This is a genomic window from Paraburkholderia sp. RL17-380-BIE-A (assembly GCF_046028085.1).
In the GTDB taxonomy this organism is placed as follows: Bacteria; Pseudomonadota; Gammaproteobacteria; order Burkholderiales; family Burkholderiaceae; genus Paraburkholderia.
Map to the genome: position 1 here is coordinate 1 of NZ_JARESQ010000015.1, position 199,009 is coordinate 199,009.

Sequence of the window (199,009 nt, forward strand, 5' to 3'; positions counted from 1 at the left end):
CCCAGCGCCTTGCAAGCCTTATTTTGATACGCATGGATTGCGCCAGAAACGATGCGGAAACGACGAACGAATCAGAAGACGAGGAAGCGCGCGTAGGGCCAAAGCCGCCTCAATCACCCCCCCTCAAACAGACCTTGAACAGTTCAAGCAGCTCAAACACCGTCAAGAGGTTCAAACAGCCGCGTATTTAAGCATCGCTCGCTCGACAACGCCCAGATAGTGCGCGAGATCCGGCGTCGCGCGGTTCTCTTCCTTGGCGAGATCGTCCCATCTGCGCAGGCGCAACGCGTCTTCCGCGTGAGGCTTCTGCAGAAACGCCTCCGCCTCCTCCTTGCTGAAGATGCCGCCCTGCAATTCCAGGCTTCGCACGGAATCGGCGGAAAGCTGGCCGAAATAGGTATTGTCGATGGCGCACAGGCAGCGCTTGGCGTCGACGTGCAGCCGAATCGGCTCCAACACCGCCTCCGACAACACCGGCCGCAGGAACGGCAGCGCGAAATACTGATGCAGATCGTCGATGCCCCGCTCCGTCGGCGTCTCACCCTGCAGATTGAGCAGGTGGCCGAGGTCGTGTAGAAACGCCGCGGCGACCAGTTCCTCGTCAGCGCCAGCCTCTTCCGCCAACAAGCCGCTCTGCAAGGCATGTTCGAGTTGCGTCACCGGCTCGCCGCTATAAGCCAGATTGCCGTACTGTTCAAACAGGGAACGGATGTCCTTCACACTCAATGCCACGCTATCACTCCCACGGTAATGAAAAGGTCTTCAGATTGGTGAAGCTCTTCATGGCTTCCTGAACACCTTCCTTATAGCCAAGCCCGGAGTCCTTGATGCCGCCGAACGGCGTCAGCTCGATCCGGTAGCCGGGCACTTCCCACACGTTGACTGTCCCCACGCGCAATTCGTTGATGAACCGCGTGATCGCATCCTGCCGGTTCGTGCACACGCCTGACGACAACCCGAACGGCGTGCCGTTGCTGATGCGGATGGCGTCGTCGAGCGTGTCGAAGGTGATGATCGGCGACACCGGTCCGAAGGTTTCCTCGCGCACCAGCGTCATGGAAGGGTCGACGCGGTCCAGCACCGTCGGCGCGTACAGCGCGCCGTTGCGCTGGTTGCCGCTCAGCAGACGCGCCCCGCTCGCCACCGCCTCGCTCACCCGCGCTTCGAAGAGCTGCGCCGCGGCAACGTCGATCACGGTGCCCATCTGGTTCGACGCATCGAACGGATCGCCGAAAGACCAGGCCCGCGTCTTCTCGACGACCAGATCGGTGAAGTCCGCAGCCACGCTCTTTTGAACCAGCATCCGCTTGACCGCAGTGCACCGCTGCCCGGAGTTCTTGTACGAGCCCTGCACGGCAAGCGTCGCCGCGCGGTCGAGATCGGCGTCTTCGAGCACGATCAGCGGATCGTTGCCGCCCAACGCCAGCACTACGCGCCGGTATGCCGCCTTGCCCGCGATGTATTTGCCGATCGCCACACCGCCCGTGAACGTGACGAGCTCCGCCAACGGATGCGTGATCAATTCATCGGCGATTTCGCGCGGGTCGCCGGTCAGCACCTGCAGCATCGGCGCGGGCAAACCGGCTTCGTATAGAACGTCGGCGAGATAGAGCGCCGACAGCGGCACCTTTTCCGACGGCTTCAGCACCACCCGATTATTGGTCGCGATGGCCGGCGCGATCTTGTGCGCAACCTGGTTCATCGGATGGTTGAACGGGGTAATCGCGACGATCACGCCCGCCAGCGGCTCGCGCTGTGAAAACACGCGCCGCTTCTTGCCATGCGGCGTCAGATCGCAGGAAAAGCTCTGCCCGTTGTCACGCAACGCTTCGATCGAGGCGAACTTGAACACATCGGCCACGCGGCCGATCTCGTAACGCGAGTCCTGCTTCGACAAACCGGATTCGAGCGAAATCAGATCCGATGCCTCTTCGGTGCGCTCACGCATGAGCGCCGCCGCGCGTTCGAGAATCTGCGAGCGTTCGTAACGCGTGAGCTGAGCCTGATAGGCTGCCGCATATTCGAACGCAGCGCGCACGTCGTCGACGCTCGCCAACGGGACCGTACCCACGCGTGTTCCCGTATAAGGATCGAACACGTCGAGCGTGCGCGAGCGCGTCACGCGTTCGCCTTTGAGCCGCAGCGCTTCCGCCCGAAAAGCCGGATGGTCCCGCAGCGTGGCGTTCATGATGCCGACACGCGATTCAAGGCAATGTCGAAGATATCGAAGTTACGCAGTCGCTTGCCGCCATTGCCGGCACTGCTGGACGGCAACGCTTCGACGCGCCGGTTGAACAGCAGCGGCACTTCCTGCTCGGAGATACCGCCGTGCGAGCGCAACGGCACGGTCAGGCCCGACAGGTCGTGCTCATCGCGCCGCGTGCCGAGCACGACATGCTTCGTGCTGACCACGACGATATCGCCGACGCGGTCATTCGGCAGTTCGAAGCGCTCGCACGCGGCGCGGTTGTCGAGCACGGCTTCGATCCCTTGCATGCCGCCGATCCGTTCGATCACCTGCGCGACGCTGACATCGCGCGGCAGATAAATCGTTGCGAACGAGCCGAGCGCGCCGTGATGCACCACGTACGGATCCGTGATCGGCAAAATGACACGCGCGCGGCCGGCGCCGAGCCACTCGTCCAGCACGTCTTGCAGATAGATCACATTCGGCTCGCCGGTCTGCGGATCGTGCTTCGCATTCATGCCATGATCGGCGGTCAGGCCGATCACCCAGCCGAGCGCGTCGAGCTTTGCAAGATAGCCGTCCATCATCGCGTAGAACGCGTTCGCGCCCTCGGTGCCGGGCGCAAACTTGTGCTGGATGTAATCAGTCGTCGACAGATACATCAGATCGAGCTTGCGCGTTTGCGCGAGCCGCACGCCGGCGGCGAACACGAACTCGGACAACCCCGCGCTGTAGACGTCGGGCACCGGCAAGCCAACCAGGTCAAGGACTTCGTCGATACCGTTTTCTTCCAGCGTTACCTTGTCGGCTTTTTCCGCCGAGAAGCAGATGCCCTTCAACTGCCAGCCGAGCAGCCGGCGCAGTTTGTCTTTCGCGGTGACCACGGCCACTGCGGCGCCGGCTTCGGCGGCAGCGGCCAGCAAGGTGCCGGCGCGCAAATACGCGGGATCGTTCATCATCACTTCCGCGCCCTCGCCGCCGTTCGCGTCCGGATCCCAGAAGTAATTGCCGCAGATGCCGTGCACCGAAGGCGGCACGCCGCACACGATCGAGAGATTGTTCGGGTTGGTGAACGACGGGATCACGCAGTCGCCCTTGAACGCGCCGCCGCCTTTGAGCATCTTGCCGATGAACGGCGCGACGCCCGCCGCGACCGCGGCTTCGAGATAGTCGAACTCGCAACCGTCGACGCACACCACGACCGTCGGTTGCGAAGGTAGCCGGTAGCGGCGGCCGTTGACTTCGATCGTGCGTTCGTTCGTGCCTGTGCTCGTATTTGCCATCGTTGCCTTCCATGCGTGCGGGGCACGCGTGTTGTAGTCAGTCCGTTGCCCGTCTTTTATTCGTTCGATGCCGGCGGCATCCGCACCACGCCCAGCGTTCCTTCCGGTTCGCATGCCGCATGGGCGCGCTGCAAGCCGCCGTTCACGTGCGCATGCATCAACGCCGCGGCCTGCTCGGGCTCGCGCGACGCCAGCGCCGTCAAGATCGCGCGATGCTCGGCCAGCGAGCGCTCCATCGCATCGGCATGCACGACCAGCGCGGCACGCCGAAACAGACTCAACTCGCACACCAGCCTTCGGTACGTCTCATACAGCTTCAGATTGCCCGATGCCGCTACCAGCGCATCGTGAAATGCCACATTCGCGCGCGCGTACGCATCGTGATCCTGGGCGTCGAGCGCCGCGCGCATGGCGTCGAGCCAATCGCGCAACACCGCGAGCTTGCGCGCATCGATACTCACCGCCAGCATCCGGCACGCCGCCTCTTCCAGCACCGCGCGCACCGCGTAAATCTCGTCGGCTTCCGCCAGCGACACCGTCCGCACGAACACGCCGCGGTTCTTCTCGGTACGCACGAGGCCGGCCTGCTCCAGCGCGCGAAACGCCTCGCGCACCGGACCGCGCGACACCTGCAGCCGCGTCGCCCAGTCGGCTTCGTTGAGCTTGTCGCCGGGCGCGAGCGCCCCCTCGATGATGTGCCGTTCGATTTCGTCGCGAACCAGCGTGGTCAGCGAATGCCTGCGCACAACCTCGATCGGATCGACAGAAGCAGTTTGCATATATTCGGTCATTTTGACAATTTTTGCCACATCGATAAGTGCAGGCCCGCCGTCGAGGCGCGCCTGCTGACGCATCAGAAGTTGCCCGTCAGTCCGCCCGACGGCGCGGAACGCGCGCCGCGATCAACAACAGCGCGGCCAGCGAGACCAGCAGAAGAATCAGCGACAGCGCGGAGGCCGGCAGGTAATAGCCGCGCTCCACCTGCCCGACGACCACGATCGGCACCGTCGCGAAGCCCGGCGGATACACGGTGAGGGTGGCGCCGAGTTCGCCGAGCGAGAGTGCGAAACCCAGCGCGAGACTCGCGCGGATCGCCGGCACCAGTTGCGGCAGCACGACCCGGCGCAACACCATCGAAGGCGGCGCACCCAGGCTTGCCGCCGCTTCGCGCAGAATCGTCAGCTCCGGACGCAACGCGGCGGCGGCGCAGCGGTAGCAGAACGGCAGCACCAGTGCGAGCTGCACGAACACGACGATCGCCGCGGAGCTCGACAGATCGAACGGACGCTTGTGATACGCGATCAGCACCGCGAGCCCGAGCACCACGCTCGGCACGCCGTTGGGCATCATCGCAATGGTGTCGACGAAGGCGCCGAGGCCACGCCGGTCACGCCCTTCGAGCGCGAGCGCGAGCCACAGGCCGAGAATCGTGCCGAGCACCGCGACGCCCATGCCGATTTCGAGGCTGGTGGTGAGCGCGTCGAAATCGCTCGAACCGAGACGCTCGAACCAGCGCATGCTGAAGCCGTCGGGCAGGATCGTGCCGGACCAGTGCGCGGCCACGCTCGAGAGCGCGACGACCAGCACGGGCAACACGAACAGCCAGAAGCACAGCAACGCGGCAAAACCGAGAAACAGGCCGCCGAGCATGCGCACCACCAGGCTGCGGCGCACCGGCCGGGCTTTCTTGTGCATGACCGGCAAAACGGTCGGGTCGAGTTCAACGGCCATGGCCCGCTCCTTTCACCTTGCGACGGTTGACCTGGCGGTACAACGCGTACAGCGACAAAGACATGATCAGCATCACGACCGCGCCGGCGGCGGCGGTCGGCAGATCGAGATCGACCGTGGCGGAGCTGTAGATCGCCACCGGCAGCGTGATCAGATGCGCGCTGCCGAGCACGAGCAGAATGCCGAACTCGTTGAGCGTGAGCAGAAAGCACAGGATCGTGCCCGCGGCGATGCCCGGCCATGCGAGCGGCAGGATCACCTTGAACGCGACCATCCAGCCGTTCGCGCCGAGGCTGCGGGCGGCTTCGATCAGGCGCATGTCGAGCGTGGCGAACGAAGCCAGCGTGGGACGCACCACGAACGGCGCGTAGAACACGACTTCCGCGAGAATCACGCCGCCTACGCCGAACAGGAAATCGAGCGGCGGCGCCTGCAGATGAAAGAGCCTCTGCAAGCCGATGCTGACGGAACCTTGCGAGCCGTACAGAAAGATCAACGTGAACGCGACCAGAAACGACGGGAACGCGACGAACAGTTCGAGAAAGCGCGTGATCATCCGCGCGCCGGGGAACGGCTTGAAGAACAGGATCGACGCCAGCGCGACGCCGAGCAGCGACGCGAGCCCGGCACTGGCGAACAGGATCCACAGCGTCGTGCCGATCACGCCGCTCGTTTCCGGATTGCCGAAGAACGCCGAATAGGCGTGCAGGCTCAAACCGTGCGGGCCGGTCAGACTGAGCAGCACCAGACGCACGAGCGGATAGATCACCAACGGCCCGAGCACGACCACGGCGATGAAAAGCAAATGCCATTGCGCGACGCGTTCGCGGCGCTTCACCGCGGCGCTATGCGAGGCGGCGCTGGCGCTGCGGCGCGCGGCGGCGGCATCGGCGGCGGCCGTGCCGAGCGGGTTGGGCGTATCAGGGGTTGATAAGGACGACATCGTCAGCCTCGTAACGCAGGGAAACACGCGCGCCCTTCTCCGGCATCATGCCGTGGCCGCGCTGCATGGTGACGAGCACCGGCTCGTTGGGCATGGCGTCCAGTGCAACGGATATCGACAACACCGCGCCGTACCATTCGACCGAGGCGATCGTGCCATGCAAGTGCCCTTCGCCGAGCGGCACGATACGCAACGCCTCGGGACGCAGACAGGCCACGCGCTCGCGCTCGTTATAGCGCGCGTCGCTCATGCTGAACGCGATCTGCGGCGGCAGCAGATTGGCCGCGCCCAGATAACGCGCGACAAACCCGTCGGCCGGCGTGTCATACAACTGCTGCGGCGTGCCGAGTTGCGCGATGCGGCCTTCGCGCATCAGCAGCGTGCGGTCGGACAGCACCAGCGCGTCGTCCTGATCGTGCGTCACGCAGACGATCGTCAGATTCGGCAGGCGCTCATGCAGCGCCTTGAGTTCGGAACGCACCGATGCACGCAGATTGGCGTCGAGTGCGGAAAGCGGTTCGTCGAGCAACAATACATCGGGTTCGATCACCAGCGCGCGCGCGAGCGCCACGCGCTGCTGCATGCCGCCCGACAGTTGCGCGGGCATCACGTGACCGGCGTCGCCGAGTTGTACCAGCTTCAACGCATCGGCGACACGCCGGGCCACGTCTTTGGCCGGTGTGCGGCGCGCACGCAAGCCAAAGGCGACGTTCTCGAATACCGACAAATGGGGAAACAGCGCATAGCTCTGAAACAGCAGGCCGAGATTGCGCTTGTGCGGCGGCACGTGCGTGAGGTCGTGACCGGCGACGGTCAGCGTACCGGACAGGCCGTCGGCTTCGATAAACCCGGCGATGAAGCGCAACAAGGTCGTCTTGCCACAACCGCTGCGGCCGAGCACGGTGAGCAACTCGCCGCGCTGGATGGTCAGCGACAGATCGTCGAGCACCGTGCGCGAACCGAAGCGCACCGTCAGATGGTCGATCTGCACGCCGCCCGGCGTATTCGAACGCGCGGCATCGAGCGCGTCCGGTGAGGCGCCGAGCGCGCCTGGGTGAGCAAGACTGGCCGTATTCACCGGGTTCATCCTCCAACTGGATTAATGCTGATGCAGCGCCTCGGGAGCGAGTCCCCAAGGCGCCGCCTGACTCTGTGACGTCACCCGGCTACGTCCCGAGTGAGGTCGATTGCGTGACGAACGACGGCTTACTTCGGCTTGACCACTTCGATCTGCTTGCCCGACGAACCGATCACTTCATTCTTCCAGCGCGCGGTCCAGTCGGCCTTCTTGGCCATCACCTGAGTCCAGTCCACCGGAATCAGCTTCACGCCGGCGATCGCCTGCTTGACGATTTCGCCGTTCTTGCCTGCCAGCGGCACGTCGGTACGGCCCGGAATACCGAAGATGTCCGGCACCTTCGACTGCACTTCCGTCGACATCAGGTAGTCGATCAGCTTCTTGCCTTCGGCCTGGTTCGGACCGTTCTTGATCAGGCCGATTGCGTACGGCAGCTGGAACGTGGTCGGCTGGCCGCCTTCGTGCGCGAGGAAAATCGGCTTGAGCGACAGGCCGCCGTTGGCCGCGTCGTCCAGATCCATTTGCAGGTCGCCGTTGGCAACCGCGATTTCGTTACGCGAGAGCAGCACGTCGAGGTAGCCCGTGCCCTTGGTGTGGAACTTGGCGCTGTTTTCGAGCTTCTTCAGATAGTCGAACGCCTTGTCTTCGCCCATCAGCGACGACGTCAGGATGATCACCGCCATACCGTCGCCCGCCGTGGCCGGGTTCGAGTAGGCAACCTTGCCGCTGAAGTCCGGATGCAGCAGGTCGGCGAAGGTCTTCGGCGCCGTCTTGGTGACTTCCGGGTTGATCGCGAACGAGAAGTAGTTGTTCACGAAGGTCGCCCACGCGCCGTTCGACGCCTTGGCGATCGCCGGCACGTTCTTGTAGTTGGCGCTCTGGTAAGCCTGCAGCAGGCCGCTCTGGTCGGCTTGCTGGATGAACGGCGGCAGCGTGACGAGCACGTCCGCCTTAGGCTGATCTTTTTCGATGGTGGCGCGGTTCACCACTTCGCCGCTGCCCGCCGTGACGATGTTGACCTTCACGCCTTCCTTCTTTTCGAAGGCCGGCAGCACGTCCTTGTAGAGGTTCTCGAGGCCGTCGGCGGTGTAGAGCACCACGGCGTCGGCCGCGTGCGCCTGCATGGCCGTGGCGCCGAAGGCTGCCGCGGCGACCAGCGCCGGCAACAGTTTGCGTGCGAGACCGGCCGTAGCGTGAAGGGAATTCGTCTTTGTCATGTCGCTTTCTCCGAAAGGCAAAAAACCAGACGGTCGGGATATCCCGATACCTGTTGTGATTGAACGGCGGTAGCGCCGCGCCGCTTGCGTGTTGCCCGCATCAAGCCGTGTGCGGATCATGCGGATTGCAGATTGCCAACAACTTTGCTGCTTCTTGTACCCTCTTTTCCTGCCCGACTTACAGCCCACCTACGACGCTCGCGCTGCCAGCCATGCCTGAACGGGCACGGCAAGGATCACAGGTTTCCGTGACAACGCCATGACGATTCTGCTCAATTCCAAAAAATGACACAATTCGCCAATAATATCCAAATGAATCTTTTCGTCATCTGGTCTCGACGGCGGCTCTTTTCAGACAATTGTGGAGGCTCGTGTGATCCATCGAAACGACCTGAACCTGTTGATGGCCAGGCCCGCTCACCACTTCCACGCGGACGCGCGACGCACTGCCGCGCGGCTGGGATTCGCGGCACGCCGCGTTCAACCGCATGACCGACAGCGCATGCGCCGACCCGGTGAAGATCGTACATGGCGAAAATGACTATGCATGCGCACCGCTTCAACGCAGCGGGACGTTCGCGGTCGAAGCGGCGCCCGGCACGCTCGTGCCGCGCCTGGGCTCCCTGCTGGTTCCGGTCAAACTGACTCAGGTGGAATCGTTTCGCGTGGGTTGCATCGGCGCGATCGATGCGAGCGAACTGCTCGACACGGCGGCCGCGATCGGCCGCACGCTCGAACGGTTCGACATCCCTGTGAAATAGACAGGCTCGCCGTGGCACGCACGCTCAGGCGATCAGGATTTCCGGGCCATGCGCCGTGATCGCCTTGCCGAGAGCGCGCTCCGGAGCCAATTCGGTCACGAGGTAACGCGCCGACTCGATACCGTTGATGCGCACCGGCGTCACGCGGCCGAACTTCGAATGATCGGCAACGATCACCACCATGTCCGCAGCGGCGATCATGCGGCTGCGCACCTCCGCGGCCATGCGGCTGTAGTCTGTCAGATAGCCGTCCGGCGAAATCCCGCCCGCGCCGATGAAGGCAAAGTCCGCGTGGTACTGCGTGAGTTGATGAACCGTATCGAGCCCGAAGGTGGCGTCTTCGATATCAGACAGTTCGCCGCCCAGCAGCGTGACGCGGTTGTCGTTACGCCGGCCGAGCAGCAGCGCGATGCGCCAGTCGTTCGTGTACACCGACAGCCGATGCCGGTCGAGCAGCGCCCGCGCCACCGCTTGCGTGGTGCTGCCCGAATCGATGATCAGCGACGCGCCGTCCGGCACAAACTCCGCCGCGCGCTCGCCGATGGCGCGCTTCGCGCCGGCGTTCGCCGCTTCGCGTGTGTCGAGGTCGGGCTCGCGCCGGTCGCTCGACAGCGCGCCGCCGTGCGTCGTGACCAGCAGGCCGCGCCCGGCCAGCGCGTTCAGGTCACGGCGAATGGTTTCGCGCGACACGTTCAATTCGCGTACCAGTTCCGCGACTGAAAGCGCGCCCGTTTTGGCGACTTGCGCCAGGATGTATTGGTGACGTTGTTCTGCGAGCATCGATAAAAGGCCGGAAGCCGGCACGCTTGGGTTTCGCCACGGTTTGAGAAGGCCGGCGTATTGTATTACGCGACGCGCGGCGATGCTCCCCTCGGCGCGCTTACCTGCTAACCTGAACGCCCAGGCCGCGCGCGATCGTCCTTCGATAGCTTTGAACGCACGCGTGCCCCGTCAACCGAACTGCCGATGCCGCCACTGTTTCGCCGTCTACTGTTGCTGTTCCACGCGCTGCGTTACGGCGCGCGCCTGATCTGGCTTGCCGCTCCGCAAGATCACAAGCTGCACTGGATGATCGGGCTGGTCGGCCGCGTGCACGCGGCAGGCCGCGGCGGCCAGAGCCTGAACGGCGTGCTGCCCGCACTCGGACCGCTGGCGGAGCGGTTCGCGCAAACCCTGGTCGAACGGCCCGAACTCGCGACCGGCACTCTGCACGACGCGCTCGACGCGATCGATCACATGGAAGCTCCGCTGCCGCCGCGCGAGGCGGAACAGGCACTCGCGCGCGCCTTCGGCAAGCCGCTCGCCACGCTTTTCAGTGCCGTGGATCTGGTGCCGGTAAGCGGCGGCTTCGCCGAACAGACGCATTTTGCACGGCTGCTCGCGCCGGTGAACGGTCACTGCGAAGTGGCGATCAAGCTCGTGCGCGCCGACCAGTTGCAGCAGATCGGCGACGAACTCGCGCTGCTACGCTGGGTCGCGCGCTGGCTGGAGAAGCTCTCCGGCACCGCGCGCCGCCTGCAACTGCGCGCGCAGGCGCAGACCTTCACGGACGACATCCTGCGCCGCTTCGATCTGCGCGCGGAAGCCGCCAATCTGAGCCAGACCGGCCATCATTTCGACGGCGACGCGCGCATCGTCGTGCCGGGCGTGATCTGGGATCTCTGCACCCACTACACGCTGACGATGCAACGCGTCAGCACCTTGCCGGCGAACGATCTGCCCGGTCTGCACGCGCATCACATCAAACTCGCGCCGCTCGCCGCGCATATCGTCGAAGTGGTGACCGAGCAGGCGTTCGAACATGGCTTCTTCCACGCCACACTCGACGCGCGCCGCGTGCGGGTGAGCGTCGAACCGGACACGCTCGGGCGTCTCGTGCTGGCGGAGTTTTCGATCATGTCGAGCCTCTCGACCGGCGAGCGCGAGTTCTTCGTGCATGGCGCAACCGCGCTGTTCGACCAGGACTACGCGCGCCTCGCCGAAATGCATCGCGATGCCGGGCACGTGCCGCACGACACGCGCGCCGAGGTGCTCGAAGCCGAGTTGCGCACGCGCGCGGAAGCGCATTTCGCGGCCGAGCCGGAAGACCGCTCGGCGGGTTCGCTGTTTCATCATCTGCTGCACGCGGTGCATCCGTTCGACGGCGCGGTGCCCGGGCGGCTCGCGAGCGCGCAACGCTCGTTTCATCAAGCGGAAATGCTGGCGCGTGCGCTGCATCCAGGCGTCGACACGTGGAATATCACACGCGGCGTGCTGGCGGATATCGCGCGGCGCGACATCGACCATCGCGGCTGGATCAAGCGGATCACGCGCGAGTTGCCGCACCTCGCGCATATGCTGCCGCGCGTGCCGCAACTGGCGGTTCGGTATCTGCAGCATGAGCATGATCGTGCGCGCAAGCCGCAGCAGAATGCGCAGCTCATGCTGGAGATCGGCCGGGAATACCGGCGCACGCGCGCGCTGCTGTGGGCGTGCGCCGTGTGCGGTGGCGTGCTCGGTGCGGGGACTGTGCTGCTGATGTGGTGATGGCGTTGGTGGGGGCATGCGGCGGGGTGTCAACCCGCGGTGCGGTGCGGTGCCTTGCGCGTTGCGGTGCCTTGCCGCGTTGCGTTGCCTTACGCGTTGCCTTGCCTTGCGCGTTGCCTTGCCTTACGCATTGCCTTGCCTTACGCATTGCTTTGCCTTACGCATTGCTTTGCGTTACGCATTGCTTTGCGTTACGCGTTGCTTTGCGTTACGCGTTGCGTTACGCGTTGCGTTGCGTTGCACTGCCTCGCCGATTGCAGCTTCGAACAAGACACGCATCGCCTATCCCGACAAGATGGCGGCTTTTTACACCCCCCTTTCCGATGCTCGCTTCTTTAATCGCCGCCGTCTTCGTCGTGTTGTGGTCGACCGGTTTCGTGGTCGCCCGCGCGATCACGCCCTATGCCGATCCCAATCTTTTCCTGCTCGCGCGCTTCGGCGGCACGGCGCTGATCTTCGCGCTGGCCGCGCTGGCGGCACGCGCCGCGTGGCCTGGCAGGCGCGACTTCGGCAAACATCTGGTGGCGGGCGCGCTGCTGCAAGGCGTGTATCTCGGCGCCGGCTACTGGGCCGTCGCCCAAGGCTTGAGCGCGGGTGTGATGGCTTTGCTCGGCGCGCTTCAACCGCTGGCAACGGCTGCCGTCGCCGCGCCGCTCTTCGGCGAACGGTTGTCGCGGCGTGGCTGGAGCGGCATGGCGCTCGGCCTCGCCGGCGTCGTGCTGGTCCTCGAACCGAAGCTGGCGGCGGCCAGCCCGGCGACACCGCACGGCAGCGCGCCCGCCTGGCTGGTCGTAGCGATCTCGATCGCCGCGATCGGCGCGATTACCGCGGGCACGCTGTTTCAGAAGACTTCGCTTGCCAAGGCCGATATTCGCAGCGCGAGCGCGGTGCAGAACCTCGGCGCGGCGCTCGTCGCGGGCGTGCTCGTGCTGGCGCTCGGTGAGCATCGCTGGATTGCGTCGCCTACGCTGTGGGCGTCGCTGGCGTGGGGCATCGTGATGCTCTCGGGCATCAGCGTCACGTTGCTCGTGTGGATGGTCAGACGTGGAGACGCGGCCCGCGCCACCGCGCTGATGTTTCTCGCTCCACCGCTCGCCGCGCTCGAAGGGTATGCGGGCTTCGGCGAGACCTTGCTGCCGCTGCAGGTCGCCGGTTTCGCCGTGGCGCTGGTGGGCGTGGTGCTGGCGCGCTCGCGCTGAGCGGGCTGACGTGATCGCGCCAAACGGGCTGGCGCACTCTCGCCGAACGAGCTGACGTGATCACGCCAAACGGGCTAACGTACTCTCGCTGAACGATCCGACGTGATCGCGCCAAACGGGGCAGGCACACTCTCGCTGAACGAGGTGACGCGCCCGCACCAAACGGACTGGCACGCCCACATTCAGCGCCGCGACCGCGCATCAATCCGCCGTGTCCGCCCCGGCCGGCACATTGGCGCGCGCCTTGCCGCCCGGCGCGGGCGCCCATGCCGGGCGGCTCTTGCGTTCCGAATCCAGCACGACGATGTATCGCCCTGCCCACGGCGTCACCTGACGATCGCTCTTCAACACCCACAGCGATCTACCCGACTCGACGAGCGCCGCATACTCGGCGTCGAGAATGCCGTAGTGATCGAGAAACGTATTGAGCGAGGCGGGAATCCTCACGCAACCCTTCGAATGACGAATGCCGAGCAGCGGTTCGAGTCGGTCAGGGTCGGTGGCATGCATCTGGAAGCGCATCTGCGACATCCCGCCTTTGCCCCAGCCACGCTCGCCCTCTGCCCAGCCGAGGTCGAAGATCCGCATGTCACGTTTGCCATAACCACGAATATGGTTTTCGTTCTGCGTGCCTTCCGAGCGGAAATCCATGTTGGCGGGCGTATGTTCGAACACGCCGAGCGGCGTGACGAAGTGGTCATACTCGCCCGGCCGCCCGGTCGAGACCGGCGACGCGCCGATCATCTGCCAGACATCCGCCGGCGCGGCGCGAAAATAGATGAAGAGCGCCTGGACATTGGCGTTTCGATCGACCAGCACGACATACTCGCCCGATAAATCGCCCAGCATGTGCGCGTCGAGCACTGCTTGCAGGCGATCCGCATAGGCTTGCTGATCCGCCGCCGGCACCACCAGCTTACGTGTGACGCTCTGCGCGAACACGTCCCGCAGGATGAATGCGCGGCGCGGATCGACCACGCCGGCGGCATCGGGCGCGGCGACAGCGGACGCGCTGACGCTCGCCTGCGGACGACTCGCCACGTGCGCCGCCGACGCCGCCGCGGGTGCCGAGGCGGCGATCGCCGCGCCGCAGGACAACCCGCAAAGGGCGGCGCCCAGCGCTTGCGTTAGACGGAGAAAAGAAGGCAATTTGCGCGTGACGCTCCGCACGGTGAGTCGATACAAATGACGCGACGCGTCGCGCGGACGATCTACCGACGCGAAGGTCAGGCGGTCCACTACAGGCTGGCCAGGCCGATTGGAGTAGTTCATCGCTTATTGGAGCAAACCTGATTATTATTGACTGCCCGCCGGCTTACGCGGCGCTCTCAGACCGAGGATGTTACTAAGCACATAGCAATCTGTCGATGAAGTTTCGACGATTCGGATATATAGCTGTAATACCCGGACACATTTGCTGTTCCACGCGACAAATTGAAAGCGACGCGAAGTTGATTTAAAGCTAATCGACGGCGAATAAACTCTGAAAAACGGATGCGGCGCAGCGTATCAACCAAAAACTGCCGTCTTACCGGCGCGCGGCTGTGCCTCTTACGGCCGTTGCGCGCGCAACGTTAATCGTTCGACACATGCGCGAGCGCGCAAGGAGCAAAAGGAATCATGACGCAACACGATCCAGTCGCACGCCAGGCGGACATTTCTCAAGAAATGCACATTAGCGACGGGTTCGACACCGAATCAGAAATCGAGCGGCGGGTCGCTTTTCTCGCGAATTATCTGCGCAGCAGCGGCCTGAAAACATACGTGCTCGGAATCAGTGGCGGCGTGGACTCGACAACGGCCGGCCGGCTTGCGCAACTCGCGGTCGAACGATTGCGCTCCGAGGAGTACGACGCACACTTCGTCGCAATACGTCTACCTTACGGTGAACAGAAAGACGAAGCCGACGCCCAACAGGCATTGCGCTTCATTCGCGCTGACGAAAATCTCGCCATCGACATCAAGCCCGCAGCCGACTCGATGCTTGCCGCGCTGGACAAGAGCGGCGTGCTATTCAAGGACGAATCGCAACAGGACTTCGTGCATGGCAACATCAAGGCGCGGCAACGCATGATTGCGCAATACGCGGTGGCCGGTGCGCGGGCCGGTGTGGTGATCGGCACGGATCACGCGGCCGAGTCGGTCATGGGCTTCTTCACCAAGTTCGGCGACGGTGGCGCCGACGTGCTGCCGCTCGCGGGGCTCAACAAGCGTCGTGTGCGCGCGGTCGCGAAGGCGTTAGGCGCGCCGGAAGAATTGGCGCACAAGGTGCCGACCGCCGACCTCGAGATGTTGCGTCCGCAACGACCCGATGAAGATGCCTATGGCATACCGTACGATGCGATCGACGATTTTCTGGAAGGCAAACCGGTAAGCGACACGGCGCGCGCGACCATCCTGCGCTATTACGACGCCACGCGTCATAAGCGGGCGTTGCCGTACACGCCGTTCGACTGGCCGGTACAGGCAAGCGAAGATTGAAAAAGTGATGGGTGTGCAGCTGACGTGCGCAATGCAGCGGCGTTGTCATGTCGGCTATGCGTCAGCCGAAGCGCGGTCGTCTTGCTCGCCAGATTCAGGCTCGCTCGATCGCGTCAGCTCACTCAGCTTTCGGCGGTTCGTCGGTGAACAGATCGGCGCTGGCCTCCAGCGCCAGACCACCTAGCTGCTTGCCCTGAATCTGCCGCGCGATGACCTCGCCCACATAGGGCACTTCGGCGTCCAGCTCGACCGTGGCGTAGGCGCCCGGCTTGCCGGCGTCAACCACTTCGATGTTTTTTGCGTAATGCCCGAGTTCGTGCTTCAGGAATTCCCGCACTTCCTGCTCGCTACACGACTGGGCGATGTTGCGAACGATCAGGTTCATGCAGCCTACCCTCGGCGCGCGTTGCGCCCTGTGCCCTCAACGCGCACGGGGCGCAATGCAGCACGCTGTTTCGCCTGCGCGGCAGCAAGTTGGCGGATCAATGCGGCGCCGGCAGCGCCCAAGGCAGCCAATGACAAATAGAAGGCAAGCATTTAATTCTCCCCTGCGAATTTCGTCCTGTGTTCAGGATAGCCACAAATCACAGCAAAAGCGATGTGACACAGCGTAGTAAAACGGAACTCAAATCTCCGTTAATGCACTGTACCTGAATAAGCGGCGTCAAAAATAGCAAAACAGCGCTTCATTTTCCGGTACAGACCCGGCAAACGCGTCGAACGCAATGCGTGGGCGCGAAAACCGGACCGCGGCCACGCATCGCCACGGCATCCTGCGGGGGACGTGCGCAAAAGGCGGGCTGATCGTCGCGATCAGTCCGCCGCTTGCACGTTGGCCGCGCTGACCCACCACGTATTCTTACCCCGCGGCAACTGCACCAGCACCGCGGACGGATCGTCGACGCCGTCGTCGGCAACTTCGCATACCGCGAGACCGTCAGGCAGGCGCTTCACCTCGCCTGCGGACTGGAACAGCGCAACACGTTGCGCGCTCAACGGCCGCAACTGGCGGTACACGTCGAAGCTGATCGCCGCCGGCACATCGCCGCGAATCTGCAGCGCTCCGGCTTGACCGCAACGAACCGGCTCAGCGGCGAACACCGCGCTGCTACCGAACAGGCAGCCAAACGAAAGCGCCATGACGGCAACACGTGAATGGATCATGATGATTCTCCGAAAACAAGATGGGGGCGGGCTTGCGAACCGCAAGCCGGGCGAATGAACGAAACTGGCGACGCAGGCGAATCGGCCGCCCTCATGGCGGGTTGTCGTGCCCGGCGCCGCGGCCAATATCGCCGCCCGTGGCGACGTCGAGCCGGCTCACGTCGCAAGACGTCTGGCCGAAGCCCGAATAAACGACCGACCAGTTGCCGACAATCGCGGCCTGCGCTTCGGCGAGACTCATTTTGCCTTCGCAGACGCAGCGCTTGAGCATGACCGCGGCGCGCGCCTTGCGGCGCTCGCCCTGGTGGCCCGCCCACGGTAACAGATCGAGATTGGCGGGAGCGTCCGGCGAGCCGCCGAGCACGATCGGCACGCGCCGATCGAGCGCGAAGGCAGCGCCATTGTCCGCGTCGATGCCGCGCGCGGCGAGCATGCGGTCTTTGTGCGCCATCAGTTCGTCGAACGGCGGCGCGACCGTGTCAGCATAGCCAGGGCGGCAAATCGTCTCGCCCACCGACTGCTGCGTGACACGTTCGTCGAGCATACCGGTGCCCTGTGCGCGGGCTTCGCCCATGCACACAGCGAATAGCGCCGCCGAGCCGAGTGCGAGCACGATGCGCGCGCCGCGCGAAGGACGCGTAGCGCGGCATCGGCGTGCGTGCGCCGGCGCGGCCGTTTCATACGTACTACCGGTCGGGTCGCTGAGGTGTTGAGTGCGACGCCTGTCTGCAATGCCTGCGTTCATTCGTCGGCGCGCCGGGAACGGCACGCAATAGTTCAATTCGCAGACTAATTAAAACACATTCAAAACGCCTATGTAAGAAAGCCTACGTGTGCGCGCTGCGTGCATAGATCGCAATCTGCGGGTTTCATAGACGGCAGCAACCGGCGGCGGCGCCCTCGCGCGCCGCCAATCCCCCTTCCCGCTTACGGACGCCGCTCGCGAATCACGCGCAACACCGCGCGTTCCTCACGAGAGGCGTCCGCCACGCTCCGTGTCAATGTGACGCTACCTCGGCACACGCGCCTGCAGCGCACGAATACGGAACATGGCCTGCGTGTCGGACACGGTGGTTTCGTACATCTTCGCGAGGTCCGCCTTCAGCGCGGTGCGCGATCCGCCGTCGAGATAGACCATATGCCCCGACGGATAAAAGCGCGCCGACAAATTCTGCCGGACCTGCTGACTGAGCAGCGGCATCTGCTGCAGATCGAGCACAGTTTGATAAAACGGCGTCACGTAATCGAAGAAGCCGTTGGCCGACAGCACCTTCAGATCGGGATTGAGCGCCATGACGGCGGCAAGGTCGCCGGCGGTGTACAGAATGATGTTGCCCTTCGCGTCCACCCCCTTCTGCGCGCCTGTCGGATCGATGTGACTGAAGTCCCAGTACTGGAAGGCCTGATCGTTCAGGTCGGTGAATGACGAATTCGATGTGTATTTCAACTGCTCGTTCAGATACACGTTCCACATCGTCGTATAGACGCCGGTGACCGCCGTCATGGTCGGATCGTTGCCGCCGGAGTTCGGGTCGATCTTGCCCGCAATGCCCGTGCCGATCGCCGTCACGCGGCCGTCGTATTCGCCGAGCGCGAGACCTTTGGATTTCAGCAGCGTAGTCAGGAATAGCGAATTACCCCGGCTGTCGTACGACGCGATATCCAGACTCCAGGCAAGCAAGGTCGTTTTATCGATCCCGGTGTATTCGCTGAGTTTTTCGACCGTTGCCGAGTCTGTGGTCGGAAATTTACGCAGCGCGGCCAGATAGTCGGTGCGCGCAAATTGCGCGACTTCTTCGGCGAACGTGCCGAGATCGGTTGGCCGCGGCGCGATGCCGAGCTTCTTGTGATACCACGCGTCCGCTGCCGCCGTGGGCAGCGTGCCGACCGGGTTGCCGGACTGCGTGTAATCGAGAATCGACGATTGCAGCGTAATGCCGTTCAGATCGACGCCGTCTTCATGTAAACGGTAAGCGAGTACGCAACTACGCGCCGTGCCGTACGACTCGCCAAACAGGTACTTGGGCGAGTTCCAACGGTTGTTTTTGGTCAGAAAGCGCTTGATGAATTGCTTGATCGAGTCGGCATCCTGATCGACGCCCCAGAAGTCGCGGTTCTTCTTCGGGGCAATCGCCGCCGAGTAGCCCGTGCCGACCGGATTGATGAAGACGAGGTCGCTTTTGTCCAGCAGACTGTCCGGGTTGTCTTCCATCGAATAGGGCGCGGGCGGCGTGAAGCTCGGCATCGACGTCTTGATGCGACGCGGCGCGAACGAGCCCAGCAGCACGAACACCGACGACGATCCCGGCCCGCCGTTATAGAAAAACGTGAGCGGCCGCGCTTCTTCTTTCTGCTTGTCCTGCGTGAAGGCCACGTAGAACATCCGGGCTTCCGGTTGCGAACTGCTCGGGTCGACGATCACGAGGTGTCCCGCCGTCGCCGTGTAGTTGATCTTGCGCCCGCCGATGGTAACCGAATGATGCGTGATCGCAGCGGTCTCCGCGGTATCGGTGACGGAATCGTCCGGCCCGTTACCGTATGCGACCGGATCGAAGAACGGCTGATCGCCGGCATGGTGCGGTGAGCCGGCCGCTGCCGGTGCCGCGGGTGCGGCCGGTGCAGCCGAAGCGTGAGCATTGTGCGACGACTGCGGACTAACGGAAGCTGACTCTGTGTTCGTCATGATCGCTCCATGGGTTCGTTCACGTCTTGTACGTCGCCCCCAAAGCAGACCTGCTTCGGGGCGTGTGTTGCAGACTATAGTGCGGCCGCCACCTTCTGACCATTGGGACTGCCGAGCCCCGTGCAGGCGTCCCAGCCCGTGGCTGCCGCGAAGCTACCGTTGTTGCCTTGCGTGATGTCGTTACACACGCCCGGCGTCTTGTACAGCTTGGGATTGATGAACCCGGCCGGCTGTCCTTTTGCCGCATTGATACGCGCGATCAGCGCGGCCCACAGGGGCGCGACCGCACTGGTGCCGCCGACCACCGTCTGCGTACCGTCGATCAATACGTTGTAGCCAGTCACCGGAGAAGCGTCGCCTGCCACGTCCGGCACGCCGCGCCCGCTGAGCGCCTTCTTGCCGCCGCTCGACGACGTGGCGGACAAGCCCTTTTGCCACGTCGGCGCCGCAAAGGCATGGCTCACGCCGCCGCCGGTCGCGCCGCCCTGCGCGCCGTCGTTCCACACTACCTCGTGCGAGATCGAAGTGCCCGACGCGGTGAGGTTCGTGCCGCCGCAGGCCAGTACATACGGGCTCGAAGCCGGGAAGTCGACCTGGTCGCCGCCACTCACGCCGTCGCTCGAACCGCTGTCGCCCGACGCCGCGCATACCGTGACACCGAGGGCCGCGGCCGACTGCAGCACGCTGTTGAAGGCCTGCATCGACTGGCTGGTCCAGTTCGACTCCGGGCCGCCCCAACTGATCGAAATGACCGACGGCTTGTTGGTCGTGTCGTGCACCGCGCGGCTCACCGCGTCGATGAAACCGGAGTCGCTGTTCTGCGTGAAATACACCGCGATCTTCGCGCCGGGCGCGATCGCGCCGACGATCTCGATATCGAGCGTCACCTCGCCGTCCGGTCCGTTCGGATCGCCGCTCGGCTGATTGCTGCCCTGATCGACGCCGACCGACTTCACCGTGGGCGACGCGACGCCGAGGCTCGCGAAGTAGGACTTGAGGTCGGCCGTGTTGTACCCGCCGCCCAGTTCGATGATACCCACGCACTGGCCGCCGCCATCGCCTTGCGGAAAATGGTAGAGCGACGCGAGTTGCGGCGGCGTAAAGGAAGCCTGATGGGCCCGGGCCGGCTGGAACGGCGGCCGGATGCGAAAGTGCGGCCGCGCCTGCGGACGATTGTCGAGGCCCATCACGGCTTCCACCACGCCGCGCAGATCGTCCGGCACGCTGATCGGGCCGGTGCGGCCACGGAACTGCCCGGCCGTGTGATGTTCGTAATGTTCCAGCTTCACCGAAAACGCATCCTGGAACTGGGCAATCGTGCCGCCCAGCACGATCGAACGCGCGGCCGGATCTTCGCGCACCACGGTCAGCCCGTGTTCGGCGGCGAAGGCCTTGACCTTGGCGATGTCGTCCGGCGCGGCGCCGTAGTCCGAGGCAAGCGCCTCGCGCGAAAGCGGCTTGACGCCCGGATCGCCTGCTTCGATCTTGCTCATCAGCGCGTCGAACTGCGCCTGCTGCTGACGGCGCAACATGACGAACACCTCGATCCGCTGCGCCGGATCGCATTGCCCCACGACTTTCGAACCCTGTTCCACTGTTCGTTCACTGCCTGGCAGCGGGTGCTTGTTGACCATGGTGTCGACTCTCCAGTTAGCGTGACGGCGCAATCCACACAGTGGACCCAGCACGTCACACGCCTGCACGACCTCGTTGCCCGAAGCCGGCGGGAAGTTACTGTTTCAGGGACCTCGTCAAACCGTCCGACCAATCCATTCAAACACAGTTCCGGCGTGCGCGGCAGTTGTCCGAATGGCCAGCGCCGCGCCGCACCGACACGCATACGCCACCGCTCGCGCTATGATGCTGCAGCGGCAATCCAGCCGTTACGTTGCCTCGCGCGCCATCCGCGCGCACGATCAAAGAATCAGAGGAAGCCCCATGTCAATTTCGATGTATCAAGCATCACTGCCCGTGTTGATCCGCGGCCTGACAAACCTGCAGGTCATTCTGGGCAAAGCCGAAGCGCACGCTGCCGAAAAGCAGATCGAGCCTACGGTGTTCACGACCGCCCGGCTCGCACCGGACATGCTGCCGCTCACGCGCCAGGTCTATATCGCGAGCGACACCGCGAAGGGCTGCGCCGCGCGTCTGGCCGGCGTCGAGGCGCCGAAGTTCGACGACGTCGAACAGACTTTTGAAGAACTGACTGCCCGCCTTCAAAAGACGATCGATTACCTGAAGGAATTCAAGCCGGAACAGATCGACGGTTCGGAAACGCGCGAGATCACGTTGAAAATGCGCACGGGCCCGATCGAGTTCACGGGCCTGTCGTATCTGCTCGGTTTCGTGCTGCCGAATTTCTATTTTCACGTCACGACGGCGTACGACATTCTGCGTCACAACGGCGTCGACCTCGGCAAGCTCGACTATCTCGGCGGCATCAAGTAAGGCGCACGTTCCGCACGATTTCCAGGTCTGTGCGAATGAGCAATGAGTGTCGGTGAGAGACGTTTGAAGGACGCGGCAAACACGTGTGGGCCGCGCCCCCGCTTTCAGCTCAAACGCGCGGCTGGAACGCGATGATCGCCATGCCGGCCAGCGTAAAGGCGACGCCGGCCGCGTCCCACAGCGTGGGCCGCACCTTGTCCACGCACCACAGCCAGGCAATCGCCACCGCCACGTACACACCGCCGTAAGCCGCATAAACGCGGCCTGCGGCGGTACCGTGCAGGGTCAACAGCCAGGCGAACAACGCAAGGCTGAGCGCGCCCGGCACGAGCAGCCAGATCGAACCGCCCTCTTTCAGCCACCGCCACGGCAAATAGCAGCCGACAATTTCAGCAACGGCGGTCACGGCATAAAGCAGAAAAGTCTTCATTAACGATGAGTAAGCAGGTGATTGTGATGCCACGAATGAGGTGTGGCGCTCTATCGGCTTTATTAACACAATCACTTGGCGCGCGGGCACGGCGCGTGCGAGAGTCTTCGAGTCCTTTCTTTAATTGCCCTTCGCCATGAGCATTGCTTCACCCTGCATCGACATCTGCAAATTCGACGGCAAAACCGGTTTCTGCATTGGCTGTTTGCGCACTCGCGACGAATGCAAAAGCTGGAAGAAGATGAAAGACAAGCATCGCAGGAAAATCATCGAGGACCGTTCGCGGCGCGAGCATAAGCTGAACAAGTAAGCGACGCCATGCGTAGCGCGGCGCTTCTCGTCGTGCCTTCGCGCCGCGTCAGTCCAACGAAAGCCGCAGCGCAAATCCGATCAACGCCGCCGAGAAGGTCCAGCGCTGCAGCGTTTGCGCCAGCGGATGGGCGCGCATCCAATTGGCGATGCGGGCAGCGCCGATCGCGTACATCACGTCGAAACATGCGCCTATGGCGAGCAACACCAAGCCTAGCTCGACCATCTGCAAAGCCACCGGCCCCGCTTCCGGGCGCACGAACTGCGGCAGCAGCACCGAACAGAACAACAGCGCTTTCGGATTCAGCAAGTTGGTCAGCAGACCTTTGACGAAAGCAGCCCGCAGCGGGCGCGACTCGCCGTTTGCGGGAGCGCCCGCTGCGGCTTTCGCCGTGTCGCCGTCAGGCAGCGCGAACACCGGCGAACGAAAAATCTGGATGCCCACCCACGCGAGATAAACCGCGCCGCCATAGCGCACCACGTCGTATAACCACGGCGCGTTGCGCAACAGCGCGGCCACGCCACACGCCGAGAGCGTCACGTGCGCGGCGCGCGCGAGACCCAGTCCGCCGGCAGCCGCAAAACCGCTGCGCGCACCGCGTCCGATACTGGTTTGCAGCACCAGCGCCATGTCCGGACCCGGCACGGCATAAACGACGAAAAGCGCTGCGATATAGACGGCCAGCAGGTGTGCGGAAATCATCAGAGGCTCCTGTTTTTCAGGGCTCTATCTTGCTATTGCCGGCGGAGGGTTTGTTGGCGAATTACTGGCCCAGCCTCTTTGGATTTGGAGGAATACGCTAACATTACGGCCTGGGCTTATGTTTTCCTCTAAACCGCTATTGACATCGCCGAGCCATGACAATCGACCTCGATAAAACAGATCGCGCGATCCTCGCCGCGCTGCAGAAAGACGGGCGCATGTCGAACGCGCGGCTGGCCGAAACGGTCGGCCTGAGCGAAACGCCGTGCGCGCGCCGTCTCAAGCGCCTCGAAAACGACGGGTATATCGACCAGTACCGCGCCATGCTGTCGCGCTCCGCGCTCGGCTTTGGCGTGGTGGCCTTCGTCTATGTCCGTTTTGCCGTGCACGATCGCGCGGTGGCGACGCGCTTCGAGCGCGAGGTGCAGGCCATCCCACGGATTCTGGCGTGTCACAACGTGTCGGGCAGCGCCGATTACATCCTGCAGGTGGTGGCGCGCGACCTCGACGACTACGGCACCTTCATGCGCGACGAGATGCGCAGCCTGCCAGGCGTGACATCGGTGGAATCGGCGCTGTCGTTGCGAGAGGTAAAAGCCAACGGCGGCTTGCCGCTATCCTGAACGCGAACGTGGCATAGTCACGCCTTTGAAACGGCGCGAGCCGACCCGACGAATCTGGAGTTCTCATGGATCACGAACAGGCACGAGCCGAAGAAACCGCCGCGATGACGCGCGTATTGACCGCAACGCAGCGGGTGCAGTCGGCCTTTGCGTCGCTGCAATCGCAATTCCCGCCCGCCGGCAGCGGCACGCCTTCGCAGTTCGCGCTGCAAACATTCGACGCGGCGCTGCAGGAACTCGAAGACGCGCAAGCCGCGTTCGACGAACTGCTTGGCGATCTGCTCGACGGCAATCGTTGAGAAGCCGTCAAGGCATGCCGCCTCTGAAAGAGCGGCCGGGCACGACTGCTTCAAAGCGCAGCCGGGCAAGACGCTCTCAATGCGCTTCGATTTCGATGACCGGCTCGCAGAGAATCGGAAAATTGACCGAGTTCGCGATATAGCACTTCTCGTGCGCTACGTGATGCAAGTGCGCGGCGAGTTCAGTATCGCCGCCCGCCCGAATCACGACGTGCGGGCGCAGAACGATTTGCGAAAAACGGCCCTGCTTGGGATCGTCGAGCATGGTGCCTTCGGCATGGTCGCGATACGCGGTGACGGTGATGCCGGCGTCCGCGCATAGATGCAGATACCAGAGTTGATGGCAGGCGCTCGCCGAGGCGACCAGCAGATCCTCCGGATTCCAGCGTTTGGCGTCGCCGAGAAAGGCCGCGTCCGATGACCCGGGAAGCTCGGGTTTGTCGCCAGCGGCAATCACATGATCGCGCCCGTAGTCACGGTAGCCCGACGTGCCGCTTCCGCGATTGCCGGTCCACTGCACCGACACCTTGTATTTGTGCTCGCCGTACGCCATGCCAACCTCCCTTTGATTTGAATCGGATCCGGTCGCAGAGGCGTGCATTTTATACGCGGACATCACGCGACGGCCGCGCGCCGCTTGCTGACTAATTCGGCGAACTTGGCGGTAATGGCCTTCCGGCGAGAGGCGGCGCACGCGGGTCCGGGCTTTCGTTCAGGTTCGTGCCGTTTGCCCGCATGTTGCTGAGTGCGTGGCCTGCCCCCGCGCCGCTTGTCCTTCCCACGGCCGGCGCCCCGCTCGTGCCGGCGCCCGCCCCCAGCCCCTTCGCCGCCGCGCCGCCCGTGTTGTTGAGCCCGTTGGACTGCACGCCATTCAAGCCAAAGCCGCCCGCGTTGGCCGGTCGAGCGACAAGCTGCGCGTAAGCCGTCGCGGTGCAGCCGATCATAAGCGCCGACGCTACGATACCGCCCCATACTGTCTTCATGGCCACTCCGTTACATCGTCGATTTGCGCGGCCGCGGTGTCAGCATGGCGGACCACTCGAACAGTATGACGACGCCGAGCCCGCTTCGTTCAGAAGTGAAAATCGGGGCGCGACGGACGATACGCGATAATCCACGGTTTTCTTCGCAGACCGCTTCGATGCCTTCGATAACACCCGCCTCGTTCGCCCCCTTCGCCCCTTTCGCCCCGTTCCAGGAACTGGCCCGAACCCTCCTGCCGCACGCGGGCGACGACAACGGCGACGGCTCGCACGACACCTCGCATCTGCAACGCGTCTGGAAAAACGCAGCGTCGATCCACGCGGAAGAAGGCGGCGATGCGCAGGTCCTGTTCGCCGCCACGCTGCTACACGACTGCGTAGCGGTCGAAAAGAATTCGCCGCTGCGCGCGCGGGCCTCGCGACTATCGGCGGAAAAAGCGGCGCGCGTGCTGGCGTCGCTCGGCTGGGCACAAGCGCAGGTTCAGGCGACGGCGCACGCCATCGAAGCACACAGCTTTTCAGCAGCCGTCACGCCGACCACACTCGAAGCGAAAACGCTGCAAGACGCCGACCGGCTCGACGCGATCGGCGTGCTGGGCGTGGCGCGCTGCTTCTACGTCGCCGGGCGGATGGGCCGCGCCTTGTACGACCCAGCCGATCCACACGCAACACAGCGCCCGCTGGATGACACGCGCTTCACGCTCGACCATTTCCATACCAAGCTGCTAAAACTGTCCGAGGGTTTTCAGACGGCCACGGGCGCGCGGCTGGCCGGCATCCGCCATGCCCGCCTGCAACGTTTCCTCGACGAATTCAGCGACGAAATCTGAACGTGCGACTCGCGCTGCCAAACGCGACCGCCATGCGGATCGTCACACGCCTTCACGTTCGCGGCGCCAGATCGAGCGATTGACTGCGCGCTTCGCGAACCCTCGCCTGCTTCACTGGAGGCCGGTTTCTAAAAAGGAATAAGACGGCCGCCGTGCGCGTTATGATCAATCGTTATGCCAGAAACGGCTGATCGCACACGATGGAGCACGCTTACGTTCACCTCCTGCATCTGCTGGCCGGCCACCCGGGCTGGACACTCACGGTCATCTTCCTTGCGGCGTTTCTGGAGGCCGTCGCCGTTATCGGCACCTTCATTCCGGGCAGCACCGCGATGTTTCTCGCCGGGGCGCTGGCGGGCACCGGGTCGCTCAGCCTTGGCTGGGTTTTCGTGTGGGCCATCGCGGGAGCCATCGCCGGCGACGGCATGAGCTTCTGGCTCGGCAGCCGCTATAAAGACCGGATCGTCCAGTTCTGGCCGTTCCGCAAACATCCCGAAGTGCTCGAGGCTGGCCACCGCTTCTTTCGCAAACATGGCGCGAAGAGCGTCGTGCTGGCGCGCTTCATCGGCCCGTTGCGGGCGATCGTGCCGGTGGTGGCGGGCATGCTGCGCATGCCGCCACTGCTTTTCTACGGCATGAACGTGCTCTCGGCGCTAATCTGGGCACCCGCCCACATCCTCCCCGGCATGATCTTCGGCGCTTCGGTTCTGCTGGCCGGCGCGGTGTCGTTCCGGCTCGTGGTGATCATCGCGTTGCTGGCGGGTATCGTCTGGCTGAGCTTTCGCGCCGCGCGTGTGCTGCTCTCGCATGCCAATGCGTGGTCGAGCGCGGCCGGGCTTCAGGTGGGCGCCTGGGCTTGCCGGCACCCCGGCCCGTTCGGCCGTTTCGCGCGCAAGATGCTCGACCCGGCGACACCGGACGCCAGCAGCATTCTGCTGACGTCGCTGGTCGTAATCGTGTCTGGCGCACTGTTCTTCGGCGTGCTGGAAGACGTTCTCAGCGGCGATCCGCTCACGCAAGTAGACCTCTCGGTCTATCACTTCCTGCAATCGGTACGCACGCCCTGGAGCGACACCGTTCTCGCGGGACTCTCGACGCTCGGCAGCAGCATCACGCTCGCGGCGCTGATCGTGACGGTCGTGATCTGGATGCTGCTGGAACGGCGCTGGCGCACCATGGGCTACTGGCTCGCGGCAGTGGTGTTTTCCCAATTGCTGATCTTCGCGCTGCAGTTCGCGATGCACCGCGCGCCGCCGAATGATCTGATGGTCGGCGCGTATGTATTTCCGAGCGATCACGTCGCCGCGACCGTTATCGTGTACGGCTTCCTCGCGTTCCTGCTGGCGCGCCGGGTCGGCATGCTCGAAGGCGTCATGGTGGCGGCCGCGAGCGCGATCGTCGTGATCGTGGTCGCGCTCGCGGGACTGTACTTCGGCAAATATTGGGTATCCGATGCGATCGGCGGCGCCGCGCTCGCCTACATCTGGGTCGCGATCGTTGCGCTGACCGCAATGTGGCGGCACCCGGAAACACCGCCCGAGCGCACCTTCATGCCGCTGGTGGTGCTGCTGGTCATGCTGGTCAGCGTGGGCCTGCAACTCGGCGTGGCCATGCCCGCGCCGCCGCCGGATACGGCGTTGCGGCCGCCGCCCGTGCTCGTCACCCAGGCGCAGTGGACGCTCTCCGTGTGGAAACGTCTGCCGTGTTACCGCTCGGATATGGGCGGCGACAGCATGGAGCCGCTCACACTGCAGTGGGCCTCGAACCTCGATTCGATCCGCGGGCAGTTGCGCGCCCACGGTTGGGTGGAGGGCACGGACGTGTCGGCGCACAGCCTGCTCTCGCTCGCCTCGCCCAATGTGGCGGCCGTGTCGCTGCCGGTCTTGCCGAAGCTGAACAATGGCGTGCCGTCCTCGGTGGTCTTCATGCGTCCGGGCAACACGCGCGACGAGCGCGACGTGCTGCGCTTCTGGCCCAGTGGTTACGCCGTGGAAAACGGCACGTCCGCCACACCGTTGTGGGTCGGCGCTTTCGCGCACGAGCGGCTGTCCCGGCCGTCATGGCCCATCAACATTCTGCGGGTCGACAGAGGGATCACGTCGTTGGACGCGCACGCCAAATCCAGTGCGAGTCTCGGCGCGGCGATCGTCGGCAGGGTGAGTTGCCATGGCGTGCCGGTGTCGCTGCTCGCCTCGCCGGTGGAGTAAGCGCATTCCCTGTCATGCCGAAGAAATCGCTCTGTGCTCAACCAGTTAGCCCGCTTGGCCAGGACTTGTCCACAAGGATATGAACATTTTCTGTGGGTAACTTTTCCGTCCATGCGGGGCCCTTATCCCCTTAATCCTTGGCCCGTCTTGCATGACGCTTCGGCAGCGGCCCCGTCACACCTGGGTCTCGTCGACTTACCGTAACAAACCGAAACCCCCGTCCAGGCGATGCCGCGAGAAATAGCTCCACAGTCGGATAGACTCTGCTACTGATTGTCTGGATTCCTGTCGCCGGCAACGGCGATACCCATCCTGGGAGTTCGTATGACGCGCTTCGACAGCAATTGGCCTGGCCGTCCATGGGCGGTGTTCGCCGGGTGCCACGAGTCCCGCGGGAGGCCGTCATGAGCGAAGCGCCGTCAATCCAGGCGAGGCGTCCCCGAAGAGGCCGCCTCGTACTCGCGGTCGTGCTGCTGGCGCTGATCGCACTGGTGGCCTTCCATCTGCTGCGCTCGAAGGCGCCCAAACCCACTGTTGCGCCCCAGGTCGTGACGGTCGCCGCCGCAACCACCGGATCGATGCCGGAAATCCTGAGCGAGCTGGGCACGGTCACGCCCGTTGCCACCGTCACCGTCTTGCCGCAACTGAGCGGCTACTTGACCGCCGTCGGTTACCGCGAAGGGCAGGACGTGCAGAAAGGTCAGTTCCTCGCGCAAATCGATCCGCGCCAATACGAAATCAGCAAGCGCCAGGCCGAGGCGCAACTCGCCAAGGACAAGGCGGCGCTCGCCCAGGCGCGCGCCGATCTCGCGCGCTATACGCAACTGAACGAGCGCAAGTCGATCGCCGAGCAGACCTATGCGGATCAGAAGTTTCTCGTCCAGCAGGACGAAGCGGCGATCAAGGCCGACGAAGCCAACATCGCCCAATTCGCGCTCGACCTGATCTACTGCCATATCACCGCGCCGGTGGCGGGCCGGGTCGGACTGCGCCTCGTCGATCCGGGCAACTACGTCACCGCGTCGAGCCAGCCGGGCATTGCCGTCATCACGACGATGAAGCCGACCACGGTCCAGTTCACCGTGCCGCAAACCGCGCTCGACAAGGTGCTGCGCCGCACCAACGCAGGCGCGCAGCTCCCCGTCACGGTGTTCAGCAGCGACAACTCCCGTCAGCTCGCGACCGGCACGCTGTACGCGATCAACAACCAGATGGCGACGGCGACCGGCACGGTCACGCTGCGCGCGTCGTTCGCCAATGACGATGAGGCGCTGTTCCCCAACGAGTTCGTCAACGTCAAGCTGCTGGTCGACACGCTGCAAGACGTGGTGCTGGTGCCGACGCCCGCGGTGCAGAACGGCGCGCCGGGCGACTACGTGTATCTGGTCAACGCCGACAACACGGTATCGGTGCGCAAGGTCACGCTCGGACCGGGCGATGGCCAGCACACGGTGATTACGTCAGGGCTCGCAGCCGGCAACGTGGTCGTGACCGATGGCATGGACCGCTTGAGCGACGGCGTGAAGATCAAGGCATCCGCGGCCCGGCCGGCTGCGGGCACTTCGGGCGCTTCAGGCGCAACGCCGGCTTCGGAGCCACCAGCCGCTTCAGGCGCAACGCCGGCTGCGGCGCCCGCGTCCGCCGCGAGCGGCACGCCGGCGGCGGCAGCGCCCGGCGCGGCGTCCATGGCTTCGTAGTCCGCCGACGCGCCGATGAACTTCTCCCGCCTGTTCATCCTCCGGCCCGTGGCGACGTCGCTGCTGATGGTCGCGCTCGTGCTCGTCGGCCTGGTCGCGGTGCGCTTCCTGCCGGTTTCCTCGCTGCCCGACGTCGACTATCCGACCATCCAGGTCCAGACCTTCTACCCGGGCGCCAGCCCGAACGTGATGGCGACCACCGTCACGGCGCCGCTCGAAGTGCAACTCGGCGAGATTCCGGGCTTGCAGCAGATGGTCTCGTACAGTTCGGAAGGCGCGTCGGTGATCACGCTGCAATTCGATCTCTCGCTGAGTCTCGACATTGCCGAACAGAACGTGCAGCAGGCCATCAACGCCGCCAACAGTTTTTTGCCGACCGGGCTGCCCGCGCCGCCCACCTACGCGAAGGTCAACCCGGCCGATCAGCCGATCCTCACGCTCGCGGTCACGTCGAAGTCCATGTCGCTGACGCAGTTGCAGGACACCGCCAACAATCGCCTCGCCACGAAGATCTCCGAAGTCTCCGGCGTCGGTCTCGTCACGACCGCCGGCGGCAACGTGCCGGCCGTGCGCGTCGAAGCGGACCCGCAGAAGCTCGCCGCCTACGGCCTGAATCTCGACGATCTGCGCACCTTGCTCGCCAACGTCAATGTGAGCCAGCCAAAAGGGAATTTCGACGGACCGGAACTCGACTACACGATCAACGCGAACGATCAGATCGTCGACCCGCAAGACTACCTGGCCACCGTGATCGCCTATCAGAACGGCGCGCCGGTGTATCTGCGCGATGTTGCGCGCGTGAGCCAGGCCGCGCAGGACGTCGAGCGTGGAGCGTGGTACAACCGCACGCCGGCCATCGTGCTGAACGTGCAGCGCCAGCCGGGCGCGAACGTGATCGCTACGGTGAACCAGATCATGAAGCAGTTGCCGGCGCTCGAATCGACGCTGCCCGCCGGCCTGCAAGTCACGGTGGTGGCGAACACCACGGGCGTGATCCGCTCGTCGGTCTCGGACGCCGCTTTCGAACTGGTGCTCGCCGTGGTGCTGGTCGTGCTGGTGATTTTCGTGTTCCTGCGCAACGTGCCCGCCACGATCATTCCGAGCATCTCCGTGCCCGTGTCGCTGATCGGCACGCTCGCCGTGATGTACCAGCTCAACTATTCGATCGACAACCTCTCGCTGATGGCGCTGATCATCGCGACCGGTTTCGTCGTCGACGATTCGATCGTGATGATCGAGAACATCGTGCGCTATCTGGAGGAAGGCAAGACGCCGCTCGAAGCCGCGCTCGAAGGCGCCGGGCAGATCGGCTTCACGATTCTCTCGCTGACGGTCTCGCTGATCGCGGTGCTGATCCCGCTGCTGTTCATGGGCGGCGTGATCGGCCGGCTGTTCAGCGAATTCGCGATCACGCTGGCGGTGACGATCGTGATTTCGGCGGTGGTCTCGCTGACCGTCGTGCCGATGCTATGCGCGCGCCTCCTGCGCGCGCAGGCGCAGCGCCATCCGAGTCGCTTCGAGCGGTTCAGCGAAGGCCTGTTCGACAAAACGCTCGCGGCGTACGAACGCGGCCTGCGCTGGGTGCTCGATCACCAGACGCTCACGCTGGTGGTCGCACTCGTCACCGTCGCGCTTACCGCGATCCTGTACATCGTGATTCCGAAGGGCCTGTTCCCGGTGCAGGACGTGGGCGTGATCCAGGGCATCAGCGTGGCCGACAACTCGGTGTCGTACACGTCGATGGTCCGGCGTCAGAGCGCCCTCGCCGACGCGATCCTGAAGGATCCCGACGTGGTGTCGCTCACCTCCTATGTCGGCATCGACGGGACCAATCCGACGCTCAACAACGGCCGCTTCCTGATCAATCTGCGCCCGCGCGACGACCGCTCCGCGAGCGCCGCGGAAATCGGCCGCCGGATCCAGCAGGAAGTCGCCGAGGTGCCCGGCATTCGGCTGTATCTGCAACCGGAACAGGACCTGACGCTCGACACCTCGATCTCGCGCAACCAGTACAACTTCGTGCTGCGCGGGCCGAACCAGCAGGCCTTCAATCAGTACGTGCCCGCGCTGATCGCGCGCATGAAGCAGATTCCCGCGATCACGGACGTCACGAGCGACCTGAACACCAACGGTCTGAGCGTGAACGTCGAAGTGAACCGGCAACTCGCCGCGCGCTATGGCATCACCGCGGCCACGATCGACAACGCACTGTACGACGCGCTCGGCCAGCGCATCGTCTCGACCATCTTTCAGCAGTCCAACCAATATCGCGTGATTCTCGTGGCGAAGCCCGAAACACTGCCCACCGTGCAGTCGATCGGCAACCTGTATCTGCCGAGCCAGACGAGCAGCAGCGGTCAGGTGCCGCTGTCGGGCATCGCGAAGATCAGCATCACGCAATCGCCGCTGATGATCAGCCATCTCGCCCAGTTCCCGGCGGTGACGATCTCGTTCAACCTCGCGCAGGACGCGTCGCTGAGCGCCGCGGTCGCACAGATCCGCGACGCCGAGCGCGCGGTGAACCTGCCGCCGTCGATCACGTCGTCTTTTCAGGGCGCGGCGCAGGCATTCGAAGATTCGCTCACGAGCGAGGTGTATCTGCTGATCGCCGCGCTCGTCGCCGTGTATATCGTGCTCGGCGTGCTGTACGAAAGCTATATCCACCCGGTGACGATTCTCTCGACGCTGCCGTCGGCCGGCATCGGCGCCCTGCTCGCGTTGATGATCGCGGGCAACGATCTCGACGTGATCGGCATCATCGGGATCGTGCTGCTGATCGGCATCGTCAAGAAGAACGCGATCATGATGGTGGACTTCGCGCTCGAAGCGGAGCGCGTGCATGGCAAGCCGGCGCATGAAGCGATTTTCGAAGCGTCGCTGCTGCGCTTCCGGCCGATCCTGATGACCACGCTCGCGGCCATGCTCGGCGCGCTGCCCATGCTGCTCGGCACCGGCACCGGCTCCGAACTGCGCCGGCCGCTCGGCCTCGCGATCATCGGTGGGCTCATGCTCAGCCAGGTGCTGACGCTGTTCACGACGCCGGTGATCTATCTGTTCTTCGACCGCCTCGCGCAGCGCGTGAACAGCCGGCGCCGCGCGGCCAGCGAAGGCGCGGCCGCGCCGCCGGAGAATACGCCGTGAACCTCTCGGCGCTCTTCATCCGGCGCCCGGTGGCGACCGCGCTGCTGGCGGTCGCGATCCTGATATCCGGCGCGCTCGCCTATTTCCGCCTGCCGGTCGCGCCGCTGCCGAACATTGCGTTCCCGGTGATCGCACTGCAGGCGAACATGGCGGGCGCGAGTCCCGAGATCATGGCCGCCACGGTCGCCGAGCCGCTGGAGCGGCGCCTTGCCACCATCGCCGACGTGAACCAGCTCACCTCGATCAGTTACGTGGGCTCGTCGATGATCATCGTCGTGTTCGGTCTGAACCGCGATATCAACGGCGCGGCGCGCGACGTGCAGGCCGCCATTCAGGCCGCGCGCGCCGACCTGCCCACCACGCTGCGCAGCAATCCCACGTACCGCCAGTACAATCCGGCCGGCGCACCGATCATGGTGCTCGCACTGACTTCGGACACGCTCACCAAAGCCCAGCTCTATGACTCCGCCGATTCGGTGATCCAGCAGCAGCTGTCGCAGGTGGATGGCGTCGGGCAGATCACGCTCGGCGGCGGCGCATTGCCCTCGGTGCGCGTCGAACTGGAACCCGGCAAGCTGAACAGCTACGGCATCGGCCTTGAAGATGTGCGCGCCGCGATCGGCGCGGCGAATGCGAACAGCGCGAAAGGCCATATCGATCAGGGCGAGCAGCGCTATGTGGTCACGTCGAACGACCAGATCAGCAAGGCCGCGCCCTATCGCGACGTGGTAATCGCGTATCGCGACGGCGCGCCCGTCCTGCTGCGCGACGTCGCTCAGGTGCGCGATTCGAACGAGAACATCCGCAACGCCGGGCTCTACAACGGCAAGTCGGCCGTGCTCGTGATCGTCTATCCGACGCCGGGCAGCAACGTGGTGCAGACGGTCCAGCAGATCCAGTCGCGCCTGCCGATCATCGAAGCCGCGTTGCCGAGCGCGATCCACGTGAACGTCGCGATCGACCGCTCGGAGTCGGTGCGGGCCTCGGTGGCCGACACCGAGCGCACGCTGTTCATCGCCGTGCTGCTGGTAGTGGGCGTGGTCTTCGTGTTCCTGCTGTCGCCGCGCGCCACGCTGATTCCGGCGGTCGCGCTGCCGCTGTCGATCGTCGGCTCGTTCGGACCGATGTATCTGCTCGGCTATAGCATCGACAACCTCTCGCTAATGGCGTTGACGATCGGCACCGGCTTCGTGGTCGACGACGCCGTGGTGGTGCTGGAAAACATCGTGCGTCATCTCGAAGCCGGGCTCGATCCCAAGGAAGCCGCGCTGCGCGGCAGCGCCGAGGTCGGCTTCACGGTGATCTCGATGAGCCTCTCGCTGATCGCGGTGTTTCTGCCGATCCTGTTGATGCCCGGCATTGTCGGGCTGCTGTTTCATGAGTTCGCCGTCACGCTCTCCATTGCGATCCTGCTCTCGCTGCTGATTTCGCTGACCATCACGCCGGTCATGTGCGCCTACCTGCTCAGCCGCGAGCGCACGATGCATGTAGAGGCGCGCTGGGCGCGCTGGGCCGAGGCGCAGTTCGAGCGCTTCAAGAACGCGTATGCGCGCTCGCTCGCGGCGGCGCTCGATCATGCGCTCGCGGTCGTCCTGCTGTTGATCGGCCTGCTCGTGCTCAACGTGTTCCTGGTCCGTCTGCTATCCGGGACGTTCTTTCCGGAACAGGACACCGGCATCCTGATCGGCCAGATCATTGCCGATCAGAGCGTGTCGTTCAACGCCATGGAAAAGAAGCTCGCGCAATTGCAGGCGATCGTGAAGCAGGACCCGGCGGTGGCGTCGGTGGCGGGCTTCACCGGCGGGCGCGCGCTGAACACGGCCAACGTCTTCATCGAACTCAAGCCGCTTGCGCAACGCCATCTGTCGGCGACGGAGGTGGTCAACCGGCTGCGCCCCAGGCTCAATGCCGTGTCGGGCGCGCGGCTTTTCCTGCAGGCGCAGCAGGATTTGCAGATCGGCGGGCGCCAGGCCGCGGCCGAATATCAGTACACCCTGACCAGCGACGACGCGAACGCGCTCTTCACATGGGTGCCGAAACTCGTCACCGAACTCGGCAAATACCGCGGGAAGCTGGAAGACGTGAACTCGGACCTCCAGCAGAACGGCTTGCAGACCTACGTGAACTTCAGCCGCGCGAGCGCCGCGCGTTACGGTTTCCAGCCGAATCAGATCGACAACGTGCTGTACGACGCCTTCGGCCAGCGCACCGTGTCCACCATCTACAACGCGCTGAACCAGTACTTCGTGGTGATGGAGGTCGCGCCGGCCTACTGGCAGTATCCGCAGGCGCTCAACCAGATCTTCCTCAGCACGGCCGCCGGCAACGCGAACGGCACGCAGCAAACGCAGATGTCCCGCGCCACCGTCAAAGCCATGCAGCAGGCGACGGCCGTCAGCAGCGCGTCAAGCGCCAGTGCCAATACCAACTCGCAGAACGCCGACGCCGAAGCGAACCAGCAGACCAACAGCATCTCTAACAGCAAGGGCGGCAATTCCAGCGGCAGCGCGGACAGCACCGCGGCCGAAACCATGGTCCCGCTCGCCGCCATGATGACCTTCTCGAACAGCCACACCGCCACCCAGGTGAATCACCAGAGCGGCCTCGTGGCCGGCACCATCTCGTTCAATCTGCCGGCAGGCGGATCCTTAAGCGAAGCCGGCCAGCTCATTGCGCAGGCCGAGCGCGACATCGGCATGCCCGCGTCGGTGCACGGCGCGTTCGCGGGCGCCGCGCAGGCCTACGCGCAGTCCATGGGCGCCGTCCCGCTGCTGATTCTCGCCGCATTGCTGGTGGTCTACCTCGTGCTCGGCGTGCTGTACGAGAATACGGTTCACCCGCTCACGATCCTGTCGACGCTGCCGTCCGCCGGCATCGGCGCAACACTCGCGCTGCTGATTTTCGGCACGCCGTTTTCGGTGATCGCGATGATCGGCATCATCCTTCTGATCGGCATCGTCAAGAAAAACGGCATCATGATGGTCGACGTCGCGATCCAGCTGCAACGCCATGAAGGCATGAATGCGCGCGATGCGATTCACCAGGCCGCCGTAGTGCGGCTGCGCCCGATCATGATGACGACCGCGGCCGCCGTGCTGGGCGCGGTGCCGCTTGCGATCGGCATCGGTCAGGGCGCATCGTTGCGCCAGCCGCTCGGGGTGACGGTCATGGGCGGCCTGCTCGTGAGCCAGGTGTTCACGTTGTACACGACGCCGGTGATCTACCTGTACCTCGACCGGCTACGCGCGCGACTCGCGAAATGGTCCGCGCGCCTGCCATGGAATCGCCGCGGAGAAGCACCAGATACGAGCGCATGATGAAGACGATCTCCCCCACCAGGTTCGCCGGCGCATTGCTGGCGTTATCGACCGTGTTGACAGGCGGCTGCATGGTCGGCCCGGATTACCATCGGCCGCCCGTCGCGACGCCCGCCGCGTGGAAAGAACTGCCCGGCTGGACCGAGGCGCAGCCCGCCGCCGAACGCCCGAAGGGAGACTGGTGGACCGCCTTCAACGACCCGCTCATCAATGAACTCGAACCGCTCGTGTCGGTGTCGAACCAGACCGTGCGCCAGAGCTATGCGAACTACCAGCAGGCGCTGGCCGAAGTGCGGCTCGCGCGCAGCGCCCTGTTCCCCACCATCGGCATTACCGGATCGGCGACCCGCGAACGTTCTTCGACGGGCAATCTGAGCAGCAATCTGCTGGGCGGTGCGGGCGCGAGCAGCTTCCAGCGCATCAACAACGCCGGCTCGCTCGAAGCCAACGCGAGCTGGGCGCCCGACCTATGGGGCCTCGTGCGCCGCAATATCGAGGAAAGCGCCGCGACCGCGCAGGCAAGCCAGGCAACGCTCGCCAACGCGACACTTTCCGAACAGATCGCGCTCGCCAACGCGGTGATCGATCTGCGCGTAACGGATGTCAATATCGACTTGCTCAAGCACACCGTCGAGGCGTTCGAGCAATCGTTGCGCGTGGTCGCAGAGCAGGACAAGGCCGGCACCGTGCCGCCCTCCGATCTGGTGAGCGCGCAAACGCAACTGGAGTCGGCCCAATCGAGTCTGATTGCGCTGGGTGTCGCGCGCGCTCAATACGTTCATGCGATCGCCGTGCTGGTCGGCAGGAATCCGGAAGAACTGGACGTGCCCACGAACACCACGCTGCCGACGCTGCCGTCCATTCCGGTCAGCGTGCCATCCACGCTCCTGGAGCGCCGGCCCGACATTGCCGCCGCCGAGCGGCAAATGGCGGCACAGAACGCCGCGATCGGGGTGGCCGTCGCCGCCTATTACCCGACGATTTCGCTATCCGCGCTGGACGGTTTCACGCAGTCGCCGTTGAACGGCCTGCTGCATATCGCCAACTATGTCTGGTCGTTGGGCGGCCAGGCGAGCGAGACGCTGTTCGACGGCGGGCAACGCAGCGCGCAGGTCGACGCGGCCAAAGCGTCTTACGACGCGGCGCTGGCCAATTATCGCGGCACGGTGTTGACGGCGTTCCAGGGCGTGGAGAACGACCTCGCCGGCTTGCGTATCCTCGCGCAGCAAGCCGAGGTGCTGGAGCGCGCGGTACGCGACGCGACGCGCGGCACCGAGATTGCGCGCAATGAATACCAGGCGGGCACGGTGGACTTTACAACCGTCGCGACCGCGCAGGCCACGCAGTTGAACCTTCAGCAGACCGCATTGAACGTGCAGCAAACACGGCTGCTCGACGCGGCGTCGTTGATCGGCGATCTGGGCGGCGGATGGTCCGACAGCGAGCTTGCCGACCCTCGGAAACCGGGACAACAGCAGGTGTCGCACTAGGCCGGTTTTGTTGCCATTCAATGAACCATCGTGACCGGCGTGACCGTGCGCCTCGACAGCGACGCGAGCACGGCCAGCCTGCGAAAGAAGCCCATATGGCTCGCGTCGATCACCATCACGTCGGGCCGGGTCGTGGCCGCGTAATCCGCAACCGCTTTCGTGCGGTGGCCGAAGACGCGTTTCCAGCGGTAGGGCACACCGGCTTCTTCGAGAATCGTGCGGGCGTCGATCAACGCTTTCAGCATGACCTGCTTCTCGTGACGCAAGAGGGAGCTACGCGAGTGGAAGGCTGCCGCCCGCCCCTCCCCGACCGGTTCGAGGACTTCCAGCAGTTCGACCTCCGTGACGCCACGCTCGAGGAACATGAACGCGGCGTAGCGCGCAGCCTCGACGGCGCCGCTATGGTCGAGGACGGGAATCAGCATTCGTATCATCGAGAAATCCTGGGTGTCGATCAGCGTGTAACTCGAGCTTAGCCAACGCCGCATTAACGCCGCGTAAAAAGTATCAGCCTTTTTACGCGGCTCGCCGAGATACGGCCAGACCACCGTTATGCCTGGATCGCCGCCGGATTGAGTTCGACATGCAGGATCACGAGCCAGCGTTTCGGGCAGTCCGCGGCGATCTGCAGATCCTGCTTGCCGTCGGCGCCCTTCTTCACGAAACCCTTTTCCCGCGCGAAACCGAAAGCACGCCGCGCGTCGGCCTGTAGCCACAGCGTCACCAGCCCGCAGGTCAGACAGCTGAAAATCCACATGGAGTCGGACGGCAGCGCGGCGTCGAGTTGCTGGGTGGCGTACGTGAAAAGCGTTGTGAGAACCTGGTTGGTGACGAAAACGATAGCGATGAGCTTGCACAGCCCCCTGAACATCATGGCCTGTCTTGACGGTGTCATGGCTTGTCAGACGCCGAGCACGCGGCGCGCTTCGAGTTCGGCCAATTCCAGCGCTTGCGCGGAACTGGGCATCGGCCGTCCGCAGCCGCGCCCGGTGATCTGCTGGATCTGTTTGTCGTGTCTGATGGTCGTCACGCGCAAGGCGCCTTTGAACATGTGACCCGGAGCGGGAAACACGCAAGCCTCGACGGTCATACCGCCCTTGGTTTGTTTGAATGCCATATTAACCCCTGCTAATTTCGCGGTTTTTCCACGTCGAAAAACCAGTCGCTCACTATACGGAGGACCTCGTAAAGAGCGCGAAACGATTGCAGCAGACCGCATAAAAATCCCGTGAAAGTCAACGCACGCCGACCAGCCGGTATTCCACGCCCGACTCGGTGATGATGTGTTCGGGACGCGCCGGATTGCGTTCTATCTGCGCGTCAATTTGCTGGGTTTGCTCAAAGCCCTCGACACGTGTCGAGGTAGTCCAACGCGAGGCGCTTTTGTAGGGCACGCGCCTGGCGAAGCGTGTCGAGCAGAGCGCGCCGTGTCAGCGGGCCCAGTTCGTCTGGATTGACGTGATTGTGCATGGGCAAGCCACGCTCATAACAGCGCTGCTGATTTTCCAGCCGAAGCTTCTGGATGAAATAAAACGCCTGTATCCACGAATCCACATCGCGCTGATCCAGGCGTTGCGCCTCTCCAGCCCGTCGAAAGCGATCCGCCGTATTGCTCGTGCGAGCGCCAAGGGCGAGGCCGTAGATCCGGGCCGCGTCGACGAACAGCGTCGCGGCATGCAGTTTGAGATCGAGCGTGCCGGCGAATTCGCCCCCCTTCTCGACCACGAAATCACGCACCACGCCGAGCGGCGCCTTGCGCCGCAATGCGTTCTCCGTCATCTGGTAAAGAAAGCGCGGATTGTCCGGCACGATCTCTTCGAGCCAGTCGGCGAGCACCTCGGCCAGATCGAAGGCGCCATAGAGGGGGCGCAAGTCGAAGAAAATGCTCGCGTTAAGGAGCGCCTGCGGGTCGCCCTCGCTGATCCATGTCGCAAAGCGCTCCCGCCATTCGTGCAGGTCGAGACACCACTGCGGATTGCTCGCCATGATCTGCCCGGTGCACAAGGGAAAGCCGCAGGCATCGAGCGCTTCATTGATGCGCAGCGCAAGCGGCAACAGTTGTTTCCGCAGCGCCGTGGCGCCACCGCTGCCAGCGAAAATGATGCCGTTGTCCTGGTCGCTCGACAGCGTCTGTTCCTGACGCCCTTCGCTGCCCAGCGCGATCCAGCACCAGCGCGCTTCCTGCATGGGTGTCCCGGCGCAGGTCAACTCGATTGCGCGGCGCGTGATCTGGTCGTTCAGCGTGGAGAAAAGTCCGGTGAGCGGTGCCGGAGCCGCCTCGCCCACCGCGCAATGCACGAGCCTGCGCACCGTCGCAGCGGCCAGTTGCAAAGACGCGGCATCGTTCGCGTCGGCTATGCTGCGATGAGCGTGTCGCAGGTCGTGCGCGAGCGCGCGACCCGCGACGGTTTGCGGGTCGAAAACAGCATCGGGCCCGGAGGTGGCGGAATCATCCATCGGGTGTGCACTCCTCAGTAGCGGATTCGCGCGTAAAGGGTCTGCTGCGCGGCATCGCGGGCATCTTTTAGCGTGACTATGCCTTTCTCCGCCAGCAAGGGGATCATCCGCAGGAACACCTCGCCGGTGACGATGGCGTCGCCGAGCGCGGTGTGCCGGCCGATCACCGGCACGCCGAGGCGCGCGGCGATCGCCTCGAGCGAGTGCCCAGGCTGATGAGGGTGGATCACCTGCGACAGGAGCAGCGTATCGAGGACCGGCTGCCTGAACGCCACGCCGGTCCTCGCTTCGAGCATTTGCAGAAATCGCATGTCGAACGCGGCGTTGTGCGCGACGAGCACGGTGTCCGCCGCAAAATCGTGGAACTGCGGCAGCACTGCTTCGACCCGCGGCTGTCCCTTGAGCATTGCGTGAGTCAGGCCGTGAATACTGGTCGATTCGGCGCTCAGCGAGCCTCTCGGCTCGATCAGCCGGTCGAACGTTTCCTGCTGGAGCAATCGTCCATTGACGATTCGCAAGGCGCCGATAGAGATGATTTCGTCGCCCGCGGCGGGATCGAGCCCGGTGGTCTCGGTGTCGAACACCGTATAGCTGAGTTGCGAGAGCAGGCACTGATCGATCTCGGCGCTCTGTCCCGGCTGATGAAAAAGATCGAAATCGTAGAATTCGGGCCGGCCTGTCGGCGGCGGTGCAATATCGAGCGCACTCCGGGGCTCGGCGGCGTGCAGCATCACGCGGTAGCGCGCCCTGCCCTCGGCCGGCTCGCAACGATATACCGATTCGCCGCCGTGGCGCGCGATCACCGAATTCAGCGTAAGCGCCAGGCCCCCAGCACTGACCGGAAGCGGTGCGTGCTCCCACGCCCTTAACGTGTCGGCGGCCAACGGCGCGCCGCTCCAGACGAGATCCAGATGCGCCAGCCGATCGGCGCGCTGCAAATCGAAGCGCAGTTCGGTCACGCCCGCGTCAGCCGCGAGCCGCCGCGATAGATAGGCGAGCGCCTGCGTCAATGCGTAACTGTCGACCCTGAGCCACAAGGTGGCGTCAATGGTGTCGCCGGCCGTGACGCGCAGTGATGGGCCTCCGATGCGCCGCATCAGTAAAGCGATCAGGTCCGCGCCACGCATGTCTTCGAGTTCCCGACGGCTGTCCGTAGCGTTGCTGCCCTGCTGCACCGCGCGCTCGATCTGAGCGGCGAGGCGCATCGATTCGTCGCCGATGATGGCGGTGAACTGAGTCCGCTTCGCGCCGCTCATGCCCGGAAAGGTCTGGATGGTCTCGACCGCCGCGCGGATATTCGCGAGCGTTGCCCGCGTGTCTTGCGTCAGCGACTGCACCAGTGCGTCGCGCCGGTTATCCGCCTCGACGTGGCGCGTAATGTCTTCCAGCGTGAGCACGAAGCCATTGAGTGCGCGGGCGCTATCGAATACGGGCGCCATGTGCGCGCGCACGATTTGCCCGTCCGCAAGCGTCGCAACGAAGGCGCAAACGGGTGGCGCCATGTCGTCGCGCGGGTCCCGCAACTGGTGCTGGATTTGTTCCAGCGCGTGCAGGACGAGACCGCTCTCGATCACGCCGAAAACCGAGCGCCCAAGCCCGATGGCCGAGACGCCCTGATGGCCGGTTCGCAGCAACTGCCTCGCGCGAGTGTTGAAAAGCAGGATGCGCCCGTCGATATTGCACACCAGTACGCTCAGCGCGAGTTCCGCCATGAGCGCAGCGAGCCGGTTCTTTTCTTCGGCGAGCGCACGGTTCGCGAGTTCGATTTTTTCCTGTACGTCGCTGTGCAGCGTTTGATGTGCGGCGGCAAGCGCGTTCAGCTTCTCGACCAGAACGCGCACGTCGCGCGCGCCCCGCACCGTGATGCGGTGCCCAGGGTTGGCCGCGAGCAGCACGGCGTCTTCAGCCAGTCGCGCGACCGGTGTGATATAGGCGTCGAACAGCGCTTTCAGGCCGAAGCCCAGTGCGAACAGCAGCAGCGTTGAGAGGGCGATCCAGACCGCGGCCCGTTGCAGCAGCATCTCGCGCAACCATGCGCGCTGCGCGTTGGGGACGTCGAGCGCGAGAGACGCAAGAATCGCGGCGCCAATAAGCACCTGCACTGCGAACAGCAGTGCCAATGCAATGCCAAACCGACGTCTGGCGATCATCGTGACGATCATTCGTCGCTTCGGTCATGTCGCGCGAGCAGCGAGCGCACCTGCTCGACCAGTTCCCTCGTGGAGAACGGCTTGGTGATGTACGCATCGGCACCGAGCGCGAGGCCCTTGCTCACCTCGAGGTCGCGGCTCTTCGCCGACAACATCACCACCTTCGTTCGATTCCACGCGCTGTTTTCGCGAATCGTCTGACAGACCTCGAAGCCGTTGCGCAACGGCAGCATGACGTCGAGCAGCACGAGGTCGGGTTGGAACGCGGCCATCTGCTCAAGGGCTTGCGCTCCGTCCCGCGCAATCGCCACATCGTAGCCACACTCGGTCATCAGGAATTCCAGCGAGATGACGATGTTCGGTTCGTCGTCGACGATGAGGACTTTATAGGTCATGACGTTGTCTCCGTCGCGCTCGCGAGGGGTAGCGTGAACACGAACACGGCGCCCTCTCCTTCTCCCGGCTCTCCCGGCGCACTTTCCAGCCTCAGCGTACCACCGAAATGGCGGACGATTTCCCGGCTGATCGGCAGTCCGAGGCCGGTGCCCTGCGGCTTGCCGCTGATCGTGTCGCCTCCCTGCCGGAACTTCTCGAAGATGAGTTCCCTATCCTGCGCACGCACGCCGGGACCGTTGTCGCGCACCTCGACGCGTAGCGCTGCACCCACCCGGACGAGCCGCACCCCGACGCGCCCGCCGGCACGGTCGCAGAACTTCGCCGCATTCGACAGCAGATTGAGCACCACCTGCATCAGACGGTCGTGATCGCCCAATACTAGCGGCACCGCGGCCGGCAGGTCCAGTTCGAGCTCGATGCGTTGTTCGGCGAACATCTGGCGGGTAGCGTTCACCGCGTCTTCGACGACCTGCTTCAGGTCGAGCGGCTCGGCATGCCATTGCGCGCTGCCCGATTCCATCTTGGCGAGGTCGAGCACATTGTTGATGAGCCGCGTGAGCCGCTCGCTCTCCTTGATCACGATATCGAGGTATTCGCCGCGCTTCGCGGCCGGCAGATCGGGATGCTCGCGCAGGATTTCCGAGAACGCGCGGATCGACGTGAGCGGTGTGCGCAATTCGTGGGTGACCGTCGAAATGAAATCGTCCTTCATACGGTCGAGCTCGCTGAGCCGCGCGTTGGCTGCCTTGAGTTCCGCCGATGCACTCTCCAGCTCGCGCGACTTCTGCTCGAGCTGGTGGCTGTAGGCGACTACCTGAGAGGTTTCATCCAGTATCGCCATCACTTCGTTCAACCCGAGCGGCTCCTCGTCGACGACCGTCGCTATCATCGCCCGCGCCGACGCCGCGCCGATCGCCCCGGCAAGTTGCCTCTCCGCGAAGCGCACGAGGTCGGCGTCCGCGGTGGGCGAGTTCGTGCCACCACGTTCGTGGTGGAAGCGCGCGTATGCGTCGTCGGCAGCAGCTGAACCGAGGAAGCGCCGCAACAGCTCGAGCACCGCTTCGGTCGAGGCGCTGCCGCGCCAGATGTCCGGGCGGAGCGCGTCGCCGGTGTGCGCATAGGCGTCGACGAACAAAGCAGCCTGGGTCTTTTCCACCACGCTCTGCCCGCTTGCGAGCGACACGCCGACAAAGCCCGCGACGTTCGCCAGCATGCTCCAGAAAAGCGCATGCGAGACTTCGTCCAGCCCCTGCAGACCGAACAGTTGCCTCGGCCTGAGCCACTCGATGCCGAGCGGTCCTTGCGCGAGAAAGCCACGCGGCAACCAGCCGGATTCGGCAAACGAAGGTAGCAAGAGCGTATAGGCCCATAGCAGGAATCCCGCGCTCAAGCCGGTCAGCGCGCCGGGCCGGGTGCCGTTTTTCCAGTAGATCGCCCCGAGCATCGCAGGCGCGAACTGCGCTACCGCCGCAAACGAAATCAAGCCGATCGAGACCAGCGCGTACGCTTCGCCGGCAAGCCGGAAATAGGCATAGCCAAGCATCATCAGCAGCACGATCGCGGCGCGCCTGATCGTGAGCAGCAGTCCGGGGAAGTTCGCGCGCCGGTCGGATTGCAATGATTGCAGGCGTAACAGCACGGGCATCACAATGTCATTGCAGACCATCGTGCTGAGCGCGATGGTTTCGACGATCACCATGCCGGTCGCAGCCGACAACCCGCCGATGAACACGAAGAGCGTGAGCGCCAGTTGATGCTCACGCATGGGCAGCGCCAGCACGAACATGTCCGGGTCCACGGCACCGCCGGAGAAATTCATCGTTCCGCCGAACGCAATCGGCAACACAAAGACGTTGATCGCGAGGAGATACAGCGGCAGCACCCAGACAGCCTTCGCGACGTGGTTTTCGTCCATGTTCTCCACTACGGCAATCTGGAACTGGCGGGGCAGCAGCATGATCGACAGCATCGATAACACGGTCAGTGACGCCCAACTCCCAAACGCCGCACCGCCTGCGCCTGCCTCTCCGCCATGCAGCGTCAGCAAGGCGTTCAATGCGGGGATCGCCTGCGCCCGCGCAAACAGATCTCCAAAGCCATCGTAGATTCCGAACGTGACGAACGCCCCTACGGCTAGAAACGCGACGAGCTTCACGAGGGACTCGAAGGCGATCGCGGCGACCATGCCTTCGTGGCGTTCGGAAGCATCGAGGTGGCGCGTTCCGAACACAATGGTGAACGTCGCCAGGAGGAGCGCGATATACAGGGTTGGGTCCGACCACCAGGGCCCGGCTTCGGCACGCCCGCTGGCAATGCCGGGGGCATGCGTCAGGACGGCGACGCTGGCGGATACGGCCTTCAGTTGCAGCGCGATGTAAGGCACGAGTCCGACCACCGCCACCAGCGTGACGAGCCCGCCGAGCAGCGCGCTCTTGCCGTAGCGCGAAGCCATGAAATCCGCGATCGACGTGATGTGATTGTTCTTGCTGATGCGGATCATCTTGCGCAACACGGTCCACCACAGCGCCGCCACCAGGGTGGGACCGAGATAAATCGGCATGAAGCCGACGCCGCTTCTGGCCGCTCGACCAACGCTGCCATAGTACGTCCAGGAACTCGCGTAAACCGCGAGAGACAACGCGTAGACGTAGGGGCTGTTGATGATGCTCGTGCCCGCATCCGCGCGCCGGTCGCCGTAAAACGCGACCGCAAACAGCACACCCAGATAGACGAGCGACGCCAGTGCGATGACCCAGCCGTCCAGCATCTCAGTCCTTCGATGCCGGTTCGGATCCGACGGCCCGCGTGGATGTTTTACGCGAAGCCCCCTGTTCGACGATGACGGCAAGCAAAACGATGAAAAGCGCCCACGCGGCGAACAGATATCCGTACAGGAGCGGAAGGCCCAACCAGGTTCGCGTGTCGTTGAACAAGGCCAGCAAAGGATAGTTGAACACCAGCCAGCCCAGCACGAACAAAGCGATCAGGCGCTGGCCGGCAAGGGTGCGATGCGACATGGGCATCTCCCGCAAAAGGATTTGCGAACCTTCTTTCAGCAGCGGCGATATTGCGGGCACCTGAACAATAGCGTCACGGCGGCTGCGCGCCATGAACGCCCGGTTGCATCACGAGAAGCTCCGGATGGTTTCGAGGCTTCTCGTGCCGCGTCCGCCCAGGTCAATGGCCGGATGCGCCCGATGCACCGATACCGGTTTCCGAACGGACTTTCTGGGCCGGATACCCCGCGCGGTCGATGCGTGCGCGCTCGCTCCTGTCCAGAATCGAGAACAGCCAGATCCCGACAAAACCCGCGGTCATGGAAAACAGGGCGGGCGACGTATAGGGGAAAATCGCATCCTTGTGACCGAGCACATCCACCCACACCGACTTGGAGACGAGCGTCAGCCCAACCGCCGTAATCAGCCCGAGAAAGCCACCGATGGTGGCGCCGCGTGTCGTGCAATCCTTCCACAACACCGACATGAACAGCACCGGAAACGTTGCCGATGCCGCAATCGCAAAGGCCAGCGAGACCATGAAGGCGATGTTCTGCTTCTCGAAGGCAATGCCAAGGATCACCGCCACGATGCCCAGCGCTACTGTCGTGATCCGCGAAACACGGAGTTCCTTATCGCTGGCCGCCTTGCCCTTCTTGAACACCGTCGCGTAGAGATCGTGCGATACCGCCGAAGCGCCAGATAGCGTCAGCCCGGCGACAACCGCAAGGATCGTTGCGAAGGCCACGGCGGAGATGAAGCCGAGAAACACGTTGCCGCCCACTGCATTCGCAAGATGGATGGCTGCCATGTTGTTGCCGCCCAGCAGCCCGCCGAGCGCATCCTTATATACCGGATTGGTGCTGACGAGAACGATGGCGCCGAAGCCGATAATGAATGTCAGAAGGTAGAAGTAGGCAATCCATGTGGTTGCCCAGAACACGGACTTGCGCGCCTCCTTGGCGCTCGGCACGGTGAAGAAGCGCATCAGAATATGCGGCAGGCCTGCCGTACCGAACATCAGCGCCATGCCGAAGGAGATCGCCGAGATCGGATCTTTGATAAAGGCGCCCGGACCCATGATTGCGTCCTTCTTCGCATGAATCTCGACCGCTTTGGCGAACAGCGCTTCCGGATTGAAGTGAAACTGCGCCAGCACCATGAACGCCATGAAGCTCGCGCCCGCCAGCAGCAAGCCCGCTTTGATGATCTGAACCCATGTGGTCGCCGTCATGCCACCGAACAGAACATAGACCATCATCAAACTGCCGACGATCACGACCGCGACCCAGTATTCCAGACCGAACAGCAGCTTGATCAACTGGCCTGCGCCGACCATCTGCGCGATCAGGTAAAACGCCACCACAACCAGCGTACCGGATGCCGCGAACACGCGGATTGGCGTCTGTTGAAAACGATATGCGGCAACGTCGGCGAAAGTGAAGCGACCAAGATTACGCAGGCGCTCCGCCATCAGAAAGGTAATGACCGGCCATCCGACCAGAAAGCCGATCGAATAGATCAGTCCGTCGTAGCCATTCAAATAGACCGCCGCCGAAATGCCGAGAAACGACGCAGCGGACATATAGTCACCGGCGATGGCAAGCCCGTTCTGGAAGCCCGTAATCCCGCCACCCGCCGTGTAGAACTCCGCAGCGGATTTTGTCTTGCTCGCGGCCCACTTCGTGATGAACAGCGTGAACACAACAAAAACAGCGAACATCGATATCGCTGTCCAGTTGGTCGGCTGCTTCTGCAACTGGCCGAGGTCACCCCCTGCAGCCCAGACCGTGCCGGCCACGGCACACAGCGTCAATGCGCACAAACCACGTTGGAATTTAGTCATCACAGCACCTCACTGCGAATTTGAGCGGTGAGGTCATCGAATTCCCGGTTGGCGCGCCGAACGTAGATTCCCGTAATGGCCACAGTAAAAACGATCACGAACAGCCCGATCGGGATGCCCCAGGTCATCACGCCGGAGCCAATCCTGGCGGAAAGCAGATTCTTGCCAAATGCAACCAGCAGGATGTAGCCATAGTAGACGACCATCATCATTGCCGTCAGGAGCCAACCGTACGACGAACGCGTTGCCACCAGTTGTCGGTACTTGGGATTTGACTCTATCCTTTGAACAAGATCTTCTTCCATTTTTCGTGTCTCCGGTTTTAGGCGTAAACGAGGTAATTTCCGGCAACCTCGAATGTCGTGCAGGGTTTTTACCGGCGTGGTCTAGCGAATGCAGCATCGATCATCATCCACCTCCGGGTATCCGACAGTCAGATCGCCGAGCGCACCGCATCGCGGCAGCGGATAACTGACCTCAGGCTATTTCACCCAGACGCCAGCCAATTGACGCAGGTCAACGCCTGCGTGTTCACCTGGCTTCATTCCGAAAATGGGTCTGTGGCGCGCACAGTTCGCCTGTCGGCAGCGCTCCAGACATTCATTGTCCAGACATCACGCAACCAGGGCTTCGATGTGGGCTTCTTTGACAGTGTCCGGCCGCGTGAGTATCGGCTGACAAGAATGAGGCGTAGATAGGGAATAACCGGCAGCAAGCCGCTGCCGGTTTCAACCGCGTTCCAACTGTGTTCCTTTAGCGGTCCATCTGCTGGATGCCCGCCAGTCGCCATGCCTGGTCGCCCTGTGTGCTCCTGACGATGTTCCAGATCTCCTGGAACGGCTGGGCGGTCTGTGCGTCGTCTTCCCGCATCTGACCGTAAAAGCGGACGCTGACGAGCGTTTCATTAACGGTGTCTTCCGTGCCCAGCACTTCGGCTTCGAGTTGCGTCACGTCCGTACGGCTCGGCTCGTGACCCCGTGCCTCCAGGTCCTGTTTGAGCCGCATGAACATCTCCGGCGTGGTCAGTTCGAACAGATCGCCTTGCTCATTGCGGTCCCACGCGCCCTGAAGACGCATGAACATAGCCTTCGCCGTTACCAGCAATGCAGCCTGGTCCGCGAGCGCGGGCTCCCGTGCGTTCACGCTACCCGCCGCGCCAGTCGATCCCATCGCGGCTCGTTGCCAGTCGCGCAAGTTCGTGTCAGGCCGCGATTGTCCAACCTGATTCAGAAACGGTGAGTTGTTCGATTGCTGCCGGTTCCCTGAATAAGCCAGATTCGGTCGACGCCGATTGGCGATAAAGCGGAACAGCATCACGCCGGCAAGCACCACCAGGCCGATCAACAAAGCATTCGAGAGCATTTGCGCCAGCCCTTCAGCCAGACCAAACGATGAGAGCAACGCCGCAATGCCCAGGCCGGCGGCGAGACCAGCGAGCGGGCCCATCCAGCGGCCGGCACCGGTGGCCGCTGGTGTCTGCCCTGCCTGCTGCGCGGGTTGCGCCTGCTGGCTGCGTTGCCCCTGGCCGGACGGCGACGCCGCCTGCGACTGTCGCCCAATGCTTTGGCTGCCGCCGACGCGCTTCGCCTCGGCGTCGTTCGAGGCCACGGCTCCAAGGGCAAGAAGTCCGGCCAGACCGAGCGCCGCTGTTCCGCGCGTCACCGCGCTGGCGGCACTTCGAAGACGATTGATGATCTGCGTGTACATATGAAGCCTCTTTCGGTAAGTCAGGGAACTGCCCGCATGGCGCGCCACTCGGGCAGTGCAAAAACATTACGAACAGTAATATTATTGACTGGTCAAACTTGCAGCCCGTCGCGCCTGCAATCCACTTTGGGCAGCCTGAAGGCTGTTGCCGTGGATATAGTGCTCGAGCTGCTGGATGGTCTGTTCCTGCTCGACAATCAGGTTCTGGATGAGGTCACCGATCGACACCATGCCGATCACCTGCGCTGCGGCAATGACCGGCAGATAGCGGATCCGGTCCGCCGTCATGAGCGCCATGCATTCTTCGGTTGTCTGGTCCGGACTGACGTAGCGCACAGTCGTCGACATGATGTCGCGCACAGGTGTATGCCGCGACGAGCGGTCCATCAGAACGATTTTTCTTGCGTAGTCACGCTCTGTCACGATGCCGGCGATACGACCGTGGTGTGCGACGATCAGCGCGCCCACCTTCCGGTGAGCCATCACCGCTATTGCGTCGTAAACCGAAGCGGATGCCTGAGTCGACCACACTGTCTGTGACGCTTTTGAGCGAAGGAGCTGCGCAACCGATGCCATATGTCACCTCTGTGAGTTGTCGTTAGCCGCCCGCTGGCGCCTAAGTACGAGGCCTCAATGTAACTGAACATGATGGAGCGAAAAATGCGTATTTTTAATGCGAACACTTCGAATAAACCGTAGTGTTATGAATTTGGCGGAGGATGCGTGAACTTCAAGCATCTGCATTACTTCTGGGTCGCGGCGCACGCGGGCGGCATCGTCCGCGCCGGGGAGCAGTTGCACATCTCGCCGCAAACGCTCAGCGGGCAGATCAAGCTGCTCGAAGAAGCGCTGGATAAGAAGCTGTTCAGGAAAAATGGGCGAACGATCGAACTGACCGACGCGGGCCGTCTTGCGCTCGACTACGCGGACGAAATATTCTCGTTGGGCTCGGAACTCGAGAGCGCCGTGCGGCGCGAGAGCGAATCCGGCGCGCAAACACGGTTTCGCGTCGGCATCGCGGATTCGGTACCCAAGGCGATCGCCTACCGGCTGCTGGAACCGGCGCTGAGCGCCTCCACGTCGCTGCGTATGATCTGTCACGAAGGCAAACTGCACGCGCTGCTTGCCCAACTGGCCGTACACCGTCTCGATCTGATCATCGCGGACGCCCCCATTCCCGCCGACGTCAACATCAAGGCGTTCAATCACCCGCTCGGCCGCTCGACGCTCAGCTGTTTTGGCGCAGAGGCGCTGATTCAAAGCGGCAGCAAGCGCTTTCCGCTGTCGCTCAGTCAGTTGCCGGTGTTGCTGCCGGGCACGGAATCCGCAGTGCGCCGCAAGCTGGATCACTGGCTCGCTTCGCATGCCATTTCGCCGCGCATCGTCGGCGAGTTCGACGACGGAGCGATGACCATGGCGTTCGGTCGTGAAGGCCGCGGCCTGCTTTTCGCACCCACCGTGCTGGAGCGTCAGCTACAGGCGGAGCACAATCTGAAGATGGTCGGGCAGATCAACTCGATCGTCGAAGAATTCTTTGCCATTTCGATCGAGCGCCGAATCAGCCATCCGGCTGTCGCGATGATCATGGACGCGGCGCGCAGCGACTTGTTTATGTAGCGAAACCTGCACGAATAAAGCGCAGGCATCCTGATCAAATAGCGTTCTCGCATATAGCCGCGACGGTCCAATGCTGTCATGCAGTGAAGCGCTGCCGGAGTGCGGAACGTGTGGGCGCACTTATCACCCCATAGCCTGTAGTGTCTTCATGCATATCGTAAAAACACGATATATAATTCGTCACGTAACGATGCAGGCGTTTGCGCACTAACCGGCGCCGCGCCTGCCTGTTGTTGAAGACCATGAAACCCACCCCAATGACGCTCGACATCGACGCGATTCACAAAGCGCTTGCCAACCCGGTTCGCCGGGAGATTCTCGGCTGGCTGCGCGAGCCGTACGCGCATTTCGCCGACCAGGAACTGCCGCTCGATCACGGCGTATGCGCCGGCAAGATCGACGCGGCCTGCGGCCTGTCGCAGTCCACCGTGTCGGCGCACCTCGCGGCTTTGCAACGCGCGGGGCTCGTCACGTCGAAGCGAGTCGGTCAATGGGTGTTTTTCAAACGCAACGAGCCGGTCATTCAGGCGTTCCTCGAGCACATGAACACGAGGCTCTAGGCGCCGGATCCGCATCGCCGCACTCCTTTCCGCACTTCTTTCATCACGCAGTATTTTTGTCACGCTCGGGCCACATGCCCGCCGTCAAAGGTGAACTCATATGCCGACTCTTTTCGATCCGCTGCAAATTGGCGATATCACGCTGTCGAACCGCATCATCATGGCGCCGCTCACGCGCCAACGCGCCGAAGAAATCCGCGTGCCGAACGCGCTGATGGCGAAGTACTACGCCGAGCGCGCAACGGCCGGCCTGATCATCAGCGAAGCGACTTCCGTCACACCGCAAGGCGTGGGCTATGCCGACACGCCGGGCATCTGGTCGCAGGAGCAGGTTGAAGGCTGGAAGCTCGTCACGAGCGCCGTGCATGCCGCCGGCGGCAAGATCTTTCTGCAACTGTGGCACGTGGGCCGCATTTCCGACCCGCTGTTTCTGAACGGCGAACTGCCGGTCGCGCCGAGCGCGATCGCCGCCCAGGGCAACGTGAGCCTGGTGCGTCCGGAGCGCGCCTATGTGACGCCGCGCGCACTGGAACTCGATGAAATCGCCGGCGTGGTCGAAGCATTCCGCAAAGGCGCGGAGAACGCCAAGGCAGCCGGCTTCGACGGCGTCGAAGTGCACGGCGCGAACGGCTATCTGCTCGACCAGTTCCTGCAGGACAGCACCAACAAGCGTACCGACGCTTACGGCGGCCCGGTCGAAAACCGCGCCCGTCTGCTGCTCGAAGTCACCGACGCCTGCATCGGCGTGTGGGGTGCGAACCGTGTCGGCGTGCACCTCGCGCCTCGCCGCGACGCGCACACCATGGGCGATTCGGATCCGGCCGGCACCTTCGGTTATGTGGCCCGCGAACTCGGCAAGCGCAAGATCGCGTTCATCGCCGCACGTGAAGCGCTCGGCGACGACCGTCTCGGCCCGCAACTGAAGAAAGCATTCGGCGGCCCCTATATCGCGAACGAAAAGTTCACCAAGGAAACCGCGCAACAGGTGCTCGACGCCGGCGAGGCAGACGCGGTGGCGTGGGGTCAGCTGTTCATTGCGAATCCGGATCTGGTGCGCCGCTTCGCCACGAATGCGCCGCTGAACAAGCCGAATCCGGCGACGTACTACGCACGCGGCGAAACCGGCTACGTGGATTACCCGGCGCTGGAAACCGTGGAGTAAGCGCCAGAAAAACAAGCTGAAAAAGGCGAAGCTATAGGCTGAGTCGGCGGAGGTCGGACGGCTGGTTCAAAGCGTCCAATGTAAGGCAGTATGTTGAAAAAAAGGCGCGGCAGGTGCGACAGGAATGAGCTGTTCCGGTCACATCCGCCGCGCTTTTTTATGCGCGAACATAGCGCGGCCAGACGACTCGTCAGGCAAGATCACGCCGCATGAAAACGCGCTTCGATTCATCGAGTCCTCGCGCAATGTGCGCATCGCGCCGTTCGATCAGCGCTGCGTCGAGTTCGGCTTCTTCGATATCGCGAAACCCGAGCCGGCGATAGTACGGCGCATTCCACGGCACTTCGCGAAACGTCGACAGGATGAGTTGCGGGAGTCGTTGCGCACGCGCGAGTTGCGCGACCTGCTCGATCAGCGCCGCGCCGATACGCTGCCCGGCGTGCGAGGTGAGCACGTCGAGTTCCTGCACGTAGATGCGCGCGGGTTGCGGCTCGAACATCACGAAACCCACGCACGTTGCGTCGGCACCGACGGCGACGATGATCTCCCGTGCAGCTATCTTGCGGGCGACGAGTTCGAGATCCATAGGCGGCGCATCCGCGATCCCCGCCATATCAACGCTGAAAAAGCGCTGCCCCGCTTCGAATTCAATGGTGCGGATCGCGTTCGCGTCGTGCTGCCCGGCGAACCGGAAAGTGATGGCAGGAGCGTGTTGCATGAGACGTTACTCAGGTTGGTGAGGGTGGTCGTTCTGGACAACTTGCCCCGATATTGACATCGCCGCCGGGCAGTGGGCAAGTGAGCGCCGCTTCATGACACCGAACACCCGATCACCCGCCGCGCATCGGCTAACAGCCAAGCAGATCGACTAGCTCAACTTGACGCCAGACAGATACGAAGGTAACCTTCACAGGTAGCCTTCATATCTATCGCAGCATGACCCAGCAAGATCCACTAATCGATTCCGAAGCCGTGCACAGCATGGCGGAAGACTTACGCGTGCTGGCCGGCAAACTGCGCCGCCGCTTGCGCGAAGAGTCGCACGTGGGCGATTTCACCCCTTCGCAGGTGCAGGTTCTCGGCTTGCTGGAGCGCGAAGGTCCGGCAACGGTCACCGCGCTGGCGCGTGCTCATGGCATGCGTCCGCAGTCCATGGGCGAGACGCTGTCGGTGCTTAAAGCAGCCGGGCTGGTCAGCGGCGCGCCTGATCCGAACGACGGCCGGCAAACGGTTCTCTCCCTCACACCCGCGTTCCGCAAGAAGATCAAGGCCAGCCGCGCGGCGCGCGAAGACTGGCTGTTTCGCACCATCCAGACACGCTTCTCGGCGGCCGAGCAACAACAACTCGCTGTCGGCGTCGAGTTGCTCAAACGCCTCATCGACTCGTAACTCCAGGAGCCCTTCATGCCAATCACCACGCTGGATGCAAAGACCGCACTGATCGTCATCGATTTGCAGCGCGGCATCGTCGCACTGCCCACCGCGCACCCCACCGGCGCAGTCGTCGAACGCGCGGCCGCCCTTGCGCAGGCATTTCGCCGCCACGGCCTGCCCGTGGTGCTCGTCAACGTGGCCGGCGGCGCGCCGGGCCGCGCGGATCAGGCGCGCAATACAGGCGACTTCCCCGCGGATTTCGCCGAACTGGTGCCCGAACTGAACGCGCAGCCGTCGGATCATCGGGTCACCAAGCGCACCTGGGGCGCGTTCACGAACACCGATCTCGAAGCGTACCTCCGCGAGCAAGGCGTCACGCAGGTGGTACTCGTGGGCGTGGCGACCAGCATCGGCGTCGAATCCACCGCGCGCTACGCACACGAAATTGGCCTGAACGTCACGCTCGTCGTCGACGCCATGACCGACCTCCATGCGGACGCTCATACCAACAGCATCACGCGCATCTTCCCGCGCGTCGGCGAAACCGGCACGACGCAAGACGTGCTCGATCTGCTCGAACAATCGCACGCATGAACTTGAGTTCGAACCCGCGCCGTAGCGTGAACGCCGCCCACATCCTTCATCAGGGAACAGCCCGGTGAATGGCACTTTCCGTTCGCTGAGCAATTTCAACTACCGGGTCTGGGCAAGCGGTGCGATCGTCTCCAACGTCGGCACGTGGATGCAACGCACGGCGCAGGATTGGCTCGTCCTCACGGAACTCACGCAGCACAACGCGACCGCCGTGGGTATCGTCATGTCGCTGCAATTCGGGCCGCAAATGCTGCTGTTGCCGCTGACCGGTTATGCCGCCGATCACTTCGACCGCCGCAAGCTGCTGTTCGCGACCCAGGCGGCCATGGGGTCTCTCGCGCTGGGTCTCGGCATCCTGACCGTCACCGGGCTCGTACAACTGTGGCAGGTCTATGTCTTCGCGGGGCTGCTCGGCTGCGTCACCGCGTTCGATTCGCCGGCACGGCAGACCTTCGTGTCGGATCTGGTCGGCGAGCACGATCTGTCGAACGCGGTCGCGCTGAATTCCACCTCGTTCAACGCGGCGCGCATGATCGGCCCTGCCATCGCGGGGCTACTGATTGCTTCCGTGGGCACCGGCTGGGTGTTTCTCATCAACGCGCTGTCTTTCGTCGCGGTACTCGGTTCGCTGCGCATGCTGCGGGTGAGCGAACTGCATCTGAAGCCGCGCGCGGTGCGCTCACGCGGCAGTTTCGTGGAAGGCTTCAAATACGTGTGGAAGCGTCCCGACCTGAAGGCCGCTTTGCTGATGCTGTTCCTGATCGGCACGTTCGGCCTGAATTTCCCGATCTTCATCTCGACGATGTCGGTCACCGCCTTTCATGCGGGTGCCGGCGAATACGGCGTATTGAGTTCGACCATGGCGATCGGCTCCGTGACAGGCGCGCTGCTTGCCGCGCGCCGGGCGAAACCGCGCATGGCGCTGCTGCTCGACGCGGCGGGCGTGTTTGGCGTGGGCTGTACCGTGGCCTCGCTCATGCCGAACTATGTGTTGTTCGGCCTTGTGCTGATCGTGATCGGCGTATCGACGCAAACCTTCACGACCTCCACCAACAGTCTCGTGCAACTCTCCACCGAGCCCGCCATGCGCGGCCGGGTCATCGCGATTTTGCTGGCCATCGCGTTGGGTGGCACGCCGCTCGGCGCGCCGGTGGTCGGTTGGGTCGCCGACCGTTTCGGCCCGCGCTGGGCGCTCGGCGTGGGCGCGGCATCGGGATTCGCGGCGGCGGTGGTCGGCTTGCTCTATCTGGTGAAGTACCGCCAGTTGCGTGTGTATGTCCAGGGCGGGCGGTTGCGCTATAGCGTCGACGATCCACGCCAGGCGCCCGCGTATGTGAGCCCCGCGGTCGCCGTGCAGAACGCCGTGTTGAGCGAAGTGGAAGAAGATTCGTCTTCGGGCGTTTAACAAGCCGTTGTGAAGGCCTGATGCAAAAAAGCCGCGCCTGACCAGGCGCGGCTTTCTCATTCCGACAGACTCGCCAGAAGACTTACTTCGCCACCGGCATCGTGAATTCAGCCCCCTTCGCGATGCTGTCCGGCCAGCGTTGCATGATGCTCTTGTAGCGCGTATAGAAGCGCACGCCCTCTTCACCATAGGCGTGATGGTCGCCGAACAGGGAACGCTTCCAGCCGCCGAACGAATGCCATGCCATCGGCACCGGAATCGGCACATTGATGCCCACCATGCCTACCTGAATCTGCCGGCCGAACGCACGCGCCACACCGCCATCCGACGTGAAGAGCGACACGCCGTTGCCGAACTCGTGCGCGTTGATCAACTCAACGGCGCTCGCGAAATCGGGTACACGCACCACCGCCAGCACCGGGCCGAAGATCTCTTCCTTGTAGATCTTCATTTCCGTGCCGACGTGGTCGAACAGCGTGCCGCCGATAAAGAAGCCGTCTTCGCTCGCCACCGCGTGCGCGCGGCCGTCGACGATCAGCTTCGCGCCTTCCGCTTCGCCCGAGGCGATATAACCGGCCACCTTGGCCTTATGTTCGGCGGTAACCAGCGGACCCATTTCGGCGTCGAGATTTTCGCCGTTCTTGATGACGAGCGATTTGACGCGCGGCACCAGCTTTTCAATCAACTTGTCGGCCACGTTGCCGACCGCCACCGCGACCGAGATCGCCATGCAGCGCTCGCCTGCCGACCCGTAGGCCGCGCCGATCAGCGCGTCGACCGCCTGGTCGAGATCGGCGTCCGGCATGACCACCAGATGATTCTTCGCGCCGCCGAGCGCCTGCACGCGCTTGCCGCGCTTCGACGCTTCCGTGTGAATGTATTCGGCGATCGGCGTCGAGCCCACGAACGACAGCGCCGCCACGTCCGGGTGATCGATCAGCGCATCCACCGCCACCTTGTCGCCGTTGACGACGTTGAACACGCCGTCGGGCAAACCCGCTTCCTTCAGCAATTCGGCAATCCGCAGCGACGCCGACGGATCACGCTCCGAGGGTTTCAGCACGAACGTGTTGCCGCAGGCAAGCGCGACCGGGAACATCCACATCGGCACCATGACCGGGAAATTGAACGGCGTGATGCCGGCGACCACACCCAGCGCCTGACGCAGATTCCAGTTGTCGATGCCGCCGCCGATCTGGTCGGTGAAATCGGTCTTGAGCAGGTTCGGAATGCCGCACGCGAACTCGACCACTTCGATGCCGCGCACCACTTCGCCCTGCGCGTCCGTGAACACCTTGCCGTGTTCACGGGTAATCAGCATGGCCAGTTCGTCGTGATGCTGGTTGAGCAGTTCCTTGAACTTGAACAGAATGCGCGCGCGCTTGAGCGGCGCGGTCTCGCTCCACGCGGGAAAAGCGGCCTTGGCGGCCTGGACCGCCGCATCCACTTCCTCGACCGACGCGAGGGCGACCGAGCCGGTCACCTTGCCGGTGGCGGGATTGAACACGTCCTTGAAACGGCCGCTGGCCGGCGCGGCCGGCGCACCGCCGATGTAATGGCCCAACTGCTGCACCGACAGCTTTGCTTGTTCATTCACTGCATTCATGTCTTACCTCGTGTTCGGGATCAACCGCGGCATGCCAGCGCCGGGGCATAGGCAAAAAATCGGGCTACGTCGCACCACCCTGAGCGGGCATCCGCTCGCCGGCAGGCTCCATCGAGACTTGCCAACTGTATCGACGGTGCCGGTCATACTCCCGATACAGCCAAATAAAACCGCGCCTCACTGTATTGTTTTCTGCGTGACAACTGTATTGGAACGTGGATCTCGCTCAGGCTCGAGCGGCGTCACGACCAATCCGGTCAAAACCCGCCCACGCCGCGCGTCACCAGCGCATGCGGCCCACTCGTCAGCTGCTCCCTGAGGAACTCGATGCACACCTGGACCTTCGCCGACGACGACAACCGCTCCGCCGTCACCGCCCATACGTCGGCGGATTGCATGTAGTCGGGCAGTACACGCACCAGTTCGCCTGCACGCAGGCTCTCGGCGACATCCCAGATCGATACCATCACCACGCCGAAGCCATCCCTCGCCCACTGCACCACGATATCGCTGAGGTTGGACGCAACGCTGCCCGTCACCTTCACGCTCTTTTCGCCGTCCGGTCCACTCAGGCGCCACACGCCGAAGCGGTCGTCGCGCCCGCGAAACAGGAGGCAATCGTGCTGCGCCAGCTCGGCCAGTTCGACCGGTGTGCCGCGCCGTTCCAGATATTCGGGCGACGCGCAGAGTATTCGCGCACTCTCCACGATCTTGTGCGCGATCAGGTGAGGCTCCTGCACTGCGCCCACCCGAATGTCGATATCGAAGTTTTCGCCGACGAGGTCCGCGCGCCGGTCCAGCAATTCCAGCCAGATCTCGAGGTTCGGATGCCGCTTGCGCAACATGGCCAGAATCGGCGAAACGTGTTTGCGGCCGAGCCTCAAGCTCGTGCTGATGCGCAGCAAACCACGCAACTCGGTGCGCCGGTCGGCGAACGCGTCGGCCATGCCCTGCACGTCGTCGAGTATTTTCTGCGCCCACTGCAAAGCGGCCTCGCCGTCGCTCGTCATGCTGACGCGGCGCGTGGTGCGCTGAAAGAGCTTCACACCGAGACTCGCTTCCAGCATGGCAAGGCGCTTGCTCACATGGGAGGGCGACAGCCCCATTTCCGTCGATGCCGCCACGAAGCTGCCCCGGCGGGCAATGTTGCAGAACAACTGGAGGTCGCGCAGGAAAGACTCATTGCTGGCTGTGAGCGCATTCTGATTTTCCATTGGGCCGCATTGTGTCGGTACAGAAGCACATTACCCTAGCCTTAACGGGTCGATCGGGCAAGCCAGGCGGGTCTGACAAATACTCCGGACAACCAGGCACTGGTTAACCCTATGACCGCGGATTCACCCGCTGCATCGCAGCATTCGAGCACCGCACGCAGACGGTGCCCCGGTAAATCCTGGCTTGCATAGTTTCACTTTCAGGACGCAAATGAATCAGCCGTAGAAGCTGATCAAAACATTTCTGTTCAGGAGACGACATGGAAACGAATACATCGGCGGGAGGCCATGAGCACCGCTCGCAGGCTCGCAAGGCAACCGCCAGCGGCTGGATCGGCTCGGCGCTCGAGTACTACGATTTCTTCATCTACGCGCAGGCAGCGGCGCTGATCTTTCCGCAGTTGTTCTTTCCTTCGGGCAATCCGAAGATCGCGATCGTGGCTTCGCTCGCCACGTATGGCGTCGGTTACGTCGCGCGGCCGATCGGTGCGCTCGTGCTCGGGCATTGGGGCGACACCCACGGCCGCAAGAACGTCCTGCTCGTCTGCATGTTCCTGATGGGCATCTCGACGATGGCGGTCGGCTTCCTGCCCACCTATCATCAGGTAGGGCTGCTCGCCCCCGCCCTGCTGGTGGTGTTTCGCCTGATTCAGGGCTTCGCGGTGGCCGGTGAAATCTCGGGCGCGAGTTCGATGATTCTCGAACACGCACCATTCGGGCGGCGCGGCTATTACGCGAGCTTTACGCTGCAAGGCGTGCAGGCGGGCCAGATTCTCGCCGCCGCGGTATTCCTGCCGCTCGCGTATTACATGGAAGAGAGCTCGTTCAACTCGTGGGGCTGGCGCATTCCTTTCCTGTTGAGCGCGGTGGTGCTGATTGCCGGCTACATCATTCGCCGCGAGGTCCACGAAACGCCCGCCTTCGCCAAGGAAGACGAGAGCGGCAACGTGCCCAAATCGCCGATTGTCGAAGCCTTCCGCTACAACTGGGGCGATATGCTGCGCGTGGTCGGCTGTTCGCTGATGAACGTGATCCCGGTAGTTGCCACGATCTTCGGCGCGGCCTACGCGGTGCAGGCTTCGTACGGCATCGGTTTTTCCAAGAGCGTCTATCTGTGGATTCCGGTGATCGGCAACATCGTCGCCGTGCTGGTGATTCCCTATGTGGGCAATCTGTCCGACCGGATCGGCCGGCGCCTGCCGATCATCGTCGGCGCGCTCGGCGCGGGTCTGCTCTCGTTCGGCTACCTCTACGCGATCAGCATCCGCAACGTGCCGCTCGCCATGGTCATGTCGATCCTCATGTGGGGCATCATCTATCAAGGGTATAACGCCACTTTTCCAAGCTTCTATCCGGAACTGTTCCCGACCCGCTCACGGGTCTCCGCCATGGCCATCGGCCAGAACATCGGCACGACGATCACCGCCCTGCTGCCCGCGCTGTTTGCCTATGTCGCGCCGCCAGGATCGCACAACGTGCCGCTCATCATCGGCGCGATCACCTTCGGCATCACCATCATTGCAGCGGTGACCGCATGGAGCGCACGCGAGAACTACCGCGTCAAGCTGAGCGATCTGGGCGAACCCAATGCGGTGCCGATCGACAAGCTCAGCTATGAGCGCATGCGCGCCGAGACCATGGCTGAAGCGAAGAAAGCACTCGCGTAATCGCGCGCTCCCGACCCTCGGAGGAATTCGCCCATGAACCGGATTCGGATCGCCGTAGCGGGCGCGGGTTACATCGGCCGCGCGCACATGGCTGTCGCGCAGCAGAGCGGCACATGCACGCTGTCGGCGATCGTCGATCCGTCGTCGGCGGCACAAGCGCTCGCCTTGCAGGCCGGCGTTCCGCTTTACCGGACGCTCGAGGAACTGCTCGAACGGGATCGTCCGGACGGCGTGATTCTGGCCACACCGAACCAGTTGCACGTAGAGCACGCGTTGACCTGCCTCGCGGCCGGCGTGCCGACGCTCCTCGAAAAGCCGATAGCGCCCACGGTCGACGCCGCCGAGGCGCTGGTCCGCGAGGTCGAGCTCTGCGGCGTGCCGTTGCTGATCGGGCATCATCGCGCGCACAGTCCGATCATGGCCCGCGCAAGGCAACTGATCGACGAAGGCCGGCTCGGCAAACTGGTGGCGGTGATGGGCAGCGCGGTCTTTTTCAAACCGGACCAGTACTTCTCCGACGCACCATGGCGGCGCCAGCCGGGCGGTGGGCCGATTCTGCTCAACATGATCCACGAGGTGCACAACCTGCGCATGCTATGCGGCGATATCGTCGCCGTGCAGGCGTTTTCCTCGCACGCGACGCGCGGCTTTCCAGTCGAAGACACGGTGGCGATCAACCTGCGCTTCGCGAGCGGCGCGCTCGGCAGCTTCATGCTGTCGGACACGGCGGCAAGCGCTCGCAGTTGGGAACAGACCTCGCAGGAAAACAAGGCTTACCCTTCGTATCCGGATGAAGACTGCTATGTGATCGCGGGCACTTTCGGCTCGCTCGCCGTGCCCACCATGCGGCTGAAGACCTATCGGGAAGCCGCGGATCGTTCGTGGTGGAAACCCTTCGAAACCGGCGTCGCCGACATGACCCGCGACGATCCGCTCAAGCTTCAACTCGACCATTTCGTGCGTGTCATTCGAAGAGAAGCAGTTCCGCTCGTCAGCGCCAGCGACGGCCTGCAGAACCTGCGCATTACCGAGGCGATCGCCGCAGCGGCGGACACGGGCCTCGCGATCGAGACGACGCCCGCAATCGCCGCGGCCCATTGACGTCGCGCCGCCCACACCACTAGCTCCGTCACGCGAGGGAAGCTCCATGAAAACGTTCGTGATGCTCCACGGCATCAATCACAATATGTTCGGCAAGCGTGACCCCGTGCAATACGGCACGGTGACGCTCGCCGAGATCGATAGCAGCTTGCAGGCATTGGGTAAGGAACTGGGCGTCCAGGTCGAGAGCTTTCAGACCAACAGCGAGGCGGCCATGTGCGAGCGCATCCATCAGGCCTTCACGGACAACGCCGACGGCGTCATGATCAACGCCGGCGCATGGACGCATTACAGCTACGGCATTCGTGATGCGCTGGCGATCTTGACGGTGCCGGTGGTGGAGGTCCACATGTCGAACATCCACGCGCGCGAAGCGTTCAGGCATCAATCCGTCTTTGCGGAAATCGTCAAAGGACAGATTTGCGGCTTTGGGGTCGACAGTTACCTGCTGGGTTTGCGCGCGGCCGTTTCGGCGGCCGCCTAGGCGGCGGGCGGCGAGCCCGCCTCGCCGCGTTCGGTGCCGGTCACCGCGCGCGGCGAATGCTCAGCGCCATGCGTCGGTCAATTCGTTGGCGAGCACCATCTTCTCGCGGATCACTTCCACGAAGGCGGCGTTAGGCCCGGCATGCGCCTTGAGGAATTTGAGCGCGGCGGAATGCACCGTGCGCATGGCTCGTCCATCGATTCCGTTCATGCGTGCGACGCTGCGACGCGTCTCTTCAACCAGGTCGCGTGCGTTGCCGAAGTCGGGCGACAAAGCGCTTTGCGTTTCGAACCCCGCGCTCAATTCCAGCGCGTAGTCGCGCGAGGCCCCAAGCCGGTCGATGTCGACCAGCAGATCGACGCCGTCTGCCATGCGCAACGCACAAAGAATCCACAACGCGACGAATGCCCGATACGCGTTATTGCCTTCCGCCGTGCGCGCATAGTGCTCGCAAGCCGCTGCATAAGCGTCTTCCGACGTGGGCGCGGCAGGCGGCAAACTCACGCCGCAGATTTCGATAGCCTGCTTTACCAGCGGATCCGTCTGATTCAGCCCCAGCACACGAAACGGCGCAGCCACGAAAAACGGATTGCTCCATTGCCGGCTGAGCAACCATCCCGATGCGAACTGCGACGCCGGATTGCGCAACACGCCCACGTGCATGGCCCGCGGAAAAGCCTGCTTCAGCCAGGGCAGACGGCCTGACGAACGGCAAAACTTTAAAACCGGCACACGGCTCTGTTCGATGGTGCGCTCGCACAGATTGTGCAAATAGGCTTGCATAGGGGCAAACGCCGCGTCCGGCTCGCTTGCAAAACGATCGAGACTGAAGCCCCTCCGGTATCCGGCCACACCGCGGGTACTCTCCTGCAAAAATGGCCGGTATTCTTCAAAGTACGGCGCGGCAAGCGGCGGGTGCCCGGAAGTCAGCGTGGGACGCGACGCGGAAACGTCGGCGAGGCTCAGGTCCGCGAGCACATTGCTGAGCGGTTCATAGAAGGCAGTCACGGTCTCGAGTTCGCGCAGACGCGACCAGACCCACGTTCCCGCACTACGCCAGCCCGTGTGCAGAAACACCGCCTGTTTCAAGGCGCTGTTCTGCGCGGCATCGATTGACAGGCCATTCGACGGCCCATTGGACAACGGCATTTGGACTTCTCTTCAAATGAAAGTAACCGGAAATCGGCGCAAACGCGCACTTTAGCGGCTCGTGCCGCCTACCGGGTGACAGAAGCGTCACTTTACCTTGCAAACCAGGCTGCACTCGCCGGCGCATGCGCAAGTCCAACTGGAAGCGCGCATTCAAACACTTTAAGCTGCCAGATTTGCGAACTCAAACGTTGCTGCCATGAACGACTCGGCCGATATCCGTTTCCTGTTGACACTGCGCGAAAACGGCAGCCTGATCGCCGCGGCGCGAAAGCTGGGGTTGTCGCCCTCCGCGGTCACCCAGCGCCTTCAGCAACTCGAAAAGAAACTGAGCGCGCAACTGGTGAACCGCTCCGCGCGCCGCCTGCAATTCACGGAAGAAGGCACGTTGCTATGCGAACGCGGCGCCGAGCTCGTCCAGCAATTCGACGCGCTGTTCGAGGATTTGCAGATGCGCCGCGGCGGGCTCGTCGGCACGCTGAGAATCAACGCGCCGCTGGGGTTCGGACGGCGGCACCTCGCACCCGCGATTGCCGAGTTTCAACAGCAACATCCGGATGTCGACATCGCGCTCACGCTCTCCGACCGCCCGTTGACCGAGACAACCGACCGTTTCGATATCGTCGTGCATATCGGCGAGTTGCCGGTGTCGAACCTGGTCGGCTACACGATTGCGCCGAATGCGCGTTTCGTCTGCGCCGCGCCGGCATTGATCAAGCGAATGGGCACGCCGGACTCTCCGGACGATTTGAGCAAACTGCCCTGCATCGTGCTGCGCGAGAATAACGAAGACGTCTCGCTGTGGCAGTTCAGCAAAGGCCGCACGCGTCGCAGCGTGCGCGTATCCGCCCACCTGAGTTGCAACGACGGCGACGTGATCCGCCAATGGGCATGCGAAGGCCGCGGCGTGATCCTGCGTTCCGAATGGGACGTGGCCGACGACCTTGCCAAGGGCAGGCTCATCCGTTTGCTGCTGGAATGGAAAGCGCCCGCTGCCGACGTCATCGCGCTCACGCATCAGCGAACGGGGCTGCCGGCGCGCACCCGCCATTTCATGCAGTATTTGCAGAGCAGGTTCAGGCCGCAGCCGCCCTGGCGGCGATGAGTGTCGCGCTCCGATCGAGCGAAGTCACGCATGAAGCATTCAGTCTGACTGAATCTATGAGTTAGCCCATTTGAACGTCGCCACGCGGATCAAACTCTATAATCAGCTCACCGTTTCTTGCCGGTTAGATCATGACTCTCGCTTCCGCGCCCGCCGCCTATCCCAAAGCGGTCCTGTTCGACCTCCTGACCGCCCTGCTCGACTCCTGGACCTCATGGAATCGCGCCGCCGGTTCCGAACAGGCGGGCCGCGCATGGCGCGCCGCGTATCTGCGCCTGACCTACGGCTGCGGCCGCTACATTGCGTATGAACAACTGGTGCGCGAAGCCGCCGCACAAGTCGGCCTGCCCGAATCCGCGGCGCTCGCGCTCGAGGCGGACTGGCTGACGCTTGCGCCGTGGAGCGGCGCCCTCGACGCGTTGCAAACGCTTGCGCCGCACTGCAAGCTGGCCATCGTCACCAACTGTTCCGCGCGCCTCGGCACGCAAGCCGCCAACCTGTTGCCGGTTCGCTGGGACGCCATCGTCACCGCCGAAGAAGCCGGCATGTATAAACCCGACCCGCTGCCCTACCGCCTCGCGCTCAAAAAACTGGGCGTAGCGGCACACGAAGCCGCATTCGTAGCCGGCTCAAGCTACGACATGTTCGGCACGGCCGCCGTCGGCTTGCGCACCTACTGGCACAACCGCGTCGGCCTGCCGCTCGTCAGCGGTGCGCAGCCGCCCGAGATCGAAGCGCCGACGCTCGACTCGCTCGTCCCGTGGCTCGCGCGCTTCGGCGCGAACCAGCATGACCTTGCATGACTCCATTTTCCCGGTGAAAGCATGAAACTCGACCAGATCGAAACCCCAGCCGCGTTGATCGACATTGCGCGGATGCAGAAGAACATCGCGCGGATGCAGGGGCATATGAACACGCTCGGCGTTGCGTTTCGTCCGCACGTGAAGACCACCAAATGCATCGACGTGGTCCGTGCACAGATCGCCGCGGGCGCGCGCGGCATCACCGTTTCAACCTTGAAGGAGGCGGAGGCTTTCTTTGCCGCGGGTGTCAGCGACATTCTTTACGCCGTCAGCATGGCGCCTTCCAAGTTGCCGCGAGCGCTCGCGCTGCGCCGCCAGGGGTGCGATCTGAAGCTCGTGGTGGACAATCCGACTGCGGCTGCCGCCATTGCCGCCTTCGGCGACCAGCACGGCGAAACCTTCGAGGTCTGGATCGAAGTGGACACGGACGGGCACCGCTCAGGCATCACGCCGGAACAGGACAGCTTGCTTGAGGTTGGCCGCATTCTCCATGAGAACGGCGTCAAGGTAGGCGGCGTGATGACCCATGCCGGCTCCAGCTACGAACTCGACACGCCCGAGGCGCTAGCGGCACTGGCGGAACAGGAGCGCGCGGGCTGCGTGCGCGCCGCGCAGCGGCTGCGCGAAGCCGGCATTGCATGCCCGGCGGTGAGTGTCGGCTCGACACCGACCGCGCTTGCCGCCACGCAACTGGACGGCGTCACGGAAGTGCGCGCCGGCGTGTACGTGCTGTTCGATCTGGTCATGCACAACGTCGGTGTGTGCGCGCTCGACGACATCGCGCTCAGCGTGCTCGCCACCGTGATCGGTCATCAGGAGGACAAGGGCTGGGCCATTCTCGACGCGGGCTGGATGGCGATGAGCCGCGATCGCGGCACGTCGAAGCAATCGCACGATTTCGGTTACGGCCAGCCGTGTCTCTTGAACGGCACGCCGCTGCCCGGCTATCTGATCAGCGGCGCCAATCAGGAACACGGCATTCTTTCCCCGACTGGAGAGACCCCTCACACCGCAGGCGACATCACGCAACGCTTTCCGATCGGCATGAAACTGCGCATCCTGCCGAATCACGCGTGTGCGACCGGCGCGCAGTATCCCGAGTACCACGCGGTTACACCGGACGGCGACAGCGTGGAATGGAGACGCTTTCAGGGCTGGTAAAACCCGCACGCGGCTCGCCCGCCGAGCCGCCGAGCCGCTGAACCGCTACTTCACTCGTCCTCTTCCTCCAGACCGGCCAGCAGATCGTCCACGGCGCGATACACGCGCTCGACGATCTCCGCTCCCACCTTGCGCTCCAGCTCGCGGTAATGCGCCTCGAGATCCCTGGAAATCACGCGCACCAGTTCCCGGCTCGTATCCGTCAGCGAGACCAGCACGCGCCGCTGATCCTCCGCGAAGCGCTCCTTGGTCACCAGTTCCATGCTCTCCATGCGCGCGAGCACGCCGGCCATGCTCGGGCTCGAAATCGTGCAGATATCGGAGATGTGGCGCGGTTCCATCGGACCGTGTTCATTCAGCGCGCGAATCACGCGCCACTGCTGTTCGGTCAATCCATGCGCGGTAATCAATGGGCGAAAACGCTCCATCATTTTTTCTCTGGCGCGCAGCAGCAACATTGGCAGGTTGCGGTGCAGAACTCGGGTCGAGGCGGAAGCGGACATAGTGAAAGAGGATAAAGAACAGCCGTCGAAACTTAAGGGAAAACCCGCGATCAGCCGACAGGCTATTGACCGTGGATCATATCAAGCGCAATACTACTAACATGTTAGTGTTTTTGCCAAGAGACAGGTCGAATATGTTTGCACTTGCCGATCACCTGCTGCATCCCGAAGGCGAGGCGCTGCCCCGCGACGTGGATGCAAGCGCCGCGGCCGCGCTGCTCGCACGCGGCATGGCGTGCCGCGCGCCGGTTGGCGGCGCTGTCTACGCAACCTTGCTGAACGACCGTGCCGCGCTCGCGGCGTTGGGCGATGCGATGCACGCCGCCCCGTATAAAACGCCGCCCAAAGCGCCGGTACTCTATCTGAAACCGCGCAACACGCTTGCCGGGCATCGCGCGCGTGTCGTCGTGCCGGACAATGCGTTGGGCGTGGAAGTCGGCGCGTCGCTCGGCGTCGTGATCGGCCGCACTGCAACACGCGTTAGTGCGGAACAGGCATGGCACTACATTGCCGGCTACACGCTGGTCGCCGATCTCAGCGTGCCGCATATGAGCGTGTACCGGCCGTCGGTGCGATTTCGGGCGCGCGACGGCTTCTGCGTCGTCGGACCGGCCGTGGTTGCAGCGCGTCATATACCGGCGCCCGACGCGTTGCCGATCAACGTTTCGCTTAACCATGGCGCGAGTTTCAGTGCGAACACTGCGTCGTCGGTGCGCAACGTCGCGCAGTTGCTCGCGGACGTGACCGACTTCATGACACTCAGCGCGGGCGACGTCATCACGCTCGGCGTGCCGCACGGTTCGCCGGTCGCGCATATCGGCGACACGGCCACCATGTCGATCGGTGCAATGCCGCCGCTCACGGTGTCGTTCGTCGCCGCCGAAGCACAACGGGGAGAACAGCCATGATGCGCGGCCGCGTTGCGTATGCAGGCGCGATTCACGAAGCGTATCCTGATGCTGATGGCGTGCGTCTCGCCGATGGCCGCGTGCGTCGCGAGGATGAAGTGGTCTGGCTTGCGCCGATCGAAGTCGGCACGATCTTCGCGCTCGGTTTGAACTACGCCGAGCATGCAAAGGAGTTGCAGTTCAGCAAACAGGAGGAGCCGCTCGTGTTTCTCAAGGGACCGGGCACGGTGCTCGGTCATCGCGGCACGACGCGCCGCCCTGCAGACGTCACCTTCATGCACTACGAGTGCGAACTCGCTGTTGTGATCGGACAAACCGCGCGCAACGTCACGCGCGAGCACGCCATGCAGCATGTGGCCGGCTACATGATCGCCAACGACTACGCGATTCGCGACTACCTGGAAAACTACTACCGCCCCAACCTGCGCGTGAAAAATCGCGACGGCGGCACGGTGCTGGGCCCCTGGTTCGTCGACGCCGCGGATGTCGAGGACGTCACGCAACTGGAGTTGCGCACGTTCGTGAACGGCACGCGCCAGCAACACGGCAACACGCGCGATCTCGTCACCGATATTCCGGCGCTGATCGAATACCTGAGCAGCTTCATGACCCTCGCGCCCGGCGACGTGATCCTGACAGGCACGCCGGAAGGCATTGTCAACGTCAATGCGGGCGACGAAGTGGTCTGCGAAATCGACGGCCTTGGCCGTCTCGTCAATACGATCGCATCCGACGCGGACTTCAACCGCGCATGATCGACATGCTTTACATGGGACAAGCCAATGCGAATCGAACACCTGATCGACGGTAAAGCCAGCGCCGCAAAAGACTACTTCGAGACCGTCAACCCGGCCACGCAAGACGTGCTCGCAGAGGTGGCCCGGGGCGGTGCGGAAGAAATCGACGCCGCCGTGCGCGCCGCGAAAAACGCGTTTCCCGCATGGGCCGGCAAGCCCGCCGCGGAACGCGCGAAGCTGGTCCGCAAGCTCGGAGAACTGATCGCGAAGCATGTGCCGGAGATCTCGGAAACGGAAACCAAAGACACCGGCCAGACCATCTCGCAGACGCGCAAGCAACTCGTGCCGCGCGCCGCCGACAACTTCAGCTACTTCGCCGAGATGTGCACGCGCGTGGACGGCCATACGTATCCGACCGATACGCATTTGAACTACACGCTGTTTCATCCGGTCGGCGTCTGCGCGCTGATCTCGCCGTGGAACGTGCCGTTCATGACCGCGACATGGAAAGTCGCGCCCTGCCTCGCGTTCGGCAATACGGCGGTGTTGAAGATGAGCGAACTGTCGCCGCTCACGGCCTCGATGCTCGGCAACCTCGCACTCGAAGCCGGCATTCCGGCCGGCGTGCTGAACGTAGTGCACGGCTTCGGCAAGGAAACCGGCGAGCCGCTCGTGGCGCATCCGGACGTGCATGCCGTGTCGTTCACCGGATCGACGGCGACCGGCAACCGCATCGTGCAAACCGCGGGGCTGAAAAAGTTCTCCATGGAACTCGGCGGCAAGTCGCCGTTCGTGATTTTCGACGACGCCGATTTCGAGCGCGCGCTGGACGCCGCCGTGTTCATGATCTTCTCGAACAACGGCGAACGCTGCACGGCGGGTTCGCGCATTCTCGTGCAGCGCTCCATATACGCACGTTTTGCCGAGCGTTTCATCGAGCGCGCGAAGCGTTTGACCGTGGGCGATCCGCTATCCGAGAGCACCATTGTCGGCCCCATGATCAGCAAGGGCCATCTGGCTAAGGTGCGCAGCTATATCGAACTGGGTCCGAAAGAAGGCGCGACGCTCGCCTGCGGCGGCCTTGCTATGCCCGAGTTGCCCGACGCCATGCGCAAAGGCAATTTCGTGCAACCCACCGTATTCGTCGATGTCGACAATCGCATGCGCATCGCGCAGGAAGAAATCTTCGGCCCGGTCGCCTGCCTGATTCCGTTCCACGACGAAGCCGACGCGATCAAGCTCGCCAACGACATCTCCTACGGCCTGTCGAGCTACATCTGGACCGAGAACACGGGCCGCGCGCTGCGCGTCGCAGCCGCTGTCGAAGCCGGCATGTGCTTCGTCAATAGCCAGAACGTGCGCGATCTGCGCCAGCCGTTCGGCGGCACCAAGGCATCCGGCGTGGGTCGCGAAGGCGGCACCTGGAGCTATGAAGTGTTCCTCGAACCGAAGAACGTCTGCGTATCGCTCGGCTCGCATCATATTCCGCGCTGGGGGGTTTGATGGGCAAGCTCGCATTGGCAGCAAAAGTGACGCACGTCCCGTCGTTATATCTGTCCGAACTCGACGGTCCGCATAAGGGCTGCCGGCAGCCGGCGATCGACGGCCATCATGAAATCGGCCGGCGTTGCCGCGAACTGGGTGTGGATACCTTCGTCGTGTTCGACGTGCATTGGCTGGTGAACAGCGAATACCACATCAATTGCGCGCCGAAGTTCGAGGGCGTGTACACGAGCAATGAACTGCCGCATTTCATCAAGAACATGCCTTATGCGTGTCCGGGCAACGTCGAACTCGGCAATCTGATCGCGGAAGTCGCCAATGAAATGGGCGTGAAGAGCCGCGCGCATAGCGAAACCACACTCGGACTCGAATATGGCACGCTGGTGCCGATGCGCTACATGAATGCGGATCAGCATTTCAAGGCCGTATCGGTAGCGGGCTGGTGCGTGTGGCACGACCTCGCCACGAGCGCGCGTTTCGGCCTCGCGGTGCGCAAGGCGATCGAGGAGCGTTACGACGGCACCGTCGCGATTCTGGCAAGCGGGTCGCTTAGCCACCACTTCGCGAACAACGGTACGGCCGAGCAGTTCATGCACAAGGTGTGGAATCCGTTTCTCGAACTGATGGACCGCAAGGTGGTCGAGTTGTGGGAAGCCGGCGACTGGAAGACCTTCTGCGAGATGTTGCCGCTCTACAACGAGAAATGCTGGGGCGAAGGCGGCATGCACGACACCGCCATGCTGCTCGGCGCGCTCGGCTGGGATCGCTACGACGGCAAGGTGGAAGTCGTCACGCCGTACTTCGGCAGTTCGGGCACCGGCCAGATCAACGCGATCTTCCCGGTTACGCCGCTGCCCGCCTGAGTTGCAAAGAAGGAGCCCGCCATGCCGCATCTCACACTCGAATACAGCGCCAATCTCGCCGATCACGCAAGCATCGGCCAACTGTGCAACGCGCTCGCGCATAGCCTCGACACGCAGCGCGAGAACGAACAGCGGGTCTATCCGCTCGGCGGCATCCGCGTGCGCGCCTTGCGCTGCGAGCAGTACTGCATCGCCGACGGGCGCGCCGACGCGGCCTTCCTGCATGCGAACCTGAAGATCGGCGCGGGCCGCTCCGAAGCCGTGAAAAAGGCCACCGGCGACGCTTTGTTCGCGCTCATCAAACAGCACTTCGCCGCTGAATTCGAACAGCACGGCCTCGCGTTGTCGCTGGAGATCAATGAGTTCAGCGAAGCCGGCACGTGGAAACACAACAACCTGCACGTACGCCTGAAGGCTGAATAGCGCCTCATCGAGACTCCACCATGCTAGACGAACAGACTATCCGCGACCTCGCGGCGCAACTCGACCATGCCGAGAAAACGCGTACTCAACTGCGTCACTTCTCCGCCGCTTATCCGCAGATGACGGTGCAGGACGGCTACGCGATCCAGCGCGAGTGGGTGAAACTCAAACTCGCCGAAGGCCACGTGATCAAAGGCCGCAAAATCGGCCTCACTTCACGCGCCATGCAGCGCTCCTCGCAGATCGACGAACCGGACTACGCGCCGCTGCTCGACAGCATGTTCATCGAGAATGGCCAGGATATTCGCGCGGACCGCTTCATCGCGCCGCGCGTGGAAGTGGAACTGGCGTTCGTATTGAGCAAGCCGTTGAAGGGCCCTGGTGTGACGCTGTTCGATGTGCTGGACGCGACCGCTTACGTGACGCCTGCCGTGGAGATCATCGACGCGCGCATCGAACAGTTCGACCGCGACACCAAAGCGCCGCGCAAGGTCTACGACACGATCTCGGACTTCGCGGCGAATGCGGGCATCGTGTTGGGCGGCCGCCCCGTGCGTCCAATGGATGTCGATCTGCGTTGGGTCGGCGCGTTGCTTTACAGGAACGGCGCGGTGGAAGAAAGCGGATTGGCGGCCGCGGTTTTGAATCATCCGGCCACCGGCGTGGCGTGGCTCGCCAACAAAATCGCCCCATACGACGAAATGCTCAACGCGAACGACGTGATCCTGAGCGGTTCGTTCACCAGCCCGATCGCCGCGCGCGCGGGCGACACGTTTCACGTCGACTACGGCCCGTTGGGCGGAATCGGCCTGAACTTCATTTGAGTTCGTTTGTGTTTCGTTCGAGTTTCGTTTGAGTTGGTAACGACATGCCCACACCGCAAAACCCTTTCAAGCGCGCCCTCGCCGAAGGCAAACCGCAATTCGGCCTGTGGGCCGCGCTCGCCGACGCCTACGTCACCGAGCTGCTGGCCACCGCCGGTTTCGACTGGCTGCTGATCGACAACGAGCATGCGCCGAACGACGTGCGCAGCACGCTGGCCCAGTTGCAGGCGGTGGCCGCGTATGCCTCCCATCCGGTGGTGCGTCCGGTGCGCAGCGACACGGCGTTGATCAAGCAGTTGCTCGACATCGGCGCCCAAACGCTCCTGCTGCCGATGATCGACACGGCCGAGCAGGCCACCGAAGCAGTCGCGGCCACCCGCTATCCACCGCAAGGCATTCGCGGCGTGGGCAGTGCGTTGGCGCGCGCATCGCGCTGGAACCGGATACCGGATTACCTGAACACTGCGGCAGACGAATTGTGCGTGCTGGTGCAGGTGGAAACCGTGCGGGGCATGGAGAATTTGCCGGCGATTGCGGCCGTGGATGGCATCGACGGCGTGTTCTTTGGTCCGGCGGACCTGAGCGCGTCGATGGGGCTGCTGGGCCAGCCCGGCGATGCCAGCGTGCGCGAAGCGATTCGCCACGGCATCCATATCGCGCGAAACGCGGGCAAGGCGGCAGGCGTGCTCGCCCCCGATCCGGCGATTGCCGCCGATTATCTCGCCGCGGGCGCCACCTTCGTCGCCGTTGGCACCGATACGGGTTTGCTGAGCCGCGCCGCGGCGGATCTGGCGGCGTCGTATAAAAAGACGACGGCGACGCCGGCATCGCCAAAGGGCGGGTATTGAGCGAGTCCGCGGGTCGCAAACGCGCTGGCCCGCGGCGGGAGAATACGCGCTACTCCCTCGCAGGCCACGGCAACCCCAGCGCCGACCAATCCAGCTCCACGCCGATCACGGAGCGCCCAGCAGCGAACTGCAACGCCAGCGTCACCGCGATACACGGCCTGCCGCTCGCGAGCGAAAGATAAGGATTACTGGCAACCGCGACGCCCGGCAACAGCACCGCATTGCGGAAATACGGACGATGGTCCCAGCGTGCATCGCGCGGATTCGCCACGGGGTGCAGCGAGGCGCCGTCACTGCGCGAGGCTGGCCCCGGCACTTCCAGACCGACCTGCCTGCCCGAGTCGTCGAGAATGAAACAGCTGATGCACCGGTCGAACCTGGCCAGCGAGGCGAACGCTTCTTCCATGGCCACGCCGGCCAGCAACGCGTCGGCGGCGACGCGCAAGGCGGCCCGGTAAGGCTCCACTTCGGATTCGAACAACGCATGCTGATGCGCGCGGCCATGCGCGATGACATCGAAAGCCTCGTCGATGCGCCGATGCACCGACTCCGGCCGCGCGATCTCCGCAGCCGGCCGGCCCAGCAGATAACCCTGTGCGAAATCCACATTCGATTCCACGGCGAGAATCAGTTCCTCGGTGGTCTCCACGCCTTCGACAACCACCAGCATGCCCGCCTGGTGCAGCAGCGACACCAGCTTCGGCAGAATCGGCTGCTCGGTGCCGTGGCTGGTCGCGCGAATCAGTTCGCCGTCGAGCTTGACCAGGTCCGGGCGGATTCTGAACAGCCGGTCGAGATTCGACTGACCCGCGCCGAAATCGTCGACGGCGATCAGAAAGCCGTATTCGCGGTACAACGCCGCCGCCCGCGACATGTCGTCGACGCTGCCGCCGTGCGATTCGAGAATCTCCAGAATCACCCGTTCAGGTTCGAGCCCCACGCCCCGCACGATCTTCGCCAGTTGATCCGCATAACCTTCGGCAATGAACGTGGCCGGCAGAATGTTGAGGAAGAGCCACGCGTCGTCCGGCAGCGATCCGCGCGCGTTGGCCAGATGCACGGTGTGACTCGCGCGGTCGAGCGCGCCTTCGTCGCTGGAAGGCCTCGGCGCGAACAGCACCGCGGGCGACACCAGCGTGCCGTCGCCCTGCTCGCCGCGCAGCAAGGCCTCGAAGCCCACCTGCTTCTGATGCGACAGGCTGTAGAGCGGCTGGAAATGCGAGGTGAGGTAGTAATCCTCCCAGCGATGCCGCCGCAGCGCCGCGCCACCCTCGCCCACTGCGTCCTCGCCAAGCCGGTGCAGCGCGTCGCGCGGCAGCGCGCGCTCGGCGCACACGCGGTTTCTGCCGGAGTGCTTGGCGCGCAGCAGGGCTTCGTCGGCGCGATCGAGCAGCATCATGATGGTTTCGCCGCCGCGATGCTCGGCTACGCCAAAGCTCGCGGTCAGACGGCCGTCCGGCCGCTCGATCGCGGCAATCGCGAGACGCAGCCGTTCGGCCAGATGCAGCGCGCCGGTCAGCCCGTCGCGCAGCAGCAGCGCGAATTCCTCGCCGCCGATCCGGCTCACGCTGTCGTCCGCGGAGGCCTCTTCCATGAGCGCCTGGGCAACCTGATAAAGCGCGTGGTCGCCGACCGCATGGCCGAAGCGGTCGTTCAGGGACTTGAAGTTGTCGATGTCGAGAAAGATCGCGCTGATCCGCGTGCCCGGCGCGAGGGTGTCGAGACGGCGCTCAGCCTGCGTGACGAAGGCACGGCGGTTTTGCAGGCCGGTCAGCGGGTCGGTCGCCGCGAGTTGGGCGAGCTGGCTTTCGAGCAGAAAGTGGTGGCGGCGAAACCGGTAGAAGCCGAAGTGAAACACAGCGGAAGCCGGCGCGGCGAGCGCCGCCATCCACATCCACACCACGACGCCGACATCATGCGCAAGCGGCTCGCCGAACAATAGCGTGACCGCCGTCGCATAGAAAAGCGCGGTGCCGGCGATGTAATGCGTGGGCGTGAGCCACAGCGGCGCGGCGCAGACCGGTATCACGATCATCGCCGGCAGCGCCCACAACAGCGGTTGCGCGACACCGGCGATGTTCATGGCGAGGCCCGCCACCAATACCTGCGAGTAAGCGACGCCGATCAGGCCAAATACCCAGGTTGAGTTCGCGCGCGGAATCGCCAGCACCAGCAACGCGAGCGGCAGCGCGCACGCGAGCCGGTACGCGAGCGGCGCAGCCGGGCCATCGACCAGATTGCGCGCTCCGATGAAGCACAGGAACGCAACCACCGTGAACGCCATGATCACGGTGGAAAGCGGACGCTGGTGCTCGAGCGAGCGCCGGTGGAAGCGATCGCGTAGACCGGCATCGGACGAGTGGTGCGTCGACGTGGAAAGCGTATTGATGGGCATCAGCCTGGTTCCGATCACTCTGCCATTGGTTATCGGCTTACATCTGACAAATATTTATGCCTTGCGCACAAATAGCGCCGCAAATTCTTCATCCCGGCCCCGGCCCCGGCCCGTTACGCCCTACGCGGTCATCACCCGATCGCGGCCCGACGCCTTGGCGGCGTACAGCGCGCCATCGGCCCGCGCCATCAACTGGGCCAGCGACTCGTCACCCCGAAGCCTGTCCACGCCGACACTGAACGTGTAGCGCAGCCCGCGCGGCCGCTCGTGCGGCGCGATGGCGGCAAGGCGGGTCCGCAGCCGGTCCAGCAGGCTCACCGCCTCGGCGGCGGTGGTGGCCGGGCACAGCACGCCGAATTCCTCGCCGCCCAGCCGGCCGAACACGTCGCCCGCCCGCAGGTTGCGCGCGACGAACGTCGCGAAGTGGCTCAGCACCTGGTCGCCGGCCGCGTGGCCGTGTTGGTCGTTGACGGCCTTGAAGGAGTCGATGTCGATGATCGCCATTGCCAACGGCGAGCGGCTTCGCCGCGACGCGTCCAGCAGCGCGGCGCCGGCCGCCAGAAACGCGCGGCGCGACAGCGCGCCGGTCAGGTCATCGATATTGGCGAGCCGTTCGAGCCGTTCCGCGAGACGGTCGTGCGCGAGCATCACGACGCCGATCGAAAGGCACGGCGACGCCAGAATGCCGAGCGCGAGAAACAGGACGTTGGACGGCGAGACCTGCAGCAGGCTGGTCTGCGTCATCCAGCCGAGGCCGTACATGAACCCGCGCGCAGTATGCGCGGCAAACAGGAGTAGCGCCGCCCCGGCGACAAAGTAATAGCTGTAGCGCGGCCGGTTCGAAGGACGCCCACGCAGCATGAGGACGGCGAGCGTGACGCAAAGGCTCGCGTGATACGCCGACACCACCGCGACACGCGCGTTGAAGTTCGGCGCGGCGAAGGTCCAGTACGAAATGCCGAACAGCACCGCGACGAGGCCGAGGTAGGCCGGCCAGGGGCGCGTGCGCCGCCCCAGAAAGCGCAGGCAACCTTCCACCACCAGCAGCAGCGAAGCCGCCATCAGGACGTTGGACGCCACCAGGGTCAGCCACTGCGACGCATGCGCATGCCCTTGCAAGGCGAAAGCGAGCAGCGCGACGATCGCTGCGGCGTTGGCCGACAGCCAGTAGCCGACGCCGGGAATTGCCGCGCGCCATAACGATCCGAGCACGGCGATTGCCATGACGCCCGACAGAACGGTAACGAGAAGAATGCTAAGTGGATTGAACATTTGCAGCGAATGAATCGAACGGCATCGTGACGACGTGCCACTGAGGTGCCACCCACGAGCTAGGTGCACGCAGCGAGACACAAGTCCGCAAGCTTAACGGGCGCGGGCAAAACCTGGAGTATGAAAGCAAATGGAAAGATTCGGGAAGATTGCCGGCGAGATCGATTCGGCGAAGCTGCACGAGGCGCGAAACGTTGCATTTGCCACGAAACGAAACAGCTCAATCAGGCGACGAATCAAGCCGTTAATGCAGACATCAAGGACGCAATTTTACCGGGCATCCTTGGCCGCGCGGCGAACAGCCAATTCAAGCAGCAAGATTTACCCATTGATCCGCATCCATCGCAAGCGGATCCGCGTATACGCAGACGAATGGAGAGTGGTTAAATCTTAATGTCTTAAGTAGACTGCTTCGGAGTGTGGTGAACGGACTAGACAGCCCGAGGAAAGTAACCTAGGCCGAATGCAATACGCGATTTCCCGATAACACTTTTTCTTTGCGCTCGGCCGTGAGCGGCCGATTTCAAGCGGCTCGAAGCAACGGCCATTTCCCGGAAAACATGGTTCCAATTCTCGATTACCTGCTGGAACGCCAAATCTCGCCGCAGTGGCGCGGCATGCTCACCGCGTTGGCAAGCGAGTTCGAAGCGCAGATCAGTCGCGACGAGCTGCGCCAACTGATGCATCGCGTCGGCACCCGGTTCGCGGCGGCGCATCCGCTGCCCGCCTGCGACTCGACCGCCGAACTCGCGCGCACCTTGAACCTGTACTGGCATGAGATGGACTGGGGCTACGTCGAATTGGCGGACGAACCCGAGTCGCTGCGCATCGTTCACTATTGCGCGCCGTTGCCGGCGTTCGGTGGCAACGCGCTCGCATGGACGCCGGCGTTTCTCGAAGGCGTCTATCAGACCTGGTTGAGTGCGTTGGGCGCGCAAGGTTTGTCGGTGGCGCAAACGAGTGGGTATAGCGAGGACACCGCGATCGAATTTCGTCTTGGCCGTCATCCTGTTTGAACGGGATGGGCGGCGCACCGTGATGTGGTTGCTGCGGGCGCGTAGCGAACAGGCGAAGCAGCACAGGCAAGACCGAGCAACACCAGGCAACAGCAGGCAGTAGCAAGCAACAGCAAGCAGTAGAGAAACGCGCCAGACCGGTGCGCGTGAAGTAGCGGGACAGGCAGTCCCGTGTTATAGCGCCGCGAACACAAGTTGGGATCGGGGCAAGGCTAGTCATGAACAAGACGGCGGCACTATGAGTTCATCGAGCGACATCGAAAAACTTTTCGATCATTTTGGCGGCGACGCCAACGCGTACCAGGAAATCGGCCGCGAAAACGAGGCGCGCTCGGCGCGCACCCGTTGGCCACTATTAGTCACGCTCGATCTGACCCAACCGACAATTCCCGCAATCGGGCAGCGTCGCGAGGTCAAGCCTCAGTCACCGGTGGCCGCGTCACCGGTGGCTGTCGATCGTCAGGACACCACGCCAAAAGATGCAGCGTCCGTGACGCGCGCCAAAGCGCCGTTATTCACGCGATCGCATCGGCGGGATATTCCGCCGGTAGCTGTCGCCGCTCCGGCTAGCACGCAGAGAGGCGCGTCACGCTTTGGCGAACTCGAATCGAAAGATGATGCGGCGCCGCTGGCGGTGGCCGGCGCTGCGCGAGTGGGCACGGTGGCTGCGCAAGCATCGCCGGCCGCGTTCGTGGCTCCGGTTTCTGTGGCTCCGGTTTCTGTGGCTCCGGTTTCTGTGGCTCCGGTTTCTGTAGCTCCGGTTTCCGCGGCTCCGGTTTCTGAAGCTCCGGTTTCTGTAGCTCCGATTTCTGCGGCTCCGGTTTCTGCTGCACCTGCTTCCGCATTCCCCGCTTCCGTGCCTCCCGTCATCGCCTTGCGCACACCGATCGCGCAAACGATTCCGTCCGTCGCCCCCAGTTGGGCACACGCGCCGGCACCGGTGCGCGCTTACACGAGCGCACCGTTAGCACCATCAGCACCATCGACGCTGCCGGCAGCAACCGCACCCGCCGCGCCGACGCAACAAGCTGCGTCGATCCTCGGCAAGCTTTTCGCGCCGGAACCCGAACCCACGCCGCCGCAACCCGACGCGGCCAGCGGCGAGTCCGCGCCCCTGCAAGGCATCTTCGACCGTCTGCGCGGGGCCCCCGCTCAAACGGCCGCCGCTCCCGCCAGCGCTACGTCTGCCGCTGCGCCCCGCACCTCCAACTCGTGGCTGGTCAACGGCCCTCGTCGCTCATGAAAGTCATCGCGGTGGTGTCCGCCAAAGGCGGGGTCGGCAAGACCACCCTCGCCGCCAATCTCGCTTCCGTGCTGGCCGCGAGCGGCCGGCGTGTGATCGCGCTCGACCTCGACCCGCAGAACGCGCTGCGCCTGCACTTCGGCGTGCCGCTCGACAGCATCGACGGTTTGTCGCGCGCCACGCTGACGGGCGACCCGTGGCAGAGCGTGATGTTCGACGGCGTGGACGGCGTGACCGTGCTGCCTTACGGCGCGGTGCTCGAAGACGACCGCCGCCGCTTCGAAGCGTATATCGACCAGGAGCCGCGCTGGCTCGCGCAGTCACTGCAGAACCTGCACCTCGAAGCGTCCGACATCGTGATCATCGACACGCCGCCGGGTTCGTCGGCGTATGTGCGCACGGCCTTGTGCGCGGCCACCTTCGCGCTGAACGTGGTGCTCGCCGACGCCGCCTCGTACGCCGCGATTCCGCAGATGGAGCGGCTGATCGCAACCTACGCGGCGCCGCGCGCCGAGTTCGGCGGCGACGGCTACGTGATCAACCAGATCGACCAGTCGCGCCAGCTGACCAAAGACGTCCTCAAGGTGCTGCGCCAGATGCTCGGCGCCAAGCTGTTCCCGGGCGTGATCCATCTGGACGAAGGCGTGAGCGAAGCGCTCGCGTGCGACACCACGTTGATTCACTACGATCCGCTCAGCCAGGCAGCCGCCGATTTCCGCGCGTGCGGCACGTGGCTGATGGCGGCCATCGATGCGATCGCCGTCTCGCCGAGGAACGTCGCATGAGCACTACACCATCGCAGGGTCTCGAGCCGGCGGAACCGTCGCGGCTCGAACGTTTCGTCGACGCGCGCTTCTGGAACAGCCGCATCGTCACGGGACTCGTCACGCTGTTCGCGCTGGTCATGCTTTACTTCGTGTTCACCGTGCCGCTCGCGTTCTACGAACAGTTGACGTTCGCGACCTGCTGCTTCGTCACCGCCCTCATGTTCCGCCGTCTGCAAGGCCGCTACGCGACGATGGTGATGATCATGCTGTCGGTGGTGACTTCAGGCCGCTATATGTACTGGCGGCTGACCGCGACGACCTACTGGGAACATCCGCTCGACGCCGCCTGGGGTCTGCTGCTGGTGTCGGCCGAAGTCTATTCGACCATCGTGCTGCTGCTCGGCTACTTTCAGACCGCCTGGCCGCTCAAGCGCACGCCGATGCCGCTGCCCGCCTCGCGCGCCGAATGGCCGACCGTCGACGTGTTCATTCCGACCTATAACGAGCCGCTCTCGGTGGTGAAGCCGACCATCTACGCCGCGCTCGCACTCGACTATCCGGCCGAGAAGATCTCGATCCACGTGCTCGACGACGGCCGCCGCCCCGAGTTCAAGGCGTTCTGCGAAGAGGTCGGCGTCAACTGGACCATTCGCACGCACAATCGCCACGCCAAGGCCGGCAACATTAACGAAGCATTGAAGATCACCAGCGGCGAATACCTCGCGATCTTCGACTGCGATCACATTCCGACCCGCTCGTTCCTGCAGATCGGCCTCGGCTGGTTCCTGCGCGACAAGCTGCTGTCAATGCTGCAAACGCCGCACCATTTCTTCTCAGCCGACCCATTCGAGCGCAATCTCGGCACCTTCCGCAAGGTGCCGAACGAAGGCGAGCTGTTCTATGGCCTCGTGCAGGACGGTAACGATCTGTGGAACGCCACGTTCTTCTGCGGCTCGTGCGCGCTGCTGCGTCGGACCATGGTCGAGGAGATCGGCGGCATCGCGGTCGAAACCGTGACCGAAGACGCGCACACCGCCCTCAAGCTGCACCGCCTCGGCTACACCACCGCGTATCTGGCGATTCCGCAAGCCGCGGGGCTCGCCACGGAAAGTCTTTCCGGCCACATCGGCCAGCGGATTCGCTGGGCGCGCGGCATGACGCAGATTTTCCGGATCGACAATCCGCTCACCGGCAAGGGCCTCAAGTTCGGCCAGCGTCTGTGCTATCTGAACGCGATGATGCACTTCTTCTACGGCATCCCGCGTCTGGTGTTCCTGACCGCTCCGCTGTCGTATCTGTTCTTCAACGCGCACGTGATCGAAGCCGCGGCCGGCACGATCGCGATCTACGCGCTGCCGCACATGATGCACGCGAGCATCACCAACTCGCGCATGCAGCGCTCGTTTCGCCATTCGTTCTGGGCCGAAGTGTACGAATCGGTGCTGGCCTCCTACATCACCGCGCCGACCCTGCTTGCGCTGATCAACCCGAAGCTCGGCAAGTTCAACGTGACGGCCAAGGGCGGCCAGATCGAGAAGAACTACTTCGACTGGGCCATCTCGCGCCCGTATCTGTTCCTGCTGTTGCTGAACCTGATCGGCTTCTGCGTGGGCATCGTGCATATCTATTACAACTGGCACATTCGCAGCGTGGTGCAGACCACGATCCTCAATCTCGGCTGGACCACCTACAACATGCTGATTCTCGGCGCGAGCGTGGCCGCCGCGAGCGAGCGCAAGCAGATTCGCGCGGTGCACCGGGTGGCGATGCAGATGCCCGTGATGCTCAAATTCTCGACCGGCCGCACGCTTGCCTGCGAAACCATCGACTACTCGGAAGGCGGCGTCGGCGTGGCGCTGCCCGCCGCGATCCAGGTGCCGATGCACGAGCGCGTGACCGTGTCGCTGTTTCGCGGCGACGAGGAATATGCATTCCCCGCCACGGTCGGCTTCACCGCACCAGGCCGCGTGGGTCTGCGCTTCTCGGCGATGACGCGCGAGCAGGAATACGAGTTCGTCAAGACCACCTTTGCACGCGCCGACGCCTGGACCGGCTGGGCGGAAGGACGGCAGCAGGACACGCCCCTGCGCGGCCTGTCGCATGTGCTGACGGTCGGCGCCCGCGGCATCGCGGGTCTGTTCGAGCATCTCTATGCCGACCTCCGCAGTTCGATGAAAAGCCGTCCAGTGGACGTCAAGAAGCTAAAAACGAAAGACTGATCTATGCGCAACAGGATGGCGAAGGGCAACATCGAACGCTCGATTCACGAGCGCAGTGGGACTGGATTGCAGACGCGCCGCATCGGACGCCCCGGCTCGCATCGGCTGATGCGCGGCCTCGCATGCTGGCTCGCGTTGCAGACGGCATTGGCCGCGCCGCTCGCGTCAGCGGCGGAAATCGTGGCGGCTACGGGCGCCAGTTCGGCCGGCGCGATTCAGAGCGCGGCGGGCACCGTGCATGGCGCGCCGGCCACGTCCGCTGCTGCGGTCGCGACCGGTGTCGGTAGCGTGCCCGCGCCGAGTGCCGCGGTGCCCTACGATCCGAACACGATCGCGCAGGCTCAACTGGCCACGCCGACGCCGGCGCTTGCCGCGTCGTCGGTGAAAGCGTTGGGCATCAAAACGCCGACCACCGCAGAGCCAGGCACGCTGGTGCCGGGCGGCCGCCGTCAAACGCTGACTTTCGCCGACCTCGGCGCGCTCGACCCGCTGCAACTGCGCGGCACCGACGGCCAGAACGGCGTGGCGTTCTCCGTGCGCGGCGACGAAGTGGTGACGGGCGCGGTCCTGCACCTGGTCTACAGCTACTCGCCCGCGCTGCTCGCGAATGTCTCGCAGCTCAAGGTGCTGGTGAACGGCGAAGTCGCCGCCACCCTGCCCGTGCCGCACGAGCAGGCCGGCATGCTGGTGGCGCGCGATGTCTCGATCGATCCGCGCTTCATTACCGAGTTCAACCACCTGAATGTGCAGTTGATCGGCCATTACACGACGAGTTGCGAAGACCCCGCCAACTCCTCGCTGTGGGCGACCGTCAGCAATGCGAGTTCACTCGATCTGACGTATGCGTCGCTCGCCAGTAAGCCGGATCTGGCGGCGTTGCCGCAGCCGTTCTTCGACCGCCGCGACGTGCGCCGTCTCGAGTTACCGTTCGTATTCCCGCAAAAGCCGGGTAACGCCACGCTCGAAGCGGGCGGCATCGTGGCGTCGTGGTTCGGCGCGCTCGCCGGTTATCGCGGCGCGGTGTTTCCGGCGCAACTGGACAACGCGCCGCTGTCGGGCAACGCCGTGGTGTTCGCCACCTCGGATCAACGTCCGGCCGGTATCACGATTCCGGCGATTTCCGGCCCGACCATCGCCGTGGTCGATCGCGAAGCGCCGGCGCGTGGCAAGCTGCTGCTCGTGCTCGGGCGCACCGAGGCCGAACTGAAAACCGCCGCGAAGTCGCTCGGCATCGGCCAGAACACCTTGACCGGCCAGAGCGCGACGATCACGCAGCTAAATGAACTCACGCCACGCGCGCCGTACGACGCGCCGAACTGGCTGCCCACCAACCGTCCGGTGCATTTCGGCGAACTCGCCGATCCGCGCGATCTGACCGTGTCCGGCTACGACGCCGACGCCGTGCACGTGAATCTGCGCGTGCCGCCCGATCTGTTCATGTGGCACACCAAGGGCGCGCCGATCGATCTACGCTACCGCTACACGGTACGTCCGCTGCGCGATCGTTCTTCGCTGAACGTGAGCGTGAACAACGGCTTCGTGCAGGCGCTGCCGATTCCGGCCGAATCCGCCTCGGTGTTCGAGCTGAGCCATTACTTCGGCCGCGTGTTACCGGACAAGACCGCCGAAGCGCGCCGCACCGTGCATATTCCGCCGCTGCTGCTGACGCCGCGCGCGCAGGTGCGCCTGCACTTCTACTACGACATTCCGAATACCGGCGAATGTCACGGGCGTCTGCTCGACAACGTGGTCGGCGCGATCGACCCGAACTCGACGATCGACCTCTCGTCGTTCCCGCACTACATGGCGCTGCCCGATCTGGCCGCGTTCGCCAATAGCGGCTTCCCGTTCACGCGCATGGCGGACCTCTCCGAGACCGCGGTGATCCTGCCGAACGACGCCGATTCGAGCGACTACAGCCTGTACCTGCTGACCATGGGCCGGATGGGCACCTCCACCGGTTATCCGGTCATGGGCGTGACGGTCGGCACCGCCGACGACGCCGACAAGTTCGCCAACAAGGACCTGCTGATTTTCGGCGCGCCGGGCAAGCAACCTCTGCTGCAGCGCTGGGCGAAGTCGATGCCGTTCTCCAGCGACGGCGACTCGCGCACCTTCCAGCTCTCCGACATCGCCTTCAAACTCGAGGACTGGTGGCATGGCGAACGCGGCGTCGAGCGCACACCCGCGCGCGCCGATCTGACGCTGGTGAGTTCGAACGGCGACGCGCTGCTGACCGGTTTCGAATCGCCGCTGCAGAAGAACCGCAGCGCCGTCGCACTGGTGAGCGCGGCCGGGCAGTCGGACGCGGACCTGTCCGCGGCGCTGCTCGACGCCGACGTGCTGCCGCAGATTCAAGGCGCGATGGCCGTGATCCACGGCCGCACCGTCACCATCACCTCGAACGGCGAAGCGTATTACGTCGGCCACCTGTCGCCGCAGGAGTATCTGCGCTGGGCGCTGTCGTCGCATCCGTTGCTGTTGATGCTGGGCGGCGTGCTCGCCGCGCTGATCATCGCGGGCCTGTTCTACCGGACGCTGCGCTCGATCGCCGCGCGCCGCCTGAAGGACTAATAGGATTGATATGCGGGTTCGAATCAACAAGACAATCGGCCTCGCGCTGACGCTCGGGCTGGCGGCGTCGGCGAGTTTCGGCAATATCGTGAAAGTGGCGCAGAGCACCGCCGCACCCGGCGTGTGCGGCGACTGGAGCGGTTATCGCGCGTTCGTCGAACGCTTCGTGCAGGCCGACGGCCGCGTGATCGACTACTCCACGCCGACCCAGCAAACCACCTCCGAAGGCCAGTCGTACGCGCTCTTCTTCGCGCTGGTCGCCAACGACCGCGCCACCTTCGACCGCCTGCTCGGCTGGACCCGCAGCAATCTCGCGGGCAATCAGTTCGACGCGCAAAACATGCGGCTGCCGTCGTGGCTATGGGGCAGAAAAACGGACGGCTCGTACGGCGTGCTCGATCCGAATTCCGCCTCGGACTCCGACTTGTGGATCGCCTACGATCTGCTGCAAGCGGGCCGGCTGTGGCACGAAGCGGGTTATACGCAATTGGGCGAGGCGCTCGCCGCGCAGATCGCGCGTCAGGAAATAACCACGCTGCCGGGCGTCGGGCCAATGCTGCTGCCCGGGCCGCAAGGCTTCAAAAATGGCGGCGTGACGCGCCTGAATCCGAGCTATCTGCCGCTGCCGGTGCTGCGCGCGCTCGCGCACGAGATGCCGAACGGCCCGTGGGGCAAGCTCGCCGAGAGCGCGTACAAGCTCGTCAAGACCACCGCGCCGCAAGGCTTCGCGCCCGATTGGGCGGCCTGGCAGAACGGCCAGTTCGTGGTCGATCCGAAAAACGGCGACACCGGCAGTTACGACGCGATTCGCGTCTATCTGTGGGCCGGTCTCGCCTCGCCGGCCGATCCGCTCGCCAAACCGTGGCTCGCGGCGCTCGGCGGCATGCGCGCGCGCGTCGCGCAAACCGGCATTCCGCCCGAGAAGGTCTCATCGACCACCGGCGCGGCGAGCGGCGAAGGACCGCTCAGCTACTGGGGTGCGCTAGCGCCGTATTTCAAGGCGCTCGGCGACGAGCACGGGCTCGGCCTCGCGCGCACGCATCTCGCCGCGCTCGACGCCGCCGTGCCGGGCCGCGAACCGGTTTACTACGATCGTGTGCTGGGCTTGTTCGGCACGGGTTTCATCGACGGCCGCTATCGTTTCGACGAAGCCGGACGTCTTGTGCCAAGTTGGAGAAACGCATGCGATTGAGCGCCCTCGCGTTGTCATTGCGCTTCGCGCTCAGCCTCACCGCCGTCTGCTGCGTGGCGACGGTTTCGCCCGACGCCCTCGCGCAGGCGTCGAAAGATCCGTTGAACGTGCTGATCGATCAGGGCAAGTACTGGCAATCGCATCAGCGTGGCGACCTCGCCGAGCAGGCATGGCTGAAGGTGCTGCGCATCGACCCCAAGCAGCCCGATGCGCTGTTCGGCATGGGCATGGTGCTCGCCGACCGCAAGGACGGCGCGGGCGCGCAGCAATACCTGGCGCGCCTGAAGGCTGTCGCGCCGAACTATCCGAATCTGGATGAGCTCGGCCGGCGCCTGGGTGAATCGAGCCTGCGCGACCAGACCGTGAACGACGCGCGGCGGCTCGCGCAAAGCGGTCAGAGCGCGAGCGCCGTGCAGGAATATCAGCGCGCGCTGACCGGCAAACCGGCCACGCCCGAATTGCAACTCGAGTATTACCAGGCGCTCTCGGCCACGCCGCAAGGCTGGGATCAGGCGCGCCGCGGTCTCGAACAGCTCGCGCGCGACAACCCCGACGATCCGCGTTACGCCCTCGCCTACGCGCAGCATCTGACCTATCGCGACGTGACGCGCCGCGACGGTATCGCGCGGCTGCAAAAGCTGGCGGGCGACAGCACGGTCGGCGCGTCGGCGAAAAAGAGCTGGCGCCAGGCGCTGTTGTGGCTGGACGCGCGGCCCTCTGACGCCGCCCTCTATCAAGCCTATCTGCAAACCGCGACCGACGACGCCGCCGTCAAGGCGCGCTTCGATTCGATGGTTCAGCAGGACAGCGCGGCCCGTGCGCGCTCGCAGGAAAACGCCGCCGTCGACGCGCGCGGCCGCACGATCGCCGACGGTTTCGCGGCGCTCGATCGCAACGACGTGACCACGGCGCGCACGAAGTTTTCCTCGGTGCTCGCCACGAGTCCGAACGACACCGACGCGCTCGGCGGCATGGGCATCGCCGCGTTGAAGCAGGAGCGTTTCGCCGAAGCCCGCAATTACCTGGAGCGCGCGTCGCGCAACGGCAATCCGGCGCGCTGGAAAACCGCGCTCGACAGCGCGAGCTACTGGACCTATACGAGCGACGCGATCGGCGCGCGCAGCAACGGCGAGTTCGCGAAGGCGAAGTCGCTGTTCGAGCGCGCAATCGCGCTGAATCCGTCGGATGTCACCGCACAGGTCCTGCTCGGCGAAATGCTGCTCGCCAACGGCGACCCGGTTGGCGCGGAGCAGGCCTACCGGATGGCGCTGCGCCGTCAGGCCGACAACCCGGACGCGGTGCGCGGCCTCGTCGGCGCGCTCGCCGCGCAAGGCCGCGGCGACGAGGCGCTGCAATTCGCCAATCAGCTGAACGCCGAACAGCAATCGAAGGCCGGCGGCATCAACCGTCTACGTGGCGAAGCGCAGGCTGCGCAAGCGCGTGCCGCCGAAGCGCGCGGCGATCTCGGCAACGCGCGCAGCCTCTTCGAAGACGCGCTGCTGAATACGCCCGACGACCCGTGGCTGCGGCTCGACCTCGCGCGCATCTACGTGCGCCAGGGCGCGGTCGCCAACGCGCGCAGCATGATGGACGGCCTGCTCGCCGCGCATCCCGACATGACCGACGCGCTGTACGCGAGCGCGTTGCTGTCAGCGGAAACGCAGGACTGGTCGGCGGGTCTCGCGCAACTCGAGCGCATTCCGGTCGCACAGCGCACCGACGCGATGACGACCTTGCAGCACCGCTTGTGGGTGCATCAACAGGCCGATCTCGCCACGCGCATGGCGCGCAGCGGCCAGACGCAACAGGCGCTCGCCACGTTGCGGGCCGCGGAGCCGGTCGCGGGCAACAGTGCCGAACTGATCGGCGTGATCGCCGCCGCCTACAGCCAGGCCGGCGACCCGAACCGCGCGCTCGGACTCGTGCGCGCCGCCATGAACGCGGCGCCCGGCAACACCGATTTGCTGCTGCAATACGCGGGTATTCTGTCGGCCACGCAGCAGGAAGCCGAACTCGGCATGGTGATGCGCCGGCTCGCAGCGATGCAGTTGACGCCGCAGCAACGCACCGACTTCGGCAATCTGAATCTCGGCATTGTCATCAAGCAGTGCGACGCGGTGCGTCAGCGTGGCGACCTGGCCAGCGCCTACGACGTGATCGCGCCGTGGCTCGCGGCCATGCCCGACAATCCCGATCTGCAAGCCGCGCTCGGCCGCCTTTATTCGAGTGCCGGCGACGACCGCAACGCGGTCGCGAGCTATCGCGTCGCGCTGCAACGCAAGCCCGACGATCTGAATCTGCTGCAAGCGACTATTTCCGCCGCGGCCGGCGCAAAGCAGTTCAGCTACGCCGAGTCGCTCGCGAAGCAGGCCCTGAACGCGGCACCAGGCGATCCTGCCGTGCTGGCCACCGTCGGCCGCATGTATCGCGCGCAAGGCAAGCTGTCGCTCGCGTCGACTTATCTGCAACGTTCGCTCGTGGCCGCCAACACGCCGCTGATGGCGAACGCCCCGCGCAACCCGGCGAGCAACGTGCCGCGCGGCTGGGAAGTGGCAATGCGGCGGATCGGCGCGACGCCGCTGCCGGGCACCAATCCCTTCGAGGGCAAGACCGCCACCGTCACGCCGACCGACGCCGACAACGCCGCGCTTGCCGGCGGCAGCTACAACGCCGCGCGCGCAGCGCTCCCGTATTCGCAGTCTTCCTTGCCGACACAGACCGTGCCGAACTATCCGCCGCCTACGCAACCCGCGCCTTACGTCGCGCCTTATACTTCGCCCGCGCAGCCTTATGCGCCTGGCTCGGCGCCCGCTACCCTTCCGTATAACGCGCCGCGTCCGGCCGGCGGGTCGGGTGGCAACTCGGGCGGCTATGGTCAGGAAGCCTACGGGTCCAGCCAGTCGGGCGCGCCGTTGCAGCCTTATCCCGGTCAAGGCCAGCAGCCGATGCAGGCGCAAGCGCCGCAGATGCAGCAGACACCGCAGCAGTACAACCCGGGTTATCCGCAGCAGGCGCCTTATGCGCAGCAGGGCCCTTACGCGCAGCAGCCGCAATACGGCGCGCCGGATGGTTATGCAGCCACGCCGTGGCCGATGTCGCCGGCCGCGCGCGAAGCGCAGGCCAACGCCGGTTCAATGCAGGCGCAACCTTATGGCGCGCCGGGCACGGGTACAAGCACGAAACGCGCGGCCAGCAAGAAGCAAAGCGCGTCGAAAAATACCCGCAACGCGCCCGCCTACGCGCAGGCGCCGTATGGACAACAGCAAGGCTATCCGCAGCCACAGCAGCCCTACTACGGCCAGCCGGCCTATCCCCAGCAGCAGCAACAGCAGGGCTACGCGCAGCAACCTTATCAACCGTATCCGCCGCAGCAGCAGGCCTACGCGAATCAGGGCTATTACGCGCAGCAGCAACAGCAGCCATACATTCCGCAGCCGCCCACCGGTTATGCGCAGCCGTACTACCCAGCGCAACCCGGCGCGAACGGCGCGGGCAATGGCAACGCTTATGCGCCGTCGAACGTGGCGAACGCGCAAACGCTCAGCGTCGCGGAAGAGCTCGCGCAGATCAACCGCGAGCAGTCGAGCACGATATCGGGCGGCATCGTGTTCCGTAACCGCACCGGCGAGGACGGCCTGTCCAACCTCACCGACATCGAAGCGCCCGTTCAGGGGCGCATCAAGGCGGGCAACGGCCATATCGTCGTCACGGCAACGCCTGTCACGCTCGACGCTGGCAGCGCAGCCGCCAATGTGTCGACGCTCGCGCGCTTCGGCTCGGGGCTATCCAGCGATGCATCCAAAGCAGCCGCCCAGGCGGGCAACAACACGTACGGCAGCCAGACGGCGAATGGCGTGGGCCTGTCGGTCGGCTACGAAGGCCGCAGCCTCAGCGGCGATATCGGCGTGACGCCGATCGGTTTCCGCGAGACGAACATCGTGGGCGGCGCCCAATACAACGGCGGCATCACCGACAAGGTGTCGTATTCGCTCGCCGTCGCGCGCCGCGCGGTGACCGACAGCCTCTTGTCCTACGCCGGCGCGCGCGACTCCGGCTCAGGCCTCGAATGGGGCGGCGTCACCTCGAATGGCGGGCTCGCCAGCCTCGCCTGGGACGACGGCACGAACGGCCTGTACGTAAACGGTTCCTTTCAGTACTACGATGGCAACCACGTGCCGAGCAATACCGCCATCAAAGGCGGCGGCGGCGTCTACACGCGTCTGCTGAAAGACGCCGATCAGACGCTCACGATCGGCGTGAATACGACGCTGATGGGCTACAACAAGAATCTGTCGTACTTCACGTACGGCCAGGGCGGCTACTTCAGCCCGCAACAATACGTGATCCTGAACTTGCCGATCGAATGGACCGGGCGTAACGGCGCGTTCACCTACGACGTGAAGGGTTCGATCGGCGTACAGCATTACCGTGAGGACGCGTCGAATTACTTCCCGCTCAACGACGGCTCCAACCGCCAGAGCACGGCGGCGAACAGCGCGGATTCCATCGGCACCAGTGTGCAGAGCGGCGCGCAGTACCCGGGCCAAAGCAAGACCGGCGTGTCGTATTCGCTCAGCGCCGTGGGCGAATATCAACTGGCTCCGCAACTGGCGTTCGGAGCGACTGCTTCGCTCGGCAATGCTTATGAATATCGCGAGTGGCTCGCGGCGGTTTATGTGAGGTACAGCTTCAGCAAGCAGACGGGCTTGCAGCCGTTCCCGCCCACGCCGCTCGTCTCGCCGTATGTGTCGTTGTCGAACTGAGGTTGGCTTGACCTCGTTAGCGGTCTTCCGGCGGCGGCCCCAATCAGGTTGCCGCCGCCAGTGGACAACCCGGCGTCAACCGTCCCGGCGCTCGGTCGCGTAGCGCCGGCAATGCTCCAGATAGCCGGCTGCATGGCTGCTCACCAGTTCCACGATGCCTTTCCACAGCCACCCTGGCGCGTCGAGGGTCTTTGAACGGTTTCTGCGCAGTTCGGTGAGCCAGGCCTTGCGCTCGGCGCGATCCATTTGCCGCGCATGCGCCCGGCCGACCACCATTGCCAGAAAGCGCGCCGCCTTCGTCGCTTCGTCGCGGGTCAGTTGCTCGATGGTCAGCTTCATGTCCTGAGGCAGCAGTTCGCGAATCACGACGGCGCGATCCGCGAACCGCGCCGCCCGCATCCGCTCGCCGAGCGACGGCGACAGATGCCGCGCACCCTCCACCACCCGCTCCGCGTTGTCGCGCGGCATCCGCACGCCGGGATAGCGCGGCGCGGCGGCCTGCGCGGCCTCCTTGATATCGATAAGGCACAGGTCGTCGCCCTCCATCGCGGCCCCGTCGATGTCGAGCAGCACCGCATACCGCAACCTGCCGAGCGAGCTGCATCCTTTCACCCAGTAAGCGGCGTCGAGCACTTCCACGTCGGTCTCGTCGCCGACGGCGCGCAGCACCGTGGCGAACCGGGCCAGCGAGCCCTTCTCGAACAGCGCTTCGATCTCGCGCCGCTCGCTCTTCGCAAGCGGCCAGAAGCGCGGACCGAGCGGAATGCTCGGCTCGAGATCCTCGATGCGCTCCTCCGCCAGATGCCGCCACGAGCGGCGCACCGCTTCCTTCATCACAACCCGCACCGCCTCGGGCTTTTCTGCGCGGATGTCGGCGTCGCTGGCCGCTTCGTCGAAGGCGCGCTCGTAGCCGTCCGCCAGCGCTTCCATCATGCTGACGGTCGTCACGCCCGGCAGGTCCGAACCACGCGCGGCGGTCGCCAACGAGAGGCCGAGGCGAATCAGGTCGTGGGCCGGATTGCCGATCACGGTCTGATCGAGGTCGCGAATCTGAATCTCGACGCGCCCCTGCGCATCGGCCACCGGCCCGAGATTGCCGGTATGGCAATCGCCGCAAATCCAGATGGCGGGCCCCTCCGGCAACGCGTGGCCGTCGATGCCTTCGAGCCATTCGTAGAACTTGCTGGTATTGCCGCGTACATAAGCGTGCGCCGAGCGCGCCATTCTGGCATTGCGGCGCGTAACGAGAAGCGCCTGACGCGCATCCGGTTTGGGCAGCTTGTTTCGTGTGCTGATTTTCTTCGCCATTGTGTGGTCCGCGTTGCTTCAGGTTCGAATTCTGCGTGGTGCCCCGCCCTACGATGCGCCAGGCGGCGCACGCGAACAAGTGGGATCAGCAGGATTCGCGCCTGGGGTAGACCTTCCACGCAAAGTCCGCGAACGCGTCTTGCGGATGTGATCCAGACGACCCGCCGGTCGCCGGGGCGACCTGTCACCCGTTGGGGGTTGTGACCTACAATTGTCGCTGCCTGCCTGCAGCTATCCTGCCGGCAGATGGGGACGGCAAAGGTTCATCCCGCCTGCTGCCAGGCATAGAAGCGCGTCACACGCGCCGGCAGAGTGGGAACACATTGATCGACGTGACCTTTGGAGAGCGCAGCATGCCATTTCCGGCACAAGACCATGGCTGCCTAGGCTGGAGCGGGGAGATGGCGCAGCGCATCAGCGCCTTCGACTGGGCCGCCACCGGCATCGGCGCAATTGAAGACTGGCCGCGCAGCCTGACCGCCACGGTCCAGCTGGTGCTTGCCTCCCCCGTGCCGCTGGTGCTGCTGTGGGACAAGCCCGGCTACATGATCTACAACGACGCCTACGCGGTCTTCGCGGGCGGACGGCATCCCTATCTGCTCGGCAGCCCTGTCGAAATCGGCTGGCCTGAAGTAGCCGACTTCAACCGCCACGTCATGCACACCTGTCTCGCGGGCGGCACGCTGTCGTATCGCGACAAGGAACTGGTGCTGCTGCGCGACGGCCGGCCCGAAGACGTGTGGATGGATCTCTACTACAGCCCGGTCGCCGGCGACAGCGGTGCGCCGGCCGGCGTGCTGGCAATGGTCGTCGAAACCACCACGCGTGTGCTTACCGAACGCTGGCGGCAACGCGCCGAAACCGAACTGCACGAAACCAACGAGCGGCTACAACTCGCCCTCAACACCGGCGCGGTGCTCGGCACATGGGTACTGGACGTGCGCACGGGAAAGGTCAGCGGCGACGAACGTTTCGCGCGCACCTTTTCGTTTCCGCGCGAAGAAGCCGCGAAAGGCATCGATCGTCATGCGGCCACGCAGATGCTTCATCCGGACGATCAGCCGCTCAACGATCAGATGACCGTCGAGGCCATGCGCACCGGCGCGCCGTTTCGCGCCGAGTACCGAATCCGCCGCCCCGATGGTGACTATCTGTGGGTGCAGGCGAACGGCCGCTGCGAATTCGACGAGCATGGCGAGCCGACCCGCTTTCCCGGCGTGCTGATCGACATTCACGAGCGCAAGATCGCCGAACAGTCGCTGCGTCAATTGACCGAAACGCTCGAACAGCGCGTTACCGACGCGGTCGCGGCGCGTGCGCTGGCCGAGGAACAATTGCGCCAGGCGCAGAAGATGGAAGCGATCGGCAGCCTCACGGGCGGCGTCGCGCACGACTTCAACAACGTGCTGCAGGTCATCAACGGCAACCTGCAAATGCTCGCCGCCGACGCCGGCGGCAATCCGGCCACGCTGCGCCGCCTGTCCGCCGCAACCGACGCTGTCAAACGCGGGGCGAAGCTGGCCGCGCATCTGTTGGCGTTCGCACGGCGCCAGCCGCTCTCGCCCACGGTGCTGAACCCGCGCCGCCTCTTGAACGGCATGACCGAGATGCTGCATCGCGCGCTCGGCGAAACCGTCAAGGTGGACACGGTCCTGAGCGACGATCTGTGGCACGTGCAGGCCGATCGCAATCAGCTGGAAAACGCGCTGCTCAATCTGGCGATCAACGCGCGCGACGCGATGCAGGCAGACGGCACGCTCACCGTGCGCGCCGCCAACCGCGTGCTGGACGCCGCGTTTTGCCAGGATAAGCCGGAGCTGTCGCCGGGTGAATACGTGGTGTTCTCCGTCGCTGACACCGGCGGCGGCATGCCGCCCGAGATCTTGCAACGCGTGTTCGAGCCGTTCTTCACGACCAAGCCCGACGGCCACGGCACCGGTCTCGGCCTGAGCATGGTATTCGGCTTCGTCAGACAAAGCGGCGGTCACACCGTGATCGAGAGCGAGGTGGGACGCGGCACCACCGTCTCGCTGTTTTTTCCGCGCTGCTGCGAGCCGGAAACCGCGGAAACGGTCGACGATACCGCTGCGCCGAGCGGCGGCGGCGAAACGATTCTGGTCGTGGAAGACGATGCCGACGTGCGGCTCACCGCCGTCGAGATGCTCGCGCAACTCGGCTACAAAGTGCTGACCGCGTCGAGCGGCGACGCGGCGCTCGAGTTCATCGACAGCGACGTGCCGATCGATCTGCTGTTCACCGACGTGGTGATGCCGGGCAAGGTGAAGAGCGTGGAATTGGCGCGGCGTGCCGCAGCGCGCTCGCCCGCCGTGCCGACACTCTTCACCTCCGGCTATACGCGCGACGAAATCGTCCATCACGGCAAACTCGACGCCGGCATTACGCTGCTCTCGAAACCGTACCGGCGCGACGATCTCGCCCGCATGTTGCGCAGCGTGTTGCGCGCCGGCCTGGCCGCTGCGCGGAGTGGGTCCGTGCCCGGCGCCACACCGGTTTTCCTGCCCGCTGGACAGATCGCCGCTTGCGTGCCGCCCGCCGTCTACGACCCTCCCGCGGACCTCGGCCAGCAAAGCGGGCATCCCGAGCCCGATACTTCGGCACGGCCTTCCGGCAGCCCGGCTCGCGTGCTGCTAGTCGAAGACGACGCGGATTCGCGCGCAGCCTTCAGCGATCTGCTGAGCGTCCTCGGCTTCGCTTGCACCGCAGTCGAAAGCGCGGAAGAAGCACTGCCGCTCGTGCTCGCGCAACGCTTCGACATCCTCTTCACGGACCTGACGCTGCCCGGCATGTCCGGCGACTGCCTCGCGCGCGCCGTGCTGTGCCAGCAGCCGGAGATTCGCGTGCTGCTGGTGTCGGGCTACGGCAAGAGCGCGGAGATCGGCGACGCCATTCCCGGCGCGCGTCTGCTCGGCAAGCCGCTCGACATCGCCGAGTTGCGGCGCGAACTCGCGGAATGGATCGACCACACCGAAGCTGCCTCCTAGCCCGCCCACACGACGCCCTTTGACACGAGCTCGCCGATGGATATTCGATGCGGCACCGCAGGTTGGACCGACAAGACGCTGATTGCCTGCAAGCGTTTTTATCCGCGCGGCAGCAACAGCGCTGAAGCACGCCTGCGGTTTTATGCGTCACAGTTTCCGCTGGTCGAAGTCGACTCGGCTTACTATGCAATGCCTTCGGCAAGCAATGCGCAGTTGTGGTCCGAACGCACGCCCGAGGGCTTCACCTTCAACTTCAAGGCGTTCCGTCTTTTCACCGGCCATCAGACCTCGCCCGACGCGCTGCCGAAAGACATTGCGATGGCGCTGCCGGCCGGCATCACCGGCCCGCGCAAGAAGAACGTCTACTACCGCGACATGCCGGCCGATATCCGCGATGAACTGTGGCGGCGCTATCAGGAAGCGCTCGAACCGCTGCGCCGAACCGGCCGCCTCGGCGCCGTGCTGTTCCAGTTCGCGCCGTGGATCACGCGCGCGCCGGACGGCCTGGCACTCGTGGAGGAATGCCGGGCGCGCATGGCGGGCTACATGATGGCGGCTGAATTCCGCAATCAGTCCTGGTTCGACGACCAGCATGCGGCGGGGTCGCTCGAATTCCTGCGCGAGCGCGGCATCGTGCATGTGATCGTGGACGCGCCGCCAGACGTGACCAACCGCGTGCATACGCTGTGGGAGGTGACCCAACCCGCACTCGCGATGGTGCGCCTGCATGGGCGCAACACGCAGACATGGAGCGCGACGGGCGCGGCGAGCGCGGCGGAGCGCTTCGACTACGACTATGACGAAGCGGAATTGACTGAACTGGCCGCGCCGATCCGCGCGATCGCGAGGCGGGCGGGTCGCACGCATGTCATTTTTAATAACTGCTTTGAAGACCAGGGGCAGCGCAATGCGCGCACCTTGATGAGCATTCTGGGAAATGATGCGTAATCAATATGGAATGCGGTAAGTCCGCTTTGATAATCTGATTTCACGCCCGCCTCGGATTTTGCGGCTGAGCACCGTGCATCTTTGAATTAATATCGCAGGCATAATGCGAAAAAAAATCCGAGAGACCTATGCCAAAACAAATGCGCGCGCTTTACGGGGCGGCCTGGCAGTTCACTTTCCTGATGTTGCTGATCGACTGCATATGGGCGGCCCGTATCGGCTTTCGGCTCGAGCATAGCGGCGTCGCGCTGGCCATTGCGCTGACTTGCGGCCTCGTTGTGATTGACGCAGTGCTGTGGATCGTTTCGCGCGTACCTTTCAAAAAAGTCGACAGATCGATGTTTTATCGGAACGTGCTCGACGCGTTCTTGTGGATCACCGTTATGGCCACGTTCAGCAAGGTCGGCGTCGTATTCCAGTATCTGTGCGTGACGACGAATTTTCCGCTCGCGACCCATGCATTCATCGCCGCCGACGCCGCGCTCGGATTCCACTGGCCCGATCTCTATCGATGGGTTCAGGCGCACCCGTGGCTGCACACAGCGCTTGCCTGCGCCTATAAGTCCGGCGCCTGTCAGCTCCTCGTCATTCCGGCCATTCTCGCGGTGACCCGCAACACGCAGGACTATGCAGAGTTCGTCGTGCAGTTCATGGTGTCGGCTACGTTGGTGATATTGATCTCTCTGCCCTTTCCGGCTGAAAGCGCCTTCGTGCATTTCGGCATTCACGATCCCAATACGGCCTCGACCGTGTCGGACTTTGCCGTTTTCAGAAGCGGCCACACGCGAGAACTGAATCTGTCATTAGCGCAGGGACTGGTTTCCTTCCCGTCGCTGCATACGATTCTGGCGCTCTGCTACGCGTATGCATTGCGTCACGTTCGTTATGTCTTTCCCGTGGCGATTGCGCTGAACGCCTTAATGATCGTTTCGACGCTCACGCAGGGCGGCCACTACCTGGCCGACGTTCTGTCAGGACTGGTCGCCGGCGCTGTCGTGATCTGCGTGGTCCGCAGGGTCGTTTTCCGGCTGGCCGTTCCGGCCGCCGAGCAGATTCCTTCGGCCGTGACATCGTAAGGTTTGCGTGGCATCGCGCTTTTTAGCCTGCTGCGGGAAATGCGGCTTATATTGATGTTAAGCGTGTTCCTGCATCAACGGGACTACCGGTTCAGCGCAATCGCCGCGCTCGTACCGGCGATCGTGGTCTTGGAGTGGGTGGCTGGCGCGGCATGAAATGCGCGCCACGCACACACCCTGGTATGATGCCCATCGCGCTTCTTTTGCGGAGTCCGGTTCACCAATGCTCCCCGCGCTGCTTTTCCTATCGTCACGAGATCCATCATGCCCGCCCAACACGACAAAGTCCCCGCTGACAGCGCCACGCCGGGCCAGGCCAGGCGCCGAACCATGCCCATTGCGGCGCGCAATCTTCTGATGGTGGCCGTCGGCGTCGCGGTCTTCGCGATCGTGGCGACCGTCGTGCTCTATGGTCCGATCACATACGGCGACGAGATTCCGAACTTCGGCATCATCCTCATGCTGACGGTGCCGGTTATCGCGGGCGTGGCGTTCCGGGTCGGGCTCGATGCGTGGCTTGACAGAAAATGAAGAAAGGACGCCCGGCAACAAGGCTACCGCTCGCCGCACCCGCGACGTGTAAGCCAGTTGACGGCGAGGCGCAGGGAAGATGGCATGGCCCGAACCGTACACGGGAAGTCGCGATCGCTAGCGTGTCGAGCCACTGAAAGGCAACACGACCCACACCTCCAGCCCACCACCCTCGCGCGCATGAAACTGCAGATTGCCGCCATGCAGCCGCGCAATCCGCTCGACGATCGCCAGCCCCAATCCCGTACCGCCGCTATGCGAACGCGCATTGCGGCCGCGCTGGAACGGCGCCTTGAGCTGTTCCAGCTCGGCCGCTGAAAGGCCCTTGCCGCGATCGCCGACCGCCACATACACGGCCTCGCGCGTCGCCCAGCTTCGTACCGCGAGTCCGGTTCCGGCGTAGACGATCGCGTTCTGCATCAGGTTCATCAAAAGCCGCATCATGCTGATCGGACGATAAGGCACAGGCGGCAGATTCGCGAGAGAGAGATCGAACTCGTGCCCGAGCCCCGCGAAATCGCCCGCGAGCCGTTCGATCAATGCATTCAGATCACCCGGCTCCGGCTGCTCGCGCTCGCCGCTGCCCGCGTAATCCATGAACTGCTGCAGGATCGTTTCGATCTGATCCAGATAGGATTCGGCGGCGACCGCGAAGCTGCTGTCGCTGCCGTCGGGCATCGCCATGGCCATTGAAAGTCGCAGCTTGGTGAGCGGCGTGCGGATGTCGTGCGAGATGCCGGCCAGCATCAGCGCGCGCGTCGCCTCGGCTTGCTGCAACGCTTGCGTCATCTGATTGAAGGCGCCGCTCACGGCGGCGATTTCGGTGGGGCCGTCGGTCGGCAGCGGCGCGGGCATTTCACCGGCGCTCACGCGGCGCGCCGCACGCGTCAACTCCTGAAGCGGCCGGTTCAGGTGGCGCTGGATCACGTAACCGGTCAACGCGGCCAGCGCGCCCAGGCCGAGCGACAGCAGGATGGCGGCGTCGAGTCCATTACCCTGCGCGTCCTCGGGAACCGGCAGCGCGATCCAGTACGGCGCCTGTGGCGCATCGGCCGGGCCGTGCATCCGGATCCATAGGCGCTGGCCACCCACGGACTGCCAGCGCGCCGGCATATCGGCGGGCAAGTGCGCGCGCAAGCTATCGAGAAACAGGTCGCGCTGATAGATGCGATAGGCGCGCATCCAATTCCGCGGCGGCGTCTCGAAGGCTTCGGCCGGCAATTGCGCGCGAGCGTCGAGGCGCGCCGTCAATTCGACGCGCGCCTTGGGTGGCGTTGCCGCGAGCAGATTGTCGAGCGTGGTCACATACGTGGCGAACACAGCCGCGGCGCGCTCGACGCGAGGCCGCTGTACGTAGTGAAGCAGCACGCCGAGCGCGCACACCTGGCTCAACATCACGAGCGCGATCAGCAGCGCGATATTGCGCGCCAGCAGCGTTCTGGGCAGCGCCCTTTGCAGCAGCGAGCGCGTCATGAGTCGACGTCCGCGGCCAGCATGTAACCCACGCCCCACACGGTCTTGATGAAGCGTGGCTTGGACGGATCGTCCTCCACGATCTGCCGGAGCCGCAGCACCTGCACGTCGATGCTGCGATCGAGCGCATCGTGATCGCGGCCCCGCGCGCGTGCCAGCAGATTGTCGCGGCTCACCGGCCGGTTCGGCGACGAGGCGAGCGCGACCAGCAACAACATCTGCGCCGAATGAATGTCCAGCAACTCGCCCGCGCGCGACAGCTGCTGCTTGGCGACATCGAGAGAGAAATCGCCGAAGCGCACGCTTTGCGAGGTCACGGTGACCTCGCCCGATGCGATCTTCTGGCGACGCAGCAGCGCATTGATGCGCGCTACCAGTTCACGCGGCAGGAACGGTTTGGCGAGATAGTCGTCGGCGCCGGTTTCGAGGCCGAGCACCCGGTCGAGCGGGTCGCCCTTCGCGGTCAGCATCAGGATCGGCAAGGTTTGGCCCTGCTCGCGCAGGCGGGCGCAGATGGCGAGGCCGTCCTCTTCGCCGATCATCAGATCGAGCACCAGCAGATCGAACGGTTCGCGCTCCAGATAGCGGTCGAGACGCTTGCCGTCTTCGGCGACTCTCACGTCGAAGCCGTGGCCGCGCAGGAAACGCTGCAGCATGTTGCGCAATTCGACTTCGTCGTCGAGCACGATGATTTTCGCGGGGCGATCCATGCGAAAGCTCCTTGGTTCAGCTGGCGGTTGGTCGGGCATCAGGCACGATCGGAGTATGACGGGCCGATGCTTGCGTGTCCGGTGAGCGCCGCGCCGCGCGCCGCGACTCTACGGTCCCGCCCATCGCCTCGCGGCTCAGTGCGCTGCCCCGCGTTCCTGCATGAATGCCTCGATCTGCGGCAGGGTGATGTAGCCCGCCTTCTGCGTATCGATTTCATCAAAGTGCTTCGCCAGCATCGGCATGCCGGAGGCGGCCTGATCTTTGGTGAGCTTGCCGTCGTGCGTGGTATTGGCATTCGCAAAGCGCGTCTGCAACTGCTGCACCATGCGCTCCATGCGCTGCGGATTGCCGGCTTGAGGCGCGGCGGTCTGGGCGAACGTGACGGTGGATGCGCTGCACAGCAACACGATAGCGATCAACTTTTTCATGACTGACTCCTTCGTTTGAGCCACCGGCCGTCGCCTGCCTTTTGCCGCGATCCGTTTCGATGACAGACCGAATTCTTGAGGAAGCGCCGCCGGAAGGCAACGCCACAATCATGTCGACTTATGTCACGCGTTTCACCCACCCGCAGCCGATGATGAAGACACTGCGCCATGGGCGCCGGACGTGCATGTATTCACGGGATTGATGCCGGGTTGATGACCCCGAAACGGCTGTGAAAGCAGCATAGGACATGCCGTCGCGAGGAAAGCCTGGTGAATTCCCGTTGTTGTGAGGAATTTGGAGTCGCCGGGAATAAAGCGGTCGGCACACCGGTTACTGAAGGAGACAAACGAAAGAGAGAAGCGCGTGCGATTTCATTCCGACGAATGCGGAATGGGCCTTGCTGGACGTTATTCATCATGCGAGCCATGTCCATTCGTTGGACATATCTGTCCAACTAGCGCATTCGCGAGCGCATGCATGAAACCGGCTCGGACAGACCCGAACCGGCGCCACCAGGTAACCCTTGGGGGAAAACATCAGATGAACCATCTGGAAATCGACAGGGAAATCGCCCACCTCGAACGCGTATTCGTGGTCATCTCCACCAACGACCACATTCCGCTGTCCTATTGGCAGCAGCGCCTGCATGGTTTGGTGAAGCCATGTTTAATGCCGTCACAACGAGAACGCGTCGCGCGCCTCGTGGAAATGCTGCGCCTGCTAGAAGAAGCGGAGGAAGTTTTGCGCGCCAAACCTCCACTACATCGCACCGGCACCCGGTCGTGACGCCGCGCCCTCGAACCAGCGGCGCCGCATTCAGATCTCGCGCACGCGTCTTCAACCGGTCAGTATTCGCGCGCCGAGAGCCAGCACGAGCGCCGGCAGCATCACCAGCGCCCCTACCTTCAGAAATTTCATGAAGCTCACGTCTTCGCCCTCGCGGCGGATCGCGCTGAGCCAGAGGATCGTTGCCAGTGAACCGGTGATGGACAGGTTCGGCCCCAAATCCACGCCGATCAGCAGCGCGTCGATCACGCGCTCCGGGCTGTGGGCCTGCATCACGGTCGAACTGGCGATCAACCCGGCCGGCAGGTTGTTCATCAGATTGCTGCCGATCGCGATGATGCTGCCGGCCCAGCCCGCCGCGGCCAGTTCGTCGTGTTGCGCGGCGCGCTGCGCCAGTTGGGCGAGCGCCGTAATGACGCCGGTGTGATCGAGCATCTCGACGAGCACGAACAGCGCGGCGACGAGCGGCAGCACGCTCCACGAGATCTCGCGGATCATCGGCAGCGGCGATTTGCGCTCCTGGATCAGCACGATCAACGCGGTCAGCGCGCCGAGTATCGCGGTGGGCAAGCCGAGCGCGACATCGAATGCCGAGACCGTCAGCAGCACGGCAGCCGTCACCGCGATGCCCGCCAGCGCCACGCGCCCGCTCGACGACAGTTCGAGCGGTTCGAGATTGGCCTCGCAGGTGCCGGCGAGCGCCTCACGCTGGGTCCAGCGCAGCATCGCGTAGGTCGCGATGATCGACAGGAGCGAGGGCAGCGTGAAGCGCAGCAGCCAGGCGCCGAGCGCCGGTGTGTGGTTGCCGTACAGCACGATGTTGGCAGGATTCGAGATCGGCAGCACGAAGCTCGCCGCATTGGCAATGAACGCGCAGACGAACAGCAGCGGCAACGGATCCGTCTTCGCTTTTTTGGCGGCGGCGAACACGGCCGGCGTGAGGACGACGGCGGTTGCGTCGTTCGATAGAAAAGCGGTGATCACCACGCCGACCAGATAGACGAGCAGGAAAAGCCTGCGTGGCGAGCCCTGGGCGTGATTGACCGCGAGCACGGCCACCCAGTCGAACAACCCTTCACGGCGGCCCACTTCCGACAGCAGCATCATGCCGAAGAGGAACAGATAGACGTCGGTGCCCTTGCCGATCGCCTCGATCGCCAGATGCACGGGCAATAGCCCGAGCGACACCAGCAGCAACGCGCCGGCCACGGCCCAGACAGCCTCCGGCCATTTGAACGGCCGGGTGATGACACCCGCCGTGGCGACCGCGGCGATGCCCCAAGACAGAAAAATGGAATTCACAACGTAAGCCCTGGATTCTTGATAAGTGCGAGCACGGGATTTCGCCCTCGCTTCGCAGCCGCACCATGAGCCGGCGGCCGCAGGCGCTCACTTTAGCAAGTTGCGCGCCTGCGGCGAAGCCGTGGGCCGCGCTTCATCCCACCCGGCTCACCGCGGCGATGCAGTCGCGCCCGTTGTCCTTCGCGCTGTACAACTGCGTATCCACCAGGTTGACGAAGGCCACCGGGTCGCCCGCCTCTGCCGGAATCGTCGTGCCGACGCCGAAGCTGGCCGTCACTGTCTGCCGGAACGGCGAGCGCTCATGCGCGATCTGCTCAGCGGAAATCCGCTCGCGGCAACGCTCGGCCACCTGGCGCGCGGCCTCGGCGCCGGTGTTGGGCAGGATCAGCACGAACTCTTCCCCGCCGAAGCGGCCGACGAAGTCACCCGGCCGCACCGCGCCGCTCAGCACGCCGGCCAGCCGCCTCAGGCACTCGTCGCCCTGCACGTGCCCGTAGTAATCGTTGTAGGACTTGAAGAAGTCGATATCGACCATGACCAACGAGAGCGGCGCCGCGTGGCGCAAGGCCGCGCTCCATTCCCGTTGCAGGTTGGCGTCGAACGCGCGCCGATTGCCGACGCCCGTCAGGCCGTCCCTGAACGACAGCGCCTCGAGTTCGCGTTGCAGCGCGGCCAGTTTCTCCTCGGTCTTCTTGCGCTCGCTGATATCGAACATGAAGCCGACCAGCGATTCCACCTCGCCCTGCGCGTCGCGCACCACATGCACCACGTCGCGCAGCCACACGTATTCACCCCGGCTCGTCAATGCGCGATAGTCGGCTTCGTGATCGGTGCCGGCCTTCGATTGCGCCACGCAGAATTCGACCACCTTGTCGCGGTCGTCCGGATGCATGCGCGCCGCCCAGTCCTGCACGGTTTTCCAGCTAGCGGGCGCCCAGCCGAGCAGGGCTTCTATCTGCGGGCCGATATAGGCGAACTCCATGGTCGCCCAATCGATCTTCCAGGGAATCGCCCTGGTCGATTCGAGCAACGTGCGGTAGACCGCCGCGTCGTGCTCCAGGTAGCCTTCCACCCCGGCTGCGGCAGCCGCCGTGTCGTGCCGCAGAAAATCCGCGCCGAGCGCGACGGCGTTGTTATCGATTCTGTTCATTGGCCTCAACTCTCCTCGCGGTTCAGCCGGCAAATTACCACAGCGCCCTGTCGCGCGGCCCGTTAAGGCCGCCGCCGCGCGTCATTCCAGCGACATTAGCGTCACGGTTACAACAATGTGTTCTCTTCTGCATGCCTATTCAGTTTTCATTGGCATCCCTACCATCCGCACTTCATCTGCATTTATCTGCATTCGTCGGTTATCGCCGACGCCCCACGAGCGCGACACAATGAAATCCAGCCCTGCCCAACCAGACCGCTACCACGGCGCCGCCATTGCCTTGCACTGGCTGATCGCGGCGTTGATGATCTGCGGCTTCTATATCGGCTGGATCATGACCGATATCCCCGGCTTCACGCCCACCAAGCTCAAATATTTCTCCTGGCACAAGTGGATCGGCGTGACCGTGTTCGTGCTCGCCGTGGCCCGCGTGCTGTGGCGCGCCACCCACCGCGCGCCGGCGCTCGACAGCGCCACGCCCGCCTGGCAGAAGGCCGCCGCGCATCTCGTGCACGCCGTGCTGTACGTGTTGATGCTGGCCATTCCGCTGTCCGGCTACTTCTATAGCTCCGCTGCCGGCATTCCGGTGGTGTATCTGGGCATCGTGCCGCTGCCCACCTTGATCGGCCCGGATCAGGCGCTCAAGGCGAGCCTGCGCACCGTCCACGTGCTGCTCAACTACGCGTTGCTCGCCCTCGTTGCAATGCATGTGGCGGCGGCGCTCAAGCATCAGTTCCTCGACCGCGATGGATTGCTCGCGCGGATGGTTCCGTTCCTCAAGTAACTGACCGGCAGGCAACTCATAGCAGACGGACCGCAGGTCATTGGCAACGGTTTGTTGGCAATCTAATTCCCAGCGGTGCGCAATCAACGCACGCGGGTTCGATAGGATGCGTACCACCATGAAATCAAACTTTTATCTCTCCGCTCACCGTGTCACGCTCGCCGGCATAACGGCCATCTCGCTGTTCGGCGCGAGCTTCGCGCACGCCGATGTCGACACGAGCAAGAGCACCGTCATTGCCACCACGAAGCAGATGAACGTGCCCGTCGACGGCAAGTTCAGGAAGTTCTCGGCGCAACTGACTTTCGATCCGGCCAAACCGACCGCCGGCAGCGCCAATGTGTCGATCGACACAGGCAGCTACGACCTCGGCGCCGACGACTACAACAAGCAGGCCCAGGGCAAGGAATGGTTCGACAGCGCCGCCTACCCGGCCGCGACCTTCGTCTCCAGCGCGATCGCGCCGGCGGGCGGCAACCAGTACAAGATCACCGGCAAGCTCACCATCAAGGGCAAGTCGCAAACCGTGGTGGTGCCCGTCACCATTGCAAGCCAGGGCGCTACGCAAACCTTCGACGGCGCATTGCCGATCAAGCGCTCGCAATTCGATGTCGGCACCGGCGAATGGAAAGACACCTCCGTGGTCGCCGACGAAGTCGTCATTAAATTTCACCTCGTCGCTTCGAAGAAATAACCCGACACCGAAGCGTCGCCACACTTTCTGAAACCTGGAGAACACCTTGAAGAAACAACTTTTGCTCGCCGCAGGCGCGCTGGCCGCCGCATTGTCCTTTAACGCCATGGCAGCCGACACGTACCAGCTCGACCCGACGCACACCTACCCGAGCTTCGAGACCGACCACTTCGGCGGTATTTCGGTCTGGCGCGGCAAGTTCAAGAAGAGCAGCGGCACCGTGGTGCTGGATCGCGCGGCGAAGACCGGCACGGTGGACGTGACGATCGACATGAGCTCGGTGGATATCGGCAACGACAAGCTCGACGCGGAACTGGTCACGGACAAGTTCTTCGACGCCGCCAAGTATCCGACCGCGACCTACAAGGGCACGCAGATCCGCTTCGACGGCGACAAGCCGGTGGAAGTGATCGGCACGCTGACGATGCACGGCATCACCAAGCCGGTCAATCTGAAGATCGAATCGTTCAAGTGCTTTGTCAACCCGATGCTCAAGCGTGAAGTGTGCGGCACGGAATCGACCGCGACGTTCAATCGCGACGACTTCGGCGTCGACTTCGGCAAGGCCTACGGCTTCAAGATGCAGACCACGCTGCACATCCAGGCCGAAGGCATCAAGCAGTAAACCGCTGCCTTTCAGGCCGGCGTCAGGCGGTTGCGGCAACCGGTCTCTGTACCGGCATGTCGCCGCAACCCGCCCCTACCTGAGTACACCGGCCGGTTCCGTCGCTCAGCCGACCAGTCGCTCACGAGCGAGCGGAACGTATCCTTTTTCGAGTGCCGTGTGCGTGGCGAACGGGTCTTCTGCGGAAGTGATTATCGAAGCGGACGTAACGGTTCGATCACCGAATAGCCCTTGAAAACAGGGCTATTTTTCATATCGCGTGCGATTAAATCGCGTGTTCGGCATGTTTTACGCGTCATAAATTCCTTTTTCTCCGCAACCCAAAACTTGAGCGCGAAGAGCTGCCATAAGTACCCGCTATTCATTCATTTGAACCGCTCGGTTAAACCGTAAAGTCGCCAGCACGGAAATAATCCTTTGTCGGGAGACTGTGCGGTGAAACTGGTAAAAAATGCGGCTGTGGTCGCGGCGTTGGCGGCGACGATGGTGGGAGCAGCACAGGCGCAGGAGATTTATGTTCACGGCGGCTCGCTCGGCGCCGGTGTGGGCGCGGCGCTGCCGCTGACCTCATGGGCGGGCGTGCATGCGGAAGTCGAAGGCTTTGGCCTGTCGCATTCGGTCCACGCCAACGACAACGAATACGACGGTCACCTCAAGCTCTTGCAGGGCGGCCTGTATCTCGACCTGTTCCCGTTCAGCTCCAGCGGTTTTCGCGTCACGGCCGGCGCGCTGATCAACGACGACGAACTGAGCGCCCACGCCGTGCCGAACGCGCAAGGCAACTACAAGATCGGCGACGACTACGTGCCGGCCGTGGCCGCCGCGCCATCGGCCACGGTCACGCTGCCGCGCGTCATGCCCTATCTCGGCATTGGTTACGGCCATAAGCCGGTTTCGAAGGGTTTCGGGCTGACGCTCGATCTCGGCGTCGCCTACGGCCGTCCGCGCACCACCTATAACGTGCCGGCGATCTATTCGATGTTCACCACGCAGGCAAATATCGACGAGCAGGAACGCAAGATCAGCGACAAGGTGGAGCGCTACAAGGTTTATCCGGTGCTGCAGATCGGCGTGAGCTACCGCTTCTGAGCAGTCCTTGCGGCGGCAGAGCAAGGTAGTATTACGGTTTGGCCTTTGTTGTCATCCGTTTTCTCCATCCCATGAGTTCTGCAGGCCGCCACATCGCGCACCTCGACATGGACGCGTTCTACGCGTCCGTCGAACTCTTGCGCTATCCGGAATTGCGCGGCCAGGCGGTGGTGATCGGCGGCGGCCGCAGCGGCGTGCCGCAAACGCTCGAAGACGGCACCCGCCGTTTCGCGAGGCTGCGCGACTACGCGGGCCGTGGCGTGGTGACCACCTCCACTTACGAAGCCCGCGCACTCGGCGTGTTCTCGGCCATGGGCATGATGAAGGCGGCCATGCTCGCGCCGGACGCCATCCTGCTGCCCACCGACTTCGACTCGTATCGCCACTACTCGCGCCTCTTCAAGGCGGCGGTCGCCACCTTCACGGACCGTATCGAAGACCGCGGCATCGACGAAATCTATATCGATCTGACCGACGTGCCGGGCGAGCCGCGCGAGACCGCCGCGCGCATCAAACAGGCGGTCAATCAGGCCACCGGACTCACCTGCTCCATTTGCGTGGCGCCGAACAAGCTGCTGGCGAAGATCGGCTCCGAACTCGATAAACCCAACGGACTCACGATCCTCACGCCGGCCGATGTGCCGCTGCGCGTGTGGCCGCTCGCCGTGCGCAAGGTCAACGGCATCGGGCCGAAGGCCGCGGAAAAGCTGACCGCGCTCGGTCTCGCCACGGTCGGCGATCTGGCGGCGGCAGATGCGGGACTGTTGCAGGACCACTTTGGGCGCAGCTACTCGGCGTGGCTCATGCAGGTCGCGCAGGGCCAGGACGAGCGGCCGGTGGTGGTCGAATCGGAGCCCAAGTCGATGAGCCGCGAAACGACCTTCGAGCGCGATCTGCATCCTCGTCACGACCGCCCGGCGTTGTCGAGCTCGTTTACCCGCTTGTGCGTGCGGGTGGCGGAAGATCTGGTGCGCAAAGGCTACGTGGGTCGCACGGTGGGTATCAAGCTGCGTTACGACGATTTCCGCACCGTCACGCGCGATCTGACGCTGGATGCGCCGACCGCCGACGCCGCCGAGATCCGCCGCGCCGCAACCGAATGCCTGCGCAGAGTGGAATTGAACCGCAAGCTGCGGCTGCTCGGTGTGCGCGTAAGCGCCTTGAGCCCGGCCAACGCGCTGCCGCCGCAAAGGCGGCTGCCGGTTCAGGCCGACTTGCCCTTTACCAGCGACGAATAATCCGCCGACCCGGCCGCAGCGCTTGCGTTCGCCCGCACCGGCCGCATGCCGGCTTCGACCGGCAGCGCCGCGACCGAGAACGCAAAGGTGTTGATGCCGTGCGCGCTCTGCGCCGACACCGTACCGCGATGCATCTCCGCAATCGCTTTCACGATCGCGAGACCCAGCCCGTGGTTTTCGCGGCTATTGGTGCGCGAGACCTCCGCGCGATAAAAACGGTCGAACAGATGTTCGAGCACGTCCGGCGAAATCGGTGCACCGGGGTTGGCCACCGCGACGCGCACCTGATCCTCTTCATTCACGATCGTCACGTTGATCTCCGCGCCGGGCTCGCAATGCTGGATGGCGTTCATCAACAGGTTCGTGCAGGCGCGGCCGAACAGCGAGCGGTTCACGCGCGCCACGGCGTCACCGCGCAATTGCGCATGCACTCGCGCTTCTTCGAGCGGAATCTCGAGAAACTCCAGCGTGTGTGCGACTTCCGCGGCCAGCGACACTTCGACCAGACCAGTTGCCCGCTCGCCCTGATCGGCGCGGGCGAGGAACAGCATGTCGTTGATGATCGCGCGCATGCGCTCGAATTCTTCGAGGTTCGATTGCAACGTATGGCGCAGATCGTCGACGGAACGATTGCGTGTCAGCGCCACTTCCGTCTGGCCGATCAGAATCGTCACCGGCGTGCGCAGTTCGTGAGCCACGTCCGCATTGAACGATTCGAGGCGGCCGTAGGCGCCGTCCAGCCGCTCGAGCGCGCCGTTGAAGGAATTCGCCAGGTCGCTCAATTCGAGCGGCAGCGCGGCCGTGTTCAGACGCTGCGAGCGATTGTTCGGGCTGACGGCGGACGCGTCGCGCGTGAGACGCGTGAGCGGCGCGAGACCGAGCCGGGTGACGGAGTAGCTGAGCAATAGGACAGCAAGACTGCCAAGCGCCGACAGCGCGGCGAGTGCCGAGCCGAACACGCGCATGGTGCGCACGTTGGGCGAGTAGCTCGCGGCCACCTGCAATTGAACCGGCGGACGCGCGCCGTAGGCCGGGATCGTCACCGTGGAGGTGAGCATGTCCTGACCGCCGCCGGCCGGCGTCACGCGCGTATAGCCGCCCGGCCAGCTCGTCACCACCGGACCGTCCACCAGCTTGCCGTAATGGAAATAAGGATCGGTGCTCGACACCGCATAGACGGTGCTGCCGTCGTGCGGCGTCATGTCAGTGAGTTTTTCGCGCGCCATGCGCCATTTTTCCGGCGTGACCGCGTGATAGACAATGATGCGTGCAATCTGCGTGCGATCGTCGAGCGACTCGCGCAGATGATGTTCGAGCTGCGTGCGCAGCACCAGAAAGAGCCCCGTGCCGACCAGCGTGAACACGAACAGTGCGACGAACGCGAACATCATGGCGAGGCGCCGGGCGATCGAACGGTTCATGACTGCTCCGCCTCCTCGCGCACTTCGAGCACGTACCCCATGCCGCGCACGGTGTGCAGCAGCTTGGAGGAAAACGGGCCGTCGAGTTTGGCGCGTAATCGTTTGATCGCGGTTTCGACCACGTTCGTATGGCTGTCGAAATTGACGTCCCAGACGAGTTCGGTAATCGCGGTCTTCGAGAGTATGTCGCCTTGCCGGCGCGCCAGCACGCTGAGTAACTGGAATTCCTTGGCGGTCAGGTCGAGGCGCACGCCGTCGCGGGTCGCGCGCCGGCCGATCAGATCGACGAACAGATCGCCCACGGAAATCAGCGTGGATTCCTGCGAACGGGTGCGCCGCGCCAGCGCGTGCAACCGTTCGACCAGTTCGAGAAACGAAAAGGGTTTGGTGAGGTAGTCGTCCGCGCCTTCGCGCAAGCCGCGCACGCGGTCGTTCACATGGTCGCGTGCGGTGAGCATGATGACCGGCGTCGATTTGCGCATGCGCAGTGCCTTCAGCACGCTGAAGCCGTCGCGTTTGGGCAGCATCACGTCGAGGACGATCACGTCGTAATCGAATTCGGTGGCCAGATGCATGCCTTCCTCGCCGTCGAGTGCGACGTCGACGACCCAGCCCTGCTCTGTCAAACCGGAGCGCAGGTAGTCCACCACCTTGTGCTCGTCTTCAACAATCAGCAATTTCATGCGCGTCCCCTTGTCTATGCATTATACGAAACGCCTCGCCGCTCCCCTGCGTCCGCGCCATTCATGATCCATCGGCTCACCGCGCGGGAGCCATTGCCTCCTTCGTGTCGCCGGGCTGCGTGTTCTTCGGCATGTCCGCCATATCCGCGCCGACGTCCCAGCCACCGCCGAGCGCCTTCACGAGCGATACCGACAGCGTCATCTGCTGGCCGTGAATCTGCACGTCCTGGCGCTCGCTGGTCAAGAGCGACTGCTGCGCCGTAATGACGTCGAGGTAAGCGACGAGGCCGCCCGAATAGCGGTCGTTGGCGAGCGCCAGCAGATGCTGCGCGTCGGTCACGGCCTCGCGCGACTGCCTGGCCGCGCCGTCCAGCACGGAGAGTCCGGTGATGCCGTCCTGCACCTGCTGGAACGCGGTGAGCACGGTCTGGCGGTAGTTCGCCTCGGTGGCCTTGTAGCCTTCGCTCGCGAACTGCACGTTGGCCGCGCGGCGGCCGCCGTCGAACAGCACCTGGCCGACCGCCGCGCCGAGCGTCCACATCAGCGTGGGCGCGCTCAGCAAGCTGGCGAACTGCGTGCTTTCCCAGCCAATGCTCGGTGTCAGCGTCAGACTCGGGAAGAACGCCGCCTTGGCGACGCCGATCTGCGCATTCGCCGCCGCCATCGCGCGCTCCGCCGAGGCTATATCGGGCCGCCGTTGCAGCACGTCGCTCGGCACGCCGAGCGGAATCGACGGCACCTGGACATCGACCACTTTGGGTGCGATCGAGAACTGCGGCGCGGGCACGCCGACCAGCGCGGCAATCGCATGTTCGAACTGCGCACGCTGATTCAGGAGCAGTTGCGCCTGCACGCGTGTCGAGTCGAGCAGCGACTTCTGTTGCAGCACGTCGAGTCCCGACACCGAACCGAGATCGTGTTCCGTCGTGACGTAGTCGAGCGCCTTCTGTTGCAGTTTCACCGATTGATTCAGCACGTCGATCTCGGCGTCGAGTTCGCGCAGCGAGAAATAGTCGGTGGCGAGATCCGTGGTGAGAACGAGGCGCGCATTGGCGAGGTCGTCCGCCGATTGCTGTGCGGATGCCACCGAGCCTTCCACTTCACGCCGTATCCTGCCGAATAGATCGGTGTCGTAGTTGATGGTGGGGCCGAGCTGCACGTTGTTCTGCACGGTCGACGTGGTGGGCGTACCGTAATTGGTCCGCGGGCGATCCTGCGAAATCCGGAAACGCGATGCCTGTGCCGCCAGATCGACTTCAGGAATCTGCTGCGCGCGGGTGTTCGCCAGCGTCGCCCTGGCTTGCTCATAGTGCGCGCTGGCCGCCACCAGCGTCTGATTCTGCGCGAGCGCCTGGGTTTCCAGCGTGGCAAGCGTCGGATCGTTGAACGCACTCCACCAGTCCGGCGAAATCGGCGCATGCGACGGCACGGCCACGCGCCAGTACGAATCGGTTTGCCAGGTAGGCGGCACCTCGGCCTGCGGCCGCTGATAGTTGGGCCCGACCGTGCACGCGGCCAGCAACGCCGTGCCCGCGAGCGTCGTTATCGCACGCCCTGTGGCCACGCGCTTCACGACGCCCCCTTGCCGTTGGCCCGCGGCGGCTGGATCTGCACGTGATCGCCGTCCGCGATCGAATCGCTCGGGTTGATGATGACCTTGTCGTTGGCCTCGATCCCGCTTTCTATTTCGAGCGACTGTCCGAGGTCTTGCGCAATCACGATCTTATGCAACTGCACGTTGCCGTTCGCATCGACCACCGCGACGCGCGGGCCTTCGGCGCGGAACAGCAGCGCGTTGCCCGGCACCATCAATTGTGCGTGGGCGACGGAAGGCACCGCGACCTGCACGTAGGCGCCCGGGCGCAGCTTGTCGTCGGGATTCGGCAGCGTCACTTCGACCTGCAACGAACGGGTGGGCACGTCGATCGCGCCGGACATGTGCGTGATGGTGCCGTGGAATTGCTGGCCCGGCAGTTCCGCCTGCGTCACCACCACCTTCTGTCCCACCGACACGTTTTGCGCGTACGCCTGCGGCAATTGCACATAGACACGCAGCGGGTCCGACTGCGCAAGCGCGAAGAGCGCGCGGCTCGTGCCGCTGCCCGCGTCGATCAGGTCGCCGACATCCACATTGCGCTGCGTGACGACACCCGCGAACGGCGCAACGATGCGCTTGAACGATTCGAGCTGCTGCAGGCGCTTGACGTTGGCGTCGGCAGCGGCCAGGTTGGCGACGTCCTGCGCATACGTGCTCTGCCGTTCGTCGAGCTCCTGTTGCGAGACCGCGTCGCGCTGGCGCAATTGCTGCCAGCGGTCCAGCGAGCTTTTGGCGAGGCCGAGGCTCGAACTGGTTTGCTGACGCTGCGCCAAAGCCTGCGCGAGTTCCTGATCGATTTCCGGCGTATCCAGATCGGCGAGCAGTTGGCCCTGCTTCACGCGCGTGCCGATATCGGCGTACCAGTGCAGCAGATAACCCGTGGAGCGCGCATAGATCGGCGCTTCGACATAGCCGCGCAGCGTACCCGGTAGCAGCGTATTGCCGCCGCCTTCGGTCTGGGTCGGGCTCACCACGTTCACGTACTGCGTGGCGTTCTGCTTCGTGGTCTCCGCCACCGAACGGTTCTGCATCACGTTCGCGATCACGGTGCGCAACGCCCCGACGGCGAGCAGCGCCAGCACGATCCAGACAGCGATTTTGGCGCGCTTCCATTCGCGATGGCGCGGCGGCAAGGCGTGGCCGCCTTCGGTCTCTCGCGAGGGAATCGCTAGCGATGCATGAGTTTTTTCGGTCATCTCAGTCAGCCGTCAATTAACTTTACGCGGGCTTGCCGGCGCCGCCGTGGTCCGGCGTCGGGCCATCGTGGCCATCGCCGTGGGAGTCTGCGTGGTTCGCGCCGCCGTCGTCGCCATCGTCACGGTGGCGGCGTGCGAGCCGCGTGTGAATGGCCGCGAACACGAGCGGCACGAAAAACAGCGTGGACACCGTGGCAAACAGCAATCCGCCGATCACCGCGCGGCCGAGCGGCGCATTCTGCTCGGCGCCTTCGCCGAGACCGAGCGCCATCGGAATCATGCCGATGATCATCGCGAACGCGGTCATCAGCACCGGCCTGATCCGGCTCGCACCGGCTTCGAGCGCGGCGGTCAACGGCGGTGCGCCGGCGGAAAGCCGTTGGCGCGCGAACGACACCATCAGAATACTGTTGGCGGTAGCCACGCCCATCGTCATGATCGCGCCGGTCAAGGCCGGCACGCTTAGATGCGTGCCCGTCAGGAACAGCATCCACACAATACCCGCGAGCGCCGCGGGCAACGCGCTGACGATAATCAGCGGATCGACCCACGACTGGAAATTCACCACGATCAACAGGTACACCAGCACGATCGCCATCGCCACGCCGAGTCCCAGCCCGAAGAACGAACTGCGCATGGTCTGCACCTGGCCGCGCACGGTAATCTGACTGCCGCGCGGCAGCGACGCGCGCATGTTGTTCACGAGCTGGTCGACCTGATTCGCCACGCTGCCCAGGTCGCGCTTCTCGACGCTCACATACAGATCGATCACCGGCTTGATGTTGTAGTGGGTGACTTCCGCGAACTGATTTTGCGGCGAGACTCGCACCAGGTTGCCAAGCAACTGCGTCGGCCCGTCGGCCGAACCCGACACCGGCGTGCGCAACAGTTCATCGATCGACGACACCTGATACTGCGGCGTCTGCACCGCCACGTTGTATTCCACACCATTCTTGTTGTTGAACCAGAAACCCGGCGAGGTCTGCGAACTGCCCGACAAGGAAATGAGCACGTTCTGCGCCACGTTGCTCGCGCTCAGATTGAGCTGCTGCAAACGCGTGCGATCCATCTGAAGGTTGATCGCCGGTTCATCCAGCTTCTGCTGAATGTGGGTATCCACCGTGCCGGGAATCAGGCGCACCTGTTTCAGCAGCTTGCGCGCGACGTCGAAGTTGCCCTCCTGATTCGCGCCGGAAATCTGCACGTCCACGGCGGCGGGCAAGCCGAAGTTGAGAATCTGCGTGACGATGTCGGCCGGTTGAAAGAAGAACTCGACGCCCGGAAATCGCTGCGGCAAGATCGCGCGCAGTTTGTCCATGTAGATTTGCGACGGCTTGTGGTCTTCATTGAGCGCCACCTGGATCTCGCCGTCGAGCGTGCCGATCGTGCCCGCATTGCTATATGAAAGGTTGATGCCGCTATAAGGCAAACCGAGGTTGTCGAGAATCGTGCCGAGTTCTTTCGCGGGCACTACCTCGCGGATCACATTTTCGACCTGGTCGGCCAGACGCGCGGTTTCCTCGATGCGGGTACCGGTCGGCGCACGCATGTGCAGGCGAATGTCGCCAGCATCCACACTCGGGAAAAAGTCTTCGCCGAGCACGAAAATCAGGCCCATCGACACGACGCAAAAACCGAGAAACACGCTGCCGAACACACCACGGCGCACCAGCACACTGCTGAGTATCATGATGTAGCCGGCGCGCATGCGCTCGAAACCGCGATCGAAGCGGTGATAGATGCGCATGAACGGATTCGGTTTCGCGCCCTCTTTCGGCTTGTGCGCGTGCCCCATCAACAGCATCGCCAGGGTCGGCACCAGCGTACGCGACAGAACGTACGACGCCAGCATGGCGAACACCACGGCCTCGGCGAGCGGCACGAAGAGATACCGCGCCACGCCGGTCAGGAAGAACATCGGCACGAACACGATACAGATACACAATGTCGACACCAGCGCCGGAATCGCGATTTCTCCCGCGCCATCCAGAATCGCATCGTGCAGATTCGTGCCCATATGCAAGTGCCGTTCGATGTTCTCGATCGTCACCGTGGCATCGTCCACCAGAATCCCGACCGCCAATGCCAAACCGCCGAGCGTCATGATGTTGATCGTCTGCCCGAGCGCGTGCAATGCGATCAGCGAGGACAGAATGGACAGCGGAATCGAGATCGCGATGATGCAGGTGCTGCGCCAGTTGCCGAGAAACAGCAGGATCATTGCCGCGGTCAGCGCGGCGGCGACCAGCGCCTCGCGCACCACACCCTGCACGGCCGCTTTCACGAACACCGATTGATCGAATAGCGGCGTGATCTTCAGGTCCGGCGGCAGTGCCGCCTCAGCCCCCGGCAGCAGGCCACGCAGCGTGTTGACGATCGAGAGCGTCGACGCACTGCCGTTCTTGAGCACCGACATCAGCACGCCGCGATGGCCGTCCTGCCGCACGATATTGGTCTGCGGCGAGAAGCCGTCGCGCACGTGCGCGACTTCCCGCAGATACGTCGTGGCGCCGTTGAGCGTGCGCACCGGAATATCGTTGAGCCCTTCCACCGTAGCGGGCGAGCCATTCATGTTGATCGTGTATTCCTTCGTTCCGATCTTCGCCGTGCCGGTCGGCAGAATCAGGTTTTGCGCGTTGAACGCGCTGACCACGTCGGATGGCGTCAGGCCTTTGGCAAGCAATGCGCGCGTGTTCAGATCGACCGAGATCAGCCGCGATTTGCCGCCGTAGGGGTACGGCACGGCCGCGCCCGGAATCGTCACGAGTTGCGGGCGCAGAAAGTTCAGCGCCGTATCGTTGAGCGCCTGCTCCGAGAGCTTTGGGCTCGACAGGCCGAGCTGGATCACCGGAATACTGGAGGCCGAGTAGCTGATCACCAATGGCGGCGTGGCGCCGGGCGGCATCTGCTTGAGCTGCGCCTGTTCGACGGCCACCGTCTGCGCGATCGCGGTCTGGATGTTCGCCGTCGGCTGCAGGAAAACCTTCAGAATCGTAATGCCCGCGAGCGATTGAGACTCGATGTGTTCGATGTCGTTGACCGTGGTGGTCAGACTGCGCTCGTTCACCGACGTAATGCGGTTGGCCATGTCTTCGGCCGACAAGCCCGTGTAGGTCCAGATGATACTGACCACCGGAATATTGATTTCCGGCAGCACATCGACCGGCGTGGTGAACAGCACGAATGGCGTCGCCAGCAAGATCAGAATGGCCATCACGATGAACGTGTATGGCCGTTTAAGCGCAACGTTGACGATCCACATTGAAACGTGCCCGAGAGAATGCAGGTAAGGGATGGGTGAATCTGCGCCTATGCTAGATCGATAGCACCAACGCCTGCATGGCGCGAAAATGGCGGAATTGTCAGGAAGGCTAATGTAAGAAAATGGGGCGCTTGAGACGGGACGCAGTTTGCTGACAAGCAAACGTTTGATACCCAAAGATAGGCGAGATTGATGCGCGCTTGACGCGATGCTCCGCGCCGGCATCGCGGAACATCGCACAGATTGATTTGCGCAAAGCAAATACTTCACGCTTGTTGAAAGCTTAGTCGATCACTGTCCACTTGCCATTTCGCCGGCACTTTCAGCAGTGCCGGTTCTGGCGATCAGTTCGGCTTTAGCGTGAATGGCCTGCATTACCTGGCGAACAACGACGACATATCCGCAAACGCCTTGAACTCCAGCGCATTGCCCGACGGATCGAGGAAGAACATGGTGGCCTGCTCGCCTACTTCGCCCTTGAAACGCACGTGCGGCTCGATGATGAAGTCGATGCCCGCTTTCTGCAGTTTGTCCGCCGCAGCCTGCCACTGCGCCATCGAGAGCACCGCGCCGAAGTGACGGACCGGCACGGCGTCGCCATCAACCTTGCTGGTCTGACGGTGGCCGACTTCTTCAGGCGCGAGATGAGCGACGATCTGATGGCCGTAGAAATTGAAATCGACCCATGCGTCCGAGCTGCGCCCTTCCGGACAGCCCAGCAGGTCGCCATAAAACTCGCGCGCGGCGGCAAGGCTATGAACAGGGAACGCCAGATGAAACGGCGGCAAGGCGGTGTCGGCAACGCTCATGATGGGAAACTCGCTGATTGGAATTGGGTTGAACGTGCCGGCGCTCCACGCCACACGTGTAAGGCCAAGTTTAACCATGACTAATAATGGTGAAAAACGATATATATTGGACCTGACCCACACCAAAATCGATCAATCGATCATGCTGAGCGAACTCAAGACCTTTATCGCCGTGAGTCAGTACGGCACGTTTTCCGGCGCCGGCGCGCGGATCGGCCTGACGCAATCCGCCGTGAGCGCGCAGATGCAGCGGCTCGAACAGGAACTCGGCTTTGCGCTATTCGACCGTACCGGCCGCTCCGCCACGCTCAACGACGCCGGCCGCGAAACGCTCGCGCTCGCCGAGGAAATGATGACGCTATACGCCCGGCTCTCCGAACGCGGCGCGGGCGCGGCGGAAAGCGGCATGCTACGGGTGGGCGCCATTGCTTCCGCGCAAGTGTCGTTTCTCGCCGATGCGCTAACGCGTTTTCGCGAAGACCGGCCCGGTTGGCGAATTCGCGTCGTGCCGGGCGTGTCGCTGGGCTTGCTGGGCCAAGTGGATTCCGGCGAACTGGATCTGGCCGTCATTATCAAACCGCCCTTCGCGCTGCCGTCCGAACTCGAATGGCGCACGCTCGTCACCGAACCGTTCGTGCTGCTCGTGCCCAAGACGCTCGTGCGCGGCAAGGGCCACGCCCGATCGTGGCGCGAGCTGTTGCGCAGCGAGCCGTTTATCCGCTACGACCGCACGTCGTTCGGCGGCAGACTGGTCGACCGGTTCCTGCGGCGCTCGCGGCTGAACGTACACGATGTGATCGAACTGGATGAGTTACAGGGGATCGTGCAACTGGTCGCGCGCGGCATCGGCGTGGCGCTGATTCCGGATAGCGCGGGACTCGGCAACTGGCCCGCCAACGTCGCCGCGCTCGAACTCGGCGAGGCGACGTTTCACCGTGAGATCGGACTCGTGCAGCGTCCACGGCATAGCCGGCAGGCGGTGGCAGGCGCGCTCGCCGATTGCATCGGCATGGCGGCAAAAGCGTGAAGCGCTGCGCGTACGCATGATTGTGCCGTTGCGGGAGCGGTCAACTGTATCTGTGAGACTCGTGCGGCCCCATGCAGAATCCTCATTCGCGTGACGCTTACCGCTTTCCGCCCGTGTGCGCGCCGCACGGTTTGCCCGCCGCCGAGGTTCAGCCCATGACCGCCAGCCCCTTCCTCACCGCCGATGTCCTGATTGCCTACAGTGCGTACTTCGTCGGCACGGCAAGTCCCGGACCGAGCAATCTCGCCATCATGTCGCTCGCCATGAGCGCGGGCCGCCGATCCGCCTTGACCTTCGCGCTCGGCGTGGTGTCGGGGTCGTTCTTCTGGGCGCTGCTGGCGTCACTGGGTTTGTCCGCGGTGCTCGCCACGTACTCGGAGTGCCTGGTGGCGATCAAGGTCGCTGGCGGACTGTATCTGCTGTGGCTCGGTTTCAAATCCGCACGCTCGGCCTTGCGCGCCGAGGCATTGCCCAGCGCCACGACACGGCAGGACGCAACGCTCAAGCGCCTGTATCTGCGCGGGCTGCTGCTCCATCTCACCAATCCGAAAGCGATTCTCGTCTGGCTGTCGATCGTTTCGCTGGCCATGTCGTCCGCGAGCGGTACGTCGCACACCGCGCCGGTCGTGCTCGGTTGCATGTGCATCGGCGTATCGGTGTTCAGCAGTTATGCGGTGCTGTTTTCAACCGTTTCCGCGCGGCGCATCTATGTGGCGATCCGGCGCTGGCTCGACGGCTCGCTCGCGATCATGTTCGGAATCGCCGGCATCAAGATGCTGACTTCGAAAAGCTGAGCGCTTCGAGACGTCCACCGCTCTGCGATACTGTCGCCGTGACGACTGAAGCGGATAAGCGAACACGATGAGCGGCGGTAATGAAGAGAACCCGGCAACGCAGCGCCCGCCGCGGCAGAAGCGGTTCTATCTCGCGGGCATGGTCGCGCTCGCGGCCGGCGTGATCGCGGCGGCGATCATCTATGCGGCGGCACCAGCGCCGGACAGCGCCGTCTCCATGTACAGCATGGCCGATCCACGCTATCAGATCGAATTGCAGCGCATCGGCGGCAATGCGGCGGTGCTGATGGCGCAATTTCATCAATGGTTCGACGGGCTTTGGCACGGCACGGCGCTCGCTTATACGGTGGCCGTGCTAGGCATCGCCATCGCGGGCATGTGTTTCTTTATCGGCCATTTCTTCGCTGACGAAGAACCGCCACGCTAAAGCCATCACAGCTCGCCGCGAGCATGCGCTTGCGTGACCTCGTCTACCTGCCGGCCGGGCTCACTACGCCGGCCGCGCGCAGCGCCTCGTGCAAGGTGTTGAAAATACAGCTTGCATCGATAATCGGCGTAATGCCGTGCCGGTCCATATCCGAGCGCAAATATTGGTTCACGCGCGCGAAGAAAACCTCGATGCCCTGGCGCTTCAACGTCGCGCACAACTCGCCGACCGAGCGCGCCGCCGAATAGTCGAGGTCGGTGATCGCGCTCGCGTCGATCACGAAACAACGCACTTTGCTGGGCGCCTCGTCGATCAGGCGGCGGGCGTCGTCGACGAAAAAGTGGTCGTTCGCGTAAAACAGATCGGCGCCGAAGCGATAGACGATCAGGCCCGTCGCGGTCTGCATGCCGGGCACGGCAGGCTCCGGAACCCAGACGCCGTTGTCGCCGGGAACGAGAATCATCGTGTGCGGACGGTAGCTGTGCCGCACGTGACGCAGCAGCGAGAGCGCCACCGCGACCAGGATACCGTGCTCGACGCCGATCAGCACCACCGCCGCCGCCGTGAACACGGCCAGCGCGAATTCACCCGGGCTTTCGCGGCGAATCGCAAACAACGTCTTCAGATTGATCAGACCGATGGCGATCGTAAACACGATGCTGGCGAGAATGCAGTGCGGCAGATACTGCAGGAATCGGCTGAAAAACAGCAGCACCGCGACCACCACCGCCGCGAACACGAGCTGCGCAAACTGGCTGCGCGTGCCGGCGAGATCCGCCATGGCGGTTTGCGTGGGGCTGCCGTTCACCACGAACGCGCCTGAAAACGCCGCCGCCGCGTTGGCCGCGGCGATGCCCAGCAGATCGGCATTCGTGTCGACCGATTCGTGATAACGCTCGGCGAACACGCGACTCGCGGCAGCGCTTTGCGCGACGATCATCACGAAGCAGGACGCCGCGACGGGCAGAAGATCGAGCGCCTGCTGCCATGTCACCGACGGCATGCGCAGCGCCGGCAGCCCACCCGCCACCGGGCCGAGTACGGCGATACCGTGAGCCGAAAAACCGTAGAGATTGCTTGCGGCGATACCCGCCACCACCGCGATCAACGGCACCGGCACGCGTGGCTGAATGCGCTTGAACGTCAGAATGGCGCCGACCACCAGCAGCGAAATGGCGAGTGTCGGTGGATGGATTTGCGCTGCTCCGTGCACCACCAGCATCAGCTGATCGACGCTGCGCGAGGCGCGGCCGGGCACGCCGGACATGTCGCCCAGCATGCTGATACCGACCTGCACACCGACTCCGGCGAGAAACCCCACCAGCACGGTGCGCGACAGGAAGTCAGCCAGAAAGCCCAGTTTGAAAATGCGCGCGACGAACAGCAATGCCGCGGTCAGCAAGGCAACCATCGCGGCAAGCGCGGCATAGTCGGCGCTGGAAGGCGGCGCCATGGTGGAAAGCCTGCTCGCGAAAATGGTGGCGGTGGCGGAGTCGGCGGCCACGACGAGGTGCCGCGAGGCGCCGAAGAAGGCAAAGGCGATGAGTGGCAGAAAGACCGTGTAGAGGCCCGTCACGGCCGGCATGCCGGCAATGCGCGCGTAGCCCAGCACTTGCGGAATATCCATCGACGCAAGCTGCACACCGGCGAGCGCATCGCGCGCCGCCGCAGCACGGTTCAGGGGAAGGACGCCCTTCAGCACGCTAACGCGCGCCGTGACATTCGCCAGAAAATCTCGCATACGCGATACTGCCCTAATCTTGGGTTATCGCGCATCGTGCCGCGACTCGGCACTCAAAGGCAAGACTTGTCGCGAGATCGGCTCAACAAAACCGCACTCCCCAGCACGCTGCTCAGCGGTGCCGCAGGAAACATCCGACCAGCGGATTCAACGCTTGAATTGTCCCGTCACCGGATCGACGTGCCGCGCGAAACCAATTAACGCGGCGATGCCGATCGGGCAGGCAATGAAGAACACGGCCAACATCTCACACCCCGTAACAAAATGTTACCGGCAAGTCTACGTGATTGGCCTGCGAATTGAATGAGGGAAAACGGCAAATCAGTGTATCGGCAATTACAACAATCTCTTGAGTGTCCGCTTTCGCGCGCGGCGAAAATATCGGCAGAAAATGCGGCATAAAGCGCGGGAAACCGTATGTTGCACGAGACGTTTCGATACGCAAACGCTTGCGCATTTCTCCCCGTTCGACACTGTCAGATCCGCTTGTCCGTGGCGACACCTCGCAATTAGACGGACGCCTCTACAAGCTATTACGGCGAACACGCGTTGGAGACTTTCGGGAGTGATGCGATCGGGTTCGCGCCCAGGTCGGGACCGCGCCCATGCTTTTTGCGGTCTCCCCGTATAATCCGGCATGAACCGAATCCCGCACCACCCGCCCTCGCAACCGGCCGCTGCTCACCGCCGCGCTGCCCGCCACCCTTCGGCGGTCGCATGAAAACTCCGAAACGTCTGCTCCCGCTGGTCGAAGAAGGCCTGATCGACGAAGTCATCTCCCAGCTGATGAGCGGTAAGGAAGCCACCGTCTACGTGGTGCGCAGCGGCGACGCCACGCGCTGCGCTAAGGTGTACAAGGACGCCAAACAGCGCAGTTTCCGCCAGGCCGCCTCCTATCGCGAAGGCCGCAAGGTCAAGAACAGCCGCCAGCAGCGCGCCATGGAAAAAGGCAGCCGCTATGGCCGCGAAGTGCAGGAACAGGCCTGGCAGAACGCCGAGGTCGACGCCCTGTTCCAACTCGCCAATGCGGGCGTGCGTGTGCCGCAGCCTTTTATCTGCACCGACGGCGTGCTGCTGATGGAACTGGTGACCGACGCGGACGGCAATGTTGCACCGCGTCTGAACGACGTCGAGATGAGCGAGGAACGCGCGCTCGAATTGCACGCGCTGCTGTTGAACCAGGTGGTGCGCATGCTGTGCGCCGGCATGATTCACGGCGACCTGTCCGAGTACAACATTCTGCTTGCCGCCGACGGCCCGGTCATCATCGACCTGCCGCAAGCGGTGGACGCCGCAGGTAATCTCGAAGCGCCCGCCATGCTGGAGCGCGATGTCAACAACCTCGCCACGTATTTCGGCCGCTTCGCGCCGGGCCTGCTCGACACCCACTACGGCAAGGAAATCTGGGCGCTCTACGAAGCGGGCGCGTTGCATGTCGACACCGCATTGACCGGCCGCGTCGAAGCGGACACCACGCCGATCGATCTCGAAGCCGTGCTGCAAGAACTCGAAGATACGCGGCTCGACGAAGAAGCGCGCCTGCGCTACGAACAGTCGCTGCGCAGCGGCACCTGAGTGTGTGCCGCCAACGGCAGCGGCATGGAGCGGCACGTAGCGGCAGTAGCGCTTAGCAGCATCGGCGCGCAGCAGTTCGCCGCTGCCGTACCCGGCTACCGCGTACGGCCCAAATGTGCAGCGTCGATGGCACCGGCCGCCACACCCGGCGCCGGCCCCACCGATTCGCGCATCGTCACCGTCACTGGAAATTCGCGGAAAATCTCCCACGTGGTCCGGTAGCACTGGTTGACCAACCAGCGCACGGCGTTCTGCGTCAACTCGGCCGTTGGAATATGCACCGAGGTCAGCCCGGGCGCAGCGTAAGCAGCCGAGTAATCGTCGTCGTAGCCGATCACCGAGACCTCGTCGGGAACGGCAATACCCGCCTGGTGAAAACGCGCCAACGCGCTCACGGCCATCGTATCGTTCGCGCAGAACACGCCCGTGAAGCGACGTTTCGCGTCGAGCAATTTTTGCGCGGCAGCGTAGCCGCCTTCCGGTGAGAAATCCGATTCGATCAGCGTGACGTCGTCGCGCGCAATGCCCTCGCGCGCCAGTTCGGCAAAGAAGCCTTCCAGACGGGTCAGGTTGTCGGACGCGGTAAAAGGCCCCGAAATCACCGCGATGTCACGGTGCCCATGATCGAGCAGGGTGCGCGCCGCCAGCTCGCCGCCACGGTGGTGGTCGGCGCAAAACGACGCCTCCGGCAACTGATCGAACGCGCGGTTCAGGAACACCATTTTCGGATGCATGCGGTGCAGCATGATCAGATCCTCGTCGTGCAGATCGTGACTGATCACCACCACGCCGTCGCAATCCCGGCCGATCAGAAAACGCACCGCCTCGATGGCCTGTTCACGCGGCGACACTTCTCCGCAGCCGGTCGCCACCACCACGTGACGGCGTACCGCGCGCAGTTCGGTATCGGTCTGCTTGAGGATCGTGCCGTAGTAGGAGCCGAAGAAAGTCGGCACGAAAAGGCCGACCATGCCGAGCGACTGCGTAGCCATGGCGCGGCCGATGGAGGACGGCCGAAAGTTCAGCTGCTCGATGGCCGCTTTCACGCGAGCGGCGGCATCCGCCGAAATCGGCCCTTTACCGGAAATGGCGCGCGAGGCAGTCGACATGCCCACGCCGGCCAGTGCCGCGACATCTTTGAGTGTTGCCACGCGGATCTCCGTCAAGCATGTTGTATTTGGAGCGACGCCGCGTGCCGGCGCTACAAACGCGCGCCGCCCGCTTCGTCGAACAGAGAGACATGTGTGCCGCCGAACGAGAACGCCACGGTGTCCCCCACCGCCACTGGCGTCTTCGTCTGGTCGATCGACGCGACCTGAACTCCATGATAGTCGAGCCAGATGACGCGGTGGTTGCCCATCGGCTCCACCAGCGAAACTTTTGCGCGTTCGCTCGCGCCCTCGCCCACTCTCACGTCTTCGGCCCGCACGCCAAGCACGCACGGCAATGCATTCGCCGGCGTGGACTTGAACGGGTACGCAGAGACGTCGAGCCGCCCATGCTCAGAAGAGAAGTGGACGCTGCCGTCGCGTGTTTCGAGCGTGCCCTTGAGCAGGTTCATCGCGGGCGTGCCGAGAAACGTGGCGACGAACAGGTTGTCGGGGCGCGCGTAGACTTCGGCGGGCGTGCCGAACTGCTGGATCACGCCGCCGCGCATCACCGCCATGCGGGTCGCGAGCGTCATCGCCTCGACCTGATCGTGCGTGACGTAGATCATCGTCGCGCCCAGACGTTGATGCAGTTGCTTGAGTTCGCGGCGCAGTTCGGTGCGCAATTTGGCGTCGAGGTTCGAGAGCGGTTCGTCGAACAGGAATACGTCGGCCTCGCGCACGATCGCCCGGCCAATCGCCACCCGCTGCCGTTGGCCACCTGAAAGCTGCGCCGGTTTGCGCTTGAGCAGCGGCCCGAGTTGCAACATCTCGGAGGCCCGCGCCACGCGCCGCGCAATCTCCGCCTTCGGCGTGCCGTTGATGCGCAAGGCAAACGACAGATTGCGCTCCACGCTCATGGTCGGATAGAGCGCGTACGACTGGAACACCAGTGCAATGCGCCGGTCTTTCGGGTCGGCCCAGGTCATGTCTTCGCCGGCAATCTCGATGCTGCCGTCGCTCACGTCGATCAATCCGGCGATGCTGTGCAGCAAGGTAGATTTGCCGCAGCCCGACGGCCCGAGCAGTACGACGAATTCGCCGGCCCGCACGTCGAGATCGAGGTTCTCGATCACCGTGTTCGCGCCCAGCCGGATGGTCAGATTGCGCACGGCCACGTTGGCCGGTGTCGCGAGACCCGCCGCGTCCGCCGCCTCGGGACGGGTCGCCACGCCCGCCACGTCGGCCTCGCTTGCGACCGGATTGACCAGCGCGTTTGCCGGATTAGCCACGTTTGCCATTGCCCTATCCCTTGACGGCGCCGGAGGCGATCCCGCGCACGAACCAGCGGCCCGAAACGAAGTACACCGCGAGCGGCACCATGGAGGTCAGAATGGTCGCCGCCATATTGACGTTATAGAGGCGCTCGCCGGTGGTCGTATTGATGATGTTGTTCAGTTGCACCGTCATCGGCAGATTCCTGGTGCCGGCGAACACGAGACCGAGAATGAAGTCGTTCCAGATGCCCGTGACCTGCATGATGACCGCCACCACGATGATCGGCACGGACATGGGCAGCATCAGTTGCACGAAGATACGCCAGAAACCGCCGCCGTCGATGCGCGCCGCCTTGAACAGTTCCTGTGGAATCGACACGTAGTAGTTACGGAAAAGCAAGGTCATCACCGGCATGCCGAAGATGGTGTGAATCACCACGATGCCCGGCAGTGAACTGAACAGATGCACGCTCGCCAGCACCCGCACGAGCGGATAGACCATCACCTGCACGGGGATGAAAGCGCCCATCAGCAGCACGCCGAACAGCAGGCCCGCGCCGCGCGGACGCCAGAACGACAGTGCATAGCCGTTCACCGCGCCGATCGCGATCGACAGAATCGTGCTCGGCACGACAATGCGCACCGAGTTCCAGAAACCGACCTGAATGCCGTTGCAATCGAGACCGGTACACGCGGACTGCCACGCGGCGCCCCACGCGCTGAGCGTGAAATGTGCGGGGAACGCCAGCAGATTGCCCAGACGAATCTCGCTCATCGGTTTGACCGAGGTGACGAGCATTACATACAGCGGCAGCAGGAAGAATAGCGCCGCCGTCAGTAAAAATGCGTAGACGCCCAGACGCGCGGGGGTGAATATCGCACGGCGGCGGCGGCGCTGCGGAGCGCGGCGCGGCGTACCGTCTTTGAGCGGTGGACTGAGCGTGTTCATCACCTCTCCTCGTGCCTGGCGGCGCGGCTGCGGGCATAGAAGAAAGGCGCGAGGATCGCCAGCACCGTCGCCAGCAAAACGATCGACGCCGCCGAAGCAAGCCCGATATTGGCGCGGCCGAATAGATAGTCCATGATGAACTTCGCCGGCACTTCGCTCGCCGTGCCGGGGCCGCCTTGCGTCATCGCGACCACCGCGTCGTAGAGCTTCACCACCATCACGAACAGCAGCACGAAAGCGGTGGAGAACGACGGTCCGAGCATCGGCACGACAATGCTCGCATACACCCGCCAGCGCGGAATGCCGTCGATGCGCGCGGCCTTCCACAATTCGTCGTCGATGCCGCGCAGGCCCGCGAGCAACAACGCCATCACGAGGCCCGAGGCCTGCCACACCGTCGCGATCACGATGGTGTAGATCACCCGGTCCTGATCGACGATCCAGTCGAAGCGCGCGTGCGCGAAACCGAGTTTGTGCAGCACGGCCTGCGCGCCGAGTTCCGGGTTCAGGATCCATTGCCAGACGAGCCCCGTCGCCACGAACGACATTGCATACGGATAGAGAAACACCGTGCGCAACGCGCCTTCGGCGACCACGCGTTGATCGATAAAAATCGCCAGCAGCAAACCGATCACCATGCACGCCACGATAAAGCATGCGCCGTAGATCACGATGTTTTGCAGCGACAGCAGCCAGCGGTCGTTATTGAACAGCCGCGCGTATTGCGTGAAGCCCGCGAAGTCGCCGGAAGGAAACGTGCGCGAATTGCTGAGCGACACGCGCGCGGTCCAGACCATCGTGCCGAGATACGCGAACACCACGGTCAGAACCATTGGCAGCAACGCGAGCCACACCGCGAACGGAAAACGCTTTTTTAGCGGCTTCTTCAGCCGCGCTTTTTGCGCCTTCGACCCGGCTGCCGGCAGCTTGAGCGCGTGCATGCCGCGCACCTAGCTCTTCAGCGCACTGGCAAATGCCTTCTGCGCGTCGTCAACCGACTGGTTCTTGTTCCAGAAGTTGGTGACGACGTCGATCAACGCGCCCTGCGTGTCAGGCGAGAGCAGCATTTCCGGATTCGGCAACTGACGCGACTTGTCCTTCATGATCGCAATGCCCTCCTTCGCGCAGATGTCGAGACTGCTGGCGTCCACGTCGGGACGAATCGGAATCGAGCCTTTTTTCGCGCTGAATGCGACTTGCGCGGACGGCGAGGTCATCACCGTGGCAAGCAGATTTTGCGCCTTGATCGCAGTGGGATTGTCCGTTTTCGGGAACACGAACACGTCGCCCGCGACCAGATACGGCGAGTGCGGCCCGAAACCGGGGAAGCAGCCGAAGTCTTTACCCGCGCTCTGATTCGCCGCCGAGAATTCGCCCTTGGCCCAGTCGCCCATGATCTGCACGCCCGCTTTGCCGGAGATCACCAGCGCGGTCGCGTCGTTCCAGTTGCGGCCGGGCGAACCGGCATCGACGAAATCGTGCAGACGCTTGAACGACGCCAGCACCTTCTTGAAGGCATCCGACTTCACGGCATTCATGTCGCGGTCGCGGTACACCTTCAGATACAGATCGGCACCGCCCACATCAGCCAACACTGCGTCGAAGGTGATTTTTTCCTGCCAGGGCTGGCCGCCGAGCGCAAGCGGAATCACGCCCGCGGCTTTCAGCTTGCCGAGATCAGCGATGAACTCGTCGTAGCTCTTCGGCTCGGCGGCAATGCCCGCTTTCTGAAACACCGGCTTCGAATAGAAGAACCAGGCGGGCATGTGGATATCGACAGGCGCGGCGTAATAGTGGCCCTTCACCTTGATGCTGTCGAGAATCGACTGCGGAAATACGCCGTTCCAGTTCTCTTTCGCGGCGACGTCGTCGACATTGTTCAGCAGGCCCTGATCGATCAGGTCGTGAAACTGCCTGGACGTGTTGAACTGCGCGGCGGTGGGTGGATCGCCGCCGACGATCCGGTTGATCGCCGTGGAGCGCGCCTGATCCGCGCCCGCCACCGCGTTGTCGACCCATTGGCCGCCGGCCTTGTTATACGCGTCGGCAAACTGGCGAATCGCGGCTGACTCGCCGCCGGAGGTCCACCAGTGAATCACGTTGGCCTTCAAAGGCTCCGCATGCGCGACGACGCCATATAACGTCAGTGCCGCGACCACGCCTCGCAAGACCCATTTTCTGCTGTCCATTCCGTCTCCTTTGTCGGTGTTTCAGGTCGACATACAAACCAGCACCCGCCCGCTATTCGCTGCGTGCTTTGCGCTCCTTCAGGAATTTCGACACCAGTTCGGCACTGCGTTTGATCGTGCGTTGCTGGGTAGCGTAATCGACATGCACGACACCAAAGCGACGCTCGTACCCGAACGCCCACTCGAAGTTGTCCATCAGCGACCAGAGAAAATAGCCGCGAATCTCCACGCCGGCCTTGATGGCCTGATCGACCGCGGCGAGATGGCGCTTGAGGAACGAGATGCGCTGGGTATCCTCCACGTGGCCGTCGATCACCTTGTCGTCCGAAGCCATGCCGTTTTCGGTGATGTAGATCGGCGGCAGGTTCGCATACGTGGCCTTGAAACCGGTCAGCAGATCGCGCAAGCCGTCCGGAAACACTTCCCAGCCCATCTGCGTGCGCTCCACGCCTTCGAGCGGCACTTCCCTGAAACCGTGCGCGCCGTCGCTCGCGACATTGGTGCGGAAATAATAGTTGATGCCGAGGAAGTCCAGCGGCGCGGCGATGGTCTGCATATCGCCGTCGAGCACCAGCGGCTCGGTGCCCGGCCACAGTTCGAACAGATCCTGCGGGTAGCGGCCCTCCAATAGCGGATCGAGAATCCACGCGTTGTGCTGCACCTCGAACAGATGCGCCGCGCGCTGATCGGCCGCGCTCCCGCTGTTGGCCGTGCCGCGTCCGACATTGGCGACGATGCCCTTTTGCGAAGCCGGATCGTTGGCGCGCAAGACCGGCACCGCGAGACCATGCGCGAGCAGCAGATGATGCATGGCCTGCGTGGCATAGCGTCCGTCTGCGAGCCCCGGCGCGTGGTGGCCGTTGCCGTAGCCGAGGTACGCGGAGCACCAGGGTTCGTTCAGCGTCATCCAGCCGTCCACGCTACCGGCCAGCTCGCGGCTCATCAGGTCGGCGTAGTCGGCGAAACGGTACGCGGTATCGCGATTGAGCCAGCCGCCACGATCTTCCAGATGCTGCGGCAAGTCCCAGTGATACAGCGTGACGAAGGTCGTGACGCCCTTCTCCTTGAGCCGCGCGAGGAGCCGTTTATAGAACTCGATGCCTTTGCGGTTCGGCGCGCCGGCCGCGTCCATCACGCGCGGCCAGGCGATGGACAGCCGGTAGCCTTCGAGGCCGAGCCCGGCCAGCATGTCCACGTCCGCTTCCCAGCGATGATAGTGATCGCAGGCCACGGCGCCGGTGTCGCCGGCGAGAACCTTACCGGGCGTCGCCGAGAACGTGTCCCAGATGGAAGGCAGGCGGCCGTCTTCGTTCACCGCGCCTTCGATCTGATACGAAGCCGTGGCCGCGCCGAGCAGAAAGTTCTTGCGCCATAGCGACGAGTCCGCTGGTGGGGTGAAAGGATCGGCTGGCGATTGGGAATGGGGGGAGAGAGCGTCGGATACAGCAGAGGCGTCGTTTGCCACGGGGTCTCCATACATAGCAATTACCGCGCTGAGGCCATGAAACGGCGGCACAGCGAACGTCCACGCTCATCCACTCAGAAGCCCAAAGTGGAAGCGCTTCCACACGACCAGCGAACGATATCAGCGGCCGATTCAACGCAGCAATCAGGGTTTGTCTGGAGCGGTTCTGGCACGCGCGACGGCATGATGCGCCGCGCATTGAGAGACGCTTGCAAGCGGCGCACCGACCACGCCGGAAGCGCACAAGGCGCGATATAACGCGCCCAACGTATCGAAGCTCAGTGCCCGGCAGTCAGGTTGAACACGCCACTATCGTAAGCATCGCAATACGCTTTCCAATCCGCAGCCACCTGCGCTTCGCACTGCATCGCCACGTTCACCAACGGCACCTGCCAATCCTGCCGATTGCCGAACGCAATCAACTCGTCGGCGATCGACGACTTTTGCCGCCCGCCGCTGCGCAGATGTGCCCACGCGCTCAATTGGGCCATGTTCTTCACCACCTCTTCGAGACGCGGCAACTTGCCGTCCCAATCGCTCAACGCCACGCGGTCTTCCGAAGGCTGAAGACTACGCAACACATAGGATCGCTGATTGAATTCAACCGCGTGCAGGAATGCCTGCGAGACCGCCTGATTGCGCCGTTGAATTTCCACCACCCGCTGCGCTTCCGTCTGCCAGGCCGGTTGCGGCGTATTGATGTGTGGCGTGACCGAAGAAGGCAGCGCCTCTTTCAGATCAATCAGATAATTGCCGTCCGGCGAGCCTTTTCCTTCGACGAGGATTACGTAACGATCCACACCGAGACTCCCCGTTCCGGCAATGCGCCGCGCGACGTCGAGAATGCGGAAGAAGTCGGGATTGGGCTCGGTCGCGGCGAACTTTTGCATGAACTGCGTGACCGCGGCCCGCTGGGTATCGCTCACCGCCAGCGCTTTCTTGCCGTCCACTTTCAGCGCGCGGGTTTTGCCTTTGAGCGTGGTGCGCCGGTCCAGATGCGCAACCCGCGTACGGCTGGCGAGCGCGACGAACAGATCGCGCACCATCCCCGTCGCGGTTTCCTCTTCGATCCAGCGCGATTTGCCGTCCGCGAGCGCCGCGCCGTACGCTTCCACGGCGGTGTGGCACAGCGCCAGCGCCTGCGCGCGGCTCAGTTTCAGATCGCTCGCGCCGACCAGCACGCTCGTCAGCAACCGCACCAGCTCGTAGAGATTCGGCGCGAGACACGCTTCATCGAAATCGTTGTTGTCGAAGTAGATCAGACGATTGTCGGCCTTGTAGCTGCCGAAATTTTCCAGATGCATGTCGCCGCAGATCCACACCGGCGGTGCGTCGTCGAGCGCCTTGTCGCGCGGCAGGCGTTCGTAAAAGAGGTGGCACGTGCCGCGCAAAAACACGAACGGTGAAGTGCGCATCGCCTTGTATTTCATCGCAAGCCGCTCGGGATCACGACCTGTGTTAAAGCTGGCGATGGTCTTTGCGATATCGAGCATGAGTTTCCTTTGAATGAGCGACTCAGCGCCGCCCGGCCGTCGTTCAATGCGGGCGCATGGAATCCGCAAGCGCATGCAGATTGAGTGGCTTCACGCGTATCATGCCGCCGCGCGGACTGTCGATATCCGCGATCAACGTGAACGATAGCGACACCAACAGTGGCACGATCAGCAGCAATCCCGCCCCCGCTTTCAATCCGCGCGCGCCGTAGCCGACCAGCAGATTGGCCCCCATCGCTATTAGCATCATGAGCACCCACGCTGCGGCAGGAATGCGATTCCACCACGCGGCCTGGGTATAACCTTGCGCATTGAGCACATCGTTCATTCCCGAAACAGCCAGTGCGACGATCGGCGTGGGCTGCTCGGTGGCCGCCTGTTTTACAGTAGACCACATGGCGTCCTGCAGACGCTCGGTTTCCGCGTTGACCTTCGCCAACTCCTGCTCGTCGCGCGTGGTGTAGAACAGCACGCGCTCCTCGATATAGGCTTTCAGCAGGCCGCGCACCATGGCCGCATCGGCGGCGGGCAGCAGTTCGGCGCGAATGTATTCGGTGCCGATCGCGTTCGCCTCCTCTTCCTCATAGTTCTTGCGCTGGTCGTAGCGTCCCACCGCCATCGAAAACGTGAAACCGATGATCAGCGCAAGCAGTGTCAGCGTAGCGGCCTGAATCACGCTGAAGTCCTCGCGGGCTTCGTCCTCGATTTTTCTGAAGCGGCGCAGGAGTGTGGCGCCGAGACGCGCCGACAGCCACATCAGCACAAAGGATACGATGAACAGACGTTCCGGGTGACGAAGGATATCTTGCATGGCGAGCGGTTGTCTCAGAGCGGGGTGGGCAGGAAACGCTTTCTGATACCGAATCGACGTGTATGACTGCTGCATGATAAGCGCTGCAGCACATGCGCGGATAGCGCCGCGATGCTCGTTGGCAGGTACGGCCGGAAGATCGCCGAGCACGCTAACCCAACAAGCCGGCCCAATGCAGTGCTAAACCGCTTAAGCCGCTCAAGCCGTTTCGCGCGCGCCGAACTTCTTGCGATACGCAGCCGGGCTCGTCAGCGCAATACGCCGGAAATGCCGCCGCAACGATTCCTCGGAACCGAAGCCCGCGAGTTCCGCGATGCGCGCCATCGGCAGCAGCGCCTGTGCTTCGAGCAGTTCCCGCGCGATCGCCACGCGCTCGCGCACGAGCCACTCATAAGGCGCCATGCCGGTGGCGTCGTGAAACTGACGCTGCAATGTGCGCGGACTCATTGCCGCGCGTTCAGCCAGCGAGCGCAACGTGTGCGGCAACGCGGGATGGCTGCGCACCCAGTCCATCAGCTTCGACAGGCGCCCGCTTTCGTCCTGCGGCATGGGGCGCGGCACGAATTGCGCCTGGCCACCCTCGCGATGCGGCGGCACCACCAGCCGCTGGGCAACCCGGTTCGCCACCGCGCTGCCGTGATCGCGCCTCACCAGATGCAGCAGCATATCGAGCCCCGCCGCCGAGCCCGCCGACGTGATGATCTGCCCTTCGTCGACATAAAGAGAGTCCGGCTGCACATGCAATGTCGGGTAGCGCTCCTGCAATTTGCCGGCATAGCGCCAATGGGTTGTGACGGTCTTGCCGTCGAGCACGCCCGCGGCCGCGAGGACGAACACGCCGGAGCAGATCGAACAGAGGCGTGCGCCGCGCGCGTAGGCGGCGCGAATTTTCTTCAGGAGCGGTTCGGGCGGCACTTCGTCGGCATCGCGCCAGCCGGGAATGACAATGGTGTCGGCGCGCTCAAGCAGCTTTAGCGTGTAGGGCGCGGCAAGGGTGATCCCGCCTGCCGCGCGAATCGGGCCCGGCTCGCTCGCGCAGACCGCGAAGCGATACCAGTCCACGCCGAGTTCGGGACGTTCGAGCGCGAACAGCTCGGTTACGCAGCCGAATTCGAAGGTGCAGAGCCGGTCGTAAACGAGGGCGACGACGAGATGATTGTGCATGGCGCGATGTTACCGGAGATTGACGATCACGCTACCCCATCCGCACGGCGCGCAACGCCTGGAGACGTATGTCCCGGCGCCCGGACAAAATGAACGCCATGATCGAGCCGTCCTTCGCCGCTGATCAATTCGATCTTCGATTTCGACAACGAACCATTGAAATCGAAGTACGTCGATCCAACGCGTCGTATCCGGTGCAAATCAACCGGCTCGGTGAACTAGGCGTTCTCGATCCGACGAACCACGGCACCAGCGAACTCGCTCGTCGACGCAGTCCCTTTCAGGTCACGCGTGCGGATATGGTCCGTGTTCAGGGTTTCAGTGATTGCAGCTCGCAATCGCTGGGCGAGATCACCTCTGCCGACATGGTCAAGCATCAAGCCAGACGCAAGGAGCAAGGATATGGGATTGGCCACGCCCTTGCCGGCAATGTCCGGCGCCGATCCGTGCACGGCTTCAAATATCGCAGTGTCATTGCCGTAGTTCGCGCCTGGAGCCATGCCGAGTCCGCCAACAAGACCCGCTAACTGGTCCGAGAGAATATCCCCGAACAGATTGGTACACAGCAGCATATCGAATTGCCACGGGTTCATCACCAGTTGCATGGCACACGCGTCGACGATCATGTCATTCATTTCCACACGGCCTGCGTACTCCCGCGCGACGTCTCTCGCGGCTTCCAGGAACAATCCCGTGAGTGCCTTCAGGATGTTGGCCTTGTGGACAACGGTGATCTTTTTCCGTCCGTGTTTCAAAGCATATTCAAACGCGAATCGGGTGATTCGCGTGCAGGCATCGCGTGTGTTGACTCCTGTCGCGACCGCAACCGCTTTCGGGTCATTGCCGACAGGCACATAGTACTCGTGCGCAACATAGAACCCACCCAGGTTCTCGCGTACGAGCACGAGGTCGATGTTGTCGTAGCGACCGGGCACGATGGTACGCACGGGCCTGACATTGGCAAAAAGCTGAAACTCTTCCCGAAGCCGAACGTTGGAAGAACGGAACCCCTCACCGACCGGAGTCGTCAGTGGACCTTTGAGGGCAAGCCTGGTTCTGCGAACACTATCGAGTGTCGCGACTGGTAGCGGGTCGCCACTGTGGGTGACCCCGGCGACCCCGGCATGCTGCACGTCCCAAACAAATGGGGCCCCTAAAGCGTCAAGAATGTGGGTCGTGGCGTCAACCACTTCCGGCCCGATTCCGTCGCCGGGGATCAGCGTTGCGGGAATTTGTTGGCTCGTCGTACTTTCCATGACTTTTCTTCCTGATCTGGATGGCGGCGGGCCGCCGGGAATGGCGATGATGGTGGCCACAACCAATGCGACAGCGTGAGTCGCGGGCATGGACCATTATCAGTATTTCACTAATGTAATACGCATGTGTCAGGCAACGTCAATCCGCATGCCTGACGGTGCACATAAGAGTGGCTTGCGCTGCCACTGCATCCTCCACTTCAGCGCGTGCCGTAAACTTCCAGATGCCGCGCATATGGCGCTGGAACGAGACCGTCAGGAGAAGTTGGTCACCCGGCTCGACCACCCGCTTGAAGCGCGCCTCGTCGATACCCACGAAAAGATACTGCGAACTGGCCGGATCGTGCGGCTCTTCCGAGAACGTCAGCAGCGCCGCGGCCTGCGCGAGCGCTTCGAGGATCAGCACACCCGGCATCACAGGACGGCTCGGGAAATGACCCATGAAGTACGGCTCGTTGATCGATACGTTCTTCAGCGCCTTGATGCGTTTATGCGGCTCGAGTTCGAGCACCCGATCTACGAGCAGAATCGGATAGCGATGCGGCAGCAGCGTGAGAATCTTGTGGATGTCGAGATTGGTTTTTTCGGTGCTCATGGTATTTCTGCTCACGCATTGGCCGTGCGCCGATGGGTCTGACTGCCGGCGCACGGGTTCGTCATTCTGCCGGTGCCGTCTAGCCTTCATCCAGAAAAGACTTCAGGCGCTCGGATCGGGCCGGATGCCGCAGCTTGCGCAGCGCCTTTGCTTCAATCTGACGGATCCGCTCGCGCGTCAACTCAAACTGTTCTCCGAGTTCCTCCAATGTGTGATCCCTGCCGCTCTCAATACCGAAGCGCAGGCGCAAAATCTTCGCTTCGCGCGGCGTCAGCGTCATGAGCGCCTCGCCGATGGCGTCCCGCATGCTGGCGTGGAGCGCCGCGTCGTCGGGCAGAATGGCGGCGGAGTCTTCGATCAGGTCGCCTATCGACGTGTCGTCGTTTTCCCCCACGGCCGCGTCGAGAGAAACCGGCTCCTTGACGATTCGCAGCATTGCCCGAACCTTCTGCTCCTGCATTTCCATCAACGGCGCAAGTACAGCGGCGTCGGGTTCACTTCCCGTCTCCTGCAGGATCTTGCGCGAAATCCGCTTGAGCTTGTTGAGCGACTCGATCATGTGGACGGGAACCCGGATGGTGCGCGCCTGATCCGCGATCGACCGGCTGACGGCCTGCCGGATCCACCAGGTCGCATACGTGGAGAACTTATATCCGCGGCGGTATTCGAATTTGTCCACGGCGCGCATCAGCCCGATGTTGCCTTCCTGGATCAGATCGAGAAACAGCAGTCCGCGATTTGTGTAGCGCTTGGCAATGGAGATCACCAGCCGCAGATTCGCCTCGATCATTTCGCCTTTCGCGCGCAGCGTTTTTGCCTCGCTTGCGCTCAGCGCGCGACAGACCTCGCGAAATTCGTCGAGCGGCAACACGACCCGCTTCTGCAGGGCAAGCAGTTTTTCCTGCTCCAGCTGGATCGCGGGGAGGTTTCGTTCCAGCACGCTGCTGAACGGTTGCCCTGCCGCAACGATCTGCCGCGCCCACGCAGGGTTGGTCTCATTACCGAGGAAATGCGCGACAAACGTGTCACGCGGCACGCCGCATCGCTCTACTACGATCCGCGTGATTTCGCGCTCGATGGTTCGGACTTCGTCGGCTGACAGCCGAAGTGCCCCGCACAAGCGGTCGATCGTGCGCGCGGTGAAGCGGATTGTCATCAGCTCGGCCTCGATCGCTGCCTGTGCGGCGCAATAGCGTGCGGAACCGTAGCCTTGTGTTTCATAGGCATCCCGCAATTGCCCGAACCAGTCAGCCACTTTCGCAAATTTCGCAAGCGCGTCGTGTTTCAGCGTCTCGATGTACTGATCGGCGGGTTCGGTTCCAGCGTCGTCAGCGTCTTCGTCGCCCTGGTCGTCGTCGAACACAGGGGCCGAATCGAGCGAGTCGTCTGGCACTGCGGTCATATCGTCCGTCCCGGTTTCGTCCGGATCGACCAGACCGTCGACGAACTCGTCGATGGCCGTTTCGCCGCAGGCGACGCCGTCAGCAATCGTGAGGATCTCCGCTATCGTTGCGGGACACGAAGATATGGCCCGGATCATGCCGTTGCGGCCCTCTTCGATTCGTCGCGCAAGGGCAATCTCGCCCTGACGGGTAAGCAGCTCCGTGGCGCCCATTTCACGCATGTACATGCGCACGGGATCTGTAGTACGGCCGAACTCCGCGTCCACGCTCGAGATAGCCGTGACGGCCTCTTCCTCCATTTGCTCGTCGCTCGCGACCGCGGCCGCGGCCGGATAATCGCTCATGATCATCGACTCCGCGTCCGGCGCCTGCTCGAACACGGCAATGCCCATTTCTCTGAACGCTCTGATCACATTCTCGATCGCATCCGGTTGCGCGAGGCGCTCGGGCAGACAATCGCTGATTTCCCCACGAATGATGAAGCCACGCTCGGTTCCGAGCTTGATCAGTGCTTTCAGGTCCGCGCGGCCGCTTTCATTTTCTCCGCTGGACTCATCCGGCATCGAGGTGATCGCAGCATGCACAAGTGTGCTCGCTTTCGTGCGACGTGACGCCGCCCGCGTCGGGACCGTTCCGTCCGGGACCCCGGTGCGCGGCGTCACGTCCTGCGCCGGGGCGTTCGCCGGTTGCGTCGTGATTGCAGGCGTCTGACCTGCAACCGTTATGCGGACGCGTTCGTCCTGCATGTCGATATCTTCCGCTGCCACATCCAGTGCCCGCCTTTTCACCGCCCTCTTCGTCACGCCGTCGCTCCTTTGAGTATCACGTTCGGATCAGCACGCAGCCCGTGCCCCGCCGATATTCGGTGGGAATGCAATGTCAAGGGCACGCGCCGCGCGTCCGATCGACTGGCTCCGCTCAGATGCCAAGTCCCTTGCCCACGCCCCGTCACACAGTGGCGGCCGAAATGACTGACGTGATAATATCATTATCATAATCTGCAAATCTGGTTAGCCGTGTGACATGATTGCCGGCCGAGCGGAAGCGGAGCGAAGGCGCTCCCGGTTATCACGAGGCTGAAGAGCCAGACTTACACGCTGCCCAGGCAACTGCATGGATCATTCGCACGCGTCCTTCAACGCCTACATGAAATTTCTTGCCGAGCCGCCCGCGGACGGTACGCCCGTTGTACTGGAAACCGCCAATGCGCTGTCGCTGCACTTCGACCTGCTGGCCACGCAGAGCTTCATGTCCCGGCGCGATCCGCACAAGCTGGTGCTCGGCTATACCCGGACAATGATGGGATTTCTTTTGCTGAAGCCCACGCCCAGCAGAATCTCGATGGTCGGCCTGGGCGGAGGGTCGCTGGCCAAGTTCTGTTACCGGCACCTTCCGGACACACGAATAGTGGCCATCGAAATCGACCCCGCAGTGATCGCGCTGCGCGACACATTCCATATTCCGCCGGATGACGAGCGATTCGAGGTGATCTGTGCGGACGGGGCACGATACGTCAAAGGCGGCGACGCGCGCCCTGAGGTGATTCTCGTAGATGGCTTTCTGGCACACGGCATGCCCGCGCAGTTGGGTAACGCGGCGTTTTACTCGGCGTGCCATGCGCGACTTACGGACGATGGAGTGCTCGTCGCCAATTTCGTCGAGGACGATCCGCTTATTCCCCATTATCTGGAAGAGGCGCGCTCGGCGTTTGGTGACTCGCTCTCCATTTTTATGGCAGAGGACAGTTGCAACTACACGATGTTTGCATGGAAAGGCGCGTCGAAGCTTCCGTCCCGGGATGCGCTACTCGCACGTGCACGCACCCTTGCAACGAGACATCCGCTGAACCTGCTCGCGACCGCGCGTCGACTGAAGCAAGGCACGAGCCTCGCCATGAATTGGAGATCTGAACAGAATCGGGAGCTGGGCGAGCGCTGACAGCAATTGTGCAGCCGCCACCCGCTTGCAACGAAGCGCAGCGACGCTGAAGGATCGGGGTGGGACTTGAAAACCGCCTTGATTCAGGCAGTTTTACGGCGCGGGCGCGCACCAATAGCGCTCTTTGTCTTGTAGCTGACGCCGTGCTGCTCAAGGTAATCGCGGATCAATTGCCGAACCACCTGTGAGGGCGTCAGGTCCTGCGCTGAGCACAGTTTCTCGAACGCTTCCTTCTTCACAGGATCGATTAAAATCGTGAGCCGAGCGCTTTTCGTTTCCATGACGGGCAGAGTCCAGATATGTTAATTTGATTATAATACATGGCTGCTCCCGAGTCATCCTGGCGCCGCCCTCGCTGCCGCGTCCTGCCGTCGCCTTCCTTGCGCGAGCGCACACTTGCTCGATCTGTCCGGTCCGTAGAGATGAAACCGTCCGCAGATAGCGGACACCTTCACTCAAGCCGTCCGTGCATATCGGCTCCAGTTAAATTTTTTGCCGTATTCAATGCGCGTGGCCGTGGCGTGGAGATTGACCGCGTGCCGCGCCTGAAGCGCGCGCGCCCGCTCAAGCATTGCTGTGAATGATGGAAGTCCGCCCGCTCCTTTCCACGCAAAAACGGTGACGTTGTGCTCACTACCTTCAGACGGCGCCAGAGCAACCGCGCCGGCAAACACCTCCCAGAGCGCGCGGAGGTAGCGGTGGAAGTCGGGTTCGTCCGTCACCAGATTGGCCACCAGCACGCCATCGTCGCTCAGTCTGCGCCGACAGGCCTCGTAGAACGCGCTACTGCCCAACCTGGCCGGCAGGCCGTCGGCATTGAAGCCATCGACCAACAGCACGTCGGGCCGGTGACCCGGCACGGCGACGTACTGCGCACCATCTGCGCAGACCACTGTGAAACGCCCATCGTCGCGCGGCACGTGAAAATGGTCACGCAGCGCGATGACATCCGGATTGATTTCGATCGCGGTGATGGCGGTGTCCGGCAAATGGCGATAGCAGTATTTCGCCAGTGACCCGCCTCCCAGACCGATCATTGAAATACGGCATGGAGACGGCCGGAACAACAGAAAGCCCATCATGGTCCGCGTATAGCCCAGTGCGAGAGCGTAGGGATCGTGCCGCAACATCGTGCTCTGGACGCCGCGCGCGTCGAAGTACAACGACACCACCTGGTCGTTTTCAATCACCAATGGCTTGTTCGGGTTTCTCTTTCCTGTCTTGAGCATGATCGGGGGCGAATCGTGGCGTGATCGGTTGACGAGTGCGTGTCGAGTGGGGTGCCCTGCCTGAAGCGGGTCAGGAAGACACCCGCGCATGCAGAACCGCCGACAGGGCATCCATCGCGGCGCTTTCGTCGGGCCCCGTAATCAGGATGCGTACGAGCGTGCCTCGCCTCACCCGAAGGGACATGACGGACATGACGTCCTTGGCGTTAACGGACCGGCCGTTCGCCATGCAGACGATATCGCTGCCAAACCGGGCAGCACTCACCGCGAGCCTCGCCGATTCGTGCCCGTTCAGCCCCCACCGGCCATTTATCTGAATCAATGCCTCGACCAACCCACTCCCCTTTGCACGTAAATCGTCACAGCCGACGCGCCACGCCCGGACATAGCCACACAGCACTCAATGCATGGAACTTGCGGCCCTCTGCGCAAGGAAAGCGCGTAATTCCCGGTCCCATTCGTCATCCCGCACCGCAATGTCGACCGTGCCGAGTCGCTTCATATCCCGATCCAGATGAACCGCCCGAAGCGATTTTGGACGCAGTGGAGCACGAAAAAACTTCCCGTCGTCGTCCAGAAACAGACAGGGCCGCTGCCGGTATCGCGCCCCGAAAAGCGAGGTTGTGTCGTGGACATGGCGGGCCGATTCCTTCTGATACACGAAGATGACATTGATCCCGCAGTCTTCCAGGCTGTCGCAGATGTCGGAGAACCGGTACAGCATCTGGAATCCCCGCTCGCCCGCCCTGCCCACACCAATGACAATCAGTCCGTGACGGCCCATCAGGTCTCGCAAGAACCGGTGCGTGTAGTCGTGGGACAAAAGCGAAATACTGGTGTCAATCACGTCGATCTCCCCTCAAACGCAGCGCCCCGTCTCGCACGATCCCCGCATTCAGGCTCGCAAACACAAGGGGCGTGCCGGTCAATAACCAGCATTATCATTGTAGCGCACTCTAATGATGATCTTATTATCATAATATGTGCGTCCGCGTCAGGCAGACCGTTTCCATCCTGATGGTGGCTTCGGGCGCGGCGAGCGGGGCGTCACGAAGCCGCAGCCAGCTATTGCGCTAGCGGTCGAGCCAATAGATCCGTCCGCGCAGATCGTCGATCAGCGGCACGATCGCCAGCGCGATCAACAGTGCCGCGAGTGGAAATAGTCTGCTGGCATCAGGTATCGACTCCTGTGTTTGCATGCAACGAGCCGCGCCGGCGCATGCAGGAGCCGGAGCGGCAAGCTGCTTCTGAAATTCCATGCGTTATGTGAGGCTCGCGCCGTCAATGCCCGGAAGGACGCGGCGCCGCTTTTCCGCGGATGTCGCCGGAGCGGCATCGGTGGAACCATCTCGACAAAGCTGCTACGATGATAATGCCATTATCATAAACTGGTAACCCGATGCACCTTACCGCCTCGCAGATTCAACGCACGCACCCGGCCCAGGCAGTTTCCGGAGACGATTGATTTGTCGGCCAATCACCATCACTTCAGGCAGGCGCTGGCGGAACTGTTGAATGGCCCGCCCGGAAATCCCGTGCCCGTAGTAAGCGACGGGTTGCGCACACGGTCGCTGCGCTTCGGTCCATTGGGCATACAAAGCTCGATGGAGAAGCGCGACCCGTTCGAGCTCGACCTCCCGTACACACGGGCCATGATGACCTTCGGCCTCTTCCACCACGCCCCGCGAGACATCCTGATCGTGGGGCTGGGCGGAGGATCGTTGTCGAAATACTGCTTCCAGAAGTTTCCGTCGGCGCGGGTCACTACGGTCGAAATCGACGCGAATGTGATCGCGTTGCGTGAATTTTTTTTCGTCCCGCCCGATTCGGAAAGATTCCACATCGTGCATGCCGACGCGGCCGCGTATCTTTCACACCGGACGGGCATTGCCGACGTGATCCTGCTCGACGGCTTCGACGCAACGGGTCTGCCCGCTGCCCTGTCCAGCCAGTCGTTTTACGATTCTTGCCGTGCGGCGCTGCGCGACACAGGGGTTCTCGTGTCAAACCTGCTGAACAATGACGCCCGGCTCGCCACGCACCTCGCCCGGATGCGCCGGGCGTGCGACGCAAACCTGCTCCGCACCACGGCGCAGTGCGGGGCAAACGTCATCGCCGTCGGCTTCAAGCGGAGAACCGTGCCGGAGTGGGACGACCTCCATGCCCGCGCGAAGGCCTTGACGACATCGCTGGGTCTCGACCTGTGTCGTCACGTCAAACGAATGGAACATCATCACCGGGAGGAGTCTGATTCGGAGTACCCTTCGTCCGGCGAGCCTGCCGTCGAACACGACATCTGACAGCCCCGGAGACAACGGCGATGGAACACCTGCTGGTCATCCACTACGTGCTGCTGGTCGTCGCGGGCTGGCTGATCGTCAGCGTTCTGGGACTCGCCAGCCTGCGACGGACACGGGTGGTTGCGCACGGGCTGTTTCCGGTCGGCGCAGTGTTTGGCCTGGCTCTGTTCGGGCTGGGCCTGACCGGCGTTTTCGCCGGTCCTCAGGAAATCATCCTGCCGCTCGGGTTGCCCGACCTCCCCTTTCATCTTCGGCTCGATGGACTGTCGGCGTATTTCCTGGCTGTGCTCGGCGTGGTAAGCACGGGCGTCAGCGCGTTCTCCGCCGGTTATTTCCGCAAGGGTGAAGGCACGCCGCCCGGCTTACTCTGCTTCGAATATCACGTGTGCCTCGCGAGCATGGCGACACTGTTACTCGCGGACGATGCGTACAGCTTCATGGTCGCATGGGAAACGATGACCGTGTCGGCAGTCTTTCTTGTCATGACCAATCACCGCATCGCGGAGATCCGTCGAGCCGCTTACCTCTACTTCCTGATCTCCCATGTCGGCGCGCTGGCGCTCCTGTTGTGTTTCGGCCTGCTGCAAGCCAATACCGGCGACTATACGTTTGCCAACATGCGCGAACAGCATCTCGACGTATTCTGGGCCTCCGCCGCATTCCTGCTGGCGCTATTCGGCTTCGGCGCAAAGGCGGGGGTCTTCCCCCTGCATGTGTGGCTACCCGAAGCCCATCCGGCTGCGCCGTCACCCGTGTCCGCCCTCATGAGCGGCTTTATCCTGAAGGCGGGTCTGTACGGCATTCTGCGCACGGTGTTCGACTTGCTGCATGTCCAGTTGTGGTGGTGGGGAGTCTTCGTGCTGGCCCTCGGACTCTTCACCGCCCTGTTCGGCGTCGTGTTCAGCGCGATCCAGACAGACATGAAACGGCTGCTCGCGTATTCGTCGATCGACAACATCGGGCTGATGTTCGTCAGCATGGGACTGGCGATCCTGTTTCGCGCGTACGGCATGAACAGTCTCGCCGCGCTCTCGTTGACTGCGCTGTTCTACCAGATCGCCAGCCACGCAACGTTCAAAAGCCTGCTGTTTCTCGGCACGGGTTCCGTGCTGCATGCCACCGGCGAACGCAATCTCGGCCGTCTGGGCGGCTTGATCCGCGTGATGCCGTGGACCGCATGGGCGGCGCTCGTGGGCGCATTTGCGAGCGCCGGACTGCCGCCGTTGAGCGGGTTCGTCTCCGAATGGCTGTTGCTGCAGAGCTTTCTGTTCACGCCGGGCTTGCCGAACCCGTTCCTGAATATGGTGGTGCCGCTGGTCGCGGCGCTGATCGCGCTCGTGGCCGCGCTGGCAGGCTATACGATGGTGAAGTTCTTCGGCATCGTCTTTCTGGGTCAACCGAGAGAGAAGAAGCTGGCGCAAGCGCGCGACGCGAGCCGTTGGGAGCGCATCGGCTTCGTCTGGCTGGCGGCGATATGCGTATTGCTCGGGCTGCTGCCGGTGCAGTTCGTGGCCGTGCTGGACCGCGTCACCCGGACGCTGGTGGGAACCGGCATCGGCGAGGCCGTCGCGCGCAATGGCTGGCTGCTGCTCGCGCCCACCAGCGTAGACCGGGCCAGCTATATGCCGGCTGTTTTTCTGTTGTTCTTCTGCGCGTGCTGCGCGCTCGCCTGGTTACTGGTCCGCCGTCTCTACCACGGGCGCCTGAGGCGCGCGGCGCCGTGGGCCTGCGGCTATCCGTTCGTGACCGCTCGGATGCAGGACACTGCAGAAGGGTTCGGGCAACCCATCCGCGAAATTTTCACGCCGCTATTCAAGATCGAGCGCCGGCTTCCTTCGCCGTTCGACCAACACCCGGTGTACAGCGTCACCGTGACGGATCGCGCGTGGAGCCTGATCTATGCTCCGCTGGAACGGCTGATCATGCGCATCGCGGCATTGGCCGGACGGCTTCAGACCGGCCGCATTGCCATGTATCTGATGCATAGCTTCATTGTGCTGATCGTGCTGCTGATGCTGGTGAGACGATGATCACGCTTTCCGGACTGATTTCGCAGGGGCTCGAAATCCTGCTCGCACTCGCGGCCGCTCCGCTGCTCACGGGCTGGGTCAACATGTGCCGCGCCCGCTTACAAAACCGCCGCGCGCCGAGCATCTGGCAGCCTTACCGGATGCTTCACAAGCTGTTCAACAAGGAGTCAGTGGTCGCTAGCCATGCAAGCCCGATATTCCGTGGCGCGCCTTATGTTGTCTGGGCGTGCATGACGCTCGCCTGCGCGATCGTGCCGACGCTCTCGACCGACCTGCCGCTCTCGCCTGCTGCGGACGCAATCGCGCTGGTCGGCCTCTTCGCGCTGGCACGTGTAACGCTTTCGCTGGCCGCTATGGATATCGGCACCGCGTTCGGCACGCTCGGCGCGCGTCGCGAGATGCTGGTGGGTTTCCTCGCCGAGCCCGCCTTGCTGATGGTCCTGTTCTCGGCATCGCTCATCACGCAGTCCACCTTGCTGACCAGCATCGTCGCCACGCTCAGTCACCGCGAACTGGCAATCTATCCGAGCCTTGCTTTCGCGGGCATCGCGTTCACGATGGTGTCGCTCGCCGAGAACGCGCGTCTGCCGGTCGATAACCCGACTACCCATCTCGAACTCACGATGATCCACGAGGCGTTGATCCTCGAATATTCGGCCCGGCATCTCGCTCTGATGGAATGGGCCGCGAGTCTCAAGCTATTCGCGTACTCCTGCATCGGCGTTGCCCTGTTCATTCCGTGGGGCATTGCCGAAGCCGGCAATCCGACTGCGCTGCTGTTCGCCATCCCCGCGCTCTTCGTCAAGCTGCTGGTGGGCGGCGCTGTGCTAGCGATAGTCGAGACGAGCAACGCGAAGATGCGCATTTTCCGCGTCCCTGAGTTTCTCGCCACGGCCTTCCTGCTGGCCGTCATCGGGATGCTCGTTCATTTTCTGCTGGGGGCATGAATGCACGGATTCGCCACGCAGATCATCAACTTTCTGGCCGCCATCCTGCTGCTATTGTCGTTTGCGATGTTGAGCCAGCGCCGGATCCTGTCACTCATCCACCTCTACACGCTGCAGGGCCTGACGCTCGTATCCGCCAACCTGGTGCTCGGATACGTGACCGCCGACTCGCACCTCTACATTTCCGCGATGCTGACCCTCGTGCTCAAGGTCGGCCTGATCCCCTGGATTCTCTACAAGCTCGTGCAGCGGCTCAATGTCAGGACGGATGTCGAACCGCTCCTCAATATTCCCGCCACACTGCTGGTGGGCATCGTGCTCGTGATCATCGCGTTCAATGTCGCCTCGCCGATCAGCCAGCTCGCCTCGTCGGTCGCGCGCGGCACGCTCGGCATTGCGCTCGCCTGCGTGCTGCTGTCGTTCATGATGATGATCACGCGTGCGAAAGCGATCCCTCAGGTGATCGGCTTCCTGTCGATGGAAAACGGCCTGTTTTTCGCCGCGGCCGCAGCCACTAACGGTATGCCGATGATCGTCGAACTCGGCATTGGACTCGATGTGCTGGTGGGCAGCCTGATCCTCGGCGTGTTCATGTTCCAGATCCGGGAGCAGTTCGACAGTCTGGACATTCATCACCTGGAAAAACTCAAGGATGACTGAAGCCTGGGTACTGCTGCTGGTTTTCGGGATCCCGCTTTTCGCGGGCGCATGTCTGGCGCTCGTGGGACAACACCGTGTCGCGGCGGAACTCAACGTCGGGTTCAGTTTCCTCACATTCGCGGCCGCCGCGCTGCTTGCCGTGCAAACCGTGGCACACGGGCCTGCGTTCGCGCTGGGCAAACTGTTCTTCGTCGATCCGCTCAATGTGTTCCTCGTCGCCCTGACGGCTTTTGTCGGCTGGACCACTTCGATCTTTTCGAGACCGTACATGCGCATCGAGCGGGACCGGGGCAAGATGACCGGCCCTCGCATGCGCCTCTACCACAGCATGTACCAGCTGTTCATCTTTGCGATGCTGCTCGCACTGCTCACCAACAACATGGGCATTCTGTGGGTCGCCATGGAAGCCGCCACGCTCGCGACCGTGCTGCTGGTCAGCGTATATCGCACCGCGGCCAGCCTCGAAGCCGCGTGGAAGTACTTCATCCTGTGCGGTGTCGGCATCGCACAGGCGCTGTTCGGCACGATCCTGCTCTATCTTGCCGCGAGCCGGCAACTCGGCGGCGACGAGGCACTGCTCTGGACCAGTCTGAATGCGGTCAAGGGCAGTCTCGACCCGACCATCATTTCGCTCGCGTTCGTGTTCCTGCTGATCGGCTACGGCACCAAGGTCGGCCTCGTGCCGATGCACAACTGGCTGCCCGACGCGCATGCCGAAGGCCCCACACCGATTTCCGCCGTGCTGTCCGGCCTGCTGCTCAATGTTGCACTCTATGCGGTGCTGCGCTGCAAGGTGCTGGCCGATGGCGCACTCCATAACGGCCTGCCGGGAAACCTGCTGGTTGGCTTCGGATTGGTCTCGGTGCTGGTCGCCACCTTTTCGCTGTTCCGGCAAAAGGACGTCAAGCGGCTTTTTTCGTATTCGTCGATCGAGCACATGGGTCTGATGACATTCGCCTTCGGACTCGGCGGCCCCATTGCGACCTTTGCGGGGCTGCTCCACATGACGGTGCATTCGTTGGTGAAGTCGGCCATTTTCTTTACCGTGGGGCATGCGGCCCAGAAGGCTGGTACCCAGGCGATCGACGACATCCGAGGTTTGTTGCGTGTGAGCCCAACCGTCGGCTGGGGCATGATGCTCGGCGCGCTCGCGATCCTCGGCATGCCGCCATTCGGCGTCTTCGCGAGTGAGTTCCTGATCCTGACCACCGCGATGAGCAAGCTGCCGTGGGCCACGCCCTTCCTGTTGCTCGCGCTTGCTGTAGCCTTCGCGGCTATCTTCGTGCGCGTGCAAGGCATGGTGTTCGGCGATACGACGGCCAAAGTTCTTGAACACCCACCGGCGTTGCTGCCCGTGTTCGTCCATCTCGGCGTCGGGTTGATGCTGGGAGTCTACATTCCGCCCTATCTTGCAACGTGGTATCGGCAGGCGGCGGCCATGATCGTGGGGTGACACATGCGCATTGAGGCATTCGGGTTTTCCGACCTGGTTCGCCTGTCCGTGTTTGCGGGCAGGTCCTCGGCTTTTCTCGCACGTGTCGATTTTGACACCTGGAGCCGCACCGCCGGCACCGTGCGCGAGACGGGTGGCCGTCTGATCTCCCTGTGGGGTGCCGAAGAGACTCCGGGCACATTCACTATCTCTGTCGCTTACGCGATGGAAGACGGCATCTTGTGGCTTAAGTTGCCGGTAGGCGACGGGCATGGGCGCAGCGACGGATACCCGGATATATCGGCGCTCTTTCCGTGCGCGACACGCATGCAACGGGCCGTCTACGATCTGGTCGGGCTGCGCGCGATCGGCGCCGACGATACGCGGCCGTGGCTGAATCACGGCAACTGGCCTGCCGATTACTTCCCGTTGCAGAAATTGTCTTCCGGGACCGAGCAGTTTCAGATCCAGGAAGCGGACTATCCGTTCGTCCATGTCGATGGTGACGGTGTCCACGAGATTGCCGTCGGTCCGATTCACGCCGGCGTCATCGAGCCCGGACACTTCCGCTTCTCGGTCGTCGGCGAAAAGGTGTTGCGCCTCGAGGAACGGCTGGGCTATGCGCACCGGGGAATCGAGCGGCTATTCGAACACATGCCCGCGCTCGACGGACACCGTCTCGCAGGACGCATCGCCGGAGACACCACGGTCGCCTTTACGTGGGCCTATTGTATGGCGGTCGAGCGCGCGTTGAATGGACGGATTCCGCCACGCGCGCAGTGGCTGCGTGCGCTATTGCTCGAGCGCGAGCGCATTGCCAATCACCTGGGCGATCTTGGCGCGCTCGGCAACGACGCGGGGTTCGCGTATGGTCTCTCGCAGTTCTCCCGTCTGAAGGAAGACTGGCTACGCCTGAACAATCTGGCTTTCGGGCATCGCTATCTAATGGACCGGATCGTTCCCGGGGGCTTGTCAACGGACCTCGATGCGCGCTTCGTCACCTCGATGCTGACGCAGTGCGATCAGATCGACACACAAGTCCGCGTCATGCAGCGCATCTACGAGGATCAATCGGGACTGCAGGATCGCTTTGCAGGTACGGGCATACTTTCCGCAAAATTGGCGGAGCACTTCGGTGTGTGCGGGCCGGTCGGACGTGCGAGCGGCCGGAAAATCGACGTGCGTATCGATCACCCTTACGCGCCCTACCACGAGGTTCAGGTGCAGATGGTCAGCGATGACCGGGGCGATGTGGCAGCCCGGACCGCCGTCAGGTTCAACGAAATCTACGAGTCCACTCGGTTGATCCGGACCCTCCTGGCCGATCTGCCTGGTGGTGACATCGTCTCCCGGGTCGAATACAGTGGCTCGCCATCCTGCGGGGTCGGTTGGATCGAAGGCTGGCGGGGCGATGTATTCATCGCACTCGAGACCGGGCCAGACGGAACCATTTCGCGCTGTCACTGCCATGACCCGTCGTGGCAGAACTGGCCGGCTCTGGAGCACGCGATCATCGGCAATATCGTTCCGGATTTCCCGCTGATCAACAAGTCGTTCAATCTGAACTACGCGGGACACGACCTGTAATGTGGCAACTTCTCAAACAGATCGCGACAACCGGCACACCGACTCAACGCCTGACCGATGGCGATGAAGCATGGCGGTCCGAAGGGCACCGTATCCAGCAGGAAATACTCGACGTGCTCGGTCGGGCGCTATGCATTCGCGAGATTGATGCGGGCTCCTGCAACGGCTGCGAACTGGAAATCCATGCGCTCAACAATCCGTACTACAACATCGAAGGTCTGGGTATCAAGTTCGTCGCGAGTCCCCGTCACGCCGACATGCTGCTCGTCACTGGCCCGCTGACACTGAACATGAAGGAAGCAGTGCTGCGGGCCTACGAGGCAACGCCGCATCCGAAGCTGGTCGTCGCAGTTGGCGAGTGCGCCTGCACCGGAGGCATGTTCAAGGAAAGCTACGCCGTGTGCGGACCGCTCTCGAAGCTTTTTCCTGTCGACGTCACGGTGCCGGGTTGTCCGCCGCCCCCCATCGATATCCTGAGAGGCATTCTCGCCGCGCTTCGTGTGAAACGTACGATGCTCAAGCCATGATCACCAGCCGTGACATACGCCGCAGACAGTGTTCGTGGTTGAGGGTTCCGCGCGGGAACCAAGTGTGATGACGACTCCAGTACGCCACGCTGATGTTTATAAGGACCGTGGAACAGCAGTCGAAGCCCGCACCCGGTGCGCTTTTGCGTAGGGCCGGCCATACCGAAGAAGTAACTTCAGATCCAGCGTTGGCATGGTCAAGCGTCTTGACCCAGTGGGGCTCCTGCGCGATCTTTCTGGTAATTGTCGCGGTGTGGGGGCTGGGCAGCGCACGTGCCGACTGAATCCCGAACCCGCCCAGCGCGTCAGTCGACGTTTCCCGCGCATGGGTGAAAACCTGAAGTCCACAGTCACCGTAACCGGCCATCGCAGCGGTTCAGGCTATGGGGAAAACACGCACCGGGAAGGCTGCGACCAAGGCATGGGCTACGCTGTACGTCCGGAGCGGAGAAGGCTTTTATTCAGACGGCTGCCTGCTGGATTCCACAACATGGCCCGCACCGGTCTGCGTCGGCTCCCGGACGACGAGGACCGGGATCCGACAGTGCGTCAGCACCTTCAGGGTCTCACTGCCGAGCAATAAGGCACGCATGCCGCCTCGGCCATGGGATGCCATGACAATGAGATCACAGCTTCGTTGCGCTGCCACGCTGATAATCGCCTCATACGGGTGAGCGTGGTTTCTGGTAACCGTATCGCACTCGACACCGGCCTGGGTCGCCGCTTTTGTGACGGCCAGCAGATAGTTATCCGCATGCTGTCGAGTAACCTGAATGACTCGATCTTCCGTGTCGGCGATCATTTCGGTGCCATACGCGAGGACATGGAATTCTGGAATGACATGGAGCCCGGTGATCTTTGCGCCGCTTTCCGTGGCAAGCGTCACCGCCATCTGGATGGCAGCGTCAGAAAGTGTCGAACCATCGGTTGGCACCAGCAGATGCTTGAACATACGTTTCTCCCCGCGGCCAGGTCTGCTCGTCTTGAAGTCCTGCCAGAGCACACCGCTTGAGCCGGGCACACCTGAATCCAGGTGACTCCTTTCAGTATAGTCAGCTTTATGAAGCCTGCCAGGTCGACTGATTTGTGTGTCAAAGTGCCGCGCGTCAACCTCACCGAAGTCAGATACATTCGACAGGCATCCGGCGTCGTTCCGGGTTCGCTCAGCGCGCACCAGACGCTCGGCCTGCGGCTTGTCGCAGATCGTCCCGCCACTCGGCTGCTTCCTGCCGATGCGATGCAGCAGATCAAACGTTGGATCAACCCGGTCGTGGCTCAAGCATCTTCCCGAAAATCTGCAATGACGCCCATCAAGTTCATACTCCGCTACACGGCTGTGCCGTTCATGGCAATCGTCGCCGTCGTATCTTGGGCCTCACTTCACTCGTCTGCCGAAATCGATGCCCGACAGTACGCGGCATTATCAGGCGCCTATGCAAGCTTCCCGGTGGATCTCCGACGAGATATCAGACAGGCGCTGCAATCGGGGAAGCTGAGCAAGTGGGATTATTCGTCGCTGGTACGGGAATCCCTCAACGATGGAGTTGTTCTCGACTGGCCGTCCGACGATAAGGAGGACGTCGCTACCGAGCGGGAAAAGCTGGCTGCGCTCGTCAAGGCGGACCGACCCTGAGCCACGCCACTCACTGAGTTACCAGGATAGATACGCCACGCTCGTTGTCTGGGATGCCACCCCGTTTTATTGATAAGGCATCCATATTTATAGAAAGTGGCTTGGCCAGACCTGCTGTTTGCAGCAGTGGCCTTGATTTCAGCCCTGGCTAGCGGACTCTCTCGCGAAAGACTGGTGGCGAATCAGGTATTGCCAGTCCCTCCACGACGGCTTCAAAGCCGTCCGGCATGCCGGCGGCCGGCGAACCTAGCGTGAGTCGTGCGCCGGCCGCCTGGGCGATCGCATTGACGATTGCCAGCCCCAGGCCGCTTCCCTTCGCTGTTGTGGCCCCGCGTTCGAACGGCTGGCTCAGGCGCGCGAGCGTCTCCGAGGGTACGACAGGCCCCCGGTTCCGGACGCTCAAGGTGCCGCCGCTCGTGAGCATGATACGAACGGCCGTTGCGTCCGTACCGTGCTTGACGGCGTTTTCAATAAGGTTGCGCGCAAGAATGGCGAAAGCGTCCTGGTCGATTCGCGACAATACGGGTTCATCGGGCAGGCTCAGTGCGAGTTCATTAGATCGTGCAATGCGCCGGACATCGTCGACCACGAGTTGAAGGACGGGCCGCAAGTCTTGCGCGATATCAGAGAGGACGCGGGCGCCTTCTGCCCGGGCCAGTTGCATGAGCTTTTCGCTGAGTCGCACGAGCGTCTGCAAAGTGATCTCGACGTTTCGCGCACGTTGCTCGATTGGCGTGCCTTGTGCCTCGGCTATCAGGCGTTGCGTTTGCGCAAGTGCTGCGGCAATCGGCGTGCGAAGCTCGTGTGCGCTGTTGGCCGTGAAGCTGCGCTCGGCGCTCAGTGCCCGGTCAAGCCGCTGCATCAGGTCGTTGACCGCGTCAGCTATTGGCTCGATTTCCGTAGGCATGCCGGCCTTGGCGAGCGGAGTGAGATCGTCGCGACCCCTAGAGGCAACACCCTCGCAAAACCGGCTGATCGGACGCAATCCTGTCTTCACGATCAGCCACGTGCCGACGAGGCCAAGCAAGATGAGAACAAGGAGCGGCTCGATCACCGCAAGTGCCGCCCGGGTGCTGACGTGACGGCGCTCAACCAGGGGTTCCGCAATCGCGAGCAGGACCGTTCCTTGCAAGACCGTTTCCGTATAAATCCGGTGGCTGGGCGTCGACGTGAAGCCTGCCTTCAGATCAGCCGGGAAGACCCCAGGGTCCGCATCATGAGACTGCAGGACGGTCTTGCCGGTTTGGTCGCGCACGATATAGGTGAGCAACTCGTCGTGCGCGCGTACGGCCGCTACGCGCTGTCCGGTGCTGCCTTGCGTACTTAGATCAAGGATATCCGTGACGGCCAGCGGCACGAGCCGCTGCGCCGTCTCCTGCAAGGCGCTATCCGAGATCCGGTCGATTTCGTCTTGCAGGACATGAAACGCCGCTGCTCCTACAAGGAGCGACAGTGCGGCCAGGCCAACGGCAAGCGCTACTGCGAGGCGCGCCTGGAGGCTGTGCAGCATCGCTAGCACTGCCTGAGTTTGTAGCCGAGGCCACGCGCCGTCTCGATCAGGTCGCCCCCCAGCTTCTTGCGCAGCCGGCTCATGTGCACCTCGATGGTGTTGCTGCCGATTTCGGCGTTAAACGAGTAAAGGCGCTCTTCCAGCTGCGCCTTTGAAAGAATCATGCCCTGTCGCTGAATGAACGCCTCGAGCAATGCCCATTCGCTGGCGGTAAGGGAAATGGAACGGCCTTCTCGACGGATGCTGTGGGCGGCCAGATCGATCTGCAAATTGCCCAGTGTGACAAATGGGTTGGGATTGCCTGAATACCGGCGCGCAACGGCGTTGACGCGCGCGGTGAGCTCGGATAGATCGAATGGCTTGACAAGGTAGTCGTCGGCGCCAGCGTTTAATCCGGCGATGCGGTTGGCGACCTGGTCGAGCGCAGTCAGGATCACCACGGGTACCGAAGAGCCGGATACACGCAATTCACGCAGAAAATCGATTCCCTTGCCGTCCGGCAGCAGCAGGTCCAGCAGGATCAGGTCGTAGTTCGCGGCTTGCACGTAGCGCCGGGCGTCGCCCAGGGTCGTGACGTAGTCGGTGGAATGTCCGTCCCGCGTGATCTGGTCCCGAACGGCTTGGCCGAGCAGCGGATCGTCCTCGACAAGCAGTACTCTCATGCGATAGTCCCGGCGGTTGTTATCGCAAACTGTGCTACGCCAAGCTTACGCCAGGCTGAAGAAAAATCTTTTCGTTCGCAAGGCTGGCTTCAGGTATGGGCCGCATTGTAGAGCCTGTCAGGACAAAACCACACTCCCCGTCATGAAACGACCACCGCTCCGAAGAAGCATTGCCATCGTATCCCTTGTCGCGCTATGCGCTGGCGTCGCCCAACTGGCGCAGGCGGACGACGACTGCACCGCACCGCTCACGAACTGGAAACCGGTCAGCGAGATCGATGCGCTAGCCAGAAAACAAGGCTGGAACGTGAGTCGGGTCAGAACGGATGACGGTTGCTACGAGATCCGTGGACTCGACGCGCAGGGGCGGCACTTCAAAGCCAAAGTCGATCCGGCCACGCTCGCGATCATCCGGCTGAAAACCGATGGCGACGCCCAGGACGAGCGCCACGGTGAAGACGGCGGTGAGCACGAGGACCGGAGCGGCCCGCGACCGGCTGCGGCAGGACCGCGCGCGCCCAACGATAAACCGGGTAACGCGGCAAGCGGCGCGCAGCCATCCAATGGGCTATTGACCCCGGGGAGCCGGCCGCAGGTTCAGATCCGCTGACCTGCGAAAACCGTCGTCGCAACACACTTTCGTCATACGCAAATCAACGCTGACGCAGGGTAAGTGCGCCGTCTCGCCCGGCGTAGCCACTATTGAAGAGGACAGATCATGAAATACACATTCCCTATTGCTGCGCTTGCCGGTGCACTCGCGATTCCCTCGCTGGCGTTCGCCCGCCCCGTCACGATTGAAGCGCAATTAACCAATTACGGCGGTGACGGTGCGTACGTGGTGATGTACGTCACCGACCGGGCTGGCCGCTATCAGGGCACGCTGTGGATGGCAGGCGAGAAGGCGAAGTACTACAGGCACCTGAGCGCCTGGTACCGGATGACGGGAAATGGCGCGGCAAGGATCGACGGCATTACGGGTGCGAGCGTTGGTGCCGGCAGGACGCTGAAGGCAACGCTCGATCTTGCCGATACGCTAATCGACGCCGGCTACGAAATTCACGTGGATACCGCAGTGGAGAACATGAACGAGAACCCGTCCGAGGTGGTCGTTCCATTGACGACATCGGGAACCGGAAAGTCTGTCAGAGGGCGCGGCTATGTGAAGGCGTTTCGCTATACGTTGTGAGGGATGCCATGCTTCGCAAGCTTCATTCGTTGCCCGGACTGATCGCCGCCCTCGTCCTGATGGTCACGGCGATCTCCGGTGCGATGCTGTCTCTGAACCCTGTGATCGAACGCGCAGGCGTAGTTCAGGTTAGCCAGCATTCGCTCGACGCAGCGACGCTCGCCGCACGTGTGAAGGCCCATTACCCCGGCCTCGAGAAAATCGTGCGAAAGCCCTCGGGCGCCGTCATTGCCTATTACTCTTCAGGCGGCGAGTCTGGCGCCGCCAGCATCGATCCCGTGACAGGTGACGGTATCGAACCTTATACGCCATCGACCACCATGCGCTGGCTGACCAATCTGCACCGCAAGCTGCTCATAGGCGATGCGGGGCGCGTCGCAACCGGCGTCGGGGCAGGTTTGATGGTGCTGCTGGCCGCATCCGGCCTTGCGCTACTCGAACGCCGTATGGGCGGATGGGCGAAGCTGTTCGGCCGCATTCGGGGTAGCGGTCTGCAGCGAATCCACAATGAGGTTGCCCGCGTCGCCATTCTCGGGCTGACGCTCTCGGCTGCAACAGGGCTCGTCCTGTCGTTGACGACCTTCGAGGTGATCCCCGAACGAGCCACGGCGCAACTTCCGTTTCCGGCCTCCGTGAGCACCGGCGCCCCGCTTACAGTGAATCGCGTTGCTGCGCTCAGGAACGTCGATGTAACCGACCTGCGTGAACTGATGTTGCCCTCCCCCCAGAACCCGGGCGATGTCTACGCGTTGCGGACATCGAGCGGCACCGGCTACATCGACCCGTCGTCAGGGAAATGGCTCGCGTGGCAGCCCAATGACGCTTGGCAGCGTTTTCACGAGGTCGTGTTCATGCTGCATACGGGCGAGGGACTGTGGTGGCTCGCGCTGATCCTCGGGCTTGCGAGCGCGTCGGTGCCGGTTTTGGCGATTACTGGAGTATGGCTATGGGTGCGGCGTCGCCGCGCGACGGTAAAAGTTCCAGACAACGTGAGCGCGGGTCAGGCCGATACGGTCATTCTCGTGGGAAGCGAAGGAAACAGCACCTGGGCGTTCGCTGCCGCAATTCATCAGGCGCTGACGCGCGCGAATTTTCGCGTGCATATAGCGCCGATGAACGATCTTTCATCACGCCACTGCAAGGCGCAACGCCTGATCGTACTGACTTCGACGTATGGCGATGGTGAGGCACCGTCCAACGCCACGCAGTATTTGAGCAAGCTCGCGAGCATGAACGACTATGTTCCACCAACGTTTGCCGTCCTCGGTTTTGGAGATCGCCAGTTCCCCCATTTCTGTGGTTATGCGCAAACCGTGCACGATGCGTTGATCGCCAAAGGCGGCCAGGCGCTCATCGAGTGCAGCAGCGTTGACCGGCAGTCGGAGAGCACGTTCAGGACGTGGAGCGAGCGACTGGGTATCGCACTCGACGTGCGACTCGACGTGCGCTACCAGCCGTCGCTACCGCGCACCGTCTCCCTGACGCTTGTGGAGCGCAAGGACTATGGACTCGACTCTGGAAGTGTCACGTCGGTGTTGCGCTTTGTCCGCAGCACACCGCGCAATCGGCGGTGGCACACCCCGCTGCAAAGGGCTCTGCCGTCATTCGACGCGGGCGACCTGCTCGGGGTGATCCCGCCCGGCGACACCGTGCCGAGGTTCTACTCGCTCGCGAGCGCTTCGCGAGATGGTTTTATCGAAATCTGCGTGCGCAGGCATGCGCATGGGGCCTGCTCTGGCTATCTGACAGCTTTGCAGCCCGGCAACGCGATTCAGGCGTTCATTCGCCGGAACCCTGCGTTCAGACCTGCGGCGGGAGAGGCGCCAATCATTCTTATCGGCGCCGGGACGGGCATCAGCCCATTCGTTGGCTTCATCCGGCAAAACTCGGCGGGGCGGCCCATGCATCTGTATTTTGGCGCCAGACGCTCAGGCGAGGCGTTCCTGTACGACGAAGAGTTGCAGAACCTGGTCGGCAACCGCCGGCTGACAACTTTCAAGACCGCCTTCTCGTGCCCCGTACGGAAGACCTACGTGCAGGAGCGACTCATGGCCGACGCGCCAACGCTTCGTGAACTCGTCGCCAGCGGAGCGCAGATCATGGTGTGCGGAGGCAGAGACATGGCCAACGGCGTGGCCCGAGCGTGGGAACACATTCTGGATGGCTCCGGCCTTTCCGTGAACGAGATGAGATTGAAGGGAAGATATGTCGAAGATGTCTATTGAAGGACCGATGGCCGGTTGTCCCGAGCGCTATACGTTCAACGGACCGACGATGGGCACCCGATACAGCGTGCAATGCTACGCGCCGGCGGGGTTGGACCGCGCCCTGATCGCTTCTGAACTGGATGCGGCGGTACGAGCGGTAGACGAGGAAATGTCGAACTGGAAGGACAGTTCCGATTTGACACGGTTGAATAGAGCCGAGCCCGACGTCTGGGTGCCGATATCCCGCAATCTTGCGACGGTGCTGGTGCGCGCGACGGCGATGGGGCGCGAGACAGACAATGCGTTCAACGCAGGTGTCGGCGATGTGGTGGATCAGTGGGGCTTCGGCCCATCCAACGCGCCGCGGCCAACCATGCGGGAAGACTCGCGCGAACGACCCCGACGCCCGCTGGTCGAACTGCTCGACGTCGACGTCGAGCAGTGTCGCGCTCGCAAGCAGGCGCACGTGAGCCTCGACTTGTGCGGTATCGCCAAAGGCTTCGGCGTAGACGAATTGGCGCGTGTGCTGGACAGTCATGACGTTCGGTCGTGGCTTGTCGGAATCGACGGTGAGATGCGTGCGCGAGGCACAAAGCCTGGCCAGGCATTGTGGGCAATCGCAATCGAGCGTCCCGACTATGAACGCCGGGAGGCGCTCGGCGTGATCGAACTCACGGATGTCGCTGTCGCAACTTCCGGGGACTATCGTCACTGGAGGGAATGCGAGGGCAAGCGCATCTCGCATGTCGTGGATCCGCGCACAGGTGAGCCTTTATGCAACGGGGTCGCGTCGGTCACAGTGCTGGCAAGGTCCTGCATGGACGCGGATGCTTATGCAACCGCTCTCATGGTGTTGGGGCCTCAGAAAGGCCTGGATTTCGCACGCCGCAAGCAACTCGACGCACTTTTTCTGCTGCGCGATGGCGCACAAATACTGGCGATCGGCACGGGTTTGTTTGATGCGGGTTTCAACGGTATAGAAGTCCCCGGCGGATAAGGTGTTTCTCGAGCTCGACCAGAACGAACACCACACTGGAGAGCAGAACACACATTGCCAGCTCAGTCATATTAAGCGCGGTCGTCCGGAAAACGGTGTTCAACATGGGTACATAGATCGTCGCCAGTTGAAGCGCAAAGGTGAGCAGCACCGCGCCCACAAGGGGCATGTTTGAACGCGCTCCCCGCGCGAAAAACGACGCTTGCTCCGATCGGATGGCAAGTACGTGCCCCATCTGGGAGAGCGTGAGCACCGTAAAGGTCATGGTCTGCCAATGTGCCGAAGCGACGTGAATGGCGTATGCCTGCGTGAGCAGCGTGACACCGGCCATTGCGAGCCCAACCCATACGATGTGCTGCCACATGCCGCGGGCAAAGACGCTTTCCCCTGGGGGCCGTGGTGGCCGTAGCATGACGCCCTTCTCCGCCGGTTCGGCCGCCAGTGCCAGCCCCGGCAGTCCATCGGTGACCAGGTTAATCCACAGGATGTGTATGGGAAGCAAGGGAATCGGCAGGCCGAGAAAAGGCGCGAGAAAAATAGTCCATATCTCGGCCGAATTGCACGTCAAGGCGTAGCGAATGAACTTGCGTACATTATCGAAGATTCGCCGCCCCTCTTCGACGGCACCGACGATGGTGGCGAAGTTGTCGTCCAGCAGCACGATACTGGCCGCATCCCGCGCAACATCGGTGCCCTTTTTTCCCATCGCAATGCCGATATCCGCGCCGGCGAGCGCCGGCGCGTCGTTCACGCCATCACCGGTCATCGCGACGAACTGGCCATGCGCCCGAACGGCCTCGACGATCCTGATTTTTTGCGCCGGGTCCACCCGGGCAAACACGCGGGTATGCACAACCTGCGCGACTAGCGCTTCATCCGTGAGTCGACTGAGTTCCTGGCCGGTCAACACGGTGTCCCCGGGGGCGAGAATGCCAAGTTCGCGGGCGATAGCACACGCGGTTACAGGGTGATCCCCCGTGACCATTACGGGTGTGATCCCTGCCGATCTGCAAGCCTTGACTGCCTGCCGTACGTCGGGCCGCGGCGGATCACGCATGCCAGCCAGGCCAAGCAAAGTGAGGCCGCATTCGATTTCTTCTATATCGTGACCGGCAGGCAGACTGTCCCACTTCCGGCTCGCGACGGCGAGTACACGAAGACCACTATCCGCCATCGCCTCCGCCGCCGCCAGCACGCGTTCGTGGTCCACAGCGACCATCCCATGATCTGACAGGGACGCGTTGCAACGTTCAATGACCGTCTCCGGTGCGCCCTTCGTGTAAGCAATAAATCCGGTTCCGCTGCGGTGAATCGTTGTCATCCGCTTGCGATCGGAGTCAAACGGGAACTCCAGGAAGCGCGGGCTCGTGACTTCGAGCGCGCTCTTGTCGAAGCCAGCGTCAGCGGCCACTCTCCACAACGCAACCTCGGTCGGATCGCCTGCGACCTCCCCGCCCGCAGCGCGGCTAACGTTGTTGCATAACGCCAATGCCTCCAGCAAGCATCTCGTAACGGGCCTTTTTGTATCGAACGATGCGATGGGTAACCGCACGCCATCAGCGTAGAGCTCAGTTGTGCACATCTCGTTCAGGGTCAATGTGCCAGTCTTGTCGGTACAGATCCAGCTCACGGACCCCAAGGTTTCGACCGCAGGCAAACGTCGCACCAGGGCATTGTGTCGTGCCATATTGCGCGCACCAAGGGCAAGCATCACGGTCACCACTGCGGGTAAAGCTTCAGGGATAGCGGCGACGGCAAGACTCAGGCTCGTGAGAAGCATGAGCAGCACTGGCTCGCCCCGCAGCACACCTGTCGCAAAGATGATCGCGCAGATCACAAGAATCATCATGGCCAACCGGCGCCCAAACGCTGCAAGACGCTTTTGCAGCGGCGTCTGGACTACAGGTGCCGCTTCGATCATCCCGGCGATCTTGCCGAGTTCGGTGGCCATGCCGGTAGCAACGGCAATACCTCGTGCTCGACCGTAGGTGACAACAGTGCCCTTGAAAGCCATATTTGTCCGGTCGGCGAGTTGTAGCGAAGCGTCGTCAAGCGACGCGGTGCCCTTCTCTACCGGCACCGACTCCCCAGTGAGAACTGCTTCGGCGATCTTCAGCCCGGACGCCTCGGCAAGACGAAGATCGACGGGAACGGTAGAACCGGTATCCAGCAAAACGACGTCGCCCTGCACAATGCCCGATGCCGGAACCGTTTGACATTCGCCTTCGCGAATGACTGTCGCCTGCAACCTGGCGAGTTGTGCGAGCGACGCCATCACACGCTCGGCGCGATAGTCCTGGATGAAGCCGACTGTGCCGTTAAGCAACACGATCGCGACGATCACGAGCGCGTCCGCAGCCTCGCCGATCAGGCCCGACACGAGAGCCGCCGCCAACAGAGCGACGATCATGAAGTCCTTGAACTGACAGATCAGCATGTCAAGGACGCCCCGGCGCCGCTGCTCACGAATCTCGTTCGGCCCGTCTTTGGCGAGGCGCCGGTGCGCCTCTGCCAGTGTCAGGCCATCCTCGCAATCGGTGCCCAGTTGCATGGCGATGGCCGCGACCTGCATTGCGTGCCATGTGTTGGAACCCTCTGCCCCAGGGCAAATCGTGCGCGTCGGAGTCAACATGGACCGATCCTTCTGTACGAGAGTCGACGAACGTCGCATTGAAGCGGTACGCGGCAAGTGCCAGTATCGGTGCGGGTCAGACTCGCTGATTGACCTTTATCAAGCAGTAACGTGCGGGTAGCGACAGATCATATGGTCTCCGGTCTCGCATCTGGATGCATTGTTTCGGCCTGCGATGACTGCCCGGATACAGAAACGCCGAATCCACGAACGGGAGCGCTCAATGCGATCGGGAAAGCATGTCGTGCTAGCACTGCTTCTGGCTGGTCTGGTAGCTTTGGGGTTCATGGTTCTGCGCCCTTTTCTAGTTCCGGTCGCGTGGGCGCTGATTATTTCGTATGTCACCTGGCCCGCCTACAGCCGTTTGCGACGCCTGCTCCGCGAAAGCGCGGGTACTAGCGCGCTGCTGATGACCCTTCTCCTGACGTGTGCGTGCATACTGCCAGTCGTCTGGCTGATGAAGCCGTTGACAGAAGATCTAAGGGACGCCAGCCGGGCTATCGTCGCCTACTTCTCCGATCGTCCTCGCGACTTACCCGATTTTCTGGCGCGCATCCCCTGGATCGGGTCCTCGTTGCAGGCGTTTCTCGATCATGTGGAGATTGATCCCCCTGCCATCCGCTCCCAACTCTCAGAATGGGCGAATCGCTGGACAAGCGAAATTGGTGACCTCCTCGGAAGTGCGGCCCGGAACGCCACAAAGCTGGGGTTTGCTCTCGTGACGCTGTTTTTTGCGTATCGCGATGGAGAAAGTCTCCTGAATCAGATACGGCAGGCTTTGCGGCCTTTCCTTGGCGAGCGCCTTGACGACTATCTCACCGCGATCGGCAGCATGACCCGATCCGTCGTCTACGGCATTGTGCTGACAGCAATCGCGCAGGCAGTGTTGGCCGGGCTGGGTTACTGGGCCGCAGGCGTAACTGCGCCCGTCACGCTGGCAGGGATCACTGCTCTCGTAGCATTGATTCCTTTTGGCACGCCATTGGTATGGGTGCCGGTGGCGGTCGGCCTTCTATTTGCGGGCCGCACGGTGGCCGGAGTCGGGTTATTGCTCTGGGGAATGCTGGTCATTAGCTGGGTAGACAATCTGATAAGGCCGTTTGTGATTAGCAGCAGCGCACGCATTCCATTTCTGCTCGTCATGTTTGGTGTGCTTGGTGGACTCGCCGCATTCGGTCTGATCGGATTGTTCCTTGGGCCCGCCATACTGGCTGTTCTGATGGCGCTGTGGCGCGAATGGCAGACAGAGGCGACACGGCAACAGGTGCGGCAACCGGTTCAGCGGAATGACATACCTAAGTAGTGGATCGCCAGCGGTGCTGGCACGAGCTTATCCAATCGGAACACAAGTAAATCATTTCGCCCAAGCTTTCACCGCGACCGGAGCCTGTTTCAGGCTTCGATCGGGCGGACGAGCAACACCGGCACGTGGGTGATACGCAGTACGCGGCTCGCCACGCTACCCAGCAGCCAGCGCGAGATACCACGCCGGCCGTGTGTGCCCATGACGACCAGATCGGCGTTCCAATGATCTGCCTCCCTCACGATGGCGTGGGGCACATCGTCGCCGGTTCTTTCCGTGCTGATCATCGCGGATTCCGCCTCGATTCGTAATCCGGCCAGCAACTCCGCTGCCGCCGCAAGTGCTGCATTGCCCTCTTTGACAAGTGCATCTTCAAGCAGAGGAAGTGGCACAAAATCGCTCATCCTCACCGCCTGATCAAGAATATTTACAATACGCAAGGACGTCTGCTTCGTGGCGAGTTTTAATCCGTATCGAAGCGCATGCCGCGATGGTGAGCTACCGTCGACGGCGAAGAGCATTCGCTTCGGACCGCCGCAGGTATCTCTTTCATAAGAAGCTGGAACAACTAGAATCGAGCACGGGCAGATTCGCGCCAGAGGTTCAGAGACTGTTCCTTCCAGCCAGCGTAGCAGCCGACGGTTCTGTCGGGTGCCAACCACGAGGAGATCGGCTCGCCACGTCCGCGCTGCTTCAAGCAGTGCGTAGGCTAGATCCCGACCCTGCATGGAAAGATCGATCACCTCCGTGTCGACAACCGTCTCGCCGCTCGAAAATATGCTCTGTGCCTGAGTGACCGCATCCGCGGCACCGCGCAGCAACTCGTCGCGCACCGGGCTGAGATCCACTCCGACAAGTGGATCCAACGGAATCAGCCTGCGTGGATCTTCAGCCACACTGATGATTCGCACGTGTGCCCCTGGCGCCGCAATGCCTTGAACATAGGCCGCAGCGCGCAAAGAGGCGGGCGAAGCGTCTACAGCAATGAGAATGCGACCGACTTCGTCGTGATCGTGGAGGGTTGAACTGGTAGTGCTCATGACGAAGTCTCCGAGGTGTCCGCATGGTGGGTCCGATATGTTTCCTCAGACGGTTTGTCGAGCCTTCGCGCGCGACGACACTCTCATGCGCCCTGCCCACGGGCTGTCCGGATAACAACGCCCCAGTACACTCTATTCGCCGGCTCATCCCCCAGATTGACCTGAATCAACCCATCCGCCCACGGGCTATCACTGTTGTTCGCAGCCGTCTGAACGGGACACTTCATGCCTCGCATTGCGGTTCGAACTCCAATAGCGAATGATTGCGCGCCCCGACGGACCATTCATTACGACCAATGCATTGCTCTGGCTGCGAACAGACATGATGAGCCTCCATCGCATTCGATCCGTTGGGCACACCGGTCGTCTTGACACACGTCAATCTCTCATGGCGAACGAGTCCTATGCTCGATCCATAGCGACACAAATCACGCGCTGAAGTGAATATGTCGAGGAATACCGTACTCGTTGACCTTTTAACGCCTGCCAAGCCGGCTACGCACACGTAGTCGTTAGGTGCGCAGACCTGACTGTCATCGCGTCTGCCCTATACGACAAAGGCCCGATCGACCATGAAGTGCCCGAAAGCGATCGACGTTCCCTCGTCCGAGCCGCCTGTCGCAGCTATCGATGCCAGAAGCGTTAGAACATTGCCTGAAATGTTCGAGGCTGCCTGTACGCGTTACGCAGGACGCCCCGCGTTCAGTTCGTTCAATCACACGCTCGAATATCGGGACGTTGCGCTATATGCGCACCGCTTTTCCGCGTTTCTTGTCAACGAATTCAAACTTGCGCCGCTCGAGCGTGTCGCACTCATCTTGCCGAATGGCTTACCCTATGTCGTCGCCTTCTATGGCGTCCTCGACGCCGGGCTTGTCGTCGTTAATATCAATCCGCTGGCTACGCCTCGTGAGATTCAGATCCAGCTCGCCACGGCAGCTGTTTCAGCGATCATCGTACTGGAAAACTTTGCCTGCAAACTGGACGAAATCCTGGATGAGAATCAGGCGAAGGCTGTTATATCCGTCGCGGTGGGCGATCTGCTTCCGCTGCCCAGGCGCGCCGCAATGGATTTCGTACAGCACGTTGTGCGTGACTCGATTCCGCCTGCAAAGAGGGAATACTGGACATTTAGTGCGGCCTTGTCGTGTCGGCATTCGATCGAGCGAGATCACATCCGCCCCAGTCTCGACGATGTCGCGCTGCTGCAATACACGGGAGGAACCACAGGCACTCCCAAGTGCGCGATGCTCACGCATCGCAACCTTAGCTCGAACGTCGCACAGATTCGTGCATGGCTGGGTTCGGCGTTCTGTTCTACGCCTCAGACCATTCTCACACCGCTGCCACTCTTTCATATATTCGCGCTGACCGCCAGTCTGCTGACGTTTGTTGAAATCGGCGGGCACAATGTGCTGGTGACGGATCCCCACGACCTTGCCGCGCTCGTCAGAACCATGCGCCACGCACGGCCCACCGCGCTGCTAGGTGTGAATACACTGTTCAATGCCCTTCTCGCCGCACCGCATTTCGACGCTGTGGACTGGTCACGCCTGCGTCTCGTGATCGGCGGCGGCGCAGCGATTCAGGCTTCGGTTGCCGCGCGATGGCAGTCAGCAACGGGAGTGCCGATTATCGAAGGGTACGGGCTGACCGAAGCGTCGCCAGTAGTCTGCGTGAATCCGATGGATGCAAAGCACTTTTCCGGATCAGTCGGTCATCCGTTGCCTTCAACCGAGGTTAGCATCCGTGACGACAACAACGCAGCTGTCGCCGCGGGTGTCATCGGAGAAGTCTGGGTCCGGGGCCCGCAGGTCATGCGCGGCTACTGGATGAACCCCGTCGAGACCGCGGAAGTGATCTCGCCCGAGGGCTGGCTTCGCACGGGGGACGTCGGTTATCTCACGCCCGCGCAGATGCTCGTCCTGGTGGACCGCAAGAAAGACGTGATCGTCGTGTCCGGTTTCAAGGTTTACCCCTCGGACGTCGAAGCCGTGGTCTCCGCGCTTGCGGGCGTAAGCGCCGCAGCGGTAGTCGGCGTGCCGGATGAACGGACCGGACACGCCGTCAAACTATTCGTCGTCCGGTCCTCGGCGGATCTTACTGCCGCCGCCGTGCTGGAGCACTGCCGCGCTAATCTAAGCGCCTACAAGGTTCCCCGCTCAATTGAATTCCGTGACACCTTGCCTCTGAACCAGCTCGGCAAGGTCCTCCGCCGAACGTTAACGTGACCGAGGCAGGGATGCGATTGCAGGGTAACGGCGCGTGATTGCGCGCGAGGCGCAATTCAGCAATTGACGACGATCAAGCGCCCTCCTCCCCGTCGCGCCTATGCTGAAATCCCGACACGGAAGCGGTCGTGCGATATGAACGAAGACGTCACCCGCCGCCGATCGAGCGACGCCCAACGGTTGCTCGATATAGCCGATGCTTTCGCCGCTGAAGTCGGCCCACGGGGATACAGGCCACATGGCGTCACGCTGAACAGCGAGTTCGAACGTGACCTTGGCCTCGACAGTCTCGCGCGCACCGAACTGCTGGCTCGCATCGAGAAAACGCTCGGCGTGCATTTTCCGGTTGCGTTGTTCGAGCAGGCGAAGACGCCCGGCGATTTACTGCGCGCACTTGAAGGAGAAACATTGGGGCAACCCGGGTGCGCAATCGGCACCGTTGAGCTTCGAGCGCCGACCGATACCCTTGACCCGCCGATCGCAGCACAAACGCTGGTCGAGGCGTTGCAGTGGCACGTATCCCGGCGACCTGAACACACGCACATCGTATTTCTCGACGAGGAAGCGTCGTCACACACAATGACCTACTCGGCGCTGTACGAGGCAGCCCTACGGGTATCGAGCGGGTTGCACAGGCTCGGCGTGAACCCCGGCGACACCGTCGCACTGATGTTGCCGACCGGTAACGACTATTTCGCCAGCTTTGCGGGAATCCTGCTTGCCGGCGCAGTAGTCGTGCCGGTGTATCCGCCGGTGCAATCGGCACGGATCGACGATCACCTGAAGCGACACGCGGCCATTCTGCTGGATGCGCGCTCACGCGTCATGATCGTGCCGTCACACGCACTCGTAGCAAGCCTTCTGGCAAAGGCGCGGATACCGACGTTGCGTGAGATCGTGACGACGTATCAGCTCATGGGCGAAACGGACAATGAGCGGTATATCCCTCGCGCACAAGACGTCGCGTTGCTTCAGTACACTTCCGGTAGCACAGGTGCGCCAAAAGGCGTGGTGCTCACACACGCCAATCTGCTCGCCAATATCCGGGCAATGGGAGAGACTGCCCGGATCGAGGAACACGACATCTTCGCAAGCTGGCTCCCTCTGTACCACGACATGGGCCTGATTGGAGCCTGGTTCGGGCCGCTTTACTTTGGTATCCCATTGATTCTGATGTCCCCGCTGACGTTCCTCGCACGTCCAGCGCACTGGTTGCAGGCGATCGGCCACTACCGTGCCACCATTACGGCGGCACCCAACTTTGCCTACGAGCGATGCACGCGCCGGATCGACGACGCCGATCTCGAAGGCGTCGATCTGTCTTCATTGCGCCTCGCATTCTGCGGTGCAGAACCCGTCAGCGCGCCGACCATGCGAGCATTCGCCTCACGCTTTGCCGATCATGGGTTCAGGGAAACCGCCCTGACCCCCGTCTACGGTCTGGCGGAAAACACGCTTGGACTGGCGTTTTCGGAGCCGGGCCGCGGGGTGCGAACAGACTGTATCAGTCGCATCCGACTGGCTGAGTCACAGCGTGCAGCAAAAGCGGAATCGCCTGATGACGCACTCGAACTGGTCTCGTGCGGACGCGCATTACCCCGCAACCAGATCCGCATCGTTGACGTCGACGGCAATGACGTATCCGAAAGAACGGTCGGAAGAATTGAATTCCGAAGCCCATCCGCGACGCGTGGGTATTTTCAGAATGCGGAGCTGACCGCGCGGCTAATTCATGATGGCTGGCTCGATACCGGCGATCTGGGATATATGGCCGATGAAGAACTGTTCATCACGGGCCGCGTAAAGGATCTGGTGATTCGGGCCGGGCGTCACTTCTTCCCCTATGAACTGGAGGCGGCGGTCGGGCATCTGCCTGGCGTGCGCAACGGTTGTGTCGCAGTGTGTGGAACGCCCGACATTGAGACCGGTACCGATCGCCTGATCGTCATTGCGGAGACTCGCGAAACGGCACCTGAGGCACTCGCGGCGATGCGCACTGGCATTAACGAAGCCTCCGTAGCTCTGCTGGGCGCTCCGCCGGAAGAAATCGCTCTGGTCCCGCCGCATAGCATTCTGAAGACATCGAGCGGGAAGATTCGTCACGCGGCTACGATGGAGATGTACCTGCGTAGTCGCGGGAATCTCCTGCCACGCCCTGCGTGGCTACAGTGGCTCGACATCGGAACGAACACCGTACGGCCAATCGGCCGGCGGGTTCGAGCCGCCGCCAGGCAGATCGCCTACGGCGCATGGTGCTGGCTGGTCGTAACCCTGATCGCCATACCGACATGGTTGATGACCGTATCGCATCCGGACGCCAGGCGAAACTGGGCGATTGCATCGCGCGCGGCACAGCTAGCCCTCATGCTTGCAGGCATTCGCGTGACGGTACGCGGTGCCGAACTCATCGACATGGCGCGGCCGGCCATCTTTGTTGCGAATCACGCGAGCTACCTTGACGGCCTCGTGTTGCTGGCGGCCATCCCCATGCCGCTTGGCATCGTCGCCAAGCGTGAGTTGGCCGGCGGATTGCTGATGGGTGCCTTCCTTCGGGCAATCGGCACCCGCTTTGTCGAGCGCGTCGACTATCCGCGCATGGCCGAAGACGAACGCGAACTGGTGAAGCAGGCGACGGCTGGAACCTCGCTGCTCCTCTTTCCCGAAGGAACATTCGTCCGATCCGCGGGACTGCGGCAGTTTCGTCTCGGCGCCTTTGTGGCCGCCTGCGCATCGCACCGGCCTGTCGTACCGGTCGCAATCGCGGGCGCACGCGTTGTGCTTCCGGATGGACAGTGGTTGCCAACGCGAGCCGACGTAACAGTTACCGTGCTCCCCGCTCTGGAACCAACAGGAGACGACATGAAGGCTGCCGCGGCCCTGCGTGACACCGCACGCGATGCAATAGCAGGCCATTGCGGGGAGCGGATTCTGAGTGAAATTTCCCCGCTGGAAACCCCCACTCGTCACACCGAGATCTAAGCCTGCGTTATTCGAGGGTTCACCCGGTTCGACACTAGCATGCCCATGCCAGGACAGACACTAACTGCGCCGCTCCGACATCTGCCCGGGTGCCATGGGCAGGGACGCCGGAATGGCGACGATCTGATTGGCCTTGACATGGTCCGGAGCACTGGTCTGGGCTGAAAACGAGTTTCGAACAGCCGCCAACTTGACAGCGCCCATGGGCACGGCACGGTGCTTATCTCACCGTGGCCGACGGGTTGACTGACTGGACCGCCGCCTCGCCTCGCGCCTCACCGCGGGCCGGGCCGATCACCAACCCCGCTTGCGCCAGCAGGCGCCGCAGCCCCAGCTTCGGATATTTACGGTCCACCGCGCGCACATCGGCGCGCGTCTCCTCGATGATCCAGTCGCGCACTTCCGCGGCAACCGGCCGCAACGGCCGATTTTCCGGCCACACCAGACAGCAGCGCCGGTCCGTCATGACCAGTTCCTCCTCGGCGGGCAGCAGCGCGCCCTGGAGAAGCCAATGCGACACCACGTTGAGCCAGCCGAGCGCGACACCCTGCCCAAGCAATGCCGCCTGCACGACGATCGCGTAGTCGTTGAAGCTCAGCATGCTCGCGGCGTGCCGCCCCTGTGCCGCGAACGCGGCGAACCTGTCATGCCAGCCGCGCTCGCCGTCGTCCATCACGATCACCGTATCGCCGTGCTTGCGGCCCGCCTCGGTCGCGGCTGTCTCGTGATAGCGCCGGTTGCATACCGGCAGCAGCGTCTCCGGCATCACGAGCACGCTGTTCTCGCCGATCTGGTCCTCGCGCAGGAAGCGCATGCCGAGATCCACATCGACGAGCGGCCCGCCGATTCGCCCCGAGATGAGCTGAAACCGCAAGTCGACATTCGGAAACGCCTCGTTCAGGCGACTCATGCGCGGCATCAGCCAGTGTGTGGTGAACGCGGTGGACACAGACAGCGTGACCGACTCGACACCGGTTGCGCGCGCTTCGATCTCGCGTATCGCGCTTTCTATGCCGTCGAAGCCTTCGGAGATTTTCCGGTAAAGGATCCTGCCGCTCTCGGTCAGCTCGATTCCGCCTCGCACGCGCTCGAACAGGCGCACGCCGAGATGGTCTTCCATACGCGAGAGCATGCGGCTCACCGCGGGCTGGCTGACATATAACTCCTGCGCCGCACGCGTGAAGTTGCCGCAGCGCGCAGCCGCCTCGAAGACGAACAGCGCGTTGGCGCTCGGCAGTTTTTTGCGAAGGTTGGGCATGACCTGATGTTATGCCCTATCCAACAATTTGGGAATTGCCGCCAAAAATGGCTCGGCCTATATTTTCCCTAACGCAGGCCTCTACAGCGAGACAGGACGCAATGGACGCACGAGCGAAAACAGGTGTTTCGATCCGATCGGCAGCGAAACGTTATGGCCACGTAGTGGCCCTCGACGACGTTTCACTCGACATCGCCCCCGGCGAATTCGTGTCGCTGCTCGGCCCCTCGGGTTCCGGCAAGACCACCCTGCTCGGCATTCTCGGCGGCTTCGTGCAACCGAGTTCGGGAGCGGTCTGGGTCGGCGAGCGCGACATTACATTTGCGCCGCCGCACAAGCGCGACATCGGCATCGTCTTTCAGAACTACGCGCTCTTTCCCCACATGAGCGTGGGCGACAACGTCGCCTTTCCGCTGCGCGCGAGGCGTCAGCCAAAAGCCACGTGGGCGAGGAAAGTCGCCGACGCGCTCGCGATGGTCGAACTCTCGGGCTACGAGAGCCGCGGCATCGGCCAGCTGTCGGGCGGCCAGCGCCAGCGCGTGGCGCTCGCTCGCGCCATGGTGTTCGAGCCGCAACTGATCCTGATGGACGAACCGCTCTCCGCGCTCGACAAGCAATTGCGCGAAACCATGCAGATCGAGCTACGGCGGCTGCATCGCAAGCTCGGCGCGACGATCGTGTATGTGACGCACGACCAGCGCGAGGCACTCACCATGAGCGACCGCGTAGCCGTGCTGAAGAACGGCCGCCTCGTGCAGATCGACACGCCTGAGCGGCTCTACGACCGTCCGTGCGACGCGTTTGTCGCGAGCTTCATTGGTGAGGCGACACTGCTCGCCGTGACGCGCGCCGGCGACGATGCCGTGCGGCTCGGCGACACGGTGCTGCGCACCGCGCACCCGCTGCCACGCGGCGACAAACTGCTGCTCGCGGTGCAGACCGAAAAACTCGTGATCGATAGCGGCGATAGCCGCGACGGCGTCAATCGGCTGGCATGCCGCGTCACCGAGGTGCTGTATCAGGGCGAAAGCTTGCGCGTGTTCGCGACCCTCGCCGACGGCACCGCCATCAGCCTCAGGCAACCCGGCGGGCACGACTCGCGCCGCCGCATTCCCGAGCCGGGCGCGCCGATGAGTGTCGTACTCGATCCGCAGGACACGATCGTCGTGCCCGCCTGATTTCACTTTGCTATTTCCCGCCCTCGCCAGGGCAAACCCTCTCCCGATTCACAGCACACTGCAAAAGGATGATTTCATGAAGCTCACCGATTTCAAGGTCCTGACGTTCGACGTCGTCGGCACGCTCATCGACTTCGAGCGCGGCGTACTCGCCTCCGTGCGCCGCCTCGGCGGCCCGGCCGCGAAAGACCTGACCGACGACCAGATTTTCGAGCCGTACATGCGCGGCCGTGCGGCCTACCCGGGCCGTTCGAGCCATGAAATGGCGAACGTCTACCTGTCGCTGGCAAAGGAACTCGGTCTGCCCGACGACGCGCAATCGGCCGCTGCCTTCCAGCGCGACGTGCTCGAATGGCCGGCGTTCGCGGATTCGGTCGCGGCGCTCAAACGTCTGCGCAAACACTTTCGCCTCGTCGCCATGACCAATGCGGACCGTGTCGCGCTGTCGGCCTACGCACACACGCTCGGCGACCCGTTCGACGACACCGTCTGCTGCGACGAAACCGGCGTCGCCAAGCCCGATCCGCAATTCTTCGCGTACAACCGCGGCCGTCAGGCGGCGTTCGGCTACAAGTTCGGCGAAATCCTGCACACCGCGCAGAGCCAGTATCACGACATCGGCGTCGCCACCAGCCTCGGCTACGCGACCTGCTGGATCGAACGCCGTCAGGGCGCGAAGGGCTTCGGCGCCACGCCCGTGCCGGAAGCCGTCACCACGCCGACCTTCAAGTTCGCGACGCTCGGCGCGCTCGCCGACGCCGTCGAAGCCGAAGCGCGCCTCGCCGCCTGAGCCGATGCTCGCGCCGACGCCACCCCACACGCCCGCGCCTGATTCGCTGTGGCGGGCGCTCCTAGCCGCCTCGCCCGGCGCCGGTGCGACGCTCAGCACCGGCGTGCCGCTCACGCGCGATCTCGAGGTCGAGGTCGCCGTGATCGGCGCGGGCTACTCGGGCCTCGCCGCCGCGTATGCGCTGCAAAAGCGCGGCGTCGACTGCGTGGTGCTCGATGCGAATCCGGTGGGCTGGGGCGCGAGCGGCCGCAATGGTGGCGTGGTGTCGTCCAAGTTCAGACTGTCGTTTCCCACGATCGACAAACTGCACGGCCTCGATACCGCCAAGCGCATGCACCGGCTCGCGCACGAGGGCGTGCGGGTCGTCGAGACGCTGGTCGACGAATTCCAGCTCACGCGCGCCCGCTTCGAACCTACCGGCAGCCTGCGCTGCGCCCACACGGAGGCCGCCTTCGCCGCGATTCGCGCGGAGGCCGACTGGGTCCGCACGCAACTCGGCGATACCACGATGACCGTGCAATCGCGCGCCGAGATCGAACACGAGACGGGCTCGAAAGGTTTTGTCGGCGGCGTGCTGAGCGCGGACGCCGGCACGATCCTGCCGCTCGAATACGTGTGCGGACTCGCGCGCGGCCTTACGCTGCGCAGCGTGCCGATCTACGAATCGACGCCGGTGCAGCAGATGCACCGCGCTCCCGGCGAGCCGCGCGTAACGCTGCGCACGCCCGCCGGCACGGTGCGCGCGAAGCAGGTGATCGTCGCGACCAATGCCTACTCCGATCTCACGCCGGCCACCGCGGCGTATCAGCGTGAACTCGTGCCGTTTCGCAGCGCGATGATCGCCACCGAGCGGCTTCCCGCCGAGCTCGACGCGCGCCTGATGGTCGAGCGCCGCAGCTACACCGAAACGCGGCGCATGATGAAGTGGTTCCGCAAGGTGGACGGCCGCATGCTGTTCGGCGGACGCGACGCGTTCGGCAAGGAGGGGCAAACGACCGGCTTCGACGCGCTGCAGCGCGCCATGGTCGCGCTCTTTCCGGATCTTGCGGACGTGCGCGTGGACTATCGCTGGTCGGGGTATGTGGGCATGACGTTCAATTCGTTGCCGCATGTCGGACGCAGCGATGACGCCACGACCTTTTGTCTGGGGTATAACGGAGCAGGCGTCGCGATGGCGAGTCTGCTCGGCCAGCATGCCGCCGCGCTCGCGCTCGGCGAGACGCCGGAGCTCTCGCTGCTCGGCGCGCCCGGCTTGCGGCCCGTGCCCTTTCATTCGCTGCGCGCGCCGGGTGTGAGACTCGTCGCGGCGTGGTATCAGTTTCTCGACGCCGTAGGTGCATGATGACAACCGCCAAGCGGATGCTCCAGGGAACCACCTTGACGCAAGCCACCGAGTCCGATCCCGCCACGCGCTATCAGCGCCGCGAGGATCGCACCATGCTGCTGCTAATGACACCGGCGCTCCTCGTGATCGTCGTGCTGCTGGTCGTGCCGCTCGCGTGGCTGTCGTGGCAGTCCATCTATCACGACGGCTTCACGCTCGAAAACTACCAGCGCATGTTCACGGGCGCTTACCTCGAAACGTTCTTGCTGACCTTCAAGCTCAGTATCATCGTGACCGTCATCACGCTGCTGCTCGGCTATCCGGTGGCCTACTTCGCCGCCTCGTTGCCGCCGAAGCTGAGCGCGCTCGTGCTCGGCATGGTGATTCTGCCGTTCTGGACCAGCGTGCTGGTGCGCACCTACGCGTGGCTCGTCCTGCTGCAGCGCACGGGGCTGGTCAACAAGGCGCTGATCGCGTCGGGCCTCGTCGACCGGCCGGTGCAACTCGCCTATAACCAGTTCGGCACGGTGATCGCGATGGTTCACATCCTGCTGCCGTTCATGGTGCTGCCGCTCTATTCGGCAATGCAGAAAATCCCGTCGAATCTTTCGCAAGCCGGCGCGAGCCTGGGCGGCTCGCCGCTGCACGTGTTCCTGCGCGTGTTCCTGCCGCTGTCGATGAGCGGCGTGTTCGCGGGCGTGACGCTCGTGTTCGTGCTCTGCCTCGGCTTCTACATCACGCCTGAACTGATGGGCGGCGGCAAGTCGATCATGGTGTCCATGGTCGTGAGCCGCAACATCGAGATCTACAACAGCTGGGGGGCGGCGAGCGCGGTGAGCGTCGTGCTGCTGATCTGCGTGTTCGCGATTTTCTATGCCGCGAGCCGCGTGGTGCCACTCGAAAAGACCCTGGGCGCGAAATGAGCAAACTCCCGTTCGGACGGATCGTCCTCGGCGCGATCGTCGTGCTGATCCTGCTGTTCCTGATGGTGCCGGTGCTGATCGTCGTGCCGCTGTCGTTCTCCGACACACGCTTCATGACCTTCCCGCCGCCGGCGTACTCGCTGCGCTGGTATCACTCGTTCTTCGACAACCCCGCATGGATCGACGCCGCGCGCGTGACGCTCACCGCGTCGATCTGCGCCGCGCTGATCGCCACGCCGCTCGGCGTGGCCGCCGCCTACGCGATCCAGAACGGCACGCACTGGATCATGCGCTATCTGCGCACACTGCTGATGTTGCCGCTGATGGTGCCGATCATCATTGTCGCGGTGGGCGTGTTCTTCGTGTACTCTCAGGCCGGCTACGTGAACACGCTCGGCGGCCTGATTCTGGCCGACACGATGCTCGGCCTGCCTTATGTGCTGATTTCGGTCGGCGCCGATCTGCGCACCTTCGACCGCACGCAGGAAATGGTCGCGCGCAGCCTCGGCATGAACCGGTTTCGCAGCTTCATGACGGTTACGCTGCCGCAGATCAAGGCAAGCGTCATCTCCGGTGCGGTGTTCGTGTTCATCCAGGCGCTCGACGAAACGGTGGTCGCGCTCTTCGTGTCGGGCGGTTCGAACCAGACGCTGACGCGCCGCATGTTCGTGACGCTGCGTGACGAGATCGACCCGACCATCGCCGCGATCAGTACGATGCTGACCGCCCTCACGCTGTGCCTTGTGATGATCGTCGTGGTGAGCCGCCGTTCGGGCGCGGCACGCGCCTGATTTCTTTCCTCAAGATACCTATTACATGGTCAATGCACTGAAGTTCTATATCGACGGCGCGTGGGTCGAGCCGTTGGGCAACGCACGCCGCTCCGTCGTCGATCCCTGTACCGAGGAAGCCTTCGCCGAAGTGGCGATGGGCACGCCCGCCGATGCCGATCGCGCGGTAGCCGCCGCGAAACGCGCGTTCACGTCGTTCTCGCAGACCACGCCGGCCGAACGCCTCGCGTTGATCCGCCGCATTCTCGAGGTGTTTCTCGAACGTCACGACGAGATGGGCGACACCATTTCGCGCGAACTCGGCGCACCGCGCGCCATGGCGCATGCGTGGCAGGCCGGCATCGGCCGGCGGCATCTCGAAGAACTGATCCGCACGTGTGAGACGTTCGCCTGGCAGCGCCGGAAGGGCACGACGCTCGTCAATCACGAACCGGTGGGCGTGGTCGCGCTCATCACGCCGTGGAACTGGCCGATCAATCAGATCGTCTGCAAGGCCGCGCCCGCCATCGCGGCCGGTTGCACGATGGTGCTCAAGCCCAGCGAAGTCACGCCGCTGAACGCCCTGCTGTTCGCGGAGATACTCGACGCCGCGGGCGTGCCGCCGGGCGTCTTCAACCTCGTCAACGGCGACGGGCCAACGGTCGGCGCGGCGCTCGCGGCGCACCCCGACGTCGATATGGTGTCGTTCACCGGATCGACGCGCGCGGGCGTTGAAATTGCGAAGCTCGCGGCGCCGACAGTCAAGCGCGTGCACCAGGAACTGGGCGGCAAGTCCGCGAACATTCTGCTGGACGACGTCGATTTCGAGGCGGCGGTCACGGCCGGCGTCAACTCGTGCTTCAACAACAGCGGGCAATCATGCAATGCGCCGACGCGCATGCTCGTCCCCGCGGCACGTCACGACGAAGCCGTGGCGATCGCGCGGCGGGCGGCGCAAGCGCAACGTGTCGGCCCCGCCGACCACGAGCGCACGACAATGGGTCCGGTTGTCAGCGGCGTGCAGTTCGAGCGCGTGGAGCGGCTCATCGCGGCCGGTATCGACGAAGGCGCGCAGGTCGTGGCCGGCGGCCTCGGGCGTCCGCCGGGTCTTGAACGTGGCTTCTACGTGCAACCCACCGTGTTCGCGGACGTGCGTCCCTCCATGACGATCGCGCGCGAGGAGATCTTCGGCCCGGTGCTCGCGATCATGCCGTACCGCGACGAGGAAGAAGCCATCGCGATCGCCAACGACAGTCCCTTCGGACTCGCGGCCTACGTTCAATCCGCCGATCTGGACCGCGCGCGGCGCGTGGCGTTCAGGCTCCGTGCCGGCAGCGTGTATCTGAACTACCCGTCATGGGACGCGGGCTCGCCGTTCGGCGGATACAAGCAGTCGGGCAACGGCCGCGAGTACGCCGAATGGGGACTCGAGGCGTTTCTCGAAGTGAAGGGCATTGTGGGGTTTGGCGACTGACTGTGTTCGGGCCTTGCTGGGCTAAATGCCCGGAGGTAGGCAAAACATTCACCGCTTGAAACAAGCACCGGGCCGTCGCGTTGCAATGCGACGGCCCGGCATCACATTCACGCGCGTTCGCGCAACATATCCGCAATCCGCTCCGCGATCATGATGGTCGGCACATTCGTGTTCGCGCACGGAATCGAAGGCATCAACGACGCATCGCATACGTAAAGTCCGCTGACGCCATATACCGCGCCGCGCGCGTCGCACACGGCGAGCGGATCGTCGGCGGCGCCCATGCGGCAGGTTCCAGACGGATGCCAGGTGCAGCCCACCGAGCGCGTCACGAAACGCGTCAGCGCGTGATCGTCGGCAAGCAGTTCGTCGAGCGTCACGCCTTGCGTGACCACACACCGCACGAGCCAGCCGCGCAACGGTCCGGCAATGTCGAGCAGCGCGCTCAGCAGGCCGCGCTGCAATGCATTCCACACGCCCGGCACGGCCACGCTCGCCACGCGGGGTGAATAGCTCGAAGGCAGCAGCGTGGTACGGTGCCTCGCCATCAGCGGATCGGCCAGAGTCCGGGCGCCAAAGCGCAGCGCGAGCTTCAGCCGTTCGAGATCGCGCGCGTCGGACAGCATGTTGAAGTCGACAGCGGGTTCGTCGTGCGGATCGGCCGACACGAGGCTCACGCGGCCGCGCGAGTACGACTTGTTGACCCAGAAAAAGAGCGTGCCGAGCCGGTAACCGACCGAGTGCCAACCCGATCGCGACAGGATCGCGCCGTGCATGTCGCCGGGCACCGCGCCGCTCACGCCCGAAGAAAAACGCACGATCGCCTGCTCGTGATGCTCGTCGGGATATAACGTGCGGGCGGCGCGCGGCAGAACCGCGGATACGGCGATCGATGGATGTTCCATCAGATTGCCGCCGACACCGCCGCGATCGGCCAGCACCTCGATACCGAGTGCGGTCAGCTCGGACGCCGGACCAATGCCGCTTCGCATCAGAAGGGCCGGGCTGTGAATCGCGCCCGCGCAAATGATCACCTGTCTGGCGCGCACTGCTTCGCTCGCCCCGTCTTCGCCGACGAGCCGCGCGCCGATGGCGAGCTTGCCGTCGAACAGCACGCGTTCAACCAGCGTGTGCGTGCGGATCGTGAGATTCGGCCGGGCGCGCACGGCGTCGTCGAGATAGCAGACCGAGGTCGGGATGCGCTCGCCCGCTTCGCTCACTGCGATCGAACCGATGAACGTGCCGTCCTGCCATGTGCCGTTCTGGTCGTCATGCCGCGTGTAGCCGCGCGCGTCGAGCGTGTCGAGCACCGCGCGTACGAATGGCGAGATGCGCGCCCACGGTGTGCGCTGGATCCGGACGGGCCCGCTCGCGCCGTGCAGCGCGCCGTCAAAGTCGCAATCGGTTTCGAGCTTGCGGAAGTACGGCAGACAGGCGGCCCAGTTCCAGCCGTGCGCGCCTTGGGCGTGCCACTCGTCGTAATCGGCCGGCGCGCCGCGGTTCGCCATCAGCGCGTTGATCGCCGAACCGCCGCCGAGCAGGCGCGCCTGCTCGTAACGGCGTGTCGCGGCCGAGGCGCTCATGCGTGCCTTCAGGCGCTGCCAGATGTTCGTGGTGTCGAGATAGGCGCGGCCCGGATAGCGGCTGCGCACCGTTGCGGGCATGTCCGTTCGCGAGATATTGCGGCCGGCCTCGACGAGGCAGACGGTCTTGCCCGCATCTTCGGAAAGACGCGCGGCCAGCACGCAGCCGGCCGAGCCGCCGCCGAGAATCAGATAGTCGATCACGTTCAATGTATGCGCAGACGATGCGCGGTGCGAGACGCGCAAAAAAACGCTGGGATTGGCGCGCGGGTCTGGCGCGCGGGTTTGACATTCAACTGTCCAGCAACCCGCGCGTGCGCAACCAGGTCTGCCGCTTACTGCATGAACTTGAGCCAGCGCGCCTTCGCCTGAATGCCGGCGTCCGACGCCCACCATTCCTCCGACATCAACGCCTGCTTCGACGCATTCTCCGGTGAACTCGGCAACTCGCTCGCGCGCTTGGCGTCGATTTTGCCGGTCTTGAAGGCCGCGGGATTGCCCGGCCCGTAGTCGATATACAGAGGCAGGTTGGCCTGCAAGTCGGGCGACACGGCCGCGTTGAGAAACTTGATCGCATCGGGCAGGTTCGGCGCGTTCTTCAGCACACACAACTGCGTGTTCTGCAGAATGCCGTCGTTGTACGTGAAGTCGATGTCCGGATTGTCCTTGCGCACGGCGCTCGCGCGGCCGTTCCAGATCATCGTCATGTCGACTTCGCCGTCGTGCAGCAATTGCGCCGACTGACCACCCGAAGTCCACCAGACGGTCACGTCCGGCTTGATCTGCTGCAGCTTCCTGAACGCGCGATCCACGTCGAGCGGATAGAGCTTGTCGCGCGGCACGCCGTCCGCGAGCAGTGCGGCTTCGAGCACGGTCTGCGGGTCGTTGCGCAGCGCACGGGTGCCGGGGAACGCCTTCACGTTCCAGAAATCGGCCCAGCTTTGCGGCACCTTCTTCAATGTCTTCTTGTTATAGCCGATCACGGTCGAATAGAACTCGTACGCGACCGAGTACGGCGTGCGGTACTTCTCCGGCATGGCCGCCGCATTCGGAATCTTCGCGAAGTCGAGCTTCTCCAGCAGCCCTTCCTTGCCGCCGCGCAGACAGTTGGAAGTCGGCGTGTCCACCACGTCCCAGATCGGCTTGCCGGTGGCGGCCTGAGCCTTGATCTGTGGCCACGCGTCCGGAATGCTGTCCTGGTTCACGGTAATGTTCAGCAGCTTCGCAGCCGGGTCGAGGATGGCTTTGGTCTGGGCTTCCTGATAGGTCCCGCCTTGAGAGACAAAGGTAATCTTCCCGGCAGCGAAAGCAGGCGTCAGACACGCAGGCACGAGGCCCGCGACGCCAAGAATCAGAACAGCTGCAAGCGGGCGCAACGTTGGCTTCTTGATCACGACTATGTCCTCGAAACGGTTTAGCGAAAGATATCGTGGATGTAATGCGCGTTGAGCCAAATATAGTGAATCTATTTTTTGGCGACAATGCCGCAATTGTTGTGGGGTCCATGACATCACGTTATGGCAAACGTGCGGCGTTGTGTGCCGGGCGCGCGGCACTGCCCTGCCCGACCGAAGGGTCTGCATCGGCCGCCGCGCGCAGTATGAACATGCGCGGCGGCGCCCACGGCAGGGCTTGAAATAGCTGGTACATCGGGCGGCTGCAACTCGCCGGATTCAGCCAAACGCTTTGTGTTGCGTTTCGAGTCTATTGTTCACAAACAGTCAAGCCAACGCCTCATTCTCGATGGCAAGCTGGAAACCCTCGTCGAGCCAACCTGTCACGCCGCCGGTCATGACCTTGACCGGACGACCGAGGCGGGCGAGCCTGATTGCGGCGCGCGTGGCTCCGTTGCAGTGAGGACCCGCGCAATACGTGACGAAGAGTGTGTCGGGCGGATAATCGGCAAGCTTGGACTCGACGATCTTGCCATGCGGGAGGTTCACGGCGCGAGGCACATGGCCGCGGGCGAAAAGTGCGGGACCACGCACGTCAAGCAGGACAAAATCCATAGCGAGCCCATCACTGGCTTCAAGCCTGGTTTCAAGCGCCGCGTGTACGTCGGCGCAATCTGTTTCGAATGACAACAGCGAACTGAAGTGGGCGAGCGCCGCGGCGCTATCTGCTGCAGGAACGGCTGAGACCGGGGAGATGACCGGGGACATATAAGGCTCCTTGTGGGTGAATCGTTGACATGCATTCTCCCGGTCTCATGGGCGAGCAACCAGTGGCCTGATTGACATATTCCGGCAACATCACGCCACGGCTGCCCGCTACGGCAAGCGCTAACGTGCGCCGTTGTTGGCGGGCGCCGCGTAGGTCCTCTTATGAAGTTCGGGCCGGACGCTGAACATCGGTTCGTTGATCCAGGTCACAAAATCGTCGTGCCAGTGATCCCACTCGTAGTCGCTCAAGTCGAACTCGTCCTCGATAATTCCGGAATCGTCACTGGAGACGAATGCGTAGATAACCTTACTGCCATTCCAGAACGCGATAGCGTAGCCTGTCAGGTCGGCACTGGTGCCGTAAGGAATGTCGCGCAACATCGACGCCAGTTGCGTCTTGAACTGGTCGAGGGTCAAGGATTTCATCGCGCGCTCCGCTGTGTGGTTTCCAGTCCCGTCAGCAAGCTCCGCGCCCGGCGGCCGCTATGAGAGCCACGGTGTACCGGCTTGTAAGATTGATAGGGCAGACTCTCGCGGTTCCCGCGACATCGCGGGCACGGATACTCAAGGGCTCAATGATGGATATCAACATCGACCCGTCCGATAAGCCGGACCCCGAGGTTCAGTCGTGGCTCGAAAAGCTCGGACCCGGCCTCATCACCGGCGCGGCGGACGACGATCCCAGCGGAATCGCAACCTATTCGCAGGCCGGCGCGCAGTTCGGCTTCAACATGCTGTGGACCGTCATCTTCACGTACCCATTGATGGTTGCCATTCAGGTCGTCAGCGCCCGACTGGGACGCGTGAGTGGCCACGGACTCGCAACCAACATCCGGCGCCACTATCCGGCCTGGCTGCTCTATGGATCGGTTTTCCTGCTGCTGGTCGCCAATACGATCAATATCGCGGCGGATCTGACCGCAATGGGCGCCGCAGTGAACCTGGTGATCGGCGGCCCGACGCACATTTACACGCTTGCGCTCGGCCTGTTGTCAGTTCTGCTGCAGGTCTTCATTCCATACCGCAGTTACGTGCACGTGCTGAAATGGCTGACGCTTGCATTATTCGCCTACGTCGGCACGGTGTTCGTCGTCGATATTCCGTGGCACACGGTCATCGTGCGTACCGTCAGTCCACATCTGTCATGGAAAAGCGACTACGTCACCACCGTGGTCGCCGTGCTTGGCACCACCATCAGCCCCTATCTGTTCTTCTGGCAGGCGTCGCAGGAGGTCGAGGAGATGCGCGCCGCAACCGGGCAGCGGGCATTGAAGAACGCACCCGGACAAGGACCGGCCAGTTTGCGGCGGATCCGGATGGATACGTGGGTCGGAATGGGCTTTTCCAACCTGGTCGCTTTTTTCATCATCCTGACGACTGCCGCCACCCTCAACGCCCACGGCCTAACGGACATCCAGACCTCGTCGCAAGCGGCGCTCGCCTTGAAGCCGATTGCCGGAAAGTTTGCGTTCGGTCTGTTCAGTCTGGGCATCGTCGGCACTGGCCTGCTCGCCTTGCCCGTGCTGGCCGGTTCCGCCGCGTATGCAATGGCCGGCGCCTTCAACTGGCGAAACAGCCTCGCGCTGAAGCCGCAACTGGCGAAACGGTTTTACGGCATCGTCGTGCTGTCGACCCTTATTGGTCTCGCGATGGGATTCACGCGCATCGATCCCGTCAAGGCGCTTTACTGGAGTGCGGTGATCAATGGCGTCGTGTCCGTGCCCATCATGGCGCTCATGATGTTCATGGCGGTGAATCCGAAGATCATGGGCAGCTTCGTCATCTCCAGACGCCTGTCGGTCGCCGGTTGGGCCGCTACGGGAGCGATGGGAATTGCCGCGGTCGCCATGTTCTGGTTCATGCTCGCCCCCGCGAGTTAATACGCGGCGGGGCGGCGCTGCGATGTTTTTGCCAAGTGCGCCGAAGGGGGCGGCAGCGAAATTCAACTGCCGCTTCGCTGCGCCGACGCTGAACTATCCGATAGAGGGGATGGCGCCGACTCAGCGTTTCCCACTGGTTCATGCCGGAGCAACCTGAAAATCATGTTCTCGAGTTGCGGCAGTTCTGCAGGCTTCCGGCAAACGGCATCGAAACCGACCTCTTTCATTTCGCGGATGTAATCGGCGGTATCGAACGCGGTAAATGCCAGAAGGGGAATCTTTCCCGTCGCCTCGATTCTCCGAAGCGCGGCAGCGACACCAATGCCGGACAGGCCGGGCATGGCGACATCGAGAACAATGCAATCAGGGAGCCACGCCTTCGCTTCCCTCACGGCGTCCGAGCCGTGGTAGACGGTTCGCACGCTCATGCCGCCGGCCTGTAGATACGCGCTAAGCGCATCAGCCGACGGACGTGAATCATCCACGACGAGCACGCGCACGGGCACCGCGCTCGAAACGTACTCGCGCTGCCCTCCGGTCGAATGATCCGGGCAAGCGCGATTTTCAGAAATGGAATTCATGGGTTTTCTCTCGCTGCTGGCGCGTCGGTATTGCGCCGTTACCTAGTCGCAGCGCAACAGCCGTTCCCACTCTCCTGCGCCATTCATTCGCCCCCCTGCCGGCAACGGGCAGGCGTGGACGAAACAGTCGCGTGGCCAGCAATACTGGAGCGCGTGACGGCTGCCGGTTCTTTAGCGGATGCCGTGCGAGTGGCCGAACAGCGCCATCGCACGGCAACCACGACGCGCCAACATAGACGGAATGGAAAAAGACTCGTCCGTCAGACACGGCGCCGTCCAATGCTACTCAATGCAAGTCGCCTCGAACGTCGTCCGAAGAAACCACCCTGCCCGAGCTATCCACAATGCCTACCCGCTCAGCAGAGGCGACCGTGGATTGCGCCATGCCAGGCAGGTCCAGAATGCCGCCGCGCTCCTGAACGAAGGCGTTGCCACAAGCCATGTCGACCATTTCAGCGAGCGTATTCAAAGAACTACCGAAATGCGCCTGCATCGCGTTGAATAGTCCGATTCGCGTGTCGGCGGCAATCTCTTCCACATGCCGCCAATAGGCAAAGGTCTTCGTGACCGCAGCCGGAAATTGCTGCGACTGGAGATCGAAGACTTCACTGAGCGATTGAGCAGAAAGTGCCGCGTCCGCCAATGCCTGCTGCTCGGACAACGATGTCTTGACGGTCTGGATGTTGAGCTCGACAACTTTCTCGACCCCGGCAAGCACTTCGGTGTTGCAGTCGAAGGCAGCTTCGATTGCCGTGTCACGTTGACGCGAGGAGAACTGATCCGAGATTTGAGGGTACATAAAGACTCCGTTGTGGTTAGGCGCGGGTTGCGCCGCAAGGTGGCGTCGTCCGGACGCCCATCACGCCATGTGTGCTGCGCGGACGACTGAAACGAAACGCCGCGGCCCGCGTGGCGGGGCCGGCGACGGTGATTTCGACTACGAACGCTGTTACTTCGCTGCGACTTCGCCAGCTGTTACTTCGCTACGGCGGCATCCTGCCCGGCGCCGAGGTCAGCCCCGGTGACAGGGTCGGTTCCAGTCGCGGAAGCCGTTCGCGATGCCATCGCACTCAACACCTCGACCTCCTGCTCCGAAACCTGAACGCTCGCGAGACCATCGCCGCCGTCCACCGCCGGCTGCGGCTTCTCGACGAAGTCCCAACCGGGACCTTCATTCCACGGGCCGCGCGGCGCGTCGTCACCGTCGGACATGTTGTAATAAACGTTGGTAAATTCTGGAACGCCGGGCAATTTCCCCTGCGGGAAGTTGGGCTGGATAGAGTGCAAGGCTTTCTCAAACGATTTCTGATGCGCAATCTCGCGCGTCATGAGAAAGCCGAGCGCCTCCTTGATACCCGGGTCGTCGGTCACATTGATCAAGCGCTCGTAGACAATCTTTGCTCGGGCCTCCGCAGCGATATTCGACCGCAGATCCGCGGTCGGCTCGCCGATCGTATCGATGTAGGCAGCCGTCCACGGCACGCCCGCCGAATTGGTCAAGGCCGGGCCACCACCGTAGAGCAAAGCGGTAGTGTGCGAATCGTTGCCGCCTCCCGTGAGTGAACGGTAAAGCTCGGCCTCCTGCTCCACGCCTTCGGCAAGTTGACCCTTCGCGCCCTTGTTGAGCATCGCGACAATCGAGCCGACGATCTCCAGATGACTAAGTTCTTCCGTTGCGATGTCAAACAGCATGTCTCGCCTGCCGGGATCGTCCTCGCTAACCGCCTGCGTGAAATAGCGGCACGCCGCGGCCAGTTCACCTTGCGGGCCGCCGAACTGTTCAAGAAGCAGATTGGCCAGACCGGGATTGGGCATCGCTACACGGACGGTGTATTGAAGTCGCTTGTTGTGTACGAACATCGCATTTCTCCAGAAAAGATTGCGGGCGCCGCTGGAGTGCTTCACGCCAGAGGCGGAAGGACTGACGGAGCAGAGGGACATTCATTGAAAAACCGGGTTTGTCGGCGATGACGAACGCATATGCGGAATGCCCCACCGGGGGTCTCAGAGCAGCCGCTCTGGCGAAATTGGGTGCGCGCGCAGGAACGCGACGAGAAACACCTGCGACTTCCGACTCCGCATGCACCGTGCCTGGCGCATGAGCGTTTTGATCGGACCACGCCGCGCGCCGTTGCATCGGTGGCGGTCCTACCGGCGCGCAAACGCCATGCCGCTTATCACGACGCCTCCCGTCAGCCCCCCCTCGCGCCGTCGAGCGGCGGCAATTACCCGCTCACTAACCGACAGCTTCGCCCCGGCACGACCCGCGCACCGGCGAAGTGGCCGAAAGCCAGGGCTAACATGTTGAAAACGAATTAAATATTTGTCGCGAACGGTCGATAACATGTTCAGCCGCTTCCCTTTCGGCGGTTGGACTAGACATGCAGAGCTCATATAACCTTTGGCTGGTGGTCATTTCGTTCGCCGTAGCGACGCTCGCGTCCTATACGGCGCTCGATCTGACCGGCCGCATCTTCCTGCTGGCCTCGCCACGTGCGCGGCGCGCATGGCGCCTGGGCGGCGCCGCGGCACTCGGTGTCGGCATCTGGTCGATGCACTTCATCGCCATGCTCGCCTTTTCGCTGCCGATTCCGCTCGGCTACGACTTCGCGACCACCGCCGCTTCGCTCGGACTCGCGACCGGCGCTTCGTATCTGGCGCTGCACATCACGACCCATAAACAATTGACGGCAGGCCGGCTGCTGGCGGGCGGCGTGGTGATGGGATGCGGCATAGCCGGCATGCACTATGTCGGCATGGCGGCGATGCAGATGACGCCAGGCATCGTTTATCAACCGGCGTGGTTCGCCGGCTCGCTGGCCATCGCCGTCGGCGCGTCGAGCGCCGCGCTGTGGCTTGCGCGCGCGCTCAGCGACGACGACGCGCGCCACGTGGTGCGCAAGCGTCTCGCCGCGGCGCTGGTGATGGGCGTCGCGATCAGCGGCATGCATTACGCCGGCATGGCCGCCGCCGGGTTTCCGGCTGGTGCCGTGTGCGGCGCGGCCAAGGGTGTGAACACCACGTGGCTCGCGACCTCGGTGATCCTGTTCACCTTTGCCATTCTGACCGTCACGCTGATGCTGTCGCGTTTCGATGCGCGCACAACCTTTCTGGTCGGCTCGGTGTCGAGACTGAATGGCCAGATCGTGCAGCTCGCCACGCTCGACGCCCTGACCGGACTGCCGAACCGCAGCACGCTGACCGAGCGCATCGAACACGCGATCCAGCGCGCGCAGCGGCAGCGCTCCATGTGCGCGGTTCTCTTCATGGACCTCGACGGCTTCAAAACGATCAACGATTCGCTCGGCCACTCGGTCGGCGACCAGGTGCTGACCGCGTTCGCGCAGCGCCTGCTGCTGTGCGTACGCGCGAGCGACACGGTGGCGCGGCTCGGCGGCGACGAATTCGTGGTGCTGGCGGAAAACCTCGGCTCGCGCGAAGACGCCGGCGCGCTGGCCGATGGCGTGCTCGACCGGATGCGCATGGGCATGTGGACCGACTCCCAGCCGCTCCAGGTCATGCCGAGTATCGGCATCGCACTCTATCCGCACGACGGCGACAGCGTCGACACGCTGCTCAAACACGCGGACGCGGCCATGTACGAAGCCAAACGCGCGGGCCGCAGCACCTTTCGCTTCTTCGAGCGCAGCATGAACGAAGCGGCCATGCGCACGCTGCAGATTCAGAACGCGTTGCACGACGCGCTCGCCGCCGGCCATTTCTCGCTGCACTTCCAGCCGAAGTTCAACGGTAGCGGCGAGTCGCTCGCGGGCGCCGAAGCGCTGATCCGCCTGCATCATCCGCAACTCGGCGAAGTCACGCCGCTCGAGTTCATTCCGATCGCCGAGCGCTCAGGGCAGATCGTGCAGATCGGCTACTGGGTCGTGCGCGAAACGTGCCGGCAGATTCGCCACTGGATCGCGCAAGGTTTGCCGTCGATGAAAGTGGCGGTCAACCTGTCGCCACGCCAGATGCTGCAGCCGACCCTCGTCGCGAGCATGCTCGAGATCGTCCAGGCCGAAGGCGTGGAATGCAGTCAGATCATGTTCGAGATCACCGAAACCGTGGCCATGCAGGACGCACCCAAAACCATCGAGATGATCCGCCAGTTTCAGGCATGCGGCTTCGAGATCGCGATCGACGACTTCGGCACCGGCTATTCGAGCCTCGCTTATCTGCAGCGTTTTCGCGTCAAGCAACTGAAGATCGACCGCTTCTTTACCAACGGGCTCGACGCGCACGGACCGGAAGGCAGCGCGATCGTGTCGGCGATCATCGCGCTTGCGCACTCGCTGGAAATGGATGTGGTGGCCGAGGGTGTCGAAACCGAATCGCAACTCGACATGCTGAGGACGATGATGTGCGATGAGATGCAGGGCTTCCTGCTCGGCAAGCCGCTCAACGCCAACGACTTCGGCAATCTGCTGCGGGAAAGAATGATCGCTGCGTGAACATGGCGATCTGCTGAAGCATGCAGTGCGGCGTGGCCGATAGCGGCTGCGCGAGCGGCGGCAGCGGCGGATCGCGATGAAGAATAAACAATAACAGGCAGCTCAGGGTGTCGGAGAGTTCATGAAATTTGATGTGGCAACGCTTACTTCGTTGTGGTTGATCACGTTTTTATGCGGTGCCCTCGTTACGACCGCGCTGTCGCATATGTTCGCGCGCGTCGTCGCGTTCCGCTTCTGGGCGGTTGGTTTCTATCTGCTCGCCGCGTCTTCGGCCTGCTTCGCGTTGCATTTCACATGGCATTACGACGCGCTCTTGATCGCCACCGCGACGCTCGCGCTGCAAAGCCGCATGCTGATCTGGGCGGGCGCGCGCGAGCTGTTCGGCATGAAGGCGCCGTGGCGTGCCGGACTTGCCGGCACGGCCGTGTTCTGCGCGCTCTACGGATGCGCTCTGCTCTTCAAGGTTCCGATGGTGTTGCGCGCCGGCCTGCTCGTGCTGTTTTTCCTGCCTGTTCGCGCGGCCACGCTGTATGAAGTGTGCCGGCGGCGCCGTCCGCACCTCGGGCCTGCTCGCCTGATCGCGATGATCGGCGGCACGATCGTCACACTCAACGCAGCCGCGCCGCTTGTTCTCGTGCTGCTCGATCGCACCAACGTGTCGCTGCTGCTCGGCAATCCGCAATACACGTCCGCGCTTTACGCGGTCGTGTTCGCGGGCGACCTGCTGCTGGCGAGCGGACTGATGGTGCTGGCGTTCAAACTGCAGATGGTCGAAATGAACATGCTCGCCACGCTCGAGCGTGGCGCCATGGAACACCTTGCCACCACCCAGGCAACGCGCGCGGATCGCCATACCCGGCACGCGCCCGACGATGGGTTCGGCCGGGACACGCCCGCGCAGCGCCAATCGCTGCCGGGACCGGTCTGATATTCCGGCCGTTCAGCCGGTCGCGCGCTCGTCGAGTGCGCTGCCGGCCAGCGAAGCAAGACGCCGCGCCATGACCCGCACGCGGGCTCATTCGCCATGAGCGCTTCGCTCAAACCGACGCCGCGGCTTCCCGCGATTCGATCCGCTCCCGTTCAGCCAACGCTTCGAGCCGCTCGCGCAGCGCACTGCTGGCACGCGTCATCGGCATGCGCAGTTCGTCGCGTATCAGTCCTTGCGCGGCGAGCATTGCCTTGACGGGCGCGGGGTTCGGTTCGGCGAACAGCGCCTGGATCAGCGGCGCGAGCGCATGGAAAATGCGCCGGCCTTCGTCGAGCCGCCCTGCCGCCAGCGCGCGATATAGCGCGACAAAGCGCTCGGGCCGCAGATGCGCGGACGCCGCAATCGCCCCGCTGCCCCCAAGACACAAGTTGCTCAAAATATTGATGTCCTCACCCGCGAGCACCCGCAGGCGGCCGTCGCGAATCAGCGCGAGCGTGGTGTCGAGCGAACCGGCGCAATCCTTTATCGCCTGAATCCGCGGATGGGCGGCAAGCGTGAGCAGCGTGTCGAGTTCGAGCCGCACGCCGGTTCGATACGGAATGTCGTACAGCACCACCGGCTTCTCGCTCGCATCCGCAAGCGCTGTGAAGTGATCGACAATTCCGGCTTGCGAAGGCCGGATGTAGTACGGGGCGGCCATCAGCACACCGGCAATCGGCAGCGGATTCAGCTGCTCGATGCGCTCGCGCATGCTCGCCGTGTGATTGCCCGACACGCCGACCACCACCGGCAGCGCCCGCGCGTCTTGCGCATGGCAAGCGGCGGCCTGCGCTTCGTCGAGAATCGTCGCCAGCACGGCGTCCTGCTCGGCGGCGTCGAGCGCGGCCGGTTCGCCGGTCGTGCCGAGCGCGACCAGCCCGGCAATGCCCGCGCCGGTGTAGCGGCGCACCAGCGCGCGCAAGGCGGCGTGATCGACGGCGCCGTCGGCGAACGGCGTGATGAGCGGAACCCAGATACCCGAAAAAATAGACATGTCCTTACCTCGATGACGACCGTATCGATTCCGTGCAGCGTGCGAGGGAGGAAAGACAGGAAGTGCCCAAGGGGCGTTGACCGGCTGTTCCGTCGCATCTGACGGAACAGCGTGCTCCGGTCAGATGAGCGGCTGTTGTTTGGCTTTGGCGCTGACGTTCGAATCACACGCGCGTGCGACTACGGCGCTCGCAAAAGCGAGGCGTGCGAAGGTCGACAGGCGGAGTCTGAATGTTGGGCCGGAATGCATGAGACGCAGTGTAACCGCGAGCGGCGCGGCTTGGCAAAGCCCATCTCGAAATGACTTGACTTCTGGCGCAGGGAAATTAATATACGCAACGCGTACATCGCACCCACTACTCCCTTCTTCCGACAGGTGCCTCAATGAGCGTCCCGCAGCAAGCCTTCCTACGCGACGCGATGCGTCGCCTGAATATGACGCGCGACACGTTCGCGAGTCGCATCGGGGTGTCGCGCCGGGCGCTCGATACCTGGCTCCTGCCGGACGATTCGCAGGAATCGCGGGCCATGCCGGAAATCGTCGAGCGTTTCGTGTCGGAAATCGTCGTGCACGGTGAGCCGGGAGAAAAATATACGCAAAGCGTAGATTCGCAGTCGCTCGCGAGCCAGATGCTATTCGAGGGCAAGCCGCAGTTGCTCTCCGTGGATCAATTCTCGCGCGACTCAGTGGAAGCGCTGTTCCGCGTGGCCGACATCATGCAGCCCATCGCCCGCCGCCGCAAAATCTCCCGTGTGCTGGAAGGCGCGGTGCTCGGCAATCTGTTCTTCGAGGCCAGCACACGGACCCGTGTGAGTTTCGGCTCGGCGTTCTGCCGGCTGGGCGGCTCGGTCTGCGACACCACCGGCTTCACCTTTTCGTCGATGGCCAAGGGCGAGTCGATCTACGACACCAGCCGCGTGATGAGCGGCTATGTGGACGCGCTGGTGATCCGCCACCCGGAGCAAGGCTCGGTGGCCGAATTCGCGCGCGCCACGAATGTGCCGGTAATTAACGGCGGCGACGGTCCGGGCGAACACCCGAGCCAGGCGCTGCTCGATCTGTACACCATTCAGCGTGAGTTCTCGCGCCTCGGCAAGATTGTCGACGGCGCCCATATCGCGCTGGTCGGCGACCTGAAATACGGGCGCACCGTGCACTCGCTGGTCAAGCTGCTGGCGCTGTATCGCGGCATCAAGTTCACGCTGATTTCGCCGCCCATGCTCGAAATGCCGAGCTACATCATCGAGCAGATTTCGCGCAACGACCACGTGATCGAGCAGACCCACGACCTGACCGCCGGCCTGCGTGGCGCCGACGTGGTGTACGCCACGCGCATCCAGAAAGAGCGCTTCACCGACGAATCGTTCGAAGGCTACACGCCGGATTTCCAGATCAATCAGGCTCTCGTGGATAGCGTGTGCGGCGCCGACACGCTGATCATGCACCCGCTGCCGCGCGACAGCCGGCCTGGCGCGAACGATCTGAGCGTGGACCTGAATCACGACTCGCGGCTGGCGATCTTCCGGCAAACCGACAACGGCATTCCGGTGCGGATGGCGATTTTCGCGGTGCTGCTGGGCGTCGAGAAACTGGTCCAGCATTCCATGCGCGATGCGGCATGGCGCCCGCCGGCCTATCTCGGACCGGACGACGCGGTATTTCACGGCATCGACTGACGGATTGGCGGGCGGCTTGAAACCGCCCCAAAGCACTGCACAGGACTCAAGCCGCGGCGCTCGTCGCGCTGCTCCCATTGCGCTTGAACGCCCCGGCGAAGAACAGCACCTGATACTGCACCGCATTGGCCCAATACTTCCAGGTGTGGCCGCCGGGCCGCTCCGCGTAATCGTGGGGCACGCCGAGTTCGACCAGCCGCTCGTGCAGCGTGCGGTTCGACTGCACCAGCGAGTCGTTCACCCCGCAATCGATCGTGAGAGCGATATGTGCGTTGCCGAAGCTACGCGCATTTTCCACGATCGCCTCGTTGTTCCAGAAGTCGGCATGCCGCGTGGGATCGCCGAAAACGCGGTTGATGCCCGGCTCATCCTCGCAGCCGCGCGGATCCACCGCGCCGCTGATACTGCCCGCGGCGCCAAATTCGTCCGGACGGTCCAGCGCGATATGCAATGCGCCGAATCCACCCATGCTCAAGCCGGTAATGGCGCGCGCCGCGCGCGTCGCGATCGTGCGGAAATGCGCGTCGACGTAAGTCACGACCTCCGTACCCACATAGGTTTCGTATCGGCTGCGCGGATCGACCGGGCTGTCGATATACCAGCTTTCGTGACCGCCGTCGGGCATGACTAGTATCACGTGATAGCGGTCCGCCAACTTGCCTATCTGCGAATTCGAGGTCCAGTCGGTATAGTCGCCACCCGAACCGTGCAACAGATAGACGACGGGAAAGCGGTCAGCCCCCTTGCCGCGCGCATATTGGTCAGGCAGCACGACGGTCGCTTCGAGCGACTTATGCATCGCAACGCTAGGAATGGCGACGACCCGGGCCTGGAATGCCCAGGCGGGCGTCGTTAAAAGCAGCATCAGAATGAGCCAGAACGCACGAGCTTTGTTCATGGTTTGTCGCTCTTCCCTATCTAGGTGTCCGAAGAACACTGTCCGGTATCCGGCGGCAAAACTCTTCGGGAACTCTAGCAACGGCGACTTACAACCAAATTTCAGCGAAGCATACGATCCCGTCAGCTTGGGTCGGCTCCGGGCGCCGCGCGATCCTTGAGGGAGCCGGCGAGAGCCTTTATCACGCCTCGCCGTTAGCGCCGCCTATCGCATCCAGCCGGGCGCACACGTCGTCGGTCAATTTCAACTGCGCCGCCTGCAGATTTTCGCGCAGATGCCCCAATGTCGACGTGCCGGGGATCAGCAGAATGTTCGGTGACCGATGCAACAGCCAGGCGAGCGCCACCTGCATCGGCGTCGCGTCGAGTGTTCGCGCAATGTCGGAAAGCGCGGTCGACTGAATCGGCGTGAAGCCGCCAAGCGGAAAGAATGGCACATAAGCAATGCCCTTCTCCGCGAGGTCGTCGATCAGCGTGTCGTCTTCCCGGTGAACGAGGTTGTAGTGATTCTGCACGCAGACGATTTCGGCAATCCTCTGCGCCTCTGTTATCTGCGTGGCGGTCACGTTGCTCAAGCCGATGTGGCGCACGAGCCCGCGCCGTTGAAGTTCGGCAAGAGCGGTCACCTGTTTTTCGAGCGAACCTTCAGCGGGTGCATGCACGTTGCCCATCATCCGCATATTGACGACCTCGATCACGTCGAGCCCGAGATTGCGCAGATTGTCGTGCACGCCACGCTCGATATCTTCCGGTTCGAGTGCCGGCAACCACGCGCCATCGCTGCCACGCACGGCGCCGACTTTGGTGACGATCACGAGGTCGTCGGAGTAAGGATGCAGCGCTTCGCGAATCAACTGGTTGGTGACGTGCGGCCCATAGAAGTCGCTCGTATCGATGTGATTGACGCCCGCCGCCACGGCCTCGCGCAGCACGGCAAGCGCCGCGTGGCGATCTTTCGGCGGCCCGAATACGCCAGGTCCGGCCAGTTGCATGGCACCGTAGCCCATGCGGCGCACAGGACGGCCGGCCAGTGGGAACGTGTCCGTAAGGATGGGATTCGACATGCTGCTCTCCTGGGTGAGTGGTTGAGCAGGAGTATGGTCGTGGTTGCGTTGTTTAATAAAGCCATCTAACGTGTACAGGTTGTTTAATAAAGTGAACAATCGACATGGAACTGAACGATCTGGCGGCATTCGTCTCGGTTGCCCGCGCAGGCGGCTTTCGGGACGCCGCGCGCATCAGCAACGTTTCGGCGTCGAGTTTGAGCATCGCCGTGCGGCGTCTCGAAGCAAAGCTCGGTCTGCGCCTGCTCAACCGCACCACGCGCAGTGTGGCCCCGACTGAAGCCGGGTTGCGCCTTATCGAGAAGCTGACGCCGCTGTTCAGCGAGATGGAAGCGGCGCTGGACGTGCTGAACGTATTCAGGGACAAGCCGGCCGGCACACTCAAACTGAACGTGCCGTCGAGCGCCGCGCGGATCGTCTTGCCGACCCTCATCGCGGCGTTCCTGAAGGCGTATCCCGACATCCGCGTCGAGGTCGTGGTCGAAGATGGCTTCGTCGACGTGCTCTCTATCGGCTGCGACGCCGGCATTCGCTACGACGAGCGACTCGAACAGGACATGATCGCGATTCCCATCGGGCCGCGCGTGCAACGCTTCGCCACGGCGGCCGCGCCTGGCTATCTCGACCAGCACGGCCGCCCCGACCATCCGGGCGAACTGCTTTCGCATGCGTGCCTGCGCGGCCAGTTCGCAGGGGGCGCAATGCCGATCTGGTATTTCGAGCGCGACGGCGAAGTGTTGCAGTTGAATCCATCGGGACCGCTGCTGGTGCGGCCCGGCGCGGCGATCGACCTGGCCATCAGCGCGGCTGTCGCCGGCGTGGGTGTCATTCATTTGTTCGAAGACATGCTGCGCCCGCATCTGGACAGCGGAGCGTTGGAGCCGATTCTGGAGCCTTGGTGGCAGCGTTTTTCAGGCCCGTTTCTCTACTATCCGGGGCGTCGCCATTTGCCGGCACCGTTACGCGCGTTCGTCGACTTTTTGAAAGCGCTCGATCCACCTGCCTGACGCGGGTCCATAGCGAGCCATGCCTGCTACATTGACCGTGGCGGAAGCCGCCGGAGCCAGCGTCGCTGCAATGCTCTCCCAGCCGCGCTGGAGATGCTCCACAATGCGCGATTGCGGCGATAATGTTGCGAACTGATCCGAACCCCACCATGACCGATACACGCGTTAGCCCCCTGCGCAAATTTGCCGACTTCATTCGCTCGGAGCGCACCCGGTTCACCCAGCAGTGGATGAACGCCGTATTCGGCGACGTCGATCTCATCGAAGCGGACAAGCTCACTTACCAGCAGCTGGCGGATCATCTGCCGGAAATTCTCGAAGGCCTGTGCGCGGCGCTCGATATCGAAGATCTCGAACGGGTCGAACCGGCCATCGAGCGCGATGCGAGAAAACACGGCAAGGTGCGCTGGCGCCAGGGCTACCGTATCGAAGAACTGGTCCGCGAGCTCGATCTCTTTCATCAGGTGCTCGCCGACGCGCTCGAAGAATTCGCCGTTCTCGACGACACCTTCACGCGCCGCCATGAAAGCCGGGCACGCCGCCTGATTGCCGAAACGCTCAGCATGGTCACGCTCACGTCGATTAAAGAGGTGGTGAGCGAACGGGACCGCAAGATCGACGAATACACCGGCCGGCTCGAACGCGCCAATCACGAACTCACACTGAAACAGCGTCTGGTGAGCGACCTGTACGAGTCGCGCATGCAGATCACGCGCAGCGTGGTCCACGATCTGCGCAACTTTCTGAACGCCTTTTCCATCGCCTTGCAGTTGATCGCGCGCGCGCCCGCGAAAGCCGATACCGCGTTGACGCTGGCGAACCGCCAGGCTGCCGATATGAAGCAGCTCGTCGATCAGATCGTCGAGTATTCCGTAGTGCTTGGCGACGGCGCCCCGCTCGTGCTCGAACAGGTCGATCCGCGCGAGCTCTACGATGAACTCGTCACGTCTTCACGTCCTTCGATCGAAGCCAAAGGACTCACGTTGCGTGCCGCTTATGACCCGGCATTGACCGCGGTCACGTCCAATCGTCTCAAGCTCAAACAGATTGCGGTCAATCTGCTCTCCAACGCCATCAAGTACACGAAGTCCGGTGAAATCGAACTCAACTTCGCGCTGGCCGGCGAGTCGCACTGGTCGATTCGCGTCTCCGACACGGGCGTGGGTATTGCGCCTTCGGACGCGGACCGCGTGTTCGACGAATTCGAGCGCGCCGCAGGCGAAGATATTCCCGGCACGGGCCTGGGTCTCGCGATCGTGAAGGAGTTGTGCCGGGTGTTGAATGGACACATCGATTTTGTGTCGCGCGAAGGTGTAGGGACCACGTTTGAAATTCGCTTCCCGCTGGTGATCGCGGAACCGCAATAAGGCTTCAGGAGACAGGTAATTGGCGAGGCTGACTGCGAATCAGCCCCACGTTCTTGCGGCAGGAAGCAGGTAGTGCGAGCTTACTTGCGCAGGCATGACGCGACCGATGGCATCAGCCGGCGTGCGCTGGGTGTCGATCTCACCGTTACTCCACTGGCCCACTGTTGGCCGCCGACACACATCCGCTCATCGCGCCGCCCTTGTCGCTCAACCCGCGCACGACCACTTCGGATGATTTGCCATCACGTCTCGCCAGCTCCGCAAGGTCGAGCAGCGCCGCGTACCGGGTCGAGCAATCCCGCGACGAACCACTCGCCCTTCGCGTATCCGCTGCTGTCCCGAAGCGGCTCATTGCAATCACCAATCCTGTCGCAACGACGATCGCTGCGAGCGCACCTGGTTTGTAGAATCGCCGGGGCCGTGATTCATCGAAAGGGAGCACGCGCACTGTGCTTTCACCCTGCTCAACCGTCCCGCGTGGTTTGACTCGCATGGCTGCTCCCATCAAGACCAGTGCGCCGGCACCCACACACGCCCGACCCAATGCCCCGGCACCCAAACCACCGGACGCGGCGCCGGCGCGACATACACGACCCGCGGAGCGACATACACGGACGGCGGAGGCGGCGGCGCGTAGACAACCGGCGGCGCAACCACCACCGGCTTCGGTGCCACGACCACCGGAGCGGGCGCCACGACCACCGGAGGCGGCGCCACATAGGCCACCGGCTGCGTGACCACCACCGGCTTCGGCGCCACGACGACCGTCGTGCCACCTGTCGCAACAACACCTGTGCTTGCCACAACCGTCCCGCTCGACGTCACCGTGTTGCCGTGCGTGCCCGTCACGCTCGACGAGGTTGTCACAACACCTGGTGCAACACGTGTGGCCGAACCGGAGTGATCGACGCTACCGCCATCCCAACCGGTCACCGTGCCCGAACGCGAGCATGTCGAGCCAGCGCAATTCGTCGATGCCGAATGGTTGACCGTATTGCCGTTCGAGCCGGTCACCGATCCGGACGACGAATACTGCCCCGGGCCGTTCCTCGTGACATCGCCGGAGGTGGTCGCGGTTTTGCCGTCAGGACCCGTGAGGGAGCCGGTATGCGAGCACGTTCCACCGGCGCAGTTGGTGTCGCCCGAGTGTTGGACCGAGTTGCCATAGCGGCCCGTCGCGGTGCCCGAATTCGAGAACTGGCCGGGTGCGGTGCGCGTGACCGTGCCGGTGTTGGTGGCGAGGCCACCGTAGGGGCCGGCAACGCCGCCTGCATGCGAACAACTGGCGCCGCCGCACGAGCCGTAACGCGCGCCGTTATAGGTGCCGTGCGAGGTGTACGCCGTGCCATGTTGCGACCAGGCGAACGCCGATGCACTGCCGAGCGCGAGCACGGCCGCGGCGGCGGAGAAAATGAGCTTGCGCAGCGCGTTGCGTGCGCATGAACGGGCCTGCTCCGAGGCGGAAACAGAGGCAACGGCGGAGACGGTGGCCGGGGCAACGAACGAACGATTCTTCACGATATGTCCTTCCTGGATTCGGGCCACTCCGGTCACTGCGGCGTGGCAACGAACGGACTATAGAAGGACGCATCGACATAATCGACAAGGAAGATATGTCGCGCTGTTTCACCACGAGGAAGCCCCGTGGGACAAGGGTTTGCGGCCTCTTTCCCGGCTGCGCGACATATTCCGACATAGATTGTTACAGGGCAATCGGTGACTCGCCGCCGCTTCACGCGAACCACGTCCGCGCTCATCATGTCGCCCGGTCGCGGCGCTTCAACCCGCCGCTTCGCGGTACTTCGCGAACTTCGAAGTCTGTCCGATTCCCGGGTTGAAGCAGTTGCAAGGATCGAGCTGCTGATAAAACGCGGCGAGTTGCGGCTTCGCGTGATACAGATGGCCGACGTTATGTTCCGCCGGATATTCCGCGCCGCGGCGATCGAGCAGCGTCCACATCTTGTGTTCGACTTCGAGGCAATCGTTGCCCTTCCTGACGATGTAATCCTGGTGAAACACGTGGCACAGGAAGTGGCCGTAGTACAGCTTGATGGAGATCGTCTGCTCGATCTCCGGCGGCAGCGTTTCGATCCAGTCGCGATCATTGCGGCGCAGCGCCACGTCGAGCGCGACGATGTCCTCCACCTCGCGCGCATGCACGGCGCGATAGCGGACCGCGGCGCCGGCGGCGGCAAAGCGCTGCAGGAACGCTTTTCTGCCCTCTTCGTCGGTGCATTCGAAATAGCCGCCCGTCGCGTTCTCAAAGTAGCCCGAAAGAAACGCACGCGTTTCGGCAACACTGTCGGCCGCGACCTTCAGCATCAGGTGATGCTCGTACTTGTCACGATACTGCTTCATGCGCGGCGGCAGATGGCTCGGGAACAGGCGGCTCGCGGCCTGCATGACGCGGTCGGTAAAATGCGCAGGAAGAAAACCGAGGCGATCGAACAGCGCGTCGCACCGGCTTTTCAAGCCGAACAACGCCGGCAGCCGCGACGTGCCGAGATAATTGATCGCGAGGAACATATCCTTGCCGTATTCCTCGGCAATGTCGAAGGCGTCGCGATGCAGATACTCACCCGAGATCGGCAGATGCTTGAAGTCGTGCAGCGCGTGCCGACGAATGTCGGTGAGTTCGTCCGGCAAATTCGTGCCGATATAGAACACCTTGGCGTTCTGCTCGATCGGAAACGTGTCGAGCCGCACGCCGAACACCATCAGCTTGCCGGCCGAGCCCGACGCTTCATGGAGGCGCTGCGGATCGGCGTTGAAGCGCGCCGGTGTATCGGCATCGATCTCGCGCACGTGAGTCGCGTAACCGTGGTCCGATCCGGCGCCCGCGTCGTGCCGGACGTCGGCATCCGAAAACTCACCGCGTTCGAGCCGGCCGAGAATCTCGTCGGGCGTCTTGCCGAGTTCGATTCCCAGATGATTGACGAGGCTCAGTCTGCCCGTCGCATCGACCCGCGCAAATGCCGCCATTTCCGTATAGGCCGGGCCGCGCTGCACCAGCGCACCACCGGAGTTGTTGCAGACCCCGCCGAATACCGACGCGCCGATACAGCTCGAGCCGATCACGGAATGTGGCTCGCGGCCGAGCGGTTTCAGCACTTTCTCCAGTTGATCGAGCGTTGCCCCCGGAAGGCAGACGACCTGCTTGCCGTCGTCGATGACATACACCTTCTTCATGCGGGTCGTGCTGACGATCACAATGTCGCGATCGTAGTCGTTGCCGTCAGGCGTCGAGCCGCCCGTGAGGCCCGTATTCGAAGCCTGCGTAATGACGATCACGTTCGCCGCGATGCATGCCTGCAGCACCTTCCATTGTTCGACGACGGTGCCTGGGCGCACCACCGCCAGCGCCTTGCCTGCGCCGAACCGAAAACCCGTGCGGTAGCGTCGGGTCGCGCTGTCATCCGTCAGGGTGTGCTTCTTGCCGACGATGTTGCGCAGATCCGCAACGAGGCCTTGGGCCGCGCCGGCCGGCAGGTTTGCTAGTGCTGCGCGCGCTGCTGACATCGAACTTCTCCTCGGGAAAGGGTAACTGTGACGCGCGTCGCTTCCGGCCAGTGGCTTCGGGTGCGGCCTTTAAGCGCATCGGATTGACGCCAAGGTTAGAATCAGCGCAGTCATTAGTCCAATATCTCGAAGCCACATTTTGGAGACGAAAAAGATATGGAATTTCGTCAGTTGCGCTATTTCCTCGCCGTTGCCGAGCATCTGCATTTCACGGACGCCGCCACGCACCTCGGCATTGCCCAACCGCCTTTGAGCCAGCAGATCCTGAAGCTCGAACGGGAAATCGGCACGCCGTTGTTCATTCGTCATCCGCGCCGTGTCGAGTTGACCGAGGCCGGGCGGCTGTTTCGCGAGCGTGCTCAGCGAATCGTCGAAGACGCGCGCGAGGCTTTCGTCGAAGTGCAGAATGCGGGACGCGGGGAGACGGGTCGGCTGTCGCTCGGGTTCGCGGGCTCGACGGTGTTCCACCCCACTGTCGCGCTGACGATGCAACGCTATCGGCACGCCTATGAGCGCGTGTCGATCAGTTGCGAGGAGAGCAACAGCTCGCTGCTGCTCGACAAGGTTGCCGAGCGGCAACTCGATGCCGCGCTCGTGCGTATGCCGCTGAACTGCCGCGATCTGATCGTGGAACCGCTGGTGGACGAAGACATGCTGGTTGTGCTGCCGGCGAGCCATCGTTTGAACCGGCGGCGGCGCGTCAATCTGGCAGACCTTGCGCACGATCCGTTTATCTTCTTTCCGCGGCCGATCGGTCCTGACCTGTACGACTCGATTATTAGCGCCTGCCACGAAGCAGGCTTTGCGCCCATCATCAGCATGGAGTCGCCGCAGATCTCGTCGGCGGCGAACCTCGTGGCAGCAGGATTCGGGGTCGCGGTGGTTCCCGCATCGATCCGGCAGATCCAGGTCGAAGGGGTGTCTTACCATGAACTGCAAGGCAAGCCGCTTTCAACGGGTATCGCGTTGATTCATCGGCAACGCGAGAAGTCGCCGACCGTGCTGAATTTCGTGAGGACTTTGCGGCAGCAGCGGGCTGCCTCGCGCGCGGCATGAGGCCACCTCGCCACTGACAAACAGATGCCTTTGCCATGCAGGGTGTGAGGTGTAATGGAGGCGGCCGCCTGCAGACAGGCATGCGGGCTCCGAAGAGCCCACATGTACCGCCTGGCATGGCGGTGTCGTCATGCCAGGCGGCTTGACGTCACGGCGGTGATTGCGTTGACCGCCGTGACTGCGGCGATTACTGCGGCAACTACTGCAGCGATTACTGTGGCGATTACTGCGCCGAATCTTGCGGCGACACCTGAACGGCGGCTGCCGAGACAAAGACAGCGTGAATCGTATCGCCCACCTTAACGTCCTTCAGATCCACGTCGGGACCGACCTGGAGCGTTTGCGTCTGATATGCGCCGCGCAGCGTGACCAGACGCTTCTTGCGATCGATCTTCTGCACGGTGGCAAGCACCTCGACCTGGCGCGCCGATTCGAAACCGCCCGAGGCCGGGGCGTACACCTGCGTGTCGACACGCGCGCGAACACCCTTGTCTTTGCCGGTGACCTTCTCGGCCTTCACGAGCAGCGCGTTCTTGTAGAGCACGTCGACCCGGTCACCTATTTTCAACTGGTCGAAACCCGCCACCTGCTGGCTCACCAGTACGACCACCGCGTTACCGCCCGGCCCCTTGAGCGTGAGCGTGCGGGTGCCCGGATCGATACCGACGATCTGTGCCTTCACGTGCACCGGCTCCACGGCGCTGACAACGCCCTGCGCCGCATTGGCCATGGCATCTTGCGCCCATGCCGGCTGAGCTGCGGCGAACGCCGCGACCATCAACGCTGCGCCAATTGTCGCTGCCTTCATATACGTGCTCCTTGGAAAAATGGTTTGATGCAGCGTAACGGCGATCTGAAACTTGGGAATGCCGATATTTAACGCCGCGAGTACCTGTACGTCTTCAGGATGATAGTTTTAAGAGGTACGACTCGGACGATTTTACATGGCTTACTGCACGCCGTGATTGATCGAATTGTGATTTTCGAATCAATGCGAAATCGATGTAAATCGCCGCGACGTGGCGTCGCAGCGGCACTTTGAATATTGACAATGCTGTGACATTTCGAGGCTATTCATATTGAGCGGCGTGTCTCAAATGCAAACAGCATTAAACACATACTGCAATACCCGCGAATGGGCAATCAATGTCCCGAGATATTCGGACTTAATCCCAACCTTCCATAGTCCGAATTAGATTCACAGTCGAAATATGCCCGATCTACGCATGGCAAAAAAACAGCCTCGTCGCGTGAGCGAAGAGGCTGTTTCCTTTTTACTTGAACCCGAGCTTGGACCAACGCGCGCGCTGGCCCCTAATCGATCACATGGCGCGATCACACCGTGCGATCAC

Annotated in this window: 171 protein-coding genes and 1 pseudogene; 85 read left to right on the forward strand and 87 right to left on the reverse strand. The window is 63.2% G+C overall.

Annotation, left to right across the window (positions count from 1 at the left end):
- On the forward strand, window positions 1-191 hold a 191-nt coding region (locus P0D68_RS24150; protein ID WP_408300698.1), incomplete at its 5' end, for a hypothetical protein.
- Here P0D68_RS24150 and P0D68_RS24155 read toward each other — a convergent pair.
- The 8 genes from P0D68_RS24155 to phnS form a co-directional block, all read right to left on the reverse strand.
- The gene (locus tag P0D68_RS24155; protein WP_408181846.1) at window positions 172-732 is read right to left on the reverse strand and encodes a phosphonate degradation HD-domain oxygenase; all 561 of its coding nucleotides are present in this window, start codon (window positions 730-732) and stop codon (window positions 172-174) included. The genes P0D68_RS24150 and P0D68_RS24155 overlap by 20 nt on opposite strands.
- A 4-nt stretch (window positions 733-736) precedes the next feature.
- On the reverse strand, window positions 737-2,188 hold the full coding sequence (phnY, locus tag P0D68_RS24160) for a phosphonoacetaldehyde dehydrogenase (protein WP_408300700.1): 1,452 nt from the start codon (window positions 2,186-2,188) through the stop codon (window positions 737-739).
- Window positions 2,185-3,471 (reverse strand): phosphonoacetate hydrolase, encoded by a 1,287-nt coding sequence (gene phnA, locus P0D68_RS24165; protein ID WP_408300702.1) that lies wholly within the window; start codon window positions 3,469-3,471, stop codon window positions 2,185-2,187. The genes phnY and phnA overlap by 4 nt, the downstream gene beginning before the upstream one ends.
- 56 nt (window positions 3,472-3,527) lie before the next feature.
- Window positions 3,528-4,262 (reverse strand): phosphonate utilization associated transcriptional regulator, encoded by a 735-nt coding sequence (locus P0D68_RS24170; protein WP_091808760.1) that lies wholly within the window; start codon window positions 4,260-4,262, stop codon window positions 3,528-3,530.
- A gap of 76 nt (window positions 4,263-4,338) precedes the next feature.
- The gene (gene phnV, locus P0D68_RS24175; protein WP_091802269.1) at window positions 4,339-5,202 is read right to left on the reverse strand and encodes a 2-aminoethylphosphonate ABC transport system, membrane component PhnV; all 864 of its coding nucleotides are present in this window, start codon (window positions 5,200-5,202) and stop codon (window positions 4,339-4,341) included.
- A complete protein-coding gene (locus tag P0D68_RS24180; protein WP_408300704.1) occupies window positions 5,192-6,145 on the reverse strand; it encodes a 2-aminoethylphosphonate ABC transporter permease subunit in 954 nt (317 codons plus the stop codon). The genes phnV and P0D68_RS24180 overlap by 11 nt, the downstream gene beginning before the upstream one ends.
- Complete coding sequence (gene phnT / locus P0D68_RS24185; RefSeq protein WP_408300706.1) at window positions 6,123-7,223, reverse strand: 2-aminoethylphosphonate ABC transport system ATP-binding subunit PhnT; 1,101 nt, start codon at window positions 7,221-7,223, stop codon at window positions 6,123-6,125. The genes P0D68_RS24180 and phnT overlap by 23 nt, the downstream gene beginning before the upstream one ends.
- A gap of 128 nt (window positions 7,224-7,351) precedes the next feature.
- Entirely contained in the window at window positions 7,352-8,440 is a 1,089-nt protein-coding gene (gene phnS / locus P0D68_RS24190) for a 2-aminoethylphosphonate ABC transporter substrate-binding protein (protein ID WP_408300708.1), read from the reverse strand.
- Window positions 8,441-8,847: 407 nt separating this feature from the next.
- On the opposite strand from phnS, the pseudogene P0D68_RS24195 reads away from it, so the two are divergent.
- A pseudogene (locus P0D68_RS24195) lies at window positions 8,848-9,075 on the forward strand (2-aminoethylphosphonate--pyruvate transaminase); the annotation flags it as partial.
- Window positions 9,076-9,225: 150 nt separating this feature from the next.
- Here the strand turns inward: P0D68_RS24195 and P0D68_RS24200 are convergent.
- Window positions 9,226-9,981, reverse strand: coding sequence for a DeoR/GlpR family DNA-binding transcription regulator (locus P0D68_RS24200; protein WP_091802278.1), 756 nt, complete (start codon window positions 9,979-9,981; stop codon window positions 9,226-9,228).
- Window positions 9,982-10,167: 186 nt separating this feature from the next.
- On the opposite strand from P0D68_RS24200, the gene P0D68_RS24205 reads away from it, so the two are divergent.
- On the forward strand, window positions 10,168-11,727 hold the full coding sequence (locus P0D68_RS24205) for an ABC1 kinase family protein (RefSeq protein WP_408300710.1): 1,560 nt from the start codon (window positions 10,168-10,170) through the stop codon (window positions 11,725-11,727).
- 323 nt (window positions 11,728-12,050) lie between these two features.
- Window positions 12,051-12,926, forward strand: coding sequence for a DMT family transporter (locus P0D68_RS24210; protein ID WP_408181865.1), 876 nt, complete (start codon window positions 12,051-12,053; stop codon window positions 12,924-12,926).
- 201 nt (window positions 12,927-13,127) lie between these two features.
- Here the strand turns inward: P0D68_RS24210 and P0D68_RS24215 are convergent, their stop codons facing one another.
- Entirely contained in the window at window positions 13,128-14,198 is a 1,071-nt protein-coding gene (locus P0D68_RS24215; RefSeq protein ID WP_408300712.1) for a L,D-transpeptidase, read from the reverse strand.
- A gap of 348 nt (window positions 14,199-14,546) precedes the next feature.
- Here P0D68_RS24215 and nadE point away from each other — a divergent pair, with 348 nt between their 5' ends.
- Complete coding sequence (gene nadE / locus P0D68_RS24220) at window positions 14,547-15,407, forward strand: NAD(+) synthase (RefSeq protein ID WP_408300714.1); 861 nt, start codon at window positions 14,547-14,549, stop codon at window positions 15,405-15,407.
- Window positions 15,408-15,525: 118 nt separating this feature from the next.
- On the opposite strand, the gene P0D68_RS24225 is transcribed toward nadE, so the two are convergent.
- The 5 genes from P0D68_RS24225 to P0D68_RS24245 all read right to left on the reverse strand — a co-directional run bounded on the left by P0D68_RS24225 (window position 15,526) and on the right by P0D68_RS24245 (window position 20,888).
- On the reverse strand, window positions 15,526-15,792 hold the full coding sequence (locus P0D68_RS24225) for a hypothetical protein (RefSeq protein ID WP_091802295.1): 267 nt from the start codon (window positions 15,790-15,792) through the stop codon (window positions 15,526-15,528).
- 428 nt (window positions 15,793-16,220) lie between these two features.
- Window positions 16,221-16,571 carry a hypothetical protein gene (locus tag P0D68_RS24230; RefSeq protein WP_408300717.1) on the reverse strand — a complete coding sequence of 117 codons (351 nt, stop codon included), beginning with the start codon at window positions 16,569-16,571 and terminating at the stop codon, window positions 16,221-16,223.
- Between the two features lie 91 nt (window positions 16,572-16,662).
- Entirely contained in the window at window positions 16,663-17,316 is a 654-nt protein-coding gene (locus tag P0D68_RS24235; RefSeq protein WP_408300719.1) for a hypothetical protein, read from the reverse strand.
- Between the two features lie 264 nt (window positions 17,317-17,580).
- A complete protein-coding gene (locus tag P0D68_RS24240) occupies window positions 17,581-19,254 on the reverse strand; it encodes a S10 family peptidase (RefSeq protein ID WP_408300721.1) in 1,674 nt (557 codons plus the stop codon).
- A 74-nt stretch (window positions 19,255-19,328) separates the two neighbouring features.
- Window positions 19,329-20,888, reverse strand: a complete 1,560-nt coding sequence (locus P0D68_RS24245) for a S53 family peptidase (protein ID WP_408300723.1) — start codon at window positions 20,886-20,888, stop codon at window positions 19,329-19,331.
- Window positions 20,889-21,192: 304 nt separating this feature from the next.
- Between P0D68_RS24245 and P0D68_RS24250 the strand changes: the two genes are divergently transcribed.
- A complete protein-coding gene (locus P0D68_RS24250; RefSeq protein ID WP_091802311.1) occupies window positions 21,193-21,702 on the forward strand; it encodes a DUF1993 domain-containing protein in 510 nt (169 codons plus the stop codon).
- A 109-nt stretch (window positions 21,703-21,811) separates the two neighbouring features.
- On the opposite strand, the gene P0D68_RS24255 is transcribed toward P0D68_RS24250, so the two are convergent.
- Window positions 21,812-22,132, reverse strand: coding sequence for a YnfA family protein (locus P0D68_RS24255; protein WP_091802314.1), 321 nt, complete (start codon window positions 22,130-22,132; stop codon window positions 21,812-21,814).
- Window positions 22,133-22,268: 136 nt separating this feature from the next.
- On the opposite strand from P0D68_RS24255, the gene P0D68_RS24260 reads away from it, so the two are divergent.
- Window positions 22,269-22,442, forward strand: coding sequence for a DUF1289 domain-containing protein (locus tag P0D68_RS24260; RefSeq protein WP_091802317.1), 174 nt, complete (start codon window positions 22,269-22,271; stop codon window positions 22,440-22,442).
- 48 nt (window positions 22,443-22,490) lie between these two features.
- On the opposite strand, the gene P0D68_RS24265 is transcribed toward P0D68_RS24260, so the two are convergent.
- Entirely contained in the window at window positions 22,491-23,144 is a 654-nt protein-coding gene (locus P0D68_RS24265; RefSeq protein ID WP_408300725.1) for a LysE family translocator, read from the reverse strand.
- Window positions 23,145-23,299: 155 nt separating this feature from the next.
- Here P0D68_RS24265 and P0D68_RS24270 point away from each other — a divergent pair, with 155 nt between their 5' ends.
- Both P0D68_RS24270 and P0D68_RS24275 read left to right on the forward strand, forming a co-directional pair.
- The gene (locus P0D68_RS24270; protein ID WP_408300727.1) at window positions 23,300-23,767 is read left to right on the forward strand and encodes an Lrp/AsnC family transcriptional regulator; all 468 of its coding nucleotides are present in this window, start codon (window positions 23,300-23,302) and stop codon (window positions 23,765-23,767) included.
- 65 nt (window positions 23,768-23,832) lie between these two features.
- Window positions 23,833-24,066 carry a hypothetical protein gene (locus P0D68_RS24275; protein WP_091802324.1) on the forward strand — a complete coding sequence of 78 codons (234 nt, stop codon included), beginning with the start codon at window positions 23,833-23,835 and terminating at the stop codon, window positions 24,064-24,066.
- Between the two features lie 76 nt (window positions 24,067-24,142).
- On the opposite strand, the gene P0D68_RS24280 is transcribed toward P0D68_RS24275, so the two are convergent.
- Together P0D68_RS24280 and P0D68_RS24285 are read right to left on the reverse strand one after the other, a co-directional pair.
- Window positions 24,143-24,619, reverse strand: coding sequence for an OsmC family protein (locus P0D68_RS24280; RefSeq protein ID WP_408300729.1), 477 nt, complete (start codon window positions 24,617-24,619; stop codon window positions 24,143-24,145).
- A 91-nt stretch (window positions 24,620-24,710) separates the two neighbouring features.
- On the reverse strand, window positions 24,711-25,049 hold the full coding sequence (locus tag P0D68_RS24285) for a hypothetical protein (RefSeq protein ID WP_408300731.1): 339 nt from the start codon (window positions 25,047-25,049) through the stop codon (window positions 24,711-24,713).
- Window positions 25,050-25,207: 158 nt separating this feature from the next.
- Between P0D68_RS24285 and P0D68_RS24290 the strand changes: the two genes are divergently transcribed.
- The 6 genes from P0D68_RS24290 to P0D68_RS24315 all read left to right on the forward strand — a co-directional run bounded on the left by P0D68_RS24290 (window position 25,208) and on the right by P0D68_RS24315 (window position 37,731).
- Window positions 25,208-25,879 (forward strand): HD domain-containing protein, encoded by a 672-nt coding sequence (locus P0D68_RS24290; protein ID WP_408300733.1) that lies wholly within the window; start codon window positions 25,208-25,210, stop codon window positions 25,877-25,879.
- Between the two features lie 200 nt (window positions 25,880-26,079).
- On the forward strand, window positions 26,080-28,086 hold the full coding sequence (locus P0D68_RS24295) for a bifunctional DedA family/phosphatase PAP2 family protein (RefSeq protein WP_408300735.1): 2,007 nt from the start codon (window positions 26,080-26,082) through the stop codon (window positions 28,084-28,086).
- 404 nt (window positions 28,087-28,490) lie between these two features.
- A complete protein-coding gene (locus P0D68_RS24300) occupies window positions 28,491-29,783 on the forward strand; it encodes an efflux RND transporter periplasmic adaptor subunit (protein WP_408300737.1) in 1,293 nt (430 codons plus the stop codon).
- A 15-nt stretch (window positions 29,784-29,798) separates the two neighbouring features.
- Window positions 29,799-32,924 carry an efflux RND transporter permease subunit gene (locus P0D68_RS24305; protein WP_408181904.1) on the forward strand — a complete coding sequence of 1,042 codons (3,126 nt, stop codon included), beginning with the start codon at window positions 29,799-29,801 and terminating at the stop codon, window positions 32,922-32,924.
- Window positions 32,921-36,241 carry an efflux RND transporter permease subunit gene (locus P0D68_RS24310; protein WP_408300739.1) on the forward strand — a complete coding sequence of 1,107 codons (3,321 nt, stop codon included), beginning with the start codon at window positions 32,921-32,923 and terminating at the stop codon, window positions 36,239-36,241. The genes P0D68_RS24305 and P0D68_RS24310 overlap by 4 nt, the downstream gene beginning before the upstream one ends.
- Window positions 36,238-37,731 (forward strand): efflux transporter outer membrane subunit, encoded by a 1,494-nt coding sequence (locus tag P0D68_RS24315; protein WP_408300741.1) that lies wholly within the window; start codon window positions 36,238-36,240, stop codon window positions 37,729-37,731. The genes P0D68_RS24310 and P0D68_RS24315 overlap by 4 nt, the downstream gene beginning before the upstream one ends.
- A 17-nt stretch (window positions 37,732-37,748) precedes the next feature.
- On the opposite strand, the gene P0D68_RS24320 is transcribed toward P0D68_RS24315, so the two are convergent.
- The 12 genes from P0D68_RS24320 to P0D68_RS24375 all read right to left on the reverse strand — a co-directional run bounded on the left by P0D68_RS24320 (window position 37,749) and on the right by P0D68_RS24375 (window position 49,859).
- A complete protein-coding gene (locus P0D68_RS24320) occupies window positions 37,749-38,156 on the reverse strand; it encodes a universal stress protein (protein WP_408181913.1) in 408 nt (135 codons plus the stop codon).
- Between the two features lie 125 nt (window positions 38,157-38,281).
- Window positions 38,282-38,626 (reverse strand): hypothetical protein, encoded by a 345-nt coding sequence (locus P0D68_RS24325; RefSeq protein WP_408300743.1) that lies wholly within the window; start codon window positions 38,624-38,626, stop codon window positions 38,282-38,284.
- 6 nt (window positions 38,627-38,632) lie between these two features.
- The gene (locus P0D68_RS24330) at window positions 38,633-38,848 is read right to left on the reverse strand and encodes a hypothetical protein (RefSeq protein WP_408300745.1); all 216 of its coding nucleotides are present in this window, start codon (window positions 38,846-38,848) and stop codon (window positions 38,633-38,635) included.
- Between the two features lie 221 nt (window positions 38,849-39,069).
- Window positions 39,070-40,188, reverse strand: a complete 1,119-nt coding sequence (locus tag P0D68_RS24335) for a DUF294 nucleotidyltransferase-like domain-containing protein (protein ID WP_408300747.1) — start codon at window positions 40,186-40,188, stop codon at window positions 39,070-39,072.
- A gap of 14 nt (window positions 40,189-40,202) precedes the next feature.
- Window positions 40,203-42,338: a 3'-5' exonuclease gene (locus P0D68_RS24340; RefSeq protein ID WP_408300749.1), complete on the reverse strand. Its 2,136-nt coding sequence runs from the start codon at window positions 42,336-42,338 to the stop codon at window positions 40,203-40,205.
- 8 nt (window positions 42,339-42,346) lie between these two features.
- On the reverse strand, window positions 42,347-42,733 hold the full coding sequence (locus P0D68_RS24345; RefSeq protein ID WP_091802362.1) for a response regulator transcription factor: 387 nt from the start codon (window positions 42,731-42,733) through the stop codon (window positions 42,347-42,349).
- Entirely contained in the window at window positions 42,730-45,501 is a 2,772-nt protein-coding gene (locus tag P0D68_RS24350; RefSeq protein WP_408300751.1) for an ATP-binding protein, read from the reverse strand. The genes P0D68_RS24345 and P0D68_RS24350 overlap by 4 nt, the downstream gene beginning before the upstream one ends.
- A 1-nt stretch (window position 45,502) precedes the next feature.
- Window positions 45,503-45,844: a hypothetical protein gene (locus P0D68_RS24355; RefSeq protein WP_408300753.1), complete on the reverse strand. Its 342-nt coding sequence runs from the start codon at window positions 45,842-45,844 to the stop codon at window positions 45,503-45,505.
- 67 nt (window positions 45,845-45,911) lie between these two features.
- Entirely contained in the window at window positions 45,912-47,576 is a 1,665-nt protein-coding gene (locus P0D68_RS24360; RefSeq protein ID WP_408300755.1) for a cation acetate symporter, read from the reverse strand.
- Complete coding sequence (locus tag P0D68_RS24365) at window positions 47,576-47,881, reverse strand: DUF485 domain-containing protein (protein ID WP_408181932.1); 306 nt, start codon at window positions 47,879-47,881, stop codon at window positions 47,576-47,578. The genes P0D68_RS24360 and P0D68_RS24365 overlap by 1 nt, the downstream gene beginning before the upstream one ends.
- A gap of 448 nt (window positions 47,882-48,329) precedes the next feature.
- Complete coding sequence (locus P0D68_RS24370; RefSeq protein WP_408181934.1) at window positions 48,330-49,283, reverse strand: Tim44 domain-containing protein; 954 nt, start codon at window positions 49,281-49,283, stop codon at window positions 48,330-48,332.
- Window positions 49,284-49,364: 81 nt separating this feature from the next.
- The gene (locus P0D68_RS24375; protein ID WP_091802377.1) at window positions 49,365-49,859 is read right to left on the reverse strand and encodes a CBS domain-containing protein; all 495 of its coding nucleotides are present in this window, start codon (window positions 49,857-49,859) and stop codon (window positions 49,365-49,367) included.
- A 147-nt stretch (window positions 49,860-50,006) separates the two neighbouring features.
- Here P0D68_RS24375 and nhaR point away from each other — a divergent pair, with 147 nt between their 5' ends.
- From nhaR to P0D68_RS24390, 3 genes are all read left to right on the forward strand, one after another.
- A complete protein-coding gene (nhaR, locus tag P0D68_RS24380) occupies window positions 50,007-50,900 on the forward strand; it encodes a transcriptional activator NhaR (protein WP_091802380.1) in 894 nt (297 codons plus the stop codon).
- 257 nt (window positions 50,901-51,157) lie between these two features.
- Window positions 51,158-51,460, forward strand: coding sequence for an ArsR/SmtB family transcription factor (locus tag P0D68_RS24385; RefSeq protein WP_091802383.1), 303 nt, complete (start codon window positions 51,158-51,160; stop codon window positions 51,458-51,460).
- A gap of 100 nt (window positions 51,461-51,560) precedes the next feature.
- Complete coding sequence (locus P0D68_RS24390; protein WP_091802386.1) at window positions 51,561-52,622, forward strand: alkene reductase; 1,062 nt, start codon at window positions 51,561-51,563, stop codon at window positions 52,620-52,622.
- A 190-nt stretch (window positions 52,623-52,812) separates the two neighbouring features.
- Here the strand turns inward: P0D68_RS24390 and P0D68_RS24395 are convergent, their stop codons facing one another.
- Window positions 52,813-53,340 (reverse strand): GNAT family N-acetyltransferase, encoded by a 528-nt coding sequence (locus P0D68_RS24395; RefSeq protein ID WP_408300758.1) that lies wholly within the window; start codon window positions 53,338-53,340, stop codon window positions 52,813-52,815.
- Between the two features lie 218 nt (window positions 53,341-53,558).
- On the opposite strand from P0D68_RS24395, the gene P0D68_RS24400 reads away from it, so the two are divergent.
- The 3 genes from P0D68_RS24400 (at window position 53,559) to P0D68_RS24410 (ending at window position 55,995) form a co-directional block, all read left to right on the forward strand.
- Complete coding sequence (locus tag P0D68_RS24400; protein WP_408300760.1) at window positions 53,559-54,011, forward strand: MarR family winged helix-turn-helix transcriptional regulator; 453 nt, start codon at window positions 53,559-53,561, stop codon at window positions 54,009-54,011.
- A gap of 15 nt (window positions 54,012-54,026) precedes the next feature.
- The gene (locus P0D68_RS24405; protein ID WP_408181947.1) at window positions 54,027-54,590 is read left to right on the forward strand and encodes an isochorismatase family protein; all 564 of its coding nucleotides are present in this window, start codon (window positions 54,027-54,029) and stop codon (window positions 54,588-54,590) included.
- A 64-nt stretch (window positions 54,591-54,654) separates the two neighbouring features.
- Complete coding sequence (locus P0D68_RS24410; RefSeq protein WP_408300762.1) at window positions 54,655-55,995, forward strand: MFS transporter; 1,341 nt, start codon at window positions 54,655-54,657, stop codon at window positions 55,993-55,995.
- 82 nt (window positions 55,996-56,077) lie between these two features.
- Here the strand turns inward: P0D68_RS24410 and P0D68_RS24415 are convergent, their stop codons facing one another.
- Window positions 56,078-57,601, reverse strand: a complete 1,524-nt coding sequence (locus P0D68_RS24415) for a CoA-acylating methylmalonate-semialdehyde dehydrogenase (RefSeq protein WP_408300764.1) — start codon at window positions 57,599-57,601, stop codon at window positions 56,078-56,080.
- Window positions 57,602-57,858: 257 nt separating this feature from the next.
- On the reverse strand, window positions 57,859-58,815 hold the full coding sequence (locus P0D68_RS24420; protein ID WP_408300766.1) for a LysR family transcriptional regulator: 957 nt from the start codon (window positions 58,813-58,815) through the stop codon (window positions 57,859-57,861).
- 260 nt (window positions 58,816-59,075) lie between these two features.
- Between P0D68_RS24420 and P0D68_RS24425 the strand changes: the two genes are divergently transcribed.
- Genes P0D68_RS24425 through aroQ form a run of 3 tightly spaced genes read left to right on the forward strand, consistent with a single transcriptional unit; the run spans window position 59,076 to window position 62,067 of the window.
- Entirely contained in the window at window positions 59,076-60,482 is a 1,407-nt protein-coding gene (locus P0D68_RS24425) for an MFS transporter (RefSeq protein WP_408181956.1), read from the forward strand.
- A 33-nt stretch (window positions 60,483-60,515) separates the two neighbouring features.
- Complete coding sequence (locus P0D68_RS24430; protein ID WP_408300767.1) at window positions 60,516-61,583, forward strand: Gfo/Idh/MocA family protein; 1,068 nt, start codon at window positions 60,516-60,518, stop codon at window positions 61,581-61,583.
- A gap of 46 nt (window positions 61,584-61,629) precedes the next feature.
- Window positions 61,630-62,067 carry a type II 3-dehydroquinate dehydratase gene (gene aroQ, locus P0D68_RS24435; RefSeq protein WP_408300768.1) on the forward strand — a complete coding sequence of 146 codons (438 nt, stop codon included), beginning with the start codon at window positions 61,630-61,632 and terminating at the stop codon, window positions 62,065-62,067.
- 60 nt (window positions 62,068-62,127) lie between these two features.
- On the opposite strand, the gene P0D68_RS24440 is transcribed toward aroQ, so the two are convergent.
- On the reverse strand, window positions 62,128-63,216 hold the full coding sequence (locus tag P0D68_RS24440) for a hypothetical protein (protein WP_408300770.1): 1,089 nt from the start codon (window positions 63,214-63,216) through the stop codon (window positions 62,128-62,130).
- Window positions 63,217-63,415: 199 nt separating this feature from the next.
- Here P0D68_RS24440 and P0D68_RS24445 point away from each other — a divergent pair, with 199 nt between their 5' ends.
- From P0D68_RS24445 to P0D68_RS24455, 3 genes are all read left to right on the forward strand, one after another.
- Complete coding sequence (locus tag P0D68_RS24445; RefSeq protein ID WP_408300772.1) at window positions 63,416-64,321, forward strand: LysR family transcriptional regulator; 906 nt, start codon at window positions 63,416-63,418, stop codon at window positions 64,319-64,321.
- A 131-nt stretch (window positions 64,322-64,452) separates the two neighbouring features.
- Window positions 64,453-65,124: an HAD family hydrolase gene (locus tag P0D68_RS24450; RefSeq protein ID WP_408300774.1), complete on the forward strand. Its 672-nt coding sequence runs from the start codon at window positions 64,453-64,455 to the stop codon at window positions 65,122-65,124.
- A 21-nt stretch (window positions 65,125-65,145) separates the two neighbouring features.
- Window positions 65,146-66,285: a DSD1 family PLP-dependent enzyme gene (locus tag P0D68_RS24455; RefSeq protein ID WP_408300776.1), complete on the forward strand. Its 1,140-nt coding sequence runs from the start codon at window positions 65,146-65,148 to the stop codon at window positions 66,283-66,285.
- A 50-nt stretch (window positions 66,286-66,335) separates the two neighbouring features.
- Here the strand turns inward: P0D68_RS24455 and hpaR are convergent, their stop codons facing one another.
- Window positions 66,336-66,743: a homoprotocatechuate degradation operon regulator HpaR gene (gene hpaR, locus P0D68_RS24460; protein ID WP_408300778.1), complete on the reverse strand. Its 408-nt coding sequence runs from the start codon at window positions 66,741-66,743 to the stop codon at window positions 66,336-66,338.
- 179 nt (window positions 66,744-66,922) lie between these two features.
- On the opposite strand from hpaR, the gene P0D68_RS24465 reads away from it, so the two are divergent.
- From P0D68_RS24465 to hpaI, 7 genes are read left to right on the forward strand one after another with little or no spacing between them, the layout of a single operon-like run.
- A complete protein-coding gene (locus P0D68_RS24465) occupies window positions 66,923-67,696 on the forward strand; it encodes a fumarylacetoacetate hydrolase family protein (protein ID WP_408300780.1) in 774 nt (257 codons plus the stop codon).
- Window positions 67,693-68,451 (forward strand): fumarylacetoacetate hydrolase family protein, encoded by a 759-nt coding sequence (locus P0D68_RS24470; protein ID WP_408300782.1) that lies wholly within the window; start codon window positions 67,693-67,695, stop codon window positions 68,449-68,451. The genes P0D68_RS24465 and P0D68_RS24470 overlap by 4 nt, the downstream gene beginning before the upstream one ends.
- A 27-nt stretch (window positions 68,452-68,478) precedes the next feature.
- Window positions 68,479-69,936, forward strand: coding sequence for a 5-carboxymethyl-2-hydroxymuconate semialdehyde dehydrogenase (hpaE, locus tag P0D68_RS24475; RefSeq protein ID WP_408300784.1), 1,458 nt, complete (start codon window positions 68,479-68,481; stop codon window positions 69,934-69,936).
- Window positions 69,936-70,799 (forward strand): 3,4-dihydroxyphenylacetate 2,3-dioxygenase, encoded by an 864-nt coding sequence (hpaD, locus tag P0D68_RS24480; RefSeq protein WP_408181979.1) that lies wholly within the window; start codon window positions 69,936-69,938, stop codon window positions 70,797-70,799. Before hpaE ends, hpaD begins: the two co-directional genes overlap by 1 nt.
- 21 nt (window positions 70,800-70,820) lie before the next feature.
- Window positions 70,821-71,222: a 5-carboxymethyl-2-hydroxymuconate Delta-isomerase gene (locus P0D68_RS24485; RefSeq protein WP_408300786.1), complete on the forward strand. Its 402-nt coding sequence runs from the start codon at window positions 70,821-70,823 to the stop codon at window positions 71,220-71,222.
- A gap of 20 nt (window positions 71,223-71,242) precedes the next feature.
- On the forward strand, window positions 71,243-72,046 hold the full coding sequence (gene hpaH / locus P0D68_RS24490; RefSeq protein ID WP_408300788.1) for a 2-oxo-hept-4-ene-1,7-dioate hydratase: 804 nt from the start codon (window positions 71,243-71,245) through the stop codon (window positions 72,044-72,046).
- A 44-nt stretch (window positions 72,047-72,090) separates the two neighbouring features.
- Window positions 72,091-72,894, forward strand: a complete 804-nt coding sequence (gene hpaI / locus P0D68_RS24495; protein WP_408181984.1) for a 4-hydroxy-2-oxoheptanedioate aldolase — start codon at window positions 72,091-72,093, stop codon at window positions 72,892-72,894.
- Between the two features lie 49 nt (window positions 72,895-72,943).
- Here hpaI and P0D68_RS24500 read toward each other — a convergent pair whose 3' ends face one another.
- Window positions 72,944-75,289 (reverse strand): EAL domain-containing protein, encoded by a 2,346-nt coding sequence (locus P0D68_RS24500; RefSeq protein ID WP_408300790.1) that lies wholly within the window; start codon window positions 75,287-75,289, stop codon window positions 72,944-72,946.
- A 120-nt stretch (window positions 75,290-75,409) separates the two neighbouring features.
- Window positions 75,410-76,561: a GGDEF domain-containing protein gene (locus tag P0D68_RS24505; protein WP_408300792.1), complete on the reverse strand. Its 1,152-nt coding sequence runs from the start codon at window positions 76,559-76,561 to the stop codon at window positions 75,410-75,412.
- A 120-nt stretch (window positions 76,562-76,681) separates the two neighbouring features.
- Between P0D68_RS24505 and P0D68_RS24510 the strand changes: the two genes are divergently transcribed.
- The 8 genes from P0D68_RS24510 to P0D68_RS24545 all read left to right on the forward strand — a co-directional run bounded on the left by P0D68_RS24510 (window position 76,682) and on the right by P0D68_RS24545 (window position 90,335).
- The gene (locus tag P0D68_RS24510; protein ID WP_408468759.1) at window positions 76,682-76,948 is read left to right on the forward strand and encodes a hypothetical protein; all 267 of its coding nucleotides are present in this window, start codon (window positions 76,682-76,684) and stop codon (window positions 76,946-76,948) included.
- A 173-nt stretch (window positions 76,949-77,121) separates the two neighbouring features.
- Window positions 77,122-77,577, forward strand: coding sequence for a cellulose biosynthesis protein BcsD (gene bcsD, locus P0D68_RS24515; protein ID WP_408181990.1), 456 nt, complete (start codon window positions 77,122-77,124; stop codon window positions 77,575-77,577).
- 238 nt (window positions 77,578-77,815) lie between these two features.
- The gene (gene bcsP / locus P0D68_RS24520; RefSeq protein ID WP_408300794.1) at window positions 77,816-78,820 is read left to right on the forward strand and encodes a cellulose biosynthesis protein BcsP; all 1,005 of its coding nucleotides are present in this window, start codon (window positions 77,816-77,818) and stop codon (window positions 78,818-78,820) included.
- A complete protein-coding gene (bcsQ, locus tag P0D68_RS24525) occupies window positions 78,817-79,605 on the forward strand; it encodes a cellulose biosynthesis protein BcsQ (protein ID WP_091802461.1) in 789 nt (262 codons plus the stop codon). The genes bcsP and bcsQ overlap by 4 nt, the downstream gene beginning before the upstream one ends.
- A complete protein-coding gene (gene bcsA, locus P0D68_RS24530) occupies window positions 79,602-81,806 on the forward strand; it encodes a UDP-forming cellulose synthase catalytic subunit (protein ID WP_091802463.1) in 2,205 nt (734 codons plus the stop codon). Before bcsQ ends, bcsA begins: the two co-directional genes overlap by 4 nt.
- A 3-nt stretch (window positions 81,807-81,809) precedes the next feature.
- Entirely contained in the window at window positions 81,810-84,380 is a 2,571-nt protein-coding gene (gene bcsB, locus P0D68_RS24535; protein ID WP_408300796.1) for a cellulose biosynthesis cyclic di-GMP-binding regulatory protein BcsB, read from the forward strand.
- A 10-nt stretch (window positions 84,381-84,390) separates the two neighbouring features.
- The gene (bcsZ, locus tag P0D68_RS24540; protein WP_091802470.1) at window positions 84,391-85,572 is read left to right on the forward strand and encodes a cellulose synthase complex periplasmic endoglucanase BcsZ; all 1,182 of its coding nucleotides are present in this window, start codon (window positions 84,391-84,393) and stop codon (window positions 85,570-85,572) included.
- Entirely contained in the window at window positions 85,563-90,335 is a 4,773-nt protein-coding gene (locus tag P0D68_RS24545) for a cellulose synthase subunit BcsC-related outer membrane protein (protein WP_408300799.1), read from the forward strand. Before bcsZ ends, P0D68_RS24545 begins: the two co-directional genes overlap by 10 nt.
- A gap of 75 nt (window positions 90,336-90,410) precedes the next feature.
- On the opposite strand, the gene P0D68_RS24550 is transcribed toward P0D68_RS24545, so the two are convergent.
- Entirely contained in the window at window positions 90,411-91,643 is a 1,233-nt protein-coding gene (locus P0D68_RS24550; protein WP_091802473.1) for a DUF2252 domain-containing protein, read from the reverse strand.
- Window positions 91,644-91,996: 353 nt separating this feature from the next.
- On the opposite strand from P0D68_RS24550, the gene P0D68_RS24555 reads away from it, so the two are divergent.
- From P0D68_RS24555 to P0D68_RS24570, 4 genes are all read left to right on the forward strand, one after another.
- The gene (locus tag P0D68_RS24555; protein ID WP_408300801.1) at window positions 91,997-94,645 is read left to right on the forward strand and encodes a response regulator; all 2,649 of its coding nucleotides are present in this window, start codon (window positions 91,997-91,999) and stop codon (window positions 94,643-94,645) included.
- A 36-nt stretch (window positions 94,646-94,681) separates the two neighbouring features.
- Entirely contained in the window at window positions 94,682-95,593 is a 912-nt protein-coding gene (locus tag P0D68_RS24560; RefSeq protein ID WP_408300803.1) for a DUF72 domain-containing protein, read from the forward strand.
- Window positions 95,594-95,721: 128 nt separating this feature from the next.
- Window positions 95,722-96,669: a phosphatase PAP2 family protein gene (locus tag P0D68_RS24565; RefSeq protein ID WP_408300805.1), complete on the forward strand. Its 948-nt coding sequence runs from the start codon at window positions 95,722-95,724 to the stop codon at window positions 96,667-96,669.
- A 264-nt stretch (window positions 96,670-96,933) separates the two neighbouring features.
- Window positions 96,934-97,200, forward strand: a complete 267-nt coding sequence (locus P0D68_RS24570) for a hypothetical protein (RefSeq protein WP_091802485.1) — start codon at window positions 96,934-96,936, stop codon at window positions 97,198-97,200.
- Between the two features lie 117 nt (window positions 97,201-97,317).
- Here P0D68_RS24570 and P0D68_RS24575 read toward each other — a convergent pair whose 3' ends face one another.
- From P0D68_RS24575 to P0D68_RS24585, 3 genes are all read right to left on the reverse strand, one after another.
- Window positions 97,318-98,673 carry an ATP-binding protein gene (locus P0D68_RS24575; RefSeq protein ID WP_408300807.1) on the reverse strand — a complete coding sequence of 452 codons (1,356 nt, stop codon included), beginning with the start codon at window positions 98,671-98,673 and terminating at the stop codon, window positions 97,318-97,320.
- Entirely contained in the window at window positions 98,670-99,383 is a 714-nt protein-coding gene (locus P0D68_RS24580) for a response regulator (protein WP_408300809.1), read from the reverse strand. Before P0D68_RS24580 ends, P0D68_RS24575 begins: the two co-directional genes overlap by 4 nt.
- A gap of 135 nt (window positions 99,384-99,518) precedes the next feature.
- Window positions 99,519-99,812: an EF-hand domain-containing protein gene (locus P0D68_RS24585; RefSeq protein WP_091802493.1), complete on the reverse strand. Its 294-nt coding sequence runs from the start codon at window positions 99,810-99,812 to the stop codon at window positions 99,519-99,521.
- Window positions 99,813-100,353: 541 nt separating this feature from the next.
- Between P0D68_RS24585 and P0D68_RS24590 the strand changes: the two genes are divergently transcribed.
- Window positions 100,354-100,599 (forward strand): hypothetical protein, encoded by a 246-nt coding sequence (locus tag P0D68_RS24590; protein ID WP_091802496.1) that lies wholly within the window; start codon window positions 100,354-100,356, stop codon window positions 100,597-100,599.
- 51 nt (window positions 100,600-100,650) lie between these two features.
- On the opposite strand, the gene P0D68_RS24595 is transcribed toward P0D68_RS24590, so the two are convergent.
- A complete protein-coding gene (locus P0D68_RS24595; protein WP_091802499.1) occupies window positions 100,651-101,901 on the reverse strand; it encodes an arsenic transporter in 1,251 nt (416 codons plus the stop codon).
- A 133-nt stretch (window positions 101,902-102,034) separates the two neighbouring features.
- Window positions 102,035-103,051 carry a GGDEF domain-containing protein gene (locus tag P0D68_RS24600; protein ID WP_091802502.1) on the reverse strand — a complete coding sequence of 339 codons (1,017 nt, stop codon included), beginning with the start codon at window positions 103,049-103,051 and terminating at the stop codon, window positions 102,035-102,037.
- Between the two features lie 229 nt (window positions 103,052-103,280).
- On the opposite strand from P0D68_RS24600, the gene P0D68_RS24605 reads away from it, so the two are divergent.
- From P0D68_RS24605 to dinB, 5 genes are all read left to right on the forward strand, one after another.
- A complete protein-coding gene (locus P0D68_RS24605) occupies window positions 103,281-103,835 on the forward strand; it encodes a cytochrome b (protein WP_408300812.1) in 555 nt (184 codons plus the stop codon).
- Between the two features lie 118 nt (window positions 103,836-103,953).
- Window positions 103,954-104,529, forward strand: coding sequence for a YceI family protein (locus P0D68_RS24610; RefSeq protein WP_091802508.1), 576 nt, complete (start codon window positions 103,954-103,956; stop codon window positions 104,527-104,529).
- A gap of 46 nt (window positions 104,530-104,575) precedes the next feature.
- Window positions 104,576-105,154, forward strand: coding sequence for a YceI family protein (locus P0D68_RS24615; RefSeq protein WP_408182027.1), 579 nt, complete (start codon window positions 104,576-104,578; stop codon window positions 105,152-105,154).
- Window positions 105,155-105,637: 483 nt separating this feature from the next.
- The gene (locus P0D68_RS24620; protein ID WP_408300914.1) at window positions 105,638-106,243 is read left to right on the forward strand and encodes a hypothetical protein; all 606 of its coding nucleotides are present in this window, start codon (window positions 105,638-105,640) and stop codon (window positions 106,241-106,243) included.
- A 71-nt stretch (window positions 106,244-106,314) separates the two neighbouring features.
- A complete protein-coding gene (dinB, locus tag P0D68_RS24625; protein ID WP_408300815.1) occupies window positions 106,315-107,481 on the forward strand; it encodes a DNA polymerase IV in 1,167 nt (388 codons plus the stop codon).
- On the opposite strand, the gene P0D68_RS24630 is transcribed toward dinB, so the two are convergent.
- The 6 genes from P0D68_RS24630 to P0D68_RS24655 all read right to left on the reverse strand — a co-directional run bounded on the left by P0D68_RS24630 (window position 107,448) and on the right by P0D68_RS24655 (window position 116,449).
- Window positions 107,448-108,902, reverse strand: coding sequence for a heavy metal sensor histidine kinase (locus P0D68_RS24630; protein ID WP_408182032.1), 1,455 nt, complete (start codon window positions 108,900-108,902; stop codon window positions 107,448-107,450). The genes dinB and P0D68_RS24630 overlap by 34 nt on opposite strands.
- Entirely contained in the window at window positions 108,899-109,585 is a 687-nt protein-coding gene (locus P0D68_RS24635) for a heavy metal response regulator transcription factor (protein WP_091802526.1), read from the reverse strand. The genes P0D68_RS24630 and P0D68_RS24635 overlap by 4 nt, the downstream gene beginning before the upstream one ends.
- A 76-nt stretch (window positions 109,586-109,661) precedes the next feature.
- The gene (locus P0D68_RS24640; protein WP_408300818.1) at window positions 109,662-111,158 is read right to left on the reverse strand and encodes an efflux transporter outer membrane subunit; all 1,497 of its coding nucleotides are present in this window, start codon (window positions 111,156-111,158) and stop codon (window positions 109,662-109,664) included.
- Window positions 111,155-112,378: an efflux RND transporter periplasmic adaptor subunit gene (locus tag P0D68_RS24645; RefSeq protein ID WP_408300820.1), complete on the reverse strand. Its 1,224-nt coding sequence runs from the start codon at window positions 112,376-112,378 to the stop codon at window positions 111,155-111,157. Before P0D68_RS24645 ends, P0D68_RS24640 begins: the two co-directional genes overlap by 4 nt.
- 22 nt (window positions 112,379-112,400) lie before the next feature.
- The gene (locus P0D68_RS24650) at window positions 112,401-115,640 is read right to left on the reverse strand and encodes an efflux RND transporter permease subunit (protein WP_408300822.1); all 3,240 of its coding nucleotides are present in this window, start codon (window positions 115,638-115,640) and stop codon (window positions 112,401-112,403) included.
- A 374-nt stretch (window positions 115,641-116,014) separates the two neighbouring features.
- Complete coding sequence (locus P0D68_RS24655; RefSeq protein ID WP_408300824.1) at window positions 116,015-116,449, reverse strand: VOC family protein; 435 nt, start codon at window positions 116,447-116,449, stop codon at window positions 116,015-116,017.
- 142 nt (window positions 116,450-116,591) lie between these two features.
- Here P0D68_RS24655 and P0D68_RS24660 point away from each other — a divergent pair, with 142 nt between their 5' ends.
- From P0D68_RS24660 to P0D68_RS24670, 3 genes are all read left to right on the forward strand, one after another.
- Entirely contained in the window at window positions 116,592-117,476 is an 885-nt protein-coding gene (locus P0D68_RS24660) for a LysR family transcriptional regulator (protein WP_408300916.1), read from the forward strand.
- A gap of 155 nt (window positions 117,477-117,631) precedes the next feature.
- Entirely contained in the window at window positions 117,632-118,270 is a 639-nt protein-coding gene (locus P0D68_RS24665) for a LysE family translocator (protein WP_408300918.1), read from the forward strand.
- Window positions 118,271-118,337: 67 nt separating this feature from the next.
- Window positions 118,338-118,697 carry a hypothetical protein gene (locus P0D68_RS24670; protein ID WP_408300826.1) on the forward strand — a complete coding sequence of 120 codons (360 nt, stop codon included), beginning with the start codon at window positions 118,338-118,340 and terminating at the stop codon, window positions 118,695-118,697.
- Between the two features lie 43 nt (window positions 118,698-118,740).
- Here P0D68_RS24670 and P0D68_RS24675 read toward each other — a convergent pair whose 3' ends face one another.
- Window positions 118,741-120,438, reverse strand: coding sequence for a SulP family inorganic anion transporter (locus tag P0D68_RS24675; protein WP_091802547.1), 1,698 nt, complete (start codon window positions 120,436-120,438; stop codon window positions 118,741-118,743).
- A gap of 717 nt (window positions 120,439-121,155) precedes the next feature.
- Here P0D68_RS24675 and P0D68_RS24680 point away from each other — a divergent pair.
- Window positions 121,156-122,013: a PA4780 family RIO1-like protein kinase gene (locus P0D68_RS24680; RefSeq protein ID WP_408300828.1), complete on the forward strand. Its 858-nt coding sequence runs from the start codon at window positions 121,156-121,158 to the stop codon at window positions 122,011-122,013.
- Between the two features lie 95 nt (window positions 122,014-122,108).
- Here the strand turns inward: P0D68_RS24680 and P0D68_RS24685 are convergent, their stop codons facing one another.
- The 12 genes from P0D68_RS24685 to rpoD all read right to left on the reverse strand — a co-directional run bounded on the left by P0D68_RS24685 (window position 122,109) and on the right by rpoD (window position 136,506).
- Window positions 122,109-123,164: a LacI family DNA-binding transcriptional regulator gene (locus tag P0D68_RS24685; RefSeq protein WP_408300830.1), complete on the reverse strand. Its 1,056-nt coding sequence runs from the start codon at window positions 123,162-123,164 to the stop codon at window positions 122,109-122,111.
- 50 nt (window positions 123,165-123,214) lie between these two features.
- Complete coding sequence (locus P0D68_RS24690; protein ID WP_408300832.1) at window positions 123,215-124,402, reverse strand: ABC transporter ATP-binding protein; 1,188 nt, start codon at window positions 124,400-124,402, stop codon at window positions 123,215-123,217.
- A gap of 4 nt (window positions 124,403-124,406) precedes the next feature.
- Entirely contained in the window at window positions 124,407-125,327 is a 921-nt protein-coding gene (locus tag P0D68_RS24695) for a carbohydrate ABC transporter permease (RefSeq protein WP_408300834.1), read from the reverse strand.
- On the reverse strand, window positions 125,327-126,268 hold the full coding sequence (locus tag P0D68_RS24700; protein ID WP_408300836.1) for a carbohydrate ABC transporter permease: 942 nt from the start codon (window positions 126,266-126,268) through the stop codon (window positions 125,327-125,329). The genes P0D68_RS24695 and P0D68_RS24700 overlap by 1 nt, the downstream gene beginning before the upstream one ends.
- Window positions 126,269-126,277: 9 nt before the next feature.
- A complete protein-coding gene (locus P0D68_RS24705; protein WP_408300838.1) occupies window positions 126,278-127,516 on the reverse strand; it encodes an ABC transporter substrate-binding protein in 1,239 nt (412 codons plus the stop codon).
- Between the two features lie 52 nt (window positions 127,517-127,568).
- On the reverse strand, window positions 127,569-128,981 hold the full coding sequence (locus tag P0D68_RS24710) for a GH1 family beta-glucosidase (RefSeq protein ID WP_408300840.1): 1,413 nt from the start codon (window positions 128,979-128,981) through the stop codon (window positions 127,569-127,571).
- 278 nt (window positions 128,982-129,259) lie between these two features.
- A complete protein-coding gene (locus tag P0D68_RS24715; RefSeq protein WP_408300842.1) occupies window positions 129,260-130,474 on the reverse strand; it encodes a DUF2252 domain-containing protein in 1,215 nt (404 codons plus the stop codon).
- Between the two features lie 43 nt (window positions 130,475-130,517).
- On the reverse strand, window positions 130,518-131,285 hold the full coding sequence (locus P0D68_RS24720; protein ID WP_408300844.1) for a bestrophin-like domain: 768 nt from the start codon (window positions 131,283-131,285) through the stop codon (window positions 130,518-130,520).
- Between the two features lie 198 nt (window positions 131,286-131,483).
- Window positions 131,484-132,449: a transcriptional regulator FtrA gene (gene ftrA / locus P0D68_RS24725; RefSeq protein ID WP_408300846.1), complete on the reverse strand. Its 966-nt coding sequence runs from the start codon at window positions 132,447-132,449 to the stop codon at window positions 131,484-131,486.
- Between the two features lie 218 nt (window positions 132,450-132,667).
- Window positions 132,668-133,705, reverse strand: a complete 1,038-nt coding sequence (locus P0D68_RS24730; protein WP_408300848.1) for an isocitrate/isopropylmalate dehydrogenase family protein — start codon at window positions 133,703-133,705, stop codon at window positions 132,668-132,670.
- Between the two features lie 139 nt (window positions 133,706-133,844).
- Complete coding sequence (gene fabZ / locus P0D68_RS24735; protein WP_091802585.1) at window positions 133,845-134,300, reverse strand: 3-hydroxyacyl-ACP dehydratase FabZ; 456 nt, start codon at window positions 134,298-134,300, stop codon at window positions 133,845-133,847.
- A 79-nt stretch (window positions 134,301-134,379) separates the two neighbouring features.
- A complete protein-coding gene (gene rpoD / locus P0D68_RS24740; protein WP_408300850.1) occupies window positions 134,380-136,506 on the reverse strand; it encodes an RNA polymerase sigma factor RpoD in 2,127 nt (708 codons plus the stop codon).
- A gap of 310 nt (window positions 136,507-136,816) precedes the next feature.
- Between rpoD and P0D68_RS24745 the strand changes: the two genes are divergently transcribed.
- Entirely contained in the window at window positions 136,817-137,641 is an 825-nt protein-coding gene (locus tag P0D68_RS24745) for a fused MFS/spermidine synthase (protein ID WP_408300852.1), read from the forward strand.
- An 83-nt stretch (window positions 137,642-137,724) separates the two neighbouring features.
- On the opposite strand, the gene P0D68_RS24750 is transcribed toward P0D68_RS24745, so the two are convergent.
- The 5 genes from P0D68_RS24750 to P0D68_RS24770 form a co-directional block, all read right to left on the reverse strand.
- The gene (locus P0D68_RS24750; RefSeq protein ID WP_091802594.1) at window positions 137,725-137,922 is read right to left on the reverse strand and encodes a ribbon-helix-helix protein; all 198 of its coding nucleotides are present in this window, start codon (window positions 137,920-137,922) and stop codon (window positions 137,725-137,727) included.
- Window positions 137,923-138,096: 174 nt separating this feature from the next.
- The gene (locus tag P0D68_RS24755; RefSeq protein ID WP_408300855.1) at window positions 138,097-138,870 is read right to left on the reverse strand and encodes a spermine/spermidine synthase domain-containing protein; all 774 of its coding nucleotides are present in this window, start codon (window positions 138,868-138,870) and stop codon (window positions 138,097-138,099) included.
- A 70-nt stretch (window positions 138,871-138,940) separates the two neighbouring features.
- A complete protein-coding gene (locus tag P0D68_RS24760; protein WP_408300857.1) occupies window positions 138,941-139,204 on the reverse strand; it encodes an HPr family phosphocarrier protein in 264 nt (87 codons plus the stop codon).
- Between the two features lie 66 nt (window positions 139,205-139,270).
- A complete protein-coding gene (locus P0D68_RS24765) occupies window positions 139,271-139,717 on the reverse strand; it encodes a hypothetical protein (RefSeq protein WP_408182093.1) in 447 nt (148 codons plus the stop codon).
- Window positions 139,718-139,943: 226 nt separating this feature from the next.
- Window positions 139,944-140,069, reverse strand: a complete 126-nt coding sequence (locus P0D68_RS24770; RefSeq protein WP_286162082.1) for a hypothetical protein — start codon at window positions 140,067-140,069, stop codon at window positions 139,944-139,946.
- A gap of 267 nt (window positions 140,070-140,336) precedes the next feature.
- On the opposite strand from P0D68_RS24770, the gene P0D68_RS24775 reads away from it, so the two are divergent.
- The 7 genes from P0D68_RS24775 to P0D68_RS24805 are packed head-to-tail and all read left to right on the forward strand — an operon-like array spanning window position 140,337 to window position 148,353.
- On the forward strand, window positions 140,337-141,170 hold the full coding sequence (locus P0D68_RS24775) for a fused MFS/spermidine synthase (RefSeq protein WP_408300859.1): 834 nt from the start codon (window positions 140,337-140,339) through the stop codon (window positions 141,168-141,170).
- A gap of 20 nt (window positions 141,171-141,190) precedes the next feature.
- On the forward strand, window positions 141,191-143,200 hold the full coding sequence (gene hyfB, locus P0D68_RS24780; RefSeq protein WP_408300861.1) for a hydrogenase 4 subunit B: 2,010 nt from the start codon (window positions 141,191-141,193) through the stop codon (window positions 143,198-143,200).
- A complete protein-coding gene (locus P0D68_RS24785; RefSeq protein WP_408300863.1) occupies window positions 143,197-144,147 on the forward strand; it encodes a respiratory chain complex I subunit 1 family protein in 951 nt (316 codons plus the stop codon). Before hyfB ends, P0D68_RS24785 begins: the two co-directional genes overlap by 4 nt.
- Window positions 144,148-144,807 carry a formate hydrogenlyase gene (locus tag P0D68_RS24790; RefSeq protein WP_091802611.1) on the forward strand — a complete coding sequence of 220 codons (660 nt, stop codon included), beginning with the start codon at window positions 144,148-144,150 and terminating at the stop codon, window positions 144,805-144,807.
- Window positions 144,800-146,260 carry a hydrogenase 4 subunit F gene (locus P0D68_RS24795; RefSeq protein WP_408300865.1) on the forward strand — a complete coding sequence of 487 codons (1,461 nt, stop codon included), beginning with the start codon at window positions 144,800-144,802 and terminating at the stop codon, window positions 146,258-146,260. The genes P0D68_RS24790 and P0D68_RS24795 overlap by 8 nt, the downstream gene beginning before the upstream one ends.
- 3 nt (window positions 146,261-146,263) lie before the next feature.
- Entirely contained in the window at window positions 146,264-147,826 is a 1,563-nt protein-coding gene (locus P0D68_RS24800) for a hydrogenase large subunit (protein WP_408300867.1), read from the forward strand.
- Window positions 147,826-148,353, forward strand: coding sequence for an NADH-quinone oxidoreductase subunit B family protein (locus tag P0D68_RS24805; protein ID WP_408300869.1), 528 nt, complete (start codon window positions 147,826-147,828; stop codon window positions 148,351-148,353). The genes P0D68_RS24800 and P0D68_RS24805 overlap by 1 nt, the downstream gene beginning before the upstream one ends.
- Before the next feature lie 457 nt (window positions 148,354-148,810).
- Here the strand turns inward: P0D68_RS24805 and P0D68_RS24810 are convergent, their stop codons facing one another.
- Window positions 148,811-149,305 (reverse strand): universal stress protein, encoded by a 495-nt coding sequence (locus P0D68_RS24810; RefSeq protein ID WP_408300871.1) that lies wholly within the window; start codon window positions 149,303-149,305, stop codon window positions 148,811-148,813.
- Window positions 149,306-149,653: 348 nt separating this feature from the next.
- Here P0D68_RS24810 and P0D68_RS24815 point away from each other — a divergent pair, with 348 nt between their 5' ends.
- On the forward strand, window positions 149,654-149,986 hold the full coding sequence (locus P0D68_RS24815) for a hypothetical protein (protein WP_091808781.1): 333 nt from the start codon (window positions 149,654-149,656) through the stop codon (window positions 149,984-149,986).
- A gap of 148 nt (window positions 149,987-150,134) precedes the next feature.
- Here the strand turns inward: P0D68_RS24815 and P0D68_RS24820 are convergent, their stop codons facing one another.
- Both P0D68_RS24820 and P0D68_RS24825 read right to left on the reverse strand, forming a co-directional pair.
- Window positions 150,135-151,496, reverse strand: a complete 1,362-nt coding sequence (locus P0D68_RS24820; RefSeq protein ID WP_408468760.1) for an ATP-binding protein — start codon at window positions 151,494-151,496, stop codon at window positions 150,135-150,137.
- A 2-nt stretch (window positions 151,497-151,498) separates the two neighbouring features.
- On the reverse strand, window positions 151,499-152,158 hold the full coding sequence (locus P0D68_RS24825; protein ID WP_091802624.1) for a response regulator: 660 nt from the start codon (window positions 152,156-152,158) through the stop codon (window positions 151,499-151,501).
- Between the two features lie 142 nt (window positions 152,159-152,300).
- Here P0D68_RS24825 and P0D68_RS24830 point away from each other — a divergent pair, with 142 nt between their 5' ends.
- The 4 genes from P0D68_RS24830 to P0D68_RS24845 all read left to right on the forward strand — a co-directional run bounded on the left by P0D68_RS24830 (window position 152,301) and on the right by P0D68_RS24845 (window position 156,551).
- The gene (locus tag P0D68_RS24830) at window positions 152,301-152,768 is read left to right on the forward strand and encodes a PepSY domain-containing protein (protein ID WP_091802627.1); all 468 of its coding nucleotides are present in this window, start codon (window positions 152,301-152,303) and stop codon (window positions 152,766-152,768) included.
- A gap of 108 nt (window positions 152,769-152,876) precedes the next feature.
- The gene (locus P0D68_RS24835) at window positions 152,877-153,347 is read left to right on the forward strand and encodes a DUF2271 domain-containing protein (protein ID WP_087670468.1); all 471 of its coding nucleotides are present in this window, start codon (window positions 152,877-152,879) and stop codon (window positions 153,345-153,347) included.
- Between the two features lie 8 nt (window positions 153,348-153,355).
- The gene (locus tag P0D68_RS24840) at window positions 153,356-155,572 is read left to right on the forward strand and encodes a PepSY domain-containing protein (protein ID WP_408300875.1); all 2,217 of its coding nucleotides are present in this window, start codon (window positions 153,356-153,358) and stop codon (window positions 155,570-155,572) included.
- A complete protein-coding gene (locus P0D68_RS24845) occupies window positions 155,553-156,551 on the forward strand; it encodes an FAD:protein FMN transferase (protein WP_408300877.1) in 999 nt (332 codons plus the stop codon). Before P0D68_RS24840 ends, P0D68_RS24845 begins: the two co-directional genes overlap by 20 nt.
- Here the strand turns inward: P0D68_RS24845 and P0D68_RS24850 are convergent.
- Window positions 156,523-159,183 carry a cation-translocating P-type ATPase gene (locus tag P0D68_RS24850; RefSeq protein WP_408300879.1) on the reverse strand — a complete coding sequence of 887 codons (2,661 nt, stop codon included), beginning with the start codon at window positions 159,181-159,183 and terminating at the stop codon, window positions 156,523-156,525. The genes P0D68_RS24845 and P0D68_RS24850 overlap by 29 nt on opposite strands.
- Before the next feature lie 244 nt (window positions 159,184-159,427).
- Here P0D68_RS24850 and P0D68_RS24855 point away from each other — a divergent pair, with 244 nt between their 5' ends.
- Window positions 159,428-160,486: an AI-2E family transporter gene (locus P0D68_RS24855; RefSeq protein ID WP_408300881.1), complete on the forward strand. Its 1,059-nt coding sequence runs from the start codon at window positions 159,428-159,430 to the stop codon at window positions 160,484-160,486.
- Window positions 160,487-160,575: 89 nt separating this feature from the next.
- Here P0D68_RS24855 and P0D68_RS24860 read toward each other — a convergent pair whose 3' ends face one another.
- Window positions 160,576-161,526 (reverse strand): universal stress protein, encoded by a 951-nt coding sequence (locus P0D68_RS24860; protein WP_091802637.1) that lies wholly within the window; start codon window positions 161,524-161,526, stop codon window positions 160,576-160,578.
- Window positions 161,527-162,098: 572 nt separating this feature from the next.
- Here P0D68_RS24860 and P0D68_RS24865 point away from each other — a divergent pair.
- Window positions 162,099-163,757: an AMP-binding protein gene (locus P0D68_RS24865; protein WP_408300883.1), complete on the forward strand. Its 1,659-nt coding sequence runs from the start codon at window positions 162,099-162,101 to the stop codon at window positions 163,755-163,757.
- Window positions 163,758-163,892: 135 nt separating this feature from the next.
- The gene (locus tag P0D68_RS24870) at window positions 163,893-166,736 is read left to right on the forward strand and encodes an AMP-binding protein (protein ID WP_408468761.1); all 2,844 of its coding nucleotides are present in this window, start codon (window positions 163,893-163,895) and stop codon (window positions 166,734-166,736) included.
- A gap of 220 nt (window positions 166,737-166,956) precedes the next feature.
- Here P0D68_RS24870 and P0D68_RS24875 read toward each other — a convergent pair whose 3' ends face one another.
- Window positions 166,957-167,994, reverse strand: coding sequence for a LysR substrate-binding domain-containing protein (locus P0D68_RS24875; RefSeq protein ID WP_091802643.1), 1,038 nt, complete (start codon window positions 167,992-167,994; stop codon window positions 166,957-166,959).
- Window positions 167,995-168,095: 101 nt separating this feature from the next.
- On the opposite strand from P0D68_RS24875, the gene P0D68_RS24880 reads away from it, so the two are divergent.
- The 6 genes from P0D68_RS24880 (at window position 168,096) to P0D68_RS24905 (ending at window position 174,453) form a co-directional block, all read left to right on the forward strand.
- Window positions 168,096-169,172: an ABC transporter ATP-binding protein gene (locus P0D68_RS24880; protein WP_091802646.1), complete on the forward strand. Its 1,077-nt coding sequence runs from the start codon at window positions 168,096-168,098 to the stop codon at window positions 169,170-169,172.
- Between the two features lie 76 nt (window positions 169,173-169,248).
- Window positions 169,249-169,962: an HAD-IA family hydrolase gene (locus tag P0D68_RS24885; RefSeq protein ID WP_091802649.1), complete on the forward strand. Its 714-nt coding sequence runs from the start codon at window positions 169,249-169,251 to the stop codon at window positions 169,960-169,962.
- A gap of 4 nt (window positions 169,963-169,966) precedes the next feature.
- The gene (locus P0D68_RS24890; protein ID WP_408300888.1) at window positions 169,967-171,304 is read left to right on the forward strand and encodes an NAD(P)/FAD-dependent oxidoreductase; all 1,338 of its coding nucleotides are present in this window, start codon (window positions 169,967-169,969) and stop codon (window positions 171,302-171,304) included.
- Window positions 171,301-172,209 (forward strand): ABC transporter permease, encoded by a 909-nt coding sequence (locus P0D68_RS24895; protein ID WP_408300890.1) that lies wholly within the window; start codon window positions 171,301-171,303, stop codon window positions 172,207-172,209. The genes P0D68_RS24890 and P0D68_RS24895 overlap by 4 nt, the downstream gene beginning before the upstream one ends.
- A complete protein-coding gene (locus P0D68_RS24900; protein WP_408182148.1) occupies window positions 172,206-173,000 on the forward strand; it encodes an ABC transporter permease in 795 nt (264 codons plus the stop codon). Before P0D68_RS24895 ends, P0D68_RS24900 begins: the two co-directional genes overlap by 4 nt.
- A 25-nt stretch (window positions 173,001-173,025) precedes the next feature.
- Window positions 173,026-174,453: an aldehyde dehydrogenase family protein gene (locus P0D68_RS24905; RefSeq protein WP_091802660.1), complete on the forward strand. Its 1,428-nt coding sequence runs from the start codon at window positions 173,026-173,028 to the stop codon at window positions 174,451-174,453.
- 107 nt (window positions 174,454-174,560) lie between these two features.
- On the opposite strand, the gene P0D68_RS24910 is transcribed toward P0D68_RS24905, so the two are convergent.
- The 4 genes from P0D68_RS24910 to P0D68_RS24925 form a co-directional block, all read right to left on the reverse strand.
- Complete coding sequence (locus P0D68_RS24910; protein WP_408300920.1) at window positions 174,561-176,240, reverse strand: GMC family oxidoreductase; 1,680 nt, start codon at window positions 176,238-176,240, stop codon at window positions 174,561-174,563.
- Between the two features lie 131 nt (window positions 176,241-176,371).
- Window positions 176,372-177,430: an ABC transporter substrate-binding protein gene (locus P0D68_RS24915; protein ID WP_408182155.1), complete on the reverse strand. Its 1,059-nt coding sequence runs from the start codon at window positions 177,428-177,430 to the stop codon at window positions 176,372-176,374.
- Window positions 177,431-177,757: 327 nt separating this feature from the next.
- On the reverse strand, window positions 177,758-178,198 hold the full coding sequence (locus tag P0D68_RS24920; protein WP_091802666.1) for a rhodanese-like domain-containing protein: 441 nt from the start codon (window positions 178,196-178,198) through the stop codon (window positions 177,758-177,760).
- Between the two features lie 120 nt (window positions 178,199-178,318).
- Window positions 178,319-178,624 (reverse strand): hypothetical protein, encoded by a 306-nt coding sequence (locus P0D68_RS24925; RefSeq protein ID WP_408300893.1) that lies wholly within the window; start codon window positions 178,622-178,624, stop codon window positions 178,319-178,321.
- Between the two features lie 152 nt (window positions 178,625-178,776).
- On the opposite strand from P0D68_RS24925, the gene P0D68_RS24930 reads away from it, so the two are divergent.
- Window positions 178,777-180,078 (forward strand): NRAMP family divalent metal transporter, encoded by a 1,302-nt coding sequence (locus P0D68_RS24930; protein ID WP_408300922.1) that lies wholly within the window; start codon window positions 178,777-178,779, stop codon window positions 180,076-180,078.
- 62 nt (window positions 180,079-180,140) lie between these two features.
- On the opposite strand, the gene P0D68_RS24935 is transcribed toward P0D68_RS24930, so the two are convergent.
- The 3 genes from P0D68_RS24935 to P0D68_RS24945 form a co-directional block, all read right to left on the reverse strand.
- Window positions 180,141-180,578 carry a response regulator gene (locus P0D68_RS24935; RefSeq protein WP_286162088.1) on the reverse strand — a complete coding sequence of 146 codons (438 nt, stop codon included), beginning with the start codon at window positions 180,576-180,578 and terminating at the stop codon, window positions 180,141-180,143.
- Window positions 180,579-180,945: 367 nt separating this feature from the next.
- The gene (locus P0D68_RS24940; protein WP_408182163.1) at window positions 180,946-181,458 is read right to left on the reverse strand and encodes a phasin family protein; all 513 of its coding nucleotides are present in this window, start codon (window positions 181,456-181,458) and stop codon (window positions 180,946-180,948) included.
- A 176-nt stretch (window positions 181,459-181,634) separates the two neighbouring features.
- Window positions 181,635-182,519, reverse strand: coding sequence for a manganese catalase family protein (locus tag P0D68_RS24945; protein ID WP_408300895.1), 885 nt, complete (start codon window positions 182,517-182,519; stop codon window positions 181,635-181,637).
- 521 nt (window positions 182,520-183,040) lie between these two features.
- On the opposite strand from P0D68_RS24945, the gene P0D68_RS24950 reads away from it, so the two are divergent.
- Both P0D68_RS24950 and P0D68_RS24955 read left to right on the forward strand, forming a co-directional pair.
- On the forward strand, window positions 183,041-185,110 hold the full coding sequence (locus P0D68_RS24950) for a putative bifunctional diguanylate cyclase/phosphodiesterase (protein WP_408300897.1): 2,070 nt from the start codon (window positions 183,041-183,043) through the stop codon (window positions 185,108-185,110).
- 121 nt (window positions 185,111-185,231) lie between these two features.
- Window positions 185,232-186,038 carry a hypothetical protein gene (locus tag P0D68_RS24955; protein WP_091802684.1) on the forward strand — a complete coding sequence of 269 codons (807 nt, stop codon included), beginning with the start codon at window positions 185,232-185,234 and terminating at the stop codon, window positions 186,036-186,038.
- 109 nt (window positions 186,039-186,147) lie between these two features.
- On the opposite strand, the gene dapA is transcribed toward P0D68_RS24955, so the two are convergent.
- On the reverse strand, window positions 186,148-187,071 hold the full coding sequence (dapA, locus tag P0D68_RS24960; RefSeq protein WP_408300899.1) for a 4-hydroxy-tetrahydrodipicolinate synthase: 924 nt from the start codon (window positions 187,069-187,071) through the stop codon (window positions 186,148-186,150).
- Between the two features lie 383 nt (window positions 187,072-187,454).
- Between dapA and P0D68_RS24965 the strand changes: the two genes are divergently transcribed.
- Window positions 187,455-188,747: an aspartate carbamoyltransferase gene (locus P0D68_RS24965; protein ID WP_091802691.1), complete on the forward strand. Its 1,293-nt coding sequence runs from the start codon at window positions 187,455-187,457 to the stop codon at window positions 188,745-188,747.
- A gap of 46 nt (window positions 188,748-188,793) precedes the next feature.
- Here P0D68_RS24965 and P0D68_RS24970 read toward each other — a convergent pair whose 3' ends face one another.
- Both P0D68_RS24970 and P0D68_RS24975 read right to left on the reverse strand, forming a co-directional pair.
- Window positions 188,794-189,645 carry an alpha/beta hydrolase gene (locus P0D68_RS24970; RefSeq protein ID WP_408300902.1) on the reverse strand — a complete coding sequence of 284 codons (852 nt, stop codon included), beginning with the start codon at window positions 189,643-189,645 and terminating at the stop codon, window positions 188,794-188,796.
- Window positions 189,646-189,826: 181 nt separating this feature from the next.
- Window positions 189,827-190,708 (reverse strand): aldo/keto reductase family oxidoreductase, encoded by an 882-nt coding sequence (locus P0D68_RS24975; RefSeq protein WP_408300904.1) that lies wholly within the window; start codon window positions 190,706-190,708, stop codon window positions 189,827-189,829.
- A 104-nt stretch (window positions 190,709-190,812) separates the two neighbouring features.
- Here P0D68_RS24975 and P0D68_RS24980 point away from each other — a divergent pair, with 104 nt between their 5' ends.
- Both P0D68_RS24980 and P0D68_RS24985 read left to right on the forward strand, forming a co-directional pair.
- Window positions 190,813-191,715, forward strand: coding sequence for a LysR family transcriptional regulator (locus tag P0D68_RS24980; RefSeq protein WP_408182176.1), 903 nt, complete (start codon window positions 190,813-190,815; stop codon window positions 191,713-191,715).
- A 149-nt stretch (window positions 191,716-191,864) separates the two neighbouring features.
- Window positions 191,865-193,082 carry a sensor histidine kinase gene (locus P0D68_RS24985; RefSeq protein WP_408182178.1) on the forward strand — a complete coding sequence of 406 codons (1,218 nt, stop codon included), beginning with the start codon at window positions 191,865-191,867 and terminating at the stop codon, window positions 193,080-193,082.
- Between the two features lie 504 nt (window positions 193,083-193,586).
- On the opposite strand, the gene P0D68_RS24990 is transcribed toward P0D68_RS24985, so the two are convergent.
- Complete coding sequence (locus tag P0D68_RS24990; protein ID WP_408300908.1) at window positions 193,587-194,600, reverse strand: hypothetical protein; 1,014 nt, start codon at window positions 194,598-194,600, stop codon at window positions 193,587-193,589.
- A 261-nt stretch (window positions 194,601-194,861) separates the two neighbouring features.
- Window positions 194,862-196,601, reverse strand: a complete 1,740-nt coding sequence (dld, locus tag P0D68_RS24995; RefSeq protein ID WP_408300910.1) for a D-lactate dehydrogenase — start codon at window positions 196,599-196,601, stop codon at window positions 194,862-194,864.
- Between the two features lie 156 nt (window positions 196,602-196,757).
- Between dld and P0D68_RS25000 the strand changes: the two genes are divergently transcribed.
- Complete coding sequence (locus P0D68_RS25000; protein WP_408300912.1) at window positions 196,758-197,657, forward strand: LysR family transcriptional regulator; 900 nt, start codon at window positions 196,758-196,760, stop codon at window positions 197,655-197,657.
- Window positions 197,658-197,880: 223 nt separating this feature from the next.
- Here P0D68_RS25000 and P0D68_RS25005 read toward each other — a convergent pair whose 3' ends face one another.
- Window positions 197,881-198,465: a hypothetical protein gene (locus P0D68_RS25005; protein ID WP_091802717.1), complete on the reverse strand. Its 585-nt coding sequence runs from the start codon at window positions 198,463-198,465 to the stop codon at window positions 197,881-197,883.
- Window positions 198,466-199,009 lie beyond the last annotated feature (544 nt).

Bases quoted from the DNA above. Each gene is read 5' to 3' on its own strand.
- phnY (WP_408300700.1), bottom strand. From the start codon at position 2,188: ATGAACGCCACGCTGCGGGACCATCCGGCTTTTCGGGCGGAAGCGCTG.
- phnA (WP_408300702.1), bottom strand. From the start codon at position 3,471: ATGGCAAATACGAGCACAGGCACGAACGAACGCACGATCGAAGTCAAC.
- P0D68_RS24170 (WP_091808760.1), bottom strand. From the start codon at position 4,262: ATGACCGAATATATGCAAACTGCTTCTGTCGATCCGATCGAGGTTGTG.
- phnV (WP_091802269.1), bottom strand. From the start codon at position 5,202: ATGGCCGTTGAACTCGACCCGACCGTTTTGCCGGTCATGCACAAGAAA.
- P0D68_RS24180 (WP_408300704.1), bottom strand. From the start codon at position 6,145: ATGTCGTCCTTATCAACCCCTGATACGCCCAACCCGCTCGGCACGGCC.
- phnS (WP_408300708.1), bottom strand. From the start codon at position 8,440: ATGACAAAGACGAATTCCCTTCACGCTACGGCCGGTCTCGCACGCAAA.
- P0D68_RS24200 (WP_091802278.1), bottom strand. From the start codon at position 9,981: ATGCTCGCAGAACAACGTCACCAATACATCCTGGCGCAAGTCGCCAAA.
- P0D68_RS24205 (WP_408300710.1), top strand. From the start codon at position 10,168: ATGCCGCCACTGTTTCGCCGTCTACTGTTGCTGTTCCACGCGCTGCGT.
- P0D68_RS24210 (WP_408181865.1), top strand. From the start codon at position 12,051: ATGCTCGCTTCTTTAATCGCCGCCGTCTTCGTCGTGTTGTGGTCGACC.
- P0D68_RS24215 (WP_408300712.1), bottom strand. From the start codon at position 14,198: ATGAACTACTCCAATCGGCCTGGCCAGCCTGTAGTGGACCGCCTGACC.
- nadE (WP_408300714.1), top strand. From the start codon at position 14,547: ATGACGCAACACGATCCAGTCGCACGCCAGGCGGACATTTCTCAAGAA.
- P0D68_RS24225 (WP_091802295.1), bottom strand. From the start codon at position 15,792: ATGAACCTGATCGTTCGCAACATCGCCCAGTCGTGTAGCGAGCAGGAA.
- P0D68_RS24230 (WP_408300717.1), bottom strand. From the start codon at position 16,571: ATGATCCATTCACGTGTTGCCGTCATGGCGCTTTCGTTTGGCTGCCTG.
- P0D68_RS24235 (WP_408300719.1), bottom strand. From the start codon at position 17,316: ATGAACGCAGGCATTGCAGACAGGCGTCGCACTCAACACCTCAGCGAC.
- P0D68_RS24240 (WP_408300721.1), bottom strand. From the start codon at position 19,254: ATGACGAACACAGAGTCAGCTTCCGTTAGTCCGCAGTCGTCGCACAAT.
- P0D68_RS24245 (WP_408300723.1), bottom strand. From the start codon at position 20,888: ATGGTCAACAAGCACCCGCTGCCAGGCAGTGAACGAACAGTGGAACAG.
- P0D68_RS24250 (WP_091802311.1), top strand. From the start codon at position 21,193: ATGTCAATTTCGATGTATCAAGCATCACTGCCCGTGTTGATCCGCGGC.
- P0D68_RS24255 (WP_091802314.1), bottom strand. From the start codon at position 22,132: ATGAAGACTTTTCTGCTTTATGCCGTGACCGCCGTTGCTGAAATTGTC.
- P0D68_RS24260 (WP_091802317.1), top strand. From the start codon at position 22,269: ATGAGCATTGCTTCACCCTGCATCGACATCTGCAAATTCGACGGCAAA.
- P0D68_RS24265 (WP_408300725.1), bottom strand. From the start codon at position 23,144: ATGATTTCCGCACACCTGCTGGCCGTCTATATCGCAGCGCTTTTCGTC.
- P0D68_RS24270 (WP_408300727.1), top strand. From the start codon at position 23,300: ATGACAATCGACCTCGATAAAACAGATCGCGCGATCCTCGCCGCGCTG.
- P0D68_RS24275 (WP_091802324.1), top strand. From the start codon at position 23,833: ATGGATCACGAACAGGCACGAGCCGAAGAAACCGCCGCGATGACGCGC.
- P0D68_RS24280 (WP_408300729.1), bottom strand. From the start codon at position 24,619: ATGGCGTACGGCGAGCACAAATACAAGGTGTCGGTGCAGTGGACCGGC.
- P0D68_RS24285 (WP_408300731.1), bottom strand. From the start codon at position 25,049: ATGAAGACAGTATGGGGCGGTATCGTAGCGTCGGCGCTTATGATCGGC.
- P0D68_RS24290 (WP_408300733.1), top strand. From the start codon at position 25,208: ATGCCTTCGATAACACCCGCCTCGTTCGCCCCCTTCGCCCCTTTCGCC.
- P0D68_RS24295 (WP_408300735.1), top strand. From the start codon at position 26,080: ATGGAGCACGCTTACGTTCACCTCCTGCATCTGCTGGCCGGCCACCCG.
- P0D68_RS24300 (WP_408300737.1), top strand. From the start codon at position 28,491: ATGAGCGAAGCGCCGTCAATCCAGGCGAGGCGTCCCCGAAGAGGCCGC.
- P0D68_RS24305 (WP_408181904.1), top strand. From the start codon at position 29,799: ATGAACTTCTCCCGCCTGTTCATCCTCCGGCCCGTGGCGACGTCGCTG.
- P0D68_RS24315 (WP_408300741.1), top strand. From the start codon at position 36,238: ATGATGAAGACGATCTCCCCCACCAGGTTCGCCGGCGCATTGCTGGCG.
- P0D68_RS24320 (WP_408181913.1), bottom strand. From the start codon at position 38,156: ATGCTGATTCCCGTCCTCGACCATAGCGGCGCCGTCGAGGCTGCGCGC.
- P0D68_RS24325 (WP_408300743.1), bottom strand. From the start codon at position 38,626: ATGACACCGTCAAGACAGGCCATGATGTTCAGGGGGCTGTGCAAGCTC.
- P0D68_RS24330 (WP_408300745.1), bottom strand. From the start codon at position 38,848: ATGGCATTCAAACAAACCAAGGGCGGTATGACCGTCGAGGCTTGCGTG.
- P0D68_RS24335 (WP_408300747.1), bottom strand. From the start codon at position 40,188: ATGGATGATTCCGCCACCTCCGGGCCCGATGCTGTTTTCGACCCGCAA.
- P0D68_RS24340 (WP_408300749.1), bottom strand. From the start codon at position 42,338: ATGATCGCCAGACGTCGGTTTGGCATTGCATTGGCACTGCTGTTCGCA.
- P0D68_RS24345 (WP_091802362.1), bottom strand. From the start codon at position 42,733: ATGACCTATAAAGTCCTCATCGTCGACGACGAACCGAACATCGTCATC.
- P0D68_RS24350 (WP_408300751.1), bottom strand. From the start codon at position 45,501: ATGCTGGACGGCTGGGTCATCGCACTGGCGTCGCTCGTCTATCTGGGT.
- P0D68_RS24355 (WP_408300753.1), bottom strand. From the start codon at position 45,844: ATGGCGCGCAGCCGCCGTGACGCTATTGTTCAGGTGCCCGCAATATCG.
- P0D68_RS24360 (WP_408300755.1), bottom strand. From the start codon at position 47,576: ATGACTAAATTCCAACGTGGTTTGTGCGCATTGACGCTGTGTGCCGTG.
- P0D68_RS24365 (WP_408181932.1), bottom strand. From the start codon at position 47,881: ATGGAAGAAGATCTTGTTCAAAGGATAGAGTCAAATCCCAAGTACCGA.
- P0D68_RS24370 (WP_408181934.1), bottom strand. From the start codon at position 49,283: ATGTACACGCAGATCATCAATCGTCTTCGAAGTGCCGCCAGCGCGGTG.
- P0D68_RS24375 (WP_091802377.1), bottom strand. From the start codon at position 49,859: ATGGCATCGGTTGCGCAGCTCCTTCGCTCAAAAGCGTCACAGACAGTG.
- P0D68_RS24385 (WP_091802383.1), top strand. From the start codon at position 51,158: ATGACGCTCGACATCGACGCGATTCACAAAGCGCTTGCCAACCCGGTT.
- P0D68_RS24390 (WP_091802386.1), top strand. From the start codon at position 51,561: ATGCCGACTCTTTTCGATCCGCTGCAAATTGGCGATATCACGCTGTCG.
- P0D68_RS24395 (WP_408300758.1), bottom strand. From the start codon at position 53,340: ATGCAACACGCTCCTGCCATCACTTTCCGGTTCGCCGGGCAGCACGAC.
- P0D68_RS24400 (WP_408300760.1), top strand. From the start codon at position 53,559: ATGACCCAGCAAGATCCACTAATCGATTCCGAAGCCGTGCACAGCATG.
- P0D68_RS24405 (WP_408181947.1), top strand. From the start codon at position 54,027: ATGCCAATCACCACGCTGGATGCAAAGACCGCACTGATCGTCATCGAT.
- P0D68_RS24415 (WP_408300764.1), bottom strand. From the start codon at position 57,601: ATGAATGCAGTGAATGAACAAGCAAAGCTGTCGGTGCAGCAGTTGGGC.
- P0D68_RS24420 (WP_408300766.1), bottom strand. From the start codon at position 58,815: ATGGAAAATCAGAATGCGCTCACAGCCAGCAATGAGTCTTTCCTGCGC.
- P0D68_RS24425 (WP_408181956.1), top strand. From the start codon at position 59,076: ATGGAAACGAATACATCGGCGGGAGGCCATGAGCACCGCTCGCAGGCT.
- P0D68_RS24430 (WP_408300767.1), top strand. From the start codon at position 60,516: ATGAACCGGATTCGGATCGCCGTAGCGGGCGCGGGTTACATCGGCCGC.
- aroQ (WP_408300768.1), top strand. From the start codon at position 61,630: ATGAAAACGTTCGTGATGCTCCACGGCATCAATCACAATATGTTCGGC.
- P0D68_RS24440 (WP_408300770.1), bottom strand. From the start codon at position 63,216: ATGCCGTTGTCCAATGGGCCGTCGAATGGCCTGTCAATCGATGCCGCG.
- P0D68_RS24445 (WP_408300772.1), top strand. From the start codon at position 63,416: ATGAACGACTCGGCCGATATCCGTTTCCTGTTGACACTGCGCGAAAAC.
- P0D68_RS24450 (WP_408300774.1), top strand. From the start codon at position 64,453: ATGACTCTCGCTTCCGCGCCCGCCGCCTATCCCAAAGCGGTCCTGTTC.
- P0D68_RS24455 (WP_408300776.1), top strand. From the start codon at position 65,146: ATGAAACTCGACCAGATCGAAACCCCAGCCGCGTTGATCGACATTGCG.
- hpaR (WP_408300778.1), bottom strand. From the start codon at position 66,743: ATGTTGCTGCTGCGCGCCAGAGAAAAAATGATGGAGCGTTTTCGCCCA.
- P0D68_RS24465 (WP_408300780.1), top strand. From the start codon at position 66,923: ATGTTTGCACTTGCCGATCACCTGCTGCATCCCGAAGGCGAGGCGCTG.
- P0D68_RS24470 (WP_408300782.1), top strand. From the start codon at position 67,693: ATGATGCGCGGCCGCGTTGCGTATGCAGGCGCGATTCACGAAGCGTAT.
- hpaE (WP_408300784.1), top strand. From the start codon at position 68,479: ATGCGAATCGAACACCTGATCGACGGTAAAGCCAGCGCCGCAAAAGAC.
- hpaD (WP_408181979.1), top strand. From the start codon at position 69,936: ATGGGCAAGCTCGCATTGGCAGCAAAAGTGACGCACGTCCCGTCGTTA.
- P0D68_RS24485 (WP_408300786.1), top strand. From the start codon at position 70,821: ATGCCGCATCTCACACTCGAATACAGCGCCAATCTCGCCGATCACGCA.
- hpaH (WP_408300788.1), top strand. From the start codon at position 71,243: ATGCTAGACGAACAGACTATCCGCGACCTCGCGGCGCAACTCGACCAT.
- hpaI (WP_408181984.1), top strand. From the start codon at position 72,091: ATGCCCACACCGCAAAACCCTTTCAAGCGCGCCCTCGCCGAAGGCAAA.
- P0D68_RS24500 (WP_408300790.1), bottom strand. From the start codon at position 75,289: ATGCCCATCAATACGCTTTCCACGTCGACGCACCACTCGTCCGATGCC.
- P0D68_RS24505 (WP_408300792.1), bottom strand. From the start codon at position 76,561: ATGTTCAATCCACTTAGCATTCTTCTCGTTACCGTTCTGTCGGGCGTC.
- P0D68_RS24510 (WP_408468759.1), top strand. From the start codon at position 76,682: ATGAAAGCAAATGGAAAGATTCGGGAAGATTGCCGGCGAGATCGATTC.
- bcsD (WP_408181990.1), top strand. From the start codon at position 77,122: ATGGTTCCAATTCTCGATTACCTGCTGGAACGCCAAATCTCGCCGCAG.
- bcsP (WP_408300794.1), top strand. From the start codon at position 77,816: ATGAGTTCATCGAGCGACATCGAAAAACTTTTCGATCATTTTGGCGGC.
- bcsQ (WP_091802461.1), top strand. From the start codon at position 78,817: ATGAAAGTCATCGCGGTGGTGTCCGCCAAAGGCGGGGTCGGCAAGACC.
- bcsA (WP_091802463.1), top strand. From the start codon at position 79,602: ATGAGCACTACACCATCGCAGGGTCTCGAGCCGGCGGAACCGTCGCGG.
- bcsB (WP_408300796.1), top strand. From the start codon at position 81,810: ATGCGCAACAGGATGGCGAAGGGCAACATCGAACGCTCGATTCACGAG.
- bcsZ (WP_091802470.1), top strand. From the start codon at position 84,391: ATGCGGGTTCGAATCAACAAGACAATCGGCCTCGCGCTGACGCTCGGG.
- P0D68_RS24545 (WP_408300799.1), top strand. From the start codon at position 85,563: ATGCGATTGAGCGCCCTCGCGTTGTCATTGCGCTTCGCGCTCAGCCTC.
- P0D68_RS24550 (WP_091802473.1), bottom strand. From the start codon at position 91,643: ATGGCGAAGAAAATCAGCACACGAAACAAGCTGCCCAAACCGGATGCG.
- P0D68_RS24555 (WP_408300801.1), top strand. From the start codon at position 91,997: ATGCCATTTCCGGCACAAGACCATGGCTGCCTAGGCTGGAGCGGGGAG.
- P0D68_RS24560 (WP_408300803.1), top strand. From the start codon at position 94,682: ATGGATATTCGATGCGGCACCGCAGGTTGGACCGACAAGACGCTGATT.
- P0D68_RS24565 (WP_408300805.1), top strand. From the start codon at position 95,722: ATGCCAAAACAAATGCGCGCGCTTTACGGGGCGGCCTGGCAGTTCACT.
- P0D68_RS24570 (WP_091802485.1), top strand. From the start codon at position 96,934: ATGCCCGCCCAACACGACAAAGTCCCCGCTGACAGCGCCACGCCGGGC.
- P0D68_RS24575 (WP_408300807.1), bottom strand. From the start codon at position 98,673: ATGACGCGCTCGCTGCTGCAAAGGGCGCTGCCCAGAACGCTGCTGGCG.
- P0D68_RS24580 (WP_408300809.1), bottom strand. From the start codon at position 99,383: ATGGATCGCCCCGCGAAAATCATCGTGCTCGACGACGAAGTCGAATTG.
- P0D68_RS24585 (WP_091802493.1), bottom strand. From the start codon at position 99,812: ATGAAAAAGTTGATCGCTATCGTGTTGCTGTGCAGCGCATCCACCGTC.
- P0D68_RS24590 (WP_091802496.1), top strand. From the start codon at position 100,354: ATGAACCATCTGGAAATCGACAGGGAAATCGCCCACCTCGAACGCGTA.
- P0D68_RS24600 (WP_091802502.1), bottom strand. From the start codon at position 103,051: ATGAACAGAATCGATAACAACGCCGTCGCGCTCGGCGCGGATTTTCTG.
- P0D68_RS24605 (WP_408300812.1), top strand. From the start codon at position 103,281: ATGAAATCCAGCCCTGCCCAACCAGACCGCTACCACGGCGCCGCCATT.
- P0D68_RS24610 (WP_091802508.1), top strand. From the start codon at position 103,954: ATGAAATCAAACTTTTATCTCTCCGCTCACCGTGTCACGCTCGCCGGC.
- P0D68_RS24620 (WP_408300914.1), top strand. From the start codon at position 105,638: ATGGTGGGAGCAGCACAGGCGCAGGAGATTTATGTTCACGGCGGCTCG.
- dinB (WP_408300815.1), top strand. From the start codon at position 106,315: ATGAGTTCTGCAGGCCGCCACATCGCGCACCTCGACATGGACGCGTTC.
- P0D68_RS24630 (WP_408182032.1), bottom strand. From the start codon at position 108,902: ATGAACCGTTCGATCGCCCGGCGCCTCGCCATGATGTTCGCGTTCGTC.
- P0D68_RS24635 (WP_091802526.1), bottom strand. From the start codon at position 109,585: ATGAAATTGCTGATTGTTGAAGACGAGCACAAGGTGGTGGACTACCTG.
- P0D68_RS24645 (WP_408300820.1), bottom strand. From the start codon at position 112,378: ATGACCGAAAAAACTCATGCATCGCTAGCGATTCCCTCGCGAGAGACC.
- P0D68_RS24650 (WP_408300822.1), bottom strand. From the start codon at position 115,640: ATGTGGATCGTCAACGTTGCGCTTAAACGGCCATACACGTTCATCGTG.
- P0D68_RS24655 (WP_408300824.1), bottom strand. From the start codon at position 116,449: ATGAGCGTTGCCGACACCGCCTTGCCGCCGTTTCATCTGGCGTTCCCT.
- P0D68_RS24660 (WP_408300916.1), top strand. From the start codon at position 116,592: ATGCTGAGCGAACTCAAGACCTTTATCGCCGTGAGTCAGTACGGCACG.
- P0D68_RS24665 (WP_408300918.1), top strand. From the start codon at position 117,632: ATGACCGCCAGCCCCTTCCTCACCGCCGATGTCCTGATTGCCTACAGT.
- P0D68_RS24670 (WP_408300826.1), top strand. From the start codon at position 118,338: ATGAGCGGCGGTAATGAAGAGAACCCGGCAACGCAGCGCCCGCCGCGG.
- P0D68_RS24675 (WP_091802547.1), bottom strand. From the start codon at position 120,438: ATGCGAGATTTTCTGGCGAATGTCACGGCGCGCGTTAGCGTGCTGAAG.
- P0D68_RS24680 (WP_408300828.1), top strand. From the start codon at position 121,156: ATGAAAACTCCGAAACGTCTGCTCCCGCTGGTCGAAGAAGGCCTGATC.
- P0D68_RS24690 (WP_408300832.1), bottom strand. From the start codon at position 124,402: ATGGCAAACGTGGCTAATCCGGCAAACGCGCTGGTCAATCCGGTCGCA.
- P0D68_RS24695 (WP_408300834.1), bottom strand. From the start codon at position 125,327: ATGAACACGCTCAGTCCACCGCTCAAAGACGGTACGCCGCGCCGCGCT.
- P0D68_RS24700 (WP_408300836.1), bottom strand. From the start codon at position 126,268: ATGCACGCGCTCAAGCTGCCGGCAGCCGGGTCGAAGGCGCAAAAAGCG.
- P0D68_RS24705 (WP_408300838.1), bottom strand. From the start codon at position 127,516: ATGGACAGCAGAAAATGGGTCTTGCGAGGCGTGGTCGCGGCACTGACG.
- P0D68_RS24715 (WP_408300842.1), bottom strand. From the start codon at position 130,474: ATGCTCGATATCGCAAAGACCATCGCCAGCTTTAACACAGGTCGTGAT.
- P0D68_RS24720 (WP_408300844.1), bottom strand. From the start codon at position 131,285: ATGCAAGATATCCTTCGTCACCCGGAACGTCTGTTCATCGTATCCTTT.
- ftrA (WP_408300846.1), bottom strand. From the start codon at position 132,449: ATGCACAATCATCTCGTCGTCGCCCTCGTTTACGACCGGCTCTGCACC.
- P0D68_RS24730 (WP_408300848.1), bottom strand. From the start codon at position 133,705: ATGGAAAGTACGACGAGCCAACAAATTCCCGCAACGCTGATCCCCGGC.
- fabZ (WP_091802585.1), bottom strand. From the start codon at position 134,300: ATGAGCACCGAAAAAACCAATCTCGACATCCACAAGATTCTCACGCTG.
- P0D68_RS24745 (WP_408300852.1), top strand. From the start codon at position 136,817: ATGGATCATTCGCACGCGTCCTTCAACGCCTACATGAAATTTCTTGCC.
- P0D68_RS24750 (WP_091802594.1), bottom strand. From the start codon at position 137,922: ATGGAAACGAAAAGCGCTCGGCTCACGATTTTAATCGATCCTGTGAAG.
- P0D68_RS24755 (WP_408300855.1), bottom strand. From the start codon at position 138,870: ATGCTCAAGACAGGAAAGAGAAACCCGAACAAGCCATTGGTGATTGAA.
- P0D68_RS24770 (WP_286162082.1), bottom strand. From the start codon at position 140,069: ATGCAAACACAGGAGTCGATACCTGATGCCAGCAGACTATTTCCACTC.
- hyfB (WP_408300861.1), top strand. From the start codon at position 141,191: ATGGAACACCTGCTGGTCATCCACTACGTGCTGCTGGTCGTCGCGGGC.
- P0D68_RS24785 (WP_408300863.1), top strand. From the start codon at position 143,197: ATGATCACGCTTTCCGGACTGATTTCGCAGGGGCTCGAAATCCTGCTC.
- P0D68_RS24790 (WP_091802611.1), top strand. From the start codon at position 144,148: ATGCACGGATTCGCCACGCAGATCATCAACTTTCTGGCCGCCATCCTG.
- P0D68_RS24795 (WP_408300865.1), top strand. From the start codon at position 144,800: ATGACTGAAGCCTGGGTACTGCTGCTGGTTTTCGGGATCCCGCTTTTC.
- P0D68_RS24800 (WP_408300867.1), top strand. From the start codon at position 146,264: ATGCGCATTGAGGCATTCGGGTTTTCCGACCTGGTTCGCCTGTCCGTG.
- P0D68_RS24805 (WP_408300869.1), top strand. From the start codon at position 147,826: ATGTGGCAACTTCTCAAACAGATCGCGACAACCGGCACACCGACTCAA.
- P0D68_RS24810 (WP_408300871.1), bottom strand. From the start codon at position 149,305: ATGTTCAAGCATCTGCTGGTGCCAACCGATGGTTCGACACTTTCTGAC.
- P0D68_RS24815 (WP_091808781.1), top strand. From the start codon at position 149,654: ATGACGCCCATCAAGTTCATACTCCGCTACACGGCTGTGCCGTTCATG.
- P0D68_RS24820 (WP_408468760.1), bottom strand. From the start codon at position 151,496: ATGCTGCACAGCCTCCAGGCGCGCCTCGCAGTAGCGCTTGCCGTTGGC.
- P0D68_RS24825 (WP_091802624.1), bottom strand. From the start codon at position 152,158: ATGAGAGTACTGCTTGTCGAGGACGATCCGCTGCTCGGCCAAGCCGTT.
- P0D68_RS24830 (WP_091802627.1), top strand. From the start codon at position 152,301: ATGAAACGACCACCGCTCCGAAGAAGCATTGCCATCGTATCCCTTGTC.
- P0D68_RS24835 (WP_087670468.1), top strand. From the start codon at position 152,877: ATGAAATACACATTCCCTATTGCTGCGCTTGCCGGTGCACTCGCGATT.
- P0D68_RS24840 (WP_408300875.1), top strand. From the start codon at position 153,356: ATGCTTCGCAAGCTTCATTCGTTGCCCGGACTGATCGCCGCCCTCGTC.
- P0D68_RS24845 (WP_408300877.1), top strand. From the start codon at position 155,553: ATGTCGAAGATGTCTATTGAAGGACCGATGGCCGGTTGTCCCGAGCGC.
- P0D68_RS24850 (WP_408300879.1), bottom strand. From the start codon at position 159,183: ATGTTGACTCCGACGCGCACGATTTGCCCTGGGGCAGAGGGTTCCAAC.
- P0D68_RS24860 (WP_091802637.1), bottom strand. From the start codon at position 161,526: ATGAGCACTACCAGTTCAACCCTCCACGATCACGACGAAGTCGGTCGC.
- P0D68_RS24865 (WP_408300883.1), top strand. From the start codon at position 162,099: ATGAAGTGCCCGAAAGCGATCGACGTTCCCTCGTCCGAGCCGCCTGTC.
- P0D68_RS24870 (WP_408468761.1), top strand. From the start codon at position 163,893: ATGAACGAAGACGTCACCCGCCGCCGATCGAGCGACGCCCAACGGTTG.
- P0D68_RS24875 (WP_091802643.1), bottom strand. From the start codon at position 167,994: ATGCCCAACCTTCGCAAAAAACTGCCGAGCGCCAACGCGCTGTTCGTC.
- P0D68_RS24880 (WP_091802646.1), top strand. From the start codon at position 168,096: ATGGACGCACGAGCGAAAACAGGTGTTTCGATCCGATCGGCAGCGAAA.
- P0D68_RS24885 (WP_091802649.1), top strand. From the start codon at position 169,249: ATGAAGCTCACCGATTTCAAGGTCCTGACGTTCGACGTCGTCGGCACG.
- P0D68_RS24890 (WP_408300888.1), top strand. From the start codon at position 169,967: ATGCTCGCGCCGACGCCACCCCACACGCCCGCGCCTGATTCGCTGTGG.
- P0D68_RS24895 (WP_408300890.1), top strand. From the start codon at position 171,301: ATGATGACAACCGCCAAGCGGATGCTCCAGGGAACCACCTTGACGCAA.
- P0D68_RS24900 (WP_408182148.1), top strand. From the start codon at position 172,206: ATGAGCAAACTCCCGTTCGGACGGATCGTCCTCGGCGCGATCGTCGTG.
- P0D68_RS24905 (WP_091802660.1), top strand. From the start codon at position 173,026: ATGGTCAATGCACTGAAGTTCTATATCGACGGCGCGTGGGTCGAGCCG.
- P0D68_RS24920 (WP_091802666.1), bottom strand. From the start codon at position 178,198: ATGTCCCCGGTCATCTCCCCGGTCTCAGCCGTTCCTGCAGCAGATAGC.
- P0D68_RS24925 (WP_408300893.1), bottom strand. From the start codon at position 178,624: ATGAAATCCTTGACCCTCGACCAGTTCAAGACGCAACTGGCGTCGATG.
- P0D68_RS24930 (WP_408300922.1), top strand. From the start codon at position 178,777: ATGGATATCAACATCGACCCGTCCGATAAGCCGGACCCCGAGGTTCAG.
- P0D68_RS24940 (WP_408182163.1), bottom strand. From the start codon at position 181,458: ATGTACCCTCAAATCTCGGATCAGTTCTCCTCGCGTCAACGTGACACG.
- P0D68_RS24945 (WP_408300895.1), bottom strand. From the start codon at position 182,519: ATGTTCGTACACAACAAGCGACTTCAATACACCGTCCGTGTAGCGATG.
- P0D68_RS24950 (WP_408300897.1), top strand. From the start codon at position 183,041: ATGCAGAGCTCATATAACCTTTGGCTGGTGGTCATTTCGTTCGCCGTA.
- P0D68_RS24955 (WP_091802684.1), top strand. From the start codon at position 185,232: ATGAAATTTGATGTGGCAACGCTTACTTCGTTGTGGTTGATCACGTTT.
- dapA (WP_408300899.1), bottom strand. From the start codon at position 187,071: ATGTCTATTTTTTCGGGTATCTGGGTTCCGCTCATCACGCCGTTCGCC.
- P0D68_RS24965 (WP_091802691.1), top strand. From the start codon at position 187,455: ATGAGCGTCCCGCAGCAAGCCTTCCTACGCGACGCGATGCGTCGCCTG.
- P0D68_RS24970 (WP_408300902.1), bottom strand. From the start codon at position 189,645: ATGAACAAAGCTCGTGCGTTCTGGCTCATTCTGATGCTGCTTTTAACG.
- P0D68_RS24975 (WP_408300904.1), bottom strand. From the start codon at position 190,708: ATGTCGAATCCCATCCTTACGGACACGTTCCCACTGGCCGGCCGTCCT.
- P0D68_RS24980 (WP_408182176.1), top strand. From the start codon at position 190,813: ATGGAACTGAACGATCTGGCGGCATTCGTCTCGGTTGCCCGCGCAGGC.
- P0D68_RS24985 (WP_408182178.1), top strand. From the start codon at position 191,865: ATGACCGATACACGCGTTAGCCCCCTGCGCAAATTTGCCGACTTCATT.
- dld (WP_408300910.1), bottom strand. From the start codon at position 196,601: ATGTCAGCAGCGCGCGCAGCACTAGCAAACCTGCCGGCCGGCGCGGCC.
- P0D68_RS25000 (WP_408300912.1), top strand. From the start codon at position 196,758: ATGGAATTTCGTCAGTTGCGCTATTTCCTCGCCGTTGCCGAGCATCTG.
- P0D68_RS25005 (WP_091802717.1), bottom strand. From the start codon at position 198,465: ATGAAGGCAGCGACAATTGGCGCAGCGTTGATGGTCGCGGCGTTCGCC.